Here is a 227,327-nt window from a genome sequence, read left to right as displayed (position 1 = left end):
ACGCGGGCCGCGATCCCGACTCGGTGAAGATAGCCCCAGAGCTGAAGATCATCGTGGCCGAGACCGAAAGCCTGGCGCAGGAACAGCGTGAACTCATCGCCAGCACCTCGCGCCCCATCGACGGCCTGACGATGATAGGCGAGACGCTCAATATAGATTTCTCGGGGCGCCCCTACGACCAGCCCTTCACCGACGAAGAGCTGGCCGCCGTGTCCTGGCAAAGCCTGCGAGACAAAGTGGTGCAGGTCAGCGGCAAGCGCAACCCCTCGGTCAAGGATTTCGTCGAGGCCTCGGGCCGCGGGACGCTCAACGATGGCCCCGTATTCTGCGGCACGGGCGCCCAGGTCGCCGACCAGATGGAAGAGTGGTTCAAGACGGCCTGCGACGGATTCGTGCTGTCGGGCACTTCGGTGCCGGGAACCTACGAAGACATCGTGCGCCTGGTCGTGCCCGAGCTGCAAAAGCGCGGCCTGTTCCGCAAGGAATATGCCGACACTACCCTGCGCGGCAATCTCGGCATCGTGAAACCTCGCGCCGGCGACTGGCGCGGCAAGCGCTGAGGTCGATCATGACGAACAAAACCGTACGCATGATGTCGGCCAGCGGGATCCTGGGCTATGGGTTTCCGGAAAGCTCGATCGCGGCCGCGCTGAAACTGAAGCCGCACATGATAGGCGTGGACGGCGGCAGCAGCGATCCGGGCCCTCACTACCTGGGTTCGGGCAAGACGCTGAACTCGCGCCTGGCCATGAAGCGCGACCTGTCCCTGCTGTTGCGCGGCGCCATCGGCAATGGCATCCCCATGATGGTCGGCACTTGCGGCGGCGCGGGCGGAACGCCGCACCTGCAAGCCTGCGCCGACATCATCCGCGAAATCGCACGCGAGCACGACCTGCACTTCAAGATGGCGCTCATCGATTCCGAACAGGACAAGGGCTTCCTGCTGGAACAGTTGCAGGCCGGCAAGATCAAGCCCCTGGGCAATGCCCCAGCACTACGCAAGGAAAACATCGACGAGGCCGTGCGCATAGTCGGCATGATGGGCCCCGAGCCCTACCGCCAGGCCCTGGCCGCGGGCGCGCAAGTCATCCTGGGCGGCCGCGGCACCGACCCGGCGCCCTGGGTGGCGCTGGCCATGCACCATGGCCTGCCGGAAGCACCCGCCTGGTATGCCGGCAAGATCCTGGAATGCGCCTGCAACGCGGCCATTCCCAAGAAGCACGATTGCCTGATGGTGACCGTGGGCGAAGACTTCGTCGAGACCGAGCCGCTCAATCCGGAGCTGCGCTGCACCCCCATGTCGGTAGCGGTACAGGCCTTGCACGAGAACGCCAGCCCCATCATCCGCTACGAACCGGGCGGCGTGGTCGATTCCAGCGACTGCCGCATCGAAGCCCTGACCGACCGCCGCGTGCGCATCACCGGCATGCGCTGGACTCCCCGCCCCTACAGCATCAAGCTGGAAGGCGCGCGCATGGCGGGCTACTGCGCCATCACCATCGCCGCCACGCGCGACCCGGGCCTGATCGGCCAATTGGACAGCTTCATGGACTTCGTGCGCGAATCGACCGCCACCAAGGTCGGCGCTCTGGGGATAAGTCCCGATGCCTACCAGCTCGTGCTGCGCCTGTATGGGCAGAACGGCGTCATGGGCGCCTGGGAACCCAAGAAGGACAGCGTTCCTACAGAAGTCGCCATCATCGCCGAAGCCATCGCCGGCAGCCAGGAAATCGCCAACGCCGCCCTGGCGCTGGCGCGCGTCACGCTGCTGCATTCCGATTTCCCGGGGCGCATGTGCCGCGAAGGGAACATGGCATTTCCGTTTTCGCCGTCGGACATCGAACGCGGGCCCATCTACGAATTCATGCTCCAGCATGTACTGGAAATCGACGACCCGCTGCGCATGTTCCCCATTCACTACGAACAAGTCTAGGAAACGACATGGTCAAGCTCAAGCACATAGCCAAAGCCTGCAAAAGCAAGAACGCCGGTCCTTTCCACATCACGCTGGACATCATGTTCGACAACCCCACCCTGTTCGAGCACGTGCGCGCGACGGGGGTCATCACCGCGGAACTGATCGCCTCGCTTTACGGGGTACAGGCCCAGGACGTGCTGTTCACCGAATACCCGCCGGCGCTGGCCTGGAAAGCCACCCTGCCCCGCCTGCGGCCGTCGGGCTCGATAGGCGACACCGATATCTACGGCGCGCAACAACACGCGCCCTTGCTCGACATCGAAGTGCCCATAGACATTGCGGAATAAGTAATGCAGTACATCGAGCGGCCAGATCCGCCGATGAAATTTGATAAACCAAGGAGACATAGATGAATTTCATAGCCAAGGCCGTGCTACCTGCCGCCCTGCTTCTGCCCCTGGCCGCCCAGGTCCAGGCCCAGGACACGCTGAAGATCGGCGCGCTGGTCACACTTTCCGGCCCCGCCGCCATCTGGGGCCATGCCATGTACTACGCGGGACAATTGGCCGCGGACGACGTCAATGGCAAGGGCGGCCTCGAAGTAGCGGGCAAACGCTACAAGATCGAATTCATCCCCTATGACGACAAGTACCAGGCAGGTGCAGCCGTCACCGCCGCCAACCGCCTGGTCTTCGACGACAAAGTGAAGTACATGATCGGCCCCCTGGGATCGGCCCCCGAACTGGCGGTCCAGCCCATCACCGAACGCAACAAGGTCATCACCTTTACCCTGGCCTTCACCTCCAAGGCCCTGAGCCCGAGCAAGCCCTATTCGTTCCGCGTGCCGATGACGACGGAAGAAACCGCGTATCCGTCCATCGAATGGATGGTCAAGCACTTCAAACTGAAAAAGGTCGGGGCGCTCTTTCCCAACGACGAGACCGGCCAGGCAATGTCGGGCGCCCTGGAAAAAGCCTACGGCAAGGCGGGCGCTTCCATGTCCAAGGAATTTTACGAACGCCAGCGCGTCGACATGGTGCCGCTCATCACGCGCATGATGGCCGCCGGCATAGACGCCATAGACCTCAATGGCGACCCGCCCAACACGGCGGGACTCATCGTCAAGCAGGCTCGCGAGCTGGGCTTCAAGGGACCGATCGTGCGCAACGGCGGACCGGCCACGCAAGAGATCATCGCGGTGGCGGGCCCCGCCGCGGAGGGCGTCGTCGTCAGTTCCCTTACCGATCCGGACAACAAGGCCGTGGCCGACTATGCACAGCGCTACCAGGCCAAATACCACGAAAAAATGAACGGCTTCAGCCCGGCCTTCTACGACGTCACCCACATGCTGTTCCTGGCCATGCAAAAGGCCGGCACCGTGACCGATTCCAGCAAGGTACGCGACCAGCTTGCCGGCTTGAAGGATTATCACGGCATCCAAGGCATCGTCAATTGGGGCGGCAAGGACAAGTACGGCATCAACCATCAGATGGAATCGCCGTTCTTCATCTCCGAGGTCAAGGGCGGCCAGGAAGTCGTGCGGGCGCGCTGCACCGTCGAATCTTGCGTAGACGCCAAGCACTGAGCCCGGCATGAGCCTGTCCATACTCCTTTCCCAGGCGCTGACCAACGGCGTCATCATCGGCTTGCTGTATTTGCTGATGGCGGTCGGATTCACCATGGTTTTCGGCGTCATGCGCGTCGTCAACTTTGCCCATGGCGAGTTCTACATGGTGGGTGCGTACGCCGCTTATATTTTCGTGGCGAAGTGGCACCTGCCCTTCATCGCCGCGGTCGGCCTGGCTTTCGTCGTGGCGCTGGTGCTAGGCTGGCTGGTAGAGGAGTTGGTGCTCAAGCCGTTTCGCCATGACGAGCTCAACGGCATGATCGCCACTATAGGCCTGGCCATGGTTCTGCAAACCGCGGCCCTGATGATCTTCGGGCCCGATACCCAGATCATGCCTTCGGTGGCCGAAGGGGCACTGGTCATCGGCGGCATCGCGCTGCCCATGTCCCGGCTCTATGTCGTGGTGTTTTCGGTGCTGGTGCTGCTGGCGCTCTATCTGTTCGTCAGCAGGACCCGCACCGGCCGCGCCTTGCGCGCGGTCGTCCAGGACATGGAAATCGCCACGGCGCAAGGCATACGCGCCCGGATCATGTACCCGCTGGGCTTCGGCATCGGCGTCGGCCTCGCGGCGGTCGCCGGGGCGCTGATGGCTCCGCTGTTCTCGGTTTCGCCTTTCATCGGCAATACGCCGCTGCTCAAGGCCTTCATCGTGGTCATCCTGGGCGGCCTGGGCAGCATACCCGGCGCCGCCCTGGCCAGCCTGCTGATCGGCATCACGGAAAGCGTCGCCAGCACGTTCATGGACACCGGCGCCGCCGACATCCTCATCTTCGTCCTGGTCATCGCCGTGCTTCTGGTCCGGCCGACAGGCCTGCTCGGCCGCGCGGAGGGCTGACACATGAACGACGGAAAAACCATGGCCCCTCCCGTGCCCGTGCAAAGCCGGCCCCCGGCGGGAATCAATGCCGGCGCATGGCTGGGCGGCGCGATACTGCTCGCCATCGCCGTTCTGCCGCTGCTGGTGCGCAATGCATTCCTGACCCACCTGGCCATCATGGTCTGCATCAATGCCATCATTGTCAGCGGCCTCTCGCTGCTGGCGCGCAGCGGCCAGATCTCGCTGTGCCAAGGCGCCTTCGTGGGCATCGGCGCCTACATGTCGGTGCTGATGACACTGGGCCTGAACCTGCCCTTCATACTGGGCGTCGCAGTTGCCGTACTGTCGGCCGGCCTGGTGGCGTGGCTGCTGGGCGCCATCATGCTGCGCCTGACCGGCGTGTACTTCGTCCTGCTGACCTTCGCCTTCGGCCAACTGGTGTACCTGGTGTTCCTGGAATGGGACTCCGTCACCGGCGGCGCCAACGGCATCCCGGGCATTCCTCCTGCCAGCATTTTCGGATTCGCCTTCGACGGCAAGCCGTCTTTCTATTGCCTGGCGCTGGTGCTTACCCTGGGCGTATTCCTGCTGCTGCGCGCCATCTATCGTTCTCCCGCGGGCCACGCCATAGACTCGGTGGGCGAGAATGCCAAGCTGGCCGAAGCCAGCGGCATCAGCGTGCGCGGCACGCAGCTCTTCGCCCTTACGCTGTCGGGCGCGATAGCGGGCCTGGGCGGCTCGCTCATCGCGCACTACACGAACTACATATCCCCCGAATCCTTCAATATGAACGAGTCGGTGACACTCATCATCATCATGGTGGTGGGCGGCCGCAAGATCCTGCTCGGGCCGCTGATCGGCGCCATGGTCATGACGCCCTTGCCGGAACTGTTCCGCGGCGCCGTCGAAAGCCAGAACATCTACTATGGCGTCGCGCTCATCCTCATGCTGCGCTTCCTGCCGCTGGGCCTTGCCAGCCTGCCCTCGCGCAGCCGCCGCAAACAGGAGGTCCGCGCATGAAACCCGTCCTGCAAGTCCGCAATCTCGGGAAAAACTTCGGCGGGCTCAAGGCGGTCTCGGGCCTGAGCTTCGAGATCGGCGAGAACGAAATCGTCGGCCTCATCGGCCCCAACGGAGCCGGCAAAAGCACCGCGTTCAACTTGATCAGCGGGGCCCTGCGCCCCAGCGCAGGCTCGACCGTGCTGCACGGCCGCAATATCACGGGCATGGCGTCCAGCCAGGTAGTGCGCCATGGACTGGCGCGGACCTTCCAGTCGGCATCGGTGTATCCGGCCGCCACGGTCGCGGAAAACCTGTATCGAGGCGCATTGTCCACCCTTCAAGGCTCGATCTGGACTCATGGCCTGTCCACCGCGAAGCAGCGGCAGGCCATCGCCCGCATCGGACAGGAAGTCGATGAAATTCTCGACATTACCGGCCTGGCCCCTCATCGCGACACCTTGGCGGGCGGCCTGTCCTATGGCCACCAGAAAAAGCTCGGCGTCGCGATCGGCATCGCCACCCGTCCCGCGCTATTGCTGATGGACGAACCCGCCGCAGGCCTGAACGGCGAAGAATGCGCCGAGTTCGGCAGATTGCTGCGCCAGATGCAGGGGCAACGCAAGCTGTCGATGCTGCTCGTCGAGCACCACATGGCCATCGTGATGGAGCTTTGCCACCGCATCATCGTCATGGTCCAGGGCAAGAAAATAGCCGAAGGCACGCCGGACGAGATCCGGGCCAATCCCGATGTCATCGAAGCCTATCTCGGAGCGCCCGACTATGCACACTCTTGAGGCCCGAGAGATCGCCGTATGCTACGGGCCGCTGGAAGCGGTCCATGACGCCTCGTTCAAAGTCGACCAGGGCGAGATCGTCGCGCTGGTCGGCTCCAACGGCGCAGGCAAGACCTCGACCCTGAAAGCCCTGATGGGGCTGCTGCCCATGGCGCGCGGCGAGATCCTCTGGAACGGCGAACCCATCACCCGCCTGCCGGCCTCGGCACGCGTGGCCAACGGCATCGCCTTGTCGCCCGAGGGGCGCCGCCTTTTCCCGCGCATGACCGTGCTCGAGAACCTGCAGGTCGGCGCGCACACCGTGCGCAACGCCAGCCTGCGCAACCGGGCCATGGACCAGGTCTATGCGTTGTTTCCCCGCGTGGCCGAGCGCCGCGCCCAGCTCGCCGGATCGCTTTCCGGCGGGGAACAACAGATGGTCGCCATAGGCCGCGCGATGATGGCGCAACCCAGGCTGCTGATGCTCGACGAGCCTTCGCTGGGCCTGGCGCCCAAGATCATCGCCGAGATCGCGCACGCCATCCAGCAACTGAATCGCGACAGCGGCCTGTCCATCATCCTGGTCGAACAGAATGCCAACCTGGCCCTGCAGCTTTCCCATCACGCCTACGTGCTGGAGCAAGGCAAGGTCGTGCTCAGCGGAACCGGCCAGGAATTGCTGGCCGACGATTTCGTCCGTAAATCCTATCTCGGCGCCTGAATCCGGCGGCAAGGAAAGCTCATGCAAACCACCCCACTGCCCGAATACGAGATCTATGCCCTGCGCTTTGCCCGCATGCAGCGCCATACCTCGGAAAATTTCATTTTTCGCGACGAGCATGACGGCCTCGTCGACATGGATTTCTTCATCTGGCTGGTGCGCAACGGCGACACCGCCATCCTGGTCGACACCGGCTTCGGCGAACGCAGCGCCCAGGCACGCAAGCGCCCCCTGGATCTTTGCCCTATCGACGCCCTGCGCCACCTGGGCGTGGACCCTGCCGACATCCGCGACGTGGTCATTACTCATCTGCATTGGGACCACGCCGGCAACCTGGACAAACTGCCCAACGCGACGTTTCACATCCAGGACACGGAAGCGGCCTACGCGACCGGGCGCTGCATGTGCCAGCCCTCGCTGCGGCGCGCATTCGCCGTGGAGGACGTTTGCGACTTCGTACACCGCGTCTATGAAGAGCGTGTCTGCTTCCATGACGGCGACGACACCCTGGCCCCTGGTGTGGAACTGCTGCACGTGGGCGGCCACACCAAGGGCCTGCAAGCCGTGCGCGTAAATACGGCGCGCGGCTGGGTGGTCCTGGCTTCCGACGCGGCGCACTACTATGCCAACCTGACCCGGCGCATTCCCTTTCCGGTGGTGGTGGACGTCGAGGCAATGCTGACCGGCCACGCCAGGCTGGTCAAGAGCGCCAGCTCGCCCGATCATTTCATTCCCGGCCACGACCCTCTCGTCCTGACGCGCTACCCTCGCGTGGAAAACGTGCCCGTGGATATCGTTTCCCTGCACCTGGACCCCGCACCGATGCCGGCCCAGACAGCCTGACCCCGATACCAAGAAACCGAAACACCTCATGCATATCGTCTCCAATCTCCAAGCCCCCTCGGCCAATGTGGCTCAGGCGCTGGCGCAATTCGCCCATAAGCTGCACGTTCGGGACCTGCCCCAGGCGGTCAAGCTCAAGTCGTTGCATCACATCGTGGACGCCATCGGCCTGGCCATCGCTTCGCGCCACTTTCCTTTCGCCGCCCCGGGGCTGGCGGGCTTTCGCGCCGCCGGCGCCCCCGGCGAAGCCACGGTGATCGGCGGCGGCGACCTGCGACTGCAGCCGCGCGACGCGGCCTTGTCCAATGGCTACCTGATCCACGGCCTGGATTTCGACGACACGCATCCCGGCAGCATCGTGCATCCCACCGTGGCCTGCCTGCCCGCCGCCCTGGCCGTGGGCGAAGTCGTGGGCGCCACCTGGGGTGAGCTGCTGGCCGCCTATGCGGCCGGCATGGAGACCGCGATCCGCATCGGACGCGCAGTCAACGGCGGATTCCACCACACGGGCTTTCACGCCACCGGCATCGTGTCGCACTTCAGTTCGGCCATAGTCGCGGGCAAATTGATGGGGCTTACGGCCGGGCAGATCGTCGCCGCGCAAGGCATCGCGGCAAGCACCGCTTCGGGCGTCCAGGTCTTTCTCGAGACCGGCGCCTGGACCAAGCGCATGCATCCCGGCTGGGGCGCCCTGGCCGGAATCACCGCAGCCCACATGGCCCAGGCCGGCTTCCTGGGCCCCGACCGTCCGTATGAAGGCAAGTTCGCGCTGTTCGACACGCATATGCAGGAACACGCCGACCGTGTCGACGCCGAATCGATGTTGCGCGGGCTGGGGCAAGAATGGACGCTGCTGGACACATCCATCAAGCCTTTCCCCGTATGCCATTTCATCCACGGCTGCGCCGAGGCCGCGTTGAAACTGCGTGATGAAATAGGCGGTATCTCCCGGATCGAGCGCATTGTTTGCGAATTGCCGGCCGCCACCCTGCCTATCGTGGCCGAACCGGCCGATGCCAAGCGCGTCCCGAAGTCCGACTATGAAGCCAAGTTCAGCGTGCAATTCGTCGTGGCCGCCTGCCTGCTGCGCGGCCGCTTCACGCTGCTCGAACTCGAGGACGACAGCCTGGCCGACCCCGCGATTCTCGCCCTGGCGGCCAAGATCGACTGCGCGGTCCAGGCCGACACGACATTCCCCAAGTATTTTTCGGGCGCCGTCACCATCAAGACTAGCGGCGGCGGCAGCGCACATCGCAATATTCCCATGAACCTGGGCAGCGGCGAACGCGCCCTGGCCCTGGAAGACATCGAGGCCAAGTTCCGCGGCAATGCGGGCCTGGTTCTGCCCGAAGCGCGCGTCCAGTCCATCCTGGACACGCTGCTTTCGGTGCAGGCCGACACACCCGTCAGGCAGATCGCACGCATGCTGGCCTAGTACGACGCATCCGGGCCCGCCTCCAGAACCGCGCCGGGCCGCCTCGAGCGGCACGGTTCGATCCGGGGCCGCTCCCCACGCCGCCATTCGCTAAATCGAGAAGGAGAAAGAAGTGATCCAGAAATACCAACTCTATATGGACGGGCAGCGCGTTGCGCCCGCCCAGGGGCGCATGTTCCCAAGCACCAACCCGTATACCGGCGAGGTCTGGGCGGAGATTCCCGAGGCCGGCCCGGAAGACGTGGCCAAGGCGGTAGCTGCGGCCAAGCAGGCCTTCGAGCGCGAATGGCGCCATACGCCGGGCGTCAAGCGCGCCGCGCTCATGATCAAGCTGGCCGGCCTGATCGAACGGGACGCCGAACGGATGTCGCGCATCGAGACCACCGACAACGGCAAGGTCGTGCGCGAGACCAAGCCGCAAATGCTGTGGGTGGGGCGCCAGTTGCGCTATGTCGCCGGCTACGCCGATAAGCTCTTCGGCCAGCAGGTCCCGGTAGACCAGGCCAACATACTGGATTACCTGACTCTCGAACCATACGGGGTGGCCGCACTCATCACCGCCTGGAATTCCCCCCTGTCCCTGCTCGCCAACAAGCTGGCGCCGGCGCTGGCTGCGGGCAATTGCGTCGTGGTCAAGCCTTCCGAGCATGCTTCCGCCTCCACGCTGGAATTCGCCTCGCTGGTGGAAGAAGCCGGCTTCCCGGCCGGAGTGTTCAACGTGGTCACGGGCGGCGCCGACACGGGCCGCGCCCTGGTCGAAGACCCCGGCGTGGCGCTGGTCAGCTTTACCGGCAGCCCCGCGGTCGGCCGGGAAATCGCAGCCATGGCCGGGCGCCGTCTCGTGCCGGTCAAGCTGGAACTGGGCGGCAAATCCCCCAACATCATCTTCGACGACGCCGACCTGGATCGCGCCACAGTCGGCGCGTTGGCCGGAATCTTCGGCGCCACCGGCCAGACCTGCGTGGCGGGCTCGCGCCTGCTGGTGCAGCGCAAGGTGCTCGACGAAGTCGTAAAACGCCTGGCCGCGCGCGCCGGCCAGATACGCCTGGGCGACCCGCTGGATCCCGCCACCGAGATGGGCACGGTCGCCAACGAACCGCAGTTCCGCCGCATCCTGGCCGCCATCGAGAACGCCAAGACACAGGGTGCGAAGCTGGTGGCCGGCGGCGCCCGCGCGCAAGGCCCGGGACTGGGCAGCGGCTATTTCGTAGAGCCGACCATCTTCACCGACGTCGACAATTCCAGCCATCTGGCGCAGGAAGAAATATTCGGGCCGGTCCTGGCCATTATTCCTTTCGACACGGAAGAAGAAGCTGTGCGCCTGGCCAACGACAGCCGCTACGGCCTGGCGGCAGGCCTGTGGACGCGCGATCTGTCGCGCGCCATGAGGGTGTCGCGCGCCATGCAGGCAGGTTCCGTCTGGGTGAATACATATCGCGCCTTGTCGGCCCAGGCGCCTTTCGGCGGGTTCAAGGAATCGGGCATCGGCCGCGAACGCGGCGACGCGGGCCTGCGCGAATACCTGACGACCCGCAACATCATGATCGATTATTCCGACGAAGTGCGCGATCCCTTCGCCATCAAGACTTGAATCTGCAATCCACGCACACAGGAGACAACGTAATGGAACATAGCCTTACGGCAAACAAGTGCCGACCCGGCAGACGCCGCACGCTGGCGGCTATCGCCGGCATGGCCGTACTCGCGGGCGCAGGCGCCCAGGCGGCCACGCCGGGCTACCCGGCCTATCCGATACACCTGGTCGTGCCGTTTCCGCCCGGCGGCTCGGTGGACACGGTGGCCCGCAACATCGCCCCCGAGCTCGAGCAGCAACTGGGCCAGCATGTCATCATCGAGAATCGCGGCGGCGCCAATAGCGTCATCGGCGCGGAATACGTCAGGCGCGCCAAGCCGGACGGCTACACGGTCTTGCTCAATGCGTCCCTGCAGGTCTCCAATCCGACCCTGCTGAAGTCCGCCCGCTACGACCCGATCAAGGACTTCGTGCCCATTACCGAAATCGGAGCCCTGCCGCAGATCATGGTGGTGAACGCCACCAGTCCGTACAAGACCGTCACCGACCTGGTCAATGCCGCCCGCGGCAATCCGGGCAAGCTCACCTGGGCCATCGCGGCTTTCGGCGCGGCAGAGCACTTCGCCTGCGAGATGGTGAACGTGCAGGCCAAAGTCGATATGCCCGTTATTCCCTACAAGGGCGGCGGCCCCGGGCTGGTGGGAGTGATGGGCGGCCAGGTGACGGCAATGATCGAGCCCATGGCGTCGGCCTACCCTCAAGTCAAGTCCGGACGCCTGCGGGCGCTGGCCGTGGCCAGTGCCGAGCGGCTGCCTGCACTGCCCAACCTGCCCACCGTGGCCGAGAACGGCTTCCCCGGCTTCGACATGCCCAGCTGGTATGGGCTGTGGGCACCCGCCGACACTCCCCATGAGGTCGTCGACCGCCTCCACCAGGCCATACACCAAGTGCTGCAGAATCCCGCCGTATTGAAAAGGATGAGCGCGATTTCCTTCATGCCCATCGGCTCCTCGCCCGCGGAATTCGCCCGATTCCAGGCCAGGCAATTGGAACAATATCGCGCCATCATCCAGCAAGCCGACATCAAGGCCGACAGTTGATCCGGCACGACCTCGCAAATCATTCATAAACAGGAGTATCGATCATGAGCCAATACAACACCTTGGGGTTCGTCGGCCTGGGCGTAATGGGCGAGCCGATGTGCAAGAACCTGGTCCTCAAATCGGGGCACCCCGTGCACGTCTACGACATGAACGCCGAAGCCGCGGCACGCGTCGCGCAAGCCGGAGGGATTGCCGAGAAATCGGCACAGGCGGTAGCCGAAAAAGCCGACGTGGTCTTCCTTTCCCTGCCCTCCATCGCGCAAGTCGAGGAAGTCGTCCGCGAATTGCTGGCGGCGCCGCATAAGCCGTCGATAATCGTGGACATGAGCACCAGCGACGTGGCGCGCACACGCAAGCTGGCGCAGGAAGTCAATGCCGCCGGCGTCGGCTACGTGGACGCCCCGGTGGCCCGCACGGCGGAAGCCGCCCGCAAGGGCACGCTGCTCATTACCGTGGGCGGCTCCGAGGCCGACTTCGCGGAACTCAAGCCGCTGCTCGGCTGCATGGGTTCGGACGTGATGCATTGCGGCGAACTGGGCAACGGCCAGATGCTGAAGATCCTGAACAACATCATGGTCTTCATGACGGTCGACGCGCTGTCCGAGGTCATCACCATAGGGCGCCGCGCCGGCATGGACGCGGAAAAACTGCTGCAGCTCCTGTCCCAGGGATCGGCCGACAGCTTCGTGTTGCGCAACCATGGGATGAAGTCCTTGGCGAAAGACCAATTTCCCGAAAAAGTCTTCCCCACGGTCTATGCGATCAAGGACGCGGCCCTGGCACTTTCCCTGGCCAGCGAGGGCGGATTCCAGCCCCGCATTGCGCAATATGCCTACGACATGCTGTGCAAGACCCGCGACGCCGGCTTCGTGCAGAACTACCACCCGGCGGTCATACAGTTGATCGACGGCCGCGCCAAGGTCGACGCCGCAAGCCTCGAGGCTTGACGGCGTCCGCCACCGCACGGCGGGCCAGGACACCCCCAACACTCATATAAAGAGAGACAAACATGAAGTTCACACGCACGCTGGCAGCCTGCCTTTGTTTCGGACTGAGCCTGTTCCATGGAGTCGCCGCCCAGGCGGCCGCATGGCCTGGAGATCACCCCATCACTCTAGTCGTTCCTTTCCCGCCCGGCGGCACGACCGACATGATCGGTCGCTTGCTGGCCATGCAAATGGGCAAGGCGCTGAATCACAGCATCGTCGTCGACAACCGCGGCGGCGCGGGGGGCACCGTGGGCGCGGCCTATGTGGCGCGCGCCAAGCCGGACGGCCATACGCTTTTCCTGGCCACCACCGCCCACACCATCGCCCCGTCCATCCACGACTCGCTGCCCTACGACTTCATCAAGGACTTCTCCCCGATCACGCTGGTAGCCTCGCTGCCGCATGTCCTCATGGTCAACCCCAAGCTGCCCGTGAATTCCGTGGCGGACCTGATCAAATATGCCAAGGCGCACCCCAACCAGCTCAACTTCGGCTCGGCCGGCATAGGCAGCACCGACCACATGTCGATGGAGCTCTTCAACCGCCGCGCCGGCATCAAGATGGAACACGTGCCCTACAAAGGCGACAACCCCATGATGACCGACCTGATAGGGGGCCGGATACAAGTCGGCATGCCGCCGGCCGGCATCGCAGTGGCGCCGGTACAGGCCCATAGCGTAAAAGCCCTGGCCGTCAGCGGCGCCAAGCCCAGCCCGTATTTTCCGGGCCTGCCGACCATCAAGGACGCGGCCAAGCTGCCCGACTACACCTTCGAAACCTGGTATGCACTGATGGTGCCCGCCGGCACGCCGGCCCCCGTCCAGGCCAAGCTCTACCAGGCCGTGCTTACCGCGCTGAAGTCTCCCGACATGCAAAAAGCCTTGAAGACCATCAGCGGCAATCCTGGCGGAGAGCCGCCCAAGGAAGTCGGCCGCCTCATCGTCAAGCAGACGCAGGAATGGCACAAGATATTGAAACCAGGGAAATAAACAACCCCAGCCTAAAAACAGGAGACTCAATATGCGCACGAAAGCATTGCTCGGCGTACTTGCGGCAACGCTATCTATTTCCCTGACCGCCCACGGCGAAACCTACCCCTCGGGCCCGGTAAAGATCGTCGTTCCCTTCTCCGCCGGCTCTTCGACCGACATCATCGGCCGCGAAGTGGCGCGGGTCCTGGGCACGGAGCTGCATCAATCCTTCGTCGTCGAAAACCGCCCCGGCGCCCAGGCCACCATCGGCGGTTCCCAGGTGGCCCACGCCCGCCCCGACGGCTATACCTTGCTGATCGGCAGCACTACATCGATAGCCGCGGTGCCCTTCCTGCTCAAGCAAATCCCATACAAGCCCTTGACCGACCTGCAGCCCGTCGCCCGCATCGGCGCGGTGCCGTTCATATTGGTGGCCAGGGCCGACCTGGGCATCAAGACGGTGGGCGAACTGGTCGACTACGCCCACAAACATCCGGGCAAGCTGAACTGGGGCTACGCCAACGCCGCCAATCGGGGAGCGGCGGCCATGATGACGCACGAACTCAAGATGGATACGGCGGCCGTCCCCTACACCGGAGTCCCCCAGATGGTGATCGACATGCTGGGCAACCGCCTGGATTTCGGCATCATCGATACGACCAACGCCGCGCCCCAGATCGCTTCCGGCAAGCTGCGTGCACTGGCCGTGACCAGCGAAGACCCGCTGCCGCAGTTCCCGGGTGTCCCGCCGCTGGGCAAGACGGTCAAAGGCTATAGCCTGCTCGGATGGTACGGGGTATATGTGCCGGCAAAGACGCCCAAGCCCGTCATCGACACCCTGGCCAAGGCGCTGCTCAAGGGCATGGACAATGCGGACTACAAAGCCCACCTGGCGCATGCCGGCCTGATTCCCTACCCGGCGGGCCCGAAGGAATTGGCCGAGTTCGGCCAGAGCGAAACCCGGAAATGGGCCCAGATGGTGAAGGCGGCGGATATACATCCGCAATGATCGGTTCGACACGGCGGGAATGGCATCACCCGCCGTACTCGATCGACATCCATTCCGATGAGGGGCGAGACCGTGTATGCCCCTTTCCTCGAAAGAGGACAGGCCCAGTGCGGTTGGAACGGGGTGATTAACCGAGTGTGATGAACGGCCCTGATCCCCAGAAAATGGGGAAGAGCCGCTAAATGCTTGATTTCATGGCGCGCCCCCCACGATGAGGATGGGCACTGGGTGGAGTGCATTCCGCTCTACAGATACATCAAGATGCAGCTCAATCCCTCTCGCTAGGCTTGAACTGACTATTATCGGATCCAGCAATACGGGAGCGTTACGCTCGCTTTACCTCGGCGATGGTCTACGGGAGAACGTAGCCTTCGACACGGCCATGAAAAACATCGTGCCGCAGGTCAACGGCATGGTAAAGCAACGGACGCTACGTACAGGCTTGGCCCCAACAGCCCCCACACGCTACCCACGACATCCGAACATAGGCCAGTAGCCCTATCGCGGCCCCTCCACTTCCCTGATAACCCTTACAAGTGGTTTCAAAGTGTAGCCCCTATAGTAAAATGTGGGGGTCTTTCCCCTTCTGCACGATCAGCGGGAACACCTGCTCATACAATTTCGGATCGCCCACGCCATGAAGCGACTTTTAGCTATCCTGCTTTTCCTCCCATTATTGGCTATAGCTCAACAGCAGCCCAATCAAATACAGCAAGAGTTAGCAAAACTCGCTTGGCAAGATGGACCATCCAAGGGCGTGGTAGGAGCGAACGCGACTATCTCCATCCCGAAAGGCTATGTCTTTTTGGACGGGCCAAATACGCGTAAATTCCTAGAGTTAAACGGCAACCCGCCACAAGATAATAATTACACGATCGCCCCGAACACGCTTCAATGGTTTGCCATCTTTCAATTCGCACCAACGGGATATATAAAAGACGATGAAAAAATCGACCCCGACGAGTTATTGAAAAAACTGAAAGAAAGCGATATTTCAAACAACGAAGAACGAAAGCGATTGAATATGCCAGCCATTTATACCGATGGCTGGGCCAGTTCTCCGCACTATGACATTCAAACAAAAAGGCTTGAATGGGGTACGCAATTACATTCCGCCGATGGAATGAAGAACGTAAACTACACCAGCCGCATTCTTGGCCGCACTGGTGTCATGAGTGTGATTCTCGTTGCAGACCCGGATACGCTAGATCAAGATATACGGGAGTTTAAGCAAACCCTTTCCGGCTTTACCTACAATCCCGGCCAGGCCTATACGGAGTTCAAGAAGGGGGACAAGGTTGCCGAATACGGCCTTGCAGCCCTTATTCTAGGCGGCGCTGCTGCCGTTGCCACCAAGAAGGGATTTTGGGCAATGTTAGTTGGGGCCGTTGCCGCTTTCTGGAAGTTGATTGTCGGTGTCGTGATTGCGGGCTTGGCAGGCATCACTCGCATTTTCAAAAAGAAAAGCTGATGCTGATTTCAACAGAAGCACAACTGCTTATGGCGGTTGTGCTTTTTTACATCTATGATTCGTGCCAATTACTCTTTTCCAATGAGGGAGTAATCACAAAACATAGAAAACGATACACGGCCACCATCGATAAGAATGGATTACTCTTAATGGGCAAAAGGCTATATATCCCGAATCTTCTGCTTCCATACAAACCCATCTACAAATTATCGTGGAACCCGGAAGACATCGCGCAAGCACCATCATTTGATTGGGACTCAGAAAAACCGCTGTATTTATGGTTTATCTTTCCGGCCTACGGCATGGCCCTCTCCCTTTTCGTCATTACGCCAGCCGTTTACTATCTCTCCGGCTTAGATAAGGATTTGTTATGGTGCCTTGTCCTTATCTATTATTTTTCCATCGTTGTCGGCGTCGGCCTTTACCTCTATCGCAAGCCATTAGGCTTGAGTAACAAGAAAGCCCTCTCTGTATTTCTTGAATGTCTGTTTTGCCCGCCGCTTGCCATGAACATCGTTCGCAAATTATCACTATTAAGGCCAATGCAAGACAATTTTGCTCAATCGGCCTTTCAGCTTTTGGAGCAAGAGCAATGGGAAGAATTGCGGAATGATCTTATTGCGTACATTGACGGCGAAATAGAAGAAACGGACGCGGAAGACAAGATTGCTCGACTGAATCAATCAAAAGAGCAGCTTTTAGGGATGAACAAATAATGTCTGGTTATGAAATTGTTATCGTTGTGATCTGCCTGTTTGTTGGCTATTGGGCTATGTCAAAAGTCATGGGTTCAAAAGACAAGCCACAACAAACCGCCAGCGACAAAACGGAAAACAACTCCAAGCCCAACGAACCGCCGCCAAATACCAACAAGCAAGAACAATGGTGGGAAATTCTCAAGATCGACCGCAATGCGCCAATAGAGCAGATACAAATTGCCTATAAGCAGCAAATCCAGCAATATCACCCGGACAAGGTGAATAGCCTTGGCGAAGAACTACGGAAGTTAGCGGAGGAAAAATCCAAAGCGATCAATATGGCGTATCAGGAGGGGTTGAAAGAAAGAGGGCAATGAAAACCTAAGAACTGGCGTGGTCAAGACGGTAAACCGCATAGCCGGTTCATATGGTAGTTTTTGCATGATGCTAGGCGGCATCATGGAGAAAGAGTTTGACTACATCAGTAACCCAATTTATATGTTTTGCGATAAAAACAAAAGTACCGCCGAGCAGCGACTAACCGAGTGGAAGAAAGAAACCCATTTCGCAACACAGTAACTGCAATAAAGTACAAAAAAGCCACTGACTTCGGGCGGCCGAGGACGGGCCGAATAACTTCAACGATACGATTGAGAAAGACAAACTACGTTTTTACCAACACAAAGAGAAACCCCGGGCAACGAGCATGCTGCCCGGGGTAAAGTTTGAATTATTCTCCTGTTGATCTGTCCAATTTCGCTGCCCAACCCGCCAAGGTTGAGGTTCGGGCCGCATGCCGCCAAGCATACGGTTCGGCTATCACTACACGGAGCCGCCAAGCTCCTTCCCATAGGCCTTTCGACCTGAGGATCACACACATTTCGACTGATGGCAGCTTTGGCTCGCTTCGACCTTGACTGATTAGGTCTCGCCCGTCGCTCAAACGCTACTTGCCGCCGCTCCCCCGCTTGCGCTCATCTTCTCCAGTGCCACCCAGAGCAAGAGCCGTCAGCGGTTCCCACGTTATTTCATCGCGTCAGACCCACGATTTCGGATACGGAATGTCCAAGTCCTAGCATCGCATACGCTTCAGGGCATTGCCCCTTTCGGCCTACGATGTTCCATAGATTGGCTTACCGGCCAGAACTCTTCTGCCACTCATCACGCCATCTAGCGCGTATCCAAGGTTCTTGACCCAGATGCCTGACTCACACAGGCAATTACAGGCTTAAGCTATCCAGAGACCTACGCATTTCCGCGTAGTGCCGAGCAGTCCAGGTTTCCCCTCGTGCCCCTGCGCCATTTCTGACGCCTCATCAGCCCACCTGCCGGGATCGGGTTGCGCCGTTCTGTTTCCGAACGCCCCCCGATGCGGATTTGCACCGCTTCACGATGAACAGGGTCGATCCGCATTGCTGCGGCGCCCGTGTCCGTGTCGCCCAACACCTTCCCTCAGCGTTACCACCGTTGGGATTGGGTCGAAGGAAACGTGTCCGTTTCCAGCGCCCGTTACAACCGCACCAGCCAGCGTTACCCGGCATGCAGCTATGTCAGTCTACGAAGAATTGGCGATTCTTCGCGTGGGGTTTCCCCCAGTGTGTGTTTGCAGTTTGGCGCCTGCCTGCTGACCCCTGGCCCTGGCCCACGTTTTGTCATCGCGGTTTCAGTCAAGGGTCACTAGGCAGGCACCTAGCGTGCGAATTCGCCGCGACCTTCGCCCGGCTCCTTGCCCTATCTGCAAAGTGCTGTCCTGTTCCGTATAGCGTTTTCTGCAGGAACATCATTATGTGCCGCACGGTTTCACCAAATCACACCACAAACTCAGCGCCATTCTGCATTTCGCGCGCCGAGACTCTCGCTCTCGACTTGCTCGTTCCTATACATGTTGACCCCCCTTCGACAGGAGACTCGACATGGCAACCGCCAGTACCCCTATCGCCCGCAGCAAATCCGCCGCTCTGGCTCGCGTTCTGGATAGCCTTCCCAAGGGCTACGATCGCTACTTGGTCGGCACCGTCCCAGCAGCCAAAGCCACTGCCCTAGCAAGCAAATTCCATCGCCTCTACGAGATTGGCTGCACGCCGGCTCGGCGAGTGACCAGAAAAGCCCGTGGGCAAGCCAATTGCCTACTCATCATGTACTGGCCCACGACAGGGGCCGAGAATGACGTCGAGACGGACGCCGAAGCCACGGCCAGAACCACCGCCGCGCGGGTAGATTGGCTGATCCTGGCAACCGACGGTGACGGACTGGAAGCCGAGGCTCGGAACCTGCACCAGATCGACGGCCGAGGCCGCCTCGTCTGGCTAGGCTACGAATTGGTCAAACGCCCCGAACGTGGTCGGACAGCATGGACCTGGCGGCGAACCAAGGCCGAAATGGAAGACCTGCACAACCTACTCGCCCGACAGATCAATTTGCGCCTCCACAACGCCGTAGGCCAGACCTTGGCCCGGATCGCCCGCCAGCCAGGCTTTCACGGAGTCCGGGAGCAGTCCTGGCGACTGTGCCAATTCGCCCGATCCAAGGGCTACGCGGGCGAACTACCAACCCTGTACTACCTCCCCAAGATCAGCCATGGAGAACGGCTGATCCTGCCCGGCGTGTAACGCGCTTTTTACGCACTTTTTCCTATACCATTAACGGCCCGATATCAGGCCGCAACCGCGCCTAGGCTCGGTGGAGTGAGGCACTAGCAAAAAGTATCGAGGACACAACTAATTTTCCACCACCCCGGCGCTCCAATGGGAGCGCGTCGATGTCCTCGACTCCATATTCAAACACCCCATCGACCTTGACGGTCGAGCGTTTTTTGATGCCTTTGGGTAAGGCTTATGCAATGATTACCGTGAACTACCATGAGCCTGGCAATCTATGTGGTTCAGATTTGGAGCAGTTGGGCTTCGATATGCTCGATACCCTACTGCGGGATTCACCGTTTGACCAGTGGGAGAAGTGAGTATGAATGTTGCGTTGTATGCACGGGTCAGCACCGTGCGGCAGGCCGAGGCTGACTTGTCCATCCCAGATCAACTGACGCAGATGAGAGCGTGGTGCCGGGAAAACGGCCACACCGTGGTTGCCGAATACGTGGAACCGGGCGCCTCAGGCACAGATGACCGGCGCCCCGTATTCCAGAAGATGATGGACGCGGCAACCACAAAGCCATATCCCTACGAAGCCATCATCGTGCACTCGCACTCCCGGTTCTTCCGCAACGCTCGTCTCTACGTTTTCTACGACCTCAAGCTCGAAAGAGCGGGCACTCGCGTCATCTCGATAACCCAGCCGACTGGGGACAACCCCGAAGGCGAGCTGGTACGGTATATCCTGACATTTGCCGACCAACAGAACTCCGCCGAGAACAGTAAACACACGAGCCGCGCCATGCGAGAGAACGCCCGCCGGGGCTTCTTCAATGGCTCGCGCCCACCTTTCGGCTATAAGGCTGTGGAAACAGAGGTGGTGGGGCATAAGGGCCGCAAACGTAGGCGCCTTGAAATCGACGAGCGCGAAGCCCTGGTCGTCAAGAAAATCTATGACCTGTATCTTCACGGGCAAGAGGGCAACCCGATGGGCCTGAAAACTATCGTCAAACACCTGAACGAGGCTGGAATACTCATGCGTGGACGCCCCTGGCAGATCCAGAAACTGAATGCCGTGCTGGCCGACGATACTTACAGGGGCGAGTTTCGCTTCAACATGCGGGATTCCCGTACCGGGCAGCTTCGTCCAGAAAGCGAGTGGATTCGCACGCCGGTTGCCCCCATCGTGGACGAAGCCACGTTCGACGCCGCCCGCCGTATCCGTGAAGCCCGAGATCCACACAAGAAGGGTGGCACGGCGCAGCACGTCACCAGTCCGACCTTGCTGGCCGGACTCATCAAGTGCGATGGCTGCAATATCAGCATGACGCAAGCCAGCGGCAAGGGTGGCAAGTACCGGTACTACAAATGTACCCACAAAATGGTCAAGGCCGCCGATTGCACCACGCCCAACTTGCCGCTGAGCCAGATGGACAAACTTGTCCTGAGCCACCTGGTGGATAAGGTACTGACCCCGCAGCGTGTAACAGCTATCCTGAAAATTTGGCTGACAAAGCAGGCCAGGAAAGCCAGCGCCACGGAGGGCACGGTGCAGCAGCTGGAGAAAGCACGGAAGAAGGCCGACGACGGCCTAAACAATCTCTATAAAGGCGTCGAAGAGGGTATTCTGTCGCTGGACTCTATGCTGCAAAGCCGCGTCAATCGCCTGAAGGACGAGCGTGAACGCATCCTACAAGAGATAGCGCTGGCCAAGCGGGAACTACCATCGCCCAAGCGGGTATCACCGAAGCAGGTGGAGTATGTCTGCGCCCGGATGCGCGAGATGCTGCTGAACCCGGAACTGGGCTTTAGCAAGCAACTGTTGCGGATGCTAGTGACGGAAATCCGGGTCAGGCCAGGCGTGGCGGAACTATCTGGCAGCGCAGCGGCGCTGGAGGCCACCATATCCGGGCTACAAGCTGAAGCTGGGATACAAGTGCCCAGCCTCATACGTGATTGGCGCGCCCGACAGGAATCGAACCTGTATCAAGAGCTTCGGAAACTCTCATTCTATCCATTGAACTACGGGCGCAGGGGTCGCTATTGTAGCGTGTTTACGAAGGGCGTACGGGCGGGCCCGGCCGGCATGCGCCCGGCGGGCCCCGCGGCACGTCCGCCGCGCAGGCGGCGCGGGTAATCTGCACTGTAACGGCAGTCTCGGTATAATCGCAGCTTTGGGTGGTGAACAAGCACATCTAGACGGTGCTGGCCTTCTGTCTTCAAACCTTGACAAAAAATACTCGGGCGCAACAACAAGCCCAGGAATCACGTACACGCAGGATTCATCATGAACAACACTGAAGAGCACGTCGACGAACACGCAGAGGAAAGCGAGGGCCTCATCAAGACCCCCAAACAGCTCCTCATCACCGTCATTCTGGCGTTCCTGATTCCCATCGTCGTGCTCATCATGCTGGCCCACCTGGTAGCCGCCGGCGAACAGACCGGCGCGGGCTCCGACGCCCTGCAGCCCAAGGCCATCGAGGCCCGCATCAAGCCCGTGGCAAGCCTGGACCTGGTCGACGCCAACGCTCCCAAGGTCTACAAGACCGGCCAGCAAGTATTCGAATCCACCTGTACCGCGTGCCATACGGCCGGCGTGGCCGGCGCCCCCAAGATCGGCAATCACGATGCCTGGGCCCCGTTCATCAAGACCGGCTACGAGGAAATGATCAAGAATGCCATCCACGGCATCAAGGCCATGCCGCCCAAGGGCGGCAACCCCTCGCTGAGCGACTATGAAGTAGCGCGCGCCGTGGCCTACATGGCCAACAAGTCGGGCGCCTCGTTCAAGGAACCGCCTGCTCCGGCCCCTGCCAAGCCCGCCGCAGCCGCCCAGGCCGCCGCTCCCGCAGTAGCCGCCGCGGCACCGGCCGCAGCGCCTGCGCCCGCCCCGGCTGCTGCCGCTCCGCAAGCCCCGGCGGCACAGCCCAAGGCCGCCGCCGCTGCTCCCGCCGCGGCAGAAAAGGTCGATCTCGCCGAAGGCGAAAAACTCTACAAGTCGGTGTGCTTCGCCTGCCACGCGGCCGGTGTCATGGGCGCCCCCAAGTATGGCGACAAGGCCTCCTGGGCGCCGTTCATCAAGACCGGCCTCGACACCATGGTGCAAAACGCCATACACGGCGTGGGCCCCATGCCTCCCCGCGGCGGCTCGCAAGCCACCGATGCGCAAATGCGCGATGCCGTCTCCTACATGGTGCAAGCCGCCAAGTAATCCGGTCCTGTCCGCGCGGCAAGGCCGCATGGCAGAAGAAACAAAGAGCCGACATGCGATGCATGTCGGCTCTTTGTTATGGCTCTTTGCTTTCGGCCCCAGCCTGGAGCCCGGCGCCGCGATCACATCATCACATCAATTCATGACGCTGCATACCGCCTCGGCGCGCAGGGACAGGCCCAGCTGCACGCGGCGCTGCAGCCAGAGGCTGCTGCGATAGCGGTCGTCGCCCGTCACACGATACATATTGCGCAGTATCTCCAGCACCTGGGCGGCCCCCAGGGCGTCGCCCATGGACAGCGGGCCGCCGCGCGGGTAGCCCAGGCCGAGCGACACGGCCAGGTCTATGTCCTGAGGCGTGGCGATGGCTTGCTGGGCGATGTCGGCGGCCACATTGATGATGGCGGCGACAATGCGCTGGCCCACGAAGCCGGCCGAATCGTCGATGACAGACACGGGCGTCCCGTCCGAGGCCAGCAAGGCATGCGCCGCATCGCGCCATTGCGCCTCGGTAACGGGCGAGCACATGAGCACGCGGCGCTTGCCTTGTTCCAGGCCGAAGAAGGTGTCCAGCGCGACGGTCCGGGCGCCGTCGAGCTGATGGGCGGCGACCACCGTGGAGGTGTCTTCGCCATAGGGCGTAACCACGATCAGGGCATCGGCGGGTGGATGATCGCTGGCCACCACCGAGGCGCCCAGATCCTTGAACAGTGCGGCGGCGCGCTTGTGCCCCAGGGAATGATAGGGCGCGAGCCATACTTTCAGGCCGGCCTTGGCTGCCGGCACCGGCGTATCGGCGGGAACTTGCTTCTTGCCTTCCGGATAGGTGTAGAAGCCCTCGCCCACCTTGCGGCCCACCAGCTTGCCGGCCAGGCGCACCGCCGTGATCGGCGAGGGGCGGAAACGCGGTTCGTCGTAGAACTGGCGGTAGATCGATTCCATCACGGGATGCGAAACGTCCAGCGCGGTCAGGTCCAATAGTTCGAAGGGGCCCATCCGGAAACCGGCCTGGTCGCGCATGATTTCATCGACGCGATGGAAGGGCGCGACGGCCTCCTGGGCCACGCGCAATCCCTCGATGTTCATGCCGCGCCCGGCATGGTTGACGATAAAGCCCGGCATGTCCTTGGCCCGCACCGGCGTGTGCCCCATGGTGCGCGCCAGCGCCATGAGCGCATCGCCGACGGCCGGCTCGGTGCGCAGGCCGTCGATGATCTCGACCACCTTCATCAGCGGCACCGGATTGAAGAAGTGATAGCCCGCCACCCGCCCGGGCCTGACGCAGACCGCGGCGATGGCGGTGACCGACAGCGAAGATGTGTTGGTGACCAGCAGGCAGGTCTCCGAGACAATGGTCTCGAGCTTCTGGAACAATTCGCGCTTGACGTCGAGCCGTTCGACAACCGCCTCGATCACCAGGTCCGCCGCGCTCATGGCCTGCAAGTCGGCGCAAGGACGCACATGCTGCAGGGCCGCGGCAGCCGCCTCGGCGCTGATCTTGCCCTTGGCCACCAGCTTGCCCCAGACCTGCTGCAGGCTGTCGCGCGCAGCGGCCACGGCGTCCTGGCTCAGGTCGAACAGCAGCACATCCAGGCCCGCCTGGGCGGCGATCTGGGCAATGCCCCGGCCCATGGCGCCTGCGCCGACGATGCCTATGGTTTGTATGCTTTTCATGAACATTTCCTCCGGACTCCCCGTCCGCAAGCGGCACGGGCTCTATTGATGATAATCGGTTCGGGCGGCGGCACGGGTGACGGTCGGGCCGCGCAGGTCGCATCGCGTAGGCCGGGCCGCATGGATCGCGCCGCGCCACACAACCGGGCCGTCGGGGCTGGCCGGCTCCCTGGTATGAACCCGGCGGCCGGCCCGCAGCCACGGTCTCAACCCGTGAATTCGCGGATCTCGTCTTCGGACATGCCCAGGCGCTCGCGCAGCACCTGCGCGGTGTGCTCGCCGAGCAGGGGCGCGGCATGGCGATAGGTTACGGGGCTGCCCGACAGGCGCATGGGGCTCGCGCCCACCGGCGCCTGGCCGGCGCTGCCATGCGGCAGCGACATTTTCATGCCGCGCGCCTGCACCTGCGGATCCTGGTACACCTGGTCTATGGTATTGATGGGACCGCCGGGGACACCCGCCCGCTCCAGCTCGGCCAGCCAGTGGTCGCGCGCCCGGGTCTTCATGATTTCGGACAGGATGGGAATGAGTTCGTCGCGATTGACGACCCGGCCCGGGTTGGTGCGGAAGCGCTCGTCCTGCGCCAGGTCGGGACGCTCGATCACCTTGCAATAGGCGCGAAACTGCGAATCGTTGCCCACCGCCACGATCAGGTGGCCGTCGCTGGCGGCGAACACCTGGTACGGCACCAGGTTCTGGTGGGCATTGCCGGCGCGGCGCGGCGCCTTGCCGGAGGTCATGAAATTCAGGTTCTGGTTGGCCAGCATGGCGACCTGGCAGTCCAGCAGCGCCATGTCGATATGCTGCCCCAGGCCGCTGCGGGAGCGTTCGTGCAAGGCGGCCAGGATCGCCACGGTGGAATACATGCCGGTCATCAGGTCGGCCACCGCCACGCCGGCCTTTTGCGGGCCGCCCCCGGGCAAATCGTCGCGCTCGCCGGTGATGCTCATCAGGCCGCCCATGCCCTGCATCAGGAAATCGTAGCCGGGACGGCTGGCGTAGGGGCCGGTCTGCCCGAAACCCGTGATCGAACAATAGATCAGCGCCGGGTTGAGTTCCTTGACACTGTCGTAATCCAGGCCGTACTTGCGCAGGCCGCCCACCTTGAAGTTCTCGACCAGGATATCGCTCTGGCGCACCAGCGCACGCACCAGATCGGCGCCACGCTCGCTGGCGATATCCACGGCCACCGACAGCTTGTTGCGGTTGGCCGAGGCATAGTAGGCCGCCTCCGTGGTGTCTTGCCCCTGCTGGTCCTTGACGTAGGGGGGGCCCCAGGCACGGGTGTCGTCGCCCGTGCCGGGACGCTCTACCTTGATGACCTCGGCGCCGAGATCGGCAAGATTCTGGGTACACCAGGGGCCGGCAAGCACGCGGCTGAGATCGAGGACACGGATGCCGGTCAATGGGGCGGGACGCAAAGACATGATGGATTTTTAGGTTTATGGATCCGGCTGGCGGACAAGCATGACAATGACGGGAAACAGCTATTGTGCCCCAAGTTGAGGCCCGGAGCCCAGGGCGGGCGCCCATGCTGCGGACGCACCCAGGCGCCAGCGGGCCGTAACAGCTACCATACCGCTGATGCCGGCCCAGAAACAGGAGATACCGTCCATGCCCCACCCCCTGGTCGAACAACTCTATCGCGACCTCACCCTGCCCGTCATTGCAGCGCCTATGTTCATCGTCTCGGGCCCCGAGCTGGTGATTGCGCAATGCGCCAGCGGCATAGTCGGCGCCATGCCGGCGCTCAATGCAAGGCCGCAAAGCCTGCTGGCGCAATGGCTGGAACAGATAAACGCCGGCCTGGCCGCATTGCGCAAGTCCAACCCGCAGCGCCCGCCCGCGCCCTACGCCATCAACCACATCATTCACCAGTCCAACGACCGCCTGCAGGACGATCTCGCCGTCTGCGCCGAACACAAGGTGCCGATCATCATCACCAGCCTGAGGGCTCCCGGCGACATCGTGGACAAGGTCCACGCCTGGGGCGGCAAGGTATTCCATGACGTCACCACCCTGCGCCACGCGCGCAAGGCGCTGGAGGCCGGCGTCGACGGCCTGATACTGGTGTGTTCGGGCGCCGGCGGCCACGCCGGCACCCTCAGCCCCTTTGCGCTGCTGGGCGAAGTGCGCAAGATCTTCGACGGCCCCATCGCCCTGTCGGGCGCCATTTCCCGCGGCCAGGACATCCTCGCCGCGCGAGCCATGGGCGCCGACTTCGCCTACGTGGGCACGCGCTTCATCGCCAGCACCGAGGCGCGCGCGCAGGAAGCCTACAAGAACATGCTGGTGCACTCGCAGGCCAGCGATATTCTCTATACGCCTTTTTTCACCGGCATACCGGGCAACTACCTGAAGCCCAGCATCGCCGCCGCCGGGCTCGATCCGGAAAATCTACCCACGCCCCAGTCCGCGGCCACCAACTTCGGCACCACGCGCAGCAAGCCCTGGAAAGACATCTGGGGCGCCGGCCAAGGCGTCGGAAACATCGACAGCATCGAAGACACCGCACACATCGTCGCCACCCTGCGGCAGGAATACTTGCAGGGCTGCATGTCGCTGCAGGATGCCTTTGCAAAGCCGTAGGCTGGCGGCGCCCATCCATTCAGGGCCTGGGAGCCTCTACGAGCGGCCGGGTATATGCGCGGCCGGCAAAATGCTCCTGCAGAAAGTCCAGAAATATCTTCACCCGGGGCGCAGGTACGCGCCCCGGCGGATAAAGCGCGTACATCATGTCGGTAGCAGCGGGCTGATAATCCGCCAGCAATCGCACCAGCCTTCCTGCCTGGATGTCTGCGCCAATATGGAACTCGGCCAAGCGCACGACCCCTACGCCCTCGAGCGCCATCGAGCGCAATAATTCCCCTTGATCGGCACCTACATTCCCACGGATGTTAATGGTCTGCAATCGATCTCCCTCCAGAAATTTCCATGCATTCCAGTGTGTGCGCACCGTGAAATTCAGACAGCGATGCGCCAACAGATCTGCGGGCAGTACCGGCATTCCATATTCGCGCAAATAGGCGGGCGCCGCGGCAATCACCCAATTCCGCAGGAACAACGGCTTACCCACCAAAGACAGCTCGGAAGGCGGCCCGCTGTGTATCGCCACGTCAATGCCTCTATCCATGAAATTCCCCCGGTCGGTGCCGATGATGAATTTCATGCCCAGCTTCGGATATTTTTTTAAAAAACCGGGCAGCAAGGGCACTAGCTGATATTTCGCGAAGGTCAGGGATGTATGGACATGCAGAACGCCGGCAACGTCGGACCCGTCAGCAGCGATCGAATTTTCAACTTCTTCCAGCGTGTCGGCCACACGCTGGGCCCCCGCACGAAATGTCTGTCCTTCCTGGGTAAGGCGAATGGACCCCGCTATCCGGTCGAACAACCTCACTTGCAAGCGTTCTTCGATGCGCGCGATGATCTTGCTCACCGCCGACGGTGAGCGCGACAGCTTGCGGCCCGCGGCTGAAAAACTGCCCTCTTCGGCTACGCATAGAAAGACCGTCATTTCAGCGAACTTGTCCATCAGCAGAACCTGTGAATGAAATTCATAGAGGCTGTTCTGCGGCGGCGCTGGCCGCCAACCACCTCCAACTGTAGACTGGTTTTACTGAATTTGGCCCACAAAGTACAGAAGCCAAGCCCGTAAACCATCACGCCCGAAAAGGCCCGACTGGAGATTGGAAAATGAGCAAAACGGTCCGTATCGGATCCGGCGCTGCGTGGTGGGGGGACCGCGTCGAACCTGCCGCAATCAACGCCCGCGACGGAGAACTGGATTATCTATGTTTCGAAACCATGGCCGAAGCCACGGTTTCCGCGGCTCAGGTCCGCAGCCGCCGCGACCCCTCATTTCCCGGCTACGACACTTATCTCGACGATCGCATGCGCGCGGTGCTCTCTCAATGCATGAGCAAAGGTACGCGCATTATCTCCAACCAAGGATGGATTAATCCGGACGGCGCTGCCAAGCGCATTGTGGAGCTATTGCGAGAATATGGTATCGACGGCGTAAAGGTGGCCTCCGTCAACGGCAGCCTGATCACCGACCGCGTACTTGAACTGACCGATCGAATACTGGAAAACGGTGAACCTACCAGTACTCTTTCCCCCACACTGATTTCCGCGGAAGCCTACCTGGGCGCCGAACCGATCGTCGAAGCCCTTGAAGCGGGTGCAAGAATCGTAGTTACCGGACGGGTAGCCGACCCTTCCATCTTCATGGCCCCCATGATGTACGAATTCGGCTGGGATCCGCTGGATCATGAACGCCTGGGGGCAGGCAACGGTATAGGCCACCTGCTCGAATGCGGAGCCCAGGTTACCGGCGGATATTTCTCCGATCCCGGCTTCAAAGATGTGCCCGAGCCATGGAACTTTGGCTTCCCCATTGCAGAAGTCCAGTCCGACGGAAGTGTCGTACTTACAAAAGCGCCAGGCACCGGAGGCGCCGTAACGCTGCAGACCGTCAAGGAACAGATGCTGTATGAAGTACATGATCCTGCCAACTACATTACGCCGGATGTAATCGTAGACTTCACCACGGCCAGGATCGAGGAAATCGGGCCGAACCGCGTACGCGTGACCAATATCGGCGGCAAGCCGCGCACTCCGACTCTCAAGGTTTCCATCGGCTGCACAGAAGGATTCATAGGCGAAGACATGTTCTTCTACGCCGGCCCCGGCGCACTACGGCGTGCTCAGCTAGCCAAACGCGTGCTTGAAGAGCGCTTCAAAATCGTCAAGCTGCAGGCAGATGAATACCGCGTTGATTTCTTGGGCTTGAATGCCATTCACGGGGCCGCCACCCCCGCTAATGCCCCCGAACCCTACGAGATCGCAGTGCGTGTCGCGGCACGCACACGCACTCGCGAGGAAGCGGCCAAAATCGGGCGCGAGGTGGACGGGATGGCCGTCTCGGGCATCGCCCACACCGGCAAACGGGTGCCGCACCAAGAGCGCACCCGCGAGATCATAGGGGTTTGGTCATCTCTTGTTCCACGCGACAAAGTGCCCGCCTCAATAACCTATTTCGAGAGTTGACCATGCAAGTATTACTCCAGCATCTGGCCCACACGCGCTCTGGGGACAAAGGCAATACCTCCAACATTTCTGTATTCGCCTACCAGCCAGCGTTTTATGAATTGCTCAAATCGCAACTTACGGCCGAACGCTTCAAGGATTTTTACGGCGGCGCCATCACCGGACAAGTGCTGCGTTATGAAGTAGACAACTTGCAAGCCCTGAATTTCGTCGCACATGGGGCCCTGGGCGGCGGCGTGTCACGCAGCCTTTGCCTGGACAATTACGGCAAGGCATTGTCGGCAGCCATATTGGGCTTCCCCATGGAAGTTCCCGAGCCGCTGCTGCCCCAATTGCGAGGACAACACCTGCTGGCGGCCATGTGACACCGGCCGACCGACAACATTCCAACTACATTCCCTCAAGCAACTGACTACCGCCAAATAAGGAGACAAATTCATGTTGAAACGCTGGCATGCATTGGCATTGTGTGTGGGCATGGTCGGAGCGCTGGCATCGACGCCCGGCTACGCTGCGTATCCAGACCACCCGGTAACTATCGTGGTTCCTTATCCTCCGGGAGGCACCACCGATATCCTGGCCAGACTCATATCGGACAAGCTCGGCAAAAGCCTTGGCCAGACATTCATCATCCAGAACAAGCCAGGCGCAGGAGGGCAAATCGGCAGCCAATTCGTAGCGCATGCCAAGCCCGACGGGTACACGCTGGTCATGGGCACGATCAATACGCACGGCATCAACGCCGCGCTATACAAGAAGCTGCCCTACCGGACTATAGAAGACTTCTCGCCGGTGACCATCGTCGCCGCCACACCAAATGTGCTGATCGCGAACAAGAAGGCCCCCTTCAAGACCTTCAAGGAATTTCTCGCCTATGCGCACCAGCATCCCGGCGCCATCAGCTTTGGCTCGACCAGCACCGGCGGCAGCCCCCATATGTCGGGAGAATTGTTAAAGGCCGAAGCCGGGATCGACATCGTGCATGTCCCCTATCAAGGCGGCGGCCCGATGCTCAATGCCGTGATCGGAGGCCAGATTCCGGTGGGTTTCGACAATTTGCCGTCTTCGGCGGGGCATATCAAATCGGGCAGTGTGCGAGCATTGGCGGTAACCACCAGTGCCCGTTCGCCGGATTTCCCAGATATCCCCACGATTGCCGAGTCCGGGGTCAAGGGTTATGAAGTTTCCGCCTGGTTTGGCATACTCGCTCCCGCCCATACCCCCGCGCCGGTGGTAGACAAACTCAACAAGGCCATCGTCGCTATACTCAAAGAACCGGATGTCGCCAAGAGATTCCAATCCCTGGGCGCCAATCCGGTAGGTGACACTCCGCAGGATTTCGCGGCGCGGATAAAGGCCGAAGTGGCAAAATGGCAAGAAGTGGTGCGCAAGAACAAGATGCAACAACTCTGAGGCGGAATTCAGGGCGCTGCAACACGGTTTTCGGCGCAAACCCGATGTGCCGATGGGCCCGTGCCAGCGCCCGCTTGATCCAGATTTCCGTGTTCGAAGCCTTGCGTCTTCGACTCTTGCCCCCCACTTAATATGATCAAAATCACGCAATCTTCCGACAGCGTCGAAATCCTCATCGACCGGCCGCAGCAGCGCAATGCCATCAATGCGGCCATGTATGGCGAAATGAAAGCAGCGCTGCTGGCTGCCGCCGCCGACCTCGAGTGCCGGGCCGTCATCATCAGCGGCGCCGGGGGCCACTTCACGGCCGGCAACGATCTGAAGGACTTCCAGACCCCGCGCGATGACCAGGACAGCCCCGCCCTGGCTTTCCTGCGCGTCCTGGCCGAGCTGGACATTCCCGTGATCGCCGCAGTCGAGGGCCAGGCAGTGGGTATAGGGGTGACGCTGCTGCAACATTGCGATTTTGTCTATGCCAGCGAGACGGCGCGCCTGCGCATGCCCTTCGTCGCCCTGGGGCTGTGCCCGGAAGGCGGCTCCAGCCTGCTCATGGAACGGATCGTCGGGCCGCGCAATGCGGCACGGTGGCTGATGGCGGGCGAGCCCTTCGACGCCGCGCAGGCCTGCGCGGCCGGGCTGGTGACGGCGGTGTCGGCCGCCGGGCGGGCCATGGACGACGCCCGGGCCCGGGCTGCCGCCCTGGCGGAACTGCCCGCGGCAGCCCTGAGGCTGACCAAGCGCATGCTGAAACAGCCGCAGCGCGAGCCGCTTGCGCGCGCCTTCGATACCGAGCGGGACAATTTCCGGGCCAGGCTCCAGTCCGCCGAGGCGCAGGACGCGTTCCGGCGCTTCTTCGAGCGGAAAAAGGGCTGAACGCCAGGCGAGCCTCGGAGCAGCTGGGGGCCTACGCTCCGGACTTGCCAAGGCTTGCCCCTGTCATGGGATTTCACCGCTCGGCCCTATAACTCGGCCCTATATTTGCCTATATCTATATAGATCTATAGAGCCGAAGGCCATCCCACGGCCGAATCGTAGATGTTTTGCAACACCCTGAGCAGCATTAGGGAAAACCCTTGCTTTTCACCTAGGGTTTACCCTATAATTCTTACATCAGCACAACAAACCTACTCAGGTGAACAGCATGACCAGCGCAACCTACTACGAATACACCCGTTTGAGCGATTCGATCGAACGCAGCATCACGCGCAACGCCCTGAACTGCGGCGAGTCGGGCTCGGCCGTCGCCGGTGTCAAGTCCTTTTTCGTCGCCATCAAGCGTGGCCTGATCAGCTTCGTCGAGTTCTGCTCCGATGTCGGCACCGTGATGGCCGAAGCCCGCGCCCGCGGCATGTACTGCGGCGGTACCCGCTGGTAGTTGCCGCAGGCACAACCCGATAGCCCCGGGATGGTCGATCCGGGGCTGCGGGTTAAGTCGGGCTCGCAACGCGGGCTATGAAGTTTCTCGACGCCCTCGCCTGTATATCGGGCGGGGGTTGTTTTTTGCCCGCTCCGCATAAATTCCAGGCGGCTCGCGCAAGGCGGGCACTGAGCCCGCGCGACGGGATAAGGCGGGATTCCCCCATCTCCCCGCCCGACGATGGCTCCCTTCCTCCGGGAGCCCCGTTTCAACCCGGGCGATTCAGCAAAGCCTTCAGCATGCTGAGGCGCTGCTTGGGGCTTAGTGCCTGGGTAGCGGGATCTTCTTCGATTTTTGTTTCCGCCAGGCCCATTTCCTCGATAAATCGGGACGGTTCGCGCACCACATCTTCGCGCGCACGGCGCCGCTTGCGGCACCAGCTCAGGTGCAAGCTGCGCTGGGCTCGGGTAATACCCACGTACATCAGCCGCCGTTCTTCCTGGATGCGCTGCTCCAGGGATTCCGCCGCCTTGGCCGGATCCCCGTATTCTTCGTCTCGCCCCATGTGCGGCAACAGGCCTTCTTCTACGCCGGCCAGGTAAACGTGCGGGAATTCCAGGCCCTTCGAGGCATGCAGGGTCGAAAGCTTGACCGCGTCGGGCTCTTCGTCCTCGCCGCGCTCCAGCATGGTGACCAGCGCCACATGCTGCACCAGGTCCAGCAGATTCAAGCCATCTTCTTCAGCCTTGCGCTTGAGCCACCCCACCAGTTCCAGCACATTCTGCCAGCGCGTCTGGGCCGGCTTTTCTTCCAGAGTGTCGTATAGATAGCGCTCGTACTGGATGGCGCTCAGCAGATCGTCCAGGATGGCGCCCGCCGGCTCGGCGGATTTTGCCTCTCCCGCGGCGCGCCTGCGTCCGGCGCGCCACTGCATGCGCCGTATGAATTCACCGAATACCTGCAGCGGCTCGAGCTGCCTGGGCGCCAGGCCCTGCGCCAGCCCGATTTCGGGGATGGCGGCAAACAGCGAAACCTGGCGAGTCGCCGCGAATTCCCCCAATACCTGCAGGGTCGTCTGGCCGATGCCGCGGCGCGGCGTGGTGACTGCCCGGATGAAGGCCGGATCGTCATCGTCATTGGCGATCAGGCGCAGATACGCCAGGATGTCCCGCACCTCGGCCTTGTCGAAGAAGCTCTGGCCGCCGGAAATCGTATAGGGAATGCGCAGATTGCGCAGCGCCTGCTCAAGGATACGAGCCTGGTGATTGCTGCGATACAGCACGGCGAAGTCGCGCCACTCGCTGTGACGCTCGAAGCGCGCCGCCGAAATGCGCACCGCAATCGATTCCGCTTCGGCCTCCTCGCCGTCCATGGGCGTCACCTGTATCGGCTCGCCCGCCCCCAGTTCGGACCACAGTTTCTTGCCGAAAATATTCGGGTTGCGGCTGATCACCTGGTTGGCCGCCGCCAGGATGCGCTGCACGGAACGGTAGTTCTGCTCCAGCTTGATGATGCGCAAGCCCGGGTAATCCTCGGTAAGCTTGGCCAGGTTCTCGACCGTGGCGCCGCGCCAGGCATAAATGGCCTGGTCGTCGTCGCCCACGGCGGTGAACATGGCGCGCTGGCCGGTCAGCAACTGCACCAGCCGATACTGGCACAGATTGGTGTCCTGGTATTCATCCACCAAAAGGTACTGCACGCGCGCCTGCCAGCGCTCGCGCACCTCCTGGTTCTCTTCCAGCAGCTTGGCCGGCAGGCGTATCAGGTCGTCGAAATCCACCGACTGGTAGGCCGCCAGCGTTGCGTTATAGCTGCGGTACAGGCGGGCAGCCTCGACTTCGCCCGGCGTGGCGGCCGCGCGCTCGGCGGCATCCGGGTCCATCAAGGCATTCTTCCAGAGCGAAATCGTCTGCTGTACCGAGCGCAGCCGCCCCTTGTCGGTCGTGGCGAGCATTTCCTGGATGATGGCCAGCGCATCGTTGGCGTCCAGTATGGAAAACCCCGACTTCAAGCCCGCATGGCGGGCCTCTTCCCGCAGGAACCGCACCCCCAGAGAGTGGAAGGTACTGACCGTCAAGCCCTTGGCCAGGCCCGAGTCCACCAGTGTCTTGACGCGCTCGCTCATTTCGCGCGCCGCCTTGTTGGTGAAGGTCAGCGCCACCACGTGGCGCCCCATATAGCCGCATTCACGCAGCAGATAGGCGATTTTCTGGGTGATCACCCGCGTCTTGCCACTGCCCGCCCCCGCCAATACGAGACAAGGACCGCCCAGGTAAAGCACGGCTTCGCGCTGCGTGGGATTCAAACCGGGAGCTAGGGTGTGGCCAGGGGACATCATGAAATGCGGATCGGGGGCAGCGGCGTCGTGCAGCCAGGCGAACAAAGACAGGGCAAGAAAACAGACATGATACGCGTACGGTGCGGATGGCCGGACGGCCGGGCAATTCCGGCGAGGCGATACCCGCCGCGCATGAGCGGCCACACGGGCGGATTCGCCACAGGCACGCGGGAATCTCAGATTTCCAGCGGGTCGACTTCCAGTTGATAACGCACGCGCATGCCCTCGGCCGCCTCGGGCAGCCGCGGCATCCATAGCGCCAGGCAGGCCTGCAGGCTGGGGCGGTGACGGCTTTCGACCAGCAGTTGGGCGCGTTCGATATTGGCCACTCGCACTACCCGCAAAGGGATGGGATCGTACAGGGCCAGTGAGGCGCCGCAGTCTGCGGCCAGATCCTGCAGCACTTTGCGGGCCCGGCCCAGGAATTCCAGCGCCACGGCCAGTTCTCGCGCTTCGGCAGTCAGCAGGGCCTGGTAGGCATAAGGGGGCAGGCCTATGGATTCGCGCTCGGCCAGGCTGTATTGCGCAAAACCCGCGTAATTGTGCCGCAGCAGGGCCTGGTATACCGGTTGTTCCGGATAATCGGTCTGGACGATGACTTCGCCCCCGCGCACATGGCGTCCCGCTCGCCCCGCCACCTGCATGAGCTGGGCAAACAGGCGTTCGGGCGCGCGGAAATCGTGCGCAAAAAGCATGGCGTCGGCATTGAGCACCCCGACCAGCCCCAAATTGGTGAAATCGTGCCCCTTCGCCACCATTTGCGTGCCCACCAGGATATCGATCTGCCCCGCGTGGACTTGGGCAAACAGCTCGGCCGCGCTGCCCTTGCGGCGTGTGCTGTCTGCATCGATGCGGGCAATGCGCGCTTGGGGGAAGAATTCGGCCAGGTGTTCTTCGACCCGCTGCGTGCCGCGCCCCATGGGGCGCAAGTCCTGGTCGCCGCAGTCGGGGCAGGCGGCGGGCGGCGGGGCCTGGTAGCCGCAATGGTGGCAATGCAGGCGCTGGCGGTGCCCCGCCATGCGGCCGGAGGCCCGATGCAGCACGGTATAGGCGCTGCAGCGCGGACACTGGCTGATCCAGCCGCAGGAAGAGCAACTCAGCACCGGTGCATAGCCGCGGCGATTGATGAATATGAGGCTTTGCTCGCCGTGTTCCAGGCGCGCGCCCAGGGCGTCAAGCAACTGCGGCGAAAACCCCTGCTGCAACGCCAGGCGCCGGGTATCGACCAGGCGTATCTTGGGCAGTTCCACCTCGCGGGCGCGCTGCGCAAGAGACAGTTTCAGGTAATGGCCCCGCTCGGCGTGATACCAGGATTCCAGTGATGGCGTGGCCGAACCCAGCACGACCGGGATGCCCCTGTCGCGGCCAAGCCAGACGGCGAGGTCGCGGGCCGAATAACGCAGGCCGTCCTGCTGCTTATAAGAGGCATCATGCTCTTCATCGACAATGATCAGCCCCAGCCTGGGCAGAGGGGTGAAGATGGACAGGCGCGTGCCTAGCAATACCTGCGCCTGGCCGCGCTGGGCATGAAGCCAGGCGCGCAGGCGCTCGCCCTCGGCCAGCCCGCTGTGCAGCACCGCCAACGCCGCCGGGCCCTCGGGCCCGCCCAGCCGCGACCGCAAGGATTGTTCCAGTTGCGGGGTGAGGTTGATCTCGGGCACGAGGAACAGCACTTGGCCGCCGCGCTCCAGCACCGACTGGGCTGCGTGCAGGTAGACCTCGGTCTTGCCGCTGCCCGTGACGCCATGCAGCAGCACCGTACGATGCCCCTGTATGGCGGCGATTGCGCGCACCGCCTCGGCCTGCTGCGGGTTGAGGTTCGGAGCGGGTTCCGAGGCCACCGTGGCGGGCGCCGCCGCCCGGCGCTTGTCGCTGCGCCGCACCGGGCCGCCCGCCGAACGCGGCCCCTGGTAGGCCGACACCTTGCGCAGGCTAGCCGGCAGGGCCGGCAGCATGACCTCGCCCAAGGGGCGCTGGTAATACTGGGCAGCAAAACCGGCCAGCGCCAGCCAGTCCGCCGGCAGCGGGGGCAGGTCGTCCAGCACCTGCTCCACGGCCTTGATCGAGGCTTGATCCAGGGCCGGTTCCGCGGGCGTTTCCACCACCACCCCAATCATGTGGCGCCGGCCAAAAGGCACGATGACCCGGGTTCCGACGGCAACGGAATGCTCGCAGCGATAATCGAACAGGCCGGGCAAGGGGACATCCAGCGCCACGCGCAGCCACGATACCGCGGGGGAGCCGATATGGGTTGCCTGGCCCGAGGAAGAAGGAGCAGCCCCCGACGGCGCACCTGCATTCGGGGACGGAGACACATCGGCAGCGTGGCTCGCCCCCTCTTCCGGATCAGGCGCCGAAGGAGCCATGACGCCGTCCCATGTCCGCACAATATTTAAAGTGATTTCTTAATAGAAGCCCCGTATGCCACGCGCACAGCCACTTTCCATACCTCGCACCCACCCTGTGGATAACTTTGGGGAAAATTGGAAGAGAAGCTCTGGAAAAGTCAATCCGCACTAGCATCAGGCTATTGTAAAAAACGTTATGTTCTATGTTTATTCTATATAAATCAATTGCTTATTAACTTCATTGATATAGTAACTAAGCTTGGAGGGTATCTTGTGCATAGCAATAAATCAGTGTGCACAACTCGAGCCTAGCCCTATAAAACAAGCCCTTAGCAAGGCTTTTTATACCGTGCCATGCAAAGCCTTGCTGTAGCCGTGTACCTCGTCGACCAGGGTGGCCACGGCCTCTGGTGGCGTATGGCGCGAGATGCCATGCCCCAGGTTGAACACATGGCCGCCGTCACCCACAGGACCGAAATCGTCCAGCACGCGGCGGGCCTGCTGGCGTATGGCGGCCTCGCCGCCGAACAGAGCGATGGGATCGAGGTTGCCCTGCAAGGCGACCCGGTCGGAAATACGGCGCCGCGCCTGCGCAAGGTTGACGGTCCAGTCCAGCCCCACGGCGTCACAGCCGCAGGCCGCAATCTGTTCCAGCCACAGGCCGCCGCCCTTGGTAAAGACGATGACCGGCACCCGCCGGCCTTCGCGCTCGCGCACCAGGCCTTCGAGCACCTGGCGCGTATAGGCGAGGGAAAATTCCTGGAACATGCCGTCGGCGAGCACACCGCCCCAACTGTCGAAGATCATCAGCGCCTGGGCGCCGGCTTCGGACTGCCGATTGAGATATTCGATGGTGGCGCGCGCATTGATATCGAGCACGCGATGCAACAGTTGCGGGCTGCCGTACATCATGCCCTTGACCAGCCGATAATCGTCGGAGCCCTGGCCTTCTACCATGTAACAGGCGATGGTCCAGGGGCTGCCGGCGAACCCGATAAGAGGCACCTTGCCGTCGAGTTCGCGGCGTATCAGGGATACCGCGTCGAAGACGTAGCGCAGTTCCGACATGTCGGGCACGGCCAGGCGGGCGACATCGGCCTCGCCACGCAGCGGACTGGAAAACCGCGGCCCTTCGCCCGGCAGGAACTGCAAGCCCAGGCCCATGGCATGCGGCACGGTGAGGATGTCCGAGAAAAGTATCGCGGCATCCAGCGGATAGCGCAGCAACGGCTGCAGCGTGACTTCGCAGGCAAGCTCAGGATTCTGGGCCATGGCCATGAACGAGCCGGCGCCCGCGCGCGTCCGGTTGTATTCGGGCAGATAGCGCCCCGCCTGGCGCATCAGCCACAACGGGGTGTACGGCACGGATTCGCGCATGAGCGCGCGCAGCAGCACATCGTTTTTGAGCGTGGGTAAAGACGACACGGTTTTCCTTGTTTGAATGCAGGCCCGATTTTACCCGCCCGGGCCGCCCGGCGCCGGACGCTGCCCGCCGCGGTGCGCAGCGGCGCCCTGCTGTTCGGCGCGATATGGGGCCGCATCGATCTGGTGCTTGCGCATGAGCGCCCAGAAGGCGCGCCTGTGCTTTTGCGCAGCGCGCGCGGCCATGGCGATATTGCCGGCATGCTTGTCGAGCGCCGCGCTGATGTACGCGCGCTCGAAGCGTTCGACCACCTTGCTCTTGGCGGCGCGAAAAGATTCGCGGCTGGTGGCGCTACGCGTGGCGCTGGCGATGGCGTAGGCTTCGAGTTCGTGGCCGCTGCGTTCCAGGATATTGGCGCACAAGGCTTGTTCCAGCGCGGCGTTGGCATCGGCGCCCGGCGGAGCATGGGCATAAGAGCCGGCGCCTTGCGGGCCCGGCGAGCACAGCGGCGCCACGGGCGCCGCCGCGCGCTGCGGATAGCGCCGGTCGTCGAGCACGCGTTCGACGCGAACCCGGAGTTCTTCGGTGCAGAAGGGGTCGCGCACGAAATCGGCCACGCCCAGCGCGCACAGATCGTTCAAGGCCGCGGCCTTGAGCTGGCGCACCAGGCCCAGCAGCGGCGTGGCGAGCATGCCGCGTGCCGAGGACAAGGCCGTGCGCACCCAGGCGAGATTGCCTTCGGAGACCGGCAGCAGGCAGACATCGTAGCGGCGTAGCTGTATCGCCGCCCCGGCAAGAAAGGCGCAGGAATCGGCCAGCGCCGGATCGCCCCCGGTTTCGAACAACTGTATGTGCAGGCGCCCGCCCGCGTGGCTGCCCAGCCACGGCCGCACCCACGGGCTACACCCCGGCGTGGCCACCAATACGCAATCCAGGCGTTCTCTCATGACCGCCCCCTTTTGCCGCAACACGGACGCTTGCTCATGCCTGTCTCCCTCTTGTTTGATTAATAGGCAGGACAAGAATAGTAAGGATGCCGCGCCGCGGCTATACGGACTTATCGGAAGTCGGCAAGTACCTATATCAATGAGCTTGACTGCCTGGATCGCCGGGCATGGCCGTGCATTAATCGCTGGATAAATTCAAAATCAGGGTTTTCCCCAGACTTATACGCCGGCGCTCTGGAGCCGGGCGCGGTCTGCTACCATGACCATGTATGCAGTCTGCGCCTATACCTATTCAAACTTCGCGCACCCTACGATGCCCGACATGTCCAGCCTCGCGTCTCCGGCCCACCCGACCTCGCTGCAAGTGGATCTGGCGCGGCGTATCGCCCAGCTCATCTATTCCCGCGACGTGCAGGCCGGCGACCACCTGTCCGAAGAGCCGCTCGCCCAGCAATTCCAGGTCTCCCGCACTCCCATACGCGGCGCCCTACGCCTGCTGGCCGAAAAAGGCCTGATCGCCTATCACCCGAACCGCGGCTACCGTGTCAATGCCCTGCAGGCGGACGCGCCGCGCCCCGAGATCGAAAGCCGGGAACCCACCCCCGACGAACTCTACCGGCGCCTGCTCGACGACCACGTGGCCCGGCAACTGCCCGGCCCCTTGATCGAACGCGAACTGAGCCAACGCTATGGCGTCACGCGCAGCACAGTCACAAAATCGCTGCTGCGCATGTCGGCCGACGGCCTGATCGAAAAGCGCAAGGGCTACGGCTGGCAATTCGTGCCCTCGCTGGAAAGCCCGAGCGCCCTCGCCGAAAGCTACCGCTACCGTATCGCGGTCGAATGCGCCGGCCTGCTCGAACCCGAATTCAGCATCGACGCTGCCGAACTCGAACGCATGCGCGCAGCCCACGAACGACTGCTGACGCGCGACGGCCCGGATATCTCGGCCAGCGATTTCTTCGCCCTGAACGCCACCTTCCACGAAATGCTGGCGCGCTTTTCAGGCAACCGCTATATCCTGCAGGCGGTACAACAGCAGAACCAGTTGCGGCGTCTCGAAGAGCACGCCGCCTTCTACCGCGACGCCCGCTTCGTGGCTTCCAGCCAAGAGCACTTGCAAATCATCGCCGCCCTGAAGGCCGGCGACCGGGACTGGGCGGCCCAACTGCTGCGGCACCACTTGAGAACGGCCCTGCAGGTCTCCTGACGCCTCCCCCCGAGGCGCTGGGGCGACTCCACCCGAAAGCATGCCTGCATGCTTAGGCGTAGCCTTCTTGCGTCGCGTCTTTTATTGTATTTTTTGCGAATACAGTACAAAATATACCATAAGCTCATCACTACTTGCGCGAGCGGCATAACGGCGTCTTCGCCGCGCTCGCCACATCATCATGCCCAGCTCATCCCCTACCCAGATCGATCCCGAAGCCTACTGGATGCCTTTCACGGCCAATCGTCGCTACAAACGCGATCCCGTGCTTTTCGATTCGGCCGATGGCATGTACTACCACCGCCCCGACGGCAGCAAGGTGCTGGACGGCATTGCCGGCCTGTGGTGCGTCAATGCCGGCCATCGCCGGCCGGAAGTGGTGCAAGCCATCGCGCATTGCGCCGACCGGCTGGACTACGCATCCTCGTTCCAGATGAGCCATCCGCTCGCCTTCCAGTTCGCCGAAGCGCTGTGCGAGCAGGCGCCCGGCGAACTGTCACACGTGTTCTTCTCTAATTCGGGTTCCGAGGCCGTGGACACAGCGCTGAAGATCGCGCTCGGCTACCACAAGGCCCGCGGCCAGGGCCAGCGGGTGCGGCTGATCGGCCGGGAACGCTCGTACCACGGCGTAGGCTTCGGCGGCCTGTCCGTGTCGGGCATCGGCGGCCACCGCAAGAACTTCGGCAATCTGCTGCCTTATGTCGATTACCTGCCCCACACCTACGATCGCTCGCAGATGGCTTATACGCGCGGGCAGCCGGCCTGGGGCGCGCATCTGGCCGACGAACTCGAGCGCATCGTCGCGCTGCATGACGCATCGACCATTGCCGCCGTGATCGTCGAACCGGTGGCGGGCTCCACCGGCGTGCTGGTGCCGCCGCAGGGCTACCTGCGACGCCTGCGGGAAATCTGCGACAGGCACGGCATCCTGCTCATCTTCGACGAAGTCATCTGCGCCTTCGGGCGGCTGGGCGCGCCCTTCGCTTCGGAACGTTTCGGCGTGCTGCCGGACATCGTCACTTGCGCCAAGGGCCTGACCAACGGAGCCATACCCATGGGCGCCACGCTGGTGCGCGACGCCGTCTACGAGGCCTATATGGACGCCCCGGAAGGCGCCATAGAGTTTTCGCACGGCTATACCTATTCCGGCCACCCGGTGGCCTGCGCCGCCGGCCTGGCGACCCTGGCGATCCACCAGAGCGAAGGCCTGGCGCAACGCGCCCGCGAGCTGGAGCCCTATTGGGAAGACGCCGCCCATGCGCTATGCGGCCTGCCCGGAGTGGTAGACATCCGCAACATCGGCTTGCTGGCCGCGGTGGAACTCGAACCGCGGGCGGGCAAGCCCGGCCAGCGCGGCTTCGGCGTACACCAGGCCTGCCTCGCAAAAGGCAGTCTCATACGCTCGTCGGGCGACGCCATGCTGCTGTCGCCGCCGCTGATCATCGAGAAGGCGCAGATCGACGAACTGTTTTCCACGCTGTCGGAAGTGCTGCGCCAGGACGCTTGATCGCAAGACGCGAAGAGAAGCGCCGGACATGCCGGCGCGGAATCAAAAAAAGGCAGGCACCCATGATGGATGCCTGCCTTTTTTATTTTCCATCCGCCAATAAACAGCAGGCCCGGCCCGCCGCCTATTGCGCAAGAAGGATTTAGTGCGAAGTACGCCCTTGGCGCAGCTTGCGCGCGGCCGCGGCCTGCGCAGCCAGCATCGCCAGCTCGGCTTCGACCACCGCGATATCGGCCTTGTCCTTGGTGTTGCGCAAGGTCTCTTCGGCGCGGCTGCGCGCTTCCAGGGCCTTGGCCTCGTCGAGGTCGGCTGCGCGGATGGCGGTATCGGACAGCACGGTTACCGCACCCGGCTGCACCTCGAGGATGCCGCCGGCCACGAAGATGTTTTCCTCGCCCTTGTCGTCGGCAAGCACGATCTTCACGGTACCGTGGGTGATACGCGAAATGAGCGGGGCGTGGCCGGGCAGGACGCCCAGTTCGCCCGACTCGCCAGGCAGGACCACGAATTTCGCCTCACCGTTGAAAATCGTGCGTTCCGCGCTGACCACGTCGACATGCAGGTTGGCCATATATCGTCCTTATTGCATCTTCTTGGCTTTCTCGAAGGCTTCGTCGATCGAGCCCACCATGTAGAAGGCCTGTTCGGGCAGCGCATCGCACTCGCCTTCGACGATCATCTTGAAGCCGCGCAGGGTTTCGGCCAGGGGCACGAACTTGCCGGGCGAGCCAGTGAAGACCTCGGCCACGTGGAAGGGCTGCGACAGGAAGCGCTGGATCTTGCGGGCACGGGCCACGGCCTGCTTGTCTTCCGGCGACAGTTCGTCCATGCCCAGAATCGCGATGATGTCGCGCAGTTCTTTGTAGCGCTGCAGGGTCTGCTGCACGCCGCGGGCAATCGCGTAGTGCTCTTCGCCCACGACCTGCGGGTCGAGCTGGCGGCTGGTGGAATCGAGCGGGTCGACGGCGGGGTAGATACCCAGCGCGGCGATGTCGCGCGACAGCACCACGGTCGAGTCCAAGTGCAGGAAGGTCGTGGCGGGCGACGGGTCGGTCAAGTCATCGGCAGGCACGTACACGGCCTGGATCGAGGTGATGGAACCCGTCTTGGTGGAGGTGATGCGCTCTTGCAGCTTACCCATTTCTTCGGCCAGCGTGGGCTGGTAGCCCACCGCCGACGGCATGCGGCCCAGCAGCGCGGACACTTCGGTGCCGGCCAGCGTGTAGCGGTAGATATTGTCGACGAAGAACAGGATGTCGCGGCCTTCGTCGCGGAACTTCTCGGCCATTGTCAGGCCCGAGAGCGCCACGCGCAGGCGGTTGCCCGGAGGCTCGTTCATCTGGCCGAACACCATCGCCACTTTCGACTCGGACAGGTTGTCCAGCTTGATCACGCCGGCTTCGGCCATTTCATGGTAGAAGTCGTTGCCTTCGCGAGTACGCTCGCCCACGCCGGCAAACACCGACAGGCCGCTGTGCTGCTTGGCGATGTTGTTGATCAGCTCGAGCATGTTCACGGTCTTGCCCACGCCGGCGCCGCCGAACAGGCCCACCTTGCCGCCCTTGGCGAACGGGCAGACCAGGTCGATAACCTTGATGCCGGTCTCGAGCAGTTCCACCGACGGCGACAGTTCGTCGAAGCGCGGCGCTTCCTGGTGAATGGAGCGGACTTCGGTGGTTTCGATCGGGCCGACGTCGTCGATGGGGCGGCCCAGCACGTCCATGATGCGGCCCAGGGTGCCCTGGCCGACCGGCACCGAGATCGGCGCGCCGGTGTCGCTGACGGCCATGCCACGGCGCAGGCCGTCGGACGAGCCCATGGCAATGGTACGCACCACGCCGTCGCCGAGCTGTTGCTGAACTTCGAAGGTCAGGCCCTTTTCGGCGAATTCCGAGCTGTCGTCCGCCAGTTTCAGGGCGGCGTAGATCTTGGGCATGCTGTCGCGGGGGAATTGAATGTCCACCACGGCGCCGATGCACTGAACGATGGTTCCGTTACTCATGTTTAGTCCTTGCTAAATATCTTTGACGGGATGCCTGCTGTCCGAAGAATCAAACCGCGGCAGCGCCCCCCACGATTTCCGAAATTTCCTTGGTGATGGCGGCCTGGCGCGTCTTGTTGTAGACCAGTTGCAGATCACCGATGACCTTCTTGGCGTTGTCCGACGCGGCCTTCATCGCCACCATCCGGGCCGACTGCTCGGAAGCCATGTTCTCCGCGACCGCCTGGTAGACCAGGCCTTCCACGTAGCGCATGAGCAATTCGTCGATGACGGTGCGGGCATCCGGCTCGTAGAGATAATCCCAGCCATGGGTCGACTGCACCTGGTTCTGGGAATCTTCGCTGGTCACGCTTTCGGTCTGGAAGGGATCCTGCAAGCCGCCCGGCAGGGGCAGCAGGCGGATGAAGCTGGGATCCTGCTTCATGGTGTTGACGAAGCGATTGGTGGCCAGGTAGACCGCATCGATCTTGCCGTTGATGAAATCGTCGAGCTGCACCTTGACCGCGCCGATCAGGCGTTCCAGGTTGGGCGTGTCGCCCAGCTGGACTTCCTGCGAGACCAGGTCGACGCCGATACGGCTGAGCGTGCCCAGCGCCTTGTTGCCCAGGGCGGTGACTTGCACCTTGGCGCCCTTTTCCTGGAACTCGCGAATGCGCGCCAGCACCAGCCGCATGACGTTGGTGTTCAGGCCGCCGCACAGGCCCTTGTCGGTGGAGACGACCACGATGCCCACGGCCCGCAGATTGCCGGGCTCGACCGTATAGGGATGATGGTAGTCGGGGTTGGCCTGCATCAGGTGAGTGGCGATCTCGCGGATCTTCGTGGCATAGGGACGGCCGGCGCGCATCCTGTCCTGCGCCTTGCGCATCTTGGACGCCGCCACCATCTCCATGGCTTTGGTGATCTTGCGCGTGTTCTGCACGCTCTTGATCTTGGTTCGGATTTCCTTGATTCCGGGCATCGAATGTTCCTGTCGGGACGTTGCTGCGGGCCAGGCAGGCCCGCTACGCGCTGGAGGGAGCGGCGCTAGCCGCCCCGCCCCCGCCTTCAAGCTTTAGAAAGCACCGTGCTTCTTGAATTCCTGCAAGGCGGAAACCAGTTCGGTCTCGTCGTCCTTGGACAGTTCCTTGGTGTCTTCGATGCGCTTGATCATGGCTTCGTTGTGCGCCTTGAGGTGATCCTTCAGCGCCTTTTCGAAGGCCAGCACTTGATCCACTGCCACGTCGTCGAGATAGCCGTTGTTGACCGTGAACAGCGTCACAGCCAGTTCCCAGACTTGCTGCGGCTGGTACTGGGGCTGCTTGAGCAGTTCGACCACGCGCTTGCCGCGTTCCAGCTGGCGGCGGGTGGCGTCGTCGAGGTCGGAGGCAAACTGGGCGAAAGCAGCCAGTTCGCGATACTGGGCCAAGTCGGTACGAATACCGCCGGACAGCTTCTTGATGACCTTGGTCTGGGCGGCGCCGCCCACGCGCGAAACCGAGATACCGGCGTTGATGGCCGGACGCACGCCCGCGTTGAACAGGTCGGTTTCGAGGAAGATCTGGCCGTCGGTGATCGAGATCACATTGGTCGGCACGAAGGCCGAGACGTCGCCCGCCTGGGTTTCGATGATCGGCAGCGCGGTCAGCGAGCCGGTCTTGCCCTTGACGGCGCCATTGGTGAACTTCTCGACGTAGTGCTCGTTGACGCGCGCGGCGCGTTCGAGCAGGCGCGAGTGCAGGTAGAACACGTCGCCGGGGTAGGCTTCGCGGCCGGGAGGACGGCGCAGCAGCAGCGACACTTGGCGATAGGCCCAGGCTTGCTTGGTCAGATCGTCATAGATGATGAGCGCGTCTTCGCCGCGGTCGCGGAAGTATTCGCCCATGGTGCAGCCGGCGTAGGCCGACAGATATTGCATGGCGGCCGACTCGGAAGCGGCGGCGGCCACGACGATGGTGTATTCCAGCGCGCCGTATTCTTCGAGCTTGCGCACCACGTTATTGATGGTGGACGCCTTCTGGCCGATGGCGACGTACACGCAGGTGACGCCCTTGCCCTTCTGGCTGATGATAGTGTCGACGGCCACGGCGGTCTTGCCGGTCTGGCGGTCGCCGATGATCAGCTCGCGCTGGCCACGGCCGATAGGTACCATGGAGTCGATGGCCTTGATACCGGTTTGCAGGGGCTGCGTAACCGATTGGCGCGCGATCACGCCGGGGGCGACCTTCTCGATGATGTCGGTAGCCTTGGCATTGATCGGGCCTTTGCCGTCGATCGGGTTGCCCAGCGCATCGACCACGCGGCCGCGCAGTTCGGGGCCGACCGGCACTTCGAGAATGCGCCCGGTGGTCTTGACGGAATCGCCTTCCGAGACGCCGGTGTAGTCGCCCAGAATCACGGCGCCGACCGAGTCGCGCTCGAGGTTCAGCGCCAGGCCGTAGACGTTGTTGGGAAATTCAAGCATTTCGCCCTGCATCACGTCGGACAAGCCGTGGACGCGGGTAATACCGTCGGTCACGGATACCACCGTGCCTTGCGTGCGTATGTCAGTGGACGCGCCCAGGCCTTCGATACGGCTCTTGAGCAGTTCGCTGATCTCTGACGGGTTAAGTTGCATGTTCAGACTCCTGGAATCCTGTTATGCGGCGCGCTTCAAGCGGCCAGCGTATCGCGCATGCGGGCCAACTGGGCCTGCACGGAGGTATCGAGCACCTGGTCGCCGACGACGACGCGCACACCGCCGATCAGGGATGCGTCCACGGTCACGACAGGTTTGAGTTTAAGGCCGAATTTCTTCTCGAGGCCGGCCACGATTTCGCGTGTCTGCGCGTCGTCCAGCGCAAATGCGCTGGTAATCTGCGCCACCGCGGTGCCGTCGTGCTGGTTCTTCAGCGCCTCGAAGTGCTCGGCAATCTGCGGCAGCAGCAGCAGGCGGCCGTTGGCCACGAGCAGCGCGATGAAATTGCGGGCATACGCGGACAGGGGCGTCTTGATGAGCGCTTCGAACAGCTCTACGCGCTGCGGGCCATCCAGGCGGGGATCCGTCATGGCCTCGCGCACGCTGTCCAGGCTCGCCACCTGGGCGAGTTCGGCCAGCAAGTCCGACCAGGACGCCAAGCCTTCATGCTCGTCGCGGGCAGCTTCGAACAGGGCGTCGGCGTAGGGCCTGGCGATAGTCGATAGTTCAGCCATGGCGCGCCCTGATCAGAGTTGTGCCTTGAGCTGGTCGAGCAGCTCGGCATGGACTTGCGGATTGACTTCGCGCTTCAGGATCTGCTCGGCGCCCTTGACGGCCAATGCGGCTACTTCGCCGCGCAGGCTGTCACGCGCACGCTGCACTTCCTGGGCGGCGTCTTGCTTGGCCTGGGCGATGATGCGGGCTTTTTCGGCCTCGCCTTCGCGCCGGGCTTGCTCGATCAGCACGGCGGCCTGCTTCTCGGCTTCCACCATGCGGGCATGGTTCTCGGACTTGGCCGATGCCTCGATCAGACTGATGCGCGCCTGGGCCTGGGCCAGATCGGCCTTGCCCTTTTCAGCCGCGGACAAGCCATCGGCAATCTTTTGGCGACGATCGTCCATAGCCTTCGTCAGGGGCGGCCAGATGAATTTCATCGTGAACCAGCCCAGAACGAAAAACACGAGCATCTGGAAAAATAGAGTCGCGTTTAAATTCACGGTCGTTTCCCTTAAATACTACGATTGTTCAACGTAAACACCAGCGCGAACCTGGTGCGCAGACCGTCGCATACTCATGCCTAGCCAAGTACAACAAACGGCGCTCGCCCGCAGCGCTTGCGGGCAATGACCCATTACCCGACGAACGGGTTGGAGAACGCAAACAACATAGCAATACCAACGCCGATCAGGAACGCCGCGTCGATCAGGCCGGCCAGCAGGAACATCTTGGTTTGCAGCACATTCATCAACTCGGGCTGGCGAGCGGAGGCTTCCAGATACTTGCCGCCCATCAGGCCGATACCGATACATGCGCCGATAGCACCCAGACCAATGATAAGACCGCAAGCCAGAGCAACGAAAGCAACGTTGGTCATAACAACTCCTTGGTTAAAAACCTGTAATCAAAAAGTCAAAGAAAAAAACTGCGTCCCGGAGGACGAAACCCGCTTCCTGCCGGCCACCATGGCCGGCAGGAAAACCATCAATGGCCTTCGTGGGCCTGGCCCACGTACACCAGAGTCAGCATCATGAAAATGAAAGCCTGCAACAGGATGATCAGGATGTGGAAGATCGCCCACACCGAACCGGCAATTACGTGCCCGATGCCCATGCCCAGGCTCATGCCGTTGAAACCGGTCCAGGCGCCGCCCAGCAGGGCAATCAGCATGAAAATGAGTTCGCCGGCGAACATGTTGCCGAACAGCCGCATGCCGAGCGAAAAGAATTTGGCCAGGTACTCGATAACGTTCAGCAGGAAGTTGAACGGAATCAGCACGATGCCGAGAATGCCATGCGCATGGAAGGGCGCAGTGAAGAGTTCTTTGACGAAGCCCACCGGATGCTTGATCTTGATGCCGTAGTAGAACATCAGTACCAGCACGCCCAGCGACATGCCCAGGGGCACGTTCAGGTCGGCGGTCGGCAGGATGCGGTGGTAATACAGCACATCGCCGTGATGCGCGCCCAGGCCGGTGCTGCGGAAAACCCAGCCCAGCAGATCGACCGGAACCAGGTCGAGCGTGTTCATGAGCGTGATCCAGAGGAAAACGGTCAGCGCCAGCGGCGACATGAAGCGGCGCGACACTGCGCTGGGAACGATGCTTTTCGCTTCTTCCTCGACCATGTTGGCGAGCATCTCGACGGCCACCTGGAAGCGCCCCGGCACGCCGGAAGTCGCGGCACGGGCGGCACGCCACAGGAAGTACACCACGATCAGGCCCATCAGGATAGACCAGAACAGCGAGTCGTAATTGACGACGCTGAAATCGGCGATGGCCTTCTGGTTGCCGCCGATATTGCTCAAGTGAACCAAGTGGTGCTGAATGTATTCGGACTGGGGCGAAATTTCACTGGCAGCCATCTGAACCCTTACCCTTCTGTTAGCCTGTTTTAGCTTGTATATAACCTGTGAGCGCAACGCTCGAAATCTTGTATCCCGACACTACAGCGGCCGGCGCCACACGAACAGCAGCACATAGCCCTTCAATACGCAGACCAGCCCCGCAAGCAGCGCCGGCCAGACCAGCCAGCCGCGACCCCATCGGGCCGCCAGGGCCAGCAACAGCAGGGTGGCACCCAGCTTGAACGCCTCGCCCAGGAAGAACGTAAGCGGGCTGGCATTGCCGGGCCCATACAGGCCCAAAAGCAAGCGCGCGGCGAACAAAGCGTTGGGAGCAAAATAAGCCCCCGCACCGATCAAGGCGGACCATCCCGCCGCCGGACCCGCCACCGCCCAGGACACCGCCACGGCAAGCAAACCCATGACAGCCTGGGCCAGTAAAGTCCGCACTACCCCGCGCCCGGCCCCGATCACCAGGGCGGTGCGTTCGACTTCAGTTAGCTCGGATTTGGCCTCTGCTTCGGCTACCGGAAGCGACTGCGCCCCTTCTAGCCCGAAAGCCGGATTCAAACCCGCGCTTTCACTATGACTGGATGTGCCTGGCCCCGATTCCGTATCTGATCCCGCTATGGCTCGCGCCCTCGCAATTCCCTCGAGTCCGCCTATCGGCGGCCCCCTATTTTCCCTTGCCGGGCGCTACGCTATTCGCCGTTCACACCCGCCGCAGCCCCGGCCGACCGGCCCGCCGCTTGCGGGTGAGCCCGCCAATGTACTTCTCGCGCTGATACTGCACCGCTACGTAATTTTGCTGCTGTGCTGCTTGCTGTGTTGCTGCTGTGTTTTTACTGCCGAACTTCGCTGCTTGGGTACTTCTGCGTTACTTTTCTGTGTTACTGCCGTGTACTTCTAAGTTACATCTGCCGCCGCCCTTTTCCCACGGGCAGCCATGCACTTCTGGATGCCAGGCCGCGTCTGTTAAAACCCACCGCCCATATCCATCGCGTCAAACTATAAGAGTATAGCGTGGTTTTGAAACGCTAAGCAACTTGTCAGCCGGCAATGGTCGTGAGGCCGCCGGGCGGATTGGCGCATAAACAACGGCGTATCCGTCACCGTTAATGCCACGGCTACGGATATGGCTGTGGCTACGGCCACCGCAGCAGTCACAGCCACCGCCGCGAGCCGCGAGCTATGAGCTACGAGCTACGAGCCGCGCGACCGGGGCCGCAATTGCGCCGCCACACACGCGGCGCGCGATACGGCGACGCATGCGCGGCGGGCAGCGGCATCGCGAATCAACGATGCTTGAAGTCCGGCTTTCTCTTTTCGACGAAGGCCGACATGCCTTCTTTCTGGTCTTCGGTGGCGAACAGCGCGTGGAAATTGCGCCGCTCGAACAGCAGGCCGTCATTCAGCCCCGACTCGTAGGCGCGGTTCACGCATTCCTTGGCCATCATCACGGACGGCAGCGACATGGCCGCGATGATCGTCGCCGCCTCGATGGCTTCGTCGAGCACGCGATCGACCGGCACCACGCGCGACACCAGCCCGCTGCGCTCGGCCTCGGCCGCGTCCATCATGCGGCCGGTCAGCACCAGGTCCATGGCCTTGGCCTTGCCCACCGCGCGCGGCAGGCGCTGCGTGCCGCCGTAGCCGGGGATTACGCCCAGCTTGATTTCCGGCTGGCCGAAGCGCGCATTCTCTGCGGCGATGATGAAGTCGCAAAGCATGGCCAGCTCGCAGCCGCCGCCCAGCGCGTAGCCGGCGACCGCGGCGATGATGGGCTTGCGTATGCGCTTGAGCGCTTCCCAGTTGTGGCCCAGGTAGTCCTGCGAATACACGTCCTGGAAAGTCCAGCCTTTCATGGCGGCAATGTCGGCGCCCGCGGCGAATGCCTTTTCGTTGCCGGTAAGCACCATGGCGCCTATGCCCTCGTCGGCATCGAAGGCCTGCATGGCCGCGGCCAGCTCGTCGATGACCTCGTTGCTCAGCGCATTCAGGACCTTGGGGCGGTCCAGGGTCAGCAGGCCTACTCGGCCGCGCGTCTCGATTTTTACCAGTGGTGCGTTCATGTCGTCTCCTGCACGGGTAAGGGTAAGATATTGCGATGAAAAAAGAATCGATACTTTACAGCCTCGGCCTGCACGATCCGGCGGGGCATCGCTATGCCGTACGGCTGGAAATCCTGCATCCCGATCCCAGGGGGCAAACGCTGAGCCTGCCCGCCTGGATCCCTGGCAGCTATCTTATTCGAGATTTCTCGCGCCAGGTCGAAACGCTGCGGGCCACTCGAGGCCGGGCCACGCGAAGCCAGGCCGCGAACGGCCGGGCCGAAAACGGCGAGACGACGCGTGGTCGCGGCCGCTCGCTGGCGGTGCGCAAGACCGGCAACAATAGCTGGCGCTGCGAGCCCTGCCGCGGGCCGCTGGTCATCGAATACACCGTCTATGCCTGGGACTTGTCCGTGCGCGGCGCGCACTTCGACCAGTCGCATGCCTTCTTCAACGGCGCCAGCCTGTTCCTCGCCGTCGAGGGCCAGACCGACCAGCCCTGCCTGTTGCACATCGAGCCCGCCACACACCGCCGCGACTGGAAGGTCTATACCAGCCTGCCCGCGGCCGACGGCCATCCGCAGGCCGCCAGGCGCCATGGCTTCGGCATGTATCGGGCACCCGACTACGACGCGCTCATAGACTACCCGGTCGAGATCGGCACGCCGCAAGTGACGCGCTTTCGCACACATGGCGCCGAACACGAACTGGTGTTCACCGGCGCGGCGCCGAATCTCGATCTTGCACGCATCGCGCGCGATGCGCAGAAGATCTGCGCCGAACAGATCGCCTTGTTCGAACCGTCCAGCAAGCGCGCCCCGTTCCTCGACTCGACGGACCGCTACGTATTCATGACGACGGTCACCGCCGACGGCTACGGCGGCCTGGAACACCGCGCCTCGACCGCCCTCATGGCCGCGCGGCGCGACCTGCCCACCATAGGCAGCGAACCCGGCGAAAGCTACCAGACCTTCCTCGGCCTGCTCAGCCACGAATATTTCCATACCTGGAACGTCAAGCGCATCAAGCCGGCCGCCTTCGCGCCCTACGACCTGAACCGCGAGAACCACACGCGCCTGTTGTGGGTGTTCGAAGGCTTCACGTCCTACTATGACGACCTGATGCTGCTGCGCGCAGGAGTCATAGGCCGCAAAGATTACCTGCGCATGCTGGCCAAGACCATCAGCACCGTGCACCGCGGCAGCGGCCGCCACAAGCAGTCGGTGGCGGAAAGCTCGTACGACGCCTGGACGCGCTACTACAAGCAGGACGAGAACTCGCCCAACGCGCTGGTCAGCTATTACACCAAGGGTTCGCTGGTAGCGCTGGGCCTGGATTTGCTGATCCGCCGCGAAACCGGCGGCGCGCATACGCTGGACGACGTCATGCGCCTGCTATGGGAACGCTATGGCCGCGACTTCTACCGCGGCGGCGCGGGCCGCGGCGTGCCCGAAAACGGCATGGCCAGGCTGGTGCGCGAAGCCACCGGCGTGAATATCGCCCCCTTCATCGAACGCTACGTGGATGGCCGCCAGGACGTGCCGCTGGAACCGTTGCTGGCGCAGCAGGGCATCGCCATGTCCTGGAAAGCGGCGTCGGAAACGCCGGCGCTGGATATCCGCAGCCGTGCGCAGAACGGCCAGACGCAAATCGCCACGGTTGACGAGAACGGGGCCGCCCACGCCGCTGGGCTGTCCGCCGGCGACGTGCTGGTGGCAATCGGCGGCCTGCGCGTCGGAGAACCAGCCACACTCGACGCGCTGCTGCGCGCCTATCGGCCGGGCGACACCGTGCAAGTGCATGCCTTCCGCGGCGACGAATTGCGCGCCTTCCCGCTTATCCTGCGGGCGCCCGCGCCTACGGAATGCGCACTGGAATTCGCCGACCGCGGGGCTGCCGCGCAAGCCGCAGCCTGACCAGCCCAGACCCAGGCGTAGCCAAAGATCAATAATGCCAGCCACCCGCCGCGGCGGGCATGCCGGTGCCGCCACGCGCGGCATCGCCGCCCTCTATGCGCGCCTGTATCGCCTTGGCCGCCGTCACGCCGTCGGCCAGGGCCGTGACCACGCAAGGATGCTGGCGCTGCGCCACCTCGCCTATGGCATACACACCATCGCAACTGGTCTGCGCGGTGGCGGCGTCGGTGGCGATGAAGCCCACGGGCGTGTGCCGCAGATCCAGTCCGTCGGTGAAATCCACGCAAGGCTCCCAGCCGTAGAACACCAGCAGCATGTCATATGCCCGGCCGTCGACCGATAGCAATGCCGGATCCACCTGGTAGGGGCCCACGGCCACTTGCTGCGGCGCCAGGCGGCGCACGAATTGCTGCTGGGCGCGCACATGGCGGGCATACACCCGCACGCTCGCCGCCCCGCGGCCCGCCACGTACAGCGCGTTTTCGAAGGCATTGTCGCCGCCGCCCAGCACGGCCACGTGCAGGCCACGGAAGTCCTGGGCCACGATGAGCTCGCCCGGCCCCACCAGGATGCGGCCGGCAGGGGCCGCTACGGCGCCCGGCAGGCCGCGCGCCCGCACGCCCGAGGCCAGCACCACGTGACGGCAGGACAGCTTCGAGCCATCGTCGCACGCCACCGTAAAACCGGCGCTTTCCCGCCCGCTGGCCTGCCCGCCTTCCCGCTGTATGCGCCGCACGCGGCAGGACAGCCGCAGCGGCACCGCGGCCAGTTCCAGGCTGCGCGCCAGGTTGTCGGCCACCTGGTCCCCGCTCACCCCCGGCAGGCTGGCATTCCAGTCTTCCGGGAAAGGGTTGCGGCGGCAAAGGCCGCCGACGCTGCCGGCGGCGTCCAGCAATACGGGCGCCAGCCCCAGGCGCGCCAGCCACACGGCGCACGAGGCCCCCGCGGGGCCCGCCCCGACGATGGCCGCATCGTATACCCTGTTCTGCTCTTGCATGGCGCCTTATCGCTTCCGGATTCAATCAGGGGAATTGTAGCCAGCCTTGCGGCGAGCACTACAATCCGTACATCAGAACAAGGGGACCTCCATGCCCACCCGCCGCATTTTCTTCAACCGGCTCGCCCTGGATTCGCGCATCGGCATCCTCGAGCACGAACTTCGGGCCACCCAGCCGCTGCATGTGGATGCCGAGTTCGACGTCGACGTCACACAGCAGGTGCACGACCAGCGCATCAGCACCGTGCTCGACTATCGCCTGCTGCGCAACGCCATCGTCGAAGAATGCACGCAAAGGCACGTGAACCTGCTCGAAACCCTGATCGAACAGGTGGCGGAACGGCTGATGCGCGAATTCCCCGATGTGCGCCGGGTTAGAATCCGCATCAGCAAACCTCTGGCCTTTTCCGACTGCGAAGCCGTAGGCATCGAAATCGAACGCAGCCGTTGATCATCATGCAAGCATCGAGCCCCATCCCCGCCGAACCCGGCCCCGACGAACTGCGGCGCCGCGCCCACAAGCAGCGCGTCGACGCCAACAAGCTGTCCAAGCGCCTGATGCGCGAGACCAGCCGCGCCATCAACGATTTCAACATGATCGAAGACGGCGACAAGGTCATGGTGTGCCTGTCGGGCGGCAAAGACTCGTACAGCCTGCTCGACATACTGCTGACGCTGAAGAGCCGCGCGCCCATCAGGTTCGATATCATCGCCGTCAATCTGGACCAGAAGCAGCCCGGCTTTCCCGAGCACGTGCTGCCCGACTACCTCACCGCGCTGGGCGTGCCCTTCCACATCGAGACGCAGGACACCTACTCGGTGGTGACGCGCGTCATCCCGGAAGGCAAGACCATGTGCTCGCTGTGCTCGCGGCTGCGCCGCGGCATCCTGTACCGCGTCGCATCCGAACTGGGCGCCACCAAGATCGCGCTCGGCCATCATCGCGACGACATCCTGGGCACCTTCTTCCTGAACCTGTTCTATGGCGGGCGCATGAAGGCCATGCCGCCCAAGCTCGTGTCCGACGACGGCAAGCACGTCGTCATCCGGCCGCTGGCCTACATACCCGAACAAGACCTGATCGCCTACGCGCAGCTCAAGCAGTTCCCCATCATCCCCTGCAATCTTTGCGGCTCTCAGGAAAACCTCAAGCGCAAGGAAGTCAGCCGCATGGTGGCGGAATGGGACCGCAAATTCCCGGGCCGATCCTGGAACGTGTTCGGCGCCCTGTCGCGCGTGGTGCCCACCCACCTGATGGACCGGCAATTGTTCGACTTTGCCGGCCTGCAGGTCTCCGGGGTCGCCGATGCGAACGGCGATACCGCCTTCGACCAGGAAGCCTTCCCCGACCTGCCGCCGGACTGGCAGGCGCGGCAGCCCGATGACGCGGAAGCGGATACCGGCGCCGCCGTGCTTTCGGGCGGCACAGCGCAAAACACCGAAAGCACGCAAAATGCCGACAGCAGCGCACGGCCGCCGCGCGTCGTGATGATGACCGACTTGCGCTGAACGCAGCGCGGGCCGCGGCAGCCACCACCAGCCCACGGCAGCTCGCGCCTGCGGCCCCGAGCCGGCACGGCCGGCCTCGCGCATCCGCCACGCCCTCCCGCGCCTGACAGCGCGGGGCTCAGGTGTTACCCTGTAACTGAAGTCCAAAGCCCCGAAGCCGCAAGGCGGGGGCTCGCGGCCCACGCGCCGCCGCGCAACAGCCTCGTTGCCGATTCCGGCTGCCGCACTGGCTCGGCAGCCCAGCCATCCAGGGGCGGCGCAATCACATCCCATCGCCCTTATCCATAGCATCCAGCAGGAGGTGAATTAGTGATCGTAGACATGACTCAAAACCATGACACGAGCACCCCATCCACGCCGCTACGGCACAGAACAATAGCAATAATCCTGGCGCTGCTGGCCGCCCTGGCATGGGCGGCGCCCTCGGCGCGCGCGAGTCCCGCGGGATATACCGCCTCGCAGGCGGCTGCCGCGCAGGCCACGGCGGCGCCCCCTGCGCAAAACGTGGCCCCATCCTACGCAGCGCTGGCCGATCTGCTGGAAAACAGCCGGACCCGCGAACAAATCATCGAACAATTGCGCGCCCTGGCTGGCGGGCAAGAGCAGGCCGCGGCCAACCAGGCCTCCGGCCAGGGCACGAATGGGACGCCGGCCCAGGCGGCAAATCGAGCCGCGAGCTCCGGACAAGCACCAGGCCAGGCCCCAAAGCAAGGCCCGGCCACTCCCAAAGACGCACAGGCCGCGCAAGCACAACAAGGTAGCTCCGGGGCCGGGCCGCGCACGGACTCCGTCGCGCAAAAACTGGCCACGGGCATCGAACGTTTCACGGACGAGCTGGCCGCCAATCTCGCCGGGACCGCCGCCGCGGCCGGCGCGCTGCTAAGCGGCCACGCCAGGCTGAGCAGCCTGAACAAGTGGTTGCCGGCCCTGGATGTGCTGGCCGCGGCCATCCTCGCCACCCTGGTCGCCTACCTGATCCTGCGCATCGTGGCGGCGCGCGGCTTCGCACGCCTGGACGCCTGGATACTCAGCGCCGAAAAACCCGTCGCGCAAGCCTCGCCGGCCGCCGCTGCAGAGGCCGGCATCGCGACGGCCCCCGGCATATCCACCACGCCCCCTGCGGCAGCCGCCGCACAGGCCACGCAACAAGCAGGCCCCTCTTCCGCAACCGGCGGCCTCGGAAGCCCGCCCGCGTCCAGGCGCGCTCACGGCCGCTTGCGGCGCTTCACCACGCTCGCCCCAGGCCGCAAGCTGCTGGGCGTGCTTGCGGCGCTCGTGATCGACCTGGCCGCCACGCTGCTGGCAGCCCTTGCCGCCTATGTCGCGGTACTGGCTCTGGCTGGCTCCGTTCCCGGAAAATCGCTGTTTGCGGTGCAGTTCCTCACGGCCTTCGTGCTCGTGGAAAGCGTCAAGGCGCTGTCGCGCGGCGTCTTTGCCACGCGATATCCCAAGCTGCGCCTGCTGCCGCTGTCTTCGCCCACGGCGGGCTACTGGAACCGCTGGCTGGCGGTATTGATCTCGCTGACCGGCTATGGCCTGCTGCTGGTGGTGCCGGTGGCCGACGCCCTGTTCCCGAGCGCGGTGGGCCGCCTGCTGGGCCTGATCATCATGCTGTTCGTCTACGTGCACGCCATGCGCGTCATCTGGAAGAACCGCCACGCGGTCCGGGCCGGCCTGATGCATCAGGCGGAACAATCCAGTGCCGCGGTATTCGGCACCCTGACACGCGTACTGGCCCGCACCTGGCACTACATCGCGCTGGCGTACTTCACCACCTTGTTCGTCGTCAGCCAGATCCACCAGCAAGAGGCGCTGGCCTTCATGGCGCGGGCCACCGTGCAATCGCTGGCGGCCATACTGCTGGGCCTGCTGGCCTCGGTCATCCTGTCCTCGCTGCTGGCGCGCCGCATCCGCCTGCCGGACGACTGGCGCCGCGCCCTGCCGCTGCTGGAAGACCGGCTCAACGCCTACGTGCCCGCGCTGCTCAAGAGCCTGAGGCTGCTGATCCTGCTGGTGTCGACGCTGGTGGTGCTGGACGCCTGGCACGCATTCAACCTGGTGGCCTGGATCGAGTCGGAGCCGGGACGCGCGGCCATCGCCATGCTGCTGCACGTGGGCATCATCCTGGTGCTGGCCGCGCTGGCATGGACCATACTCGCCAGCATCATCGAGCATCGGCTGGGCGCATCGGGCGGCCGCCGTCCGAGCGAGCGCGAGAAGACCCTGTTGATGCTGTTTCGCAATGCCGCCGCCGTGGTCATCGCCACCATGACGCTGCTGATCGTGCTGTCGCAGATCGGCATCAACATAGGGCCGCTGATCGCCGGCGCCGGCGTAGCCGGGCTGGCCATAGGATTCGGCGCGCAGAAACTGGTGCAGGACGTCATCACCGGCGTGTTCATCCAACTGGAAAACGGCATGAACCAGAACGACGTGGTCGAGCTGTGCGGCCTGTTCGGCACCGTGGAGAAGATCACGATTCGTTCAGTGGTCATACGCACGCTCGACGGCGGCTACCACCTGATTCCGTTCTCGACCATAGACCGCCTCACCAACCACACGCGCGACTACGGCTATCACTACGGCGAATACAACATCGCGCACCGCGAAAGCGTGGACGAGGCCATCAAGCAACTGGAAAATGCCTTTCGCGACCTGATGCGCGACCCGGTGCTGGCGCCCGAAATCCTGGGAGACATCGACATCCCCGGGGTCACTGCGCTGAACGAGAAGGGCTTCACCATCCGCGTGCTGATCAAGACCACGCCGGGCAACCAATGGGCCGTGCAACGCGGCTTCAACCGCCTGGTCAAGCAATACTTCGACGCGGCCGGCATCGAGATGCCCTATCCGCAGACCGTGGTGCATTTCGGCCGCGACAAGAGCGGCTATGCCTCGCCGGCCGACATACGGGTCGTGGACTCGCTGCGTGAAATCGCCGGCGGCGCCGCGCCTGCCCCGGGGCAGACGCCGGCCTCATAGCATGAAGGCCGGGGCGCTGCGGGATGCGGCAGGCAGTTCGCTGCACCGCAGCCGGCGCCGGCATCCAAGCCCGGCCGCGACGGTGCCGGCGCGGGCGTTGTCAGTCGCCCGGGGCCTGCATGCCTTCCCAATGCGGGCCTGGGACGGCGATATCGAACAGCTCCAGCACCCTGGCGACGGTGTGGTCGACCATTTCTTCCAGCGTCTTGGGATGATGGTAGAAGGCGGGCAGCGGCGGGAATATGACGCCGCCCATTTCCGTGACCGCCGTCATATTGCGCAAGTGCGCCAGGTTCAGGGGCGTCTCGCGCACCATCAACACCAGGCGGCGGCGCTCTTTCAAGGTGACATCGGCGGCGCGCGTCACCAGGTTGTCGGACAGGCCGTGGGCCACCGCGGCCAGCGTGCGCATCGAGCAGGGCACGACGACCATGCCGGCCGTGGCAAAGCCGCCGCTGGCCAGCGCCGAACCCACGTCTCGGAAACTGTAGACGTGATCGGCCAGGGCGTGCAGGTCATTGCGCCCCAGCCCCAATTCGTACTTGATGTTCAGGACGCCCGCGGGGGAAATCACAAGGTGCGACTCCACCTCGGGCAACGCACGCAAGGCATGCAGCATGCGCAAGGCATAGATGGCCCCGGTGGCGCCGGTGACGCCGATCACCAGGCGGCGGCGCGCCGTCATGAGCAAGCACCGCCCGCCGGGCTACAGGCGGCCCAGGCCTCAGGCAACGGCGCCGACCTCTTTGAGCGACGTGGCCAGCTCGCCGCTTTCGCTCATTTCAGCCAGGATGTCGGAACCGCCGATGAACTGGCCGCCCACATATAGCTGGGGAATCGTCGGCCAGTTGGAATATTCCTTGATGCCCTGGCGCACCTCGTCGTCTTCCAGCACATTGACGGTTACCAGCTTGGTCACGCCGGCGGCCTTCAGGATCTGGATTGCACGGCCCGAAAAGCCGCACTGCGGGAACTGCGCCGTTCCCTTCATGAAAAGCACGACCGGATTCTCGGTCACGGTCTTGCGGATGAATTCTTGCACGTCGCTCATATTGGTCTCGCTTGCTGGTAAGTGCCGGTGCGGGAACTCGGGAATTCGCACCATGCATTCCGGGGAAAACGCATCGATAAGAAGTTAAATTATAGAGCCGCCGGACACCCGCTCGATGCCGGCCAGGTCCCGAAGGCTGGCAACGCCTCCGAAGCCGGCCGCGGCCAACAGGCCGCGCACCGCCTGCGCCTGGTCCCAGCCGTGCTCCATCCACAACTGGCCGCCCGGCGCCAGCCGTGCCGGCGCCCCGGCCACGATCGCGGCCAGCGCCCGCAGGCCGTCGGCCCCGTCGGTCAGCGCCGCCTGCGGCTCGAAGCGCAGGTCGCCCTGCCCCAGATGCGCGTCACCGCGCGCAATATAGGGGGGATTCGAGACGATGAGGTCAAAAACCCTGTCGGCAGGCAGGGCTTGGTACCAATCGCCGCAGCAGAACTCGACTCGCGCGCCCAGGCGCCGCGCATTGGCCGCCGCCACATCGAGCGCGGCCGCGCTGGCATCGGTGGCTAGCACCTGCGCGCCCGGGCATGCCAGCGCGACGGACACCGCGATGGCGCCGCTGCCCGTGCCTAGGTCCAGCACCCGCGGGCGGGCATGGCCGTCGAGCGCCGCGATGGCGGCTTCCACCAGCAGCTCGGTGTCGGGACGCGGAATCAGCACCGCAGGCGTCACCTCGAATTCGTGGCCCATGAACTCGCGCCGCCCCAGCAGGTAGGCCATGGGCCGGCCCTCGCGACGCTGTTCCGCCAGTTCCTGGTAGCGGGCCACCGCCTGCGGCGCCAGGGGCTCGTCGTCATGGGCGATCAGCCAGGCTCGCGATACCTGCAGCACGTGCCCGAGCAGCATGCGGATCTCCAGCCCCGGCAGGCCGCCGGCGGCCATCAGCGCCCTGACGGTCTGCGTCATTCCTCGCCCAAGGCCGCGAGTTGCTCGGCCTGATGCTCGGCCAGCAGCGCACCGGTCAGTTCGTCTAGATCGCCGTCCATGATCTGCTGCAACTTGTACAGCGTCAGGTTGATGCGGTGATCCGTCACCCGTCCCTGCGGAAAATTGTAGGTGCGTATGCGTTCGGAGCGGTCGCCCGAGCCCACCAGGCTCTTGCGCTGCGCCGCTTCCTTGCTGTGCTGCTCGCGCTGCTGCTTGTCCTTCAGGCGCGCAGCCAGCACCTGCATGGCCTTGTCCTTGTTACGGTGCTGCGAGCGGTCGTCCTGGCATTCCACCACCAGGCCGGTGGGCAAGTGCGTGATGCGCACCGCCGAATCGGTCTTGTTGATGTGCTGGCCGCCCGCGCCGCTGGCGCGGAAAGTGTCGATGCGCAGGTCCGAAGGATTGATCACGATATCGGCCTGCTCGTCGGCCTCGGGCAGCACCGCCACCGTGCAGGCCGAAGTATGCACGCGGCCCTGGGCCTCGGTCTCGGGCACGCGCTGCACCCGGTGCGCGCCCGATTCGAATTTCAGCCGGCCGTACACGCCTTCGCCCTCGATGCGGGCGATCACTTCCTTGTAGCCGCCCAGTTCCGAGCCGCTTTCGGACAGCAGCTCGACCCGCCAGCGCTGCCGCTCGGCATAGCGCATGTACATGCGCAGCAGATCGCCGGAGAACAGCGCGCTCTCGTCGCCGCCCGTGCCGGCGCGGATTTCCAGGAACACGCTGCGGCTGTCATCGGGGTCGCGCGGCAGCAGCAATACCTTGAGCTCCTCGTCGAGACTCTCGAGCCGCTCTTTGCCGGTGCGCAGTTCCTCTTCGCCCAGCGCCTTCATTTCCGGGTCGTCAAGCATTTCCTGCGCCGCCTGCACGTCGCCTTCCGCGCCGACATAGGTATTGAAGGCCTGCACCACCGGATCCAGCTCGGCGCGCTCGCGCGACAGCTTGCGAAAACGCTCCATGTCGCCCGCGATCTCCGGTTCGGCCAGCATGGCATCGACCTCGACCAGGCGGTGGGCAAGCTGCTCCAACCGGTTACGCATGGAACTTTTCATAGAATCAGGGGGGATAAACAAAAGGCGGGGAAACAAGACCGGGCGAAACATATAGGGGATGCCGGCGCCCGGAGATGGCCGGCGGGAGCGGCGAGCGCCGCTAACGCCGATTGCGGGCGTTGGGCAGCAAGCGCGGCAGCAAAGCCAGCAATTGCTCGCGCTCGGTATCCTGGCTTTGATTCAACGCGGCCAGGGGGCCGTGCAGGTATTTCTGGGTAAGGCCGTGCGCCAATTGCTCGAGCACCTGCTCGGCAGGCTCGCCGCGCGCCAGCAGGCGGCGGGCGCGGTCCAGTTCGGCCAGGCGCACCTGGTCGGCGGCCTGATGCAAGTCCATGATGGCCGGCACGATCTCCCGATTTTGCAGCCAGTGCATGAAATTCTGCACCCGGGTCTCGATGATGGCCTCGGCCTGCACCACCGCCGCGCGGCGCGCGTCGGTGCCGCTTTGCACCATGCGGCCCAGGTCGTCGACCGTGTATAGGTACACATCGCCCAGGCGCCCCACTTCGGTTTCGATATCGCGCGGCACGGCCAGATCGACCATGACCATGGGCCGATGGCGGCGCAGACGCGTAGCCCTTTCAACCATCCCCAGGCCAAGGATGGGCAAGGAGCTTGCCGTACAGGACACAATGACGTCGAATTCCGCCAGGCGCTCGGGCAAATCCGACAAGCGCATGGTCTTGCCCATGAAGCGCGAGGCCAATTGCTCACCGCGTTCAAGCGTGCGATTGGCCACCATCAATTGCTTCGGCGTCAGCGCCGCGAAGTGCGTGGCACAGAGCTCGATCATCTCGCCCGCGCCGATGAACAGCACATTGGCCTGCGACAGGTCGCCGAACACGCGCTCGGCCAGGCGCACCGCGGCGGCCGCCATGGACACCGAATGGGCGCCGATCGCCGTCTGCGAACGGACTTCCTTGGCCACCGAGAACGTACGCTGGAACAACTGGTGCAGCAGCGTGCCCAGCGCGCCCGCTTCGTTCGCGGCGCGCACGGCTTCCTTCATCTGGCCCAGGATCTGCGGCTCGCCCAGCACCATGGAATCCAGCCCGCTGGCGACCCGGAAAGCGTGGCGGACGGCCTCGTTCCGCTGATATTGATACAGATGAGGATTGAGACTGCCGGCTTCCAGCCGGTTGAATTCCGCCATCCAGGCCGGCAACTGTTCGGACACCTGCGGCTCGGCCGCACAGTAGATCTCGGTGCGATTACAGGTGGAAAGTATCGCCGCTTCCTTCACCGCCGGCCCGAAAGCCGACCGCAGCCCGTCGAGCGCCGGCTTGAGCACCTCGAGCGGCATGGACACGCGCTCGCGCACCGACACCGGGGCGGAGACGTGATTCAGGCCGAAGGTCAGGACGTCTACAGACATGGAATTCACAAGGCGGGGCCAAGCCCCGCCACAAAGGGCGATACAGGCCGCGCTTACCATTGGGCGCAGCCCAGACAACCCTGGATTATAAACCTATGGAAACATTGTGGAGATTTTGGTAGTCAGGCGCCCGACAAGGAGGCTGTCCCCTTTTTTGCCCGGCCTTGGCGACAGCCCCTGCGTAGGGCCCAGCCGCAAAAACGGGGCGGTTGGCGGCCTGGTTCATCGTATGGCACGAAGCCCTGGTCGGCCCCGTCACCGCGGCCATAGTTAAGATGGGTACAAGGCGCCGAAAGAGCAAGGGCCGGGATTTTCGTGTATGATTTCGCCTTTCTTTGGCCTGGTAGCTCAGTTGGTAGAGCAGCGGATTGAAAATCCGCGTGTCGGTGGTTCGATTCCGCCCCAGGCCACCAGAAATTCAATGCCCAGCTTTCAAGGCTGGGCATTTTCATTTGCGTCACTGCACTGCGACACGGCTCGCCCCGATTGCGCAACGCCCGAACTCTATAGTGCATGAACTCAAGATTCCTGCAACTGGCGTATTGTCGCCATCGGCAGGAATAGTCGATAGGTATCGTTAGGAAAAGCAAGAAACCCGTACTTGCGATAGAACTTGGCGGCAGAAGCGTCTTTTGCATCCACGACCATGGCGTGGACGGCCATCACCTGCGTCGCGAGCAGCGTGCGGTGCATGGCATTTATCAGCAGGAACTCACCCAAGCCCGATCCTTGAGCGTCATGATCAACAGCGAGGCGACCAAGCAACACAGCGGGGACGGGATAGCGTGGCAGTTTCCTGGCCTGCTCCACAGGCAGTTCATCCCGATGGAAGCTCGTAGCGCTCAGGCTGTAATAACCGCAGACTGTCGTGGTTTCGGGCCGCACGGCCACAAAGACGCGAGCAACATCCCGCTTGATGTCCTGCGAGGCATGTTCTCGAAGATAGCGGTCAAGCTCGGAAACCCCGCATGAGAAAGCGGTGCGATCGTGCACCTTGCTGTCAAATGCCGACACCTGCCATGACGATGACATGACCGTCATCCAACTGTCTTTTGATACTTGGCAAACGCTTTGCGCAACGCGGCATTGGGTGCGGGAGGATTGCTCAAGGCGTCGTAAAACACCTTCCAGTCCGCGGCCGACAGGGATACGGCTTCGTTCTCGCGGATGACCTTTTCGGCTTCGGCCAAGGCCGTCGTCAGCACAAACTGGCTCACCGTTTTATGACGGTAGTTAGCCGCGAGTTGAAGCACGGTCTTGGCCTCAGCGCTCAGGCGCACCTGTAGCCGATCATCCTTTGTTTCTGCTGCGCCGGACATGGGAAGCCTCTCGTAAAACATGAATTATTGTACTCCGGAAAGGAGTACAAAACGTGTCGAGCCCACTCCCTTTTAATAAATTCCCGCGACCAGGCTCGTCCGGGAGACGCCCGAAGGGGTTCGACGCTAAGATGGCATATAGTCAGTCAATAACGTCCAGCCATTCCGCGGCTGATTGGGAGATAGCAATGAAAGTGCAAGGGCAATGTCACTGCGGTGCAATTCGCTACGAGGCGGAGGTGCAGGCCGGTTCGATGCGGATTTGCCATTGTCTGGATTGCCAGATTATGTCGGGCTCGGCGTTCCGCACGAACATCGCCGCGCCGGCCGAGACATTCCGTTTGCTGCAAGGCAAGCCTCGCCACTATGTGAAGACCGCCGAGAGCGGCGCGCAGCGGGTAAACGGCTTTTGCGAGGAATGCGGCACGCAGCTCTACGCAACCGATCCTGGTACGCCGAAGCGTTATTCGCTGCGGGTCGGCACCCTGGCGCAGCGCGATCAGATAGGCAGTCCACAGGCACAAATCTGGACGCGCCGCCGTGTCGGCTGGATGCCGCCGCTCGATGGCGTGGGTGAGACTGAAGGGCAACCGTAGCCCTCTTTTCAGGCTTGCGCCGCCCGGACTCATCGAGGAAAGCGCCACGACACGCGCGATGATCGTGGCACGACGAAAGGTGCCATTTCCCCTGGCCGGGCTGACTGCTGGCCCCCTACCCGGCTCGCGCCACTTCGAGCCCTCTTCCGTGAAAAGGCCGAAAGGCCATCAAAACCAGCATCGCGGCCAGCCCCATGCCCCAGGATCCCACATACATCATCGTGTAGCTGTCCAGGCGGTCGTAGATCAAGCCGCCGAGCAGCGGCCCCGTGGACATGCCGAGGCTGCCGGCCATCGCCGATGCGCCAATGATCGTGCCCATCATCCGCAGTGGGAAGTTCTCGCGGATGATTACGGCATAGAGCGGCATCGTGCCGGCGTAGATGGCGCCGACCGCCATCGCCACAGTATAGAAACCGGCAAGCCGGTTAACGGACACATAGGCAAGTATCGCGAAAGCTTGCGCCAGCAGGCCGATGACGAGAACGCGCTGTGCGCCGTACCGGTCGCCCGCCAGGCCGAAGCCGACGCGGCCGAACATCCCAGCCAGCCCTTCGACGCTGTAGATCGACACGGCTGCGATCATCGGAATGCCGCAGGTCACGGCGTAGCTCACTGTGTGGAAGATCGGACCCGAGTGCGTGGCGCAGCAGAAGAAGTTCGCCAGCATCAACAGCATGAACTGCCTCGAGCGCAGCGCCTGGGCGACGGACATGTCCGCCTGCCCTTCGCCCGCCGCCATGTCGATTCCTGCATCATCCTGGGGCGGCGGCCGGCGCACCAGCAGTGCAGTCGGGATCATCAGGGCAGCCACTATACCGGCGATGACCAGCATCGCGCCGCGCCAGCCATGAGCGACGACCAGCCAGGCGGCCAGCGGCGCCATGGTCATCGGCGCCATGCCCATGCCGGCCGACACCAGCGACACGGCCAAGCCGCGCTGCGTGTCGAACCATCCGGTGACACAGGCCATCATCGGCGCGAAGACCGCGGCTGTCGCCACCCCGACCAGCACGCCGAACATAAGCTGGAACTCGCCCAGCGACGCGGCTCGGCTGGCCAACGCCAAGCTCGCTGCCAGCACGACCGATCCCGCCAATACTACAAGGCGTGGGCCGTAGCGGTCGGAAAGGCTGCCCCATGTCAGGCTGGCCACCCCCATGGAGAGAAATGCGATGGTCATCGCAGTGGATATGCCGGTGACGGACCAGCCGGTGTCATGCTCCATCGGCCGCAGGAAAATGGGAAGTGAGAACATGGCTCCCATGGCCACGCAGCCCAGCAGACCGCCCGCCGCGACGATGACCCAGCGATAGCGTCGGTTCATGGCATTTTTCCGGAAGCGTTTCGAGGGCCGACCACATCTAAACCCGGCCATAGCGCGCAGGCGCAAGAATCATACGTTGGAGATCGACTGCTCAAAGCCTGAGCACGAGACTTAAAAAACATGCCCCAAACACAGGCGCCGTCGAAGTCGGTGTAAGGAACGAATTGCATGCGCGCCTCCCTGCGCTGGCGAACAATGGGCCGACTGCCCAATGCGTTTTTCATATTTGTGTACATCGTACACATATCCTGGCGACAAAGATAGATGCCGTCCACATGAGAAACATGCATTCTTGTAAGCAATTACTCCCAAGTCCGATGCATGCTTCGTCAATGTAGGCTGCGCCTGTAATCGACGTTCAGGCCTTTTACTCAGAGCAATAGATGGAAAAAGGATATCCGTCACCAGTTTGAAGATCGTGTCGGGCACCGCTCGACCAGCTCAACACGAGCATTCTTAGATCCTATGCTTCGTAGCAAGCCACCTTCCTGGCAGCAACACATCCGACCATCCTGGGTGCCGGGCCGTTCCGAACAACCGGCTGTCAATCAATCCTTTCAGTGCTAGCCCCTACAGGCGGAGTCCAGATAGGGTCTCAGTGCACCACAACTAATAACGTTCTTAGAAAATCCTTGCCACAAACTAATAACGATATTAGTATGCAAACTGCTTCCGGGAAACGGGAGAAAAACTGGACAACAGGAGGAGTTACAAATGACGAACAGAAGAACAGTTCTAAAGGCGATGGCCGGAGGCGCAGCGGCGATTCTGCTCCCCGAGATCGTTTATGCCAAAGGCGAATTTCCGCAGAAGCCCGTGAGGATCATTGTCCCCAATCCCCCAGGCGGGGCTTCCGATGTGATTTCCAGGTTTCTGGCCCACCGGCTTTCAAAAATGTGGCCGCAGCCCGTGGTGGTCGAAAACCGGCCAGGGGCAGGTGGAAGCATAGGCAGCCGGTATGTCGCGTCACAAAGCAACGACGGCGCCACGCTGTTAATGGGCGGCATCGCATCCCACGCGATCAATCCGGCACTGTATACGAATATTGGCTATGACCCGGTCAAGGATTTCACCGCGGTAGCGTTCATCGGAACCCTTGCCAACGTGCTGATGGCACGCAACGAGTTTCCCGCTACGAACATCAAGGAATTGATCGATCTGGCGCGGGCAGCGCCGGGCAAGTATATGTACTCCTCGGTAGGAAACGGCACTTCACCACACCTATCTGGCGCGCTGTTCTGCGAGATGGCGCACATACAAATGGTTCACGTTCCCTACAAGGGAAGCGCAGCGGCACTGAACGATTTACTGGGAGGCCAGATATCGCTCGGGTTCGACAATCTATCAGCCGGGCTGCCCTATATCAAAGATGGGCGCATCAAGGCGTTGGGAGTAACTACGGAGCAGCGCTCGATCCTGCTACCCCAGGTCCCCACCATCGCAGAATCCGGCGTGCCCGGCTATGAAGTGACGTCATGGCCCGGATTGTTCGGGCCTGCGGGGATGGATCCCGGCGTAACGCAATACATCAACGAATCGGTCAACAAGGTGCTCCAGGAAAAGGAATTCCAGCAAAAGCTTTTGCGCGTTGGGACAACCGCCAAGCCAATGACACCCGAAGAGTTCAGCACCTTCCTGAAAGCGCAGGTTCAAAAGTACAGTGCGCTCGCCAAAAAGGCACATCTTCATTTGGCGTAACAAGCATGGACAAGAAACTATCAGGAATGGCGGCCGTCGTGCTTGGAGCAGGCAACCCCGTTTCGGGATGCAGCAATGGCGGCGCCGCCGCGGCCCGATACGCCCAAGAAGGAGCATCCGTCTTGTGCGTAGATCGGGACATCGAAGCGGCCACGCGCACTGCCGATTTAATCGCGAGCCACGCAGGCATAGCAGTGCCTATGGCGGGCGATGTCACAAGCAAATCGGACCTCGTGGAAATCAAGCTGAAGGTCCTGGAGCTGTTTGGTCGAATCGACATCCTGCATAACAACGTCGGTGTCGAGATTGTCAATGAACTCGAGGACATCTCGGAAGACGCCTGGGATTTCGTACATGACGCCAATCTGAAAAGCGTCATGTTGTCTTGCCAGCAATTCATCCCATTGATGGTGCAGCAAGGAAGTGGCGTCGTCACAAATATCTCGTCCACGGCAAGCTTGCGCACGGGGACGCAGGCATACCTGTCCTACTGCACTTCCAAGGCCGGCGTAAATCACCTGACGCGGGTTCTGGCCAAAAGATATGCTGCCCATGGCGTACGGGTCAATGTCATTCTGCCTGGGATGATCCGCACCGCACATGCAATCCGCCTGTACGACGATCCCGACAAGGCCAACGCAGAGCGAGACGCACGCTGCCCCATGGGGGCGCAAGGCACTCCACAAGATATTGCCGCGGCAGCCGTGTTCCTGGCCAGTGCAGACGCCAAGTACATCACAGGAATCGAGCTGCGTGTCGATGGCGGACTCTCTATTTAAACCCGTGCGCACTTAAGCAGCGTGCACGGCCCTAAGACCAATCATTCGCGTCAAGAGGCAAAAAGCAATGAGCAAAGCGTTCGGAAGCATCCGACAGATAGGATATGTGGTGAAGGACATCGAGCAGGCGATGAATCACTGGTCTAAGGTGCTGGCGGTTGGACCATGGTTTTATCGTGCCGACGCCACGCCGACGATCTTCACCTACTACGGAGAAAGCGCCCCGCCGCCAAAGATCTCGATTGCAATTGCAAACTCGGGCGACATGCAAATCGAATTGATTCAACAGCACGATCAGGCCAACTCTCTATATAGAGATTCGCTAAATGCTTCCGGCGAGTGCGCCCAGCATATCGCCTACTGGACAGAAGACGAATTCGATGCCAAGCGCACGCATTTGCTGAAGATGGGATATCAAGAGGGGCACGCGGGCCAAATGGGGCAACGGGGCCGATTCAGCTATCTGATCCATAAAGAGCTGCCCAGCGCCGTCATAGAAATTTCGGAACTACGCGGGGGCAAAGCGGAATACTTCAGGAAAGTAGCGAGTGCCGCCCAAGAATGGGATGGGACTACATCGATCATTCGGGTCTGAAGGCCTGCGCGCCTTATTGAAACTTATAGAAAATGGGAAAACAAATGAGCATGCCCTATTCAATCAACGAGCAAGAACGTCTCCTAACCGTCAACATCCACGACGCCGTCCCTCTTCCGGGAGCGGCGCCCGGCTATACCCTGGTTCCTCTCTTTCTGGACAGGGAAAACGGCATATGGGTCTTATACGGCATCTTCAATCCTGGTGTTAAGTTGCCGCCCCATTTTCACACTGGCACCGTGCATTTTTTTACCACCAAGGGACAGTGGAACTACGATGAATACCCAGGCGATCCCCAGACAGCGGGCAGCTATCTGTATGAGCCCGGCGGTTCCATGCACACATTCTCAGTACCTGCGGATGCCAAAGAGCCCGCAGAAGGTTTCATGGTAGTGCAAGGCGCCAACATCAATTTCATCGACGGCCAGTTCCACAGCATTCGCGACGCCGGCGCCATTGAGGATGGCCTGCTGGCTGCGGTCAAGCAGGGGCTGGGACCCATGCCGAAATATTTCCGGCCCGGAGCAAGAGCGGTCTCGAGCCTGGACTGACCCAGGCCACCGAGAAGCGACCTCTTCACGGTTCCAGTTCTTTCACTTAAGCAAGGTAAATAAACGTGGTGCCCTACCCCGACATTGAAACTCTTCCTCAGCCTTTAAAAGAGCAACTGGCGACACGCAAGCCTTTGAATGTTTTCCGCATGGTCATGCACTCGCCGGCATTTGCGCCGGCATATTTCAGCATGGCAGATGCCGTGCGCAATTCCTGCCTGGAACCCCCATTGCGCGAGCTGGTCATTCTGCGCGTCGGGCACGCATATAAGGCATCCTACGAACTCTTTCACCATGAAAGAATAGCCAGGGATGCGGGGTTGTCAGAAGCCACGATAGTCGCGGCAGGCGCAGCCGAACCACAAAAGGGCGTGACGGAATTGGAGCAGCACTTTATAGACTGGACCGACTGCCTACTGAACAATCACACTCTTGATGAAGCATCCCGCCGGAGTGTGATCTCGCAGATAGGCTTCAACGGGCTAGCAGACCTGGTGTTCCTCGTAGGCTTCTATCAACTTGTCTGCAATTTCTTGCTGAGCTTCGACATAGACGTCGAGCGAGCTTATGCTTGATTAAAACTTGATTGACAAACGTTAAAACTTGATTGACAAACGGGCTTCATTGTTTTCTGGGTGCTGCGCATGAGTCGCGCAGCACCAGTTCGACCGGAGACCTGACGACGCTGCCCGCACTCGGCTTTTCCGCATTCGACTCAGAAAAGCGTTGCAACAGTATTTGGGCCGCATGCCGTCCGCAAGCGGCAATATCCCATTTCACAGCCGTAATGGATGGCTTGTACAAACGCACCAAATCGGTTTCTCCAATGCCGATTATGGATATGTCGTCCGGAATGCTCAATCCACTTTCGTTGATTGCGGCAAGAACTCCTGCAAGCATTTGCGTGCCCAGGCAAATTATCGCAGTCGGCCTGGATCGGGAACGTTTCAAGAGATTGCGGGTAACGTCGTAAGCCCGTGCGTCAGACGCCCCAAGCATGGAAACCAAGTCGTCTTGCACGACTAAATTCGCTTCCTCCAATGCTCTTTTGTAGCCCGAAAAGCGTTCACGGCCCGGTCGGATGGCCTTCGACGGAGACAATAACGCTATGCACTGGTGCCCCAGGCTCAACAAGTAGTTTGTCGCGACATACGCCCCGTGGGCGTGGTCCACAATTACCGCATCACCGAAGCGACGCGGCTCTCTGTCGTGAAACAGAATCGGCAGACCCGTTTCCTGCAGCGCCTTTATGACCCGCCTGTTGTTCTCGTCACTGTGGGCAACAATCATCCCGTCCACACGGCCCGAGCCATACGCATTGATAAGCTCGAGCTCCCTGTCACGATCATTGTTGGTGCTCGACACAAATAATAAATAGCCGGCGGCACTCAGCACCTCCTCGGCGCTGGCAAGAAAGGTGCCGTGCAAGGGATTGGAGATGTCGGAAACCAGAGCCGCCACCGCTCTGGATTTCAGGCTTTTCAAGCCTTGGGCATGCGGATTGGGCTTATATTCCAATTGCTTGACAGCCGCCTCCACGCGCGCTCTCAAACGGTCCGATACCCAGTTTTTTCCTGTTATCACACGTGAGACGCTGCCCTGGGAGACCCCTGCGAGCCGAGCAACATCCAGCACAGTGACCCGCTGCTTAGTAGCCATAACTCTCTCTATCCGTCACGCAATCCCGTGTAGCGCCGGAGGTGTTCGACACAAATTATATTGAGTATCCCTCGCACCGGCGAAGTATACCCGTGCAGCATAAGGAACCGTACGCGCCGACATCCTGGCCACCGCGAAGAACGCCGGCTCGGCATTTTAGTCAGGTTCATCCGCACTGGGCCAACGTCAGGATGCGACCAGCAGAACTGCGGAGCAGACGGCCGCTCGATACACAAAGTCCACCAAGGGAATTCAGGTCTCTTTCAAGACCTGCGTTTGCGCCTTAGTACAGGTTCCGCTTGTAGTCGACATCCAGGCTTTTGCGCATCAGCCCGGGAATTGCGACCAGTCCCTTGGTGACGATTGCGCCCAGGCCCCGCGCCTTGTGCAACCTTACATGCGCGGCGAAGATGGCCGCGGGATCGATGTCGGCGGGAGGCGCGGACGCAAGCCAAGGCCTGGCACGCGCCAGGGCAAGGCTTGTACGCAACTCGATGGAAGGCGACAGAATGCTGGTCACGAGCTTTGGGGTCTTGTCGCGTACGGTGAAAGGCTGCCTTAATTGCGGGTCGGCGCTGATGTCGACCGGGCCCCGTATGCGGGCCACCTGGGTGTGCCCCGGCACAATCAATAATGCCGACGCCTGGGGTCGCACCAGTATGTTGCGTAAGCTATCGGTGCGGCGGTTTCCGGGCCGGTCCGCGTAGCGGATGCCGCCCTCGAAGGCTTGGGCCAGCAGGCCGGCAGGGTCGCCCTTGGGGCTAAGGTCGGTGTTCAGCTCGGTATCGGCAGTGGCCAAGGCCATGAAACGGCTCGATCGTACAAAGTCGCCGGCATCCTCAATCGGAGGCTGCTCAGGCCGCCAGAAATCCGAGCGCAGCAAAGCCTTGGCGCAATGCAAGTAGCATTCCTGCACGGCAATGACTATGGACTGGCTGTCCGCACTCGTCACACTGCCGTTTATGCGCAGGGTCTCGCCGATGCCCGGAATCAGGAACAACAAGCCCACGCCACGCCCTTGCTGCGCCTGGTCGGGGTCGTCCAGCGCAGCGCGCGGCAGCCGCAACTGTTTTTCGTCCAAGGCGGCCGCGAAGCCCGGATCATCGCCGGCTATGGTCGCATCGATGCGCTGCGCATCGCTGAAGCCGGCAAACCCCAGGGGCGATGCACGCAGCCAGCGGCGCGCGTGCTCGTCCATATGATCGATGACCTTCAAGTCTATGGCCGAAGGCTTTGCGCCGACTTGCGCTTCGAGTTCAGCGATCGTCCACGGCATTTTTACGCATCCAGCCATACCAGACGGAAAGCGCCACGGGAACCAGCAGCGCCAGCCACGAGACCGCGTCGCCGAGGCCGTCGTATAAAAGGCCGGACAGCAATCCTATGGCGCTCAGCACGCCAACCACAATCGGCCAGAACCAGACTTTCATTGCCCCGGTACTCCTGCTCGTTGCGCTTCCCGGGTCTCGGCTTCGGCCAGGATTCCTTGCGCTTCACGATGGCGCATGTATTTCTTGCCCCAAAGGTATACGCCACTGCCCAGGATGATGATGGCGAGAATGTCGAGCAGCGCCCAGACTATTTTCAGCGGCAAGCCGCCGTAGTCGCCGAAATGCAGCGGCTGCGACACGAACAGGGCTTTCACGTACCAGGGCATTTCCCGCGTGTCGGTCAACACGCCGGTCTGCGCGTCGACCAGCACCGGGCGCAACAAGCGGGCCGTCAGCGGAGTATTGCCTTTCATGAAGGCCGTGTAGTGATGCGGGTCGGCAAATGCGGTGCCTGGGAAGGCAATCAGGCGCACCGTCATGTCGGGGGCGATTTTTATCGCCGTAGCGAACGCGGCTTGCACAGAGCCGTTGTCTTTCATGGGCGGCGCATTTTTATAGGGCTTGACCATATCGGCCAGTTGGTCGCCCTGCCAAACGGCCAGCACGATGGGGTCGAGCGTATTGATGATGCCTGTTGCGCCCACCACCGTCAGCCACACCACCGTGACGATGCCCAGCAGATTGTGCAGATCCAGCCATTTGATGCCGCGCCCCTTCTGCTTGCGTACCGTACCGAAATCCTGCTTGCGCATGAAGGGCTTATAAACCACCACGCCCGAAATGACGGCGATCACCAGCAGCAGGCCCATCAAACCCAGAAACAATTGCCCCGGCAAGCCGGCATACAGGTCTTTGTGCAACTGGAGCATGACCGCCATGAAGCCCTGGTCATTGGGCTGGTCCAACACCTGCGCGGTACGCGAATCGATCGCCACTGTCCAGAATTCGTCCGGCGGCGCATCGACCTTGCTGGCCATGGAAACCATCGTGATATGCGGGTGTTCTTCTTCGTCCCAGAACATGTAGCGCACCACTTTGTGGGGCTGTGCCGCCAAGGCGCTCTGGACGACCTTGTCCAGGCTGGCATTGGGCGTGCCCTGAGGCATGGACGGCGCCTCGACCACGCCCGAGAGTTGCTCGATTTCCTCGTGGAAGACCAGCGGCAGCCCGGTCAGGCACAGCACCAGCAGGAAGATCGTGCTGATCAGGCTGGTCCATTTATGGATGAATATCCAGGTACGAAGGTGCATGTTCTTAGAAATCCATCGTCGCCGACAACATTACGATGCGGCCCGAACCGAGATACAGATAGCCGTCGGACACGTTGTTCGCCGAGCTCGAGGTCGCCCAGTAAGCCTTGTCGAACAGGTTTTCGACATTCAGGCGCAGCGTCAGGTCTTTGCCGGCCACCTTGGTCTTATAGCGGGCGCCCAGGTCGAAAGTGGTGACCGAGGGCAGCTTGTACTTGTTGCCTTGGTCGGCGTATTGCGAGCCCGTATAGACCACGCGCGCATTCAGGCCCAAGCCGGGGGTAAGCACATTGTCCCAATCCGCGCCCAATGAAGCCTGCACATGCGGCACGCCCACGGCATCGTTACCCTCGTTGACGCCGCCGGCCATTTCGTCGAGCTTGCCGCGCATGAAGGTTACGCCGCCCAGCAGGCGCACGTTTTTCGCCACTTCGCCGAATGCGTTGATTTCCAGGCCGCGGTTCACCTGCATGCCGTTTTGCGTCAGCGAATTATTGAATACCGTGGCGCTGGGACGCTTGATCTGGTACAGACTTACCGTGGTGGCGAAATTGCCCCAATCGTATTTGGCGCCGACTTCAACCTGCTTGGTTTTCATGGGCGGCAGCGTGGCGGCCGACGTCACCGCCGGTGGCGCAGCCGATGCGCCTTGGGACAGGCCTTCGATGTAGTTGGCGTACAGCGACAGATTCCTGGCGGGCTTGATCACCAGGCCCACCAAGGGAGTAACCGCGGATTTGCTATACCCTGGGCCGTCCGGCGCGTTCGTGGGCGTGGGGAAGTAGACGTAGTTCTGCTGCTTCACAGACTGATAACGCGCACCCAGGGTCAACTGCACGCTGTCTTTCATGAAAGACAAAGTGTCGGCCAGCGCATAGCTGGTCAGCGTCGCCTCGGTGTATTTGCCCACGGGGTTCGCTATGCCGTCTACGTTCTGATAGTCGCTGGGCGGTGCGATGGGCTTGTACAGATTGTTGGGAATGGACGCGTAGCCCCAAGGGAACACAAAGCCGATGTCGGCATCGTTGGTCATGCGCGAAAAGCTAGCGGCGACTTTATGGTCTACCGCGCCGGTCGCGAATTTTGCTGTCAGGCCGGTTTCGAAGCTGGTGGTCTCGGGCTTGAATATCTGCCAGGCCGGGGTCGACACATAATCGCCATTCATACCCGACAACGTAGCATTGCCGGCAACCGCATCCATTTTGTGCTTGCGATTGCCCAAGGCCGCGTGCACCGTGATGTTGTCGTTGATGTCGTGCTCGATGCGCCCCACGACCGACGTATCGCGCATGATCACACGGCCGTAGCCGGGGTAGTTCAAGCCGGTGTCCGACGGCGCGCTGGGCAAGCTGGCCAGTGCCGGGGAGATCTGGAACTGGCGCACTTCGTTGTCGATGCGCTGCGACACATGCATGACGTCCAGCGATGCCCGCGTGTGCTCGCCGCGATAGTCCAGCGCGACGGACAAGAGCCCGTCCTTGTCTTTTTGGTCGTCAACCGATGTATTGCCGTCGCGATACGCCCCATTGATGCGTATGCCGAACTGGCCGCTGTCGCCGAAGCGGCGCCCCACATCGACATGCGTGCCGAATTGCGAATCGGACCAATAGCTGGCGGTTACGCGAGCTATTGGCGTATCGGTGGCGCGCTTGGGCACGATATTGATGGCGCCAGCCACGTTGCCCCCTGGAGCCATGCCGTTGAGCAAAGCCGAAGGGCCTTTCAGGATTTCCACGCTTTCGGCGATTTCCATCGGCACGCGGTAGTACGGCAACACGCCATACAGGCCATTGAAGGCGACATCCTGGCTGCTGAAGCTCAAGCCGCGAATGGTGAAATCTTCGTTGATATTGGTGCGCCCGCTACCCATGCGCACCGAGGGGTCTACAGACACCAGATCGGCCAGGGTGCGCGCCTGTTTGTCCTCGATCAGTTGCGAGGTGTAGCTGTTCAGGTTGAACGGGGTGTCCATGAAATCGGAATCGCCCAATAAACCCAGACCCCCGCCCTCGGTGACTTGTCCGCCCGCATAAGGCGTTTGCGCCGCGGGTTCCGCTACGCCATGCACTGTCACGGCAGGCATGGTGGTCACTTCGGATTTCGATTGCGCATGGGCGCTCGTCAGCGGCAACGCCATGCAGGCGCAAGCGGCGTGAAGGGCCAATGCGAGCGCGCTGGGGCGTACGGACGGGCGCTTTGCGCCTCGGTCACCCGCGTGGCGGGGGTAAGCATGCATGTTTTCTTTCCCAATATCGACGTGCGTAAGAAATCGGCAGGCTATATTTTTTATGGCTACCGATTCTAATAACATGAATAAGAATTGTTTTTATTTAATATATTACACGAAAACACGCTTTTTCAAGAAATCAATGGTTTGTTGAGACGCAGCCGCGCCTCCAACCGGGCAAGCCGTTCCGGCGCCTATGCGCCTGCCGGTTTCTCTCGTCGGAACATCAGCTTGCGTTTCGTCGCCGCGCCACCCGGCCTTCGCCGCAAGTCGTGGCGACACGCACCGGGGAGTGCGCTCTATAAAGAATGCAGGAGCGCTGCATAGCGCCCCCGCCTGGGATCGGGCAGCCGTGAGCCGCTCGAAGTGAAGGTGCTAGCGCGATACCCGTTCGATTTTCCCGCAGGCGATGGGCAGCGTCACGGCTGCGGGGATGGGCCCCAGGGATTTGACGGTGGACGGCAGCTTCGTGTCGGCCGGCACGCCGTGGATGAAGACGACGCGCTTGTCGAGGTTCAAGCCCTGGCCTTTGAACGCCTTGGCGAAGGCGGCCGAGAGCGCCTTGACGGACACGGCCTCGTGATAGTGGTAGCTGCCGTCCGCGGAGGCCTTGGGATAATGCCCATGGGCGACGTCCATGGCCGCGGGCATGGTATCGAAGGGCACCATGGTGGTTCCGGCGGCCGGCTCGGTTTCGATCAGGTCCACGATGCGGTCGCCGTTGGTGTCGGCCCCCAGCGTCGGGCAAGTGGCCGAGGCATCCGTGGTGAAGCCGTGGAAATGCTGCCAATGCACGATGTTGCCGGGCGCATTCTTGACACGGATGTCGATGGTGAGCCGGTCGCCATGAATGTCGAAGCGCGCCTCGCCGGTGGTGTCCGACAGCGTTACCTGGGAATTCATGGGAACGAGATGGGCGATGTAGTGTTCCGCAGGGGCTGCGGCCCGGCTGGCCGTTGCAAATGCCAGAGTGCCCGCCGCCAGTGTTGCCGCCGCCAGAAGACTTGATCTTGCTTTCATTTTCAATCTCCTCAAAGTGGCGCCGCGTCCGTTACGTGGCGTCTGCGGATACATCTTACTGTCGCCGCGCACGCGGCAAGGCATAAACCGCACTCGGACACGGGGGAATCGGGCGCCGCAAACCCGCGTGGAAACGCCTGCGCATTGGCCTATACAGAAATCGAACGTTCCAGCTATTGAGGGCGATACGCGGCTAGCGGCTCACGCACGGGGCAAGGGCCCACAGCAACCCGCATACGATTGTGGTCGGCCCAGCATGGGCTCGGCCCCGGCCGAACGAGCCTCTGTTGCCGTCAGTACTTCAGCCCGGTATCGCAAAGCACCGTGGCCACGGTCGCGTCCGGGGGCAAGCGGCCCGATTGCAGCAACTTGACCGCGGCGCACACATTGGCCGCGGCGGAATAGCCTACGTACAAGCCTTCCTGCACTGCAAGCTTGTGCCGCCACAGCTCAACTTCTTCATCCTTGACCGCCAGGCTGATGTCCATGAGCGACGGGTCCCAATGCGGCGGGACGGCACCGTAGCTGGTTCCCTGGATCAGATGACGCGCCTTGGTGACCGGGGCGCCGGCCAAGGCCTGGCAGCCTTCGGGCTCGACCGCCGCGCAGACCGTATCGGGCCTGGCGGCCTTGAGCGCCCGCGCCACGCCCATGAACGTACAACCCGTACCCACGGCCGCGGTCCAGGCCTGGGGCGCATAGCCTAGCTGCTCCAGGATCTCCTTGCCCGTGCCCTGCTCGTGGGCACGGATGCATTCGACGGCGTGAAACTGGTTTACATAGAATCCCCCGCGCTCGGCGGCAAGGTCTTGCGCCATACGCGCAGCGGCTTGGACGTCGGCCCCGGTAACCTGGCCGGGCGCGCCGTCCACCTGGTCCACAAGTATCACTTCCGCCCCCAGGCCTTCGAGCATGCGTGCGCGCGCCGGGCTGTTCCCTGCGGACATCGTGACGACCAGAGGATGGCCAAGGGCCGCGCAGGCTACCGCGAGTCCCGCCCCCATGTTCCCGCTGGTCATTTCGACGACCGGCATACCCGGCCGCAACCTGCCGTCCCCGAGAGCGGCCTGCAGAATCGCCTTTGCCGCGCGATCTTTAATGCTGCCGCCCGGCTGCAAGAACTCGGCCTTGGCCACGACCCGGCCCGGGCCGCTGTATATGCGGCTCAGCGCGATCAAGGGAGTGCGGCCGATCAAATCTAGAGAAGACGAGGCGAGAGAAGACGAGGCAGGCATTTGAGTACCGGGACTAAGCGGCAGGGCTATCGAGCGGGGCTCGGGCAGAACTATGGTTTGAGGCCATTTTAGAAGACGAATGTAATCGTCAGCCCTGCGGCCTGCTTGTCTTTGCCCTGCGAAACAGCAAAAGGATGTCACCGCCCTGGCCCCGAAAGCCGCATACAAGGGGAAACCTTCACCCCTCCGGCTGTTTAATCCTGCGCCTCGATCGGGGCTTGGGCTCGACGCCTATGCGCGGGTCTCGCGCCAAGACCAGTCTTGTTATCCGGCTTGCCAGGGTCTCGAACTCTTCATGGCCCTGCGGGACATAAAGCCATTTTCCCAAGACGGGATGTGGCTGCAAGCCCGGCAACTCATCCATGAGGGACTTGTGGTGCTCTTGCGCAGTGCAGACCAGCAGTCCATTCCATGGATCGTCGCGATCGGCAACGACCAGGCACAGCAATCCGCCCAGGTATGCGGCATCGCAGCCGAACATCTTGCGAGTGGCGTAATCCCCTACTTGCTCCAGGGGTTCGAGTATCCACAAGAGCGAGCTGTGGCGGGCCGATGCCCGCTTTTTTCCAGCAGGAGCATAAGGATCGAATCGACTAGGCATGGGGAGGAAGAAATCCACGGCAACCCGTAGTTTAGCGACGGACGGCCGTTCGCAACGGTTTCCCGCGAACAGCGCGGAAGGCACCCAGCGGGCAAGGCCTGGCCGGCCGCCTTCCCAAGCGTAGCACTCATTCGGGCTTGATGCCCGCCTTGCGCGTGACGTCTCTCCAGACGCCCAGTTCCGTGGCGAGGCGCTTGGCCATCGCCTGGGAATCAGAATAGGCAGGCTGGAAGTCTACGGCGGCCAATTCCTTCTGCATCGCGGGATCCTTCAAGATACCGGAGATCGCCGCGGACAGCTTCGACACCACGGGAGCCGGCGTGCCTGCAGGAGCCATTACGCCATGCCAGATGATCTCGCTGAAACCAGGCACTGTCTCCGCAGTGGTGGGCAAGTCGGGATAGCTCGGCGAACGCTCGGCATCCATGGAGGCCAGAGCCCGTAACCGCGCCGACTGCACGAAGCCCTTGACCGGCCCAGGCGTGGAAATCAACACGGGGACCTGGCCGCTTATGACATCCGTGGAGGCGCCGCTGGCACCCTTGTAGGGGACATGCACGATATCGATGCCGGCCAGGTTCTTCAATAACTCCATCGCAAGGTGATGGGGCGTCCCGATGCCCGGCGTCGCGTAGGAAAGCTTGCCGGGATGCGCTTTGGCATACGCGATCAGTTCCTTGAGGTTATGCACAGGAAGCTTGGGGTTGACCAGGATCCAGATCGGCGTGGTGGCCACGACTCCCACGGGGACGAAATCTTTCTGGATGTCGAAATTCATCTTGCGATAGAGATAGGGGTTGATCACCACCGTGTTGGATACATAGGCCAAGGTGTAGCCGTCCGGTGCCGAGCGCGCGACGAATTGCATCCCGATATTGCCGCTTGCGCCCGGCTTGTTCTCGACCACGACCGAAGTCTTGAGAACCGCGGCGAGATGCTTGGCCAATAGCCGCGCCACGATGTCGTTCCCGCCTCCGGCGGAGAACGGCACGATCAGATCGACGGGCCTGTCCGGATAAGCGGCGGCATGCGCGGTCATTGCGGTCCAGGCCATCAACAGGCCGGCCAAAGTCCTCATGCATTGCTTGAGCATTGTGTGTCTCCTTGTATGGACGTATTCGAGCGGATCAAGCCGCAAATCTGGGGAACAGCACTTGCGCATTGCCCGACTCGATCTTGCTGCGCTGTGCCTCGGTCAGGGATAGCCTGGCCAGGCTGCGTACGGCATCCGCCATCTGGTCCTTGGGGCCGAAGGGGTAGTCGGTGCCGAAAAGGATGTTGTCTTCCGACCCGATCTGCATCATGGCGGCGAACGTCACGCTATTCGCCGACAGTGCGGTGTCGAAATAGCACTTGCGCAACACCGCTCGTATTCCGTCAGGAATGTGCCCTTGCAGCTCGGGGTTGTTGCGCGACAGCACTTCGATACGATCGGCGATATAAGGCAGAGCGCCGCCCATGTGGGAAAAGATAAATCGCATATTCGGGAATTTCAGTAGCGTTCCCGTAAAGATCAGCGAAACGATGGCCCGCGCCGTATCGAACGTGAAATCGAGCGACGATGCCGACAGGTTTGCGACAGGCACCGGCTCGGCCGGCGATGTGGGATGGACGAACACCACGGCCGATCTCCGGTTCAGCTCTTCGTACAAAGGATGAAGATACGAGTCTCCGAGATAAAGGCCGCAATGGTTCGACAACAAGCACACGCCGTCGGCGTGCAAAGTGTCGAATGCGTGCTCGGTCTCGCGCAGCGCCGCATCTACCGACCTCAGCGGCATCGCCGCAAACATGCCGAAGCGGCCCGGGTGATCGTGCCCCAGGGTGGCGGCGAACTCATTGCACCAGCGGGCGAGCTCCGCTTCTTTCCCGGCATCCGGCACGTCGAGACCCGGCGCGCTGACGGAAGTAATCGCGGTGCCGATGTCCTGTTCGTCCATTTTCGCCAGCGCGTCGGAAGCGCTCCAGAACGGCATTTTTCCGGACGAGCCCTGCGCCCCGATCTTCCCGGCGCCGATCTGCTCGACATAGTGCTGCGGCAGGATATGGTGATGTACATCTATGCGACGTGCCATGGCTGCTCGCTCTCCTCTGAATCAAACGGAAAACAGTATGGCCTCGTCTTTATATAATTGGAAATTGATTTTTTTGGCTTATTTATAGGTTTCCAGTATGAATATACGGGTACGCCAAATCGAAGGCTTTCTTGCCATTGCCGACACGCTATCGTTCTCGCGCGCGGCGGAAAAAATCGGCATGACGCAGCCCGCCTTTTCGCAAATGCTGCGAGACCTTGAAAATACGCTGGGGCTCAAGCTGATCGACCGCACCACCCGGCGCGTCAACCTCACACTGTCCGCGCAACAGTTGCTCGCGCAGATGCGGCAAGCCATATCGGATCTCAATGGAATCCGCCGCAACGCTCAGGCTCTCGCGCGGCTGGAACAAGGCCAGCTCGCCATCGGCGTGCTGCCCTCTCTCGCAGGCGGGGTGTTCGTGGAAAGCCTGGCTCAGTTCTCGGACCTGTACCCGGGCGTCGCAATACAAGTGCGCGAGAATCACAATGCCCACATCATCGGACAATTGACGCAGCACGAAGTAGAGCTGGCGATTTGCACCTATAACGCTTCCGCGCCCACCTTGTCGTTCGAGGAATTATTCATTGACGAATTGGTGTGCGTAATGCGGGAACATCACGCCCTTGCTCGGAGAAAGCGGATCGAATGGCGGCGATTCTCTACCCAGCCCGTGGTTCTGGTCTCGGCCAGTTCGATCATCAACGAAATCGTCCGCGCCAACCTGCGGGAATTCGCGGAAGGAAAGAGTGCGGAATACGAAACCCTGAACATGACCACCGCGCTCAACATGGCTCGGGCTAACCTGGGCGTTACCCTCATTCCGAGAGTCGCCCTTCCCGAACTGAACATGAAGGGGCTGACCTATCGGCCCATCGGGCAGCCCCGGCCAACACGCCAGGTCGGCATCTATCGCCGAGCCGGCCAGACCTTGTCGCCTGCGGCAGAGAAATTCAGGGAGCTGCTGATAGAGAGACTCCAGCGCCCCGGACACACGGGCGCACATTGGCCGTCGTCGGATTGAAACCGACGGCCACCGGAGGATGTAGCCCGTTATGGCTGCGGTGTCGGCCATGCTGATTACAGGAGGTAGCGGACTCGGCTTGCTTTCGATGTCTCCATGGCAACGCGCAGGCGCAGGGGTCGGCGCAACTCTCGCCGGCCAGTCTACGCGCGAGGGTATGCGTATGTCGCCGTTGGATTATTACGCCGATGCCTTGCTGCGGCCGGACGATCCTTCACGGGGCATGAACGGGAGCGATGCGCACAACGAAACGCGCATGATACTGGCGCGCAGCATCGAGCATGGCAGGGTGACGGAGCAGGATCGGCCCTATCTGGTCAAACTGATCGCGCAACGTGCCAGCGTCGACCAGGCGGTCGCCCAACAACGGCTCACGCGAATCAGCGATCAGGCCAGGCAGGCAGAGCAACAGGCTCGCGTAGCGGCAGATACCGCCCGCAAGGCAGCCGCAGCCTTTTCATTGTGGGCATTCGCCTCGCTGCTGATCGGTGCCTTTGTCGCGAGCCTAGCCGCGACCGTAGGCGGTCGGGCACGTGACAGATAAGGAATATCAGGCGGTTTCTGCGCTGGGGTGATAGCGCTTAACGCGGTGCAGGACGCTCTTGTCGGTGTGATGCATCACCTGGCCGGTAGCGGCAAGCTTGAGGACCAGATCCGATTCGTGGGTGAACGTGCCGTCGTCGTTGAACGTGAAAGTGCTGGTGAAACCCTGCAGTTCGGCGCGGCGCAGCAGATACTTGTTCTGCAAGATGCCATAACAGGGCTCGCCCGGGTCGGCCTTGAAACGCAGCACTTTGTCGCGGTCCTTGGCGGTGGCGCCGGCCTGAATCGCGATACCGCGCCCGAACACCACGGTGCGTATCACCTGGCCATCGGCCTTGTCCCACAGCAGGAAGCCCACTTCGTCATGGAACGGGATCATCGCCTCTTCGCCGTGGCGCCATGCCGTCATTTCGTATTTCAGGCCTTCGAGTTTCTGCTGGCCGTTTTCCTGCTTGGGTATGGGCGTGAACTTGGCCTTCTCGAAATAAGTGGTCTGGCCGGTAATGTCGTCGTCGTTGTGATAGGACAGGTCTATGCCGTCGTTGCCTTCCCATTCCCCGACCAGCGGAGTCAATGGGCCGAGTCTTTGAGGCCCTAGAATTTCTGACATGACTAGCTCCTTATTCTAAATATAGGAGCTGTCACGGTAATCCTGTCAATTTGAAACAGCCAATTCATTCTGTTTATCGCAGCGATTGCCTTAAGGCTATCGCTGGGCTGTCACGCCGGCGGCAAGCGGGCCGACAAGATGCCGCATGCCGCCAGGGCGGCCGAAGACCCTGCGCGAGCGCATCGGCAGGCGATCGGCGCCTTTCCGGCCTGTCCGGTAACGAACTACATGCGGCTTGCCGCAGGGCCTTTCGAGCCGGCGGCGCAGAAAATCAACGGCGCGCCGAACGGGACGCAGGCCCGGGGCCTCGTTCCTTGAGATGGCGAAACGTAATACGGCCTTTGCTCAGGTCATACGGAGAAAGCTCCAGCGACACGTCATCTCCGGCCAGGATACGGATGTGGTGCTTGCGCATCTTGCCGCCCGTGTAGGCGATCAGCGCATGGCCGTTTTGCAATGTCACACGAAAACGCGAATCGGGCAGGACTTCGTCGACGACACCGCGCATTTCAATAAGCTCTTCTTTAGGCAAATGAATTACTCCTGATTTATAAAAAACAAGGCAAGGAACTGCCGCGCGCCTCGGGCGTCGATATAGCCAAGTGCTTCGGCCACGAGGAAATACCGGCTTCAAGGAAGAAGCCGTAGACTTGGCGGGATGACGCGCCAGGCGCGTGCGACAGGTGAACTCTGTCCAGCGGCTGGTTCACAGGAATATGCGCTGCGAACGAGGGGCAGCCAGAAAAAAGCGCTATCGAAATAGCCGAATAAATCTGGCAAAGGAGGGAGAACGACGCTAGGGCCCTGCACGAAAGCACATGGCTCGATTTCGTGCCGGAAAGCTTATAGACTATACCACCGATCCCCTCGCCAGGCCATATCCGGAGTGTCGGGCCGCGATCAGGAGCCGGCCTTAGAGAGGCAGGCCGCGTCTTTTTCGGACAGCTTGTTTTTTTCCAGCCATGCCTTGGTTTCATCGGCGCCGGCCTGCTTCAGGGCCGCCATGATCGCCTCGGGCGGCGTGGTGTCGAGCGTCATCTTGTGCTCGCGCATACGGGCATAGTTGGCCGCGATGCGCTGCTCGACGCCGGCCCACGACGCAGCGGCCACTTGCTGCGCCGCGCTGGTGAGTATCGCCTGGTCGTCTTTGCCCAGCTTGTTCCATGCTTCGGCATTGATGATGGTGTAGCTGAGCGGAATCGAATAGCTGACCGCCGTGAAATTGGGCAAATGGTCCCACAACTTGCGGCCGGCCCCGCCGTCGCCGGATGTAAGCACCGCGTTCACATCCCCGGCCGCCAGCTTCGCGGCCAGCGCCGAGTAAGGCAAGGCCACGCTTTGCGCGCCCAGGCGCTCGAACACCGATTTGCTGGTCGCATCGTAAGTCCGGATCTTGAGCGCCTTGACGTCGTCGACGCTCTTCAGTGGCCGCACCGACCAGATGCCCGAAGGCGGCCAAGGCGTGACATACAGCAGGTGCGCCCCCAAGGCCTTGACATGCTCTTGCAGCGCCGGTTCGGCGCAGGTGTACAAGGCCTTGGCCTGCTTGAAGTCGCGGGCCGCGAACGGCAGGGACGAAAGCAGGAACAAGGAATCCTTGCCGCCCAGGATGCCGCCGAACAAGGTGCCCATCTGGGTCTTGCCTTCGGTGACGGCAGTCACCTGCGCCACGCCCTTGTACGGGTCGTTCTTTTCTTGCAGGGTCTCGATCTCGATGCGGCCCTTGGACTGCTTGCCGACCGCGGCGGCAAACTGCAGGTCGGCCGCCGCCGTGATCGAGGTCGACGGATATTCATTGATCAACTGCAAAGTGGTCTGCTGGGCCTGGGCCCAGGGCAAGGCGACAACGGAAAACAGGACTGCACTGGCGGCCGCGTAGCGGCATTTGCTGGCTTTCATGCTGGCTTCCCCTGGTGTTTTGAAGTGGTGTGGGGAAATTTTCCCGTACCGCCCCGCATACCGAAACCATGGGAAACCCTGAGCCCGATCGGGCCGGCGGCGGCCATGCCGGCCCCCGCAGCGATTTCAGGCGCTTTCCGAGCGATACCAGGACAGCGCGTCGATGGCCAGGGCATCGACGGAATCCACGACGGGCAGCCCCAGCGCCAGGCGCTGCGGTTCGGGTAGCGCCAGCGGCAGCTCGGTGCACCCCAGCACCAGCGCATCGATGCCGCGGTCGCGCAGCAACCGTATGCACTCCAGCGCCGGCGCCAGCGACTGTTCGATGCGGTTGGTCTTGACCAGCGCGATGCAGGGCGTGCAATAGCGCTCGATCTCTTCTGCGGAAGGGACCACGCATTCGTAGCCTTGCGCCTGCAGCGCCCGCTGGTAGAGCCCCAGCCCGAGGGTCGCCGAGGTACCCATCAGGCCTATGCGCCCCCGATCGACACCGCGCCGGCGCAAGGCGTTAAGCACCGATTGCACGATATGCAGCACGGGCACCGGCGTGGCGGCGGCCAGGCGCTCGTACCAGATATGCGCCGTGTTGCAAGGAATGGCGATCGCCCCGGCTCCCATGCCTACCAGCCGGTCTATGCCGTTCTGCATCCAGGGCAGCGGGTCTTCGCCATTGCCGAAACACGCCGCCAGGCGATCCGGTATGCGAGGGTCGTTCCACAATACGGCCGGCATGTGCTGCTGGTCGCGCTCGGCTTCGGTCAGCGCCACCAGGCGCGTCATGAAGAAGGCGCCGGCCAAGGGCCCCATGCCGCCCAGGACGCCCAGGAAACGGCCCTGGAATCTGTTCTCGATCATTGTCTGTGCCTATGCTCGGACGCCTGCGGCCCGGCCAGCCCGCAGGCCTCTCGATACGGGTGCGCAATGCCATGGGACGGGCTCGCCGCCGGCCGGGGATGCGCCGGGGAGCCGCAAGAAAACGGCCCCGGACCGGCGCGGGAATATCGTAATCCTAACCCGGCTGCCGCAAGCCCGCCCGCGCCGCCTCGGCGATGGACTGCGCATCGATGCCGAAATGGCGGCGCAGTTCGGCCCGGGTGTCGCTGCGGCCGAAACCGTCCGTGCCCAAGGTGATGTAGCGCCGCCCTTGCGGCACGTAGGCGCGGATGGACTCGGGCACGGCATGGACGTAGTCGGTGGCGGCGACGATGGGGCCGGCGCATTGCTCCAGCAATTGCGTGATGTGCGGCGTGCCGGCGGCCTCTGCGCCATGCAGCGAGGCCTGTATGCAACTGCGCCCTTCGCGCGCCAGTTCGCTCCAGCTTGTGATGCTCAGGACGTCGCTGGCGATGCCCTCTTGCGCCAAGGCCTCGGCGGCCTTGATCACTTCCGGCAGGATGGCGCCCGAGCCCAGCAGGGTGACGCGCGGGGCCGGCGATCCGGTCGAGCCGGATACGCCCCGGAGCGCCCCACCCTCGGCATGCTCGTCCCCGTAAGCCGCATAGCGGTAACCGCCGCGCAGTATCGCGGCGGCGGCGCCTTCGGCCAGCGCCGGCTGCGCGTAGTTCTCGTTCATCACGGTAATGTAGTAGAAGACATCCTGCTGCTCGTCCATCATTTCGCGCATACCGCGATCGACGATGACCGCGAGCTCGCAGGCGAAAGCGGGGTCGTAGGCACGGCAATTGGCTATGGTCGCCGCATGCAGGTGGCTGCTGCCGTCCTGGTGCTGCAAGCCCTCGCCGGCCAGTGTGCTGCGGCCCGCGGTCGCGCCGATCAGGAAGCCGCGCGGCCGCTGGTCCGCCGCCGCCCAGATCAAGTCGCCGACGCGCTGGAAGCCGAACATGGAGTAATAGATGTAGAAGGGCAGCATGGCCAGGCCGTGCACACTGTAGCTGGTGGCGGCGGCCACCCAGCTTGAAATCGCGCCCGCCTCGCTGATGCCCTCTTCCAGGATCTGCCCGTCGCTCGCCTCGCGGTAGCTGAGCATGGAGCCTATGTCCTCGGGCTGGTAGCGCTGGCCCACGCTGGAATAAATGCCCACCTGCTTGAACAGATTGGCCATGCCGAAGGTGCGCGCCTCGTCGGCCACGATGGGCACGATGCGCGGCCCCAAGGCCTGGTCCTTCAGCAGGCCGCCCAGCATGCGCACGAAGGCCATGGTCGTGGACATGGCGCGGCCGTCGGATTCCAGTGCGAAGCGCGCATAGCCGCGCATGTCCGGGATTTCCACGTGCGCGGCGTCGGTGCGGCGGGCCGGCAGGTAGCCGCCGAGCTCCCGGCGGCGCGCGTGCAGGTAGCGCAACTCGGGGCTGTCGTCCGCGGGCTTGTAGAAATCCAGGCGCCGCACCTGCTCGTCGTCCAGCGGCAGGCCGAAGCGGTCGCGGAAGGCCAGCAGATCGTGCTCGTCGAATTTCTTGTGCGAATGGGTGGTCATGCGCCCCTGGCCGGCGCTGCCCATGCCGTAGCCCTTCTTGGTATGGGCCAGGATGACCGTGGGCTGGCCGCGATGCCGCTGTGCGGCCGCATAGGCGGCATGGATCTTCACCAGGTCGTGGCCGCCGCGGCGCAACTGGTCGATCTGTGCATCGGTCAGGCCCTGCACCAGGCGCGCGAGCGCCTCGTCCTGGCCGAAGAAGTTCTCGCGGTTGTAGCGCCCGTCGTTGGCGGCAAAAGTCTGCATCTGGCCATCGACGGTTTGCGACAGGGCCCGCGCCAGCGCGCCGCCGAGGTCGCGGGCGAACAGGCCATCCCAGTCGCTGCCCCACAATACCTTGATGACGTTCCAGCCGGCGCCGCGGAACAGTTTCTCGAGCTCGCCGATGACCTGGCCGTTGCCGCGCACCGGCCCGTCCAGGCGCTGCAGGTTGCAGTTCACCACCCAGACGAGGTTGTCCAGGCCCTCGCGCGCCGCCAGCGTCAAGGCGCTCATGGATTCCGGCTCGTCCATCTCGCCGTCGCCGAACACGCCCCATACCTTGCGTCCGCCGCAATCCAGCAGCTTGCGATGCGTCAGGTAGCGCATGAAGCGCGCGTGGTAGATGGAGCTGATGGGCCCTATGCCCATGGAGCCGGTGGGGAACTGCCAGAAGTCTGGCATCAGATACGGATGCGGATAACTGGACAGGCCTCGCGCGCCCTCTTTGGGGCCGCGCAATTCCTGGCGGTAATGCGCCAGGTCCGCCTGTTCCAGGCGCCCTTCTAGGAACGCGCGGGCATAGACGCCGGGCGCGCTATGGGGCTGGAAGAAGACCAGGTCGCCGCGCCCCGCGCCGTCGTCGCCCGAGGCCCGGAAAAAATGATTGAAGCCGACTTCGAACAAGTCCGCGGCGCTGGCGTAGCTGGCGATATGGCCGCCGAGTTCGCCATAGGCGGCATTGGCGCGCATGACCATGGCCACCGCGTTCCAGCGCATGAGGGCGGCCAGCCTTTGTTCCAGGTCCAGGTCGCCGGGAAAATCGGGCTCGTCTTCGGCCGCTATGGTATTGACGTACGCAGTCTCGCCGCCGGGCGTCCAGCCCAGGCGCGCCTCGCGCGCCATGCGGTGCAGTTCCTGCAGGATGAAGACTCCGCGCGCCGGGCCCCAGGAATCCAGCAAGGCCTGGAAGGCCTCGCGCCATTCGACGGTTTCTTCGGGATCGATATCCAGGGCGGCCTGGTCGTGGCCGGACAGGTTCATGAGCATGGCAGGCTACCGGAAAAGCATGGAAACGGATGGGCCGCGCGCAGGCCGGAGGCATACCGGGGCGCTGGTACCCCCGGCCCTGCCGACGGATCCACCCCCGTCGGGCGGGCCGCAGCCTCCGGCGCTTAGCGAGCCCGGCCCCACTATGTGCGCCGGACACGCTGCTTGACACGCGTAGTGCCTATTTTGCGCTAGCCACAGGCATATTTGGTTTCGAAATCTATGGCTAATTAGTTCTGATACAGCATAAAATTCTGTAAATCCAAAAATATCAAGAACATCATGCTCGATGCCATAGATCTGAAAATCCTGGACGAATTGCAGCGCGACGCCTCGCTCAGCAATGTCGAGCTCGCCCGCCGCATCCATCTGTCTCCATCGCCATGCCTGGCGCGGGTCAAGGCGCTGGAAGCCGCGGGCATCATCACCCGCTATGTGGCGCTGGCCGACGCGGCCGCGCTGGGCCTGGGCCTGAATGTCTTTATTTCCATCAGCCTGAAGTCGCAAGACAGGCAAGCGCTGGCCGACTTCGAGCGGCGTATCGCCGAGCACGACGAGGTCATGGAGTGCTACCTGATGACCGGCAACGAGGACTACCTGATCCGGGTGGCGGTAGTGGACATCGCCGCGCTCGAGCACTTCATCCTCGAGCACCTGACATCGATTCCGGGCATCGACAAGATACGCTCCAGCTTCGCGCTGAAGCAGGTGTCGTACAAGACGGCGCTGCCGCTCAAGAAGTGACGGAAGCCCCGTGCGCATGGGCACGGGGCAAGCACGGACCCGCCCTGACCACCTGCCGCTCGAGTGTTACAGGCGGCGGAAATCGCGAATGGAGTCGCGCTATTTATTCCTTGCCCTCGGATGCGCCGGCCTGATCCGCCTGCGGATTCGGCACCAGCATGACCGGGCGGGTCGCTAGCCTGGCGGTGTGTTCGGCCACGCTGCCCAGCACCAGCCTGCGGAAGCCGCGGCGGCCGTGCGTGCCCAGCACGACGAGATCGGCCTCCAGTTCGGCGGCAGTGGCGACGATCCGGGTCGCGACGTCTTCGAGCACAGCAGTCTCGACCACTTGCGCGGTGCTGTCGACGCCGGCCGCCTTGATCTTTTTCACGGCATCGGAGGTAAGCCTGCGGCCTTCCTCGAGCAGGCTGTCGCGCAAGGAGTCGACGTCATAGACAGGAAAGCCGCTGTAATCGATCGGCAGGCTCACCACATACACGGGGTCCAGGCTCGCCCGCAAGGGGGCTGCCAGCAGGATGGCGGCTTCCAACGCATAGGATGAGGTTTCACTACCGTCTAGAGCTACGAGTATTTTGCTGTACATGATGAGTGCCGTCTGGTTTCAAGTTCCCGATACGGACATGGCGTCCGACCAGGGCCGTGCGCACAGTTTACGCTTGCAATGCCCGCGTCTCATTGAGGCAGATCAAAGCGGGAGCCCGGCGCTCCATGGGCCGCGGGCCGCCTGGGGCTGAAGCGATCAATCGAGGTGCCGCGGCAACGTGGCCGCCAGCGCTCTCAGTTCCTGCTGCGGCATGCCGGCCAGGAATTCGCAGGCCTGGGCCCAGAAGGCCGGCGTGGCGGTCTCGGGTACGCGCCGCATCCATTGCGCCGCCAGATCGACATGGCCGCGCGCCGCAAGCAGCCGGGCGTAGTTGAACTGGCCGCGGAAGTCGCCCCCTTCGGCGGCGCGGCGGTAATAGTCGAACGCGGCGGCCTCGTCGGCCTCGACTTCCCAGCCGTCTTCGTAGAAGCCGCCGAGCATGTTCAATGACTTTATATGCCCGGCATCGGCCGCCCGGCGAAACCACTGCAGCGCCTGCGCGCGGTCGGTCTTCAGGCCGCGCCCCAGCGCCAGCGATGTAGCGTAGTTGTACATGCCCCAGTCCAGGCCGCGCTCGGCGGCGCGGCGGAACCAGTAGGTCGCGAGCATCATGTCGTGCTCGATGCCCCAGGCGTTCTCGTAGCAGCGCCCCAACAGGTTCATGGCGTGGACATGGCCGGTGTCGGCGGCCTTGCGCAGCCATGGGACCGCCTGCTCCGGATCGCGCGGCGCGCCCTTGCCCTGCAACAGCCACTGGCCGTAATGAAACTGCGCCTCGGCCACGCCGTGCTCGGCCGCGGTCGCCAGCCAGGGCAGCGCCTCGTGGGCGGGGCCGGCCAGGATACGGGCGAAATCCTCGGCGCCGGCCTGGTTGAACTGCTGTGTGCTGATTGTTTCCATGATCGTGAATATTTCGATTGCGGAGCCCGACGCCCAGCGGCGAAAGACAGCCAGGCGGCATGCGCCGCCGGCGGCCCCCATCGACGAGACATGCGCGGCGGACGAAAGCCCGCCATCGCATGATGGCGGGCCCGGCGAGCGCCCTCCTTTTACGGCAAGGCCCGCGCCAGTGCAGTCCCGGTTATCGCCGCATCAATACGACAGGCTGACGTTCAGGATCGCCGAACGTCCCGGCGCGATGCTGGCGTAGTGCGCCGCATAAGCCTGGTCGTAGTATGTCTTGTTGAAGACGTTGAACACATTGAGCTGCACGCCGACGTGCTTGTTGATGCGGTAGCCGGCCATGGCGTCGAAACGCCAGTACGAAGGAATGTAGTTGGTGTTGGCCGCGTTGCCGTACTGCTTGCCCACGTAGTATGCGCCGGCGCCCAGTGTCAGCTTGGGCATGACCTTGTATGTGCTCCAGAGGCTGAAGCTGTTCTCGGGCGTGTTCGGGAAACGGTTGCCTTCGTCGGTGGCCACGCCGTCATCCTTGATCTTGCTATGCAGATAGGTATAGCCGCCGTAGACATTCCACTTGGGCGTGATGGCGCCCGTGATGCCGAGTTCCAGGCCGTCGACCTGTTTACGGCCGGCCATGGCGTAGTCGCCGTCAGGCAAAGTGATGCGCGCGTTCACGGTCTCGGTGCGGAACACCGCGGCCGTCAGGCTCACGCTCTTGTTGAGCACGTCCCACTTGGTGCCGATCTCATACGTCCGGTTCTTTTCCGGCGCCATGTCGGCGGCGTTCACGCCCACCCCGCCGCGGCCCGGAATCAGGCCCTGGCTTTCGCTGCCCTCGCCCAGCGAGGCGTTGGCGGGCGTGGAGGAAGTCGCGTACGAGACGTAGAACGCGCCATTGTCCACCGGCTTGTAGACCAGGCCCAGTTGGTAGTTCCACAGCGTGTCGTGGCGGCGCACGACCGTCGAGCCGTTGGCCGGGGTATTCGTGTACTTGGTGGAATAGTCGTCCAGCCGCAGGCCCAGGCCGGCTTGCCAGTGCTTGTTGAATTCGAGAGTGTCGAAGGCATAGAGCGACTTGGTGGTGGCCTCGGACTTGCTGTTGGCCCCCGCCGGCCCGCCATTGAGCGTGTTTCTCCAGGGATCGTTGGGATTCGGGTTGTACAGGCTGGTGCAGTTGTAGGCGGAAGCCGCGCCTATGCCGGCTGAGCATATGGCCCCGGTGGCGCGATTCACGTTCAGGGAATCCTTGTCGCTCTTCTCTTGCGAGATCTCGACCCCGGCATTGAAGCTGTGCCTGAGCGTGCCGGTGTTGAATTTGCCGTAGAGCTCGGTCTGGTTGGCCAGCGACTTCACTTCGCTGTCGCGGGTATTGGCGCGGCGCCAGACCTTGCCATTGAGCACATTGCCCTGGCTGTCGTCGGGCTGCGTCCAGACATAGCGCTGCGAGGAATAAGTGTAGCGGCTGGTGTTGCGCAGGGTCAGGTTGTCGGCGAAGTCGTGCTCGACGCGCACGGTGGCCATGTCGCTGTCAGTGCGGCGGTAGTCACTGCTCAGGCCGTAGAAGTTGTTGCGGTCCACGTTGGCCGGGCCGGTCTCGGTAATGCCCATGTAGCTGCCGTCGCGCTTGACCTTGGTGCTGGGATAGGCATACGGAATGCCGCTGTCGGGAAGGTCGTCGGTCTGCAGATGATAGTAGCTGAGCGTGACGCGCGTGGGCGTGTGCATGCCGAAGGTGATGGTGGGCGCTACGCCCCAGCGGCCGTTGTGCACCATGTCGCGGCCGGCCACGTCGGCGTCGTGATACATGGCGTTCAGGCGGAAGGCAGTGGTGTCGGACAGGCGCCAGTTGCTGTCGATCGTGCCGCGATAGTAGTTGTCGGTGCCCAGGCCCAGGTTGACGTCGGTGAAATCGCGGCTCTTGGCGGTCTTGCTGATGAGATTGATGCTGCCGCCGGCGCCGCCGCGGCCGCCGTAGGCGCCATCGGAACCTTTCACGACCTCGACCTGTTCGAGATTGAAGATTTCGCGCGAGGTCGAGCCTATGTCGCGCATGCCGTCGATATAGGTGCTGGACTGCGCGTCATAGCCGCGGATGAAGGGCCGGTCGCCGAGCGGATTGCCGCCCTCGCCCGCGCCGAAGGTAATGCCCGGGGAATTGCGCAGCACGTCGGTCAGGGAGGACGCCGCCTGGTCCTGGATGAGCTCCTGCGGAATGACCTGTACCGACTTCGGGGTATCGAGCAGCGGTGCGGTGAATTTTTCCGACGCAGACTGCTTGACATCGTAGCCTTGCGGCATGTTTCCCTGTACCTGCACCGGAGCGAGCTGCGATACGTTGTCCGTGCCGGTGGACTGCGCCATGGCCGCGAAAGAGCTCATGAACAGGGCCGGCGTGGCCAAGGCCGTAGCCAAGCTGCCGGCGCCGTAGGCGCGCAAAGAGGATGGGGGGTGGATCTGGTCGGACATGCTCGGCTTGCTCCCTTTTGTTTGGCAAATAAAATTTCTTCGGCGGCCCCGCGCCGAGGCGCAGGACTGCCCCGCGTGCTTACGCCCCACAGCGAAAGCACGCTTCGTGCAATGTTCACGTCATAGACCGGCCTGGGCCCGGCCTCTTGAGCAGAAGCCGGCGGGCCGGGCCCGCCCTTATCCGGGCGGCGGCCCCATCAGGCTCGAGCGGTAGTCATACGTCCGCCCATTTGCGCAATAAGTTGTGATAGACGCCGGTCAGTTCTTCCAGCGACTCGTGCCCCGGCACGTCGTGCATCAGGCGCTGGATGGCGACATCGAGCTGCAGCATCAGGGCGCGCTCGCTGTCTTCGCGCAGCAGGCTCTGCACCCAGAAGAAAGAACTGATGCGCGCGCCGCGCGCCACCGGATTGACCTTGTGCAGGCTGGTGCCCGGGTACAGCACGGCGCTGCCTGCCGGCAGCTTGACTTGCCGCGTGCCGTAGGTGTCCTGCACCACCAGTTCGCCGCCCTCGTAGTCGCCGGGTTCGGACAGGAACAGCGTCATGGACAGATCGGTGCGCACGCGCCCCTGTGTCCCTTTGATGGGGCGGATGGCATTGTCGATGTGGTAGCCGAAGGATTCGCCGGCTTCGTAGCGATTGAACAGCGGCGGGAAGATTTTCTCGGGCAGCGCGGCCGACATGAACAGGTTGTTCGCGCTCAGGCGCTCTATGATGCGCGCCCCCAGTTCGCGCGCCAGCGGATGGTCTTCGGCCAATTGCCGGTTGTGCTTGACCAGCACCGAACGATGGCCCGCCGTGACCCGGCCGTCGACCCATTCGGCTTGCTCGAGCTGCTCGCGCATGGCCCGCGCTTCTTGCGCGTTGAAGATTTCAGGGATTTCGACGAGCACGGCTACGATCCATCGGCGTTGTGTTGTGCGCCGATGCGCGAGGCCGGATTGCACGCGCGGCCGACCCCACTGGCGCGAGCGCCGGACATGCCTGTGGCCGCGGCTCCGGCCCTATGCCGGACAGCATTGAACGTCTTCATTTCCCTTTTTCGGCTTCTTTATAAATATATATGACAATGATAACCATTATCAACAACGATTTCAACACCATGTAAGGAAAATTTCAAAAATGCCTCGGCACGCCGGTGTCGGCCAGGGATCCATCGGGTATGCTTGAGCCCGAAGCCCCCGCCCACGCCAACCCACCGCCCCAGTGAAAAGAGACATCCCTGCCTGGATCGCTCCCGTCGCGGCGATTCTGGTCCTGCAAACCGCGACCTCGTTCCTGTCTCGCATCATTCCCATCGTCTCGCCTTCGTTGATACAGGAATTCGGCTGGAACAAGGGCTGGGTCGGCTACCTCGCCGCCATCAATACCGCAGGTTCGCTGTTCATTCTGCTGTTGGGCTCGGGCCTGATACACCGGATCGGCAGCATCCGCAGCGTGCAATGGGGCGCGCTCGCGGGCGCGATCAGCATGGCGCTGTTTCTTTCGCCTGCCGTGGCGCTGGCGGCGCTGGCCAGTTTCGTGATCGGCCTGGGCTACGGGGTGTCCAGTCCCGCGGGCAGCGACATCCTGCAGCGCTTCAGCCCGCCGTCGATCCGCAACCTGGTGTTCTCGATCAAGCAGGCGGGCGTGCCGCTGGGCGGCGTGATCGCCGGGCTGGCCATCCCGCTGCTGGCGCAATGGGCCGGATGGCGCGCCGCGCTGCTGGTCTCCGCCCTGCTGGTGTTCGGCATGACGGCCCCGACCTGGCGCCTCGGCCGCAAGGCCGACCAGCCTGCCGGAGCGGCCTTGCCGTGGCGCACGGCGCTGTCGCTGCGCAATGCCACGATTCTGATCCACTCGCTGCGCGCAGGGTACGACACCGGCAAACTGGCGGCGGTGAGCGGCCTGCTGTCGTCCACGCAAAGCTGCTGGTTCACTTTCACGGTGGCGTATCTGGTGGACCGCCTCGGCTTCTCGCTCGGCGTGGCCGGACTGGTCTTCGCCGCCATGCAGGCGGCCGGCGTTGCGGGCCGCATCGCCTTCGGCTGGCTGGCCGACCGCATTGGTTCCGCGCGGCTCATCCTGTCGCTGGCAGCCGTGGGCTCGGCCGCCACCACGGCCCTGCTGGCCCTTAGCACTCCGGCATGGCCGCTATGGGCGCTGCTGCCGCTGGCGGTGGCTGCCGGCGGCACGGCAGCCGGCTGGAACGGCGTGCTGATCGCGGAAATGGCTAGGCGCGCGCCGGCTGAAAGAGTGAGCGAAACCGCGGCCGGCTCGACGCTGTTCGCCTATCTGGCCAATACCGTCGCGCCAGCCGTCTTCGCCGCATATGTGGCGGCCACGGGACGGTACGACGCAGCGTTCATGGCTGCCGCGGCCTGCAGCCTGGTCGCACTGGGCGTGCTTGCGCGGATCCGTCCGTATTGAGGACGCGGCCCGGCAGAGACAGGGCTTCAGCCGCGCGGCGCGACCCAGAAGCGCAAGCCGACGACGACAGGCACGGCCAGAGTCGCCCAGGCCATCCAGTGCCAGGCGCCGGTGCCCAGCAGCGCCGCCAGCAGGCCGAACAAGGTCAAGGCGGCAATCAGCAGGGGCGCGCCCCAGACGCGCAGAAAAGGGGTGCGTAGAGTCATGGTGGTCAGGAACACGTCACGAGGCCTTGGCCGGAATCGGCGCCACGATGGCGGCCTGGCGCGCCAATGCCGCAACGCGCGCATCGGTGGCGCGGCGCCGGGCGAACCACAGGTACAGGCCGCTGGCCAGCACCACGATGGTGAGCAGGTCCAGCAAAGCCCAGATCACTTTCAGCGGCATGCCGCCGTAATCGCCGAAATGCAGCGGCCGCGACAGTTCCAGCGCGGCGAGATACCAGGGAGGACGCGCCACGGCAGTGAGCTGGCCCGTACCGGCGTCGACCAGGGCGGCGGTGAACAGATGCGAGCGCAAGGGCGTGGAGCCCTTGGACCAGATGATGTAATGGTGCGGCACGCCGAAAGGATTGCCCGGAAACGCCACGCTGACGAAACTCTGCTCCGGCAGGGCGCGCATTGCGGTTTCGAGTGCCGCCTGCGGCGAAGTGAGCACGGCGGGCGGCTCGGCGTTCTTGTAGGCCGCGAGCAACTGGGCGACGTCGGTTTTCTGCCAGTAGGTGAACATGGGCGTCGACAATTCGTTGATGACGCCGGTGACGCCCACCACCAGCCCCCAGCCCAGCGTGACCGCTCCGAGCAGGTTATGCAGGTCCAGCCATTTCAGGCGCCGTGAACGGCCGGCGCGCACGGTGCCGAAAGCCAGCTTCTTCATGAAGGGCCCGTACAGCATCACGCCCGATACGATGGCGATCACGAACAGCAGCCCCATGAGGCCCAGGAACAGCTCGCCCGGCAGGCCGGCGTACAGATCCATGTGCAGCGCCAGCATGATGCCCATGAAGGTATAGCGTTCGCCGGGCCGCCCGTCCTTGAGCAGTTCGCCGGTGTGGGCATCGAATTTCAGCGTGTGGCTGTCGGTGGTGGCCTGTGCGAACGACGGCGCCATGCCCACCAGCACCTGCGGCGCGTCGTCGTCGGCAAATACGAAATTGATCACCTGCCCCGGATAAAGCTTGCGGGCCTTGGCCACCATGGGGTCGATGCTCGCCACCGGCGCGTCGGCCGGCACCACGGCGTAGGGCTTGGCATTGTCCAGCCACTGGTCGATCTCGTCGTGGAACACCAGCGGCAGGCCGGTGATGCATATCACCAGCAGGAACACCGTGCATACCAGGCTGCTCCATTTGTGCAGCCAATACCAGGTCTTGAGAGTGGTGGCGGCCGTCACGAGCGGCCCCGGCCGGCTGCGGCCGGCTTCGATACGTACGACGCGACGCGGGTCCCGTTCGGCCCCATTTTCTTCCTTGGAATAAAAAGATATTGATTATCGTTTTCATTCTAATTTGAGAAAAAACCGCGTGTCAAACCGGGCTTGAGGGCTTGAGGGCTTGAGGGCTTGAGGGCTTGAGGGCTTGAGGGCTTGAGGGCTTGAGGGCTTGAGGGCTTGAGGGCTTGCTGGCTTGAGGGCGCGAGGGCGCGAGGGCGCGAGGGCGCGAGGGCTTGAGGATGCAGGGATGCAAGGATGCAAGGGCTCAGACACTGGCACGGGGGTAGTCGCAGAAGCATGAGACACATGAACCCAAGGCGGGCGGACCCCAGCCGCATGGCGCGACACCCGGCCATGCCGGATATGCGAGACAAACCGGACGTGCAGGCCGTGTGGCCGCTGAAGCAGCGGCAGACCTCGCGCCGGGGCGAATGCCGCCGGCGCGAGGAAAAAACGCGCAACTCAGTTGAGCAGGTCGACCGGCGCGCCGCCAACCCAGGCGGCAATGGCCTTGACGGCGTTGCGGTAGAAGGCCTGGAAATTCTCGGCGCTGACATAGCCCAGGTGCGGGGTAAGCAGCACATTGTCCAGGCCGCGCAGCCTGTCGTCGGCGGGCAGGGGCTCGTCCGGATAGACGTCCAGGCCCGCGCCACCGATGCGCTTGTGGCTCAGCAAATCGTATAGTGCGTCCATGTCGACCAACCCCGCGCGCGAGGTGTTCACCAGGAACGCGTCGGGCTTCATCGAACGCAGCAATGCGGCGCTGGCCAGGCCGCGCGTGCTGTCGGCCAGGATCAGGTGCAGGCTGATTACATCGGACTGCGCGAACAACTCTTCTTTGTCGACGCGGCGCGCGCCGGCCGCGGCGGCCCGCTCGTCGGTAAGGTGCGGGCTATAGGCCAGGATCTCCATGCCGAAGGCCTTGCCCACGGCCGCGGCGGCCTGCCCCAGCTTGCCCAAACCCACGATGCCCAGGATCTTGCCGGCCAGTATGCGCGGTATCTGCGTCTGCCAGCCGCCTGCGTGCATGACGCGGTTTTCGGCAGCCAGATTCTTGAACAGCCCCAGGATATGCGCCCACGCCAGTTCCGCCGTGGCATGGACCGCCTGCTTGCTGCCCGGGGCGCCGCACACCACCACGCCTTGCCCGGCGCAGGCCTGCATGTCGATGGCCAGATTGCGCATGCCCGTCGTCACCAGCAGCCGCAAGGCGGGCAAGCGGCTCAGCAAGTCCGCCGGAAACGGCGTGCGCTCGCGCATGGCGACGATGACGTCGAAGCCGGCCAGCGCCGCCGCGCGCTGCTCCACGCCGGCAGGCAGGGGTTTATCGAAGACGGTGATCGCAGTATCCGCCCCGAGCGAGCCCCAGTCGGCCGCCCCGCGGGCGGTATCCAGGTAGTCGTCGAGTATGGCTATTTTCATGAGATGGCTCCAAGACAGGTCCGAATCGCATATCGGCGCCATCGCGGCGGCGCGCCCAGGGGCGCACCGCGCATACGGCACACTGCGGGCAGTGTATACCCGCAAGGAATCGAACCGGCGGGAGCGTCGGCGATCATGGGCCGGTCCAGCCCGGCCGCCGCGAGCGCGACACCCGCGGCGGTGCGCTTCAAACCAGCGTGAGGGTCACGTTGATATTGCCGCGCGTGGCATTGGAATACGGGCATACGATGTGCGCCCTGTCGACCAGCACCTGGGCCTGGTCGCGGGCCAGGCCGGGCAGCGAGATGCGCAGCTCGACCTCGATGCCGAAGCCCGTGGGGATCGGGCCTATGCCGACGATGCCGTTGACCGATACATCAGCGGGGATGCTGAGCTTGTCGCGCTGGGCGACGAATTTCATGGCGCCGAGAAAGCAGGCCGAATAGCCCACCGCGAACAGTTGCTCGGGATTGGTGCCCTTGCCGCCGGTGCCGCCCAATTCGCGAGGCGTCGCGAGCGTGACGTCCAGGATGCCGTCGGAGGTGACGCCGCGGCCGTCACGGCCGCCGGTCGCGGTGGCGTTGGCGCGATACAGGACTTTTTCTACTGGCATGAGGATGCTCCTTTCAAAGGATCGAAATCAGGGGCGCGGCTCGCGGCGGCGGCCGCAAGAAGCGGCGACACGCGGCACGCGAGCCCGTGCCTTCACTATATTAGAATCCATGCGCCCACAGGGCCAATAACATCATGGCAAGCCGGGCATTTGCACCGCTGCCGCGGCACGCCGGGACGAGCCGCCGGGGCCGTGCCCCGCACGAGCCTTCAGGCCGCCTGCGACTGCTCTCCGGCGTGGCCGGTCAACCCAGGCTGTCGAGCTTTTGTTCGAGCTCTTGCAGCGGCAAGGCCCCATCAGCGCGGGTCCCGTCGGAAAAGATGATGGCCGGGGTGCCTTGCACCATGAGCTTCTTGCCCAGCGCCAGCACCTGCTCGACCGGCGCCTGGCATTCGACGCTGGGCGGCTTCTTGCCGTCGACCATCCAGGCCTTCCAGGTGGCCGCCCTGTCCTGGGCGCACCAGATATCGCGGGCCTTGACGACCGAGTCGGGCGACAGCACGGGAAACAGGAACGTATACACGGTGACGTTGTCCACGCTCTCGAGCGTATGGTGCAGGCGCTTGCAGAATACGCAGTTGGGGTCTTCGAATACCGCCATCTTGCGCTCGCCGTTGCCGCGGACCTGCTTCACGGCCAGGTTCAAGGGCAGCTTGTCGAACGCCACTTCCGACAGCTTGGCCATGCGCTCGGAAGTGAGATCGGTGCGCGACTTGGTGTCGATCAGCGAGCCCTGCAAGAGGTAGTCGACCTTGGCGTCGGTATAGACCAGGTTGGCGCCTATCTGGACTTCATACAGCCCCGGGAAAGGAGTGGGGGCGACCGCGGTGGCCTCGATCCCGGGGAAGCGTTCATCGAACTTCTTCTTGATGGCGTCGAGCGTATCGTCGCCCAGCGAGGCGGGTACCGATTCGGCGCTTGGCGCCGCAGCCGAGCCGGATCTGGAAGGCTGTGCCGAGGCGGAAGCCTGGTCCGCAGCGGATGCCTGGTCCGCCGTGGAAACCTCGGAGGGCGTGGAAGCACGAGACGACGCGGGAAGCCGGGCCGCCGCGGAATCGTGGCCAGGCGCCGCAGGCTGCGCTGCCGCGGATGTTGCCGCGGATGTCGCTGCCGGCGCCGCTGCGGATGTTGCCGCAGGTGTCGCTGCCGGCGCCGCCGCGGCCGGCACGGAAGGCGCCGTATCCTGCGCGCCGGCCTGCCCTACGAACATCAGGCCGGCGCACAAACATCCCGCCAGCCCCATCATGAAACGCTTGCTCATAAAAAAATACTCCTGATTCCTGCTTGCCGCCCGCATTCGCGGCGGCGATTCATCCGTATCAATGGTCCGAGGCGCCCGCGATCAAGAAGCGCTTGACCAGGGGCGCGCCGTCGACCAGGCGCATGCCCGCATTGCGCGCCCAGGCCCAGGGCGTCGCAGGCGCGGCGAACAGGCTGTGCAGCCCATCGGTAGCCAGCCGCATGGCCAGCACCGGTTCGGCGCGCGCGCGGCGATAGCGCTGCAAGACCCGCAGATCGCCCACGCCCCGATAGGGCTCTTTGTCTTGCAGCGCCTGCAGCAGCGCCCGCACATCGCCCAGCCCCAGGTTCAGGCCCTGTCCCGCCAGGGGATGCACGCGATGCGCCGCATCGCCCACCAGCGCCACGCCGGGCGCAATCATGGCGCTGTGCTCCATGAACAGCGGAAAGCCGAGCAGCGGGCTGCGTATCCGCAAGCGACCCAGGCGATCGCCGGTGGCGGCCTGCAGCCTGGCTTCCAGCGCCTGGTCGCGCGCCGCCTGCGGCATGTCCTGCAAGCTTTGCGCAAGCGCCGCGGGCATGGACCACACCATGGAAACCTGGGGCCCGTCGGCGGTATCCGGCAAGGGCAGCAGCGCCAGCACGCCATAGGCATTGAACCACTGCATGGCCGTGTGCTGATGCGGGTATTCGGCGGTGAGATGGGCCACCAGGCCGACGTCGCCATAAGGCTTGCCGGCCTTGTGGATGCCGGCGGCTTCCCGCACCGGCGACGCGGCGCCGTCGGCCCCCACGAGCAGGTCGGCGGCATGCGTGCGCCCTGCGGCGGTCGAGACCGTGCCGCCCTGGATGCTCTGCAGCGTGTCGTCGTGCCACGCGATGCCGTAAACCCGCACCGCTTGCTGCAAAGCGCGCTCGAGTTCGCTGGATTCGACGATCCAGGCCAGCGTGGGCTGGGCTGCCTGCCAGGCATGCAGCGTCACCTGGCCGTCGGCGTCGCCGTGCACCTCCATGGTTTCGACCGAGGTGACCCGGCCATCGTCGAGCATGGGCCAGACCCCCAGTTGTTCCAGGAACTGCTGGCTGGCCGGCGAAATGGCATAGACGCGCGGGCAATATTCGTCGCGCGCCGCCGCGGGCACCAAGCGGCGCGGCCCCAGCAGCGCAACGCCGAAGCCCGCCCTGGCCAGCCCGAGCGCCGCGGCCAGCCCCACGATGCCGCTGCCGCATACGATTATGGTTTCACGCTTCATCGTGCCGATGGGGTTCCTGCCTGCTTGGGCCACAACACCCACATTTCTCCTCGTTGCTTCATGCGGCCGGCGCGCGCGCCGGCCTCGTCGCCGAAACCCCAATAATAGTCCGCCCTGCCCGCCCCGCGGATGGCCGCGCCGGTATCCTCGGCGAACACCAGGCGGTCCAGCCGCTGGGCCGTGCCCGGATAAGTGGTGGAGAGCACGACCGGCGTGCCCAGCGGCACGAAACTGGCGTCCACCGCGATCGCGCGGCCGCCGATCAGCGGCAGCCCATAGGATCCGCGCGGCCCGAGTTGCGGGTCGTGGATGGGTTCCTCGCGGAAGAACACCAGGGCCGGGTCGGCGTTGAGCATTTCCTGCACGCGCTGGGGATGCTGGCGCGCCCAGGCCTTGATGTTCTGCATCGAGGCCTGGGCCAAGGTCATTTGCCCGTGGTCGGCCAGCCATTTGCCGATAGAAGCGTAGGGCCTGCCGTTGTGGTCCGCATAGGCCAGGCGTATGGTCTCGCCGGAAGGCAGCAAGGCGCGGCCGGAACCCTGCACTGTCAGGAAGAAGGCCTCGACCGGATCGTCGACCCAGACGATCACCGGCGGCTGCTTGGGCGAAGCGGCAATCTCGGCCCGGGTGTCGTAGGGCACGACGCGCTTGCCGACCAGCTTGCCGCGCACCCGCTTGCCGGCCAGTTCGGGATAGACCGCCCCCAGGTCCACCGTCAGCAAATCGTCGGGCGGCGCATACAGCGGCCACTGGTAGCGGCCGCCGCGCGTGCGCGAGGCGTGCACCAGCGGCTCGTAATAGCCGGTAACGGTATTGACCGCGGGACGTCCGGCCGCATCCAGCAAGCGCCACGGGCGCAATTGCTCTTCCAGGAAACGGCGCACCGCCCCCGGATCGGCCGAGCCGGGCTGCAAGCCCGAATTCGCCGCGGCTGCGCAGACCGGCTGCCAGGCGCGCGGCGCGGCGCGGGCGGGCAGGCTGAGCGAACCCGACACCGGGCGCATCAGCCCCTTGCAGTTATTGATGAAGGCTTTCCAGACATCGGACAGATTGTCGTTGCGCCAGCCCGGCACGGCCGACCAGGAAACCGCCTGGAAGCGCCCTGCCAGCGGGCGCGGCGCGGTTGCCGGCAGCGCCGAGAGGTCGGGCACCCGCAGCGGCTGCTCGGCCAGGTTCGGCGGCGCGGCGCCGGCAGTCGCGGACTGCGGCGGGGTTTCCTCCGGCACGGTGCTACAGGCCGCAAGCACGGCAAGCAAAACGCTGGACAGCAGAATTCTTTTCATGAATGAAGCAGCATGGATGAAACAGGCATGGGAAAGGGTGAGGCGAGCGGCCGCAAAAGACCGGAACCCGATACGGGACGGCCTCGTCTCAATGCAGGGTGCGCGGCATGGCCAGGACGAATTCGCCGATCGGCACCTCGAACGGGATGCCGTTTTCGCCCACGCAGTGATAGGCGCCGCGCATGGTGCCTATGGGCGTGGGCAGCGGGCATCCGCTGGTGTATTCGAAGCTTTCGCCCGGGGCGAGCAGCGGCTGCTGGCCCACCACCCCCAGGCCCCGCACTTCCTGGACGTTCTGCCGGCCGTCGGTGATGATCCAGTGGCGGCTGATGACCTGCGCGGCGTGCTCGCCGTTATTGGTGATGCGCACGGTATAGGCGAACACGTACTGCTGCTCGTCGGGCTCGGATTGCTCGGGCAGGTACTGGGGCGTCACGGTGACGGTCAGATCGTAAGGTTTCACGGACAGCTTCCGAAAGTAAACAGATCAGATCGGGTCGGCCCCGGCAAGCCGGGCGTCGCCTCGCCACACACTACAATAGATGCAGACGCGCACTGTTCGCATTCCCGCCCAGCCAGACTAAGCCAGTTTACGCCCATGACCGCACCCGCCACACGCATCGCCCCCAGTATCCTGGCGGCCGACTTCGCCCGCCTGGGCGAGGAAGTCCGCAACGTCGTCGCCGCCGGCGCCGACTGGATACATTTCGATGTGATGGACAATCATTTCGTTCCCAACCTGAGCATCGGGCCGGCCGTATGCACCGCGCTGCGCCCGCACACCACGGCGCCCATAGACGTGCACCTGATGGTCGAGCCGGTCGACGACATTATCCCGCAATTCGCCAAGGCGGGCGCCGACATCATCACCTTCCACCCCGAAGCCACGCGCCATCCCGACCGCAGCCTGGCCCTGATCCGCGACCACGGCTGCAAGGCGGGCCTGGTGTTCAGCCCCGCGACCTCGCTGGACTGGATGGATTATGTCATGGACAAGCTGGATGTGGTGCTGGTGATGTCGGTCAACCCCGGCTTCGGCGGGCAAAGCTTCATTCCCTCGGCGCTGACCAAGCTCGCGCATGCCCGCCGCCGCATCGACGCCTGGCAGCAGGAAGGCGGCCAGCCCATCGCGCTGGAAATCGACGGCGGCGTGAAAATCGACAATATCGCGTCCATCCGCGCGGCCGGCGCCGATACCTTCGTGGCCGGCTCGGCCATTTTCGGCCACCCCGACTATGCCGGCATCATCGCCGCCATGCGCGCCGAAATTCTGAAGGCGGAATCCCTCACCACATAAGCCAAGCGCGGGGGCGCCCCGCGCCAGCTACTTCATGCCCGGCTCCGCCGCGCCCCACTGCGCCAATTGTGCGCGGATCGACGCCGCGATCGAGCGCTGGCGCGCTGCCGGCATGCGATCGATCAGGCTCGACACGCTCACCGCCAGGTAGGGATAGCCCGCCGAATTGCACAGGGCGATGCCTACGCCCAATACCCCGGGTACGGCGGCATTGGCCACCACCGACCAGCCGCGGTCGCGCGTGTTTTCGACCAGGCGGTACATTTGCACGGCCGTCATCCCGCCATAGGCGCGCAGCGTGGCCTCGTTTTGCGCAATGACCTCGCGGGCCTCGGCGTCGGGCAGTGCCGCAAGCAGCGCCAGCCCGGCGGCGCCCACCCCCAGGGGCTGGCGATGGCCGATGGTCACGGTCAGCACCTGCACCGGGTAATTGCCCAGCTCGCGATGCAGGCACAGCGAATCGCCGCCCGCGCGGCAGACCAGGAAGGAAGCGTCGCCGCTGACATCGCTGATCTGCCGCATGGCCGGGCGCAGCCTGCGCACCGCGTCGGCATGCAGGTCGCCCGCCATCAATACGCCCAGTTCGGCGACGCGCCAGCGCGGCGCGCGGCCCTCGCGCAAGACATAGCCCTCTTCGACCAGCACGTCCAGGTAGCGATAGACGGTGGACCGCTGCATGCCCGCCGCGCTTGCGATGTCGACCACGTGCATGGCGTCGCCGCCGGCCTCGCGCAACACGCGCAGCACCCTCAGGCCGCGCCGCAATACCTGCGGCCCGGGCGCTTCATGCCGCTCTTTGTTCATTATCTAGACAAATTGATTAGGTAGATCGACCTGTATTCCATAGGATGTCTCCGGGCAGGCAAAGATTTGTCCAAATTATAGACAAAATGAACAGGAGAAAACCCATGATCGCGATCCGTACCGCAGCAATCGCCGCACTGGCCCTGGGCACGGCGTTCGCCGCCGGCGCACCGGCCCAGGCCGCAGAAAGCTATCCGCAACGCCCCATAACCCTGGTGGTGGGCTACGCCGCCGGCGGAGCCACCGACATCGTGGCGCGCCTGACGGCCAAGGCCCTGGCCGGCATCCTCGGGCAGTCCGTGGTGGTCGAGAACAAGGCCGGCGCCAACAGCAATATCGGCGCCGAAATCGTCGCCCGGTCCAAGCCGGACGGCTACACGCTGTATGTGGGGTCGATCGCCAACACGATCAACCGCAGCATGTACAAGCACCTCAACTACGACTTCGTCAAGGATTTCAAGCCCGTCGCAATGCTGGCCACGATACCCAATATCCTGGTGGTCAACCCCAAGCTGCCGATAAAAACGGTGCAGGAATACATCGCCTACGCCAAGGCCCATCCCGGCAAGCTCACCTGCGCGTCTTCGGGCAGCGGATCGTCCATCCACTTGTCGTGCGAACTGTTCAAGATGCGCACCGGCACGGACATCCTGCACGTACCCTACCGCGGCAGCGGCCCGGCGGTCGCCGACCTGCTGGGCGGCCAGGTGGATTCCATGTTCGACAACCTGCCTTCGTCGCTGCCGCACGTGAAGGCCGGCAAGCTGCGCGCGTTGGCCGTGACATCGGCCACGCGCGTGCCGACCGCGCCCGACGTCCCGACCATCGCGGAATCGGGCCTGCCCGGCTTCCAGGTGCAGTCCTGGTTCGGCCTGCTGGCTCCCGCAGGCACGCCCGACGCCATCGTGCAGCGTCTGAACCAGGCGGTGAACCAGGGCCTGGCCAGCGCGGACATCAAGGCGACCTATGCGCGTTCGGGCTTCATCGAGCCCGTACAGCCGAATTCCTCCCAGGCGTTCGGCGGCTGGATATCCCAGCAGATCGACACCTGGGCTCCGGTCATCAAGAAAGCGCATCTCGAAGTCAACTAAGGAAGCACGGATGTATCCCATCGATTTCTTCTTCCGCGCCGCGCGGCGCTACCCGGACCGGGTGGCGCTGGACGGGCCGCGCGGCCAGATCACCTACCGGCGCCTGGCCGACGAGGTCCGCGCGCTGGCGGCGGCCCTGCAGGAGCTGGACCCGGCCCCGCAGTCACGCGTCGGCATCTGCGCCGGCAACTCCGAGCGCCACATCCTCGCGCTGCTGGCGGTGCTGGCCAGCGGCAAGACCTGGGTGCCGCTGAACTACCGCAGTTCGGCGCCCGAGATAGCCCGCATCGTGAATGCCGTGGAACCCACGCTGCTGATCGCGGACGAAATCGGCGCGCCGCTGCTGCCGTCCACGGCGGCGACGCGCGTGCGCCTGGACGACACGGGCCCCGGCATCAGCCTGGCGAGCCTGCTGGCAAGCCATGCGGGAAAAAGCCCGCTGCGCCACGAACTGCCGCGCGATGCCACGCAAGCCATCAAGTTCACAGGCGGCACCACCGGGCTGCCCAAGGGCGTCATGCAGCCCTATCGCGCCTGGAATGCCGGCATCGTCAACCAGATCGCCTGCTGGGGGCTGACGCACGAAGACCGCTACGTCGTGGCCGCGCCCGTCACCCATGGCACGGGCACTTACCTGCTGCCCGTCCTTGCGCAAGGCGGCACGCACCTGCTGCTCGACGGCAGCGGCCCGCAGGCGGTGACCCGTGCCTTTCGCGAGCGCGGCGGCACGCTCAGCTTCATGCCCCCTACCCTGATCTACATGATCATGGCGCAGCCCGGCGTATCGCGCGCCGATTTCCCGAAGCTGCGCAATCTCATATACGGCGGGGCGCCCATGCCGCGGGAACAGATCGACAAGGCCCGGGCGTTCTTCGGTCCGGTGGTGGGCACGACTTATGGACAGACCGAGGCGCCGCAGATCGTCACCGCGCTGAACCCGGCGGACATGGAAGACCCGGCCAACCGGGGCTCGGTGGGGCGTTGCACCTGGTTCTCGGACCTGGCCATCATGGCGCCCGACGGCCGCGAGCTGCCCGCCGGCGAAGCCGGCGAAGTGGTGGTGCGGGGCGACCTGGTCATGAGCGGCTATTGGCGCCTGCGGGAAAAAACCGAGCAGACACTGGCCGGCGGCTGGCTGCATACCGGCGACGTGGGGCTGTTGGACGAGCGCGGCTACCTGTTCATCAAGGACAGGCTGCGCGACGTGATCATTACGGGAGGCTTCAATGTCTATCCGGTAGATGTGGAAAACGCCTTGTCGTCCCACCCCGCCGTCTATGAAAGTTCGGTCTTCGGGCTGCCCGATCCGAAATGGGGCGAGGCGGTGCATGCCGCGGTGCAGTTCCACCGCGGCATGCACGCCGAACCCGAGGCGCTGCAGGCCCATGTGCGCGCCCTGCTGGGCCCGGTCCAGACCCCGAAACACATACACGTACACGCAAGCCTGCCACGTTCGTCGGTGGGCAAGGTGCTTAAAAACGCGGTGCGCGATGCCGCCATCAAGGAAACCCAAGACCATGAGCAAAACGCCTGAAACCCGGCTGTGCGCCCACCATCTCACCGGCATGTACTACCGCGATGCCGACCTGGTCGAAGACCTGATCGGCAAGAAGTCCTTCACCGAGGTCATGGTGATGCAGATCCTGGGACGCGATGCGCGGCCCGTGGACCTGCGCATCGTCGACGCCGTGCTCGTCACGCTGATGGAACACGGCCTGACCCCCAGCGCCATCGCCACCCGGGTGGTCTACATGAGCGCGCCCGAGAACCTGCAGGGCGCGGTGGCTGCCGGCCTGATGGCGGTGGGCAGCCAGTTCGTGGGCACCATGGAAAACTGCTCGCTGCTGCTGGATCGCATCCGCAATGCCGCCGATCCGCGCGAGCAGGCCCTGGAGATAGTCCGCGAGTTCCGCGCCGAGCGCCGGTCCATGCCCGGCTTCGGCCATCACCTGCATAAGCCCGACGACCCGCGCGCCGTCAAGCTGCTGGTCCTGGCCGAGGCGGAGCCCGACCTGTCCGGCGACAGCTTGCGCGCATTGCGCCACCTGGCCGCGGCCGTCGACGAAGTCCACGGCCGGCATATCACCATCAATGCCACCGGCGCAGTCGCGGCGCTGCTGGGCGAGATCGGCGTGCCCACCCGGCTGATGCGCGGCTTCGCCGTGATCTCGCGCGCCGCCGGCCTGGTGTCCCATGTCGCCGAAGAGCAGACCAGCCCTTCGGGCCGCTATATATGGGAAACGATAGACCACGCCATACCCTATGTAGGCGCGGGCGGGACACGGCACGGCGGCGAATAAGCCTGCTTTCCATCCCGCCGCCCTGCAGTCCGGCATATCATGTCAATCCAGCTTGATGTCCCGCTCTTTCGCGATCTTTTTCCAGGTCGTGATCTGCTGCTGGACATAGTCGCGCAAAGCCTTGGGTGTACTGGCCTCGGGCTCCAGGCCCAAATGCGCAAATTTTGCGATGATTTGTGGATTATCGAGAGCAACATGAAGAGCGTGATTCAATACATCCAGCCGATCCTGCGGCAGGCCGGCGGGCGCAACCAATCCCTGCCAAGCATACGCTTCAAAATTTGCCAATCTCGGATCTTCGCTATGCAAAGGCGCTACATTCGGTAATGTCGGAAAGGCCTTGTTGGAAGAGATACCGAAAGCCTTCAACTTACCCGCGGCCAAGTAAGGAGCAACAACACCCACCGACGCAAAAGTTATGTCCACCCGTCCCGCTAGCAGATCCGCCATGGAAGGCCCGGTTCCGTTATAAGGGATATGCAGCATCGACACTTTCGCCTCGCTTTGCAACAACTCCATTGCCATGTGGTGGGGGCTACCCAGGCCTGGCGATGCGAAAGTCACTTTACCAGGGTGGGCTTTGACATAGTCCAGCAACCCGGTAAGTGTATTGGCAGGGAAATCGGGCCTCCCTACCAGAACCAAAGGCAATTTGGCCAGCATGCTGATCATCGAGAAATCCTTCAATGGATCGTAGGCTAGCCGTTTCCGCAATACAGGATTGAGTACAAGAGTCGTAATGTCGGCGCTCATTATGCGATAGCCATCAGGAGCCGCCCGTTTCAACCGCGTGGAAGCCGTAATAGTGGCTGCCCCCGGTTCATTTTCCACAACAATCGATTGATTCAGCTGTCTACCAATATCCGCGGCCAGAAGCCGTGCCATCGCATCTGTTGCAGCACCCGGCGAATACGGAACGACCCAGACGAGCGAATGATCTGGATAAGGTGCAGCTTCAGCGATACCGGCATACATCATGTGGCTTATGGCGAAAAACATCGCCAATATACGCAGCACGCCTCGCAGTTTGAACTTCATCTGTGCCTCCATCTCTATTTGTCCTTGAATAAATCTTCGCCTACACGGCTTTGAGCTGATATCGATTTGATCTTCCCAATGGCGCACGCTGCAACATTTCGTCCACTGATCTGGCCGTGGCAGCATCCGGCCACCCAAGCACTACCGCAGCTCCAGGGAGAGAACTGCCGGTCAGATACTCCATTGCTCCCAGCATTACGCCTCCGGAAGCCGTTACGGCATCTTTCACGTCGTCGCGAAGAAAATTCCGTGCGGTAACACTCGCCCCGATATCGATTTGGGAGAGCCATAGCTCGATGTACGGAACCGACCTGGCTCCAGCCCATGGCACTATTTCTCGCAAAAAATTCAAGTCGTAACGTTCGACCAACTCCGAGCCCGCATTGGTTTCCTCACGCACCTCCGCCCACTGCGGATCGGCATAAAAGCCGTCCCAGGCGTTCTGACGCGCCGGCCAATCGGGCCATCGCATCAGGTATACGAACAACGGCAAATCAGGACCGCAAATGGCTTGCCAGGCACCAATGGGGGCTATTGCATGCCGCAGGAATAATGGTGTCAGGTGATGGTGCCAGCGGTTCCGCATATCCCCCATTCGGCCCCGCTCGATCCGATACATTCTCAATTCGTAGAAGTCGCTAGACATATTTGACTCGTCAATTCACAACATAGGGGGGGGGCACGCCATTGCGGGTCGCTGCACGGTAATACTGCCAAGGAACGCCTACCTGGCCGCCCAGTGTTTCTGCTGCTCGCCATGGCCAATGGGGATTGTTCAGCATCGCACGGCCAATACCGATGAGATCAGCTTTTCCGGTGGACAAAATTTCTTCGGCCTGGCAGGGCTCCGTGATCATGCCGACAGCCATGGTGCTCAATCCAGACTGCTTCCGGATCTGTTCCGCGAATGGCACCTGATAGCTCGGCCCCACGGGCACCTTCGCATAGCAATTGCCTCCAGACGACACATCGATGTAGTCGCACCCGCGGTCTCGAAGAGCCCGAGCGAAAGCAACGGCATCTTCCACCTGGATTCCATCCGGGTGCCAATCCGTTCCGTTGCACCGCACCCCCATGGGCTTTCCCTCCGGCCATGCGCCGCGCACCGCGTCAAATACCTCCAGCGGGAACCGCATCCGGTTCTCGAGCGAGCCGCCGTAGGCGTCCCGACGATCGTTCGCCAAGGGACTGAGAAATGCGCTGAGCAGATACCCATGAGCAGCATGAAGCTCTATCAGGTCTATGCCAATTTCATCGGCACGCTTCGTAGCCGAGACATAGGCGTCAATGACGACACGCATGTCTTCCAGACTCATGGACTGAGGAACCGGCCAGCCTTCCGCAAAAGGAATGGCACTTGGACCCATCACGGGCCAAGCTCCTTCGCTATGCTTCAAGGGCCCCTTTCCAATAAAGGGTCTATGCGTTGAAGCCTTCCGGCCCGCATGGCTCAATTGCACCCCAACGGGCACAGCACTGTATTGGCGCACGGCAGCCAGCACCGACTTTAATGCTGCAGCATTCTCATCCGACCACAAACCCAGGCACTGTGGAGTGATCCGTCCTCGGCGCTCCACAGCGGTCGCTTCGATGACGAACAGGCCCGCGCCGGAGCTAAGCATGCTGCCTATGTGAATAGTGTGCCAAGAGCTTGCACACCCATCGTCGGCGCTGTACTGGCACATCGGGGACACCACGAGACGGTTCTCGAGAGTGAGATTACGCAACGCAAAGGGGCTAAATAAACAGCTATCAATTTTCATGGTTCCACTTCATTCCCGAACAAGCAGCATGCAACCGAGTCCATAGGCTCCATTGCATGCCAAGGCTACCTTGGCGCCTTCCACCTGACGCATCTCGCAGCGCCCCCACAATTGCAAGCAGGCCTCATATGTGTGGCCGAAGCCATGCAACCTCCCCGCAGAGAGTTGGCCGCCGCTGGTGTTCATGGGCAATTCACCATCAAGCGAGATACGGCGACCTCCCTCGACAAATGAACCAGCCTCTCCCCGGCCGCAGAACCCAAGAGCCTCGATCCAATGCAAAGTGAGGATGCTGAAACCGTCATAAATTTGTGCCACATGGACGTCACGAGGCTTCAGTTCAGTGCGCGCCCACATCATCGCGGCCGCAGCCTCTGCCCCGAATGAAGTCATATCGGTTGGTTGACGCAATCCTCCAGTGGAGAAAGCAGAGCCAATAGCCTCGATTCTCAAAAGAGGATTCGGTCCAGACTTCGCGTCATCGACGCGCGACAGGACGAATGCAGTGGATCCATCTACCGGCACATCACAGTCATACAAGCGAAGAGGAGAAGCGATCATTCGCGAAGCCAGGTAATCATCCAGGCCGATCGGTTCGCGGTAAATCGCATTTGGGTTTTTAGACGCCATTGCACGGCCATTGACAGCAACAGCACCCAACTGCCCGGGAGTCAGGCCGTATTCGTGCTCGTATCGCATGGCAAACATTGCATACCACGGTGCGGGGGATATCGCGCCGAATGGCGATGCCCACTGCCACATACCGTACACTCGATCCTCACTGCCTCCCCATGCCATTGCACTCCGTTGACGTGCTCGCGCAGAGGCCTCTGCCGTGGTGCGAAATACCAAGACATTGCGGACAGTGCCTGCAACCAAAGCATGGATAGCCATAAAAAGCGCACTCATCTGCCCGGCCGAATCGAGCGCAGTCGATCCATACCAAGTCGGCTCCAAAGCTAACGCCAACCGCACATCGTGCACACCCACAGGAGAAAAACCAGTAGCGTTATCCGCAGCTCCTGGATAGGAAACGAGGCCGTCTATGTCTGCTGGCCTCAATCCCGCATCGGCGATAGCAGCGCGGCAAGCGTCGACGGTAAGCCTCAGGGCACTCACTTTCGCGGGACGGTATATCTTTGATTGCCCCACACCACGAATGGCTACCTGCTTCTCGGAATAGAGGCGCCTCATTTTTCTTCCTGCGGCTTGAATACCGGGAGCCACACGTCCTCCCTATGGATGAAACCGATGCTTACCGGCATGCCTATGTGGACGTCTTCAACAGGGCATTGAACGATATTCGTCATCAGCCAAAGGCCTTTTTGTTCGACAAGCTCGACAATTGCCAATACGAATGGAACTTCTTGGCCAGTAGACCAGGGCTGCCAGTTGACGGTATAGGTAATTACTTCCCCCTGTCCCGACACCGGACGATGTTCGACATCCAGGCTTCCGCAATTAGGGCAAACAGGTAGCGGCGGATGCTGATACCGCCCGCATGCAGCACAAAAACAAATCCGCAGACTTCCCGTCCGACCACTCGTCCAGAATGCCTGATTGTCGAAATCAAGCGCAGGCAACTTGATGAGCGTTTTCATGTTGCGCTTATCTCCGCTTGACGACGATTCCTGCCTGCTCACGGTCCCATAAACCGTCGACATTGATCTGCTCTCTTAACTTGAACTTCTCGACCTTCTGGCTGGAGTTGCGCGGCAAATCGTCCATGACCATCAGGTAGCGCGGAACCATGTAATAGGCCATGAGATCCTGACAATGCCTGATCATTTCGACGTGATCCAGCTTATGGCCAGGCTTAAGCACCAACGCCGCTGCGACCTCGTCCTCCGACATGGACGACTTGACCGCGAACACAGCGGCATCTCGAACTGCGGGGTGAGCGAGCAGGACTTGTTCGACCTCATATGCGGAAATATTCTCTCCTCTACGACGAATCGCATCCTTGACACGATCAAGGAACCAGAAGTAGCCGTCTTCGTCGATCAGGCCTATATCACCTGTGTGAAACCAGCCGTTGCGCCATGCCTTAGCGGTGGCGTCAGGCATCTTGTAATAGCCTTGCGAGTGCGCCCACGGCATACTGTGGCGGACCACAAGCTCGCCACGCTGCCCCGGAGGGAGGGGGAAATCCTTGTCGTCAACGATGCGGGCCTCTATACCAATACGTGGCCTGCCGCAGGAGCCGAGTTTGCCCAGCGGATCGATCAGGCTGTATGCATGGGTGGGGCCGAAATCGGTAAGGCTATAGCTCTGGATGAAGCGCAGTCCGAAGCGCTGCTCGAACGCTGTTCCGAAACTCGGGATCGGAGCAGACATACACATTCGCAGTTGATTTCTGCTATCTGTCTCGGCAGGCGTAGCGGCCCATAGGATATTCACCATCGAGCCAAGCAAATTTGTCAGCGTTGCGCCCGAGGCACGAACATCATTCCAGAAATTGGACGCGGAGAAACGCCGCTGCAGCGCAATGGACGCGCCCACCATCAAAGCGTTATATGTCGCACCTTGTAGCGCATTGGTATGGAACATCGGCAGACAAATATATGCGACATCGTCCGGGCGTTGTCCAAAAGCCTGTGCGTGACTCAATCCCCACAGGAAACACTGGGCCTGAGTAAGCACAACACCTTTCGATGGCCCAGTTGTGCCCGATGTGTAAATTATGTAGGCGGGGTCATCAAATACAACGTCGACATCCGGTGCTACGTCATCTTGCGCATAAAGCGTTTCGAAACACACCCGTTCCTGCTGGAACGGCACAGATTCCAACCCAGAGAGCTGGCCTCCCAGGACAATCAGGGACTTAATTGCAGGAATCTGCGCAGCGACTTCCAGATAGCTCGGCATCAACGAATAGTCAATGACCAGAGTCGTTGCGTCGGAATGATCCAGAAGATATTGCAGTGATCGGCCGCGGCTTGCCGTATTCAGCGGCACTGCTAGCGCCCCGATTTTTCCCAGGGCGAAATAAGTCAGGAGTTGTTCAGGGCTATTGTCCATCAGGACGGCGACATGCGAGCCACGACCTACGCCCAGGGCAACAAAGCCATGCGCTATCCTGCTCGATTGTGTATCGATATCCTGGTAGCTAAATTTGCGCCCATCGGGCAAATAATCAAGAAATACCTTGTTTCCCAGGCGGTCCGCCCGTTCACGCAAAACGTCTCGAGTAGTCAGAGAACGAACCTGATGGCCGAACCATCTATCATTACCGGTGATCAACCTTCTTCTCCTTGAGACACTGGCGACAGCGCGCGGTCCACTGCGTTTGCGATTTTTTCGGCATCGCCAATCTCATTTGCCAATATCAGAACCAGCCGGGCCAAAAAATCCGTAGCTTGATCAGGACGAAGTTTGTCGATAGCGGACGAAACCACACGGAACGACTTCTGCAATTCCATTTCCTACCTCTCTATTTCCACCTGGCATCCAATTGCCCGCAGATATTCATGCTGGATTTCCTGGGCCGATGGCCTGGTAATGCGCGACTGTATATAGCCATCCGGTCGAATCAGCATCCAATCCCCGTCCTCGACCTCCAAGCGCGCGCGGGCGGCATCATCGGCCAATACGATCTTGGCTCGGTCGTGGGGGCGAAGATGGACGACGGCTTCTGTATATGTTCTGTGCCTGGCGCCAGTCTTCTCGGCTGTCGCAGGGATGCTCGCGCCAGGGTCGTCCACGCAAAAAAACAAGCCTGTGAACGATGCAGGACACAGCAAATCATGCAGGAATGCGGACTTTCCCTCGATCTGCACGATGCAATCCGGCAAAGGATTCCCCACAACGGCTGGATGTGTGGGCATATCTTTATGTGCAGGATCCAGACATTCCGATTTGCTCGCGTTGAACGCGTCGATAAGCGGCAATATGAAAGGCTCGGTTGGCAAAAGGTCAAATGCCGCTTTACGCATCAAAGCAGCACCTTTTGTCGGAGCGGTCATACAAAGAGTAGCCAGGCCGATGTCATGCAAATTCTGCACGATCAATGGCCGGCGCTCCGCATCATAGGTATCCAGTAGTTTTTCTGGCGCTTCCCCCTTGAGCACCAGCGCCAGTTTCCAACCTAGATTAGCCGCGTCCAGCAGGCCCTGGTTCATTCCCCGGCCACCGAAAATCGGGGTCTGATGAGCCGCATCACCGGCGAACAATACATTGCCCGCTCGGTAACAAGGCAGACTGCGAGACATGGGACGGTAGGATGAAATCCACACCAGCCGAAACTCGTCCTGGGAAAGTCCCAACAAAGAAAGTTGTTCCTTTACTCTGCCAGCCACTACATCAGGGCTCATGGCCTTTTCAATGTCTTCATCGTCGTCCAGTGCGTAATCCAAGCGCCACACATCAAACGGCTGGCGATGCAAAATGACCGCCGAGTTGGGGCGATATGGCGGGCATATCCAAAGACGACGAGCAATGGGCAGATCGCTCCGCAATTCGAAATCGCAGATGACGAAGTTGCGAGAAATGACTCCATCGCCGATTTCCTCGTACTTCAAGCCCAGACTTCGACGCACTTGTCCTCGCGCACCATCAGCTGCAATGACATAACGTGCGGCGAGCGAATAGACACCTTCCGGCGCCTCGATCTCGAGTTCCGGACGCAACGGGTCGGAAGTATTGATACCGGTCACGGCATTCAGCCACCGTATATCTATATATGGCGACTCGATTACGGCGTCGAGCAGCACCTTCTCGGTCCACGGCTGCTGCAAAACGCTGATATCGGGGTATTTCTCTTGAGGATCCTGCCCATACGGCGCCTGGCTCACCAAACGCCTGCCGTGATAGACATAATTGGATTCGCGTGTAATAGCCTTTTCTCGAAATGCCTGCGCGATGCCGAGGCGATCGAGTATCTGCACGCTGCGACGTGTTACCGCCAGCGTGCGGCTGTTGTCTGAGAGCGTATCCCTGGCTTCAAGCAGGACGACCGGTATTCCATATTGAGCAATCGTCAACGCAAGTGTCAGCCCGACGGGACCAGCTCCCACTATTGCGATCGGGTGATCCGCCTTTTCTAGCGCACTCAACTCCACGGGTGGAGCCGAGCGATACCGCGACCATTCGAAATAGCGGGGCGTCTCTACCTGCATTTCCTCTCCTCGATGTCCGTTATACGGACATTTATCCTTTACACGAACAATTGTAGAGAATAGAAAGATCGCTCGTCAATAGTTTTTGCAACTTCAAGGCTCTGATCACACCGTCGTGCAACTAGCGAGAAGAATCCAGACCATCGTGTCCATCTCCACATGCTCGCCTATTTCCATGGACGGATTGATCTCTGCACACGCTTACTTATCCATGGTGAATAAATTCCGATTGCAGCAGCTCCGGTTTTACGAGGGGTCGCCAATTCGCTAAGCTTCGCCTTGACTCTGAGAGACAAGCCATGAAAATTGACGAAAAGCATCCTGATTTCGTAACGGCATTCGCCCGCGGCATGGGTGTCATACAGTGCTTTGGCAAGGGTGCCGAACAACTGACACTGACCGATGTAGCCAAGCGCACGGGCCTTTCAAGAGGCACGGCCCGACGCCTGTTGTTGACGCTGCATGCGATCGGCTATGTTGCCGTGGAGGAGGGTCATTTCCGCCTGTTACCCAAGATACTCGACCTCGGATACTCCTATCTCGCCTCCACCCCAATCTGGGAATTGGCGCAGCCGTTTATGAAAAATATCGTCGACGAAGTGGATGAGTCCTGCGGGCTCGCAGTCCTCGATGGAAAAGATGTGGTTTATTTGGCGCGTGTGCCGCCAACCCATATCTACATTATTCCCATATACGTAGGGACGCGTATGCCGGCCTACGCAAATGCCATGGGGCAGGTCCTGCTAGCCGAACTCACCGATGCGGAGCTCGACGCATACTTTGCCGAGGCAAAACCCACAAAGATCACACCCAGCACGGAAACCAATCCCAAGACAATTCGACGCATGCTGAAGCAAGTTCGCGAACAGGGGTATGCACTACCTGTGCATCAGGTTTACGAGGGCCGCGCATCACTAGCCGTACCGATACGTAATCGACAAGGGCGGGCCGTAGCTGCCATGAACGTCAGCGCACTACTGAGTCGCGTATCGCTTGACGACTTCCAGAACAAAATATTGCCGCTTCTGCAACGAACAGCCAGACAAATACAGGCGGGCCTGTCTTGACCTAGCCTCCCAAGAAAACCTCATATCTGATGAAATACGTCCTCAATCATGCTTGCCTCTGGTCAATTTCGGATGTGCAGCCTCCCTATACATCATCTGCATCAGATAATTCCTGGGTAACCCTCAAACCATTACGAACGCCCGATCCTCGAACTCTCATACACATATGCGAGGCCCGATTCTAGCGAAACGGCACATGTAGAATTACTCGTTATCGCGCTTACTCGCATCAACCGCACCGACCCCGCACAAGAGAAAAGAGAACCCGCATGCCTTTCGCCGCCGCCCTGCTGGACCTGGATGGAACCCTGCTGGATACGATCCCCGATCTTGCCGACGCATCCAACGCCATGCTGGCCGAGCTGGGCCTGGCGGGCCTGCCGCAGGAACAGGTCGCAACCTATGTCGGCAAGGGCACGCCGAACCTCGTGGCCCGCTTGCTGCAGGCGCGGGATACCGCGGCCGGACGGGCCGACCCCGAGGCGCGCTTCCGCGAGGCGCTGGCTTCGTTCCAGCGCCACTACCACCAGTGCAACGGACGGCGGGCCATCCTTTATCCGGGCGTGGTCGAGGGGCTGCAGGCCATGCGCGCGCAAGGCATGAAGCTGGCCATCGTGACCAACAAGCCCACCGAATTCACCCTGCCCCTGTTGCGCCTGAAGGGGCTGGACACCTACTTCGACCAAATAGTGTGCGGCGATACTTGCGCAGAAAAAAAACCACACCCCATGCCGATGCTGCACGCCTGCAAGCTGCTGGGCGTGCAGGCCGCACAGGCCCTGGCCATCGGCGATTCACTCAACGATGCCCAGGCGGCGCGCGCCGCGGGCGTGCGTGTGCTGGCCGTGCCGTATGGCTACAACGAAGGAAGCAGCGTGCATGATCTCGATGTCGATGCTATAGTGACGTCCATCGAAGACGCGGCCCGCTGGGCAAGCGAACACTGACGGCGGCGGCCGCAAGCGGCCAAGGCGCGACGAATCGCCCACCCGCTGCCGGTCTCTTCATCAGGAAACAAGACCACCTTACGCAACTGCCGAACAGACCAGCCATTCCATGTCCGCAAGCATGATTCTTTATTCCGTTCCCGGCGCTTATTGGCGCTGGTGGCGTTCGTGCACCGGGCGGCGGTAACCCTTTTCCGGCCAGCGAGATTGCGTACTCCTGAGCCAACAGCAACACCTGACGATACCCAGCCCGGAACCTTCATAGGCCGGGCTTTTTTGTTTCTGTCCGGCCGTGTGCCAACAAAACCCACACTGCCCCAAACGAGAACACCATGACAGAAATCGAATTCCAAGCGCTCGCCGCGCAAGGCTACAACCGCATCCCGCTGATCGCGGAAACCTACGCCGACCTGGATACCCCGCTGGCCATCTACCTGAAGCTGGCACACGCGGGCCCCGAAGGCGGACGCAACACATGCCTGCTGGAATCGGTAGTGGGGGGCGAGCGCTTCGGGCGCTATTCCTTCATCGGCCTGCCGGCCCGGACCGTCATCAAGTCCTCGGGCGACAAGACCGAAGTGCTGCGCGACGGCAAAGTCATAGAAACCCACCAAGGCGATCCGCTGGCCTTCATCGAAAGCTACCAGCAGCGCTTCAAGGTGGCGATCCGGCCCGGCATGCCGCGCTTCGCCGGCGGCCTGGCCGGCTACTTCGGCTATGACACCGTGCGCCACATGGAGCCGCGCCTGGGGCCGGCCGTCAAGCCCTTTCCCGCCGGCCAGGAAGGCGGCACGCCCGACATCATGCTGCTGCATGTGGACGAGCTGGCCATCGTCGACAACCTGGCCGGGCGCACCTACCTGATCGTCTACGCCGACCCGCGCCAGCCCGAAAGCTACGCGCTGGCCAAGCGGCGCCTGAAAGACCTGCGCGAAAAACTGCGCACGCCCGTCGTCATACCGTACGCCTACGCCAGCATGCAGACCGAGGCGCGGCGCGACTTCAAGAAAGAGGACTACATCGCCGCGGTATTGCGGGCCAAGGAATACATAGCTGCGGGCGACCTGATGCAGGTGCAGGTCGGCCAGGTCATCGCCAAGCCCTACCGCGATTCGCCGCTGTCGCTGTACCGCTCCTTGCGATCGCTGAACCCCTCGCCCTATATGTACTACTGGAACTTCGACAACTTCCACGTGGTGGGTTCCTCGCCCGAGATCCTGGTGCGCCAGGACGTAGTGGAAAAAGACGGCGAGCAGCAGTCCGAGATCACCATCCGCCCGCTGGCCGGCACCCGCAAGCGCGGCGCCACGCCCGAAGAAGACGAGCGCCTGGCCGAGGAACTGCTGGCCGACCCCAAGGAACGCGCCGAACACGTCATGCTGATAGACCTGGCGCGCAACGACGTGGGCCGCGTGGCCCGCACCGGCACGGTCGAGGTCACGGACACCATGGTGATCGAACGCTATTCCCACGTCATGCACCTAGTGTCCAACGTCAGCGGCACGCTCAACGAGGGCATGAGCAATATGGACGTGCTGCGCGCGGCCTTCCCCGCCGGCACGCTCACCGGCGCGCCCAAGGTGCGGGCCATGGAAATCATCGACGAGCTCGAGCCGGTGCGCCGCGGCATCTACGGCGGGGCCGCGGGCTACCTGAGCTACGGCGGCGAGATGGACGTCGCCATCGCCATACGCACCGGCATCATCAAGGACGGCATGTTGTACGTGCAGGCCGCGGCCGGCATCGTCGCCGACTCCGATCCCGAAAAGGAATGGCTCGAGACCGAGGCCAAGGCGCGCGCCGTGCTGCGCGCCGCCGAACAAGTGCAGTTCGGGCTGGACGAACCCATCTGATGGGCGACTCGACGCAGCCGGGGCGCGGCGCCGCTCCGGCCGTCCGGCTTGCCCGAATCATAAAGAGAGCTTATGGCTCTCCCAAAAAATACGATTTGCCACTTATTGCCGCCCCTGTCGATAATCCCGACAGGCCCGCGCGGCGCATCGGCGTCCATCGAACGGGCGGCAAACCGGATGGAACGATGAAAATCTACGTACTGGACGCTTTCCACGAAGCAGGGGTCGAACTGGCGCGGCAGCATGCCGAGGTGGTGTGCTGGCCCGATCCGCAGGTCAAGGACTGGCCCGAACACGCCGACGGGGTCATGGTGCGCATGACGCCCATCACCGCCGCCGACCTGGCACGGGCAAAACACGTCAAGCTCATCTGCAAGCAAGGGGTGGGATACGACACCATAGACATCGAGGCGGCCAAGCGCCACGGCATTGCCGTCAGTCGCACCCCGGGGGTCAACAGCGAGGCCGTGGCCGAGATGGGCATGGCGCTGGCGCTGGCCGTCGCGCGCCGCGTGGCGCGCTTCGACCGCATGCTGCGGGCCGGCGAGGAAATCGTGCGGCCGCGCCACCTGGGCGTGGAGATGACGGGCAAGACGGTGGGCATCGTCGGCATGGGCAATATCGGCACGGCGACCATGCGCAAGTGGGTGGGCGCCTTCAACGCCCGCATCATCGCCTACGACCCCTACGTGCCGGCCGACCGCTGGAGCGACGTCCCGCACGTGCGCGCCGCCAGCCTGCGCGAAGTGCTGTCCGAGGCCGACCTGCTGACGCTGCACGTGCCGCTGACCGACGAGACGCGCCACATGATAAGCCGCGACGAGCTGGCGCTGATGAAGGACGATGCCGTGCTGATCAACGTGTCGCGCGGCGGCATTGTCGATGAGCAGGCCCTGTACGAATCGCTGTCCGGCGGCCATTTGTTCGGCGCCGGCCTGGATGTCTTCGAGGCCGAGCCTCCCGCGCCCGACCATCCCCTGCTGTCGCTGCCCAATGTGGTCGCCACCCCGCACGCGGCCGGAGGCACGTCCGACACCCAGGTGCGCAGCTCGCTGCGGGTCGCCACCCAGGTCCTGGACGCGCTGGCAGGCAAGGAAATCGTCAACCGAGTGGCATGAGGAACACGCATAATGCGCATACAAGCCAAGGATATCCTGCATAACAACGTACGCGACAAGCTGGATCGCGGAGAAGTCGTCGCGTCCGTCACGGTGCGCCTTACGCGCGGCATAGAAATCGCGCGCATTGCCAAGACTGCCGGTTTCGACACCTTGTACATCGACATGGAGCACAACAGTTTCTCCATGGACGCCACGGGGCAGATCTGCATGGCGGCGCAGGCGCTGGACATCGCGCCCTTCGTGCGCGTGCCGGCCAACACGCCCGAGTGGATCTCCCGCGTGCTGGACGCGGGCGCCCTGGGCGTTATCGCCCCACACGTCGGCTCGGCCGAGGAAGCGCGCGCCGTGGTCGCCGCCGCCAAGTTCGCCCCGCTGGGCGAACGCTCCGCGGCGGGCGGCCTGCCGCAGCTCGAATTCCGCTCTTTTCCCGCGTCGGAATCCTATCCGGTGATGAACCGCGCCACCATGGTGATCGTGCAATTCGAAAACGTGGCGGCGCTGGAACATGCCGAAGAGATCCTGGCGGTCGATGGCGTCGATATGGTGCTGATAGGCACGAACGACCTGACCGCCGACATGGGGATCGCGGGCCAGTACGATCATCCCCGCGTACGCGAAGCCTACCAGCGCACCATCGACATCTGCCGGCGCCTGGGCAAGCACTGCGGCGTGGGCGGCCTGTCCTCGCGCCACGACCTGGTCGTCGAATTCGTGAAAATGGGCGCGCGCTACGTTTCCACAGGCACCGACACCGCATTCCTGCTGCAGGCCTGCACCGCAAAGGCCAAGCAAGTCCTGGACATCGAACTCTGAAACCTGCCATGCCCGCATCTGATCCTGCCTTCGCCCTGCACGGCGTCACACACCAGGCCGTCGACTTTGAAGTCCCCGCGCTGGCCTGCGACTGCCACACCCATGTCTTCGGCCCCGCCGGCCGCTACCCCTATGCGCCCGGGCGCAAATACACGCCCGGGGAAGCCTCCGTGGCCGAGCTGCAGGCCTTGCACCGTCACCTGGGGATGCAGCGGGTCGTAATCGTGCAGCCCAGTCCCTACGGAACCGACAACTCGGCCACGCTCGATGCCCTCGGCCTGCTGGAGGGCCGCGGCCGCGCAGTGGCGGTCATCGACGAACACACCGGCGACGACGAGCTGCGGCGCATGCACGAGGCCGGCGTGCGCGGCATACGCCTGAACCTGGAAACCGAAGGCATCAGCGACCCGGCCTATGCCCGGCGGCAATTGCAATGGGCGGCCGGGCGGGTCGGCCCGCTGGGCTGGCACGTGCAGATCTTCACCAACCCGGCCGTGCTGGCAGCGGCCCGGGACACCATCGCAGGCCTGGGGGTGCCGGTAGTGGTCGATCATTTCGGCAGGACTTCCACTGACCCCGGCGGCCGGCCCGGCCTGGATGCCCTGCTCGAACTGCTGCGCTCGGGCGCGGCCTGGGTGAAGCTGTCGGCCCCCTATCGCTTGTCCGCCGGCCCGGACAGCGCGCCGGTGCGCGAACTCGCCCGGATGCTGATCGCGGCCAACCCGGAACACATGCTATGGGGCACCGACTGGCCGCACCCCGGCGGCGGCAGCCGCAGCGGCTCGGTGGACGCCATAGAGCCGTTCCAGCCCATAGACGACGGGCGCGCCCTCAATCGCCTCGCCGAATGGGTGCCCGACCGCGCCCTGCTCGAAAAAATACTGGTTCACAACCCGGCGCGCCTGTACGACTTCTAGTGAGCAGGCAGGCGCGTCACGCAGCAATCCGCCACGAAGGAGACAAGAATGGATGAACGCATCAGGATCCCGCGCAGGCGATTCAGCCTTGCCATGGCCGGCTCTCTGAGTCTTGCCCTGCCCCTGGGCGCCAGGGCCAAGCAGCAGATCCCCAAACGGCCCATCATGCTGACCGTGCCGTTCGCCCCCGGGGGCAGCAACGACATCATGGGCCGCGCCATTGCCGAGCGGCTGTCGATGCGGTTCGGCCACAACGTGGTGGTGGAAAACCGCCCCGGCGCCGGCAGCGTGGTGGGGGCCGAGCATGTGGCCAGGGCCCGGCCCGACGGCACCAATCTGCTGCTGATATCGGCGGCCTTCACCATGACGCCGGCCGTCACCGCGCTCAGCTACGATCCGCTCAAATCGTTCGTGCCCGTGGCCATGCTCGCCATGGGGCCGAGCGTGATCGCGGTGACCTCGAGCTTTCCGGCCAATACTGTGCAGGAACTGGTCGAGTATTCCCACAAGCATCCGGGCAAGGTGTTCTTCGGCTCGGCGGGGGTGGCCAGCTTCCAGCACTTCGCCATCGAACTGTTCAAGATGAAGTCCGGCGCCGATCTCACCGTCGTGCAGTACAAGGGCGGAGGCCCGGCGCTGCTCGACCTGGTCGCCGGCAATGTGCAGGTGTCCCTGGGCAGCCTGATACAGATGAAGCCCTTCCTGGAATCCGGCAAGATCAAGCTGCTGGCCATTGCGGGCCCCAAGCGCGTCGCCTTCCTGCCCAAGATCCCCACCTTGAAGGAAGCCGGCATCGACATCGACATGCGCAACTGGTGGGCCCTGCTGGCGCCCGCCGGAACGCCCGACGGCATCGTCCAGCAGTTCCACGACGAGGTCAATGTCGTGCTCAAGACCCCCGAGGTGCAGCGGCGCTTCGCCGCGGAAGGCGCCGAGACCATGCCGATGAGCCGCGCGCAACTGGCGGCCTTCATCAAAGAGCAACTGGCGAAATGGGCCGAGGTCGCCGCCAAGACCGGCATCAAGAAAGGCTGACCGGGCGGGCCGCAGCCTACTGTTTCTGGATGTGGGCGGTCTTCATGACGGCCCCCCACTTCTCGATGTCGGCAAGCTGGCGCGCCCGCAATTCCTCGGGCGTGCTGTGCCGGGCGACCATGCCCAGTTCCAGGAAACGCGACTTGACTTCTGGCAGGGCGAGTACCGCCGCCAGTTCGTGGTTGACGCGATCCACCGCGACACGGGGCGTGCCGGCCTTGGCCGCCAGGCCGTTCCAGGCGGTCACCACATAGCCGTCGAGGCCGCTGCGCGAAATGGGCGGCACGCCCGGCAGGCCCGGGAAAGGCTCGCCGCCGGTGATGCCTATGGCGCGCAACACGCCGGCGCGGACCTGGGAAATAACGGGCGCGATGGTTTCCACCATGACTTGCGCGTCGCCCGCGCGCACGGCCCGGACCACGTCGCCCGAAGTGTGGAAAGGCACGGTCACGGCGGAAATGCCGGCCATGGACTTGAACAGTTCCGCCGCGAAGAATTGCGCGCTGCCGACCTGCACGGTGCCGATGGTGAGTTTGCCCGGCTGCCGGCGCGCATAATCGATCACGTCCTTCACCGTCTTGAAGGGAGAGTCGGCCTTGACGGCAAATACGTAATCGAAATCGGCGGCCAGCGACACCATCTGGAAATCCTTGACGGCGTCGAACGGCAGCGACTTGAACAGCACGGGCGTGATGCCGAAATTGCCCGTCGCCGCGAGAATGAAGGTATAGCCGTCGGCGGGCGCCTGCAGCACCGCCTGCGAGGCAATGATGCCGCCTGCACCCGGCTTGTTCTGCACGATGATGGACTGGCCCAGGCGTTCGGCCAGCTTGGGCGCGATGATGCGCCAGCTGATGTCCGCGGTGCCGCCGGGCGCATAGCCGATGACAAGATTGATGGTGCGCGCGGGGTAGGCCTGCGCGGCCCGGGCCTCGCCCGCGAGCACGGGGGCAAGGGCCAGGCCTTGCAGTAACTGGCGTCGATTCATGAGAAGTCTCCTGGGCGGCCGGTATCCGGGCCGCTCACTGTATGTTGCTCATTGGATGTTGATATGCGCATTCTTGACCACCCGGGCCCACTTCCGGTATTCGGACTCGATATACCCGTCGAGATCTTGCGCGCTGCCGGCTTGCACGGTCACGCCCTGGTTCTGCAAGGTACTGCGCAGCTTGGGGTCCTGCAGCGCGCGATCGATGCCGCGGTTGAGTATCTGCACCACGCCGGGCGGCGTGCCCTTGGGCGCCACGACGGCGAACCAGGTGCCGGCCTCGAATCCGGCGATTCCCGATTCTGCAACGGTAGGGATGTCGGGCGCGGCCGGCACGCGCGCCGCGCTCGACACGGCCAGCGCGCGCAGCTTGCCGCCGAGCACCAGCGGCAAGGATACGGGCAGGTTCGAGAACATCAGGGAAATCTGGTTGCCTATCGTATCGGTCAGGGCCGGCTGCTCGCCCTTGTACGGAACATGGGTCATGCGGATGCCGGCATCCAGCGCCAGCAGCGCCATGGCCATGTGCGGCGTGGTGCCCACGCCGCCCGAGCCGTAATTGATTTTGCCCGGCTCTTTCTTGGCGAGCGCCACCAGTTCCTGTACGGTGCGCGCGGGAAACTTCGGATTGGCTACCAATAGCAGCGGCGAACTGCCGACCTTGCTGATGCCGGCATAGGCCTTCAGCGGATCCAGCCCGGCATCGGGGTGCAGCAGGGGCGCCACCGCCAGCGTGGTCTGCGTGCCCATGAGCAGCGTGTAGCCGTCCGGCCGCGCATCGGCCACGTACTTGCCGCCTATGAGGCCGCCCGCGCCGGTGCGGTTCTCGACGATCACCGACTGCTTCAGCTCTTTGGAAAGCCCCGCCGCCAATACGCGGGCCACGTTGTCGACGCCGCCCCCGGCGGCAAAGGGCACGACGAGACTGATCTGGCGGGCCGGCCACGCTGCCGCTTCGGCGCCCGAGGCAAGCACGCAAGCCGCAGCCGCGGCGCACAGGGCTCGGACAAGTGGAACGAATCGCATGGTGTGTCTCCTGTTCTGTTTTATGGTTTGCCGCTATACGGCGTCTATCGCCGGCCGCCGGGCCCGGGGCTTCCCGCCTGCCGCATCGGCCGAGGCCGGCCCGCGCCGGTCCGGCCGGGAGTGTGCCTGGCATGCAAGGCTTTCAGTCCAGCAAGAACGGCACGCCGGCCTGCTCGCACAGTGCGCGGATCTTCGCCGCAAGCGTGGCGGGGATGGGAATGCCCTCGCGCATGCGGCACGCCCGCGTCTCGTTTTCGGGGTCGCCGGGCACCAATACCGGCTGGTTCGGATCCGCGGGCGGCGAGGCGTGCAGGACATCGACGACCTCGTCCAGGTCGGCCTCGAATTCGCCTTCGCCGCGAAACGCGGCGGGATCGATGGCGCAGAAGAAATGCCCGAGATTGTCGGGGTCCCCGGGCTGCTGCGTGCGCACCCGCAATGGCGAAAAGGAGGAACCCGACAGCGTTCCGGCCAGGATATGCACCATCATGGCCAGGCCGTATCCCTTGTGGCTGGACATTTCCGCCGAGCCGCCCAGCGGCGTCAGGCCCCCGCCCACGTCCTTGGGCCTTTCGAACAGGATGTGCATGGCGCGGCTCGCATCGGTCACGGGCACTGCGTCTTCGTCCACGACCCAGCCCTCGGGCAGCGGCTTGCCGCGCAGTTCGTAGACCTTGACCTTGTTGGAGGCCGCGCTGCTGGTGGCCATGTCGAGGCAAAAGGCCGGGTTGCGGCCGGCCGGCGCCGAGAACGCGATGGGATTGGTGCCCATGACCGGCGTACGGCCCCGGGTCGGCACCGTGTTGATGCTGCGGGTAGAGCTCATGCACAGGCCCAGCAGGCCTGCGGCGCTGGCCATGCGCGCGTAATAGCCCGCGGCGCCGAAATGGTGGGAATTGCGCACCGCCACGACGCCTACGCCGATCTCTTGCGCGCACTGCATGGCCAGTTCCATGCCCATGTGCGCCGCCACGTGGCCCAGGCCGGCATCGGCGTCGATAAGCGCGGTGGCCGCATTCCGGCGCAGCACGCGGGGACGGGCATGCAGGTTCAGCTTCCCCATGCGGCGCGAGCGGTCGTAATCCATGAGCATGGAGATGCCATGGGAATCGACGCCCGACAGGTCGGTGTCGGCCATGATCCGCGCCGTGGTCGCGAGCAGATCTTCGTCCATGCCCCAGGCCCGCAGCAGTGTCTCGATCTGTACGCGCACCCGCGCGGCGGCGACGAGCGTTTCCGGCCCCGCGGCAGCGACGGCGCTCATGGCTGCCCCGCCGGCGCCAGGTCGATCACGGTAGGCTCGTCGAGGCTGTCGCCGAAGCAGGCCTGGATCGCCGCCTTGCGCGACAGCAGATAGCTCGTCCGGCCCTCGTGCTGCGTCATGGGCAGATCGTGGCCGGGCACCACCACGCTGTCGGGCTTGCGCCGCCAATACGCCCAGATGCGCTCGATGGACGCCGCCGTGACGGACTGGTCGTAGCTCATGTCGGCGCGCCGCGAAACCAGCTCGGCGCGCGTCTTGGCGGCATCGCCGGTGAATATGACGTCGCGCTGCGCGTCCTGCAGCACGAAGATCAGGTGGCCCGGCGTATGGCCCGGCGCCACATGCGCGCCGAGATGGGGCAGAACTTCCTCGCCGTCGGCCACCCTGTGCAGGCGCGGCCAGGACGACAGCTCGCGCATGTACAGTTCGGGGACCGGCGTCTCGCCCCAGGGCTGCGTCAGGGACCAGTCCAGTTCCGGCCCGCCTATGGCTATGCGGGCCTGCGGGAACAAGGTCCAGTTGATCGAGTGGTCGTGGTGCGAATGCGTCAGCAGCAGATCGGTGACGTCGGCCGGAGCCAGGCCGCGCCGGCGCAGTTCCTCGCGCAGCAGCCTGCGCATGCCGATGGGCCCCGTGTCGATCAGCGCCACGCGGCCGTGGCCGCGCAGCAGCGCGATCGTGCTCCAGCCCAGCCCGCCGTGGCACACGCCTTTTCCGGGAAAACCGATTACCAGCAATTCGAGCTCATAGCCCGCGATATTCATCATGGCCGCTTCCTCTTTGACAGCCATGGTGACGGATGACAATATAATTTTCCAATCAATATTTATACAAAAGACATAAGGCTCTCTTATCATGCTGTCGATGCGCCATATTGAAGTCTTCCACGCCATCATGCAGACCGGATCGGTCACCGGCGCGGCGCGGCTGCTCAATATCTCGCAGCCCGCGGTCAGTTCCGTCCTCAAGCACTGCGAGGCCCGCGCCCGGATGAAGCTGTTCACGCGCGCGGGAGGCCGGCTGCAGCCCACCCCCGAGGCCATCGCCCTCTTCCCCGACGTCAGCGCCCTGTATGGCCGGCTGGACGCCATGGACAGGCTCATGCAGGATCTCGCCGGCGGGCGGCTGGGCACCCTGTCGCTGGCCGCATCGTTTCCGGTGGCCAACGGCTACCTGGCCAAGGCCGTCGCCACTTTCCTGGAAGAACGGCCCGGCGTGCGCGTGGTGCTGCAGTCTCTGACCTCGCCGCAAGTGGTCGACCGCGTCGTCAGCCGCGAGGTGGAACTGGGCATCGCCTACGAGCCGGTGGTCAATGCCCAGGTCGAAACGGAAGTCCTGATCCGCTCGAGCATCGCCTGCGTGATGCGGGACGACCACCCCTTGGCCGCCAACAAGGCCATCAATGTGCGGGACCTGGCGGACTATTCCATCATCACCTACCTGCCGCAGGCGATGCTGCGCAGCCATGTGGACCGCATCTTGAGCCAGGCCGGCATCGTGCCGCACGTTGCCGTGCAAGTCAGCCTGTCGCTGACGGGCATCGCGCTGGCGTACTACGGCACAGGCATCGCCCTGGTCGAGCCGTTCCTGCTGGCCTCCATCCCGCTGCCCGGGCTCGTCACCCGGCCGCTGCGCCCGCACGTGGAACTGGAAACCCTGCTGGTGCGGGCGCGAGCCGCGCCACGCTCCGAGATCATGGCGCAATTCGTGGCCTTGTTGCGCCGGCAAGTCCATGATGCGCTGGAGACGGGCCACGCCGGCCTGCCTCCCTTCCCCCAGGGGGCCCGGCAACGATGAACACCCACCCCATTATTTCCGGCGCGGCGGCCGCCATCGGCTCGATCCCGCGATACAGGCCATGAACCCCCACTTCCCGCCCCTGAATCCCTTGCGCGTCTTCGAATGCGTCGCCCGCCACCGCAGCTTCACCGCCGCGGCCCGCGAACTGCATATCACCCAGGGCGCGGTCAGCCACCAGATACGCGCTCTGGAAAACTGGCTGGGCTTCAAGCTGTTCGAACGGCAAGGCAGCCAGTTGCGGCTCAGCCAGGGCGCGGCCGCGTATGCCAGGGCATTGGGCAGCGCATTTTCCGGGATCGTCACCGCGACGCAGGAATTTGCGTCCACGGGTTCCCAACAGGTGCTGGAAGTGCGGGGCCACACCACTTTTTTCACCCACTGGCTGATTCCCTTGCTGCCCGGTTTCCAGAAGGCGCATCCGGACATCAAGGTGCGCCTGGCCGCCAATGTGGAATGGATGGCCTTCGAACACGACGAGGCGGGCGTAGGCATCCGCTACGGCGACGGGGACTGGGACGGCCTGCACAGCGAGCTGCTGTTCAGCGACGAGCTGACGCCGGTGATGGCCCCCGGCCTGGCGCAGCGCCTGCCGCGTCCCTGCACCTTGAAGGCGCTGCTGGCGCTGCCCTTGCTGCATTCGAACCGCCGCCCGGGCCACTGGGCCGACTGGATCGGCGCGGCGCACGGCAAGCGCGCGTTTTCCGCCAGCGACATGTACTGCGAAGACCTGAGCATCATCTACGAATGCGCCATACAGGGCCTGGGCGTGGCGCTCGGCCAATTGCGCTACCTGAAAAACGAATTCGCGCAGGGCAAGCTGGTGGCGCCGCACCCCTTCGTGCTGCGGCGGCCGCGCGGCTACCACCTGGTGTGCCCGCGCTCGCAGGCCGAGGACGCCAAGATCGCCTGTTTCAGGCAGTGGCTGCTGGCCCAGGTCTGAAACAGGGCGTCCGGCCTATTTCCCGTGTATGCCGGCGGCAATGCGCCGGTATTTCTCGAGATACGCCTGCAGGTAGCTGCGGAACGCCGCCGGAGAGGCGCTGGCCTTGGCTTCGATGCCCTGCTGCGCCAGGCGCTCGCGTACTTGCGGCTGATTCAGCGTGCCGGCAATGGCATCGTGCAATTTGGCGACGATGGGCGCCGGGGTGCCGGCCGGCGCCAGGATGGCATTGAAAGTCTCGTCCTCGAAGCCGGGCAGGCCCGCCTCGTTCAAGGTGGGAACATCGGGCAGCATGCTCGAGCGCGTCTTCGTGGTGACGGCCAGGGCCTGCAGCCTGTGGTTCTTCACATTGGGCCCCGAAGTGCTGACCTGGTCGAACATGCCGTCCAGGCGGCCGCTCATGACATCGAGCAGCGCCTGGCTGTTGCCCTTGTAATAGACATGCAGGAACTTGACCTTGGCCTGCGCCCCGAATAATTCGGCCGCGATGTAGCCGGTGGAGCCCAGTCCCGACGAGCCCATCGTGGCGGATCCCGAGCGCTTGCGAGCGCGCTCGATGAATGCCTGGACGGTGTGCTCCGGCCTGCCCGGAGGCGTCACCAGCACCATCGGAATACTGCAAGTCTGGGTTATGGGAGCGAAGTCTTTCAGCGCGTCATAGCCCGCGCCCGGCAGGAATTCGGGAACCGAGACAAACGTATTGGCCACCGCGAGCAGCGTGTAGCCGTCCGGCTTCGACTTGGCGACGTAGCGGGTGCCGATCGCCCCCGAGGCCCCGGCCTTGTTCTCGACGATCACCGGCTGGCCCAGCTTTTCTTCGAGCCCCTTGGCGACAATGCGCGCCAGCAGGTCCACGGTTCCGCCTGCGGCCACGGGCACCACTATCGTAATGGGATGATCGGGATAGGCGGCAAGGGCAGGAGCCGCGCCCAACATGGACGAGGCCACCAGGGCTGCCGCCCGCAGGAATTTGCGCATGACGAATCTCCTCTAGCTGGATATAGGTATCGATGAACATACGGCCGCAGGGACGGCCGGCCTCCTTCTGCGTGGCGCAAGCTGCCGCCGGCCGCGGCCGGAATGGCTATCGGCGACGGGCAAGAGCCGGGGTGATGCCTGATTCGGCGGGCCTGCCGCCCGGAACACTAGCTGTCGTAGGGGGCGTAGGCGCCCGGTTCCGCTTTCAACTGGCGCAACAAGGCATGCCACTCCAGTTCGCCATAAGGGCGGCGAGTGCCGGGCTGGTACAAATGGGCCGAGCGCTGCAATACCGATACGTCGGGAACGCTCACGCCATCCCGGCCCGCAGCCAGCGCATCGACCTGGGCGCGGCAGGCCAGTTCCAGTTGATACATGAGGTTGAAAGCCTGCGGCACCGAGGCGCCGCATACCAGCAGCCCGTGATTGCGCAGGATCATGGCATTGTGCGGCCCCAGGTCGGCCACCAGCCGCTCCTGTTCGGACTGCTCGATGGCGGGGCCCTCGAAAGAATGGTAGGAAAGATGGCCATGAAACCGCGTTGCCGTCTGCGTCATGGGCAGCAGGCCGCAATCCATGGCCGAGACCGCCATGCCGGCGCGGGTGTGTGTATGGATCACGCAATGCACATCGGGCCGCGCGCGATGGATACAGCCATGGATGATGTAGCCCGACTTGTTGATGCCGTAGGCGGTGTCCGGCTTGCGATGGATATTGCCGTCCAGGTCCAGCTCGACCAGGCTGGACGCGGTGATCTCCCGATACAGCAAGCCGTACAGATTGATCAGCAAGCGCTCGCCCCCGCCCGGGATCCGGGTGGTGATGTGGTTGTAGATCAGGTCCGTCATGCCGTAGCGATCCATGAGCCGATAGCACGCGGCCAGCTTGCAGCGTTCCTCCCACTCTGCTTCCGGCACCACTGCTTTCAGCGACGGAAAATCAGTCGAGTATTGCGGATCGGTCATGCTGTCATCCCTGCCCATGAATTAGGAAAAATAATACTGAGGCGTGTCATGCCGGGAACGGCGGTGTTCTCGCCGGCTGCAGGCAGCTCAGCACCTATTCATTCGATTTTAAAAAACGGCAATCCAGATAGCTATCTAGATATTCTTAATTAGCCATTATTAAAAATAATGGCCTACCAAAAAGACCGGCGCGAGACAGGAGATGCGCCCATCCGCCCCCAAGGCAGAACTCCGCTTGGAAGCCGCCTGCAGCTCCACTGGATGCCTCGGAAAACCTAGCCGGAAAAATCAAGTCGACAAGAAACCCGCGCGCACGCTACAATTAGCCGCTGTCTTGGCCTTTACTGCTTTACTGGCCGAGGCATTCAGGTCGGCGCGAACCGCGCCAGGCAGAAACAAACACAATATGAACCGCAACGCTTCGACCCTCGTCATTCAGTGGTGGCGCTTCCGTTAGGAAGCGGCACGTCGTTGCGGTTTTCATCCGCACCTTGCCGCCGTAACCGGTGGCAGGTCGCAAAACCAGATCCCTATCAGTTCCCCGGCACGGCGGCTCCAAAAACCAGGAGATTGTCAGTGCTATCAGTAGTCCCCCCCAGACCCAGTCCAGCCCGCCCGCAGGCGGATTCACGCCGAATCGAATTCCGGCGCGAACCGGCCCGCGCATGCGCATCCCTGCACGGCACAGGCACGGGCAGCCCCTGCTCTTTTCCCACTACAAGAAGCTGAGGACCGATATGCTGCTCATGCTCGACAACTACGATTCTTTCACGTACAACCTGGTGCAGTATTTCGGCGAACTGGGCGAGACGGTGAAGGTGGTGCGCAACGACCAGGCGACGGTGGCCGAACTTGCTGCCCTGCAGCCCGACCGGATCTGCGTTTCGCCCGGCCCCTGCTCGCCGGCCGAGGCCGGCGTCTCGGTGGAGCTGATCCGCCACATGGCCGGCAAGGTACCCATACTCGGGGTCTGCCTGGGCCACCAGGCCATAGGCGCAGCTTATGGCGGCGAGATCGTGCGGGCCAAGGAAATCATGCACGGCAAGACCTCGCTCGTCACCCATCGCGGCACGGACGTGTTCGCGGGCCTGCCCTCGCCCTACACGGTGATCCGCTACCACTCGCTGGCGATAGCGCGCGCCGGCCTGCCCGAGTGCCTGGAGGTCACGGCCGAGACCGCCGACGGCGAGATCATGGGCGTGCGCCACAAGACCCTGCCCGTCTATGGGGTACAGTTTCATCCGGAGTCCATACTGAGCGAGCACGGCCACACGCTACTGCGCAACTTCCTTACGCTATGAACGAGAACAAGACCATGTCCATCACCGCTGCCGAAGCCCTCACCCGCTGCATCGAACATCGCGAGATCTTCCATGACGAAATGCTGCACCTGATGCGCATGCTGATGCGCGGCGAGATGTCGCCGCAGATCGCCAGCGCGCTGCTGATGGGCCTGCGGGTCAAGAAGGAGACCGTGGGCGAAATCACCGCCGCGGCCCAGGTCATGCGCGAATTCGCGCTGCCCGTCGAGACCCGCTATCCCGACCAGTTGCTGGACATGTGCGGCACCGGCGGCGACGGCTCGCACACCTTCAATATATCCACCGCCGCGATGTTCGTGGCCGCCGCGGCCGGCGTGAAGATCGCCAAGCACGGCAACCGCAGCGCCTCGTCGTCCTCGGGCAGCGCCGATGTGCTGGAGGCGCTCGGCGCCCATGTCGTGCTCAGCCCCGAGCAGGTCGCCGAAAGCATAGAGAGCACGGGCATAGGCTTCATGTTCGCTCCGGCCCATCACGGCGCCATGAAGAACGTGGCGGCGGTGCGCAAGGAACTGGCGGTGCGCACGATCTTCAATATCCTGGGGCCTCTCACCAACCCCGCCAACGCCGCCAACCAGCTCATGGGGGTGTTCCATGCCGACCTGGTGGGCATCCAGGTGCGGGTGCTGCAGCGGCTGGGTTCCAAGCACGTGCTGATCGTGCACGGCAAGGACGGCATGGACGAAGCCTCGCTGGGGGCCTCCACGCTGGTGGGCGAACTCAAGGACGGCGATGTGCGCGAATACGAGATCCATCCCGAGGACTTCGGCATGTCCATGGTGTCGAACCGTTCGATCAAGGTCGCCAATCGCGACGAGTCGGCCCAGATGCTGCTGGAGGCGCTGAACAACGTGCCCGGCACCGCTCGTGATATCGTAGGCCTGAACGCCGGGCTGGCCATCTATGCGGGCAACAAGGCCGGCTCGATCGAGGACGGCCTGAAGCAAGCCTTCGAGCTCATGGCCAACGGGGCGGCGCGGGCCAAGCTGCAGGAATTCTGCGCCTATACACGGAAGATCGCCGCATGAACGACATTCTCGCCAGGATACTGGAAACCAAGAGGATAGAAGTCTCCACCGCGCGCCAGATGCGCAGCGAGGCCGACCTGCTGCGCGAGGCCAAGAGCCGCAAGGACTTGCGCGGCTTCGGCCGCGCCATCGAAGAAAAAATCGCGCAGGGCAAGCCGGGCGTGATCGCCGAAATCAAGAAAGCCTCCCCGTCCCGGGGGGTGATCCGCGAGAACTTCGTGCCGGCCGAGATCGCCACGTCCTATGCCGCCCACGGCGCGGCCTGCCTGTCGGTGCTGACCGATGTGCAGTTCTTCCAGGGCTCGTACGATTACCTGCGCCAGGCGCGCGCGGCCTGCACGCTGCCGGTGCTGCGCAAGGACTTCATCATCGATCCCTACCAGATCGTGCACGCCCGCGCGCTGGGGGCCGACTGCATACTGCTGATCGTGGCCGCCCTGAACCCCGCCGAACTGCGCGAATTCGAAGAAGTGGCCATGGAACTGGGCATGGACGTGCTGGCCGAGGTGCACGACCGCGCCGAACTCGACACCGCGCTGACCCTGCATACGCCGCTGCTGGGCGTCAACAACCGCAATCTGCGCAATTTCGAGACCTCCATCCACAATACCCTGGACCTGCTGCCGGCCATACCGGAAGGCAAGCGCGTGGTCACCGAAAGCGGCATCTTGTCGCCCGCGGACGTGGCGCAGATGCGCGAGCACAAGGTGGACGCCTTCCTGGTCGGCGAGGCCTTCATGCGCGCCCCCGAACCCGGGGTCGCCCTGCAGGAGCTGTTCGGCACTTGACGCGCAGGCGCCGCCACGGGCCAAGCGACCAGGACACCGGGAAAACACAGACCATGACACGACACGACGACTGCCCCTTGTGCCAACCGGCCGGCGAACGCGTGCTCTGGCACAACGGGCGGCTGCGCGTGATCGCCGTCGACGACCCCGACTACCCCGGCTACACGCGGGTGATCTGGAACGACCATGCCGCCGAAATGACGGACCTGTCTCCCCAGGAGCGCGAAGCGTTCATGGCGGTCGTCTGGCAGGTCGAGCAGGCGCTGCGCCAGCACCTGCGGCCCGACAAGATCAACCTGGCCCAGTTCGGCAACATGGTGCCGCATCTGCACTGGCACATCATCCCGCGCTGGCGCGAGGACAGCCATTTCCCGCAAGCCATATGGGCCGAGGCTCCCGGGCGCACGCCCGAACAGGCCCAGGCCTGGGAAGCGCGCCGCCAGGACCTGTTGCGCCAGCTTCCCGATTACCACTCGCGGCTCGCGGCGGCGCTGGCGCCCGAGCCCCAGGCAGACCCCATGACACCCGCGCCGAACGAACCCAACACCCTGGACAGCCCCCTGCTGACGCACCTGCAGAACCTCGACGAGGTCTGGAAGGAAACCCTGCGCGAGCCCGAACCCAAGAACGCGCTGCGCAACCTGGCGGCCTTCCTGAAGACGCGCCAGGCCGAAGGGGCGACGATCTTCCCCCGCTACCCGTTCCGCGCGCTGAGCTACGCCGAGCCGGACTCGGTGCGCGTCGTGATACTCGGGCAAGACCCCTACCACGGCCCGGGCCAGGCGCAGGGCCTGTGCTTTTCCGTGCCCGACGATTTTCCCGCGCCGCCCAGCCTGCAGAATATCTTCAAGGAACTGGCGCTCGAATACCCCGATCCGGACGACGCGGCCGCGGGCCGGCCGCAGCGCGGCGCCGTGCGGCCGCCCGGCAATATGGGCCACGACCTGACGGCCTGGGCCGAACAGGGCGTGCTGCTGCTGAACACCGTGCTCACCGTCGAGGCGGGGCAGCCGGCATCGCACGCCAAGCAGGGTTGGGAAATCGTCACCGACGCATTGATCCAGCGGGTCGCCCTCAGCCCCCAGCCCAAGGTCTTCATGCTGTGGGGCTCGCACGCCCAGGCCAAGCGGCAATTGCTGCCGCCCGACGGCAAGCACCTGGTGCTACTGGCCAACCACCCCTCGCCGCTGTCGGCCCTGCGCCCGCCGCGGCCCTTCATAGGCTGCAATCATTTCAGGCTGGCCAATGAATGGCTGGCCAGCCAGGGCGCCTCGACCATAGACTGGACCGGCACGGGCTGCGACGAAGCCGCCGGCGGCGGATAAGCCCCTGGGCTCCGGGCGCCGCGCGACGGCGCCGCAACCCTGCAAGAACACCGCCGTATCACCGCCTACGCACGAGAACGCAGCCATGACGCTCGCAACCCTGGACACGCCCGCCGCCCTGATCGACCAGGCCAGGATGGAACGCAACATAGCGCGCATGCAGCAGCGCATGAACGAGCTCGGCGTGATACTGAGGCCGCATGTAAAGACCGCCAAATGCCTGGAAGTAGCCCGCGCCCAGGCCTCCGCCGGGGCTTGCGGCATCACGGTCTCGACGCTGAAGGAAGCCGAGGAATTCTTCCGCGCCGGCTACACCGACATACTCTATGCAGTCGGCATGGCGCCGTCCAAGCTGATGCGCGCCCTGGCGCTGCGCAGCCAGGGCTGCGCGCTCAAGCTGGTGGTGGACAACATCGACGCGGCGCGGGCCGTGGCGCAATTCGATCGCGCCCACGGCGCCGGCTTCGAGGTGCTGATCGAGGTGGATACCGACGGCCATCGCGCCGGCATCCGGCCGCAGCAGGACGTGCTGCTGGAAGTCGGCCACCTGCTGCGCGACGAGGGCGTAAAACTGGCCGGGGTCATGACTCACGCCGGCGCGAGCTACGATCTGCACACCGCCGAGGCCCTGGCCGACATGGCGGAACAGGAACGCGCCGGCTGCGTACAGGCCGCGCAACGCCTGCGCGCGGCGGGGCTGCCCTGCGACATTGTCAGCGTGGGCTCCACGCCCACCGCGTTCGCCGCCCGCAAGCTGGACGGCGTGACGGAGGTGCGCGCCGGGGTCTATGTGTTCTTCGACCTGGTGATGCACAACGTGGGGGTCTGCGCGCTGGAAGACATCGCGCTCAGCGTCCTGGCGACCGTGATCGGCCACCAGCAGGAAAAGGGCTGGGTGATCGTGGACGCGGGCTGGATGGCCATGAGCCGCGACCGCGGCACTTCGGCCCAGCAGCGGGACTACGGCTACGGCCTGCCCTGCACGCTGGACGGCGCTCCCCTGGACGGCTGGATCATGAGCGGCGCGAACCAGGAACACGGCATCTTGTCCCGCACGCCCGGCGCAGCGCCCGCCCCGGCCGAAGACCTGCGCGCGCGCTTTCCCATAGGCACGCGGCTGCGCATACTGCCCAATCACGCCTGCGCGACCGGCGCCCAGTTCCCCGAATACTTCGCCGTGTCGGAAACGGGCGCCACCGCCGCCTGGAAACGCTTCTACGGCTGGTAGGCAGCGGACACAGGCGATCGGCCGTCGGGCGCCAGCCCCGCAAGGCTATCGCCGGGCAGCCGGCTGACTGCTAACTGGCCTGTCCGGACACCAGTTCCACGACCTCTTCGCAATGGACCAGATCCTCGTCGCCCGTCTGCGGATCGCGCAACTGCAGCCAGAGGCCGTCGCCCATGTTCTCGGTCACTTCCGCGATGGCGCCGTTTTTCAGGCGGACGTTTTGTCCGATCAGGATGTCCTTCAGGTTGAGCATGGCACAGCCCTCCGTCAGAAGAAAATGGTGAGGTTTTTGGCCAGCAGCACGTTCTGGTGGATGCGGATCTCGCGCCGCGCCAGCTTCCAGCCTTCGGCGGTCCTGCGCATGCGGTCCTTGCGGTCGCCCACGAAGAAGTACTGCTCGTATTCGCAGCGGTTCTGATAGTTCAGGAAGCGGCTCGACACATCGACTTCGAGTTCACCGTCCGCATTCGTTTCCATGGCGGTGAGCTGCACATTGCTCACCATGCGGCTGACGCGCGACAGCGGCTCTTCGGCCCAGTGCACGCCGGTCAGGATCTGCTCGACGCGCTTGGCCAGCGTCCATTTGCCTTCGTTGAACCAGCTCATCTGCTTGTCGCGGGTGGTGAGCTCGCGCTGCGCGTGCTCGCCCGCCTTGACGTTGTATTCCATGGGCATGAAGTACTCGAGGTCTTCGGCAAGCGTGTCCAGCCATTCATTGAAATGCCGGTCGTCGAGCAGGTTCGCCTCGTCGTAGAGGAATTCCTCGATCTCGCGCTTGACCTCGTAGTACATTGCGTCGCGCGGCAAGCGGGTGGCCCGCTCGAGCGCCGGTTCTAGCAATTCAGACATGATTACTCCTTTTTCGATCACATGCCCGTATTCATGGGATTCCATGCCCGGGGTCTATTCGATTGCATGGGCCGCCCGTTCAGCGTGGTGCGGCGGCTGGGATAGCACCGCCCGAGACGGGCCTGCCCGGGACAGGGCCGCCCTGGTGGGCGAAGCAGCCGACATCGATCACGGTGCCGGAAATCGCCGCCGCCTCGTCCGACAGCAGGAACGCCACCGCATTGGCGAGATCGCGCCCGTCCATGGGACGGCCGGTGGCGGTGCCCGGGGCCGGCCTGCTCTTGAACGCGTCTACGTCGCCGCCCATGCGGCCCACGCTCATGCCCGAGACAATGCCGCCCCCGCCGGGAATCGCGACATTGACGCGGACGTGGTCGTGGAAGTGGTCATACGCCATGGCCGCGCTAAGCGCGACGATCGCGCCCTTGCTCGCGCTGTAGATCGCCATGTTCGGCTTGCCCCAGCCGGCGCCGGAACCGATGTTGACGATGGAGCCGCCGCCCGTGCGCGCCATATGCGGAATGACCGCGCGCGACATCAGGTAGGTGCCCTTGAGGTTCACGCCGACGATGCGATCGAAGGTCGGCTCGTCGGTGGTGAGCACGGTTCCGAGCGGGCCGACGGCGGCGTTGTTGACGAGGCCGTCGATGCGGCCGTGGCGCGCAATGGCGTGCTCGACCACGCGCCGCACGTCCTCGGCATTGGACACATCCGCCTCGAGCACGTCGGCCTCGCAGCCTGCGCCCTCCAGTTCGGCCCGCAGGCTCTCGAAGCCCCGCGCCGTGCTCGATATCTGCGCCTGGCTCAGGCCGAAGGCCACGACCTGGTGGCCGCGGCGGGCCAGCTCGACCGTGATGGACTGGCCCAGTCCGTAGGTGCCGCCGGTAACGATGATTACGCTCATGGCATTACGCAGCCAGGCTCGCCGGCCCCTGGTCCTTGCCGCCCAGCAAGGTATCCCAGTCGGCGCCGTTCATGTAGTCGCGCCAGCGGCGATAGAACTGGCGCGGGTTTTCTTCGCTGACCTGCAGGCTGACGTGGCCCGGAACAGGAGCATCGCCAGGGTTGGCGACCTTGCCCAGCGATTGCGCGTAATTGTAGGGATAGCGCTTGGCGATCACGCCGCGGCTACCGGCAGTGGCGTAGTTCCAGTTTTCCATGTCGTCCTGTTCCGTCATGCCGGCCGGACCCGAATAGCGCATGTAGTAGACGCGCAGGAAATCCTTGACCTCTTGCGGGGCGTCCGCATCGACCAGGAAGAAGCGCCAGGCCTCGGTGGCTTCTGGGCCGTGCGGATGCCACACGCACAGGCTACGCGGCTGGTTGCCGTGGTAGGAAGTGTTCGGGTAGATGGTGCCGACGAAGGGCACTAGGCGGTACTTGTCGGCGCCCAGGCGCAGCTTGCGTTCTTCGTGGCAGTGGCGGAAATATTCGGCCACTATCGGGTTGTTGCGGTAGGTGTCGAGGAATTCCCAACTCTCGGGCATGATGGCGCTGTGCACGCCGTGCCCGGCCGGGAAGTTCACCCAGAGATGCCGGGCTTTTTCCAGCTCGTTGTCGCGCCGGCCCTTGACGCCCGCCTCGGCGCTGGGGCCTATGCCGATCAGGTCGACGGAACGGTGGCTCACGTTGTGGTAGGTGTCGCCCAGGAAATTTTCGGCGGCGAACTTCCAGTTGCACGGGATCACCCACTTGTGCACGCCGAACAATACTTCAGAGCCGCCCTCGCGCCCGTCGCGGCAGTCCAGCGCCAGGTCGAGGTGGATGCGGGCGTCGCCCAGGTAGGTCAGGAAATCCGGCGCGTCCTTGTCCCAGGATGCCCAGACCGTGCCCTTGTAGATCGCCATCTTGGGCACTTCTATCAGCGACCACGCTTCCTTGTCCAGGCAGCCTTCGTACAAGTTCTTGTACTGCGGCACCCCGAACAATTTGCCGTCGGTGGTGTAGCTCCAGCTATGGTACGGGCAGGTGAACAACTGCGTATTGCCGTGGTCGTACTGGCAGACCTTCATGCCGCGATGGCGGCAGGAATTCAGCAGCACATGGACCTTGCGCTTCTTGTCGCGCGCCAGGATCACCGATTCTGCGCCCATGCGCGAGGTGAAGAAATCGCCGGGATTGGGAACCTGGCTTTCATGGCCGACGAACAGCCACGCGCGGGTGTAGACCTTTTCCAGTTCTTCCTGGAAGATTTCCGCATCGGAAAATATGGCGCGGCTGATCTCGCCCTCGTGCAGGTTGACCATCGCGTCGTAGCGGGATTCTTGGGTACTCGGAATCATGGGGATCTCCGTTGGAGTAATTCGAAAGCGGAAAGAATTCGGCCAGGGGCTCGATGCCGGCGGCATCTGTCGCCCGGCCCGTGCCGCCGGCTGCGCCTATCGATCCGGCCGCGGCAAATGTAGCGGCGGCATCGACGGCCGGCGGCCTGCCGGGCCCGGCGGGCCCGGCAGGCGCGTCAATTGAAGCGCTCGCAAAGCACGTCCTGGCGCGGCAGCCCGGCGGCCTCGGCGGCCTTGCGGCCGGCCTCGACCATGGGCGGCGGCCCGCACAGATACACGCGGGTCGCGGGGTCCAGGCCCAGGCCGGCGATCAGGTCGGTGGCATAGCCCTGGTGGCAATCGGCGGCGGCGTCCTGTTCGACGGCCAGCTTGACGTCCACGTGCGGCAGCGCCTGGCGCAAGGCCTGCAATTCGCCCAGCGCAAACAAATGGCCCGGGGTGCGCGCGCCGATCAGGAAGGTGGTCGGCAAGGCCCGGGCCGCCTCGTCCATGCCGCGCAGCATGGACAGGAACGGCGCGACGCCCGTGCCGCCGGCCACGAAGAGGCGCGGCCGGTCTTCGTCGCGCAGGAAGAACGTGCCATGGGGAACGCTAAGTTGCACTTTGTCGCCGGCCTGCGCATGAGCGAGCCAGCCGGAAAACGCGCCGTCGGGCACCAGGCGCACGAAGAACTCGAGCCGATTGCTGCCCGGCGCGTTGGCCATGGAATACGAGCGCAGGATGTCGGTGCCCGCTGGCTGGATGCGCACATACTGGCCGGGCTCGAACAGGATGCCTTCGGGGATCGAGACCTCGAGCAGCATGGTTTCGCTGGCCACCTGGCTGACTGCCGTGACCATGCCTTCTATGGGGGGCGCCTCTTCGGCCAGGGCCTCGGACGATTCGTAGGGAAACTCCACCACGCAAGACGTGGCGGGGCGGCATACACAGGGCAGCACCGCGCCGGCGGCGCGGTCTTCGTCGGGCAGGATCGCCGTATCGTAGTCGTCCATTTCGACCTTGCCCGACAGCAACTGGGCGGTACAGGTGCCGCACTGGCCGTTGGAACAGTCGACCAGCAGGCCGAGCCCCGCCTCGCTGGCCGCCTCGACGATCTTCTGGCCACAGGGTATTTCCAGCCGGTGTGCCACGCCGTCGGAAAACAGCAGCGTGACCGGTACTGTCGAACTCATGGAAGTCTCCGGTATGTCTTGCCTATGCGCCAGGCCGGCATTCGATGCGGCGCATTGCCGCCCGGCCATGCCATCCGCCTTGCCTCGCCTGGCGTATTGTCCATTGCATGGAATTAATTATCATTGTACGGATAAAATAGACAGTGTCAATATTTATTCGCCGGCGGGCCTGCGGCCATGGCGAGGCAACCCCGGCATGACTCCCGCTCGCCTCTATCTATAATGTGCGCTGACCGCGCCCGCGCTGCGGCTTTTTCATGACACAAGACACTCGAGCGGTGCTCGCGACCGGCTCGGCAAACAGAACAGACATGGCAAACTCCGAGAAATCATCCGATGGGGTGCGCGCGGTAGACCGGGCCCTGGACATCCTCATGGCTTTCACGCCGGCGGACTTCGAGCTGAGCGTCTCCGACCTCATCAAGCGCGTCGACCTGAGCCGGCCGACCCTGTACCGGCTGCTGTACACGCTGGAACAGAAAGGCTTCGTGACTTCGTCCGGAGACCCCCAGAAGTTCCGGCTCGGGCCGTCCGTGGCGCACCTGTCCCACGTATGGACGTCGCACCTGGACATCAGCGCCCTGGCCCAGCCCTATCTGCGCCGGGTCTGGGAGGAAAGCGGCGAGACGGCCGCCCTGTTCATCCCCCAGGGCATGTACCGCATGTGCGCCGCCGAGCTGCCCAGCCAGAATCCGCTGAGCTTCCGGCGCGGTGTGGGCTATCGCGAGAAAATGGTGCTGGGCGCCAGCGGCCGCGTGATCCTGGCCTACACCGACCTGGCGCCCGAACAGTTGCGCGAATACCTGGAAGGCACGCCCTTCGATGCGCAGGCCTACGCCCAGGAACTGCAGGTCACCCGCAAGCGCGGCTACGCCACCAGCAAGGACGAGCTCATCACGGGCGCGGTCGCCGTGGCCGTACCCATCTTCGACACCGGCGACCGCATAGCGGGCTCGCTGGCGGTGTTCGGCCCCAGCGTGCGCATGGACGACAAGCGGGTAGCGGAAATCGCCGCCCTGCTCAACACCGAGAGCCGCAAGCTGTCGCAGGCGCTGGGCCATCGATAAAAACGATGGGTCGATGAATTAAATCCGATTTATTCCCAGGCCGGATGATGATGCAATAAGGGCATCGAGCGTCCCCTGCGCCCGCCGCCTGTCGTCCATGGCGACGCGATGCGCGCGGCCCGGGACGCGGCTTGCCTGGAGGAAAAATGGCTGCAGATATCGAAACACGCGTACTGATTGCCGGCGCCGGCCCAGTGGGGCTGGTCCTGGCCATGGAACTGGCCGCGCGCGGCATACCCGTGCTCATCGTCGAGCCGCGCCGGCGGCTCGAACCGCCCAACGTGAAATGCAATCACGTCTCGGCGCGCTCCATGGAAATCTTCCGCCGCCTGGGCGTGGCGGCAAAGGTGCGCGCCGCGGGCCTGCCCGAAGACTATCCGCACGACATTTCCTATCGCACCACCACCACCGGCCTGGAACTGACGCGCATTCCCATCCCCTGCCGGCGCGACCGCTACACCACCACGCAAGGCCCGGACACCGGATGGCCCACGGCCGAGCCGCCGCATCGCATCAATCAGATCTATCTCGAACCCATCCTGTTCCTGCATGCCGAGGCGCAGCCCGGGATCACGATCCTGAACCGCAAGGAACTGACCGGCTTCAGCCAGGACGAGCAGGGCGTGCGCGCCCAAGTGCGCGACATCGACAGCGGCGAAGAAATATCCGTGCGCTGCGAATACCTTATGGGCTGCGACGGCGGCAGGTCGCTGGTGCGCAAGCAGATAGGCGCGAAGCTCGAGGGCGACGCCGTAGTGCAGCGCGTGCAGTCGACCTTCCTGCGCGCACCCGATCTGCTGGGCCTGCAGCGCCAGCAGCCGGCCTGGGCCACGTTCTCGCTGAATCCGCGGCGCAGCGGCAACGTCTATGCGATAGACGGCCGCGAACTCTGGCTGGTGCACAACTACTTGCGCGAGGACGAAGCCGATTTCGAATCGGTGGACCGCGATGCCTGCATACGCACCATCCTGGGAGTCGGCCCCGACTTCCGCTACGAGATCGTCAGCAAGGAAGACTGGTACGGCCGCAGGCTGGTGGCCGACCGCTTCCGCGACCGGCGCGTATTCCTGTGCGGCGACTCGGCCCATTTGTGGGTGCCGTACGCCGGCTACGGCATGAACGCCGGCATCGCCGATGCCTCCAACCTGGCCTGGAGCCTGGCCGCGCGCCTGCAGGGCTGGGGCGAGCCCGGCATCCTCGACGCCTACGCGGCCGAGCGCCAGCCCATCACGGAACAAGTGTCGTACTTTGCCATGAACCATGCGATCGCCATGGCGCGCCAGCGCAAGGCCGTGCCGCAGGACATCGAGCAGCCCGGTCCCGAAGGCGACGCGCTGCGCGCCCAGCTGGGGCGCGAAGCCTACGAACTGAACGTGCAGCAATACTGCTGCGCCGGCCTGAATTTCGGCTACTTCTACGACCATTCGCCCCTGATCGCCTATGACGGCGAGGCCGCGCCGGCCTACTCCATGGGCAGCTACACCGCATCCACGGCGCCGGGCTGCCGCGCGCCGTACTTCGTGCTGGCCGACGGCACGCCGGTCTTCGACCGGCTCGGCGACGGCTATACGCTGCTGCGCCTGGACCCGGCGTGCGACGCCGCGCCGCTGCAACACGCCGCCGCAGCGCGGGGCATCCCCTTGCAGATCGTCGACGCGGACGGCGCCGACCCGCGCCAGCGGCAATATCGCCACAAGATGGTCCTGCTGCGCAGCGACCAGCACATCGCCTGGCGCGGCGATGCGTGGCCTCGCGACCTGGACGCGCTCGTGGACACGCTACGCGGCGCGCGGCCGGCACCGCAACCCGATAACGTTCGATAAAAGCCAATCCGCGGCGGCGAGCCTGTGCGCGCCGTCAGCCGGCCCGAGGCGCCGTGCTTAGGGCATTTTCAGGCTAGATGTTTACAGTCTTCGAGCACTGCATGTGGCGGGCACTGCGAGAAGGCGGTAAATCATTTGCGCCGAACTTGCTCTAGGGCGCCGCCGCCGAGTGCAGCGTCTCGGTGAACATGTCGACCAGCGCCTGCGCCGCCGGCGACAGGCTGTATTCCTTCGAAGAAATCAAATACAGGGTGCGCAGCACCTCGGGTTCGTGCAGGACCCGGGTGCGCAGCTCCGGATACGGCGCCGCCGCGATCAGATAGCGCGGCAGCACCGACACCCCCAGGCCGCGCGCCGTCAAGGCCAGCGCCGTCGCCAGATAAGACACTTCCCAACTCGGCTCCAGGGCCAGCCCGGCCTGCGCCATGGCCTTGTCCACTACCGAGCGGATCCCGTTGGCCGGCCGCACCGTGATGATGGGCACGCCGTCCAGGTCGCGCCATGTCAGGCGCTCGCGCGCCGCCAGGGGATTGTCCGCGGGGCAGATCACCGCCAGGCGATCGCGCAGCAATGGGGTCAGTTGCACTGCCGAGGTTCCGGCGTCGGGCGTGCCGATGCTGAATTCCACCTGGCGCTCCAGCACCGGCGCCACCAATTGCTCGGGCCCCACGTCGTGCATGATGGGTCGGATACCGGGGTACAGGCCGCGGAACCGCTTCAGCACCATGGGCGCGATCGTCGCCGCGATCGCCGCGGTGACGGCAAAGCGCAGCGTGCCCTGGTGCCGCGCGGCCAGGCCGCGCGCATTGTGCACCAGGTGGTCCATGCCATGGAGCACCCGCTGCGCCATCTCGAAGACTTCGCGCGCCTGGGGCGTGGGGCTCAAGGCGCGGCCGTCGCGGTCGAACAGCAGGATGCCGAGGGATTCTTCCAGGTGCTGCAAAGCGACGCTGGCGGCCGATTGCGTGACATGCACGGCCCGGGCCGCCTGCGTCAGGCTGCCGAGCCGGTATGCGTGCACGAACACCTGCAACTGGCGCAGGGTCGGCCGGCCGGCGGGAGCCGGCACGGCATCGGGGCGCCGGGGCGTTGCGTCCGCGCGAGGTTCGGGCGGCGTGGCGCCGGAGCCGGCGCCGCGCGCAGGCCTGGCCACCTTATTCGTAATGCATGCCGGCCTTCTTGGCGGCCGCGGTCCAGCGCTTGATATCGTCCTGTATCTTGGTTTCCAGCACCTGGCTGTCGGCTTCGCCCACATCCATGCCGAGCTGCTTGAACTTCTGCTTCACGTCGGGCTCGGCCAGGATCTGCGCCAGCGCATGGTCCAGGGTCTGCACCACGTCCTTGGGCGTGCCGGCCGGCGCCACCAGGCCGGTCCAGATCGGCACCTCGAAGCCCGGCAGGCCGGACTCGTCCACGGTCGGGATGCCCGGCAGCGCGTCGGAACGCTTGGCGGAAGTCACCGCCAGCGCATTCAGGCGGCCGGCGCGCACCGAGGGCATCACCGCGGCGCTATCCAGGATGGCGAAGTCCACCTGGCCGCCGAGCAGCGCGGCGACGACCGGGCCCGAACCCTTGTAGGGGATCTCGGTGAACTTGACGTCGGCCGCCGTGCCCAGCACTTCCGCGGCAAGCTGGAAGGTCGAGGTCGCCACGCCGTGCGTCAGCGGCACCGGGCTCTTCTTGGCCAGCGAGATCAGCTCGGGGATGGTCTTGACGTCCTTGAGCTTGGCGCCGGTAGTCACGACCAGGGGGAACTTGGCCAGCAAAGCGATCGGCGTGAAGTCCTTGACGGGATCGTAGGTGATGCGGTTGGGCGCATACACCGCCGGGTTGACGGTCAGGCCGCCGCTGGAGATCACCAGCAGCGTGTAGCCGTCCGGCTTGGCGTGCTTGACGTAATTGGCGGAAATCATGGAGTTGGCGCCGGGCTTGTTTTCGACCACGAACGAGCCGCCCAGGCGCTTGGCCAGCTCGGCAGCCATGAGGCGCCCGAGAATATCGTTGGTGCCGCCGGGCGCAAAGCCCACTATCACCGTGACCGGCCGGTCCGGATAGGCGGCCGCCGCCTGCCCGCCAGCCAGGGCGCCCAGCGCCAGCGCACACGCGCCTGCGTAACGTTTTAATCTGTTCATGGTCTTGTCTCCGGATCTGTCTGGAATGAAGATAAAGGGTGCAGAAAGTATAACTCGTTAACGTGTTAAATTGATAATCGATTCCACCTAGCGGACAATAAATGATTCTATCGGCCAGGGCGTATCGATAGCGTGAAACCGCCCCTCTTGCGGCCAGCAGCCGGCTCTTGGCGTCTCTTCCCTGCAACGGCCCGCCATGTCCAAATACGATAAATAAGGCCGATATGCACGCCGCGCTTCCCTTTCGTCCCTGTTTCCGCCTATAATTTGCGCACTGCAACATCATCGCGTCGACATTTTTTTACAGCCACGGGCTGTGTCTCAGCAGTTGACTGACTCGTCAGCACCCATGTCGAACGCCATCGCTCCCTGACCCCCAAGCCTTTCGCCGCCATTTGCGCCCAGTGCGCAACCGCAGCATGCCAGGTTGATTAGGTCGGCACGATGCTCCTCTAATCAACCGGCGCCGGCACATATTCCCGACGTCCGGCCATGCGCCGCGCCAGCGGCAAAGGAATACGCATGTCTTTCGAAGCCTTGGGCCTCGCGCCCGGACTTTTGTCCGCTCTATCCAAAGCCGGGTTCGACGAACCCACCTCGGTGCAGGCCGCCGCCATACCCAAGGCCCTGGCCGGGCACGATCTCATGGTCTCGTCGCAGACCGGCAGCGGCAAGACCGCCGCCTTCATGCTGCCGGCCCTGCACCGCATTTCCCTGCGCCCCGCCAACAAGGGCTCGGGCGTGCAAGTGCTGGTGCTGGCGCCCACGCGCGAACTGGCCATGCAGGTCAGCGAAGCCACGCGCCAGTATGGCTCCCAACTCAAGGACCTGCGCATCGCCACCGTGGTCGGCGGCATGCCCTACGGCGCGCAGCTCAAGGCGCTGTCGCGCCGCGTCGACGTATTGGTGGCCACGCCCGGCCGCCTCATCGACCACCTGCAGGCCCGCCGCGTGAATCTTTCCACGGTGCACACGCTGGTCCTGGACGAAGCCGACCGCATGCTGGACATGGGCTTCATCGAAGACATCGAAAGCATCATCGAACGCCTGCCCCAGGAACGCCAGACGCTGCTGTTCTCGGCCACCCTGGACGGCACGGTCGCCCGCCTGGCCGCGCAGATGATGAACGAGCCGCAACGCATCGAGATTTCCGGTCCCAAGCAGCGCCACGACAGCATCACCCAGAGTCTGCTGTACGCAGACGACGGCAGCCACAAGATGCGCCTGCTCGACCACTTGCTGCGCGACGCCAGCATGGAACAAGCCATCGTCTTCACCTCGACCAAGCGCGGCGCCGACGACCTGGCCGACCGCCTGGCCGAACAGGGCTTTGCCGCCGCCGCGCTGCACGGCGACATGAACCAGCGCCAGCGCACCCGCACGCTGGGCATGCTGCAGAAAGGCCGGCTGCGCATCCTGGTGGCCACCGACGTGGCCGCCCGCGGCATCGACGTGCAAGGCATCAGCCACGCCGTCAATTTCGACCTGCCCATGCAGGCCGAAGACTATGTGCACCGCATCGGCCGCACCGGCCGCGCCGGCCGCAGCGGCCTGGCCTATACCCTGGCCACGCATTCCGAGCGCCACAAAATACGCCGCATCGAGCATTTCATCGGCCAGGCCATCCCGCCGCAGGTAATTCCCGGGCTGGAACCGAAACAGCCCGCGCCGCGCCCCACCTATAGCGACCGCAAGGGTTCCGGCAAGAAATTCGCCGGCCGCGGCGGATATGGCGACCGTGACTCGCGCCCGGCGCGCGGCTACGACAAGCCCCGGCGCCCGGACGGCGAACGCACGCCCGGCTTCCGTCCCGACCGCCAGGCCGACGCACGGCCGGCCGGCCGCTACGAACGCGAAGCGAATCCCTGGCAAGGCGCCAGCCGCGGCCCGCGCGAAGACAATCCCTGGCATGCCGCAGGCCGCGGCGCTCGGGACGCAAACCCCCGGAACGGCTCGGGCCGGCCGGAACGCGCAGCCTATCCGGCAGCCGCCCGCACTGAACGCGAGGACCGCCCCTGGCGCGACGCGCCCAGGCATGCCGAAGGCCGCGGCGCCCGGCCGGATTTCCGCGAACGGCACGGCGAAGGCTATGCCCGCGACCGTGACGCCCGCCCCGCTTTCGGCGATCGCCCTGCCCGTCCCGCTCCCGACCGGGCGCACCGGGCCGATGCCGCAGGCCGCCCCGCGCGCAAGCCCGCCGGCCCGCGCCCCGCTTTCGGCAAGAAGCCCGGCTACAAGCCGGCGGCGCGCCGCAGCCACGCCTGAGCCACGGCCAGGCGCGGCGACGCGATAAAATCGAAGGGCCGCGCCGCTGCGCGGCCCTTTTCCTTTCATGGGCCGCAGCCGGACATCGCCTTCGCGCCGCGGCCGCCCCACCCGAGCACCCATGAAACTTCTCGCCCGCAAGCCGCTGCTGCTCGCCGCCCTGCTTTCCATCCCGCTATGGATCGCCCTGGGCAACTTCATCGTGGCCGTCTGCGTGGCGCTGCTGCTTTCCTTCCTGATCGCCATGTGCCACGCGCTATACGTACTGCGCCGCACCCCGGACGCCCCTCGTGCCGCCGATGAAGACTGAAATCCAACCCACGGTTCCCTCCGGCCTGCCCGTCCCGGACGCCGATTCCTTGCGCCACCACCAGGCAGTGCAGCAGTCCCTGCTGCAGCACATCGAACAGGCACCGCTGGGCTTCCTGCCTTTCGACGAATGGATGCGGCTCGCGCTCTACGAACCGGGGCTGGGCTATTACGCGGCCGGGAACACCAAATTCGGCTCCGACAAGCCCACGGGCGACTTCGCCACGGCCCCCGAGCTCACGCCGCTATTCGGCCGCACGCTGGCCATGCAGGCGGCCGAGATCCTGCGCGACTGCGGATCGAACCGCATCCTGGAATTCGGCGCCGGCAGCGGCGCCCTGGCCGCCTCGGTCATCGAGGCCCTGGACGAACTAGGCCTGCCGGTCCAATACCAGATACTCGAAATCTCCGCCGAACTGCGCCAGCGCCAGGAACAAAGGCTGGCCCGCTACGGCAAGCGCGTAAGCTGGCTGCAGGAACTGCCCGAAAACTTCGAAGGCTGCGTACTGGCCAACGAGGTGCTGGACGCCATGCCGGTCACCTTGTTCCGCTGGGACGCCGAAGGCGAGCTGCATGAAATCGGGGTGGGCGTCAGCGCGCTGGCCGGCCACACCGACACCATGACGCGCGAACAGTCGCTCGCCTGCGCCGGCCGGGCGGCCCGCGTCGGCCCCGCCGCAAGCGACGAACCGGACGCTCCCTTCGTCTACCTGGAACGGCCGGCCCGGGCCGAACTGCGCGACATCGTGGCGCAGCGCATGCCGCCCCTGCCCGGCTATCGATCCGAAATCAATCTGCAGGCCGAAGCCTGGGTCAGGCAGATGGGGCAATGGCTGCGGCGCGGCGCGGCGCTCCTCATCGACTACGGATTTCCCCAGCACGAGTACTACCATCCGCAACGCGCCGGCGGCACGCTGATGTGTCATTTCCGCCACCACGCGCACGCCGAGCCGCTTATCCTGGCGGGCCTGCAGGACATCACCGCGCATGTGGATTTCACCGCCATGGCCGACGCGGCGCTGGACGGCGGGCTGGAGGTGCTGGGCTATACCTCGCAATCGCGCTTCCTGCTCAATGCCGGGCTGCCGCGGGCGCTGGCCGGCCTGGAAGGCCTGGAAGGCCTGGAAGGCCTGGACGCCGCGAGCCGCGCCGGCGCGCTGGCGCCGGTGCAGCGGCTAGTCTCGGAAACGGAAATGGGCGAACTGTTCAAGGTACTGGCCGTAGGGCGCGGCCTGGAACACCCATTGACGGGCTTCGCCACGGGCGACCGCCGCCACCGGCTCTAGGGCTTTCCCCGGCCTGGAGAATTTTCGGTCAGGACGAGTTCAGAGGTTTACAGTCTTCGTAGCGCCGCGCCTGGCCGGCGCCGAGCAAACCCGGCAGGCATGCGACAACTCGGCAAGCCTTTGCGCCAGGCTTGCTCCTGGCATTTTTCCAGTTAGAGTATTTTTCAGCTCAGGCCGTATCCGCATCGGCCAGCGCGGCCAGCCGCGCCGCCCGCACCGCGGCCTGGATCTGCCGTGCATCCGGGCCGCTGGACTTGGCTATGCTGCCCGCATCGACCGCCTGCACGGCATCCAGGCGGGCGCGCCAGGCCGCGACGTCGACCAGCTCGACACAAGCGGCGGCCTCCAGCAGATCGATGAAACGCTGCGGCTTGCGCAGTGCATCGCATCGTTCCATCAGCGCGAGCCAGTCCTGCGGGCCGCGGGCCCGTGCCGCGCCGCCGTCGGCGGCGAGCACCACGGGCAGCAGGCGCGCGCAATCCACGCAATGCGCCGGCGCCTTGACGTGGCGCGCCAGTTCGGCGGGCTGCGCCGAGCAGCGCAGCAGCAGTGCGAAGCGCGCAGCCACCGGCAGGCCGACGCGCGCCGCGATGTCGACGCCGCGCGCCACTTCTGCGTCGAAGACCAGCCCGGGCAGCACCCGTTGCAGGGCCGTGGCGGCTTCGAGCACTTCGAACATGCGCGAAGGATGCTGCGTCGCGAGCCCCTTGGCCATTTCCTTCCAGACCCGTTCGGGCACCAGGGCATCGACCTCGCCGTCGCGCACCAGCCTGCGCGCCAGTTCCATGGTTTCGGGCGCTACCGTGAAATCGTCGAAACGCGCCGCGAAACGCGCCAGGCGCAGCAAGCGCACCGGGTCCTCGACGAAGGCATCGCCCACATGCCGCAACACCCTGGCGCGCAGATCGGCCTGGCCGTCCAGCGGATCGACCAGCCGGCCATCGGCGGCGCGGGCGATGGCATTGACCGTCAGGTCGCGCCGCCGCAGATCCTCGCCAAGCGTGACGTCCCGGCCGGCATGGAACACGAAACCCTTGTAGCCGCGTCCCGATTTGCGTTCGGTGCGCGCCAGCGCGTATTCCTCTTTGCTGTCGGGATGCAGGAACACCGGGAAATCGCCGCCGACCGGAATAAAGCCGCGCGTCGCCATTTCCTCGGGCGTGGAGCCGACCACCACCCAGTCGCGATCGCCCGCCGGCAGGCCGAGCAAGGCGTCGCGCACCGCGCCTCCCACGATATAGACATCCAGGCCGGCCGTATGACGGTCGGCCGCCGCCTGCGCGGGCACGGCCGCGCGGCCGCCCTCTTGCGCCACGGCATTCTTCCCGTGTAAAGACTCGCTCATGCTATGGCTCTCCCGCGGCGTGGAATATCCGGACGGCCAGGCAACGCGTTCAAGCTCACCTGCATCTACGGCATGCCGACCTTGGCGTTGGGCTCGGGCGAAACGACGCCGAGGCGCGCCTTGAGCGACTGCGGATGGCCGCTGAACATGGTGGCATAGTAGGTGGCGTTGGACATGACGTGCTTGACGTACAGGCGCGTCTCGGTGAAGGGAATGGTCTCGGCGAAGATCGCGCCCTCGACCGGCCCCGGCAAACTGGCGCGCCACTGCACCGGACGCCGCGGCCCGGCGTTGTAGCCGGCCGTGGCCAGCAATTGCGAACCGTCCAGCTTCTGCAGCACCATGCTCAGATAGTTGGTGCCGAGTATGGTGTTGGTGTCGAAATCATTGACCACTGCGGGCGAGAAATTGTCCATGCCGATCTTGTGCGCCACCCAGCGCGCAGTGGAGGGCATCAATTGCATCAGCCCCGAGGCGCCCACCGCGGAACGCGCATCGGTGATGAAGCGCGATTCCTGGCGTATCAGGCCATAGACCCAGGCTGGATCGAGATTGATCTGGCGCGCCTTGGCCGCTACACGGCCTTCGAACGGCGCGATGAAGCGCTGCTGGAAGTCGATTTCGTGCGTGGTCTTGAGCGACGTGTTGATCACGCGGTCGAAGATCTGTTCGTGCCGGGCCAGTTCGGCGGCGGCCAGCAACTGGCGATCGCTCATGCCGCGCAGGGTGAAATTCCATTCGGCCACGGCTTCGGGACGCCAGCCCAGGCGGAACAGCCGCACGCCCCTGCGCAGGCCCACGTCGGCGCGCGCCTGCGCCAGTTCGGCGGCGGTGACCGGCGGCGGCGCAGGCGGGATGGCGATCGGGCGGCCCAATTCTTCGTTGGCCAACTGGCCGTAGAAATCCAGCACCGCGGCGATCGACTGGTAGCGCGCCGCGGCGCCGGCGCGGTCGCCCTGGGCGGCCAGCGCGCGCCCGTACCAATATGTCCAGACCGGCTCGGCGCGCTGGCTGGCGGACATCTTGTCTATGGCCTTGCGCACGCGGCCCCAGTCGATGCGCGCCTGCCGCAGCTCGGTGCGCACCTCCCAGGCGTGGTTGTTATCGGTCATGCGGGCATCGCCCGAACGCCGATACCAGCGCAAAGCCGAGCTGTCCACGTCCAGCGCCGCCATCAGCCCGAATTGGCCCCATACCCACTGCAGGTCCGAGGCCGGCAAGGCGTGCGCCCAATGCTGCTCGATATAGGCCGCGGCGGCATCGCGATCGCTGGAACGCGCCAGCCGCCCGAGGGCCAGCATGACCAGTTCCGTCTGGGCCCGCGAACGGGGCTCGGACTGCCTGGCGAGCCAATGCCGGGGATTCTTCATCAAGGCGTGATAGGACGCCATTTCGGCGGGCTGGAACAACTGGTCGGCCAGCCTCTGGGCATCGCCCGTGCGGTTGATCTCGAGCGCGTCGCGCAGCATGGGCTCGAGCTGCGGCCAGCCCAGGACATTCGAAGCCACCAGCAGATTCAGCAGCGACCAGCACTCGCGCCCGGACGCGAACACCCCCAGTGCCTCGCTGGCCGACACCGGCTTGCCGCCGACCGCCTTGGCCTGCAGGCGCGCGCACTCGACCTGGGCGCCCCCGGTCTTGACCGGCCCGATGCGCTCGACCATGGCATAGTCGCCCTTGCGCGCGGCGGCCACGATCCAGTTGGCCTTGAGCTGGTCGACCAGGTAGGGGTCGTGGCTGTTGGCCAGGAACTGGTCGATCGCCGCAACCGGCATGGCGGCGTTGGGGTCCTTCAATTGCTGGCGCAGGTACCAGTAGGTGGGATAGTCGCCGACCAGCTTATCGCCCTGGGCCGCCGGCATGAGCGTGGCAAGCTGGTCCCATTGGCGTCCCTGCATGGCCACGCGCGCATCGAGCACGGCCTGTTGCACACCGGGCGCGGGCTGCAACTGCAACGGCGTGTAGGGGAGATCGGCCGCGGGCGCCGGATCGGCGGCGGTCTCGGCCTGCACCGTCGCCGCCGCAGCGGTATTGGCGGGCAGCTTGGCGCCGGCACAGCCGGCCAGGCCTACGGACACGACGAGCCACCAGCTTTTGCGCGTCAGCTTGCGCAAGGCAGCCTGGGAAAGGTTCAGGGTTTTCTGGTACCTTTGCGATTGCCTGGATAACATCTGGTCGAACCCCGATCATCTCGCTACATGGACAACAGCCAACAGGATACCGCAGTCGCTTTACGGACGCGACTTAAACAACTCCGCGCAGCCATGGACCCCGAAGCGCGCGAGCGCGGCGGCCTGCTGATACGCGGCCGCCTCTATACCTGGCTGGCGACCACGCGCGCGCGCCTGCGCGAGGCCGGCCGGCCGGCGCCGCGGCATATCGCGGCCTTCTGGTCGCTGGCGGAAGAACCCGAACTGCAACCCTTGCTGGGACAATGGGCGGCGGACGAAGAACTGACGCTGTCGCTGCCGGTGGTGGCCCGCCGCGACGCGCCTCTGGAATTCCGCGCCTGGACGCCCGACACGCCCATGCAGGAAGGCGCGTACGGCATACTCGAACCGCAATCGGAACTCGCGCCCGCGCCCGATTTGATCCTGGTGCCCACGCTGGGCTATACCCGCCAGGGCGACCGCGTCGGCTACGGCAAAGGCTACTACGACCGCACGCTGGCGGCACTGAAGGCCGCGGGCCACGCTTGCACCAGCATAGGCGTGGCATGGGCTTGCGGCGACCTGTCGAGCCAGCCCTACGCGCCGGCCGCGCACGACGTGCGGCTGGACGCGATAATCACCGACAAGGGCTGGCCCGTGCCGGCCCCGGTGCTCCAGTAGGCCAGTCGGGCGCGAATATTCGCTGAATTTCCGCGGCGCTCGCCCCCGGCTCTTGTTGGACGCAGCGTTTCGACAGCCGTAAACACCCGCGCCGAAAACGCACTGGGATCAATGCCGTGCACTGGGCTCGATGCCGCCCAGCGCCCTTCACTCCGAAAGCGGTGCCGCACCCGCGGCGCTGGACGGCAGGACTTCCCGCAACCACGCCGCGACCATCGCCGCGATGGCTTGGTTGTTGCGGTCCATGATCAGCATGTGGCTGTTGCCCCGCACACCCTGCTCGGGCAAGCGCAGCCCGTCGGCCCGCAATCCCGTATCCCGCAAACGCTGCGCGTAGCGCTCGGCCGCAGCGCGATAGCGCACCCACGTCGGATTGTCGTCGATGCGGTCGCCCCATATGAACAGGTGCGGGGCCATGCGCGCCCCGTCCAAGGCAAGCTCATCCGCGGGCGCCGCGGCAGGCTCCACCGCGACCACGGCGCGCACCAGATCGGGATGGCGCCTGGCGCACTCGAGCGCGTACGAGCCGCCCTGGCTGTGGCCTATCACCACGCAAGGGCCGGCCTTCTTCAGCAATTCCGCATAGGCCTGCAGCGCGAAGTCGTCAGTGCCCGCCCAGCGCGCAACGAACTGCCTGCCGAACTGCTCGAGATGCTCTACCGGGAATTGCTGCCCCGCGTATGCGTGCGCCCGCAGCGACTCGGGCGTAAGCGGATCGGGATAGCTGCCTTCAGGGCCGAAGCGGAAATGATGCCAGACGGCCCCCAGGGACCGATGCTCGGGCGGCTGCGGCAGGAATTGCGGATAGGGCGGGAAGGAGGCCCGGCCCCGTTCGAACGCATCGGAGACCACCACGTCGAAACCGCCGCGCAGGAAATAATCCAGCCAGCCCGCGCCGCCGTCGGGCGTATCTTCCCAGCAAGCCCCGGACAGGCCGCCGCCGTGCCACAACAGCACGGGCAAAGCGAAGCGGGCATCGGCCTGCCGGTATTCGGTGGCGTAGAGCTGCCCTATCATGTGGTCGCCGTTCATGTCGACGGCGACCGGGGCATCGCCCGGCACGCGCGACCTGGGCCGCGTATCGAAGCCGGTGACGACGCGGCGCCGCCCCCCGACATGAAACCCGCGTATGCGCTTCAGGACGATATTGTTGTTGCCAGGCATGGGCATGGGCTCCGGAATCCCTGCCGCAGCGGCCGGCCGGAATCAGGCGGCGACCGCAGGCTGCAGGCGCAACTGCCGATTGATCTCCAGCGTGACTTCGGCATTGTTCAGGGTGTAGAAATGCAGCCCCGGCGCGCCCTCGTCCAGCAGGCGCTGGCACATCTGCACGCCGACGTCCACGCCGAAGGCCCGGATGGATGCCCGGTCATCGCCGAAATCGGCCAGGCGCAGGCGGATCCAGCGCGGGATCTCGGCGCCGCACATGGTGGAAAAGCGCAGCAACTGCGTATGGTTGGTGATGGGCATCACGCCCGGCACGATGGGCGCCGTCACACCCTTGGCCTGGGCCCGTGCGACGAAGTCGAAATAGGCGTCGACATTGAAGAAGTACTGCGTGATCGCGCCGTCGGCCCCGGCCCGCACCTTGGCGGCGAAGTGTTCCAGGTCTTCGGCGGCCGACTGGGCCTGCGGGTGCATTTCGGGATAGGCCGCCACTTCGATGTGGAACCAGTCGCCGCTGTGCTCGCGGATGAAGCTCACCAGGTCGCCGGCATAGCGCAGCTCGCCGGCATCGCCGCCCATGCCCGAGGGCATGTCGCCGCGCAGGGCCACGATGCGGCGCACGCCAGATGCCTTGTAGGCATCGAGGATCTCGGCCAGCACCGCGCGGGTCGAGCCTATGCAGGACAGGTGCGGGGCTGCGTCGCAGCCCAGGTTCTGCATCATGCGCACGGTATCCGCGGTGCCCGAGCGGGTCGAGCCGCCCGCGCCGAAGGTCACGCTGACATAGCTGGGATGCAGCGCCAGCAACTGCTTGGCCGAGCGCACCAGTTTTTCCTGGGCCGCGATGTCGCGGGGAGGAAAAAATTCCAGGCTTACCGACTGTGCCGGATTCATCGATAAATCAACCTCGAAAACAGGCCCGAGACCAGGCTGTACACGACCGCGCCCAGCAGCGCCCACCAGAAGCCGCCCACCTGGAAGCCCTTGAGGATGGAACCGGCGAACCAGAAGACCAGCGCATTGAGCACCAGCAGGAACAGGCCTAGCGTGACGACGGTAATGGGCAGCGTCAGCAGTATCAGCACCGGCTTGACCAGGGTATTGAGCAGGCCCAGCACCAGCGCGGCGATCAGCGCCGAGCCGAAGGACGCCACATTGATGCCGGGCAGGATGTAGGCCACGATCAGCAGCGCCACCGCATTCAGGATCCAGACCAGGATGATTTCCATATCCATACTCCTCGTGATGGCGGACATGCCGCCGTGCGTTGGGCGCGACGCCAGGAAGCGCGCGCCGGGTTTGCCACCGCTGTGCCCGCAAGACCTCGGAAGAGACCATGCTGGCACCGCCGGGTTCGGTGCGTTGCCGTAGCGGCTCGCAGCCCCGTCGCGTGACGGGCGCCGCAGCCGGCGTCAGGCATCAATAACGGTAGTGATCGGGCTTGTAGGGGCCGGTCACGGGCACATTAATATACTCGGCCTGCTCGCTGCTGAGCTCGGTCAGGTTGACCCCCAGCTTCTTCAGGTGCAGGCGCGCCACCTTCTCGTCCAGATGCTTGGGCAGCACATACACCTTGCCCGACTCGTATGCCTCGCCGCGCGTGTACAGCTCGATCTGGGCAATGGTCTGGTTGGTGAACGAGGCCGACATCACGAACGAGGGGTGGCCGGTGGCGCAGCCAAGGTTCACCAGGCGACCCTTGGCCAGCAGGATGATGCGCTTGCCATCCGGGAAGATCACATGATCGACCTGCGGCTTGATTTCTTCCCACTTCAGGTCTTCGATCGAGGCCACGTCGATTTCATTGTCGAAGTGCCCGATATTGCAGACGATCGCCTGGTCTTTCATGCGTTCCATGTGCCGGCGGCCGATGACGTGATAGTTGCCCGTGGCAGTCACGAAGATGTCGGCCTGGGCCGCCGCCTCTTCCATCGTGACGACGCGATAGCCTTCCATGGAAGCCTGCAGGGCGCAGATGGGGTCGATCTCGGTGACCCACACCTGGGCGCGCAGCGCCGCCAGGGCCTGGGCGCAGCCCTTGCCCACGTCGCCAAAGCCGCAAACCACGGCGATCTTGCCCGCCACCATGACGTCGGTGGCGCGCTTGATGCCGTCGACCAGCGATTCGCGGCAGCCGTACAGATTGTCGAACTTGGACTTGGTGACCGAGTCGTTGACGTTGATGGCGGGGAAGGCCAGCTCGCCCTTGCGCGACATCTGGTAGAGACGGTGCACGCCGGTGGTGGTTTCCTCGGTAACGCCCTTGATCTGCGCCAGGCGCGTGGAATACCACTTGGGATCGGCGGCCAGGCGCTGGCGGATGGCGGCGAACAGCACGCGCTCTTCTTCGCTGCCGGGCTTGTCCAGCAGCTTGGGGTTGGCTTCGGCGCGGGCGCCCATGTGCAGCAACAGGGTCGCGTCGCCCCCGTCGTCCAGGATCATGTTGGCGTGCCGGCCGGCGGGCCATTCGAAGATGCGGTGCGTGTATTGCCAGTAGTCTTCGAGGCTTTCCCCCTTGACGGCGAACACGGGCGTGCCGCCGGCGGCGATGGCCGCGGCCGCGTGATCCTGGGTCGAGAAGATATTGCACGAAGCCCAGCGTACCTCGGCGCCCAGCGCGATCAGGGTCTCGATCAGCACGGCCGTCTGGATGGTCATGTGCAGGCTGCCGGCGATGCGCGCGCCCTTCAGGGGCTGGCTGGCGGCGTATTCTTCGCGCGTGGCCATCAGGCCCGGCATTTCGGTTTCGGCAATGGCGATTTCGCGGCGGCCCCAGCCGGCCAGGCCGATGTCGGCGACGACGTAATCGGAGAGTGCAGTTTCAGCGACAGTGTTCATGGTGATTTCCAGTAAACCCTGCGCGCCGGAGGACGGGAACGCGTGGCGGCTCACCGCTCCGCCGGCCCGGCAGGAGATGATGAGCGCCGTTCGATCGAGAAACACTTCCTGAGCCTAGCGGGTGGGCGGGCCATGGCGGCCGGCGCGCTACCCGTCGCAGCGCTCCTCAGGAAAGTGGTGATTGTAACGCAGTCGAAGGGCCGCTCGGCGGCAGGCCTGCGTGGGTTTTCAGCCGCGGCGCGGGTAGCCCTGGGCCCGGATGCGCACCCATACGGCGCGCTTTTCCTCGTCGGACAGGAAGACCCAGTTGGCGACCTCCATGGCGGTGCGCCCGCAGCCGCGGCAGACTTCGTCGTACAGCGTCGAGCACACCGCGATGCAGGGCGAGTCGCTGGGCGCGAGGCTGTGCGCGTCGTCGCTGTGGCGGCCGCCGGCGTCGCAGCCCTGGGGGTCGCGCTCGTCGCTCATGCGCCCGTGCTCCGCCCCCGCACGCGGCGCCCCCAAGGGAGCCGCTGCGTGCACGGAGCGCAGGCGCCGCGCGTCATACCGCCAGCTTGATCGCCTGGCGCAGCGCCTGGGCCTTGTCGGTGGCTTCCCAGCTGAACTCGGGCTCGGAGCGGCCGAAGTGGCCGTAGGCGGCGGTCTTGGCGTAGATAGGACGCAGCAGGTCGAGCATTTCTATGATGCCGCGCGGGCGCAGGTCGAAGTGCTCGCGCACCAGGCGGGCGATCTGCTCGTCGGGGATGATGCCCGTGCCTTCGGTGTAGACCGTGATGTTGATGGGCTCGGCCACGCCGATGGCGTAGCTGACCTGCACCTGGCACTGGCGCGCCAGCCCTGCGGCCACTACGTTCTTGGCCACGTAGCGCGCGGCGTAGGCGGCCGAACGGTCGACCTTGGAGGGATCCTTGCCCGAGAACGCGCCGCCGCCGTGCGGGCAGGCGCCGCCGTAGGTGTCGACGATGATCTTGCGGCCGGTCAGCCCGCAGTCGCCTTGCGGCCCGCCGATCACGAATACGCCGGTCGGGTTGACCAGGTACTTGGTCTTGGAGGTGAGCAGGCCGTCGGGGAAGCTGGGCTTGATGATCTCTTCGATCACGGCTTCCTTGATGGCGTCCTGCGAAATGTCGGGCGCGTGCTGCGTGGACAGCACCACGGTGTCGACCTCGGCGGGCTTGCCGTTGACATAGCGGAAAGTGACCTGCGACTTGGCGTCGGGCCGCAGCCAGGGCAGGCGGCCGTCCTTGCGCAGCTCGCTCTGGCGCTGCACCAGGCGGTGCGCGTACCAGATGGGTGCGGGCATCAGGTCGGGGGTTTCGTCGCAGGCATAGCCGAACATCAGGCCCTGGTCGCCGGCGCCCTGGTTGAGCAGTTCTTCCGGGCTGCGGTCGACGCCCTGGGCGATGTCGGGCGATTGCTTGTCGTAGGCGACCAGCACCGCGCAGCCCTTGTAGTCGATGCCGTAATCGGTGTTGTCGTAGCCGATGCGCTTGATGGTGTTGCGCGCTACCTGGATGTAGTCGACATTGGCGGTGGTGGTGATTTCACCAGCCAGCACTACCAGGCCGGTATTGCACAGCGTCTCGGCGGCGACCCGGGCTTTCGGGTCTTGCTCGAAGATGGCGTCGAGGATGGAATCGGAGATCTGGTCGGCGACCTTGTCGGGATGGCCTTCGGAAACCGATTCGGAAGTGAAGAGAAAATCTGTATTTGCCACGTCTATACGTTCCTGTAGTCGGCTGCGGCGCAGCCTGAGGTTGAACGGAATGCGTTGCACCTCGGATAGCGTATAGCATGGGAAACGGGGCGCGACGCTTTAGCGGTATTTATGCCGCAACGGCGAACCGCCCCGGCCATCGCCCCGCAAGTTGTCGGTTAACTCGGCGACTCGTTTCATTTTAAGCGAAAATACGGCTCGGTGTATCTTTCTATTGATTTCAAAAGGGTTATTGCCGTTACATGCTGCTGTTTGCGCTTCGCCTGCTAGCCGCCCTGCCACTGCCCGTGCTGCACAGCCTGGGCCGCCTCGCGGGCCGGCTGCTTTATGCCATGCCGGGCCGCTACCGCAAGCGGCTGCGGGCCAACGCCGCGCAGGCAGGCTATCCGCAGCCGGCCTTCGCGCGGCGCGCAGCGGCCGAGACCGGCGCCATGATCATGGAAATGCCCAAGGTCTGGCTGCGGCAGGCGCAATGCCTGGCCATGACCACCGCCCGCGACGAAGCCGTGCTAGAGGCCGCCGCGGCCGAAGGCCGCGGCGTGCTGTACCTGACGCCGCACCTGGGCTGTTTCGAGATCACTGCGCGCCATGTCATGCACTACGGTCCCTTGACGGTCATGTTCCGGCCGCCGCGCTCCGCTTTCCTGGCCCCGGCCATGGACGCCGTGCGCAATCTCTCGGGCCTGAAAGCCGTGCCGGCCACAATGCGGGGTGTGCGGGAATTTGCGCGCGCGCTGCGGCGCGGCGAATCCGTCGGCCTCCTGCCCGACCAGGCGCCGGGCCGCGGCGAAGGCGTGTGGGCCCCCTTCTTCGGAAGGCCCGCCTACACCATGACACTGGCCGGCAAACTTGCCACGCAGGCCGGCGTGCCGGTGATATTGGGCGCGGCCGAGCGCTTGCCGCGCGGCCGCGGCTGGCGCATCCACTGCCTGCGCCTGTCCGAGGCCTTGCCGGCCGACCCCTATGAACAGGCCGTGCTCATCAACCGCCACATGGAAGCCTTGATCCGGCGATTCCCGCAGCAATACCTATGGGGCTACAACCGCTACAAAGTGCCCAAGGGCGCACCGCCTCCCCCCGAACCGGAATCACAAGAAGCATGAGTTCGATCAAGCTGCGCCTGCTGCGGGCGGTTTTTTCCTATTTCGGCCGCTGCAGCACCGCCACCCGCCTGCGCTGGGGCCGCAGTCTGGGCTGGCTCACGCCGCGCCTGCTCAAGTCGCGCGCGCATATCGTGCGCACCAATCTGCGGCTGTGCTTTCCCGAGCATGGCGAAGACGAGCGCGAGGCCTGGCTGCGGCGCCATTTCCGGCTGCTGGCGCAATCCGTGGTCGACCGCGGCCTGCTATGGTTCGGCAAGGTCGAGGACATCAACGCCGCCATCGACATCAGTGGGCTGGAACACCTCGAGCGCCTGCTGGCCGACGGGCGGCCCATCCTGATGCTGGCGCCGCACTTCATCGCCCTGGACGTAGCCGCAACGCGCCTGACGGAATTCCTCGAGCATTCGGCCACGCTCTACACGCCGCAAAGCGATCCCGACGTGGACCGCATCGTGCGCGAAGGCAGGGGGCGCTTCAACGACGTGCGCCTGATCAGCCGCCGCGACGGCGTGCGCGGCCTGATCCGCCAGTTGCGCCAGGGCGTGCCGGTCTACTACCTGCCCGACATGGATTTCGGCCGCCAGGGCGCGATCTTCGTGCCCTTCTTCGGCATAGAGGCGGCCACCATCCCGGCCACCGCGCAGATCGCCCGCGCCTGGGATGCCGCGGTAGTGCCCATCGTCAGCCGCCTGGACGAAAACAGCGGGCGCTACACCGTGGAGGTGCTGCCGCCGCTGCAAGAGTTTCCGGGCGAAGACGATGCAGAAGCCGCCACGCGGCGCATCAACGGGCTGCTCGAGCAGTGGGTACGGCGCGACCCTACCCAATACTACTGGGTGCACCGGCGCTTCAAGACCCGGCCGCAGGAAGGAGACCGGAAGTTCTATTGACTTGTCGATTGCTTGCGGAATTTCCCCCTGCCCATAGGGGGCGAGGGCCGTAAATTAGGCGATAATCGCAGTCATGATCTGGAATTTCACGAAAATGCAGGGCGCCGGCAACGACTTCGTTGTGCTCGACGGTGTGCGCCAGCGCATAGAAATGACCCCCGAGCGCGCCCGCGCGCTGGGCGACCGCCATTTCGGCATAGGCGCCGACCAGATTCTGCTGGTCGAAACCCCGAGCCACCCCGAAGCCGACTTCCGCTACCGCATCTTCAATTGCGACGGCAGCGAGGTCGAGCACTGCGGCAACGGCGCGCGCTGCTTCGTGCGCTTCGTGCACGAGCAAAAACTGTCCGGGCGCAACCCGCTGAAGGCCGAAATCGCCACTGGCCTGCTGGTACTCGACCAGGGCGCGGACGGCGAGGTGCGGGTCGACATGGGCCAGACCCGCTACGAGCCCGAGGCCCTGCCTTTCGACGCGCAAGGCCTGGCCTCGCGCCCCTGCGGCGACGATACGCTCTGGACGCTGCCGCTGCCCGACGGCTCCAGTCCCGAAATATCCCTGGTCGCCATTTCAAATCCGCACGCGGTGCAAGTCGTCGACGACGTCGACGCGGCGCCCGTGGCCACGCAGGGCCCGCTGATCGAATCCCACCCGCGTTTCGCGCATCGCGTCAATGCCGGCTATATGCAGGTGCTGGGCCGCAACGAGATCAAGCTGCGCGTCTATGAACGCGGCGCCGGCGAGACGCTGGCCTGCGGCACGGGCGCCTGCGCGGCGGTCGCCGCCGGCATCCGCCGCGGCCTGCTGGACAGCCCGGTGCGGGTGCGCACGCGTGGCGGCCTGCTCACCGTAGCCTGGGACGGCCAGCACCTGAGCATGCAAGGCCCCGCCGTCACTGTATTCCAGGGCCAGGTCGATATCGACGCCCTGACCGCCTCATTCAACACCAAGGAAGCCGCCCGACCATGAGCACCGACAGCATTTCCGCAGAGGATATCGCCCTGTTCCTGCAAGAGAACCCCGACTTCCTGCAGGAACATGCCGATCTGTTCGCCGGCCTGCGCGTGCCCCACCCCCACGAGGCGCGCGCCATCTCGCTGGGCGAACGGCAGATCCTGACCCTGCGCGCCAAGGCCAAGGATCTGGAATGGAAGCTTTCCACCCTGATGCACAACGCCGCGGCCAACGAAAAAATCAGCAAATCGCTGCATGCCTGGTGCGCACGCATGCTGGCCGAGCGCGATCCGGCGCTGCTGCCCAGCCACGTGGTGCAGAGCCTGGGAGGCCTGTTCGAATTGCCCGGCATCGCCCTGCGCCTGTGGGACGTGCCCATACTGGGCGATGGCGACTACACCCATGGGGTCGACGATCTGGTCAAGGACTATGCCGACGCGCTCGCCACGCCTTATTGCGGCCCGCTGCGCGGCCAGCAGGTGGCGTCCTGGCTGGAAAAGTCGCCCGCCTCGCTGGCCATCGTGGCCCTGCGCCCGCCCGGCTCGCAAGCGCCCTTCGGCCTGCTGGTGCTGGGCTCGGACGACGCCCACCGCTTCACCGAGGACATGGGCACGTCCTTCCTCGACACGCTCGGCCAACTGGCGGGCGCGGCGCTCAGCCGCCTGCGCGCCGCCGCCTGAAATATGATCCGGCGCCCTGACCGACCCGGGCTCCAGCACACGAGCCCGCCGGCCCGGCGCCGCCAGCCGCTGTAAACCGCCATGCCGCCATCCCGCCCGCCCGCCACCAGGAAGCCAGTGCGCGGCGATGCCGCGGCGCTGCCGGCGCCCATGGAGCAATGGCTGCTGCACCTGCAAGCCAATCGCCGCTATTCCGCGCACACGGTCGCGGGCTACCGCCGCGACCTGCGCCTGCTACTGGACTGCCAGCCCGCCACGCCCCTGGAACGCATGGCCGAGAGCCACATCCGGGCCTCGGTCGCCAGGCTGCACGCCCAGGGACTGAAGCCGCGCAGCCTGGCGCGCGCGCTGGCCGCCTGGCGCGGCTTCTATCAATGGTGGGCGCCGCAAACCGGCATGGGCGGCAACCCGGCCGCCGGGGTGCGCGCCCCGAAGATCCCCCGCAGCCTGCCCAAGGCCCTGTCGGTCGAGCAGGCCCAGGTGCTGCTCGACCATCCCGGCCTGCCCGCCGCCGACACCCCGGCGCAATGCCGCGACCAGGCCATGTTCGAAATCCTTTATTCCAGCGGCCTGCGCCTGGCCGAACTGGTCGGCCTGGACTGGCGCTACACCCGCGAGGGCGGCTACGAATCGCAGGGCTGGCTTCAGCTCGACGAGCAAGAGGCGATAGTCAAGGGCAAAGGCGGCAAGACGCGCAGCGTGCCGCTGGGCGGCAAGGCGGTGGCGGCGGTGCGCGCCTGGCTGGAAGTGCGCGCGCAGATGGCGCAAGCCGAGGGCGCGTCCGTCGCCGACGCCGCGGCGCTGTTCGTGGGCGCGCGCGGGCGGCGCATCGCGCCGCGGGTGGTGCAGTTGCAGCTGGACAAGCTCGCGCTGCGGGCGGGGCTGCCTGTGCATGTGCATCCGCACATACTGCGCCACAGTTTCGCCAGCCACATGCTGCAGTCGGCCCAGGACCTGCGCGCCGTGCAGGACATGCTGGGGCACGCGAATATTTCCACTACGCAGATCTACACCCGCCTGGACTACCAGCACCTGGCCAAGGTCTACGACCAGGCCCATCCGCGCGCCACGCGCAAGCGCTGAACGCGACGCGCAGCGCGCGCCGGATCAGTGCTGCGCCGGGCCCAGGGCGTAGATGAGCTTCCCGGCATTCCATTCGAACATACCGAGATAGGTGCCTGCCGGCTGGTCCGGCGCGGCCAGCGCGTCGGAATACAGCTCGCCGCCGATCTTGGCGCCGGTTTCCCGCGAGATCTGGCGGATCAGCTTGGGGTTGGTGATGTTCTCGAGGAAGACCGCGGACACGTGTTCTTTCTTGATCTGGTCGATGAGCCTGGCCATTTCCTTGGCCGAGGGCTCGGCTTCGTTGGAAATGCCGGTGGCCGAGATGAACTGCACGCCGTACGCCAGGCCGAAATAGCCGAAGGCGTCGTGCGAAGTCACGACCTTGCGCCGCGCCTCGGGGATGGCGGCCAGGGCCTGCTTGAGCTTGGCGTCCAGCGCCTTGATCTGGGCGATATACATGTCGGCGTGCGACTGGTAGTCGGCCGCGTGCGCGGGATCGGCCTTGATCAGGCCGGCGGTAATGTTCTGCACGTATACCAGGCCGTTGCTCAGGCTCTGCCAAGCATGCGGGTCGATGTCGGTCGGCGCCGCCCCGGGCTGGCGCCGTTCTTCGCGGCCGCGCTCGTGTTCGTGGCCGCCGCGCCGCTCTTCGGCGCGCTCCAGGGCCTGCTCGCCCGCGCTCAGGTGGCGCGGCGTGATGCCGCGGGAGGCCACCACTTCCAGGCCCTTGAACCCCGAAGCCTGCACCAGGCGCGGCATCCAGGTCTCGAAGCCCAGGCCATTGACCAGCAGCAACTGGGCATGCGCCAGGGCCTTGGAATCTTTCGGGCTGGGCTCGAAATCGTGCACGTCGCCATTGGGCCCGACGATGGTGGTCAAGGCAATATGATCGCCGCCTATCTGCTGGACCATATCGCCCAGCACGGAGAAGCTGGCCACGACCCTGAGCGGCGCGGAATCCGGTGCGGCGACGGCGCCGGGCGCGGGCGCCGCGCAGGCCGCAGCGGCCCACAGCAGCCCCCCCGCCAACGCTGCCAGCGCACGGCGCGCAACGGCGCGCGCGTCCCCGCACATGCCCGTTACCCATTTCCTCGACATAGGTTTCTCCGTGTTGTCTAGGTAAGCGACCCGATCATCGAGCCCGCCCGATCGCATGAGCGGTATTGGCAGCCTTGCGGTATCAAGATGGGCTCGAATGTCGCAAATATATATGTATATATGTCAACGTCGATAATATGTATACAAGCCATATGGATTCTTGCCACAGGCGTCATAGCTGAAGCCCGCGCCTGCGCGCGTCACCCCACGATCTCCGCCAGGCGCCGGCGCCGCGCGCGCGCCTGGCGCGCCGCCTGCAGCAATCCGCCGTAGGGGCCCAGCGCCACCGACAGGAAATAGACAGCGCCGGCCGACAGGATGATAGCCGGAGAAGCCGGCACGTCCACATGGTATGAAACCAGCAGGCCGACAAACGAGGCGCCGCTGCCAATGACGCCGGCCAGGACCATCTGGCGCCCGGCGGTGCGCGCCCAGAAACGGGCGGCGGTGGCCGGCAGCATCATGATGCCCACCACCATCAGGGTGCCGAGTACCTGGAAGCCCGCCACCAGCGTCATCACCAGCAATACCAGGAACACCATGTGGCTCAGCGAGCCGGCGCCGCGCTGCGCGCGCAGGAAGCCCGGGTCCAGGCATTCCACCACCAGCGGGCGGAAGATCACCGCCATGGCCAGCAGCGTCACGCTGCTGGTGGATGTCACCAGCAGCAGCGAGGCGTCGTCCAGTCCCAGGACGGTGCCGAACAGCACGTGGATCAGGTCCATATTCGAGCCGCGCAGCGACACCAGCAGCACGCCCAGGCCCAGCGACACCAGGTAGAAGGCCGCAAAGCTGGCGTCTTCGCGCAAGGGGGTCAGGCGCGCCACGGCGCCGGCCAGCATGGCCACCACCAGCCCGGTCACCAGCCCGCCCACGGTCATGGCGCTCAGGGACAGCCCCGCCGTGAGAAAGCCCACCGCCACGCCCGGCAGGATGGCATGGGCCATGGCGTCGCCCATCAGGCTCATGCGCCGCAATACCAGGAACACGCCCAGGGGGCCGGCGGCGAAGGCCAGGGCGAATGAGCCGGCCAGCGCCCGGCCCATGAAGCCGTAATGCAGGAAGGGCTCGACCAGCATGTGATAGAGCCAGCTCACCGGTAGTCTCCCGCGCACAGGTGCCGCGCCAGATGCAGGTTTTCGGGGGTCAGGACCTCGGCCGTGGGGCCCCAGGCCACGGCCTGGCCGGCCATCAGCAAGGCCTGCGGGAACATCTCGCGCACCATGTCGAGGTCATGCAGCACGGCGATCACGGTGCGGCCCTCTTCGTGCCAGCGCAGCAGCAAGGCCATCATGTCTTCGGTGGTGGCGCGGTCGACGGCGGCGAAGGGCTCGTCCAGAAGCAGGATGTGCGCGTCCTGCAGCAGCAGGCGCGCGAACAGCGCCCGCTGCAACTGGCCGCCGGACAGGGTGCCGACGATGCGTGCGGCGAAATCGGCCAGGCCCACGGTATCGAGGGCGTGCCAGACGCGCTCGCGCTCGTCGGTATCGAAGCCCTTCCAGGCGCCGACGCGGCGCCAGGCGCCCATGGCGACGAGGTCGAAGGTGCTGATGGGGAAGCTGCGATCCAGCTCGCCGGATTGCGGCAGGCACGCCATGTCGCGGCCCGGATCGCCAGCCAGCCGGATTTCGCCGCGCAAGGGGTTGAGCACCCCCATGATGCCCTTGATCAGTGTGGATTTGCCGGCCCCGTTGGGGCCGACGATGGCAGTGAGGGTGCCGCGCTCGAAGACGCCGCTGACGTCGCGCACCGCGACGCGGTCGCGCCAGCCGAGGCTGACCTGGTCCAGTTCGATGGCCGCCGCGTCCATGGCTTCAGAGGGTCAGCCAGCCCATGGCCCAGCCGGTCAGGGCCCACATGACGACGACCGCCACCGCCACGCGCGCCACGCGCACGCCGCAAGACGCAAGCAGCGTGGACCCGGAGCGCTGGCGGGCCGGATGGGTGGGTACGACGGGGTGCGGCATGGAGCGAACGGTACGGGCGCGGTGTTTGGTGTGGGCGGTGCGTTATGTTATAACATAACCATTCTAACATTGCCTTGAAAGGATGTGAGGACATGACCGGGCCTTCTGCGCGCCGGTTGCACACCCGCTCCGACGCCATGCCTCAAGAACAGCCGACGCCCCTCGCGGTCTCGCGACAGCTGGATACCGCCGAAACGCTGTGCCTGCAGCGCGGCAAGCGCCTGACGCCGATCCGCCGCAAGGTGCTGGAAATCCTGCTGCGCCGGCAGCGCAGCCTGAAGGCCTACGAGCTGCTGGACGAGATCCGCCGCGAGCAGGCCGGGGCGGCGCCCCCCACGGTCTACCGCGCACTGGACTTCCTGGTCGAGGAAGGGCTGATCCACAGGCTGGACGCCGTCAATGCCTGGGCGGCCTGCCTGGACGCGGCCGGCCAGCCTCACGACCTGCTGGTGGTTTGCACGCGCTGCGGCGCGGTGGCGGAACTGAGCGACCCGGACCTGAGCCGCGAGCTGGCGCGCAGGGTAGCCGATGCGGGCTTCGTGCTGGCCGGGCACGAGACCGAGCTGCAGGCGCTGTGCGGGCAATGCAGCGGGCAGGGGCGTCCGTTGGCGCACTCCCACCCCCATTAGGGCGCCCAGGGCCGGAATCCGGCGCCGTCTCCCGCCTGTAGCTGCGGCACCCGGGTTTCGGGCTGTCCCGGAGGCGGGGATCGCGCCGGGCGGCGATTCGTGCGAATAGGCTGGTATCGCGCGCCGCTCTGGGGCACAATCGGCCATTTACCGGAATAATGTAAGCATTTCCAGTTCTGTTTGCTCTTAAACGCGTGCTGTGCTGTAATCGCACGTTGAATTTTTCTTTCGCGGTGCAAAATCGTAGCGCCACTGCCTGAGCGTCTTCTCTTTTGACCCGCGACCAGCGAGGCCCATGATGCAAGCCGCTCCCGCCATAGACAAGATGGTGCCCGTCACCATCCTCACCGGTTTTCTCGGCGCCGGTAAGACTACCCTGCTCAAGCGTATCCTGACCGAAAAGCACGGCCAGCGCATTGCCGTCATCGAAAACGAGTTCGGGCCCGAGAATATCGACCACGAACTGCTGGTGCAGGAAAGCGAAGAACAGATCGTCGAACTGAGCAACGGCTGCGTGTGCTGCACGATTCGCGGCGACTTGATGCGCGCGCTGCTCGACTTGCGCGACAAGCGCGAGGCCGGCGCGATTTCCTTCGACCGCGTGGTGATAGAAACCACGGGCATGGCGAATCCCGGCCCGGTCTGCCAGACGTTCTTCATGGACGACGGCATCGCCGAATATTATCGGCTGGACGCGGTGATTACGGTGGTCGATGCCAAGCACGGCATGGAAACGCTGGACCGGCAGGAAGAAGCCCAGAAGCAGGTGGGTTTCGCCGACCGCATCCTGGTCTCGAAGAAAGACCTGGTGAACGAGGCCGATTATCAGGCCTTGCGCTCGCGCCTGGTGCATATCAACCCGCGCGCGCCGATCACGCCGGTGCATTTCGGCGAGGCCGAAATCAAGAATTTGCTGGATGTCAGCGGCTTCAACTTGAACACGATCCTGGACATCGACCCGGAATTCCTGGCCGAGGAACATCCGGACGCGGCGCATGACCACGATCACGGCCATGGGCATCATCACGACCACGATCATGGCCACGAGGGCCATGACCACGGCGATGACGAGGAATGCGGCGACCATTGCGGGCACGCGCACCACGATCATCATCATGCGCATCACGACGACAGCATAGGTGCGTTCGTGTTCCGCTCGAACAAGGCGTTCGATCCGGAGCGCCTGGAGGAATTCCTCAGCGGGATCGTGCAGGTCTACGGGCCCGATCTGTTGCGCTACAAGGGTGTGTTGTACCTGAAGGGAATCAATCGGCGTATGCTGTTCCAGGGTGTGCACATGATGATGGGCGCGGAACCCGGCAAGCCATGGTTGTCGAACGAGAAACCCAATACCAAGATGGTATTTATCGGCCATAAGCTCCCCGAGGAGATTTTCACTCGGGGCCTGGAACAGTGCCTAGCGGCGTGACCATTTTTTTGCGGAGACAGCAGCCATAACGGTCGCGAGAACCAAAACATCATAGAGATAAAAGGGGTACATCATGGCAAGCAAATCTGCAGCCACAGCCGTCCACGGTCCGATCATGACCGAAGAGGAACTGCTGGCGATGCCGGAGTCCGACTACATGAATGAGGCGCAACTGGCGTTTTTCCGCGAGCGCCTGAAGCAGTTGGAACAGGACATCATCAACAATGCCGGTGCGACTACGGAAAATCTGCGTGAAACCCAGTTCGTGCCGGATCCCGCGGACCGCGCCACTATCGAGGAAGAGCATGCGCTGGAGTTGCGCACGCGCGACCGCGAGCGCAAGTTGCTGAAGAAGGTGCAGCAGTCGATCGCGCGTATCGATACGGGCGAGTATGGCTGGTGCGAGGAAACCGGCGAGCCGATCGGGCTGGCGCGCCTGCTGGCGCGGCCCACGGCGACGCTGTCGCTGGAGGCGCAGGAACGGCGCGAAATGCGGCAGAAGCTGTACGGGGATTGATTCCGGGGCTTTGTTCGGTTTTTCCAGGCTGGATTTTAGGTTGTTGATGATCCAGGCTTCGGGTTTGGGATCTTTAGGTCTTGAAGATCAGGGTTCGTTTGTTGCCTTGAGGCTTGGGGGCTCTTGCTGATTCTAGGTTCTGGATTCTAGGTCTGGGTCTTGGGGTCTGGGTTCGGGTTCTTGACCCGCGCCGCGGGCGGCTGGGCCTAGGCAGGCTCGCTCGCCCGGTGACGGCTTCGCCGTCACTGCCCTTGACCTCCGGGCGTTTTGGGGGCGGTCGGCAAACTCGCAACGCGGCCAGTCCCCCGGACTGGCCGCACTCTTGTTGCTCACACAGTGCCGACCTTGCATCCCCCAAAACGCCCTACGGTGGCGGCGGGCTCGGACGAGCCTGCCTAGGCCCAGCCGCCCGCGACGCTGGACGATGGCGAGGGGTGGCGGTCCCCTTCATCATTCCGGTCCCCTCATTCCGGTCCCCTTCATCATTCTTTTGTTGCGCTGATTTTCATAGCGCTCTTCCTCTCTTACTTTTCCTTACCCATCTCGTTTTCTCGCCTGCTGCTCGCATCTCTTTTTGCCTGCTCGGCCCTCCTTCTTTGTTCCTCGGGTCATTTCCACTCTTCATCACTATTGCCCCCCTCCCCCGCCCTTTTCTTTACGCCTCACGGCCATTACTATCTTTGTGTCCCTGAGCAATAGGGACACGACCATCCGGGCTGGCTTGCCGCCAAGGCTGCCAGGGCTCCTGGCAGCGTACGCCGGTCATCGTCTTACTTCCGCTGTGAAAATCCCGCCGGCCGCCTCTTGAATTCGGGGCCTGCGCCTCCATTTACTTCTTTCACAGGAAGGATTCCATGGAACAATTTCACGCCACCACCATTATTTGCGTGCGCCGCGGCAACGAGGTCGCCCTGGGGGGCGACGGCCAGGTCACGCTGGGCAATATTGTCGTCAAGGGCACCGCGCGCAAGATCCGCAAGCTCTATCATGACAAGGTGCTTGCCGGCTTCGCGGGCGCCACGGCCGATGCCTTCACACTGCAGGAACGCTTCGAGGCCAAGCTGGAAAAACACCAGGGCCACCTGATGCGCAGCGCCGTGGAGCTGACCCGCGACTGGCGTACCGACCGGGTGCTGCGGCGGCTGGAAGCCATGCTGATCGTGGCCGATCACGAACACACTCTGGTATTGACCGGCAATGGCGATGTGCTGGAACCCGAGCACGGCCTGGCGGCCATCGGCTCGGGCGGGGCCTACGCCCAGTCGGCCGCGCTGGCGCTACTGCAGAACACGGAAATGGCCCCGGCCGACATCGTCAAGAAATCCCTGGAGATCGCCGGCGATCTGTGTATCTACACCAACCAGAACCACACCATCGAAACTCTTTGAAGCGCTGCACTCTTTAACGCGCTGAATACACAGGTTCCGCACCATGTCCGCAACTACCATGACTCCCGGGGAAATTGTCTCCGAACTCGACAAGAACATCGTCGGGCAAAACCGCGCCAAGCGCTCCGTGGCGGTGGCGCTGCGCAACCGCTGGCGCCGCCAGCAGGTGCCCGAGCCCCTGCGCCACGAGATTCTGCCCAAGAATATCCTGATGATAGGGCCCACGGGCGTGGGCAAGACCGAGATCGCGCGGCGGCTGGCGCGGCTGGCCAATGCGCCGTTCATCAAGATCGAGGCCACCAAGTTCACGGAAGTGGGCTATGTGGGCCGCGATGTGGACACCATCATCCGCGACCTGGTGGAAATCTCCATCAAGCAGACGCGCGATATCGAGATGCGCCGGGTACGCACGCAGGCCGAGGACGCGGCCGAGGACCGTATCCTGGACGTGCTGGTATCGCCGGCGCGTGACGCGCAGGGCCAGCCGCAACGCGAAGAAAACAATGCGCGACAGACGTTCCGCAAGCGGCTGCGCGAGGGCAAGCTGGACGCCACGGAAATCGAGATCGAGGTGGCGCAGATGGCGCCGCAGATGGAGATCATGGCGCCGCCGGGCATGGAAGAAATGACCGAGCAGCTCAAGAGCATGTTCGCCGGGCTGGGCCGCGACAAGAAGAAGGCCCGCAAGATGACGGTCAAGGAAGCGTTCAAGCTGCTGGTCGAAGAAGAGGCCTCGCGCCGCATCAACGAGGAAGACTTGCGCACCAATGCAGTCATGAATGCCGAGCAGAACGGCATTGTGTTCCTGGACGAAATCGACAAGATCGCCTCGCGCCAGGAACATGGCGGCGGCGATGTGTCGCGCCAGGGCGTGCAGCGCGACCTGCTGCCCCTGGTCGAAGGCACGACGGTCAGCACCAAGTACGGGGTGGTGCGCACCGACCATATCCTGTTCATCGCCTCGGGCGCGTTCCATCTGTCGCGGCCGTCCGACCTGATACCGGAACTGCAGGGGCGCTTCCCCATACGCGTGGAGCTGGATTCGCTGTCGGCGGAAGATTTCGTGCGCATCCTGTGCGAGACCGACTCCTCGCTGACCAAGCAGTACAGCGCCTTGCTCGCCACCGAAGGTGTCACGCTGGATTTCACCGACGAGGGCGTCAAGCGCCTGGCCGAGCTGGCTTTCGAGGTCAACGAGCGCACCGAGAACATCGGCGCGCGGCGCCTGTACACGGTCATGGAAAAGCTGCTGGAGGACCTGTCCTTCGACGCCACCGCCAGCAGCGGGCAGACGGTGACCATAGACGCGGAATACGTCAATCGCCAGCTCGAGGAAGCGGCCTCCAGCCAGGACTTGGCGCGCTACGTGCTGTAGTCGCTGCGTTCGTACGCCCGTAGCCGATCTTCCGCGAGCCGCAGGCCTGCGGATGTGGACGGTATGCCCCCATCGGTATGTTGTATTCTTTCAATATACGAAAGGTACAAGGGTAATCGCAGCGCGCCGGCCCAAGGCCGGCGCGACGGAACATTGCTATGAACACATCCAATCAGGCATGGAAGGGCGTGCTGGCCGCCGCCCTGGCTGCGGCACCGGCCGTCCACGCGGCGACGGCCCCCGCCCAGGAAGCTTCGGGCTCGGGCGAAGTGCGCCGCATCGACGCCGCGGCCGGCAAGATCACGATCAAGCAGGGCGCGATTTCCGACCTGCAGTTGCCAGCCATGACGCTGGTCTACCATATCGACCCCACGCTGCTGAAGGGCATCCAGCCTGGCGACAAGGTGCGCTTCACCGCCGCGCGCCAAGGCGGGCAATACGTGGTGACACGCATCAGCAAATAGCAGGAGCATAGGTGGATACACAAGGCTACGGGCTGCGCCAGGCGCAGGCACAGGATGTTCCGCAGATCCACGCGCTGATGCGTGAAATGGCCGAATTCGAAAGCCTGACCGGGATCTTCCAGGCCACGGAAAGCAGCCTGCACAAGAGCCTGTTCGGCGAGCAGCCGGCGGCGCATGCCCTCGTGGCGCACCCCCAGGGCCGGCCCGACCACGTCATCGCCTATGTGCTGTGGTTCCACAACTATTCCAGCTTTCTCGACAAGCGCGGGCTGTACCTGGAAGACCTCTACGTCCAGGCCGCGCACCGCGGCCGCGGCATAGGGCGGATGGTGCTGCGGCACCTGGCGCAGTTGGCACTGGAACTGGACTGCGGGCGCTTCGAATGGAGCGTGCTGGACTGGAACCGCAACGCCATCGATTTCTACGAAAGCCATGGCGCCAGCGTGCTGCCCGATTGGCGCATCGTGCGCCTGACCGGCGAGCCGCTGCGGCGCTTGGCCCAATCCCCCGGCGCCTGATTCCCGGCATCGGACTCGAACACCCACATCAAGCAGACAGGACGACAAGCATGGCCAACCGGCTTTCGGTAATCGCCACCCGCGGCGGCGACGCCGGCGAAACCAGCCTGGGCGACGGCAGCCGCGTGGGCAAGGACACGCCGCGCATCGCCGCTTTGGGCGAGGTCGACGAACTGAACAGCGCCATCGGCATGTGGCGCACCGAAACCTTGCCGCCGGCCATCGATACCTTGCTCGCCCGCGTGCAGAACGACCTGTTCGACCTCGGCGCGGAACTCTGCATCCCGGGACACGAAACCCTGCAGGCCCATCATGTGCAAGCGCTGGACGCAGCACTGGCCCGCTACAACGGCGAGCTGCCGCCCCTGCGCGAATTCATTCTCCCCGGCGGCTCGCGCGCCGCGGCGCTGGCCCACATGGCGCGCAGCATCTGCCGGCGCGCCGAACGCGCCGTGGTCGCGCTGGGCCGCGAGGAACCGGTACGCGACGCCCCGCGCCAATACCTGAACCGGCTCTCCGACCTGTGCTTCGTATTGGCGCGCACCCTGAACCGGGAACAAGGCGGCGCGGACGTGCTCTGGCAGCGCGAGCCGGCGCCCTGAAAGCCGTATCCTAAGCGCCATACCCTTGGTATTACATCCCGAGTGCTACATCCTGAGGGCCGCATCTTGAGCACCATGCCCCAAAGCAAGTTCGGCGCAAACGTTTACCACCCTCTCGGCACCCGCCACATGCAGTGCTTCGAAGGCTGTAAATATCTGAATCGAAAATACGCTAGCACCATACCCTAGCGCCACCCCTCAGTCCCCTCGGACTCGCACCATGGCGCTGCGGCTAAACCTTGCCGCGGCCCGTTCGGCCGCGCCTGGCTTTGCCTTTACAATCGCCGCAACGCCTCGAGCCCGAACCGCAAGGACCAACATGGCACGCCTGCCCTATGCCGACCTCACCCGCCCCGACACCAAGCCCCTGGTGGACCAGATCACCGCCGAGCGCGGCAACGTGCTGCACCTGTACCAAATGCTGCTGCACAGCCCCGAAATCGCCCGCGGCTGGCTCACCTATCTGACCGCCATCCGCCAGCGCAGCTCGCTGCCGGGCGCCCTGCGCGAAATGGTGATCATGCGCGTCGCCCTGCTCAACGGCGCCCCCTACGAAGCGGACCAGCACGGTCCCATCGCGCTCAAGGAAGGCATGACCCAGGCCCAGCTCGACGCATTGGGCAACTGGACCGAGTCCTCTCTTTTCAACGAACAGGAACGCGCGGTATTGGCCTACACCGACTCCATGACGCGCCAGATACAAGTCCCCGCCGACATATCCGACGCCGTCAAGTCGCGCTTCGACGCCAAGCAAATGGTCGAACTCACGGCCACCATCGCCGCCTACAACATGGTGTCCCGCTTCCTGGAAGCCCTGGACATCCACTCCGACGACCAGCGCTGAACACCCTCCAGCCGCCACCGTTCCGTCCCGGCCGCCCGCGCCCTCCAACCGGCGCGGCGGCGCCCCAGCCACGCAACCCGCAACGCAACAAGCAACGCTGCTGCGCCGAGCTACTACCCACCTCGAACTCTAGCGGCTCTGTCAGTTCCCGACAGCGTCACTTTGACAACGCCGCCACAACTGCCACCACTTTCCCTAGCATTCACCCATCCCTCTGCACCTCTCCCCAAACACGCCACCGTCCAGCGCCGCGGGCGGCTGGGGGCAGGCAGGCTCGTCCGAGCCCGCCGCCACCGTAGGGCGTTTTGGGGGATGCAAGGTCGGCACTGTGTGAGCAACAAGGGTGCGGCCAGTCCGGGGGACTGGCCGCGTTGCGAGTTTGTCGACCGCCCCCAAAACGTCCGGAGGTCAAGGGCAGTGACGGCGAAGCCGTCACCGGGCGAGCGAGCCTGCCTGCCCCCAGCCGCCCGCGGCGCGGGTAAAGAAAAAAATCAAGCCTTCGGCAGCGTCGCCTCTACCAGCTTCACCCAATACGTCGCCCCCACCGGCAGCAGCGCGTCATTGAAATCGTAATTCGAATTGTGCAACTGGCACGGCCCCATGCCGTGGTAAGTATCCATGCGATGCGCGCCGTCGCCGTTGCCGATGAACAAATACGTGCCCGGCACCTGTTCCAGGTAGAAAGAAAAATCCTCCGAGCCCGTAAAAGGCGGAATCGAGCGGTTCACCCGCTCCGCCCCGAACACCGACTCGGCCACGCCCGCAGCAAATTCCGTCTGTTCCGGCCAATTCACCAGCGGCGGATAGCAGCGCACGAAATCCAGTTCCCCCGTCGCGCCATAAGCCTCGCACAACTTCGTGACGATGCGCCGCATATTGTTTTCCATCATGTCCAGCACCGCCACCGTATAGGTGCGCACCGTGCCCCGTATCACCGCCTGCGCCGGAATCACGTTGTACGCATCCCCTGCATGGATCTGCGTCAGCGACAGCACCGCGGTATCGATAGGATTCTTGTTGCGCGTGATCAGCGTCTGCAGCGCCTGCACCATTTCCGCCGCGATCATGATCGGATCCACCGAATTCTGCGGCTGCGCGGCATGCCCGCCCACGCCCTTGATGATGATATCGAAGCGGTTGCTCGAAGCCATCGTCGGACCGGAACGGAACGCCAGATGCCCTTCTTCCATGCCCGGCATATTGTGCATCCCGTACACCACATCGCAGGGAAAGCGCTCGAACAGGCCATCGTCCATCATCGCCTTGGCGCCTGCATTGCCGCCCTCTTCGGCCGGCTGGAAAATGAAATTCACCGTACCGTCGAAATTGCGGTTCGAAGCCAGGTATTGCGCCGCCCCCAGCAGCATCGTAGTGTGTCCGTCATGGCCGCAACCGTGCATCTTGCCCTCGTTTTGCGAGCGATGCGCGAAGCGGTTCAGTTCCGGCATGGGCAGCGCGTCCATATCGGCGCGCAAGCCTATCGAGCGCTTGCCGCTGCCCGCGCGCAACACCCCCACCACGCCGGTGCGCCCGATGCCCGTGTGCACCTCCAGCCCCAGCTCGGCGAGGCGCTTGGCCACCACGGACGCGGTGCGCTCTTCGGTAAAGGCCAGTTCAGGGTGGGCATGGATATCGCGCCGTATGGCGGTCAGCTCTTCGTGTTTCTGTTCGATTTCTGCTAGTACGGTCATGATTCGAGTCTCTCGGAAAAGAATGCTGCGGTCACTCATGGGCCCGCGGCGGCGCGAGGGGCAGCGGCCCCGCCCGGCGGGCGCAAACCCGGGTCAAAGCCGCTCGCGCACGAACTCGGCAACCCTGGCGCTCAGCAGCGACAACGATTCCTGCAGGGCGGCGAAGCCCGCGGACTTCTCGTAGGTTTCCTCGTTCATGTACAGCTTGCGGTTGACCTCGATCTGCAGGCTGTGGCGGTTCTCGTCGGGCCGCCCGAGGCGGGCGATGAGGGCCACGCCCTTGAAAGGATCATTGCGGGCGACCGTGTAGCCGCGCCCCACCAGGAATTCTTCTATGACGGGCACCAGGGCCGGATCGCAAGTCACGCCGTCGCGGTCTCCAAGCACGAAATCGGCCAGGGGATGGTCGGACTCGATCTCCAGGATCTCGTATGAATTGGCCGGCATCGAATGCAAGTTCAGGTGCCACACGCCGCCGAAGCGCTCGTGCATCTGGTCGATGCGGCGGCCCAGTTCGGCGTGATAGGGCTGGTGGTAAGTGGCGATGCGGTTTTCCACTTCGGCGACTTCGAGCTTGCGGTCGTACATGGGCTGGCCGCGCGCCACCTTCCAGATCAGGCCGTGGCCCAGGCGCGTCTTCTCGGTGGGATGCACCCGCGAGGTCCATGGCTCGGCCAGCATGTCGAGGTCGATATCGTCGATCTCGCGGTTCGGGTCTATGTACGAACGCGGGAAATTGGCAGCCACCAGGCTGCCGCCCACCAGGGGAATGGCGCGCCACAGCTCGTCGACATAGGTGTCTTCGCCCGAGCGCAGTACCGATATGGGCAGGCAGCTGTGGAAATCCTGCGGATAGATCGCGCCGCTGTGCGGCGAATCACAGACCAGCGGAATGGGCTCCCCGGCCGGCAAGGACAGAGTATAGGGTTCGAAATCTTCTGTGTCGGCAAACTGGAATTGCATGGGGGTCTCCTCGATGATTCAAACGCCGCACGGCCCGGGCTGCGCGCCCGGCAGGATAATCTTCATGGCCTTTCTTTATAGCAGGTTCACGCCGGCGCCTGGTCGTCCAGATGGCAGGCGCTGAAATGGCGCGTGTCGCGCCCGTCTGCCGGCGCCTGCGCGGGGCCGGCTACCTGCCTGAGCACGGGCCGCTCGCGGCTGCAGCGTTCCATTGCGAACGGGCAGCGCGGATGGAAGGGGCAGCCGGCCGGCGGGTCCATGGGCGAAGGCAGCTCGCCCGCGATGGGCTCGAAGTGGCGCTGCCCCGTGCCCAGGCTGGGCAGCTCCTTGAGTAGCGCCTGGGTATACGGGTGGCGGGCCGCGCCGAAGATGGCGTCGGTCGGCGCCAGTTCGACCACGCGCCCCAAGTACATGATGGCCACGCGGTCCGAGATATGCCCCACCACGCCGAGATTGTGGCTGATGAAGAAATACGTCAGGCCGAATTCCTTGCGCAACTGGACGAACAGGTTCAGCACCTGGGCCTGGATCGAAACGTCGAGCGCCGCCACCGCCTCGTCGCAGACGATGATGGACGGCTTCAGCGCCAGCGCGCGCGCCACGCCGATGCGCTGGCGCTGGCCGCCGGAAAACTGGTGCGGATAGCGATACCGGTAGGCGGGGTCCAGCCCCACCTTGCGCATCAGTTCGCAGACGTAGGCTTCCTTGTCCCGCCGCGCGACCAGGCCGTGCGCCAGGGGCGCCTCGCCGATGATGTCCAGCACCCGCATGCGCGGGTTCAGCGACGAGAACGGATCCTGGAAGATCATCTGTATGTCGAGCTGGTACTTGTGCCGCGCCGGGCCGCTCAGCCGGGACACATCCTGTCCGCGATACTGCACACGCCCGCGCGTAGGCGCCAGGATGCCGGCCAGCATGCGGCCCAGCGTGGTCTTGCCGCAGCCCGACTCGCCGACCACGCCGACCACTTCGCCCGCCTGGATGTCCAGGTCGACATCGGCCACCGCCTGCACCGGCCTGAGAGCCGGGCGCCCCTGCAGCAGGCGCGCCACGCGATCCACCACGTCGCCCGAAGGCCGGTATTCGCGCCCCACGCCGGACAGGCGCAGTATCGGGCCCAAGGCCTGTGACATATCCGTGGAAGCGCCGCCCCCCTGCCCTAGGCTTTCTTCAGGAACGTGGGCCTCCATGCCGGACGACTGGACCGATGCGTTCATGCCGCCCCCCCGCTATGCCAGCAACTGGCCTCGTGTCCCGGCGCGAGTTCGCGCATAGCAGGGGGCTGCACGCATTGCGGACTGGCCCGGTAGCAGCGCGTGCGGAACGGACAGCCTTCGGGCATTTCCAGCAGCGACGGCGTGGCGCCGGGGATCTGGAACAGCTCGCGGCCACGCGTAGCCAGCGTCGGAATGGAGGCCAGCAGCCCATGCGTATAGGGGTGCTGGGCGCCGTGCACGATATCGGCAGTGGGCGCGGTTTCGACGATGCGTCCGGCATACATCACGGCCAGGCGGTCGGCCAGGCCCGAGACGATCGCCAGGTCGTGGGTGATCCAGATCAGGGCGGTGCCGGTCTCGCGGCACAGCTTCTGCACCTCGTACAGGATCTGGCCCTGTATCGTCACGTCCAGCGCCGTGGTCGGCTCGTCGGCGATGATCAGCTTGGGCTTGTTCAACAGCGCGATGGCGATGGCCACGCGCTGGCGCATGCCGCCGGACAACTGGTGCGGATAGGCGCGCATGCGCTCGCGCGGTGCGGGAATGCCCACCTTGCCCAGCGCCTGCACACTGCGCTCGCGGGCCTCGGCGCGCGACACCGGCTCGTGGGCCTGCACGGCCTCGATCATCTGCGTATCCACGCGCAGCGCCGGATTGAGCGTCATCATGGGATCCTGGAAGATCATGGCCATGTCCTTGCCGCGCAGCCGCCGGTAGTCGTCGGCCGACATCTTCAGCAAATCGCGGCCGTCGAAGACCATGCGCTCGGCCTGGATGCGGCCAGGCTCGTCCACCAGGTTCATGAGCGAAAAGCCCGTCATGCTCTTGCCCGAGCCCGATTCGCCCACCAGCCCCAGGATCTCGCCCGGCTGCAGCCGCAGCGATACGCCGTCGACGGCCTTGAGCACGCCGCGGCGCGTATGGAACCAGGTGCGCAGCCCCTGCACCTCGAGCAGCCACTCGCCCGATGAGGGTGCCGCCGATGTCTGCAAAGAGGTCTCCGTGTGTGTCTGCATGCCCGTGCGCCCGCTATATCGTGTTGCGCGGATTGAGGATGTCGCGCAGGTGGTCGCCCACCAGGTTGATGGCGATCACCACCAGGGCCAGCGCAATGCCGGGGAAGAACGAGATCCAATAGTCTCCCGACATCATGAATTCGAAACCGTTGGAAATCAGCATGCCCAGCGAGGGCTGCGTGACCGGCACGCCTACGCCCAGGAACGACAGGGTCGCCTCGAGCGCGATGGCGTGCGCCAGGTCTATGGTGGCGATCACCATGAGCGGCGGGATGCAGTTCGGGAACAAGTGGCGCCACAGGATGCGCGGCCAGGACAGCCCCTGGCAGCGCGCCGCCTCGACATATTCCCGGTTGCGCTCGACGATGGCGGCGCCGCGCGCCGCCCGGGCGAAGTATGCCCACTGCACCGCCACCAGCGCATAGATGACCTTGTCCACGCCCTTGCCCAGCACCGCCAGCAGGATCAGCGCCACCAGTATGGACGGGAAAGACAACTGGATGTCGACGATGCGCATCAGCAGCGCATCGACGAACTTGCCGAAGTACGCGGCGATCAGCCCGACCGCGGTGCCTATGATGAATGCCGAGGACACCGACACCACCCCCACGAACAGGCTGATGCGCAGGCCGTAGAGTATGGCCGAGAACACATCGCGCGCCTGCCCGTCGGTGCCGAGCCAGTAAGTCATGGTGCCGGCGCCGTTGAGCGAACCCGGCGGCAGCTTGGAATCCATGATGTCCAGCGTAGCCAGGTCGAAGGGATTCTGCGGCGCGATCCAGGGCGCGAAGATCGCCAGCAGCAGGAATATGACCAGCAGGATCAGGCCCGCCACCGCCAGCTTGCTGGTGACGAACTGCTGCACGAATTCCTTGAACATGTTCTCGCGCCGGGCGGGCGCGGGGGCGCCCTGGGCTGGAGTGACGACGGTGCTCATGACGAGCCTCCGGGCCGCACGCGCGGATCGAGTACGGTGTAGGCCACGTCCACCACCAGGTTCAGCAGCGCCAGGAACACTACGGTAAGCATCAAGTAGGCGACCACCACGGGCCGGTCCAGCGTGATGATGGAATCTATCAGCAGCTTGCCCATGCCGGGCCAGGAAAACACCGTTTCGGTCACCACAGCGAAAGCGAAGACCTGGCCGTATTCCAGGCCGCCTATGGTGATGATGGGGATGAGAATGTTCTTCAGCAGGTGCACGCACAACACGCGGCGCTCGGACAGCCCCTTGGCGCGCGCGAACTTGATGTAGTCCTGCGGCAGGCATTCGCGCGTGGCGGCGCGCGTCACGCGGATGATGAGCGCGCACTTGGCGGTGGCGATCGTGGAGGCCGGCAGGATCAGGCTTTTCCAGCCTTCCAGGCTGAAGACGCTGAGGCCGATGGGGCCGAAGTGCTCGACCGGCCCGCGCCCGCCCGACGGCAGCCAGCCCAGCATCACGGCAAACAGCATGATGAGCATCAGGCCGACCCAGAAATTGGGCAGAGAAAAGCCCAGCACCGAGCCGCCCATGATGGAACGCGCCGCCAGGCTGCGCGGCTTCAGGCCGGCATAGATGCCCAGCGGGATGCCGATCAGCATGGACAGCAGCATCGCCACCGTGGCCAGTTCGAGCGTGGCCGGCATGCGCTGCAGGATCAGGTGCATGGCCGGCTCGCCGGTCAGGAAGCTGTTGCCGAAATCGAGGTGCACCGCCTTGCTCAGGAAGATCAGGTACTGGTGCCACAAAGGCAGGTTCAGCCCCAGCGACTGGCGGATGAGCTCGCGCTCGGCGTCGGTCGCCTCGGGGGCGGCCAGCATCGACACCGGGTCGCCGACCAGGTAAAGGCCCGCGAACACCAGCGCCGACATGACCAGCACCACCAGCACCGTCTGCAGCAGACGGCGGATTATGATCGACAACACGCAGTCAGCCGTCCCGCTACTTGACCAGGGTCATGTCCTGCGCCAGGGTCATCTGGTCGGCACGCCCGCCATAGCGGATGTCGTTCTTCATGGCCCAGACCGAGAGCTCGAACTGCAGCGGCAGGATGGCGTAGTCCGCCATTGCCATATTGCCGGCATTCTGCAGCATTTCCGAGCGCTTGGCGTCGTCCAGCGTCTCCGAGGCGGCCATGACTTCCTTGTCCATTGCAGGATTGGAGTAATGGCTCCAGTTGGTAGTGCCCAGGCCCAGCTTGGGGTTCTTGGTGACCACCAGCGAGGTCAGCGGATTGAGCATCTCGCCCGAACTGGCCGCCCAGCCTGCCAGATAGGTGCTGAACGCGAAAGTATTGCGCTTCTTGAAGAAGACCGGCGGCGCCATGGTTTCCACATTGGTCTTCACGCCGATGCGCGCCCACATGGCGGCCACCGCCTGCGCAATGCGCTGGTCGTTGGTGTAGCGCCCGGCGGGCGAGCCCAGCGACAGCGTGAAGCCATTGGGATAGCCGGCGTCGGCCAGCAGCTTCTTGGCCTTGGCCGTATCGGCCGCCGGCACCACCGAATACTTCTTGGACGTGCCGAAGGCCGGATAAGGCAGCAGATTGGCCGCCGGCTGCGCCACGCCGCCCATGATGCGGGCGACGATGGCCTTGCGGTCTATGGCCAGCGACAGCGCTTCGCGCACCCGCTTGTCGGTGAGCGGATTCTTGCCGTTGGTGCCGGACATGCCCGGCGGCACTTCCTTGGACTGGTTCATGGCTACATAGATGACCCGCACCGAAGGCGTTGCCTGGATGTACAGCTTCTTGTCCTTCTTGAGCCTGGGCAGGTCGTCGGTCGGGGGATCCTCGATCACATCCACGTCGCCCGAGAGCAGCGCGGCCACACGAGCGGCCGAATTGGTGATGGGACGGTAGATGACCTTGTCCCAGGCCGGCTTCTTGCCCCAGTAGTTGGGGTTGCGTTCCAGCACGATGGAATCGCCGCGCTTCCAGGACACGAACTTGTACGGGCCGGTGCCGACCAAGCCGTCGCCGCGGTTGAGTTCGACCGTGGTCTTGCCTTCGGGCGCCGGGCCGGAGGCGTCCTTCTTGGACATGATGGGCACCATCGACAGATTGGCCAGCAGGACCGGCGAGGGCCCCTTGGTGGTGATCTTGACAGTATGCGGGTCGACCGCCTCGACCTTGGCCACCGAGCTCAGGTACAGCGAATAAGAGGACGGGCTGTTGGGCACGAGCGGCACGCGCTTGTAGGTGAACAGCACGTCGTCGGCAGTGAGCGGCGTGCCGTCGGAAAACTTGACATCGGGGCGCAGCTTGAAGACCCATTCGTTGCCGTTCACCGTCCAGGACTGAGCCAGGCAAGGCACCGGCTTGGCGTTGCCGTCGGTGCGCACCAGCGGGTCGAACATGGTCTCCGACAACTGCGTGTTGGGGGTAAGCGAGTGGAACTGAGGGTCCATCGAACTCGGCTCGGAACGCAGCCCTATGGTCAGGTCGCGGGCCTGGGCGATACCGCCCAAGGCCAGAAAACCGGCGGCCAACGCCGACAGCAATAGCGTCTTGCGGAATGACTTCATGGTTGTGCTGCCCTCTGTGAATTAGGGTGGTTGAATCGGAAACAGCGTGGCAAACGCGCATAAAAGCGCTGGCGCGATCGGCCGGAACCACGGATGGAGCAGGTGCCGGCCGTACAGCGATTCGCCACACCTGCAGCGAGGTGGAAAGACATACGCAATGCGCATATGCCCGCCGGGCCGTACCACGGAAAACCGCTAATCCCCATCCCCTGCCAGCACGTTCGGCCGCGCTACACGCATCCGCTGAGTGTAGCTAGCGGTGACGGAATAACAGATCAGTGTTTTCCCGAGGCGCAATGACAGGTGTGCGCATCGCGCGTAATACGCCGCGGCGCCGCTTGCCGCAGGCTTGATGCGCAAGCGCTGCGACTGCACGGCCATCGGCGCAGCGCGGCCAGGGCCCCCGGCCGTCTGGCCGCAGGCCGCCGCGCCCATGACACCAGCCGCAAGGGCAATACCGGCCGCCCGCCAGGGGGATTCGTGCCGGCCGGCCCGGGCACGGTAAAATAGGGCCTCTTCGAAAGGCGAGGCCCGCCCCGCCGCAGGAACCCACATGACTACACCCGTCGATCCCACCGCGGCGCAGAGCGCCGCCCAGCCGGCCGCCTACGACCCCACCCAGAAGCAGAAGTCCCAGGCCAAGACCTCGCGCATCCCCATCAAGGTCGTGCAGACCCAGCGCCTCAAGAAGCCCGACTGGATCCGCGTCAAGGCCGCGGCGCCGGGTTCGCGCTTCTACGATATCAAGCGCATATTGCGCGAACACAATCTGCACACTGTCTGTGAAGAAGCCTCCTGCCCGAACATCGGCGAATGCTTCGGCAAGGGCACGGCCACCTTCATGATCATGGGCGACAAGTGCACCCGCCGCTGCCCCTTCTGCGACGTGGGCCACGGCCGGCCCGACGCCCTGGACGCCGACGAGCCCCTGAACCTGGCGCGCACCATATCCGCGCTGCGGCTGTCCTATGTGGTCATCACCTCGGTAGACCGCGACGACCTGCGCGACGGCGGCGCCGGCCATTTCGTGGAATGCATACGCAAAGTGCGCGAGCTTTCGCCCTGCACCCGCATCGAAGTGCTGGTGCCCGATTTCCGCGGCCGCCTCGACCGGGCGCTGGAAGTCCTCGACGGCGGGCCGCCCGACGTCATGAACCACAACCTGGAAACCGTGCCGCGCCTGTACAAGCAGGCACGGCCCGGCTCCGACTACCAGCATTCGCTGAAACTGCTGTCCGAATTCAAGCTGCGCCACCCCGACGTCCCGACCAAGTCGGGGCTGATGCTGGGCCTGGGCGAAACCGACGAGGAAATCCTGCAGGTCATGCGCGACCTGCGCGAGCACAACGTCGACATGCTCACCATAGGCCAGTACCTGCAGCCCTCGGAACACCACCTGCCGGTGCTGCGCTACGTGCACCCCGACACCTTCACCATGTTCGAGCGCGAAGCCTATGCCATGGGCTTCACCCACGCCGCCGTCGGCGCGCTGGTGCGTTCGTCCTACCACGCCGACGAACAGGCCCACGCGGCCGGGGTGGCGGTGGCCTGATACGGCTACGCGCCTTGTTTTATCAAGGCGCGCGCCGTTTTGATCGCAAGCATCTAGAGCCCGCCCGACACGCCCGGCCTCAGCGGCCGGTCCACATGGGCGGGCGCTTTTCTATGAAGGCATCTATGCCCTCGGCGGCGTCGGCGGCCATCATGTTGCACGCCATGATCCCGCCCGCGTATTCGTAGGCCTGGTCCAGCGCCATGCCGCGCTGGCGCTGGTACATAGCCTTGCCGGTGCGCACGGCAACCGGGCTTTTCGCGCAGATGGTCTGCACCAGCGCGGCCACGGCGGCATCCAGTTGGCCGTCGGGCACGGCCTGGTTGATCAGGCCGTTTTCCACCGCCTCGGCGCTGCCGATGAAGCGGCCCGTCACCAGCATTTCGAAGGCTTTCTTGATGGGCATGCTGCGTGTCAGCGCCACGGCCGGCGTCGAGCAGAACAGGCCCACATTGATGCCGGAAACCGCGAACTTGGCGCTGTCGGCCGCTATGGCCAGATCGCAGCTCGCCACCAGTTGGCAGCCGGCCGCGGTGGCCATGCCGTGCACCTTGGCGATGACCGGCACCGGAAACGCAACCAGGCTCTGCATGACCCGCCCGCAGCGGGCAAAGAGCTGCTCGTAATATTCCTGGTCGGGCCGCGCGCGCATCTGCTTCAAGTCATGCCCGGCGCAGAAGGCGCGCCCCGCAGCCGCCAGCACCACGCAACGCAGATCATCGTCCGCGGCCAGCGCGTCGAGGCTGCGCTGCAGTTCGTCGAGCAATTCTTCGGACAGGGCATTGAACTGCGCGGGCCGGTTCAAGGTCAGCGTAGCCACCGCATCGGCGCGGTCGACCAGCAGCAAGGGGGATTCGGCAGTCGTCATGATGGGTCTCCTGCTGTAGCTTATGGGCGCCGCCAGCCGGCTTGCGCCCGCAGCGGAGCATGCGCGCCCCGCCGCGAGCGGCGGAATGCGTTCTTACAGTCTACCCGCAATATGTGTCGCCGTAGTGAAGCGCGCGTTATTGCCGCCGCGCACAGGCCCCGAATGCCGCGCCGAGGCGCTCGGCCAGCAGATCGCCCACATCGCGCGGCGACGCGTGCACGCCGCAACTGCGCAGGTCTACGGTGCGCAGGCCCTCGTAGCCGCAGGGGTTGATGCCATCGAAAGGACGCAGGTCCATGTCGACGTTCAGGGCCAGGCCATGATAGGCGCAGCCCTTACGTATCTTGATGCCCAGGGCGGCGATCTTCGCCAGGTCGCCTTGCGGCATCGGCACGTACACGCCGGGCGCCCCGGGCTTGCGGCAGGCATCGGCCACGCCCAGTTCGGCCAATAAGGCGATCACCACGTCTTCGAGCAGGGCGACGTATTCCTTGACGTACAGGCCGAGCCGATGCAGGTCGACCAGGCAATACGCCACCACCTGGCCGGGGCCGTGATAGGTGACCTGGCCGCCGCGGTTGGATTCCACTACGGGAATGCCGTCAGCATGCAGAATGTGTTCGCGCAGCCCCGCCTGGCCCAGTGTGTAGACCGGGGCATGCTCGACCAGCCAGATTTCGTCTCCCGCCCCCGGTTGGCGGGACTCGGTGTAGTCCTGCATGGCATGCCATACCTCGAGATAGTCGGCATACCCGGGCCACCATTTGCTGCGGATCGCGGCGAGCTCTGAAGTATCTACAGTATGTTTCCGAGTGCCCGAGGCAGGCTCCATGACGCCCCCGCCAGGCTTCCGAGCCTCCGACGCCAGTGCCGGCTGCACACAGACATCGCGTCCGAGCCCAGCCGCCGGGGATGAATCTGCTGCCGTCATGACCGCGGCGCCTACAGAACCACAGACACCATGTGATGGGCGTGCAGCGCCCGGTACAGGTCGTCGAGCTGCTGGCGCGAGGTGGCTCGCACCGTGAAGGTCAGCCCGATGTATTTGCCGCCGGAGCTGGGGCGCATTTCGACTGTGGCCGGATCGAAGTCGGGATCGAACTGCCGCACCACTTCGGTAAGCGTCTGGGCGAAATCGGGATGCGCCTTGCCCATTACCTTGATAGGAAAGTCGCTGGGATATTCGATCAGGGATTGTTCGGGAGGAATGTCTTGCATGGATGCGGCCTGCGGATAAGATGATGGAGCCGCCGCGGCGGCTCCATGCCAGCATACCACCATAGGCGCAGGGGCCGTGCCGCCGGCGGCGGCCCAGCCCGGATCAAAGCGCCGCGATCGCCTTGTCGTAGCCGGCGCGCAGCCGGGCGTAGACGGGGCCGGGCTTGCCGTTGCCCACGGGCTTGCCGTCGAGCGAGACGATGGGCAGCACTTCCTTGGTGGCCGAAGTCAGCATGAGTTCGTCGGCCTGTTCGACTTCTTCGCGCGAGATGCGGCGCGATTCGAAGGGTACGCCCGCGGCGCGGGCCAGTTCTTCGATGAAGCCGTAGCGTATGCCTTCGAGAATCAGGTTGTCGCGCACGGGGCCGAGCACCGTGCCGTTCTTGACCACCCAGATATTGCAGGAAGAGCCTTCGGACAGGAAACCGTCGCGAAACTGTATGACTTCGTCGACACCGGCCTCGACCGCATGCTGCTTGGCCAGCACGTTGCCCAGCAGCGAGACCGACTTGATCTCGCAGTGCAGCCAGCGCACGTCCGGCATGCTGACCGTGGACAGGCCTTGTTCGCGCGCCGCGGCGGCCGGCCGCTTGAACGGCGAGACCATGCAGAACACGGTGGGCTTGGGAGCCTTGGCGGGGAAAGCGTGATCGCGCTTGGCCACGCCGCGGGTGACCTGTATGTAGACCATGGCGTCGTCGGAGCTGGCGCGCACGAGCATGTCGCGCACCAGTTTTTCCCAGTCGGCGCGCGACATGTCGAGCTTGATGCCTATGGCCTTGAGGCTGCGTTCCAGCCGCGCCAGGTGCGAATCCATGCGGAAAGGCTTGCGCCCGTAGGCGGGCACGACCTCGTAGATGCCGTCGCCGAAGATGAAGCCGCGGTCGAGTACCGAGACTTTGGCGTCGCCCAGGCGGACGTATTCGCCGTTCAGATAAACAAGACTATCGTTGTCGACATCGGGAATCATGGCGGGGGTTTTTATTTTGAGTTTTTCAATGGAACATCAGACGGATTTTATCGTACATGCGGCTAACGAAGCCCGCCTGCGGCACATCGGCCAGCACCGTCAGCGGCGCCTGGCGCAGCACCCTGCCATCGAGCGATAGCGATACCGTACCGACCTTCTGGCCGATCTTCAGGGGGGCGATCAGCGGCTGGGTGTATTGCGCCACCGGCTTGATCTGCGGCCCCTGGCCGCGCGGCACGGTGATCCACAAAGGCTGCGCCTGGCCCAGGCCTACCGTGTCGACGGTGCCTTCCCAGACCTTGGCTTGCACGGCGGGATGCTGGGCGTCGAACAGCTTGACGGTATCGAAATTCTGATATGTCCAGTTCAGCAGCTTCAGGCTGCCCGAGCTGCGCGCCGAGTCGGTATCGGCGCCGACCAGCACCGACACCACGCGGCGGCCATTGCGCAGGGCGGTGGCCACCAGGCAGTAGCCGGCCGCCTTGGTGTGGCCGGTCTTGAGGCCGTCGACGGTAGGGTCGGCCCAGAGCAGCCGGTTGCGGTTGTGCTGCTTGATTTTGTTGTAGGTGAATTCCTTCTCGGCGTAGTAATGCACATACTGCGGGTGATCGCGCACCAGGTGCATGGACAGGATGGCGATGTCGCGCACCGTGGTCAGGTGCGTGGGGTCGGGCAGGCCCGTGGAATTGGCGAAGTGCGTGTCCTTCAGGCCCATGCGGGCGGCTTCCTGGTTCATCAGCGCGACGAAGGCGGACTCGCTGCCGGCCACCGCCTCGGCCAGGGCCACGGTGGCATCGTTGCCGGATTGCACGATCAAGCCTTGCAGCAGGTCGTCCACCGATACCTGCGAATTCAGCTTGACGAACATGCGCGAGCCGCCGGTTCTCCAGGCCTTCTCGGAAATATTGACTGTCTGTTGCAGGGTCAGCCGCTTATTGTCGAGGGCATCGAAGACCACATACGCCGACATCAGCTTGGTCAGCGAGGCCGGTTCGATTTTCTCGTCGGGATTGAGGGCGCCGACGATCTGGCCGCTGGTGGCATCCAGCGTCACCCAGGCCTTGGCATCCACGGTCGGTGCGGGCACGTTGGAGAGATCGCCCACCATGACGGCGCTGTTCACGACAGGAGCCGGGGTTACGGCAGCCGGTGCCGGGGTGGAAGTCGCCGGCGCCGCGGGCGCTGCGGCGGGAGCTGCCGCGCCGGCCATTGCCGGAGCCGCGGCGGGGATTGCGGCGGAGGGTTTTTGCGCAGATGCCAGCGTGGGCGCCAGCACGAGGGCCGCGGCGGCGGCGAGACAAGACGAGCGGCGCAGAGCGCCGCAAAGCAACGGGTAAGTCATCGGCATCCCATATAAGCGCGATCCGGCCGCAGGCCGGAAGGGAAAACGCCATTATAGGCAGAGGTCGCCGGGCGTAAAACCCGCTAACGCCCCCTCAGAGCCCGTCAAATAAAAGACCTTGCCGAAGGAGGCCGCAATGAGAAACCATGCGCTACATAAAGGTTCTATATGTAAAAATCGCCAGGCTGGACGGCCCGCCGCAATCCCAGGCGCGGCTCAGGCGGAAAGATGAGTCTTGAAGACGATATGCGGCCCGCAGATGGATTGGGCCTGGATCTTGGGCCTGGGTCTTGGGCAAGGCCCTGGACATAGGCCTTTGGTCATGGGATCCGGGCCTGAGCCCGGCGCCGCAATGCTACAGGGCGGCCAGATGCCGCAACAGCAACTGCTTCAAGGTAACCAGCCGGCCATGGAAGAAATGCGTCGCGTCGGGGATCACCGCCACCGGCAGGCCGCGCTGCCGGGCAAAATCCATGGCCTCGGACAAGGGCACGACCTCGTCGACCTCGCCATGCACCAGCAGCGTGTCGTCCGGCACGGCGACTTCGCGGAACCTGAATCTTTCCACGGCAGAACCCACCAGCATGAGCGCATCGGGGACTTTTGCGCCCTGCGCCGCCAGCTCGGAATAAAGCTGCGCCGCGACCGAGGTGCCGAACGAGAAACCGGCCAGCACCCATTTGCCCGTCGTCTCGGCAGGCCAGGCCGCGGCAAATTGTTCGACCAGTTGCAGCATGTCGGCGGTTTCGCCCACGGCATGATCGAACTCGCCGCCCGAGGCGCCCACGCCGCGGAAGTTCGGCCGCAGCGCGACCAGGCCGCGCTGGGTGCAGGCGCGCGAGATCGTGGTCACGATCTTGTTGTCGCGCGCGCCGCCGTGCAGCGGATGCGGATGCAGCACCAGGGCCCAGCCCGCCGGCTCGCCCTCGGGCCAGTCGAGCGCGCAGTCGATGGCCCCGGCCAGGCCCTGGAATACGCTATTCTTTGGTTTCACAGCCTTGAATTCCCCAGCGAACATGATCCAAACGGGTATGTCGAACAGCAGACGGCGCCTTGCGGCATGGCGCGGCGAACTCGCCATTCCGCGGCGCCGGCCGCGACAATGGCGCACCCGTATCAAATCATAACAACATCGGGTAGACTTGCCTCGACTGCAGCATGTCCACGCCCGGGTAAGGTTCACTCACAGCCATGCCATCCTCGCCTCCTCCTGTCTTGCCTGAACCCGAACGGATGGTCGCCGGCCTGCGCTCGGCGCTGCCCTGTTTCAAGCACATAGACTGGGTACAGCGCACCACGTCCACCAACGCCGACCTGCTCAACCAGGCCCGCAAGGGCGACGGCAAGCTGGCGCGGCCCTGGCTGCTGGGGGCGCACATCCAGGAAAACGGCCGCGGCCGCGCCGGCCGCACCTGGCAGAACCGCCTCGGCGCCAACCTGATGTTCTCCTGCGCTTTCGACATATTCCTGCCGCCGCGCAGGCTGCCTGCGCTTTCGCCGCTGGCCGGCCTGGCCGCCTGCGAGGCCTTGCGCGGCCTGATCGGTCCAGAATACCAGCGGCACCTAGTCATGAAGTGGCCCAACGACGTCCATTGGCGCTTTGCCAAGCTGGCGGGCATACTGGTCGAGATCACCCGCGCCGGCACCTCGCGCCTGGCGGCCGACCATCACGTGGCCATCGTCGGCATAGGCATCAACCTGCAGGACGCGCGCGCGCTCAGCAAATCGCTGGATCGGCAGGTGGCCGACTGGTCCGAAATCGCCACCCAGGACGCCCATGCGGGCCTCGCCGGCGCGATCAATATCGTGGCGGCCGTGGCACGCGCCTGGTATGACAGCTTCAACGAGGCCGTGCGCGAAGGTTTCGACACCCTGCCGCAGCGCTACACGCGGCTCGATGCCCTGGCGGGCCAGCACATCAATGTGCTGGACGACGGCCGCATCGTGCATGCCGGCATCGCCTGCGGCATCAACGAACTCGGGCAGTTGCTGGTACGCGGTCCCGACGGCGAAACCGCAATTTCGGCCGGGGAAATTTCGGTGCGGCTGCAGAAATGAGCGAGGCACCCGTCCTGCTCGTCGACGCCGGCAATACCCGCATCAAGTTCGGCTGGATCGACCCCGGCAGCGGCCGGCGCGAACCCACGGCGCTTGCCTTGCACCACGGCGCCCTGGCCTCGCTGCCGCGCTGGCTCGCCGCCATGCCGCGCCAGCCGCGCATGGCACTGGGCGTGAACGTGGCGGGTGACGCGATCGCGGCAGCCCTCGCCACCCTGCTGGGCGAGCGCGGCTGCGCCGTCGAATGGATATCCAGCAGCAGCGAGACCATGGGCGTGCGCAACGGCTATCGCGATCCCGGCCAGCTCGGCCCCGACCGCTGGGTTTCCCTGCTGGCCCTGGCCCGGCTGGGCGCGGCATCGGCGACGTCCGCGGACCAGTCTGCCGGCAGCGATGCGCAGCCGCCCCTGATGCTGGCGAGCTTCGGCACCGCCACCACCATAGACACGCTAGGCCCCGACCAGGTCTTTCGCGGCGGCCTGATTTTTCCCGGGCCGGCGCTGATGCGCAGTTCACTGGCCCAGGGCACGGCCAACCTGCCCGAAGCCGACGGCGACACGGTGCCCTACCCGGTCCATACCCACCAGGCTATCAGCACCGGCATCGCCGCCGCCCAGGCCGGCGCCGTCCTGCGGCAATGGCTGGCCGGCCTGGACCACTACGGCCAGCCTCCGGTGCTGTACAGCGCAGGGGGCGGCTGGCCCGCGGTAAAGGACGAAACCGCCGCACTGCTCGCCCGCACCCGCGAACGCCTGGGCCTGGCCCCCGCCGCGATAGCGTGGCTGCCCGCGCCGGTGCTGGACGGCCTGGCCCTGCTGGCCGAAAACCAGGCGCAAATGCGATAAACTCCATTTGCCAGCCGGTCCTGTCCCGGCGGCATGCTCCGCTCGCGGAATTCCCGCGTCCCGGCGCCCCCTGCTCCTCCCGCCCGCCATGCGCTTATTGTTCTTCGTGCTCCTGCTGGTCAATATCGTCGTCCTGGCCTACGGCCAGGGCTTCTTCGGCCCGCCGCCCAGCGAACAAGGGCGCGAGCCGCGCATGCTGATGATGCAGCGCAATCCCGAAGCCGTAACCCTGGGCTCCCCGCTGACGCCCGAACAGGCACAAGCCATCCAGGCCGTACCGGCCGCCACATCCAAGTCACAGCCGGCGCAGCCGCACAAGCATCACTGACCCGGCGAGACCTCAAATCCCGGCGAACAAAGCGCGCAGGTCGTATCTGTTTCTCGTAGACCAGATTGCCACCAGGTCGAAATCGGGCATGCCGCCCCCATCGACAATGGGGCAAAACGTGACGCCCGGGAAATCGACTGTCTGTATCCAACTGGGCAGGAGCCCCACCCCGCAGCCGCCGGCCACGCAGGCCAGCACGGTCAGGGTGCGATTGGCGTGCTGGTTGACCCTGGCCTCATGGCCGGCTTGGCGCAAGGCCTGGGTGATGCTGGCATACAAATGAGGCAATTGTTCCTTGGGGTACATCACCAGCCCCTGTTCGGCGATCTGCTCCAGTGAGATCCGCCGCTGCAAACGCATGGCAAGCGCCTCGGGCACGGCAGCCACCAGCTTGTCGCGCCGCAGCACCCGTTCGCTCATGGGCCCCCCGACAGCTACCGGCGAGTGCACGAGCCCAATATCCAGGGTCCCCTCCTCCAGGGCCTTGATTTGCTCTTCATTGCTCATTTCCTTGAGATCGAGCTGGAGATCGGGCGCCCTGAGGCGGATGGCCCGAATCATTTCCGGCAGAACCTCGAATAGCGCCGACGACACCAAGCCTATGCGCAAGGTACCCGCCAGGCCGTCCTGTGCCCGCCTCGCCTTGTCGGCAGCCTCGTCCAATAAATACAGACCATTGCGGATGTCCTGAGCCATCACCCTGGCGGCAGGGGTCGGCGTCGCCCCACGTCTGGAGCGCTCGAACAGTTTCGTGCCCAGGCCTTTTTCCATCCGGGCCAGGGACTGGCTGAGCGCCGGTTGCGCAATGCCCAATTTGTGCGCTGCCTTGCCGATCGCCCCCTCTTCCATGACGGCAAGAAAATGCCTGAGCTGGCTGATTTCCATATTGATTCGATATGAATAAAAATTATTTTAATAATAGATGAATATGTATGGGGTGCCTAGAATTCCAGCAATAATTGCAAAGCGACAAGCTCGATGCCTCCTCAGCCTACTTCTACGACGATTCCCACCGGCGCCATCGACACACACGCGCATGTATTCGAGCCCGGGCTGCCCATGCTCGCAACGCGGCGCTACACGCCTCGATATAGCGCGACGCTGGCGAACTACTTGTCCCTGCTCGATACCCACGGCTTGGCCGGGGGCGTGCTGATCCAGCCGAGTTTCCTGGGCTATGACAATCACTACCTGCTGGACAGTCTGCACCGGGCGCGCGGAAGGTGCAGAGGCGTGGTCTGCCTGGACCCCGCCACGCCACCCGCCGCGCTGAGAGCCATGGACGCGGCCGGGGTGGCCGGCATGCGCCTGAACCTGTTCGGCTGCGAAGTCCCGCCGCTGCGCGACGCGAACTGGCGCGCCCTGTTCTCGGAACTGAATGATCTCGACTGGCACGTGGAAGTGCACTGCCCCGCAAGCATGCTGCCTCGCGCCATGGCGCCCCTGCTCGAATACGGCTGCAAGCTGGTGATCGACCACTTCGGCCGCCCCGATGGGCGGCCCGCAACGGACTGGGAGGCAATGGACTACCTATGCAACAGCGCCGACAGCGGCCGGGTCTGGGTGAAACTGTCCGCCGCCTACCGGATCTGGCAAGCAGAGGGCGCGGCGCATTCGGCACTTTCCGCCACACAACTGCTGCATGCATTCTCCGCGCAGCGGCTGCTATGGGGCAGCGACTGGCCGCACACAGAACACGAATTGGTCGGCGATGTCGGCCTGTCTTTGCAGTACCTGTCCGACTGGGTGCCGGATGTTTCCGAGCGCGCCACCATTCTGTCGGACACCCCTCGTCTTTTATTCAAATTCCAAGGAGACATTCCATGTTCCCATGCTCTGGCACCGTAAATCGTCTCGCCCGCGGGTTTCTGGCCTTGTGTTTTGCGGCCGGCGCCGCGAGTGCATCGGCCGCCTATCCGGACAGGCCCATTACGCTAGTGGTGACCTATCCGCCCGGCGGCACCGTAGACGTGGTCGCGCGGCTCATCGGCCCCGAACTGGGCAAGGCCCTGGGGCAATCGGTCATCATCGAAAACAAAGGCGGAGCGGGCGGCATGATAGGCGAGGGCTATGTGGCGCGCAGCAAGCCCGATGGCTATACCTTGATGCTCGATGCCTCCAATTTCGCGCAAAATCCGGCCTTGCGTTCGCATATGAACTTCGACGTGCAGAAGGACTTTGCCCCCGTATCGCTGCTGCTCAAGGTGCCCAATGTGCTGGTCGTGAACCCAGGCAGCTCCATACACTCCGTCGCCGACCTGATCAAGCAGGGCAAGGACCCGAGCCATCCCGTCTATTTCGCCTCGGCCGGGCCGGGTTCAGCCCAGCATCTGGCCGGCGAACTGTTCAACTTGCTTGCCGGCACGCAACTGAAGCACGTGCCATACAAGGGCGGCGGCCCGGCCATGATCGACGTCATGGCCGGCCAAGTGCCCCTGATGTTCGCCAGCCTCGGTTCTTCGTGGACCCACATCAAGGCAGGCAAGCTGCGCGCCGTCGCTGTCGGCAGCACGGCCCGTTCGCCACTGATGCCCAACGTGCCCACCATCGCAGAATCCGGGGTCGCGGGATATTCATCCTACGAATGGAACGGAATATTCGCACCGGCGGGCACGCCGAAGCCGGCGCTGGACAAGGTTTCCGCCGCGCTCACGCGGGTTCTCGGCGAGCCGCAAGTCCGCAAGCAACTGGAAGCGCTGGGCGCCGATGTGGTGGCATCCGATCCGGCTCAATTGAGCGCGTTCGTGAATGAAGAAATCGCCAAATGGACCAAGGTGGCCCATACGGCCCACCTGAAGCTGGACTGAGGCGGTCCGGCAAGACCGGCCGCGTTTCCCGGCAGGCCGCCGCAGCGATGCGGCGGCCATGCCACTATGGGGCCGGCACAGCCGCACACCCGTCACTGACCTGGCGCGGCGCCGGGCATTGCGGCGCAAGACCGCCGCATGGCGGGTACGGCCGCAAGGGATCGCCTATGTACAATGAACATAGTCTTCCGCATATGCCTCGTACATGAAACCTATCCGCAAAGCTGTATTTCCCGTCGCCGGCATGGGCACGCGCTTCCTGCCAGCGACCAAGGCCATGCCCAAGGAAATGCTGCCCATCGTCGACAAGCCGCTCATCCAATATGCGGTGGAAGAGGCCATCGCGGCCGGCATCACCGACCTGATCTTCATCACCGGCCGCAACAAGCGGGCCATCGAAGACCACTTCGACCGGGTTCCGGAACTGGAAGCCGACCTGGAATCCAAGAACAAGACCGCGCTGCTGGACACGGTGCGCAACATCATTCCCGCGCACGTGAATTGCATCTACACGCGCCAGCCGGCGCCGCTGGGGCTGGGCCACGCGGTGCTGTGCGCCGCCCCCATCGTCGGCAACGAGCCCTTCGCCGTGCTGCTGGCCGACGACCTGATCGATGCCGACACTTCGGTCACGCAGCAACTGGTCGAGGCCGCCCACCAGCAGGACGGCAGCGTGCTGGCCATCCAGGACGTGGACCGCGGGGACACTGACAAGTACGGCATTATTTCGGGCTCGCGCGTCAACGACAAGACCACGCGCCTGAGCGCCATCGTGGAAAAACCCAAGCCCGAGGCCGCGCCGTCCACCCTTGCGGTGGTCGGCCGCTACGTGCTCGAGCCCGAAATCTTCGAGCACCTGCGCCAGACACAGGCGGGGGTGGGCGGCGAGATCCAGCTTACCGACGGCATTGCCAGCCTGCTGAAGAGCCGCGGCGTCTACGGCCTGCAATATGAAGGGCTGCGCTACGACTGCGGCAACAAGCAGGGCTTCTTCCGCGCCACGCTGGAACTGGGGCGCAAGTACCACGGCCTGTAGGCGGGCAAGCCCAGCCGCGGCCGGGGCAAAGGCGCCGGCCACTCGCGATTTGCCGTTCCGGGGGCCATGAGGGCGTCACGATTCCCTAGCCTGGGGAAAATTCCTGCGCCAGGGGCAATCCGGCCCGTTCAGGCGCCGCGCCCCGCCCCGTCCTTGAGCTCGTTCAGCCCGGCCAGCACGCGCGCCACGGCGCCGGTGTGCTTCTGCACCCAGTGGCGCCCGGCCTCTCCCATGGCCGCCAGGTCCTTGGGCCGGTCCAGCAGGCGCAGCGCCTCGAGCACCGCCGCATCCGCATCGGGCACGCGCAGCGCCGCCCCTTCCTCGACGGCGTCCGCCACGGCCTGCTCGAAATTCCGCGTGTGCGGCCCGACCAGGACCGGCACGCCCAGCGCGCACGCCTCTATCAGGTTCTGCCCGCCCAGGGGCGCGAAGCTGCCGGCCACGATGGCCACATCGCAGGCCGCGTAATAGGAGGGCATCTCCCCCAGGCTGTCGCCCAGCAGCACCAGCGGAACGCCGGACTGCGCCGGGTCCGGCCCTGTAGCGGTACGGCCCTCGAGCAGTTCCAGCGCTCCGGCCCGATCCAGGCTCGACAGGCCGGACCTGCGCGCGCAGGAGATGCCCGCCTCGCGCAACAGGGCGGCGGCGGCGTCGAAACGCTGCGGATGCCGGGGGATCAGGCAGAACAACACGCGCTCGCCCAAGCCCCGGCCCCGGTCGTCGGCCCGGCGGGCGTGCCTGAGCAGTGCGCGCACGAACATTTCGTCCTCGCCCTCGCGGGTGCTGGCGATGGCTATCACCTTGCGCCGCAAGGCCGCGCCGAAGGCCCGGCCGCGGGCCACCTTGTCCGCCGGCAGCGTGATGTCGAACTTGAAATTGCCCGACACCCGCACCGCCGCAGCGCCCGCCTGTTCCAGGCGTTGCGCATCCTGCAGCGTCTGGGCGTAGACGCCTTGCAGATTTCCGTAGGCTTCGCGCATGACGCGGCCGGCGCGCAGGCTCTGGCGCAGCGCCTGGTCGGAGAAGCGCGCGCTCGCCAGCACCATGGGCACGCGGGCGCGATGCGCCGCAGCGATCAGGTTCGGCCAGATTTCGCGCTCCATCAGCACGCCGGCCTGGGGCCGGTAGTGCGCGATGAAACGCTGGACGCAGCCCGGAAAATCGTAGGGCAGCCATTCCTGGCGCAGGCGGCCGCGCGCGATCGCGTCGGCAAACAGGCGCGCGCCTTCCTCGCGGCCGGTGGCCGTCATGTGGGTCAGCAGCACACGATCGCCCTGGTCCAGCAAGGCTTGCACCAGCGGCTGGGCGGCGCGTGTCTCGCCCAGGCTCACGGCATGCACCCATATCGGCCGCTCGCCCTCGTCGGGCGCCGCATAATGGCCGAAACGCGCCCCCGACCAGACGTCCCACTGCCCGCCCGCGCGGCGCGCGCGCAGTGCCATCCAGCCCATCAGGCCGGGAGCAAGCAGGCGCAGGAATGCCGTGTAGAAAAAGCGGTTCAAGTGGCGCAGCCCCGGGCTGGGCCTGCCCATGCAGGCAAGAGCCATGTCGTTCCGGCCGTGGCGTGGCGCACAGGCGCGGCCGGCATGCCGCCAGCCGCGCAGCCGCCGGCGAGAAGCGCCAAGCCCATGTCAGGCGTCCTCGCCCGGCCCGCCGGACGCGCTGAACAGTGCGTCCGGCTGGATCTCCAGGCCGCTGTGCTCTTCGGTCGCGGCCAGGGCGGGGTCCTGGTAGGCAAGGGCCTGCTCGACGGCGCTCAGCACGGTCTCGGCCGAGGGCGCATTGCCGCGCTCGCCCAGGTTGGCCGTATAGGACGGCCCCTCGAGCGGGGTGCGCACCGGCGTGGATGCCTTGTAGATGCCTATGGTGGGCCGCCCCAGCCCCGCCGACAAGTGGGTCAGGCCGCTATCCAGGCCCACCATCAGCCGGGCCGCGGCCAGCACCCCGGCGATGCCATTCAGGTTCATGCGCGGCAGCACCTCGGCGCCCGGCACCCCGGCGGCCAGCGCCTGCGCGCGGCGCGTTTCGGCCTCGCTGCCCGCCAGCAGCCTCAACCCCAGGCCATGCTGGCCCAGCCGCGCGAACACCTTGTGCCAGTCGGCTTCCGGCCAGAGCTTGTCGTCGCGGCTGGCCGAGGGCATGATCACCGCATAGGGCTGGATGCGCACGCCGTCGGTGATGGCCTGCAGGCCGAAATCCGGCTCGCCGGTATAGGTGTAGCCGAAGGCGGCGGCCGCGAGCTGGCGCTGGCGGATCACCGCCGGCTGCCAGAAATTGACGCTGTGCTTGACGTCGTAGAAGAACGAGGCGAGCGGCTCGCGCGCCGAATGGCGATCCAGGCCATGGCGCAGGCCGTTGGCCTGGCGCACCAGCCAGACCGATTTCATCAGCGCCTGCATGTCCAGCACGATGTCGTACTGGCGCGATTTCAGCTTGGCGCGCAGTGCAGCCCGTTCGGCGCGCGTCTGCGCCGCCCACCAATGCTTGCGCCAGCGGCGATGGGCCACCTTGATCACTTCGTGCACCGCCGGGTGCCAGGCCGGGATTTCGGCGAAGCTTTCTTCCACGATCCAGTCGATCTGCGCCCCCGGCACGTTGGCGGCGATATCGGAAATGGCCGGCAGCATATGCACCAGGTCGCCGAGCGAGGAGGTGCGTACGATCAGGATTCGTTTCTTCACGGCGGCAGGCGCATGCATCATGGGGCGATTATAAAGACAAGTACCTGCAACAAGTGCGCCGGCAGCCGCTGCCAGGCGTATGATTTCCTATTGCAGCCAGAACAATTCCGGACAGGAGAGGAAAGCCCAGAAAAACAGTAGAACGAGGAGGCTCATCGTGGAAACAGGAAAGATACAAGCCCACAACCAGCGCCCGGCGGCGGTATGGGGTAGCGCCGGCGACGCCTATAACGAAATCAGTCACCAGATAGCCAGCGCGCTGGATCATTGCGCAAGACGGGTCGCTCCGCAACCGGGCGAACGCGTGCTGGACCTCGCCACAGGCACGGGCTGGACGTCCCGGCTGCTGGCACGCTACGGCGCGGCCGTCACGGGCGCCGATATTTCCGCCGACCTGATCGCGGCCGCAAAGGCCCGGGCCCAGGCCGAGCGCCTGGACATCGACTACCAGATCGGCGACGCGGAGAAACTCCCCTATGCCGACGGCAGCTTCGATGCCGTGGTCTCCACCTTCGGCGTCATGTTCGCCAGCCACCCCGAAGCGGCGGCCGGCGAGATGGCCCGGGTCTGCCGCAGCGGCGGGCGCATCGGCCTGGCAATCTGGCCGCCCCAGGGCGGGGTCTATGAAATGTTCGTCGTGATGCGCGCCTATATGCCCCCGCCCCCCACGCCGGCGCCCGCCTCGCCCTTCGCCTGGGGAGACCGCAACCGGGTCCGGGAACTGCTGGGCCGCGACTTCGACCTGAAATTCGAAGACGGCGTCACGGTCTATTACGACCGCGATGGGCAGGCGGCCTGGAACGCGTTTTCCAAGGGCTATGGCCCCGCCAAGGCGCTGGCCGCAAGCCTGGACGAGACGCGCCGGGCCGGCCTGGCGCGGGATTTTGCCGCCTTTCACGACAAGTTCGCCACGGGCCTGGGCATCGCCGTGCCGCGGGAATATCTGTTGATCATAGGCACGAGGCACTAAGCGCACGAGACACCGGGCTTTTGCACCTTACAATCCGGGCATGTGTCACCAACCCGTAGCAAGCATGCCTGCAACCGTACTGGTCACCGGCGGCGCCGGATTCATCGGCAGCCACACCACCGTGGCGCTGCAACAGGCCGGCTACCGTGTAGTCGTCCTGGACAATCTGTGCAATAGCAGCGCCTCGGTGCTCTCGCGCGTCGAGCGCATCACCGGCGCGCGCCCCGAATTCATCGAGGGCGACATCCGCAACGCGGCCCTGCTCGACGAGCTGTTCGCCGCGCAGCGGATCGACGCCATCCTGCATTTCGCCGGCCTGAAAGCCGTGGGGGAATCGACCCGGAAGCCGCTCGAATACTACGACAACAATGTGCACGGCAGCGTCAATCTGTTGCAGGCCGCGCGCCGGGCCGCCGTCCAGACCTTTGTCTTTTCGTCGTCGGCCACGGTATACGGCGACCCGCAGCGCCTGCCGCTGGCCGAAGACCATCCGCGCTCGGCCACCAATCCTTACGGCCACAGCAAGCTGGTGGTCGAGGACATACTCGAAAACCTCTACCGCGCCGAAGCCGGCTGGCGCATCGCGCGGCTGCGCTACTTCAACCCCGTGGGCGCGCATCCCAGCGGCCTGATCGGCGAGGCGCCGCAAGGGGTGCCCAACAATCTCATGCCCTATGTATCGCAGGTCGCCTGCGGCACGCGGCCGCGCCTGCAGGTGTTCGGCAATGACTACGACACGCCCGACGGCACGGGCGTGCGCGACTACATACACGTCATGGACCTGGCGCAAGGCCACGTGGCGGCGCTGCGCCACTGCGAGAAACAGCAGCAGAACCTGCTGAGCGTCAACCTGGGCACCGGCCGCGGCTATTCGGTGCTGGAAATGGTGCGCGCTTTCGAAAAAGCCAGCGGCCGGCCGGTACCCTACGACATCGTTGCCCGGCGCCCCGGAGACATCGCCGCCTGCTGGGCCGATACGGCGCTGGCCGAGCAAGAGCTGGGGTGGCGCGCCACCCTGGGCATAGACGAAATGTGCGCCGACGCCTGGCGCTGGGAAATCGGCCGGGAAAACCTGCAAGAAGAATAAGCCGGCGCGGCGGCGCCGCTGCCGCGCAACGGGCTTAGGCCTGTTCACGCTAAAAGGGGTGCCCTTTTTAGTATGAACAGGCCCTAGCGTACGATTTCGCGCAGCATTTCCACCAGCCGGTCGGCGTGGTCGGGATCCAGCTTTGCCAGCAGGCGGCGCTGGTGTTCCATGGCCTGCTCGCACAAGCCGCCGATGAGCCGCGAGCCCTTGGGCGTGATCTGCACCAGGGTCTGGCGCCGGTCGGCGCGCGAAGACCGCAAGGTGATGTAGCCCTCGGCCTCGAGCCGGGGCAGGACCTTGCTGATCGTGGGCTGCTTGGTTACCGCCAGGTCGGCCAGCATGCCCACCGTTTCCCCCTCGCCTTCGATCAGGCTGCCCAGGATGCGCCATTCCGTTACGGTCAGCCCGGCCTTCCTGACTTCGACGTGGAATTCCTCGGAGATCTGGTGGCTCGCCCGGGCCAGCACGGATGCCAGATAGCGGTGCACGAAGCGCGTGGACGGATCGGGACGGGACATGTGGGAGGCTTGGTTTCGGTACTCGAAAATCGTAGCCCAAAGCCGCGGAAGGCGTCAATATAATGGTTTGCACCGATATCCAAGCGACTGTTATTTATATTAAATTTCGCAAATATATGAATTTTCATATTTATATTGACAAGACTAAGCTTCAACCCTAAAGTATTTGGAAAGCAGCCGCGGCCGGAGTCTGGCCGGCGGTCCGCCGGGGTCCTTCCGAGACACGCGGGACATGCGGTGCCGGCACGGCGGCGACAAAATACTGGCAGCCTGGAGACATCATGGCGGAGCGTTCATTCAAGAAGGAAGTCCAGCAGTTGCGCATCGGCGCAGGCGAGGAATTCCGCGGCGAAGGCATACTTGCGGTCACCAAGGCGCTGCTGCAATCGGGCGTAGGCTACGTGGCGGGCTACCAGGGCTCGCCCATTTCCCACCTGATGGACGTGCTGGCCGACGCCCAGGAAATCCTCGAAGAGCTGGGCGTGCACTTCGAAGCCAGCGCCTCGGAAGCCACCGCCGCCGCCACGCTTGCGGCCTCGGTCATGTACCCAATACGCGGCGCGGTCACCTGGAAATCCACCGTAGGCACGAATGTGGCCTCCGACGCCCTGGCGAACCTGGCCTCGGGCGGGGTCACCGGCGGCGCGCTGGTCATCGTCGGCGAAGACTACGGCGAAGGCTCGTCCATCATGCAGGAACGCACCCACGCCTTCGCCATGAAGTCGCAGCTCTGGCTGCTGGATCCGCGCCCCAACCTGGAAAGCATGGTCAAGGCCGTGGAAGACGGCTTCGAGCTGTCCGAGGCCAGCAACACGCCGGTGATCCTGCAACTGCGCATCCGCGGCTGCCACGTGCACGGGCGCTTCATGGCCAAGGACAACCGCCGTCCCGAATTCGGCCTGGGGCAGGCCATGGAAAACCCGGTGCGCGACGTCAACCGCATCGTGCTGCCGCCCGCCTCGTTCCTGCACGAACAAGAAAAAATAAAGCAGCGCTGGCCGGCCGCCGTGCGCTACATCCAGGAAAACCATCTCAATGAATTCTTCGACGGCGACGCCGGCGATATCGGCCTGATCCTGCAAGGCGGCCTGTACAACGGCGTCATCCGCGCCCTGCAGTTGCTGGGCCTGGCGGACCACTTCGGCAACAGCCGCATCCCGCTGTACGTGATGAATGTCACCTACCCGGTAATCGACGACGAGGTGCGCCGCTACTGCCAGGGCAAGAAGGCCGTGCTGCTGCTCGAAGAAGGCCAACCCAACTATATCGAGCAGAACCTGCACACCATCCTGCGCCAGGCCGGCATGGACACCGTACTGTCTGGCAAGGACGTGCTGCCTATGGCCGGCGAATACACCACTGCAGTGATCCGCGACGGCCTGCAGAAATTCCTGGAACGCCACCACCCCGGGCTGCTGCCGCGCCTCGAAGTGCCGGGGATAGAACCCGCCGCGCCGCAAATGGAAATCAGCGAACTGGCGCGGCCGTCCCAGGGCCAGGCTGCGGCAAGCCCGCAGCCCGCCAAAGACCATGCGCGCGAGCTGGCCGAAGTCGTGCCGCCGCGCCCCGCGGGCTTCTGTACGGGCTGTCCCGAGCGGCCGATCTTCTCGGCCCTGACTCTTGCCCAGCAAAAGCTCGGCCAGCACCATATCTCCTGCGATATCGGCTGCCATTTGTTCTCCATCCTGCCGCCGTTCAACCTGGGCGCCACCACCATGGGCTACGGCCTGGGGGCGTCCAGCGCCGCCGCCTTCAACGTGCCCTCGTCCAAGCGCCCGATTTCCATCATGGGCGACGGCGGCTTCTGGCACAACGGCCTGGCCTCGGGCATAGGCAATGCCGTCTTCAACAAATACGACGGCGTCATCGTCATCATCGACAACTATTACTCGGCCGCCACCGGGGGCCAGGACATCCTGTCCTCGCGCGCCAAGAACGACCATCGCGCCACCAACAATTCCATCGAGAACGCGGTGCGCGGCGTGGGCGTCAAGTGGGTGCGCACGCTGGACCGTACCTATGACGTAAAGCGCGGCGAAGCCCTGATCGAAGAAGCGCTGACCACCAAAGAAACCGGGCCCAAGGTCATCATCGCCCAGTCCGAATGCATGCTCAACAAGCAGCGCCGCGTCAAGCCCGCCTTCAACAAGGCCGTCAAGGAAGGCAAGCGCATGGTCAAGGAACGTTTCGGGGTGGACCCCGACGTCTGCAGCGGCGACCATGCCTGTATCCGGCTTTCCGGCTGTCCGTCGCTCAGCATCAAGGACAGCGGCGACCCGCTCAAGGAAGACCCGGTGGCGCATGTCGAGAATAGCTGCGTGGGCTGCGGCAATTGCGGCGAAGTCGCCGACGCGGCCGTGCTGTGCCCGTCTTTCTACCGCGCCGATATCGTGCACAACCCCAGCCGCTGGGACCAATTCCTGGCCCGCCTGCGCGGACGCGTCATCGGCTTTCTGCAGGCGCGCCGCGCGGCCCGCCTGCAACAGTATTCGCTCTAAGTTCCAAGTACTTCCTGCTAAGGCGCCAACCATGAACACCTCGCTGCATGCCGGCACCCCGATCAAGATCGCCATCCTGGCCATGGGCGGCCAGGGCGGCGGCGTGCTGGCCGACTGGATCGTCGACATGGCCGAACACGCCCAGTGGTGGGCGCAGACCACGTCCGTGCCGGGCGTGGCGCAGCGCACCGGAGCCACGGTGTACTACGTCGAGCTGATGCCCGAGGCGGCGGTGCGGGCCGCGGGCAAGCCCCCCACCCTGGCCATGATGCCGACCGCGGGCGACGTAGACCTGGTGATCGCCGCCGAGCTCATGGAAGGCGGCCGCGCGATCCAGCGCGGCTTCGTCACCCCGGACCGCACCGTGCTGATTTCCTCGTCGCACCGCAGCTATGCCGTGGGCGAGAAAGCGGCGCACGGCAACGGCATCGCCGACCCCAACAAGGTCATCGAGGCGGGCAGGGAAATCGCCAAGCGCTTCCTGTGCTTCGACCTGCAGGCCCTGGCCGACGAGGCCGGCAGCGTCATCAGCGCCAGCCTGTTCGGCGCCATCGCGGGCAGCGGCGCGCTGCCGTTCGCGCGCGAAGACTACGAGGCCACGATACGGCGCGCGGGCGTGGGCGTGAACGCCAGCCTGCGTGCCTTCGCCGCAGGCCTGCAGGCGGCAGCATCGGCGCCCGCTGCGCCCGCCGCCATCGACACCAGCCGCCCCCTGCCGGCCATCCCCGAGACCGCCGCCCACCCGCGCACCCGCCAGATGCTCGAAGAGCTCAAGCGCGACTTCCCGCCGCAGGCCCAGCCCATGATGCTCGCCGGCCTGCGCCGCGTGCTGGAATTCCAGGACCTACTCTACGGGCGCGAATACCTGGACCATATGCGCGACATCCGCGAACTCGATGCACAATTCGGCGGCGCCGCGAAATCCTGGGCGCTGACCGCCGCGGCGGCGCGCTACGTGGCAGTGGCCATGGCCTATGACGACGTGATCCGCGTCGCCGACCTGAAGACGCGCGGCACGCGCTTCGAACGGGTGCGCCAGGAAGTCGGCGCCGCGCAGGAACAACTGGTCTACACCACCGAATACATGCATCCGCGGCTCGAGGAAATCTGCGGCACCATGCCTGCGTTCCTGGGCCGCTATATAGAGAACTCGCCGGCGCTCAGCCGTTTCCTGGGCCGTTTTTTCCGCAAGGGGCGGTTCCTGCGCAGCGGCACGCTTTCGGGTTTCCTGATGCTGTACGCGCTGGCGGGCATGCGGCGCTTTCGCCGCGGCACGCTGCGCCACAAGACCGAGGCGCACAGCCTGCACAACTGGCTCAAGCTGATTTCCGACACCGTGCACCACGATTACGACCTGGCCGTGGAAGTCGTCAACTGCCGCCGCCTGGTCAAGGGCTATAGCGACACCCATGCCCGCGGCGACAGCAAGTACCAGCGGCTGACGCTGGCCGCCAGCCAGTTGCTGGGCAGCGCCGGAGCCGCGTCGCGCCTGCGGGCGCTGCGCGACGCGGCCCTGGCCGACGACCAGGGCACCAAGCTGGACGCCATGCTGCAACAGGAACTCAAACCCGCAAACTGAGCCGCAGCGATACTTCGACCGATACCGATACTTTTGGATAAACCCGGCCCCGGCGCGCCGCACCGCCCTTGCCGCAAACCGAACCGCAAGCCGTGACTACGCTGACTCTTACCGTATCCGCCGTCCAGGCCCTGACTCCCATCATCCGGTCCGTCGTGCTGGAACCGGCCGATGGCGCCGCGCTGCCCGCCTACACGCCGGGATCGCACCTGAAAGTGCACATCCCGGGCCAGGCGCAACCGCGCTGCTATTCCCTGGTCAGCCTGGACGCATCCGCGGACGATTTCGGCGCGCCGCGCCGCTACTGTCTGGGCGTGCGCCTGGAAGACCCGAGCACCGGCGGCTCGCGCTACATGCACCAGATCAAGGCGGGCGACACGCTGCAAGTGGAGGCGCCGAAGAACGACTTTCCGCTGCACGAACCCGAGACGGTCGAAGCCCCCGCGATATTGATCGCGGGCGGCATAGGCATCACGCCCATCGCCTCGATGGCGACCGCGCTCAAGGCCACCGGCCGGCCCTACGAGCTGCACTACTACGGGCGCAGCCTGGCGCAAATGGCCTACGCCGCCGAACTGGCGGCGCAGCATCGCGACAGCCTGCACCTGCACGCCGACGACGATGCCGCCACGCAACTGCCGCTGCCCGCGCTGCTGGAACGCTTCCACAACGCCCAGCACCTGTATGTCTGCGGCCCCAAGGGCCTGATCGACCTGGTGGTGGAACAGTCGCATGGCCGGCACTGGCCGCACTCGCATGTGCATTTCGAGCTCTTCACCGCCGCCGCGCCGCAGGCCGGCGACCGTGCCTTCGAGGTCGAGCTGCGCCAGTCGGGCCAGGTGTTCCAGATTCCGCCCGACAAGACCATACTCGAAGTGCTGGAAGAAGCCGGCTGCGATCCGCTCTACGACTGCAGGCGCGGCGAATGCGGGGTCTGCCAGGTCGGCGTGCTCGAAGGCGTGCCCGACCACCGCGACTACTATCTTTCCGACGACGAACGGGCCGCGGGCAAGGTGATGCAGATCTGTATTTCGCGCAGCCTCAGCGACCGCCTGGTCCTGGACCTTTGACCCACCGCATACCTGTGAGCCGCCCGCAGGCGGCCACGACAAGGAGGCGCCACGATGAACTACCGCAACGATCCCGCCGCACTGGAGGCGCTGGTGCGCCCCACAGAAGTGCATAAAGACCTTTTCATCGACGACGAAGTCTTCGACCTGGAAATGGAAAGGCTCTTCGCCAATACCTGGGTGTATGTGGGCCATGGCAGCCAGATCCCCAACGTGGGCGACTTCTACACGACCACCGTGGGCACGCAGCCGGTGGTGATGGTGCGGCACACCGACAAGAGCGTCAAAGTGCTGTACAACCGCTGTCCGCACAAGGGCGTGATGGTGGCGGGCGCGGGCTGCGGCAATACCGGCAAGTTCTTCCGCTGCCCCTATCACGCCTGGACCTTCAAGACCGACGGCAAGCTGCTGTCGGTGCCCCTGAAGAAAGGCTACGACCCCGAGGTCTTCGCGCAGTGCGAGGCCAGCCAGGGCATGGCCGCCGTGGAAAACGTGCGCGACTACCGCGATTTCGTCTTCTGCCGCCTGAGCCCCGCCGGCATTTCCTTCGAGGACTTCTTCGGCGAGTCCCTGTCGACCCTCGACAATATGGTCGACCGCTCGCCGCAGGGCAGGCTGACGGTGGCCGGGGCGCCGCTGCGCTACCTGCACGATTGCAACTGGAAGATGCTGGTCGACAACCAGACCGACACCTGCCACCCCATGGTGGCGCATGAATCCTCGGCCGGCACCGCCGTCAAGGTCTGGGAACAAGCGCCCGAAGGCACGTCCAAGCCCATGGCCGTGGAACAGTTCGCGCCCTTCATCTCGCCCTACGAATTCTTCGAGAACATGGGCATACGCGTCTGGGAAAACGGCCACGGCCACACCGGCGTGCACAACTCCATACATGCCGCCTACTCGAGCGTGCCGGGCTACATGGAAGCCATGACCGAAGCCTACGGCGAAGAGCGCGCCCACCAGATCCTGGCCGACACGCGCCACAACACCACGTACTTCCCCAACATCATGGTCAAGGGCCCGATCCAGACGCTGCGCATCTTCAAGCCGCTGGCCGCCGACAAGACCCTGGTCGAGTCCTGGGCCTTCCGCCTGGAAGGCGCGCCCGACCTGCTGCTGGAGCGCACCCTGATGTACAACCGCCTGATCAACGCCCCCACCTCGGTGGTGGGCCACGACGACCTCGAGGTCTACGAACGTTCGCAGCACGGCCTGCATGCGCGCGGCCGCGACTGGGTCAATGTGGCGCGGCTCTATGATCCCAGCGAGGCCGGCCGCAAGAACGAGATCACTAATGGCACCAGCGAATGGCAGATGCGCAACCAGTACCAGGCTTGGGCGCGCTTCATGGCCCCCGGCGCACAGGAGCAAGCATGAAATCGCATAGCCCCGACGAACTCATCGACTTCGTCTACGCCGAGGCGCGCTTGCTGGATGAACAGCAATTCGAAGCCTGGCTGGACCTGTACGCCGAAGACGGCCACTACTGGATGCCGTTGGAACATGACCAGACCGACCCGCGCCTGCAGCCCTCGCTGATGTACGAAGACAAGCTGCTGCTGCGGGTTAGGGTCGAGCGCCTGGCGGGATTGCGCACCTATTCCCAGCAGCCGCGCAGCCGCAGCCATCACCTGCTGCAGCGGCCCAGCATCGAGACCGCGCAACCCTGGCACAAGCCCGAACAGGGCCAATACGCGCTGCGCGCCGCCTTCCACTATGTCGAGACGCGGCTGGACCAGCAAACGCTGTATGCGGGTTGGGCCGGCTACGAGCTGAGCTCCGGCGACCAGGGGCTGCGCATCCGGCAAAAACGCATCGACCTGGTCAATTGCGATGCCTCGTTCCGCAGCATCCAGTTATTCATGTAGGCCCTGCCACGATGACGCTACCCGACACCGTATACCGCGCCTACGCCCACACCGCGGCGCAGTGGCCCAAGCAGCCCTTCTTGTGCGTAATGCCCGAAACCGCGGGCATCTACGGCATCGAGGCGGGAGAAATCCTCTACCGGCCGTTCCTCGAACGCATCGACGCCCTCAAGGCGCGCTATGCGCAGGCCGGCTATGGCCACGGCCATCGCGCCGGGCTGCTGCTGGAAAACCGGCCGGCCTTCTTCCTGCACTGGTTCGCGCTGAACGCGCTGGGCGTGTCGGTCGTGCCCATCAATGCCGAGTTGCGCGCGGCCGAGCTGGAATACCTGGTCGGCCATTCCGAGATCTGCGTGGCCATCGCCCTGCCCAGCCACCACGAGGCGTTGCGCGCCGCGGCGCGGGCCGCCGGACGGGAGCTGGCCGTGGCGGGCCCCGACGACGAGCCTCCGGCCGCGCTGCAGGCCGCGCCCCTGGCCGCGCGCCCCGTGGACGCCGCCACCGAGTGCGCGCTGCTCTATACCTCGGGCACCACCGGCAAGCCCAAGGGCTGCATGCTGCCCAACGAATACTTCCTGCATGCGGGCCGCTGGTATGCCGCGGTGGGCGGCCTGGCGCACTTGCGGCCCGGCGCCGAGCGCATGCTCACGCCCCTGCCGCTGGTGCACATGAACGCCATGGCCACGTCCTCCATGGCCATGGTGGTCAGCGGCGGCTGCCTGATCCCCATAGACCGCTTTCATCCGCGCAGCTGGTGGGACACGGTGCGCGAATCGCGCGCCACTATCGTCCACTACCTGGGCGTCATGCCGGCCATCCTGATGAAGGCCGAGCCCACGCCGCACGATACGGAACATCGCGTGCGCTTCGGCTTCGGCGCCGGCATAGACCGTTCGCTGCACGCGCCGTTCGAGCAGCGCTTCGGCTTTCCCCTGCTCGAGGCCTGGGCCATGACGGAAACCGGCTCGGGCGCCGTCATCATCGCCAACCACGAGCCGCGCTTCATCGGCACCAGTTGCTTCGGAAAAGAAGAACCGGACGTGCAGGTGCGCATCGTCAACGATGCCGGCCAGCCGGCCGGCGTGGACGAGAACGGCGAACTGCTGGTGCGCCACGGCGGCGACAATCCGCGCTTCGGCTTCTATGCCGGCTATCTCAAGGACGAGGCCGCCACCCGCGAGGCCTGGGAAGGCGGCTGGTTCCATACCGGCGACATCGTGCGCCGCAATGCCCAGGGCTATCTGCATTTCGTGGACCGCAAGAAGAACGTGATCCGGCGCAGCGGCGAGAACATCGCGGCAGTGGAGGTCGAAAGCGTGCTGCTGCAGCATCCGGCGGTCAAGGCCGCGGCGGTGGCCGCCGTGCCCGACCCGGTGCGCGGCGACGAGGTGCTGGCCTGCGTCGTATGCGCCGCGCCGCCCGCGCCCGGCCAGGCCGAGGACCTGGCGCGCGATATCGTCGCCTGGAGCCTGGCCCGGCTCGCCTATTACAAGGTGCCGGGCTACGTGGCCTTCGTCGACGCGCTGCCGCTGACCGCCACCAACAAGATCCAGCGCGGCGAGCTCAAGAAGCTGGCGCCCACACTGCCGGGCACCGCCATGTGCGTAGATACCTGCGCCATGAAGAAGCGCCAGGAGATCGCGACGTGACGGCCGCCCGCATGAGCTACCAGGGGGTGGTCGCCTGCCTGCCGGTGAGCCTGCCCTATGTGCGCTATTCGATACGCAGCGCCCATTGGTGGCTGGGCCGCGCCCTGGGCGCGCTGGTGCGCGGCGCGGGCGTGGCCAAGCACGACATCGACGGGCTGAGCGTCTCCAGCTTCACCCTGGCGCCCGACACTGCCGTCGGGCTGGTGCAGCACCTGGACATGAGCCCGCGCTGGCTCGACCACATCCCCATGGGCGGGGCGAGCGGCGTGGTGGCGCTGCGCCGCGCGGCGCGCGCCGTGCAGGCGGGCGACGCCGAGATCGTCGCCTGCCTGGCCGGCGACACCAACCACGTCGACTCCTTCCGCCATACCCTCAGCCAGTTCTCGCGCTTCGCGCAGGACGCGGTATATCCCTACGGCGCCGGCGGCCCCAATGCCAGCTTCGCCTTGCTCACCGCCAATTACATGCGGCAGACCGGCGCCACGCGCGAGGATTTCGGCAAGCTGTGCGTGGCGCAGCGCGACAATGCCCTGCGCTACCCGCATGCCCTGATGAAAAAGCCGCTCAGCTTGCAGCAGTACCTGGACGCGCGCCTGATCACCGAGCCCATTCACCTGTTCGATTGCGTCATGCCCTGCGCCGGCGCCGACGCCTTCCTGGTCATGAGCGAGGAGCGCGCCCGCCGGCTCGGCCTGCCGGCCGTCCGCATCCTGTCCACCATCGAACGGCACAACGCCTGGACCGAAGACCCCATGCAGATGCGCGGCGGCTGGACCATGGACCGCGACGCCTTCTATGAACATGCCGGCGTCGCGCCGACAGACGTCGATTTCATGCAGGCGTACGACGACTATCCGGTCATCAACATGATGCAGATCGAAGACCTGGGCTTTTGCGCCAAGGGCGAGGCGCCCGGCTTCGTGCGCGAACACAGCTTCACCGTCGACGGCAGCTTCCCCTTCAATACCAACGGCGGCCAGCTTTCCGTCGGCCAGGCCGGCGCCGCCGGCGGCTACCTCGGCATGGTCGAGGCCTTGCGCCAACTCACCGGCACGGCCGGCGCCACCCAGGTAGCCGACGCCCGCATCGGCCTGGTCAGCGGCTTCGGCATGATCAACTACGACCGCGGCCTGTGCACCGGCGCGGCGCTGCTGGCCCGGAGCGACGCATGACCCATCCTCTTTCCCGGCCTCCGAAAAAGAACCCCATGGCGCGCACGCGCCAGCCGACGCTGCCGCCCGCCACCCGCAGCCGCCGGGCGCTGGGCCTGACCGCCGCGGCCGCCGCCGGCCGCTTCGACCTGCAGACCTGCGCCGACTGCGGCACCGTCCAGTATCCGCCGCGCGAAGTCTGCCGCAACTGCCTTTCCGAACACCTGGAATGGCGCGCCGTCGACCCGGCCGGCACGCTGCTGGCCAGCACCACCCTGCATCATAGCAACGATCTGTATTTCCGCGAACGGCTGCCCTGGCGCATCGGCACGGTGCGCATGGCGGCCGGCCCCTCCGTCATCGCCCATGTCCACGGCGACTGCAAAGACGGCGAGCCGGTCAGGCTGTCCCTCAAACTCGATCGCAGCGGCCAGGCCGTGATGATCGCCCTACCCGCACAGGCCACGCCGAACATGGAAGACGACCCCACCTTGCGCGAAACATCCTGCGACCCCAAATTCCGCCGCGCCCTGGTCACCGACGGCAAGACGCCGGTGGGCATGGCCGTGGCCCGGGCCCTGCTCGAGGCCGGCGCCACCACGGTGTTCGTGGGCGACCCCGAGACCTGGAAGCGCTCGGTGGACTTCGACGCACTGTGCCAGGACCCTCGCATCCAGGCGCAGCCCCTGAACGTGACAGACAGCGACTCGGTCGAACGCATCTCGCGCTCGATCGGCGGCAAGGTCGAGATCCTGGTCAACACCGCCGGCTACGAGCGCGACGGCGGTGTGCTGTACAACCGCGACCTGAACAAGGCACGCGACGCCCTGGACGTGAATTGCATGGGCCTGCTGCGGCTGGCGCAGCACTTCGGGCCGGCCATGGCGGGACGCGCGGCCGACGGCGTGAACAGCGCCGTGGCCTGGGTCAACGTGCTGTCCATCTATGCGCACCTCAACCTGCCCGCGCGCGGCCTGTGGTCGGCCTCGATGGCGGCGGCGCTTTCCGTGGCGCAATGCCTGCGCCACGAACTGCGCCAGTCCGGCGTGCGCGTGATAAACGTCTTTCCCGGTCCCGTGGACCACGAATGGGAACAACTCACCCCGCCGCCGCGGGTCAACCCCAAGGCGGTCGCCGACGCCGTGGTCCAGGCCTTGCGCAATGGCACGGAAGACGCCTACGTCGGCGATGTGGCGCGCGAATTCGTCGAGCGCCTGCGCGACAACCCCAAGGGCCTGGAACGCGAACTGGGCCAGTGAGCCCGCGCACCGAACCGCCGCGCGGCGCGTCCCGCGGCCTTTTGATGGAGACACCATGAGCACCCCTGTCCTGGCACAGTTCATGTCCGAACTCGTTGCGGGCAAGATCCGCATCGTCGACCTGACCGAGACCTTGTCGCCCGACTTTCCCACCATCGTGCTGCCGCCCGAATTCGGCCAGGCATGGCCCTTCCGCATCGAGGAAATTTCACGCTACGACGAGCGCGGCCCGGCCTGGTACTGGAATAATTTTTCCTGCTCGGAGCACACCGGCACCCACTTCGACGCCCCGGTGCACTGGGTCAGCGGCAAGGACCAGCCCGACAATACCGTGGACACCATTCCCATACAGGCCTTCATCGCCGAGGCGGCGGTCATAGACTGCTCGGCCCAGGCGCGCGAGGACGCCGACTTCCTGCTGACGGTGGATTTCGTACGGCAATGGGAAGAACGCCACGGCCGCATCAAGCCGCGTTCCTGGGTGCTGATGCGCACCGACTGGTCCAAGCGATCCAAGCCCGAGGACTACCTGAACATGCGCGAAGACGGCGCCCACTCGCCCGGGCCGGACGCGAAAGTGGTGCCCTGGCTCGTCAAGGAGCGCGACGTGCACGGCTTCGGCACCGAATCGGTGGGCACCGACACCGGCCAGGCGCAGCACCTGGACCCGCCCTTTCCCTGCCACTACTTCATGCACGGCAACAACCGCTACGGCCTGCAGTGCCTGACCAATCTCGACCAGTTGCCGCCCACCGGGGCAGTGATCTTCTCGGCGCCGCTGAAGATCCGGCGCGGCTCGGGCAGCCCGCTGCGCGTGCTGGCTCTGACCCCGCAACCCTGATGCGGATTTGCAATGACAGCAACGGGCCCGCTCTTATGTCTCGCCGTGCCGCCCGCAACTGTAGCCGACACCGCGTTCCCGCAACGCCGCCGCGTCACGGCTGCCGCCCTGACTGCAAACCTGCCTGAAACCGGAGAATCCTCTTGCCAAATTCCAATACAGCCGTGGTGACCGGCGGCAGCGCAGGCATCGGCGCCGAGATCTGCCGCCAGATGCTGGACGCCGGCTACGAAGTGGTTTCCGTGGCGCGCCGCGCCCCGGGATTCGATCATCCGAAACTGCGTTCCCTGGAAGTGGATCTGCTCGATCCGCAGGCGGTGGCGCAGGCCGCGGCGCAACTCGCCCGCGAGCATGCCGTCACGCATTTCGTGCACAACGCCGGGGTGATCTGGCCGCACCTGCTGCCCGATGTGACCCTGGACGAACTGCAGGGCCTGACCCAGTTGCACCTGGGCTCGGCGATCACGCTGGCCCAGGCCTTCCTGCCCGGCATGCGCGAGCGCCGCTACGGCCGCATCGTGCTGATGTCCTCGCGCGGCGCGCTGGGCCTGCAGACCCGCACGGCCTATTCCGCCACCAAGGCCGGCATGATAGGCATGGCCCGTACCTGGGCGCTGGAACTCGCCCCGGAAGGCATCACGGTGAACGTCGTCGCCCCCGGCCCCATCCAGACCGACATGTTCTACGACGTGGTGCCCTCGGGCAGCGAGCGCGAGCGCAACATCGCCCGCGGCATCCCGGTGCAGCGCCTGGGCAGGGCCGACGACGTGGCGCGCGCGGTCATGTTCTTCGCGGATCCGGCCAACGGGTTCATCACCGGGCAGACGCTGTACGTGTGCGGCGGAGCCAGCATAGGCTCGATCACGATATGATGCGGGTCGCGCCGCCCTCCGGCCATTCTTTTATTTCAAGCATGAACTACTTATACTTGATGCCCTGGCCGCGGCGCAGCCGGAATATCCGCCGGCGGGCGCCGGGGCATGCATGCCAGGCCTGCGGCAGACACGCCGCGGCCCTGGGCCATCGGCCATGAATCGATCAACTACTATTCCAACTTGCACTCATTACCAGGAGACAACGCCATGCTATTGAAGACCCTCGCCACGGCCGCAGCCGTCGCCGCCGCCCTGGCCGCCACCCCGGCCCTGGCCCAACTCAAGATCGGCGTGGTCACTTCGGCCACCGGCCCGACCGCGCTGGTGGGCATCCCGCAAAAGAATTCCGTGGCCCTGCTGCCCAAGAAAATCGGCAATCTCGACGTGCAGTACATTTCGCTGGACGACGCCAGCGACCCGAACCAGACGGTCACCGATTTCAAGAAGCTGATTTCCGAAGACAAGGTCGACGCCATCATCGGGCCCTCGGGTTCGCCCAATGCCATGGGCGTGATCCAGTTCGCCGCCGAATCCGGCACGCCGATGCTGGCGCCGGTGGGCACGGCCGCGGTGGTGCTGCCCATGACGCCGCAAAAGAAATGGGTGTTCAAGACCACGCAGAATGACGACATCATCGCCAAGGCGCTGGTCGACCATATGGTCAAGACGCACGTCAAGACGGTGGGCTTCATAGGCCTGAACGACGCCTTCGGCGAGAACTGGCTGAAGGTGTTCGGCAATCTGGCCAAGCAGCACAATATCAAGGTGGTGGCCACCGAGCGCTACCAGCGCTCGGACAGCAGCGTCACCGGCCAGGCCCTGAAGATTTTCGCGGCCAAGCCCGACGCGGTGCTGATCGCCGGCACGGGCGGCGCGGCGGTGCTGCCGGAGGTCACGCTGGCCAAGCAGGGCTACAAGGGCACGTTCTACCAGACGCACGGCGCGGCGCTCCCCGCCTTCCTGAAGCTGGGCGGCAAGTATGTCAATGGCACGGTGCTGGCGGCCAGCCTGATGCTGGTGCTGCCGGAGATCCCGGACAGCAATCCTTCGAAGAAGGTGGCCGAGAAGTACATCGCGGCTTATGAAAAGCTGTATGGCCAGAAGCCGGCTACGTTCGGCGCCAATGTGTATGACGCGGGGCTGCTGCTGGAACGTGCTGTGCCGGTAGCCGAGAAGTCGGCCAAGCCGGGCACGAAGGAGTTTCGCAGCGCGCTGCGTACTGCCCTGGAAAATGTCCACGAGCTGGTTGCCACCCAGGGGGTCTACAACATGACGCCCGAGGATCACAGCGGCTTCGACGACCGCGGGCGCGAGCTGATCACGGTCAAGGATGGGCAGTGGCGGCTGCTGAAGTAGCCGGCTGAGGTACCTTATGGCGCGGGGCGTGGGCCCCGCATTCACACAGCCTTGGGCACCCAGTAGGTTCGCACGTTCGAGAACTCGCGTACACCCGCGGCGGCCAGCTCGCGGCCATAGCCGGATTTTTTCGTTCCGCCGAAGGGCAGGCGGGCATCCGAGGCCGTCACGGCGTTGATGAACGCTGCGCCCGAAGTAATCCGCTTGGCGACTTGCACGCCTCGCGGCGTCGACGCGGTCCAGATGCTGACCGACAAACCGAACGGAGTCGCATTGGCCAGCCGGATCGCCTCTTCGTCATCGTGCGCCACGGCGATCGAGGCCAATGGGCCAAAGGTTTCTTCGTCAAACACAGCCATGCCGGGCCGGGCGTTAGCCACCACGGTGGGCTCGAAGAAAAAACCATCTCCAGCCACGGCCCGGCCTCCCGCCAGCAGTTGTGCACCGGCGGCGAGCGACTGATCAAGCTGTCGTTGCAGGGCATCGCGCAGGTCAGCGCGCGCAAGCGGACCCATCTGCACCGATGGCGCTGTGGGGTTTCCTACTTTCAGAGAACGAACGCCCGCCACAAAACGCTCGGTGAATTCGGCGACTACTTTATGCGAAACGATGAATCGTTTGGCGCAGACACAGCTCTGGCCGGCATTGTTATAACGGGCCCTCACTGCTGACGCTGCAGCCACGGCCACGTCGGCATCGTCCAGCACCACGAAGGCGTCCGAACCGCCCAATTCCAGTACGGACTTCTTGGCGGCTCGGCCGGCGGCGGCTCCCACGGCGGCCCCCGCCCGATTCGACCCCGTCAGCGTGACGGCCGCGACACGATCATCCGCGATCAGCCGTTCTATTTCTCGCGGCACGTCGGGCTCCGCGATGACGAGGGCCCTCATCAGGTGTTCGGGCAGCCCCGCATCCCTGAACAGTTGTTCCAGTGCCAGAGCACAGCCTGTGACGTTGGGCGAGTGCTTCAAGAGGACGCCGTTGCCCGAGATAATCGCGGGGATGGCGAAGCGCATGACTTGCCATACCGGGAAATTCCAAGGCATCACGGCCAGTATCAAGCCCATCGGCTCGTAGCAGACCCAGGCATCCACGCCGTCGATGACAATTTCTTCGTCGTGCAGCAAACGTTCCGTATTGTCGACGTAATAGATTGCCGTAATCGCGGATTTTTCCAATTCGGCCGCCGCCTCGGCGAGCGGTTTGCCCATTTCGGCCGTAATGAGGCCGGCAAAACGGTCCTTCTGGGCACGCAATTGCTCAGCCAACCGGCGTACAGCAGCCTTGCGGACTTCCAGGGCTTCTCGTCCCCAGGCAGCCGCGGCAGCATGAGCGGCATCGACCACCAGGTCGATGCGAGACCGGTCCCAGGCGTCATATACAGCCAGGACCCGGCCCGTTGAGGGATTGATGGTGGTGATTGCTGTGTTCATTGTCGGATTCCCGGCAAGCGCGTCGAGGCCGACACCGCCATGCGGCGTCGGGAAATGGATGTTCCGGCAAGATCAGAGAGACGCGGCCACGCGCTCTCCGAAGGCTGCGCACCCCAGCTTGCCGCCAAGGTCCGCGGTACGGTAGAGCGGGTTTTCCAGCGTAGCGTCCACGGCTGCGTCCATGGCCGCGGCGGCATCCAGCATGGCGTTGGACCGGTGGCGCTCGCCCAGCCAGTGCACGAGCATCGCGACGGAAAGAATCATCGATACGGGGTTGGCTTTGTCCAGCCCCTGTATGTCGGGAGCCGAGCCATGCTGGGCCTGCGCGCAGCACAGCTCGTCGCCGGCCATGATCGAGCCCGCCAGCCCCAGGCTGCCCGACAGTTCGGACGCCAAGTCGGAAAGAATGTCCGCATAGAAGTTTTCAGCGACGAGCACGTCGAAACGTTCCGGATTGCGCACCAAGTGCGCGGTCGACGCATCGACCAACAGATCGTCGAACTCGACTTCGGGGAAATCCTTGGCCACGGAGCGGGCGCATTCGAGGAACAAGCCATCCGTCATGTGGAAGCTGTTGGCCTTGTGGATTGCAGTGACTTTCTTGCGGCGTTTCATGGCCAGCTCGAACGCCCGGCGGGCGATACGTTCGCTGCAATGGCGCGTAATCTTGCGGATCGATAGCGCCATGTCGGGAGAAGGCATCACTTCGCCCCACCCCATCGCCATGTTCCGATCGGGGTAGAAGCCCTCGGTAGCTTCGCGCATGATCACCAGATCCATGGTCTTGCCCGGCTTCATGTTCGAAGGCAGGAAGGACCGAGTGCGGGCCGGACGCACATTGGCGTATAGATCGAGCTTGACGCGAAAGGCCGCCGAGATATTGTGGCCGCCCTTGTCCGGACGCGGGTAATCGGCATGTGATTGCGTACCCAGGATGATGCCGGCATAGCCGCGGGCGTTCTGCAATATTTCATCTCGTAGCGTAGTGCCATGCTTTTCAAGCGAGGCGAATCCCACCTCGCCATAGTCGTATTCAAAGCCTAGTTTGAACTTGGCGTCCGCAGCCTTGAGGACTTGGATCGCGGCGGCCACGATTTCGGGACCGATGCCGTCGCCGGGGAGAACGAGGAGTTTCATGATGGATTGTCTTGCTGGAAAATAAATTGAATGAGGCGAACTAGATCCCGCCGGATCAGTTCGGCTTGATGCCCGCGGCTTTGATGACGTGCTCCCAACGCGCGGCCTGTGCCTTCATGAAATCGCCGAACTGAGCGGACGTTCCCCCGACAGGCACGGCGCCGAGACTGCTGAGCTGCTTCACGACGGCATCGTCTTTCAGAACGGCGTCGACCTGAGTATTGAGCCACTGCACGGCAGCCGCAGGGGTGCCGGCCGGCGCCACGAAGCCATACCAGACAGGCACATCGAAGTCCTTGAGCCCCTGTTCGGCAAAGGTCGGCACATCGGGGAGCGTGCTCATGCGCTGCTGCGCGGCGATGCCTATGGCCCGAACCTGCCCATTCTTCACATAGGACAGGGCCGATGTGGCCGTATCGAACATCATGTTGATCTCGCCTCCGATGAGATCCTTCATGGCCGGTGCGCTACCCTTGTAGGGGATATGCACCATCTGGGTGCCAGTCTTGAGCTTGAACAACTCCCCGGCGAGTTGAACTGACGTCCCGAACCCGCCGGAGCCGAAATTCAGCTTGCCCGGCGCAGCCTTGGCCGCCGAGATGAGCCCTTGCACATCCTTGATGGGCGAGGTTTTGGGCACGATCAGCACCGTAGGAGCATTGGCAATATGCACCACCGGCACGAAGGTGTCGGGCTTGTAGGGCAAATGGCGATACAGATAAGGGTTCACGGACAGTGTGAACTGGCCCAAGAGCAAGGTGTAGCCATCGGGAGTCGCGCGCGCCGCCACGCTGTTGCCGATGTTCGTTCCGCCGCCACCCCGGTTGTCGATGATGAAGGTCTTCCCGGTGCGCGTGGCCAGCTTGGTGGCAATCAGACGCGCGATATTGTCGCTGCCGCCGCCGACGGCAAACGGCACGACGATCGTCACGGGCCGGTCGGGATATGACTGAGCGGCCATCGCCGCCATGGGAAGCGCCATAAGAGCGGCCAGCACATGGCCGAGGATTTGACGTCGCTGCATTTCTGTTCTCCTTGTTCCGTTGTCCAGCTTTATTTTTTGTTGTGCTCGGCCGAAACGAAATTCGTCTGGCCGGATTCGGTGAGCGTGCGCGTCGCATCGATGCGCGCATAGATCCAAAGGATCTTCATTGCCTGAGTATTGGAGAGATTGCGAAAGCGATGCGACAGATTGGGCGGCAGCCACGTCGTATCCAATGGCTGGAGTCTCAGCGATTCCTGGCCTTCGATGTCGAGCATGGCGTCGCCTTCCAGGAGCATGACGCTTTCTTCACAGTTATGGCTGTGGAACGGAATCTCGGTGCCAGGCCCGAACGACGTGATGCCGTTGATGAAAGCGCTCGCACCGCACGAGGGTCCTACCAGGGGCGTGGTGCTTGCACCGCCCCCGCGATCATGGCGAGGGAGATCCGAGGGTCGTAGCACTACGGCTTTTCGCGATTCATTTGTACCGATCATGATGGTCCTGTAAAAAAATGAGCGCCATCGATTGTTTATCGACCTCAACCAGCATGATGGCATAATTTAATTATAAAAGACCAAATAGCATAATGGGAAGACTAGGGTATACCCTTGTTAAAATTGGAAATTGCACTAGATTTCGCCACCGGAAGCGACGATTTCATAGAGTCATGACAATTTCACAGAAGACCATCCAGCACAGACAGCCTAGTCTTGCATCGCCAATTCTGTGGTTTTAAAATCAAATAAAAGCCCAAATAAAAATAAAGTCGCAGTCACTTCAGCTATGTACCTGCCCTCTTCACCCCTTGGAGATATCGCCGATGCCGCTCATTTCCTCGCCATCCGGCACGTCTCGCCCTCCCCGCGAGGGATCGACATTCCATAAGCCCCCGAACCCCACTCCGAACCACATCCATGCCCCGCGGGTCACGCTGCCTGCGCGCAGTTGTGATTGCCATGTGCATGTCTTCGACCCGGCGCGCTTTCCCTATGCTGACGAACGAAGCTATACGCCCGGGCCAGCCGGGATCACGGACCTGGAGGCATTCGAGCGGCAGATCGGGACCGATCGCGTGGTCTTGGTACAACCCAGCAGTTACGGTACGGACAATAGTTGCCTGATCGATGCACTAAGACGCTTGGGACGGCGCGCCCGAGGCGTCGCCGTGGTGGATCCGTTGTGCGTCGTGCCGGCACAGATCGACATGCTGCATGCGGCGGGTGTGCGAGCCATCCGCTTGAACCTGGAAGTCAAGGGCGTACACGACGCCGAGCGCGGGAAGGCAGCTATCGCCGATGCCCTCGACGTGGTGGCCGGGCCTGAATGGGCTATCCAGATTCACGCCGATCTCGGCTTGATCCAGCATATGGCTGGCACGATTTCCCAGGCCCGCGTGCCTTTCATTCTCGATCACTTCGGCGGACTGAAGGCGGAGAAGGGGCTGGGGCAGTCCGGTTTCGAGGCGCTGCTGGACCTGTTGCGCAACGGCAATGTATATGTGAAATTGTCCGCCCCCTACCGGGCTTCCAGGCTTGCGTCATATGCGGATCTTGCGCCGTTTGCACGCAGGCTGATCGAGACAGCCCCGGATCGTTTGATCTGGGCATCCGACTGGCCGCATACTGGAAGTTCCAGCCAGCGCAACGGAGACTTAAGCAGGATCGAGCCGTTTCGCCAGGTCGATGCCGGCGCGGCACTGGACTTGTTGCGCGACTGGGCGCCGGATGAGGCCGTCCATCGAAACATCCTGGTCGAAACCCCTGCCCGACTTTATGATTTCGCCGACTGAGCCGGTACGATCATCGCGCTGTATTAGCATTATGAAGCGACCCCGTACCTTACGCCCTACACCCGCCTCGATATCCTTCGAGGCGGCGTGCCAACACACTTGATAGCATGAGCCGCACCAGTCTTGCCGAACAACTCGCAAACAATGTCGAACTCTGGATCAGACAGGAACAGATCCCGGAGGGAACTCCCTTGCCCGAACGCGGCCTGGCGACCCGATTTCGCGTGTCTCGCTCGCCTGTGCGCGAAGCGCTGTTGATCCTGGCCGAACGAGGAGCCATCGTCGCCCGGTCCAAGGGGGGCTATGCCGTGTCGTCGGCCGGAGGCGACAGCAGCGAGTTCGCGCTTCCTCCGGCAAACGAGGACGAGCCGATATACCTGAAAATCGCGGCGGACCGCCTAAGCGGAGAATTGCCCGAGCGCATGACCGAGAATGAACTGATGCGCCGGTACGAAATGACCCGCACGCAATTAGGCGAGGTTTTGCGCCGCATTTCCCAGGAGGGATGGATCGAGCGGCTTCCTGGAAACGGCTGGCAATTCCTGCCCGTTCTGACCTCGGGCGCAGCCTACAACCAAGGGTACCGGATGCGCATACTGGTCGAGCCCGCCGGTATTCTGGAACCTACATACGGGGTCGATCGAGACGGATTGCTCAAGTGCCGGGCGGAACAGCAGGCGCTGGTGGACGGAGCTGCCAAATGGGCATCGCCCGCGCAGTTATTCGATGCGAACACACGCCTGCACGAATGCATCGCCGCGGCATCCGGCAACGTATTCATTCTAGAATCGCTCAGGCGCCTGAACCGGCTGCGCCGCCTCATGGAATACGGCAAAGCCGTCAATCGAGCGGCTGCGGCGCAACGCTGCAAGGAGCATCTGACGCTCATCGACCTGCTTCTCGCGGACCAACGCGAAGCCGCCGCCGATTTCATGCGACTTCATTTACGCGACGCAGCCCGAGAAAAGGCTGTGAACGCGTCCGCCGAGGCCTCGTCGACCGAGGCCGTCGCGCTTGACTGAACGCACACCGGCATTCCAAAGGGCGGATAACCCCGCCCTTGCTGTTATTGCGCCTCGATCTTCTTGCTCTTGATGAGCTTGGCGTAGCGGGTTACGTCCGAGCGGAAAAATGTCGTGAAGGCCTGGGCGTCCATGAAGCCCGGGGTCACGCTGAGGTTCTGCAGGGACTTCTGCGTGGCGGGATCGGCCATGACTTTTTCTAGCGCCGCGTCGAGTTTCTGGATGACGTTGGCCGGCGTGCCCGTAGGCGCCATGAGGCCCCACCAGGTGGTGAAGCCTTCGTCGGGCAGGCCCAGTTCTTTCAGGGTGGGCACATTGGGCAGGTCGGCTGCGCGCGCGGCCCCGGTGAGGGCCAGGGGCGTGAGTTTCCCTTGCTGTATGAACTGCGACACTTCGTTCTTGATGGCGAACATGTATGTGAGCCTGCCGGCCAGCAGGTCGGTCAGGGCCAGCGCGCCGCCTTTGTAGGCGACGTGCGAGGCGTCCACATGCAGGGCATCGGCCAGCATCAGGCCGTTCAGGTGGTGCCCAGAGCCCACGCCGGGCGAGCCGTAGAAGAGGGATTTGGAATGGGCCTGGGCGTAGGCCTTGAATTCCGCGAAGTTCTTGACGGGCAGGGACGCCGGGGTGACGAGCACATATGGCCCGTAGCCCACGCGGCCGACCGCGGTCAGGTCTTTCAGGGCGTCGTACGAAAGATGCTTGCCCAGGGAATACTGGACCGCCAGGATGGAAGAGGCCATCAGCAAGGTGTAGCCGTCGGGCTTGGCATGGGCCACGTACGCGGCGGCGATGTTCGCGCTGGCGCCCGGCTTGTTGTCGACGAGCACGGTCTCTTTCAGGATCGCGGAAAGTTTCGGCGCGATGATGCGCGTGAGGTTGTCGACCCCGCCGCCGGGCGAAAAGGGAACGATGAGTTTTATGGGTTCGGCGGGGTAGGCATTGGCGGCGCCGGCCGCAGGCGTGTTGAACAGGCCGAAGGCAGCGGCGCCCAGAAGCAGCGCCTTTCCCAGGGAGTTCTTGCCGATCGCGCGGATGTTCATGTGGTCTCCTGGCACAGGGAAGCGAATCGCAACTTTATATGTCCAAGGATTATAGACACGAGAAAGTTGGAATTGCATGCGAAACTCGGGGCGGCTTACACTGCGCATCACATGAAGGGTTCGTGGCGAACCCCTCCGCAACCCGATTGAAGACGAACAAGGAGATGGCGATCGACAAGCCCTATCACGTGCTGGTCACCCACTCGCAGTTGGCGCGCCCGGCCATACAAAAGCTGGAAGATATCGGCGCGCAACTGACGATGATGGATGGGGAAATCACCGAGGCGCGGCTGCTGGATGCGCTTGCCCGCCAGGCGCCGCAGGCGATCCTGATGCGCGGCAATCCGCCGATAAACGCTACGGTTCTATCCCATGCGCCGGGCTTGCGTGTCATCGCCAAGCATGGCGCGGGGGTGGATTCCGTCGACCTGGAAGCCGCGACTCGGCAGGGCGTGCTGGTCATGGTCGCGGGCGACGCGAATGCGCCCGCGGTCGCGGAACACACCATCGCCATGATCCTGGCACTGGGCCGCGATCTGCCCGCGCTGGACCGGCGCACGCACGAGGGGCACTGGGATCGCGACATCTACAAGGGCAGGGAAATCGCGGGACGCACGCTCGGCCTGGTAGGGTTCGGACGGATCGGGCGCCGCGTGGCCGCCACGGCCCGCTGCCTCGGCATGTCGGTGGTGGCGCTGGTGCGGCACGCCGCAACGGTCGACCCCGACTTGGCACGGACAGTGGGCAGCCTCGATGAATTGCTGGGCCAATCGGATATCGTCAGCCTGCACGTCCCGCTGAGCGATCAGACGCGGGGGATGATGGACAAGCGGGCCTTGTCGTTGATGCGACAGGGCTCTTTGCTCATCAATACCAGCCGCGGCGCGCTGGTCGACGAGGCCGCATTGGCCGAGGCCCTGCACAGCGGCCATCTGGCCGGCGCCGCGGTGGACACGCTCGCGCACGAGCCGCCGCAGGCCGATTCGCCCCTGTTGCAGGCGCCGAATCTATTGATCACACCGCATGTCGCGGCCATGACGACGGCGGCGATCCTGCGCATGGGCCTGGGCGCGGCGGATAATATCGCGGCCGTGCTTACCGGCCGGCAAGCGGATCCAGCCAACATCGCCAATCCGGCCGTGCTCGAACGCCTGAAATAAGCGGCCGGCCCGCAACGCAGGCGGCCACCCCGACGGCGGCTCCCGCCGCAGGGGGCGCGGCCGCCGAGCTGCCGGCGCATTTGCGGTCCGGATAATCACAGTCTTCGAAGCACCGCATGCGGCAGGGGCTGCGAGCACGTGGTAGACACTTGCGCCAGACCTGCCCTGGCCGGCGCAGCGACCCATCAAGCCCGCAGCCGCTCGGCGTGGAAGACGATGTGGTCGCGGATGAAAGTGGTGATGAAGTAGTAGCCGTGGTCGTAGCCGGGGTGGCGCCGCAGGGTCAGCGGCTGCCCGGCCCGCGCGCAGGCGGCCTCGAAGGCTTCGGGATACAGTTGCTCGGCCAGGAAGCCGTCGTCCAGGCCCTGGTCGACCAGGATGCCATCCGGGAAGGGGCGCTGCGAGCGCTCCATCAGGCGCGAGGCGTCATGATCGGCCCAGTCCTGCGCGTCCGGCCCGAGGTAGGCGCCGAAGGCCTTGCGACCCCATGGGCACAGGCTGGGCGCGGCAATGGGCGCGAACGCCGACACCGAACGGAACAGTCCCGGATGGCGCTGCGCCAGCACCAGGGCGCCATGGCCGCCCATGGAATGCCCGCAGATGCCGACCCGGCTCGCGTCGCCCGGCAAGGTGGTGGTGGCGATGCGCAGCAGCTCGTCGCAGATATAGGTCTCCATGCGATAGGCGCGGCTCCACGGTTCGCGCACGGCGTCCAGGTAGAAGCCCGCGCCGGTGCCGAAGTCCCAGCTGTCGTCTTCGCCCTCGATGCCGGTGCCGCGCGGACTGGTGTCGGGCGCGACCAGCATCAGGCCGTGCTCGGCCGCATAGCGCTGGGCGTTGGCCTTGACCATGAAGGTTTCTTCGGTGCAGGTCAGGCCGGCCAGGCAGAACAGCACCGGCACGCGGCACGCTTCCGCCTGGGCCGGGATGAACACGGAAAAGCGCATGGGCAGCCCGATCGCCGCCGAGGCATGGCGATAGAAGCGCTGCCGCCCGGCGAAGCAGCCGTGCTCGCCGAGCAGCTCGAGCGGGCCGAGGGGATCGGCGGAATCCTGCGGCATCAGTAGAGCACCACGGAACGTATCGATTCGCCCCGGTGCATCAGGTCGAAGCCCTCGTTGATGCGCTCCAGCGGCAGTGTATGGGTGATGAGGTCGTCGATGTTGAGCCGGCCGTCCATGTACCAGTCGACAATCGTCGGCACGTCGGTGCGGCCGCGCGCGCCGCCGAAGGCGCTGCCCTTCCATTGGCGCCCGGTGACCAACTGAAACGGCCGGGTGGAGATCTCGGCGCCCGCCTCGGCCACGCCGATGATGATGGATTGCCCCCAGCCCTTGTGGCAGCATTCCAGCGCCTGGCGCATGACCTTGGTATT

General features: G+C 64.2%; 215 protein-coding genes, 2 tRNA genes, 2 pseudogenes and 1 riboswitch (2 of these 220 only partly in view). Of the genes and pseudogenes, 107 read left to right on the top strand and 112 right to left on the bottom strand.

Annotation, left to right across the window (positions count from 1 at the left end; genetic code table 11):
• From KVP10_RS12435 to KVP10_RS21600, 21 genes and pseudogenes are all read left to right on the top strand, one after another.
• Nucleotides 1-560, top strand: the final stretch of a protein-coding gene (locus KVP10_RS12435; RefSeq protein WP_217964900.1) for an LLM class flavin-dependent oxidoreductase. The gene continues 802 nt to the left of window position 1, outside the view; only the last 560 of its 1,362 coding nucleotides appear in the window; its start codon lies beyond the left edge, outside the window; it ends in the stop codon at nt 558-560.
• 8 nt (nt 561-568) lie between these two features.
• A complete protein-coding gene (locus KVP10_RS12430) occupies nt 569-1,933 on the top strand; it encodes an acyclic terpene utilization AtuA family protein (RefSeq protein WP_246600600.1) in 1,365 nt (454 codons plus the stop codon).
• An 8-nt stretch (nt 1,934-1,941) separates the two neighbouring features.
• Nucleotides 1,942-2,265, top strand: a complete 324-nt coding sequence (locus tag KVP10_RS12425) for a DUF4387 domain-containing protein (protein WP_217964899.1) — start codon at nt 1,942-1,944, stop codon at nt 2,263-2,265.
• Between the two features lie 62 nt (nt 2,266-2,327).
• Nucleotides 2,328-3,503, top strand: a complete 1,176-nt coding sequence (locus KVP10_RS12420; RefSeq protein WP_217964898.1) for an ABC transporter substrate-binding protein — start codon at nt 2,328-2,330, stop codon at nt 3,501-3,503.
• 7 nt (nt 3,504-3,510) lie between these two features.
• Nucleotides 3,511-4,380 carry a branched-chain amino acid ABC transporter permease gene (locus tag KVP10_RS12415; RefSeq protein WP_217964897.1) on the top strand — a complete coding sequence of 290 codons (870 nt, stop codon included), beginning with the start codon at nt 3,511-3,513 and terminating at the stop codon, nt 4,378-4,380.
• 3 nt (nt 4,381-4,383) lie between these two features.
• Nucleotides 4,384-5,382: a branched-chain amino acid ABC transporter permease gene (locus KVP10_RS12410; protein WP_217964896.1), complete on the top strand. Its 999-nt coding sequence runs from the start codon at nt 4,384-4,386 to the stop codon at nt 5,380-5,382.
• A complete protein-coding gene (locus KVP10_RS12405) occupies nt 5,379-6,158 on the top strand; it encodes an ABC transporter ATP-binding protein (protein WP_217964895.1) in 780 nt (259 codons plus the stop codon). The genes KVP10_RS12410 and KVP10_RS12405 overlap by 4 nt, the downstream gene beginning before the upstream one ends.
• A complete protein-coding gene (locus tag KVP10_RS12400) occupies nt 6,145-6,858 on the top strand; it encodes an ABC transporter ATP-binding protein (protein WP_217964894.1) in 714 nt (237 codons plus the stop codon). Before KVP10_RS12405 ends, KVP10_RS12400 begins: the two co-directional genes overlap by 14 nt.
• 21 nt (nt 6,859-6,879) lie before the next feature.
• Nucleotides 6,880-7,701 carry an N-acyl homoserine lactonase family protein gene (locus tag KVP10_RS12395; protein WP_217964893.1) on the top strand — a complete coding sequence of 274 codons (822 nt, stop codon included), beginning with the start codon at nt 6,880-6,882 and terminating at the stop codon, nt 7,699-7,701.
• A 28-nt stretch (nt 7,702-7,729) separates the two neighbouring features.
• Nucleotides 7,730-9,136: an MmgE/PrpD family protein gene (locus tag KVP10_RS12390; protein ID WP_217964892.1), complete on the top strand. Its 1,407-nt coding sequence runs from the start codon at nt 7,730-7,732 to the stop codon at nt 9,134-9,136.
• 136 nt (nt 9,137-9,272) lie between these two features.
• Nucleotides 9,273-10,727: an aldehyde dehydrogenase gene (locus KVP10_RS12385; RefSeq protein WP_246600639.1), complete on the top strand. Its 1,455-nt coding sequence runs from the start codon at nt 9,273-9,275 to the stop codon at nt 10,725-10,727.
• Nucleotides 10,728-10,828: 101 nt separating this feature from the next.
• Nucleotides 10,829-11,770 (top strand): Bug family tripartite tricarboxylate transporter substrate binding protein, encoded by a 942-nt coding sequence (locus tag KVP10_RS12380; RefSeq protein WP_217964891.1) that lies wholly within the window; start codon nt 10,829-10,831, stop codon nt 11,768-11,770.
• A gap of 44 nt (nt 11,771-11,814) precedes the next feature.
• The gene (locus tag KVP10_RS12375) at nt 11,815-12,720 is read left to right on the top strand and encodes an NAD(P)-dependent oxidoreductase (protein ID WP_217964890.1); all 906 of its coding nucleotides are present in this window, start codon (nt 11,815-11,817) and stop codon (nt 12,718-12,720) included.
• 62 nt (nt 12,721-12,782) lie between these two features.
• Entirely contained in the window at nt 12,783-13,751 is a 969-nt protein-coding gene (locus KVP10_RS12370) for a Bug family tripartite tricarboxylate transporter substrate binding protein (RefSeq protein WP_217964889.1), read from the top strand.
• Between the two features lie 31 nt (nt 13,752-13,782).
• On the top strand, nt 13,783-14,742 hold the full coding sequence (locus KVP10_RS12365) for a Bug family tripartite tricarboxylate transporter substrate binding protein (RefSeq protein ID WP_217964888.1): 960 nt from the start codon (nt 13,783-13,785) through the stop codon (nt 14,740-14,742).
• A gap of 637 nt (nt 14,743-15,379) precedes the next feature.
• Nucleotides 15,380-16,213 carry a DUF2167 domain-containing protein gene (locus KVP10_RS12360; RefSeq protein WP_217964887.1) on the top strand — a complete coding sequence of 278 codons (834 nt, stop codon included), beginning with the start codon at nt 15,380-15,382 and terminating at the stop codon, nt 16,211-16,213.
• Nucleotides 16,213-16,929, top strand: a complete 717-nt coding sequence (locus KVP10_RS12355; protein WP_217964886.1) for a hypothetical protein — start codon at nt 16,213-16,215, stop codon at nt 16,927-16,929. The genes KVP10_RS12360 and KVP10_RS12355 overlap by 1 nt, the downstream gene beginning before the upstream one ends.
• Nucleotides 16,929-17,288 (top strand): J domain-containing protein, encoded by a 360-nt coding sequence (locus KVP10_RS12350; RefSeq protein WP_217964885.1) that lies wholly within the window; start codon nt 16,929-16,931, stop codon nt 17,286-17,288. The genes KVP10_RS12355 and KVP10_RS12350 overlap by 1 nt, the downstream gene beginning before the upstream one ends.
• Nucleotides 17,289-18,824: 1,536 nt before the next feature.
• Nucleotides 18,825-19,520, top strand: a complete 696-nt coding sequence (locus KVP10_RS12345) for a hypothetical protein (protein WP_217964884.1) — start codon at nt 18,825-18,827, stop codon at nt 19,518-19,520.
• Nucleotides 19,521-19,669: 149 nt separating this feature from the next.
• Complete coding sequence (locus tag KVP10_RS12340; RefSeq protein ID WP_217964883.1) at nt 19,670-19,870, top strand: hypothetical protein; 201 nt, start codon at nt 19,670-19,672, stop codon at nt 19,868-19,870.
• A gap of 2 nt (nt 19,871-19,872) precedes the next feature.
• A pseudogene (locus KVP10_RS21600) lies at nt 19,873-20,892 on the top strand (recombinase family protein); the annotation flags it as partial.
• Nucleotides 20,893-21,453: 561 nt separating this feature from the next.
• Here KVP10_RS21600 and KVP10_RS12325 read toward each other — a convergent pair.
• Nucleotides 21,454-21,528 (bottom strand) — tRNA-Arg (locus KVP10_RS12325).
• Between the two features lie 255 nt (nt 21,529-21,783).
• On the opposite strand from KVP10_RS12325, the gene KVP10_RS12320 reads away from it, so the two are divergent.
• Nucleotides 21,784-22,710, top strand: coding sequence for a c-type cytochrome (locus KVP10_RS12320; RefSeq protein WP_217964882.1), 927 nt, complete (start codon nt 21,784-21,786; stop codon nt 22,708-22,710).
• A 135-nt stretch (nt 22,711-22,845) separates the two neighbouring features.
• Here KVP10_RS12320 and KVP10_RS12315 read toward each other — a convergent pair whose 3' ends face one another.
• Nucleotides 22,846-24,384, bottom strand: a complete 1,539-nt coding sequence (locus KVP10_RS12315) for a 3-hydroxyacyl-CoA dehydrogenase (RefSeq protein WP_217964881.1) — start codon at nt 24,382-24,384, stop codon at nt 22,846-22,848.
• Nucleotides 24,385-24,590: 206 nt separating this feature from the next.
• Nucleotides 24,591-25,811: a CaiB/BaiF CoA transferase family protein gene (locus KVP10_RS12310; protein ID WP_217964880.1), complete on the bottom strand. Its 1,221-nt coding sequence runs from the start codon at nt 25,809-25,811 to the stop codon at nt 24,591-24,593.
• A gap of 187 nt (nt 25,812-25,998) precedes the next feature.
• Between KVP10_RS12310 and KVP10_RS12305 the strand changes: the two genes are divergently transcribed.
• A complete protein-coding gene (locus tag KVP10_RS12305) occupies nt 25,999-26,973 on the top strand; it encodes an NAD(P)H-dependent flavin oxidoreductase (RefSeq protein WP_217964879.1) in 975 nt (324 codons plus the stop codon).
• A gap of 19 nt (nt 26,974-26,992) precedes the next feature.
• Here the strand turns inward: KVP10_RS12305 and KVP10_RS12300 are convergent, their stop codons facing one another.
• A complete protein-coding gene (locus KVP10_RS12300; protein ID WP_217964878.1) occupies nt 26,993-27,919 on the bottom strand; it encodes a LysR family transcriptional regulator in 927 nt (308 codons plus the stop codon).
• A gap of 161 nt (nt 27,920-28,080) precedes the next feature.
• Between KVP10_RS12300 and KVP10_RS12295 the strand changes: the two genes are divergently transcribed.
• The 5 genes from KVP10_RS12295 to KVP10_RS12275 all read left to right on the top strand — a co-directional run bounded on the left by KVP10_RS12295 (nt 28,081) and on the right by KVP10_RS12275 (nt 32,224).
• A complete protein-coding gene (locus KVP10_RS12295; protein ID WP_217964877.1) occupies nt 28,081-29,436 on the top strand; it encodes an acyclic terpene utilization AtuA family protein in 1,356 nt (451 codons plus the stop codon).
• A gap of 2 nt (nt 29,437-29,438) precedes the next feature.
• Entirely contained in the window at nt 29,439-29,801 is a 363-nt protein-coding gene (locus KVP10_RS12290; RefSeq protein ID WP_217964876.1) for an AtuA-related protein, read from the top strand.
• Nucleotides 29,802-29,874: 73 nt separating this feature from the next.
• Nucleotides 29,875-30,849 carry a Bug family tripartite tricarboxylate transporter substrate binding protein gene (locus KVP10_RS12285; RefSeq protein WP_217964875.1) on the top strand — a complete coding sequence of 325 codons (975 nt, stop codon included), beginning with the start codon at nt 29,875-29,877 and terminating at the stop codon, nt 30,847-30,849.
• Nucleotides 30,850-30,981: 132 nt separating this feature from the next.
• On the top strand, nt 30,982-31,722 hold the full coding sequence (locus tag KVP10_RS12280) for an enoyl-CoA hydratase-related protein (RefSeq protein WP_217964874.1): 741 nt from the start codon (nt 30,982-30,984) through the stop codon (nt 31,720-31,722).
• 268 nt (nt 31,723-31,990) lie between these two features.
• On the top strand, nt 31,991-32,224 hold the full coding sequence (locus KVP10_RS12275; RefSeq protein ID WP_217964873.1) for a hypothetical protein: 234 nt from the start codon (nt 31,991-31,993) through the stop codon (nt 32,222-32,224).
• 250 nt (nt 32,225-32,474) lie between these two features.
• On the opposite strand, the gene KVP10_RS12270 is transcribed toward KVP10_RS12275, so the two are convergent.
• From KVP10_RS12270 to KVP10_RS12255, 4 genes are all read right to left on the bottom strand, one after another.
• Entirely contained in the window at nt 32,475-34,541 is a 2,067-nt protein-coding gene (locus KVP10_RS12270; protein ID WP_217965000.1) for a UvrD-helicase domain-containing protein, read from the bottom strand.
• 179 nt (nt 34,542-34,720) lie between these two features.
• Nucleotides 34,721-36,766: a primosomal protein N' gene (locus tag KVP10_RS12265; protein ID WP_246600638.1), complete on the bottom strand. Its 2,046-nt coding sequence runs from the start codon at nt 36,764-36,766 to the stop codon at nt 34,721-34,723.
• Nucleotides 36,767-37,234: 468 nt separating this feature from the next.
• On the bottom strand, nt 37,235-38,317 hold the full coding sequence (gene hemE / locus KVP10_RS12260; RefSeq protein WP_343218727.1) for a uroporphyrinogen decarboxylase: 1,083 nt from the start codon (nt 38,315-38,317) through the stop codon (nt 37,235-37,237).
• 30 nt (nt 38,318-38,347) lie between these two features.
• Nucleotides 38,348-39,202, bottom strand: a complete 855-nt coding sequence (locus tag KVP10_RS12255; RefSeq protein WP_217964871.1) for a helix-turn-helix domain-containing protein — start codon at nt 39,200-39,202, stop codon at nt 38,348-38,350.
• A gap of 322 nt (nt 39,203-39,524) precedes the next feature.
• On the opposite strand from KVP10_RS12255, the gene KVP10_RS12250 reads away from it, so the two are divergent.
• Nucleotides 39,525-40,412: a GntR family transcriptional regulator gene (locus KVP10_RS12250; protein ID WP_246600598.1), complete on the top strand. Its 888-nt coding sequence runs from the start codon at nt 39,525-39,527 to the stop codon at nt 40,410-40,412.
• Nucleotides 40,413-40,593: 181 nt separating this feature from the next.
• Nucleotides 40,594-41,919, top strand: coding sequence for an omega-aminotransferase AptA (aptA, locus tag KVP10_RS12245; RefSeq protein WP_217964870.1), 1,326 nt, complete (start codon nt 40,594-40,596; stop codon nt 41,917-41,919).
• A gap of 142 nt (nt 41,920-42,061) precedes the next feature.
• Here aptA and KVP10_RS12240 read toward each other — a convergent pair whose 3' ends face one another.
• From KVP10_RS12240 to KVP10_RS12195, 10 genes are all read right to left on the bottom strand, one after another.
• A complete protein-coding gene (locus KVP10_RS12240; RefSeq protein ID WP_217964869.1) occupies nt 42,062-42,490 on the bottom strand; it encodes a F0F1 ATP synthase subunit epsilon in 429 nt (142 codons plus the stop codon).
• 9 nt (nt 42,491-42,499) lie between these two features.
• Nucleotides 42,500-43,921, bottom strand: a complete 1,422-nt coding sequence (atpD, locus tag KVP10_RS12235) for a F0F1 ATP synthase subunit beta (RefSeq protein ID WP_217964868.1) — start codon at nt 43,919-43,921, stop codon at nt 42,500-42,502.
• Nucleotides 43,922-43,970: 49 nt separating this feature from the next.
• Nucleotides 43,971-44,882 (bottom strand): F0F1 ATP synthase subunit gamma, encoded by a 912-nt coding sequence (gene atpG / locus KVP10_RS12230; protein ID WP_217964867.1) that lies wholly within the window; start codon nt 44,880-44,882, stop codon nt 43,971-43,973.
• A 93-nt stretch (nt 44,883-44,975) separates the two neighbouring features.
• On the bottom strand, nt 44,976-46,517 hold the full coding sequence (gene atpA, locus KVP10_RS12225) for a F0F1 ATP synthase subunit alpha (RefSeq protein ID WP_217964866.1): 1,542 nt from the start codon (nt 46,515-46,517) through the stop codon (nt 44,976-44,978).
• A 35-nt stretch (nt 46,518-46,552) separates the two neighbouring features.
• Nucleotides 46,553-47,092: a F0F1 ATP synthase subunit delta gene (locus KVP10_RS12220; RefSeq protein ID WP_217964865.1), complete on the bottom strand. Its 540-nt coding sequence runs from the start codon at nt 47,090-47,092 to the stop codon at nt 46,553-46,555.
• A gap of 12 nt (nt 47,093-47,104) precedes the next feature.
• A complete protein-coding gene (locus KVP10_RS12215) occupies nt 47,105-47,575 on the bottom strand; it encodes a F0F1 ATP synthase subunit B (protein ID WP_217964864.1) in 471 nt (156 codons plus the stop codon).
• A 134-nt stretch (nt 47,576-47,709) separates the two neighbouring features.
• Entirely contained in the window at nt 47,710-47,952 is a 243-nt protein-coding gene (gene atpE / locus KVP10_RS12210) for a F0F1 ATP synthase subunit C (RefSeq protein ID WP_088603884.1), read from the bottom strand.
• A gap of 107 nt (nt 47,953-48,059) precedes the next feature.
• Entirely contained in the window at nt 48,060-48,938 is an 879-nt protein-coding gene (gene atpB / locus KVP10_RS12205; RefSeq protein ID WP_217964863.1) for a F0F1 ATP synthase subunit A, read from the bottom strand.
• Nucleotides 48,939-49,019: 81 nt separating this feature from the next.
• Nucleotides 49,020-49,394, bottom strand: coding sequence for an ATP synthase subunit I (locus KVP10_RS12200; RefSeq protein ID WP_376810965.1), 375 nt, complete (start codon nt 49,392-49,394; stop codon nt 49,020-49,022).
• Nucleotides 49,395-50,212: 818 nt separating this feature from the next.
• Nucleotides 50,213-50,989 (bottom strand): enoyl-CoA hydratase, encoded by a 777-nt coding sequence (locus KVP10_RS12195; protein ID WP_217964862.1) that lies wholly within the window; start codon nt 50,987-50,989, stop codon nt 50,213-50,215.
• 29 nt (nt 50,990-51,018) lie between these two features.
• On the opposite strand from KVP10_RS12195, the gene KVP10_RS12190 reads away from it, so the two are divergent.
• On the top strand, nt 51,019-52,884 hold the full coding sequence (locus KVP10_RS12190) for a M61 family metallopeptidase (protein WP_376810966.1): 1,866 nt from the start codon (nt 51,019-51,021) through the stop codon (nt 52,882-52,884).
• A 28-nt stretch (nt 52,885-52,912) separates the two neighbouring features.
• On the opposite strand, the gene KVP10_RS12185 is transcribed toward KVP10_RS12190, so the two are convergent.
• Nucleotides 52,913-53,881 (bottom strand): NAD(P)/FAD-dependent oxidoreductase, encoded by a 969-nt coding sequence (locus KVP10_RS12185; protein WP_217964860.1) that lies wholly within the window; start codon nt 53,879-53,881, stop codon nt 52,913-52,915.
• A 91-nt stretch (nt 53,882-53,972) separates the two neighbouring features.
• Between KVP10_RS12185 and folB the strand changes: the two genes are divergently transcribed.
• From folB to KVP10_RS12170, 3 genes are all read left to right on the top strand, one after another.
• Complete coding sequence (folB, locus tag KVP10_RS12180; RefSeq protein ID WP_217964859.1) at nt 53,973-54,332, top strand: dihydroneopterin aldolase; 360 nt, start codon at nt 53,973-53,975, stop codon at nt 54,330-54,332.
• Nucleotides 54,333-54,337: 5 nt separating this feature from the next.
• A complete protein-coding gene (gene ttcA / locus KVP10_RS12175; protein ID WP_217964858.1) occupies nt 54,338-55,390 on the top strand; it encodes a tRNA 2-thiocytidine(32) synthetase TtcA in 1,053 nt (350 codons plus the stop codon).
• Between the two features lie 321 nt (nt 55,391-55,711).
• Nucleotides 55,712-58,372, top strand: a complete 2,661-nt coding sequence (locus KVP10_RS12170) for a mechanosensitive ion channel domain-containing protein (protein WP_217964857.1) — start codon at nt 55,712-55,714, stop codon at nt 58,370-58,372.
• A 100-nt stretch (nt 58,373-58,472) separates the two neighbouring features.
• Here KVP10_RS12170 and KVP10_RS12165 read toward each other — a convergent pair whose 3' ends face one another.
• From KVP10_RS12165 to hemA, 5 genes are all read right to left on the bottom strand, one after another.
• A complete protein-coding gene (locus KVP10_RS12165) occupies nt 58,473-59,057 on the bottom strand; it encodes a UbiX family flavin prenyltransferase (protein WP_217964856.1) in 585 nt (194 codons plus the stop codon).
• A 39-nt stretch (nt 59,058-59,096) separates the two neighbouring features.
• Nucleotides 59,097-59,423 (bottom strand): Grx4 family monothiol glutaredoxin, encoded by a 327-nt coding sequence (grxD, locus tag KVP10_RS12160; RefSeq protein WP_217964855.1) that lies wholly within the window; start codon nt 59,421-59,423, stop codon nt 59,097-59,099.
• Nucleotides 59,424-59,507: 84 nt separating this feature from the next.
• Complete coding sequence (prmC, locus tag KVP10_RS12155; RefSeq protein ID WP_217964854.1) at nt 59,508-60,326, bottom strand: peptide chain release factor N(5)-glutamine methyltransferase; 819 nt, start codon at nt 60,324-60,326, stop codon at nt 59,508-59,510.
• Nucleotides 60,323-61,402, bottom strand: a complete 1,080-nt coding sequence (prfA, locus tag KVP10_RS12150) for a peptide chain release factor 1 (protein ID WP_217964853.1) — start codon at nt 61,400-61,402, stop codon at nt 60,323-60,325. The genes prmC and prfA overlap by 4 nt, the downstream gene beginning before the upstream one ends.
• Before the next feature lie 100 nt (nt 61,403-61,502).
• Nucleotides 61,503-62,777, bottom strand: coding sequence for a glutamyl-tRNA reductase (gene hemA / locus KVP10_RS12145; protein WP_217964852.1), 1,275 nt, complete (start codon nt 62,775-62,777; stop codon nt 61,503-61,505).
• Between the two features lie 337 nt (nt 62,778-63,114).
• On the opposite strand from hemA, the gene KVP10_RS12140 reads away from it, so the two are divergent.
• A tRNA-Phe gene (locus KVP10_RS12140) sits at nt 63,115-63,190 on the top strand.
• Between the two features lie 106 nt (nt 63,191-63,296).
• Here KVP10_RS12140 and KVP10_RS12135 read toward each other — a convergent pair.
• Both KVP10_RS12135 and KVP10_RS12130 read right to left on the bottom strand, forming a co-directional pair.
• Nucleotides 63,297-63,818: a GNAT family N-acetyltransferase gene (locus KVP10_RS12135; protein ID WP_217964851.1), complete on the bottom strand. Its 522-nt coding sequence runs from the start codon at nt 63,816-63,818 to the stop codon at nt 63,297-63,299.
• Nucleotides 63,815-64,096, bottom strand: a complete 282-nt coding sequence (locus KVP10_RS12130; RefSeq protein ID WP_217964850.1) for a type II toxin-antitoxin system TacA family antitoxin — start codon at nt 64,094-64,096, stop codon at nt 63,815-63,817. Before KVP10_RS12130 ends, KVP10_RS12135 begins: the two co-directional genes overlap by 4 nt.
• 188 nt (nt 64,097-64,284) lie before the next feature.
• On the opposite strand from KVP10_RS12130, the gene KVP10_RS12125 reads away from it, so the two are divergent.
• Nucleotides 64,285-64,692, top strand: a complete 408-nt coding sequence (locus KVP10_RS12125) for a GFA family protein (protein ID WP_217964849.1) — start codon at nt 64,285-64,287, stop codon at nt 64,690-64,692.
• A 115-nt stretch (nt 64,693-64,807) separates the two neighbouring features.
• On the opposite strand, the gene KVP10_RS12120 is transcribed toward KVP10_RS12125, so the two are convergent.
• Complete coding sequence (locus KVP10_RS12120) at nt 64,808-66,019, bottom strand: MFS transporter (RefSeq protein WP_217964848.1); 1,212 nt, start codon at nt 66,017-66,019, stop codon at nt 64,808-64,810.
• A 714-nt stretch (nt 66,020-66,733) separates the two neighbouring features.
• Between KVP10_RS12120 and KVP10_RS12115 the strand changes: the two genes are divergently transcribed.
• From KVP10_RS12115 to KVP10_RS12095, 5 genes are all read left to right on the top strand, one after another.
• A complete protein-coding gene (locus KVP10_RS12115) occupies nt 66,734-67,717 on the top strand; it encodes a Bug family tripartite tricarboxylate transporter substrate binding protein (protein ID WP_217964847.1) in 984 nt (327 codons plus the stop codon).
• 5 nt (nt 67,718-67,722) lie between these two features.
• Nucleotides 67,723-68,496: an SDR family NAD(P)-dependent oxidoreductase gene (locus KVP10_RS12110; protein WP_217964846.1), complete on the top strand. Its 774-nt coding sequence runs from the start codon at nt 67,723-67,725 to the stop codon at nt 68,494-68,496.
• A gap of 67 nt (nt 68,497-68,563) precedes the next feature.
• A complete protein-coding gene (locus KVP10_RS12105; RefSeq protein ID WP_217964845.1) occupies nt 68,564-69,091 on the top strand; it encodes a VOC family protein in 528 nt (175 codons plus the stop codon).
• A gap of 44 nt (nt 69,092-69,135) precedes the next feature.
• Nucleotides 69,136-69,642 (top strand): 2,4'-dihydroxyacetophenone dioxygenase family protein, encoded by a 507-nt coding sequence (locus KVP10_RS12100; protein ID WP_217964844.1) that lies wholly within the window; start codon nt 69,136-69,138, stop codon nt 69,640-69,642.
• 65 nt (nt 69,643-69,707) lie between these two features.
• On the top strand, nt 69,708-70,217 hold the full coding sequence (locus KVP10_RS12095) for a carboxymuconolactone decarboxylase family protein (RefSeq protein ID WP_217964843.1): 510 nt from the start codon (nt 69,708-69,710) through the stop codon (nt 70,215-70,217).
• A 46-nt stretch (nt 70,218-70,263) separates the two neighbouring features.
• On the opposite strand, the gene KVP10_RS12090 is transcribed toward KVP10_RS12095, so the two are convergent.
• The 10 genes from KVP10_RS12090 to KVP10_RS12045 form a co-directional block, all read right to left on the bottom strand.
• Nucleotides 70,264-71,301 (bottom strand): LacI family DNA-binding transcriptional regulator, encoded by a 1,038-nt coding sequence (locus KVP10_RS12090; protein ID WP_217964842.1) that lies wholly within the window; start codon nt 71,299-71,301, stop codon nt 70,264-70,266.
• A gap of 283 nt (nt 71,302-71,584) precedes the next feature.
• Nucleotides 71,585-72,577 (bottom strand): pyridoxamine 5'-phosphate oxidase family protein, encoded by a 993-nt coding sequence (locus KVP10_RS12085; protein ID WP_246600596.1) that lies wholly within the window; start codon nt 72,575-72,577, stop codon nt 71,585-71,587.
• Nucleotides 72,558-72,731, bottom strand: a complete 174-nt coding sequence (locus KVP10_RS12080; protein ID WP_217964840.1) for a hypothetical protein — start codon at nt 72,729-72,731, stop codon at nt 72,558-72,560. The genes KVP10_RS12085 and KVP10_RS12080 overlap by 20 nt, the downstream gene beginning before the upstream one ends.
• Complete coding sequence (locus KVP10_RS12075; protein WP_217964839.1) at nt 72,728-73,882, bottom strand: PepSY-associated TM helix domain-containing protein; 1,155 nt, start codon at nt 73,880-73,882, stop codon at nt 72,728-72,730. The genes KVP10_RS12080 and KVP10_RS12075 overlap by 4 nt, the downstream gene beginning before the upstream one ends.
• Nucleotides 73,883-73,886: 4 nt before the next feature.
• Nucleotides 73,887-75,965: a TonB-dependent receptor gene (locus tag KVP10_RS12070; RefSeq protein WP_217964838.1), complete on the bottom strand. Its 2,079-nt coding sequence runs from the start codon at nt 75,963-75,965 to the stop codon at nt 73,887-73,889.
• 519 nt (nt 75,966-76,484) lie between these two features.
• Nucleotides 76,485-77,129: a hypothetical protein gene (locus tag KVP10_RS12065; RefSeq protein ID WP_217964837.1), complete on the bottom strand. Its 645-nt coding sequence runs from the start codon at nt 77,127-77,129 to the stop codon at nt 76,485-76,487.
• Between the two features lie 293 nt (nt 77,130-77,422).
• Complete coding sequence (locus tag KVP10_RS12060) at nt 77,423-78,364, bottom strand: PLP-dependent cysteine synthase family protein (RefSeq protein ID WP_217964836.1); 942 nt, start codon at nt 78,362-78,364, stop codon at nt 77,423-77,425.
• 178 nt (nt 78,365-78,542) lie between these two features.
• Nucleotides 78,543-78,965, bottom strand: a complete 423-nt coding sequence (locus tag KVP10_RS12055) for a hypothetical protein (protein ID WP_217964835.1) — start codon at nt 78,963-78,965, stop codon at nt 78,543-78,545.
• A gap of 127 nt (nt 78,966-79,092) precedes the next feature.
• Entirely contained in the window at nt 79,093-80,058 is a 966-nt protein-coding gene (locus KVP10_RS12050; protein ID WP_217964834.1) for a Bug family tripartite tricarboxylate transporter substrate binding protein, read from the bottom strand.
• A 34-nt stretch (nt 80,059-80,092) separates the two neighbouring features.
• Entirely contained in the window at nt 80,093-81,040 is a 948-nt protein-coding gene (locus KVP10_RS12045; RefSeq protein WP_217964833.1) for an amidohydrolase family protein, read from the bottom strand.
• Nucleotides 81,041-81,137: 97 nt separating this feature from the next.
• Between KVP10_RS12045 and KVP10_RS12040 the strand changes: the two genes are divergently transcribed.
• Together KVP10_RS12040 and KVP10_RS12035 are read left to right on the top strand one after the other, a co-directional pair.
• Nucleotides 81,138-82,064, top strand: a complete 927-nt coding sequence (locus tag KVP10_RS12040) for a LysR family transcriptional regulator (RefSeq protein ID WP_217964832.1) — start codon at nt 81,138-81,140, stop codon at nt 82,062-82,064.
• Nucleotides 82,065-82,227: 163 nt separating this feature from the next.
• On the top strand, nt 82,228-82,608 hold the full coding sequence (locus tag KVP10_RS12035) for a hypothetical protein (RefSeq protein ID WP_217964831.1): 381 nt from the start codon (nt 82,228-82,230) through the stop codon (nt 82,606-82,608).
• Nucleotides 82,609-82,614: 6 nt separating this feature from the next.
• Here KVP10_RS12035 and KVP10_RS12030 read toward each other — a convergent pair whose 3' ends face one another.
• The 5 genes from KVP10_RS12030 to mdeB form a co-directional block, all read right to left on the bottom strand.
• On the bottom strand, nt 82,615-83,217 hold the full coding sequence (locus KVP10_RS12030; protein ID WP_217964830.1) for a heme-binding beta-barrel domain-containing protein: 603 nt from the start codon (nt 83,215-83,217) through the stop codon (nt 82,615-82,617).
• Between the two features lie 271 nt (nt 83,218-83,488).
• Nucleotides 83,489-83,749 carry a translation initiation factor IF-1 gene (gene infA / locus KVP10_RS12025; RefSeq protein ID WP_217964829.1) on the bottom strand — a complete coding sequence of 87 codons (261 nt, stop codon included), beginning with the start codon at nt 83,747-83,749 and terminating at the stop codon, nt 83,489-83,491.
• A 368-nt stretch (nt 83,750-84,117) separates the two neighbouring features.
• Nucleotides 84,118-85,116, bottom strand: coding sequence for a TRAP transporter substrate-binding protein (locus KVP10_RS12020; protein ID WP_217964828.1), 999 nt, complete (start codon nt 85,114-85,116; stop codon nt 84,118-84,120).
• 126 nt (nt 85,117-85,242) lie between these two features.
• A complete protein-coding gene (gene cuyB / locus KVP10_RS12015) occupies nt 85,243-85,971 on the bottom strand; it encodes a cysteate racemase (RefSeq protein WP_217964827.1) in 729 nt (242 codons plus the stop codon).
• Nucleotides 85,972-86,125: 154 nt separating this feature from the next.
• Nucleotides 86,126-88,792 carry an alpha-ketoglutarate dehydrogenase gene (gene mdeB, locus KVP10_RS12010; protein WP_246600594.1) on the bottom strand — a complete coding sequence of 889 codons (2,667 nt, stop codon included), beginning with the start codon at nt 88,790-88,792 and terminating at the stop codon, nt 86,126-86,128.
• 285 nt (nt 88,793-89,077) lie between these two features.
• Here mdeB and KVP10_RS12005 point away from each other — a divergent pair, with 285 nt between their 5' ends.
• Nucleotides 89,078-89,542 (top strand): Lrp/AsnC family transcriptional regulator, encoded by a 465-nt coding sequence (locus KVP10_RS12005; RefSeq protein WP_343218732.1) that lies wholly within the window; start codon nt 89,078-89,080, stop codon nt 89,540-89,542.
• Between the two features lie 103 nt (nt 89,543-89,645).
• Here the strand turns inward: KVP10_RS12005 and KVP10_RS12000 are convergent, their stop codons facing one another.
• The 4 genes from KVP10_RS12000 to KVP10_RS11985 form a co-directional block, all read right to left on the bottom strand.
• A complete protein-coding gene (locus tag KVP10_RS12000) occupies nt 89,646-90,125 on the bottom strand; it encodes a universal stress protein (RefSeq protein WP_217964824.1) in 480 nt (159 codons plus the stop codon).
• Between the two features lie 156 nt (nt 90,126-90,281).
• Nucleotides 90,282-91,025: a tetratricopeptide repeat protein gene (locus KVP10_RS11995; protein ID WP_217964823.1), complete on the bottom strand. Its 744-nt coding sequence runs from the start codon at nt 91,023-91,025 to the stop codon at nt 90,282-90,284.
• Nucleotides 91,026-91,217: 192 nt separating this feature from the next.
• Nucleotides 91,218-93,494, bottom strand: coding sequence for a TonB-dependent receptor (locus KVP10_RS11990; protein WP_343218726.1), 2,277 nt, complete (start codon nt 93,492-93,494; stop codon nt 91,218-91,220).
• A gap of 214 nt (nt 93,495-93,708) precedes the next feature.
• The gene (locus KVP10_RS11985; protein ID WP_217964822.1) at nt 93,709-94,389 is read right to left on the bottom strand and encodes a Fe2+-dependent dioxygenase; all 681 of its coding nucleotides are present in this window, start codon (nt 94,387-94,389) and stop codon (nt 93,709-93,711) included.
• Nucleotides 94,390-94,702: 313 nt separating this feature from the next.
• Here KVP10_RS11985 and KVP10_RS11980 point away from each other — a divergent pair, with 313 nt between their 5' ends.
• A complete protein-coding gene (locus KVP10_RS11980) occupies nt 94,703-95,905 on the top strand; it encodes an MFS transporter (protein WP_217964821.1) in 1,203 nt (400 codons plus the stop codon).
• A 26-nt stretch (nt 95,906-95,931) separates the two neighbouring features.
• On the opposite strand, the gene KVP10_RS11975 is transcribed toward KVP10_RS11980, so the two are convergent.
• The 8 genes from KVP10_RS11975 to apaG form a co-directional block, all read right to left on the bottom strand.
• Nucleotides 95,932-96,111 (bottom strand): hypothetical protein, encoded by a 180-nt coding sequence (locus KVP10_RS11975; protein WP_217964995.1) that lies wholly within the window; start codon nt 96,109-96,111, stop codon nt 95,932-95,934.
• Nucleotides 96,112-96,127: 16 nt separating this feature from the next.
• Nucleotides 96,128-97,297, bottom strand: coding sequence for a PepSY-associated TM helix domain-containing protein (locus tag KVP10_RS11970; RefSeq protein ID WP_217964820.1), 1,170 nt, complete (start codon nt 97,295-97,297; stop codon nt 96,128-96,130).
• Between the two features lie 501 nt (nt 97,298-97,798).
• On the bottom strand, nt 97,799-98,758 hold the full coding sequence (locus tag KVP10_RS11965; protein WP_217964819.1) for a D-2-hydroxyacid dehydrogenase family protein: 960 nt from the start codon (nt 98,756-98,758) through the stop codon (nt 97,799-97,801).
• Between the two features lie 187 nt (nt 98,759-98,945).
• Nucleotides 98,946-99,371: an organic hydroperoxide resistance protein gene (locus KVP10_RS11960; RefSeq protein ID WP_217964818.1), complete on the bottom strand. Its 426-nt coding sequence runs from the start codon at nt 99,369-99,371 to the stop codon at nt 98,946-98,948.
• Between the two features lie 244 nt (nt 99,372-99,615).
• Nucleotides 99,616-100,632 (bottom strand): DsbC family protein, encoded by a 1,017-nt coding sequence (locus KVP10_RS21435; RefSeq protein ID WP_281421974.1) that lies wholly within the window; start codon nt 100,630-100,632, stop codon nt 99,616-99,618.
• A 58-nt stretch (nt 100,633-100,690) separates the two neighbouring features.
• On the bottom strand, nt 100,691-101,863 hold the full coding sequence (locus tag KVP10_RS11950; RefSeq protein WP_217964817.1) for an FAD-dependent monooxygenase: 1,173 nt from the start codon (nt 101,861-101,863) through the stop codon (nt 100,691-100,693).
• Nucleotides 101,860-103,146, bottom strand: a complete 1,287-nt coding sequence (gene mltA / locus KVP10_RS11945) for a murein transglycosylase A (RefSeq protein ID WP_217964816.1) — start codon at nt 103,144-103,146, stop codon at nt 101,860-101,862. The genes KVP10_RS11950 and mltA overlap by 4 nt, the downstream gene beginning before the upstream one ends.
• An 88-nt stretch (nt 103,147-103,234) precedes the next feature.
• A complete protein-coding gene (gene apaG / locus KVP10_RS11940; protein ID WP_217964815.1) occupies nt 103,235-103,609 on the bottom strand; it encodes a Co2+/Mg2+ efflux protein ApaG in 375 nt (124 codons plus the stop codon).
• A 135-nt stretch (nt 103,610-103,744) separates the two neighbouring features.
• On the opposite strand from apaG, the gene rpe reads away from it, so the two are divergent.
• Nucleotides 103,745-104,443: a ribulose-phosphate 3-epimerase gene (rpe, locus tag KVP10_RS11935; protein WP_217964814.1), complete on the top strand. Its 699-nt coding sequence runs from the start codon at nt 103,745-103,747 to the stop codon at nt 104,441-104,443.
• Between the two features lie 27 nt (nt 104,444-104,470).
• Here the strand turns inward: rpe and KVP10_RS11930 are convergent, their stop codons facing one another.
• Nucleotides 104,471-105,247 carry an IclR family transcriptional regulator gene (locus tag KVP10_RS11930; RefSeq protein WP_217964813.1) on the bottom strand — a complete coding sequence of 259 codons (777 nt, stop codon included), beginning with the start codon at nt 105,245-105,247 and terminating at the stop codon, nt 104,471-104,473.
• 104 nt (nt 105,248-105,351) lie between these two features.
• On the opposite strand from KVP10_RS11930, the gene KVP10_RS11925 reads away from it, so the two are divergent.
• From KVP10_RS11925 to KVP10_RS11915, 3 genes are read left to right on the top strand one after another with little or no spacing between them, the layout of a single operon-like run.
• Nucleotides 105,352-106,338 carry a Bug family tripartite tricarboxylate transporter substrate binding protein gene (locus KVP10_RS11925; RefSeq protein WP_217964812.1) on the top strand — a complete coding sequence of 329 codons (987 nt, stop codon included), beginning with the start codon at nt 105,352-105,354 and terminating at the stop codon, nt 106,336-106,338.
• A 10-nt stretch (nt 106,339-106,348) separates the two neighbouring features.
• Nucleotides 106,349-107,872, top strand: a complete 1,524-nt coding sequence (locus KVP10_RS11920) for a class I adenylate-forming enzyme family protein (RefSeq protein ID WP_217964811.1) — start codon at nt 106,349-106,351, stop codon at nt 107,870-107,872.
• Nucleotides 107,856-108,638, top strand: a complete 783-nt coding sequence (locus tag KVP10_RS11915; protein ID WP_217964810.1) for a citryl-CoA lyase — start codon at nt 107,856-107,858, stop codon at nt 108,636-108,638. The genes KVP10_RS11920 and KVP10_RS11915 overlap by 17 nt, the downstream gene beginning before the upstream one ends.
• Nucleotides 108,639-108,680: 42 nt before the next feature.
• Here the strand turns inward: KVP10_RS11915 and KVP10_RS11910 are convergent, their stop codons facing one another.
• The 8 genes from KVP10_RS11910 to KVP10_RS11875 are packed head-to-tail and all read right to left on the bottom strand — an operon-like array spanning nt 108,681 to nt 116,556.
• Entirely contained in the window at nt 108,681-109,676 is a 996-nt protein-coding gene (locus tag KVP10_RS11910) for a Bug family tripartite tricarboxylate transporter substrate binding protein (RefSeq protein ID WP_217964809.1), read from the bottom strand.
• Between the two features lie 40 nt (nt 109,677-109,716).
• The gene (locus KVP10_RS11905) at nt 109,717-110,322 is read right to left on the bottom strand and encodes an NIPSNAP family protein (protein WP_217964808.1); all 606 of its coding nucleotides are present in this window, start codon (nt 110,320-110,322) and stop codon (nt 109,717-109,719) included.
• A gap of 10 nt (nt 110,323-110,332) precedes the next feature.
• Nucleotides 110,333-111,439 (bottom strand): NADH:flavin oxidoreductase/NADH oxidase, encoded by a 1,107-nt coding sequence (locus KVP10_RS11900; RefSeq protein WP_217964807.1) that lies wholly within the window; start codon nt 111,437-111,439, stop codon nt 110,333-110,335.
• A 9-nt stretch (nt 111,440-111,448) separates the two neighbouring features.
• Nucleotides 111,449-112,633, bottom strand: coding sequence for a thiolase family protein (locus KVP10_RS11895; RefSeq protein ID WP_217964806.1), 1,185 nt, complete (start codon nt 112,631-112,633; stop codon nt 111,449-111,451).
• Nucleotides 112,630-113,040, bottom strand: coding sequence for a Zn-ribbon domain-containing OB-fold protein (locus tag KVP10_RS11890; protein WP_217964805.1), 411 nt, complete (start codon nt 113,038-113,040; stop codon nt 112,630-112,632). Before KVP10_RS11890 ends, KVP10_RS11895 begins: the two co-directional genes overlap by 4 nt.
• Nucleotides 113,041-113,047: 7 nt before the next feature.
• On the bottom strand, nt 113,048-114,682 hold the full coding sequence (locus tag KVP10_RS11885) for an ATP-dependent acyl-CoA ligase (protein ID WP_217964804.1): 1,635 nt from the start codon (nt 114,680-114,682) through the stop codon (nt 113,048-113,050).
• On the bottom strand, nt 114,679-114,861 hold the full coding sequence (locus KVP10_RS11880) for a DUF2783 domain-containing protein (RefSeq protein WP_217964803.1): 183 nt from the start codon (nt 114,859-114,861) through the stop codon (nt 114,679-114,681). Before KVP10_RS11880 ends, KVP10_RS11885 begins: the two co-directional genes overlap by 4 nt.
• Nucleotides 114,862-114,864: 3 nt before the next feature.
• Nucleotides 114,865-116,556 carry an FAD-dependent monooxygenase gene (locus KVP10_RS11875; protein ID WP_217964802.1) on the bottom strand — a complete coding sequence of 564 codons (1,692 nt, stop codon included), beginning with the start codon at nt 116,554-116,556 and terminating at the stop codon, nt 114,865-114,867.
• Nucleotides 116,557-116,855: 299 nt separating this feature from the next.
• Between KVP10_RS11875 and KVP10_RS11870 the strand changes: the two genes are divergently transcribed.
• The 7 genes from KVP10_RS11870 to KVP10_RS11840 all read left to right on the top strand — a co-directional run bounded on the left by KVP10_RS11870 (nt 116,856) and on the right by KVP10_RS11840 (nt 124,309).
• The gene (locus KVP10_RS11870) at nt 116,856-117,623 is read left to right on the top strand and encodes an IclR family transcriptional regulator domain-containing protein (RefSeq protein WP_217964801.1); all 768 of its coding nucleotides are present in this window, start codon (nt 116,856-116,858) and stop codon (nt 117,621-117,623) included.
• A gap of 269 nt (nt 117,624-117,892) precedes the next feature.
• The gene (locus tag KVP10_RS11865; protein WP_217964800.1) at nt 117,893-118,570 is read left to right on the top strand and encodes a phosphoglycolate phosphatase; all 678 of its coding nucleotides are present in this window, start codon (nt 117,893-117,895) and stop codon (nt 118,568-118,570) included.
• A gap of 332 nt (nt 118,571-118,902) precedes the next feature.
• Nucleotides 118,903-120,423, top strand: coding sequence for an anthranilate synthase component I (trpE, locus tag KVP10_RS11860; protein ID WP_217964799.1), 1,521 nt, complete (start codon nt 118,903-118,905; stop codon nt 120,421-120,423).
• A gap of 185 nt (nt 120,424-120,608) precedes the next feature.
• A complete protein-coding gene (locus KVP10_RS11855; RefSeq protein WP_217964798.1) occupies nt 120,609-121,541 on the top strand; it encodes a hydroxyacid dehydrogenase in 933 nt (310 codons plus the stop codon).
• A gap of 12 nt (nt 121,542-121,553) precedes the next feature.
• Nucleotides 121,554-122,357, top strand: coding sequence for an HpcH/HpaI aldolase family protein (locus KVP10_RS11850; RefSeq protein ID WP_217964797.1), 804 nt, complete (start codon nt 121,554-121,556; stop codon nt 122,355-122,357).
• Nucleotides 122,358-122,365: 8 nt separating this feature from the next.
• A complete protein-coding gene (locus KVP10_RS11845) occupies nt 122,366-123,274 on the top strand; it encodes an amidohydrolase family protein (protein ID WP_217964796.1) in 909 nt (302 codons plus the stop codon).
• Between the two features lie 48 nt (nt 123,275-123,322).
• On the top strand, nt 123,323-124,309 hold the full coding sequence (locus KVP10_RS11840; RefSeq protein WP_217964795.1) for a Bug family tripartite tricarboxylate transporter substrate binding protein: 987 nt from the start codon (nt 123,323-123,325) through the stop codon (nt 124,307-124,309).
• A 16-nt stretch (nt 124,310-124,325) separates the two neighbouring features.
• On the opposite strand, the gene KVP10_RS11835 is transcribed toward KVP10_RS11840, so the two are convergent.
• From KVP10_RS11835 to KVP10_RS11820, 4 genes are all read right to left on the bottom strand, one after another.
• A complete protein-coding gene (locus KVP10_RS11835) occupies nt 124,326-125,297 on the bottom strand; it encodes a Bug family tripartite tricarboxylate transporter substrate binding protein (protein WP_217964794.1) in 972 nt (323 codons plus the stop codon).
• Between the two features lie 48 nt (nt 125,298-125,345).
• The gene (locus tag KVP10_RS11830; RefSeq protein ID WP_217964793.1) at nt 125,346-126,323 is read right to left on the bottom strand and encodes a Bug family tripartite tricarboxylate transporter substrate binding protein; all 978 of its coding nucleotides are present in this window, start codon (nt 126,321-126,323) and stop codon (nt 125,346-125,348) included.
• Nucleotides 126,324-126,465: 142 nt separating this feature from the next.
• Entirely contained in the window at nt 126,466-127,587 is a 1,122-nt protein-coding gene (locus KVP10_RS11825) for an Ldh family oxidoreductase (protein WP_217964792.1), read from the bottom strand.
• Complete coding sequence (locus KVP10_RS11820; RefSeq protein ID WP_217964791.1) at nt 127,584-128,354, bottom strand: MBL fold metallo-hydrolase; 771 nt, start codon at nt 128,352-128,354, stop codon at nt 127,584-127,586. Before KVP10_RS11820 ends, KVP10_RS11825 begins: the two co-directional genes overlap by 4 nt.
• Before the next feature lie 88 nt (nt 128,355-128,442).
• Between KVP10_RS11820 and KVP10_RS11815 the strand changes: the two genes are divergently transcribed.
• Nucleotides 128,443-129,384: a LysR family transcriptional regulator gene (locus KVP10_RS11815; RefSeq protein WP_217964790.1), complete on the top strand. Its 942-nt coding sequence runs from the start codon at nt 128,443-128,445 to the stop codon at nt 129,382-129,384.
• A 61-nt stretch (nt 129,385-129,445) separates the two neighbouring features.
• Nucleotides 129,446-130,327, top strand: coding sequence for a LysR substrate-binding domain-containing protein (locus tag KVP10_RS11810; protein WP_217964789.1), 882 nt, complete (start codon nt 129,446-129,448; stop codon nt 130,325-130,327).
• A 15-nt stretch (nt 130,328-130,342) separates the two neighbouring features.
• On the opposite strand, the gene KVP10_RS11805 is transcribed toward KVP10_RS11810, so the two are convergent.
• On the bottom strand, nt 130,343-131,305 hold the full coding sequence (locus tag KVP10_RS11805) for a Bug family tripartite tricarboxylate transporter substrate binding protein (RefSeq protein WP_217964788.1): 963 nt from the start codon (nt 131,303-131,305) through the stop codon (nt 130,343-130,345).
• 167 nt (nt 131,306-131,472) lie between these two features.
• Entirely contained in the window at nt 131,473-132,270 is a 798-nt protein-coding gene (locus KVP10_RS11800; protein ID WP_217964787.1) for a class II aldolase/adducin family protein, read from the bottom strand.
• Nucleotides 132,271-133,007: 737 nt separating this feature from the next.
• Between KVP10_RS11800 and KVP10_RS11795 the strand changes: the two genes are divergently transcribed.
• From KVP10_RS11795 to KVP10_RS11775, 6 genes and pseudogenes are all read left to right on the top strand, one after another.
• The gene (locus tag KVP10_RS11795) at nt 133,008-133,571 is read left to right on the top strand and encodes an aminodeoxychorismate/anthranilate synthase component II (RefSeq protein ID WP_217964993.1); all 564 of its coding nucleotides are present in this window, start codon (nt 133,008-133,010) and stop codon (nt 133,569-133,571) included.
• A gap of 14 nt (nt 133,572-133,585) precedes the next feature.
• Nucleotides 133,586-134,617: an anthranilate phosphoribosyltransferase gene (trpD, locus tag KVP10_RS11790; RefSeq protein ID WP_217964786.1), complete on the top strand. Its 1,032-nt coding sequence runs from the start codon at nt 133,586-133,588 to the stop codon at nt 134,615-134,617.
• Nucleotides 134,614-135,405: an indole-3-glycerol phosphate synthase TrpC gene (gene trpC / locus KVP10_RS11785; protein WP_217964785.1), complete on the top strand. Its 792-nt coding sequence runs from the start codon at nt 134,614-134,616 to the stop codon at nt 135,403-135,405. The genes trpD and trpC overlap by 4 nt, the downstream gene beginning before the upstream one ends.
• Before the next feature lie 53 nt (nt 135,406-135,458).
• Nucleotides 135,459-135,743: pseudogene (locus tag KVP10_RS21315) on the top strand (HIT family protein); the annotation flags it as partial.
• A 180-nt stretch (nt 135,744-135,923) separates the two neighbouring features.
• Nucleotides 135,924-136,730, top strand: a complete 807-nt coding sequence (locus tag KVP10_RS21310; protein WP_281421978.1) for a uracil-DNA glycosylase — start codon at nt 135,924-135,926, stop codon at nt 136,728-136,730.
• Between the two features lie 85 nt (nt 136,731-136,815).
• Nucleotides 136,816-137,958 carry a DSD1 family PLP-dependent enzyme gene (locus KVP10_RS11775; protein ID WP_217964783.1) on the top strand — a complete coding sequence of 381 codons (1,143 nt, stop codon included), beginning with the start codon at nt 136,816-136,818 and terminating at the stop codon, nt 137,956-137,958.
• 70 nt (nt 137,959-138,028) lie between these two features.
• On the opposite strand, the gene KVP10_RS11770 is transcribed toward KVP10_RS11775, so the two are convergent.
• The 5 genes from KVP10_RS11770 to KVP10_RS11750 all read right to left on the bottom strand — a co-directional run bounded on the left by KVP10_RS11770 (nt 138,029) and on the right by KVP10_RS11750 (nt 142,261).
• Nucleotides 138,029-138,211 (bottom strand): hypothetical protein, encoded by a 183-nt coding sequence (locus KVP10_RS11770; RefSeq protein ID WP_217964782.1) that lies wholly within the window; start codon nt 138,209-138,211, stop codon nt 138,029-138,031.
• A gap of 14 nt (nt 138,212-138,225) precedes the next feature.
• Nucleotides 138,226-138,807: a 3-phenylpropionate/cinnamic acid dioxygenase subunit beta gene (locus KVP10_RS11765; protein WP_217964781.1), complete on the bottom strand. Its 582-nt coding sequence runs from the start codon at nt 138,805-138,807 to the stop codon at nt 138,226-138,228.
• Between the two features lie 79 nt (nt 138,808-138,886).
• Nucleotides 138,887-139,711: an SDR family NAD(P)-dependent oxidoreductase gene (locus KVP10_RS11760; RefSeq protein WP_217964780.1), complete on the bottom strand. Its 825-nt coding sequence runs from the start codon at nt 139,709-139,711 to the stop codon at nt 138,887-138,889.
• 4 nt (nt 139,712-139,715) lie between these two features.
• Nucleotides 139,716-141,089, bottom strand: coding sequence for an aromatic ring-hydroxylating oxygenase subunit alpha (locus tag KVP10_RS11755; RefSeq protein ID WP_246600592.1), 1,374 nt, complete (start codon nt 141,087-141,089; stop codon nt 139,716-139,718).
• A 176-nt stretch (nt 141,090-141,265) separates the two neighbouring features.
• Complete coding sequence (locus KVP10_RS11750) at nt 141,266-142,261, bottom strand: 2Fe-2S iron-sulfur cluster-binding protein (RefSeq protein WP_217964779.1); 996 nt, start codon at nt 142,259-142,261, stop codon at nt 141,266-141,268.
• A 311-nt stretch (nt 142,262-142,572) separates the two neighbouring features.
• Here KVP10_RS11750 and KVP10_RS11745 point away from each other — a divergent pair, with 311 nt between their 5' ends.
• Both KVP10_RS11745 and KVP10_RS11740 read left to right on the top strand, forming a co-directional pair.
• The gene (locus KVP10_RS11745; protein WP_217964778.1) at nt 142,573-143,328 is read left to right on the top strand and encodes an IclR family transcriptional regulator; all 756 of its coding nucleotides are present in this window, start codon (nt 142,573-142,575) and stop codon (nt 143,326-143,328) included.
• A gap of 146 nt (nt 143,329-143,474) precedes the next feature.
• A complete protein-coding gene (locus tag KVP10_RS11740) occupies nt 143,475-145,151 on the top strand; it encodes an FAD-dependent oxidoreductase (protein ID WP_217964777.1) in 1,677 nt (558 codons plus the stop codon).
• A 151-nt stretch (nt 145,152-145,302) separates the two neighbouring features.
• On the opposite strand, the gene KVP10_RS11735 is transcribed toward KVP10_RS11740, so the two are convergent.
• Both KVP10_RS11735 and KVP10_RS11730 read right to left on the bottom strand, forming a co-directional pair.
• Nucleotides 145,303-146,220 (bottom strand): LysR family transcriptional regulator, encoded by a 918-nt coding sequence (locus KVP10_RS11735; RefSeq protein ID WP_217964776.1) that lies wholly within the window; start codon nt 146,218-146,220, stop codon nt 145,303-145,305.
• Between the two features lie 85 nt (nt 146,221-146,305).
• Nucleotides 146,306-147,283, bottom strand: a complete 978-nt coding sequence (locus tag KVP10_RS11730; protein WP_217964775.1) for a Bug family tripartite tricarboxylate transporter substrate binding protein — start codon at nt 147,281-147,283, stop codon at nt 146,306-146,308.
• 522 nt (nt 147,284-147,805) lie between these two features.
• Between KVP10_RS11730 and KVP10_RS11725 the strand changes: the two genes are divergently transcribed.
• The 3 genes from KVP10_RS11725 to KVP10_RS11715 all read left to right on the top strand — a co-directional run bounded on the left by KVP10_RS11725 (nt 147,806) and on the right by KVP10_RS11715 (nt 151,143).
• A complete protein-coding gene (locus tag KVP10_RS11725; RefSeq protein ID WP_217964774.1) occupies nt 147,806-149,548 on the top strand; it encodes a DEAD/DEAH box helicase in 1,743 nt (580 codons plus the stop codon).
• 121 nt (nt 149,549-149,669) lie between these two features.
• Complete coding sequence (locus KVP10_RS11720; RefSeq protein ID WP_217964773.1) at nt 149,670-149,858, top strand: hypothetical protein; 189 nt, start codon at nt 149,670-149,672, stop codon at nt 149,856-149,858.
• The gene (locus KVP10_RS11715) at nt 149,848-151,143 is read left to right on the top strand and encodes a class I SAM-dependent methyltransferase (RefSeq protein WP_217964772.1); all 1,296 of its coding nucleotides are present in this window, start codon (nt 149,848-149,850) and stop codon (nt 151,141-151,143) included. Before KVP10_RS11720 ends, KVP10_RS11715 begins: the two co-directional genes overlap by 11 nt.
• Before the next feature lie 169 nt (nt 151,144-151,312).
• Here the strand turns inward: KVP10_RS11715 and KVP10_RS11710 are convergent, their stop codons facing one another.
• The gene (locus KVP10_RS11710; protein WP_281421973.1) at nt 151,313-152,488 is read right to left on the bottom strand and encodes a tRNA nucleotidyltransferase/poly(A) polymerase-related protein; all 1,176 of its coding nucleotides are present in this window, start codon (nt 152,486-152,488) and stop codon (nt 151,313-151,315) included.
• 65 nt (nt 152,489-152,553) lie between these two features.
• Nucleotides 152,554-154,659: a lytic transglycosylase domain-containing protein gene (locus KVP10_RS11705; RefSeq protein WP_217964771.1), complete on the bottom strand. Its 2,106-nt coding sequence runs from the start codon at nt 154,657-154,659 to the stop codon at nt 152,554-152,556.
• Between the two features lie 27 nt (nt 154,660-154,686).
• Between KVP10_RS11705 and KVP10_RS11700 the strand changes: the two genes are divergently transcribed.
• A complete protein-coding gene (locus tag KVP10_RS11700; RefSeq protein WP_217964770.1) occupies nt 154,687-155,319 on the top strand; it encodes a 5-formyltetrahydrofolate cyclo-ligase in 633 nt (210 codons plus the stop codon).
• Between the two features lie 147 nt (nt 155,320-155,466).
• Here the strand turns inward: KVP10_RS11700 and KVP10_RS11695 are convergent, their stop codons facing one another.
• The 6 genes from KVP10_RS11695 to metK form a co-directional block, all read right to left on the bottom strand.
• Nucleotides 155,467-156,483: an alpha/beta fold hydrolase gene (locus KVP10_RS11695; protein ID WP_217964769.1), complete on the bottom strand. Its 1,017-nt coding sequence runs from the start codon at nt 156,481-156,483 to the stop codon at nt 155,467-155,469.
• 42 nt (nt 156,484-156,525) lie between these two features.
• Complete coding sequence (gene metF, locus KVP10_RS11690; protein WP_217964768.1) at nt 156,526-157,380, bottom strand: methylenetetrahydrofolate reductase [NAD(P)H]; 855 nt, start codon at nt 157,378-157,380, stop codon at nt 156,526-156,528.
• Complete coding sequence (locus KVP10_RS11685; protein WP_217964767.1) at nt 157,377-157,715, bottom strand: phage holin family protein; 339 nt, start codon at nt 157,713-157,715, stop codon at nt 157,377-157,379. Before KVP10_RS11685 ends, metF begins: the two co-directional genes overlap by 4 nt.
• A gap of 190 nt (nt 157,716-157,905) precedes the next feature.
• Nucleotides 157,906-159,324 carry an adenosylhomocysteinase gene (gene ahcY / locus KVP10_RS11680; protein ID WP_217964766.1) on the bottom strand — a complete coding sequence of 473 codons (1,419 nt, stop codon included), beginning with the start codon at nt 159,322-159,324 and terminating at the stop codon, nt 157,906-157,908.
• A 74-nt stretch (nt 159,325-159,398) separates the two neighbouring features.
• Nucleotides 159,399-159,498: riboswitch (S-adenosyl-L-homocysteine riboswitch) on the bottom strand.
• A gap of 54 nt (nt 159,499-159,552) precedes the next feature.
• Nucleotides 159,553-159,792 carry a DUF1289 domain-containing protein gene (locus tag KVP10_RS11675; RefSeq protein ID WP_217964765.1) on the bottom strand — a complete coding sequence of 80 codons (240 nt, stop codon included), beginning with the start codon at nt 159,790-159,792 and terminating at the stop codon, nt 159,553-159,555.
• A gap of 73 nt (nt 159,793-159,865) precedes the next feature.
• On the bottom strand, nt 159,866-161,041 hold the full coding sequence (gene metK / locus KVP10_RS11670; protein ID WP_217964764.1) for a methionine adenosyltransferase: 1,176 nt from the start codon (nt 161,039-161,041) through the stop codon (nt 159,866-159,868).
• A gap of 242 nt (nt 161,042-161,283) precedes the next feature.
• Here metK and KVP10_RS11665 point away from each other — a divergent pair, with 242 nt between their 5' ends.
• From KVP10_RS11665 to xerC, 5 genes are all read left to right on the top strand, one after another.
• Entirely contained in the window at nt 161,284-162,144 is an 861-nt protein-coding gene (locus KVP10_RS11665; protein WP_217964763.1) for a lysophospholipid acyltransferase family protein, read from the top strand.
• A complete protein-coding gene (locus tag KVP10_RS11660) occupies nt 162,141-163,034 on the top strand; it encodes a lysophospholipid acyltransferase family protein (protein WP_217964762.1) in 894 nt (297 codons plus the stop codon). The genes KVP10_RS11665 and KVP10_RS11660 overlap by 4 nt, the downstream gene beginning before the upstream one ends.
• A 73-nt stretch (nt 163,035-163,107) precedes the next feature.
• Complete coding sequence (dapF, locus tag KVP10_RS11655; RefSeq protein WP_217964761.1) at nt 163,108-164,001, top strand: diaminopimelate epimerase; 894 nt, start codon at nt 163,108-163,110, stop codon at nt 163,999-164,001.
• Complete coding sequence (locus tag KVP10_RS11650) at nt 163,998-164,666, top strand: DUF484 family protein (RefSeq protein WP_217964760.1); 669 nt, start codon at nt 163,998-164,000, stop codon at nt 164,664-164,666. The genes dapF and KVP10_RS11650 overlap by 4 nt, the downstream gene beginning before the upstream one ends.
• 81 nt (nt 164,667-164,747) lie before the next feature.
• Nucleotides 164,748-165,749 (top strand): tyrosine recombinase XerC, encoded by a 1,002-nt coding sequence (xerC, locus tag KVP10_RS11645; RefSeq protein WP_217964759.1) that lies wholly within the window; start codon nt 164,748-164,750, stop codon nt 165,747-165,749.
• A 24-nt stretch (nt 165,750-165,773) separates the two neighbouring features.
• Here the strand turns inward: xerC and KVP10_RS11640 are convergent, their stop codons facing one another.
• From KVP10_RS11640 to KVP10_RS11625, 4 genes are all read right to left on the bottom strand, one after another.
• Complete coding sequence (locus tag KVP10_RS11640; protein ID WP_246600589.1) at nt 165,774-166,829, bottom strand: metal ABC transporter substrate-binding protein; 1,056 nt, start codon at nt 166,827-166,829, stop codon at nt 165,774-165,776.
• A gap of 200 nt (nt 166,830-167,029) precedes the next feature.
• A complete protein-coding gene (locus KVP10_RS11635) occupies nt 167,030-167,908 on the bottom strand; it encodes a metal ABC transporter permease (protein WP_217964989.1) in 879 nt (292 codons plus the stop codon).
• A gap of 14 nt (nt 167,909-167,922) precedes the next feature.
• Nucleotides 167,923-168,639, bottom strand: a complete 717-nt coding sequence (locus tag KVP10_RS11630; RefSeq protein ID WP_217964758.1) for a metal ABC transporter ATP-binding protein — start codon at nt 168,637-168,639, stop codon at nt 167,923-167,925.
• 4 nt (nt 168,640-168,643) lie between these two features.
• On the bottom strand, nt 168,644-168,796 hold the full coding sequence (locus KVP10_RS11625) for a hypothetical protein (RefSeq protein ID WP_217964757.1): 153 nt from the start codon (nt 168,794-168,796) through the stop codon (nt 168,644-168,646).
• A gap of 137 nt (nt 168,797-168,933) precedes the next feature.
• Between KVP10_RS11625 and KVP10_RS11620 the strand changes: the two genes are divergently transcribed.
• The 9 genes from KVP10_RS11620 to KVP10_RS11580 all read left to right on the top strand — a co-directional run bounded on the left by KVP10_RS11620 (nt 168,934) and on the right by KVP10_RS11580 (nt 176,562).
• Complete coding sequence (locus tag KVP10_RS11620; protein ID WP_246600626.1) at nt 168,934-169,425, top strand: Fur family transcriptional regulator; 492 nt, start codon at nt 168,934-168,936, stop codon at nt 169,423-169,425.
• Nucleotides 169,426-169,723: 298 nt separating this feature from the next.
• Nucleotides 169,724-170,854 carry a CobW family GTP-binding protein gene (locus tag KVP10_RS11615; protein WP_217964988.1) on the top strand — a complete coding sequence of 377 codons (1,131 nt, stop codon included), beginning with the start codon at nt 169,724-169,726 and terminating at the stop codon, nt 170,852-170,854.
• Nucleotides 170,855-170,927: 73 nt separating this feature from the next.
• Nucleotides 170,928-171,371: an RNA polymerase-binding protein DksA gene (dksA, locus tag KVP10_RS11610; RefSeq protein WP_217964755.1), complete on the top strand. Its 444-nt coding sequence runs from the start codon at nt 170,928-170,930 to the stop codon at nt 171,369-171,371.
• Nucleotides 171,372-172,225: 854 nt separating this feature from the next.
• A complete protein-coding gene (hslV, locus tag KVP10_RS11605) occupies nt 172,226-172,759 on the top strand; it encodes an ATP-dependent protease subunit HslV (protein ID WP_217964754.1) in 534 nt (177 codons plus the stop codon).
• A gap of 43 nt (nt 172,760-172,802) precedes the next feature.
• Nucleotides 172,803-174,134: an ATP-dependent protease ATPase subunit HslU gene (gene hslU / locus KVP10_RS11600; protein WP_217964753.1), complete on the top strand. Its 1,332-nt coding sequence runs from the start codon at nt 172,803-172,805 to the stop codon at nt 174,132-174,134.
• Between the two features lie 158 nt (nt 174,135-174,292).
• Entirely contained in the window at nt 174,293-174,598 is a 306-nt protein-coding gene (locus tag KVP10_RS11595) for a copper-binding protein (RefSeq protein WP_217964752.1), read from the top strand.
• Nucleotides 174,599-174,675: 77 nt separating this feature from the next.
• The gene (locus KVP10_RS11590) at nt 174,676-175,116 is read left to right on the top strand and encodes a GNAT family N-acetyltransferase (protein WP_217964987.1); all 441 of its coding nucleotides are present in this window, start codon (nt 174,676-174,678) and stop codon (nt 175,114-175,116) included.
• A 50-nt stretch (nt 175,117-175,166) separates the two neighbouring features.
• Complete coding sequence (locus tag KVP10_RS11585) at nt 175,167-175,718, top strand: cob(I)yrinic acid a,c-diamide adenosyltransferase (protein WP_217964751.1); 552 nt, start codon at nt 175,167-175,169, stop codon at nt 175,716-175,718.
• Between the two features lie 319 nt (nt 175,719-176,037).
• Nucleotides 176,038-176,562 carry a carboxymuconolactone decarboxylase family protein gene (locus KVP10_RS11580; protein ID WP_217964750.1) on the top strand — a complete coding sequence of 175 codons (525 nt, stop codon included), beginning with the start codon at nt 176,038-176,040 and terminating at the stop codon, nt 176,560-176,562.
• 491 nt (nt 176,563-177,053) lie between these two features.
• On the opposite strand, the gene KVP10_RS11575 is transcribed toward KVP10_RS11580, so the two are convergent.
• The 7 genes from KVP10_RS11575 to KVP10_RS11545 form a co-directional block, all read right to left on the bottom strand.
• Nucleotides 177,054-178,253: a M20 aminoacylase family protein gene (locus KVP10_RS11575; protein WP_217964749.1), complete on the bottom strand. Its 1,200-nt coding sequence runs from the start codon at nt 178,251-178,253 to the stop codon at nt 177,054-177,056.
• Nucleotides 178,254-178,346: 93 nt separating this feature from the next.
• Entirely contained in the window at nt 178,347-179,216 is an 870-nt protein-coding gene (locus KVP10_RS11570; protein ID WP_217964748.1) for an N-formylglutamate amidohydrolase, read from the bottom strand.
• Between the two features lie 86 nt (nt 179,217-179,302).
• Nucleotides 179,303-180,349, bottom strand: a complete 1,047-nt coding sequence (locus KVP10_RS11565) for an ABC transporter ATP-binding protein (protein WP_217964986.1) — start codon at nt 180,347-180,349, stop codon at nt 179,303-179,305.
• An 80-nt stretch (nt 180,350-180,429) separates the two neighbouring features.
• Nucleotides 180,430-181,449 (bottom strand): ABC transporter ATP-binding protein, encoded by a 1,020-nt coding sequence (locus KVP10_RS11560; protein WP_217964747.1) that lies wholly within the window; start codon nt 181,447-181,449, stop codon nt 180,430-180,432.
• Between the two features lie 13 nt (nt 181,450-181,462).
• On the bottom strand, nt 181,463-182,329 hold the full coding sequence (locus tag KVP10_RS11555) for an ABC transporter permease (RefSeq protein ID WP_246600625.1): 867 nt from the start codon (nt 182,327-182,329) through the stop codon (nt 181,463-181,465).
• A 53-nt stretch (nt 182,330-182,382) separates the two neighbouring features.
• Nucleotides 182,383-183,357: an ABC transporter permease gene (locus tag KVP10_RS11550; protein ID WP_217964745.1), complete on the bottom strand. Its 975-nt coding sequence runs from the start codon at nt 183,355-183,357 to the stop codon at nt 182,383-182,385.
• Between the two features lie 16 nt (nt 183,358-183,373).
• Nucleotides 183,374-184,957 (bottom strand): ABC transporter substrate-binding protein, encoded by a 1,584-nt coding sequence (locus tag KVP10_RS11545; RefSeq protein WP_217964744.1) that lies wholly within the window; start codon nt 184,955-184,957, stop codon nt 183,374-183,376.
• A gap of 553 nt (nt 184,958-185,510) precedes the next feature.
• On the opposite strand from KVP10_RS11545, the gene lipA reads away from it, so the two are divergent.
• Entirely contained in the window at nt 185,511-186,509 is a 999-nt protein-coding gene (gene lipA / locus KVP10_RS11540; protein ID WP_217964743.1) for a lipoyl synthase, read from the top strand.
• A gap of 79 nt (nt 186,510-186,588) precedes the next feature.
• On the opposite strand, the gene KVP10_RS11535 is transcribed toward lipA, so the two are convergent.
• The 6 genes from KVP10_RS11535 to KVP10_RS11510 all read right to left on the bottom strand — a co-directional run bounded on the left by KVP10_RS11535 (nt 186,589) and on the right by KVP10_RS11510 (nt 191,925).
• Nucleotides 186,589-187,377: an enoyl-CoA hydratase gene (locus KVP10_RS11535; protein WP_217964742.1), complete on the bottom strand. Its 789-nt coding sequence runs from the start codon at nt 187,375-187,377 to the stop codon at nt 186,589-186,591.
• A gap of 136 nt (nt 187,378-187,513) precedes the next feature.
• The gene (gene lipB, locus KVP10_RS11530) at nt 187,514-188,209 is read right to left on the bottom strand and encodes a lipoyl(octanoyl) transferase LipB (protein WP_217964741.1); all 696 of its coding nucleotides are present in this window, start codon (nt 188,207-188,209) and stop codon (nt 187,514-187,516) included.
• 110 nt (nt 188,210-188,319) lie between these two features.
• Nucleotides 188,320-188,595 carry a DUF493 family protein gene (locus KVP10_RS11525; RefSeq protein WP_217964740.1) on the bottom strand — a complete coding sequence of 92 codons (276 nt, stop codon included), beginning with the start codon at nt 188,593-188,595 and terminating at the stop codon, nt 188,320-188,322.
• Between the two features lie 103 nt (nt 188,596-188,698).
• Complete coding sequence (locus KVP10_RS11520; RefSeq protein WP_217964739.1) at nt 188,699-189,565, bottom strand: D-amino acid aminotransferase; 867 nt, start codon at nt 189,563-189,565, stop codon at nt 188,699-188,701.
• Nucleotides 189,566-189,590: 25 nt separating this feature from the next.
• A complete protein-coding gene (locus KVP10_RS11515) occupies nt 189,591-190,907 on the bottom strand; it encodes a D-alanyl-D-alanine carboxypeptidase family protein (RefSeq protein WP_217964738.1) in 1,317 nt (438 codons plus the stop codon).
• A gap of 355 nt (nt 190,908-191,262) precedes the next feature.
• Entirely contained in the window at nt 191,263-191,925 is a 663-nt protein-coding gene (locus KVP10_RS11510; protein ID WP_217964985.1) for an alpha/beta hydrolase, read from the bottom strand.
• Between the two features lie 173 nt (nt 191,926-192,098).
• Here KVP10_RS11510 and KVP10_RS11505 point away from each other — a divergent pair, with 173 nt between their 5' ends.
• The 3 genes from KVP10_RS11505 to KVP10_RS11495 all read left to right on the top strand — a co-directional run bounded on the left by KVP10_RS11505 (nt 192,099) and on the right by KVP10_RS11495 (nt 194,138).
• On the top strand, nt 192,099-192,965 hold the full coding sequence (locus tag KVP10_RS11505; protein ID WP_217964737.1) for a biotin--[acetyl-CoA-carboxylase] ligase: 867 nt from the start codon (nt 192,099-192,101) through the stop codon (nt 192,963-192,965).
• Nucleotides 192,962-193,810: a type III pantothenate kinase gene (locus KVP10_RS11500; RefSeq protein ID WP_217964736.1), complete on the top strand. Its 849-nt coding sequence runs from the start codon at nt 192,962-192,964 to the stop codon at nt 193,808-193,810. The genes KVP10_RS11505 and KVP10_RS11500 overlap by 4 nt, the downstream gene beginning before the upstream one ends.
• A gap of 88 nt (nt 193,811-193,898) precedes the next feature.
• A complete protein-coding gene (locus KVP10_RS11495) occupies nt 193,899-194,138 on the top strand; it encodes a hypothetical protein (RefSeq protein ID WP_217965011.1) in 240 nt (79 codons plus the stop codon).
• 12 nt (nt 194,139-194,150) lie between these two features.
• Here KVP10_RS11495 and KVP10_RS11490 read toward each other — a convergent pair whose 3' ends face one another.
• The gene (locus tag KVP10_RS11490; protein ID WP_217964735.1) at nt 194,151-195,023 is read right to left on the bottom strand and encodes a LysR family transcriptional regulator; all 873 of its coding nucleotides are present in this window, start codon (nt 195,021-195,023) and stop codon (nt 194,151-194,153) included.
• A 93-nt stretch (nt 195,024-195,116) separates the two neighbouring features.
• On the opposite strand from KVP10_RS11490, the gene KVP10_RS11485 reads away from it, so the two are divergent.
• The 3 genes from KVP10_RS11485 to galU all read left to right on the top strand — a co-directional run bounded on the left by KVP10_RS11485 (nt 195,117) and on the right by galU (nt 197,981).
• Nucleotides 195,117-195,986, top strand: coding sequence for an amidohydrolase family protein (locus KVP10_RS11485; protein WP_217964734.1), 870 nt, complete (start codon nt 195,117-195,119; stop codon nt 195,984-195,986).
• Nucleotides 195,962-196,945, top strand: a complete 984-nt coding sequence (locus KVP10_RS11480; RefSeq protein WP_217964733.1) for a tripartite tricarboxylate transporter substrate binding protein — start codon at nt 195,962-195,964, stop codon at nt 196,943-196,945. The genes KVP10_RS11485 and KVP10_RS11480 overlap by 25 nt, the downstream gene beginning before the upstream one ends.
• 205 nt (nt 196,946-197,150) lie before the next feature.
• Nucleotides 197,151-197,981 carry a UTP--glucose-1-phosphate uridylyltransferase GalU gene (galU, locus tag KVP10_RS11475; RefSeq protein WP_217964732.1) on the top strand — a complete coding sequence of 277 codons (831 nt, stop codon included), beginning with the start codon at nt 197,151-197,153 and terminating at the stop codon, nt 197,979-197,981.
• Nucleotides 197,982-198,109: 128 nt separating this feature from the next.
• Here the strand turns inward: galU and KVP10_RS11470 are convergent, their stop codons facing one another.
• Both KVP10_RS11470 and waaC read right to left on the bottom strand, forming a co-directional pair.
• Complete coding sequence (locus KVP10_RS11470; protein WP_217964984.1) at nt 198,110-199,483, bottom strand: 3-deoxy-D-manno-octulosonic acid transferase; 1,374 nt, start codon at nt 199,481-199,483, stop codon at nt 198,110-198,112.
• Nucleotides 199,484-199,612: 129 nt separating this feature from the next.
• Entirely contained in the window at nt 199,613-200,662 is a 1,050-nt protein-coding gene (waaC, locus tag KVP10_RS11465) for a lipopolysaccharide heptosyltransferase I (protein WP_217964731.1), read from the bottom strand.
• 157 nt (nt 200,663-200,819) lie between these two features.
• On the opposite strand from waaC, the gene KVP10_RS11460 reads away from it, so the two are divergent.
• On the top strand, nt 200,820-201,632 hold the full coding sequence (locus tag KVP10_RS11460; RefSeq protein ID WP_343218723.1) for a class I SAM-dependent methyltransferase: 813 nt from the start codon (nt 200,820-200,822) through the stop codon (nt 201,630-201,632).
• A gap of 64 nt (nt 201,633-201,696) precedes the next feature.
• Nucleotides 201,697-202,719: a UDP-glucose 4-epimerase GalE gene (galE, locus tag KVP10_RS11455; RefSeq protein WP_217964729.1), complete on the top strand. Its 1,023-nt coding sequence runs from the start codon at nt 201,697-201,699 to the stop codon at nt 202,717-202,719.
• An 83-nt stretch (nt 202,720-202,802) separates the two neighbouring features.
• Here the strand turns inward: galE and KVP10_RS11450 are convergent, their stop codons facing one another.
• Nucleotides 202,803-203,237 carry a MarR family winged helix-turn-helix transcriptional regulator gene (locus tag KVP10_RS11450; RefSeq protein ID WP_217964728.1) on the bottom strand — a complete coding sequence of 145 codons (435 nt, stop codon included), beginning with the start codon at nt 203,235-203,237 and terminating at the stop codon, nt 202,803-202,805.
• 281 nt (nt 203,238-203,518) lie between these two features.
• On the opposite strand from KVP10_RS11450, the gene KVP10_RS11445 reads away from it, so the two are divergent.
• The 11 genes from KVP10_RS11445 to KVP10_RS11395 all read left to right on the top strand — a co-directional run bounded on the left by KVP10_RS11445 (nt 203,519) and on the right by KVP10_RS11395 (nt 217,383).
• On the top strand, nt 203,519-205,735 hold the full coding sequence (locus tag KVP10_RS11445) for a ferredoxin family protein (protein WP_217964727.1): 2,217 nt from the start codon (nt 203,519-203,521) through the stop codon (nt 205,733-205,735).
• Between the two features lie 31 nt (nt 205,736-205,766).
• Complete coding sequence (locus tag KVP10_RS11440; protein ID WP_217964726.1) at nt 205,767-207,314, top strand: indolepyruvate oxidoreductase subunit beta family protein; 1,548 nt, start codon at nt 205,767-205,769, stop codon at nt 207,312-207,314.
• Between the two features lie 92 nt (nt 207,315-207,406).
• Entirely contained in the window at nt 207,407-208,384 is a 978-nt protein-coding gene (locus KVP10_RS11435) for a PDR/VanB family oxidoreductase (protein ID WP_217964725.1), read from the top strand.
• Between the two features lie 54 nt (nt 208,385-208,438).
• A complete protein-coding gene (locus tag KVP10_RS11430; RefSeq protein WP_217964724.1) occupies nt 208,439-209,761 on the top strand; it encodes an aromatic ring-hydroxylating dioxygenase subunit alpha in 1,323 nt (440 codons plus the stop codon).
• Nucleotides 209,758-210,252 (top strand): aromatic-ring-hydroxylating dioxygenase subunit beta, encoded by a 495-nt coding sequence (locus KVP10_RS11425; RefSeq protein ID WP_217964723.1) that lies wholly within the window; start codon nt 209,758-209,760, stop codon nt 210,250-210,252. The genes KVP10_RS11430 and KVP10_RS11425 overlap by 4 nt, the downstream gene beginning before the upstream one ends.
• Nucleotides 210,253-210,263: 11 nt before the next feature.
• Nucleotides 210,264-211,901 (top strand): AMP-binding protein, encoded by a 1,638-nt coding sequence (locus tag KVP10_RS11420; protein WP_217964722.1) that lies wholly within the window; start codon nt 210,264-210,266, stop codon nt 211,899-211,901.
• An 11-nt stretch (nt 211,902-211,912) separates the two neighbouring features.
• On the top strand, nt 211,913-213,073 hold the full coding sequence (locus tag KVP10_RS11415) for a thiolase family protein (RefSeq protein WP_217964983.1): 1,161 nt from the start codon (nt 211,913-211,915) through the stop codon (nt 213,071-213,073).
• On the top strand, nt 213,070-214,311 hold the full coding sequence (locus tag KVP10_RS11410) for an SDR family NAD(P)-dependent oxidoreductase (protein ID WP_217964721.1): 1,242 nt from the start codon (nt 213,070-213,072) through the stop codon (nt 214,309-214,311). The genes KVP10_RS11415 and KVP10_RS11410 overlap by 4 nt, the downstream gene beginning before the upstream one ends.
• Nucleotides 214,312-214,366: 55 nt before the next feature.
• A complete protein-coding gene (locus tag KVP10_RS11405) occupies nt 214,367-215,152 on the top strand; it encodes a cyclase family protein (RefSeq protein ID WP_217964720.1) in 786 nt (261 codons plus the stop codon).
• Between the two features lie 143 nt (nt 215,153-215,295).
• On the top strand, nt 215,296-216,024 hold the full coding sequence (locus KVP10_RS11400; protein ID WP_217964719.1) for an SDR family NAD(P)-dependent oxidoreductase: 729 nt from the start codon (nt 215,296-215,298) through the stop codon (nt 216,022-216,024).
• Nucleotides 216,025-216,234: 210 nt separating this feature from the next.
• Nucleotides 216,235-217,383 carry an ABC transporter substrate-binding protein gene (locus KVP10_RS11395; RefSeq protein WP_217964718.1) on the top strand — a complete coding sequence of 383 codons (1,149 nt, stop codon included), beginning with the start codon at nt 216,235-216,237 and terminating at the stop codon, nt 217,381-217,383.
• A gap of 41 nt (nt 217,384-217,424) precedes the next feature.
• On the opposite strand, the gene KVP10_RS11390 is transcribed toward KVP10_RS11395, so the two are convergent.
• From KVP10_RS11390 to KVP10_RS11375, 4 genes are all read right to left on the bottom strand, one after another.
• Nucleotides 217,425-218,816, bottom strand: a complete 1,392-nt coding sequence (locus tag KVP10_RS11390; RefSeq protein WP_217964717.1) for an aldehyde dehydrogenase family protein — start codon at nt 218,814-218,816, stop codon at nt 217,425-217,427.
• 72 nt (nt 218,817-218,888) lie between these two features.
• Nucleotides 218,889-219,953 carry an isocitrate/isopropylmalate dehydrogenase family protein gene (locus KVP10_RS11385; RefSeq protein WP_217964716.1) on the bottom strand — a complete coding sequence of 355 codons (1,065 nt, stop codon included), beginning with the start codon at nt 219,951-219,953 and terminating at the stop codon, nt 218,889-218,891.
• 55 nt (nt 219,954-220,008) lie between these two features.
• Entirely contained in the window at nt 220,009-220,977 is a 969-nt protein-coding gene (locus KVP10_RS11380) for a Bug family tripartite tricarboxylate transporter substrate binding protein (protein ID WP_217964715.1), read from the bottom strand.
• 29 nt (nt 220,978-221,006) lie between these two features.
• Nucleotides 221,007-221,432, bottom strand: a complete 426-nt coding sequence (locus tag KVP10_RS11375; protein ID WP_217964714.1) for a cupin domain-containing protein — start codon at nt 221,430-221,432, stop codon at nt 221,007-221,009.
• A gap of 326 nt (nt 221,433-221,758) precedes the next feature.
• Between KVP10_RS11375 and KVP10_RS11370 the strand changes: the two genes are divergently transcribed.
• Together KVP10_RS11370 and KVP10_RS21430 are read left to right on the top strand one after the other, a co-directional pair.
• Complete coding sequence (locus KVP10_RS11370; RefSeq protein WP_217964713.1) at nt 221,759-222,727, top strand: amidohydrolase family protein; 969 nt, start codon at nt 221,759-221,761, stop codon at nt 222,725-222,727.
• Between the two features lie 107 nt (nt 222,728-222,834).
• Entirely contained in the window at nt 222,835-223,749 is a 915-nt protein-coding gene (locus tag KVP10_RS21430) for a GntR family transcriptional regulator (protein WP_217964712.1), read from the top strand.
• A 44-nt stretch (nt 223,750-223,793) separates the two neighbouring features.
• On the opposite strand, the gene KVP10_RS11360 is transcribed toward KVP10_RS21430, so the two are convergent.
• The gene (locus KVP10_RS11360; RefSeq protein WP_217964711.1) at nt 223,794-224,792 is read right to left on the bottom strand and encodes a Bug family tripartite tricarboxylate transporter substrate binding protein; all 999 of its coding nucleotides are present in this window, start codon (nt 224,790-224,792) and stop codon (nt 223,794-223,796) included.
• Between the two features lie 146 nt (nt 224,793-224,938).
• Here KVP10_RS11360 and KVP10_RS11355 point away from each other — a divergent pair, with 146 nt between their 5' ends.
• Nucleotides 224,939-225,952, top strand: a complete 1,014-nt coding sequence (locus KVP10_RS11355; RefSeq protein WP_217964710.1) for a hydroxyacid dehydrogenase — start codon at nt 224,939-224,941, stop codon at nt 225,950-225,952.
• Between the two features lie 185 nt (nt 225,953-226,137).
• Here the strand turns inward: KVP10_RS11355 and fghA are convergent, their stop codons facing one another.
• Both fghA and KVP10_RS11345 read right to left on the bottom strand, forming a co-directional pair.
• The gene (gene fghA, locus KVP10_RS11350) at nt 226,138-227,013 is read right to left on the bottom strand and encodes an S-formylglutathione hydrolase (protein WP_217964709.1); all 876 of its coding nucleotides are present in this window, start codon (nt 227,011-227,013) and stop codon (nt 226,138-226,140) included.
• Nucleotides 227,013-227,327, bottom strand: the final stretch of a protein-coding gene (locus KVP10_RS11345; protein ID WP_217964708.1) for an S-(hydroxymethyl)glutathione dehydrogenase/class III alcohol dehydrogenase. Its footprint extends 792 nt past the window's final position; 315 of the gene's 1,107 nt are visible here — the last part of the coding sequence; the start codon falls outside the window, past its right edge — the gene reads right to left on this strand; its stop codon occupies nt 227,013-227,015. The genes fghA and KVP10_RS11345 overlap by 1 nt, the downstream gene beginning before the upstream one ends.

This window comes from Candidimonas humi, from assembly GCF_019166065.1.
Taxonomy (GTDB): Bacteria; Pseudomonadota; Gammaproteobacteria; order Burkholderiales; family Burkholderiaceae_B; genus Candidimonas; species Candidimonas humi.
Note: the sequence above shows the minus strand (reverse complement) of the source record. Positions and strands in the feature narration are given on the sequence as shown.

Bases quoted from the DNA above. Each gene is read 5' to 3' on its own strand.
- KVP10_RS11720 (WP_217964773.1), top strand. From the start codon at position 149,670: ATGAAACTTCTCGCCCGCAAGCCGCTGCTGCTCGCCGCCCTGCTTTCC.
- KVP10_RS11405 (WP_217964720.1), top strand. From the start codon at position 214,367: ATGAGCACCCCTGTCCTGGCACAGTTCATGTCCGAACTCGTTGCGGGC.
- KVP10_RS11495 (WP_217965011.1), top strand. From the start codon at position 193,899: ATGCGCTTATTGTTCTTCGTGCTCCTGCTGGTCAATATCGTCGTCCTG.
- KVP10_RS11730 (WP_217964775.1), bottom strand. From the start codon at position 147,283: ATGAACAGATTAAAACGTTACGCAGGCGCGTGTGCGCTGGCGCTGGGC.
- KVP10_RS21430 (WP_217964712.1), top strand. From the start codon at position 222,835: ATGAGCCGCACCAGTCTTGCCGAACAACTCGCAAACAATGTCGAACTC.
- KVP10_RS11520 (WP_217964739.1), bottom strand. From the start codon at position 189,565: ATGATTCCCGATGTCGACAACGATAGTCTTGTTTATCTGAACGGCGAA.
- KVP10_RS12250 (WP_246600598.1), top strand. From the start codon at position 39,525: ATGTCCAGCCTCGCGTCTCCGGCCCACCCGACCTCGCTGCAAGTGGAT.
- fghA (WP_217964709.1), bottom strand. From the start codon at position 227,013: ATGCCGCAGGATTCCGCCGATCCCCTCGGCCCGCTCGAGCTGCTCGGC.
- KVP10_RS12120 (WP_217964848.1), bottom strand. From the start codon at position 66,019: ATGAACCGACGCTATCGCTGGGTCATCGTCGCGGCGGGCGGTCTGCTG.
- KVP10_RS12375 (WP_217964890.1), top strand. From the start codon at position 11,815: ATGAGCCAATACAACACCTTGGGGTTCGTCGGCCTGGGCGTAATGGGC.
- KVP10_RS11620 (WP_246600626.1), top strand. From the start codon at position 168,934: ATGCCTCAAGAACAGCCGACGCCCCTCGCGGTCTCGCGACAGCTGGAT.
- KVP10_RS12170 (WP_217964857.1), top strand. From the start codon at position 55,712: ATGACTCAAAACCATGACACGAGCACCCCATCCACGCCGCTACGGCAC.
- KVP10_RS11380 (WP_217964715.1), bottom strand. From the start codon at position 220,977: ATGCAGCGACGTCAAATCCTCGGCCATGTGCTGGCCGCTCTTATGGCG.
- prmC (WP_217964854.1), bottom strand. From the start codon at position 60,326: ATGACGCAGACCGTCAGGGCGCTGATGGCCGCCGGCGGCCTGCCGGGG.
- atpD (WP_217964868.1), bottom strand. From the start codon at position 43,921: ATGAGTAACGGAACCATCGTTCAGTGCATCGGCGCCGTGGTGGACATT.
- KVP10_RS12360 (WP_217964887.1), top strand. From the start codon at position 15,380: ATGAAGCGACTTTTAGCTATCCTGCTTTTCCTCCCATTATTGGCTATA.
- KVP10_RS11505 (WP_217964737.1), top strand. From the start codon at position 192,099: ATGCCATCCTCGCCTCCTCCTGTCTTGCCTGAACCCGAACGGATGGTC.
- KVP10_RS12125 (WP_217964849.1), top strand. From the start codon at position 64,285: ATGAAAGTGCAAGGGCAATGTCACTGCGGTGCAATTCGCTACGAGGCG.
- KVP10_RS11775 (WP_217964783.1), top strand. From the start codon at position 136,816: ATGACGCTCGCAACCCTGGACACGCCCGCCGCCCTGATCGACCAGGCC.
- KVP10_RS12390 (WP_217964892.1), top strand. From the start codon at position 7,730: ATGCATATCGTCTCCAATCTCCAAGCCCCCTCGGCCAATGTGGCTCAG.
- KVP10_RS11810 (WP_217964789.1), top strand. From the start codon at position 129,446: ATGAACCCCCACTTCCCGCCCCTGAATCCCTTGCGCGTCTTCGAATGC.
- KVP10_RS12275 (WP_217964873.1), top strand. From the start codon at position 31,991: ATGACCAGCGCAACCTACTACGAATACACCCGTTTGAGCGATTCGATC.
- KVP10_RS12295 (WP_217964877.1), top strand. From the start codon at position 28,081: ATGAGCAAAACGGTCCGTATCGGATCCGGCGCTGCGTGGTGGGGGGAC.
- KVP10_RS12340 (WP_217964883.1), top strand. From the start codon at position 19,670: ATGTCCTCGACTCCATATTCAAACACCCCATCGACCTTGACGGTCGAG.
- KVP10_RS11725 (WP_217964774.1), top strand. From the start codon at position 147,806: ATGTCTTTCGAAGCCTTGGGCCTCGCGCCCGGACTTTTGTCCGCTCTA.
- KVP10_RS12380 (WP_217964891.1), top strand. From the start codon at position 10,829: ATGGCCGTACTCGCGGGCGCAGGCGCCCAGGCGGCCACGCCGGGCTAC.
- KVP10_RS11995 (WP_217964823.1), bottom strand. From the start codon at position 91,025: ATGGAAACAATCAGCACACAGCAGTTCAACCAGGCCGGCGCCGAGGAT.
- KVP10_RS11960 (WP_217964818.1), bottom strand. From the start codon at position 99,371: ATGCCAGTAGAAAAAGTCCTGTATCGCGCCAACGCCACCGCGACCGGC.
- KVP10_RS11890 (WP_217964805.1), bottom strand. From the start codon at position 113,040: ATGAAAACGCTCATCAAGTTGCCTGCGCTTGATTTCGACAATCAGGCA.
- KVP10_RS11580 (WP_217964750.1), top strand. From the start codon at position 176,038: ATGGCACGCCTGCCCTATGCCGACCTCACCCGCCCCGACACCAAGCCC.
- xerC (WP_217964759.1), top strand. From the start codon at position 164,748: ATGCCGCCATCCCGCCCGCCCGCCACCAGGAAGCCAGTGCGCGGCGAT.
- KVP10_RS11485 (WP_217964734.1), top strand. From the start codon at position 195,117: ATGCCTCCTCAGCCTACTTCTACGACGATTCCCACCGGCGCCATCGAC.
- mltA (WP_217964816.1), bottom strand. From the start codon at position 103,146: ATGAAAAGAATTCTGCTGTCCAGCGTTTTGCTTGCCGTGCTTGCGGCC.
- KVP10_RS12305 (WP_217964879.1), top strand. From the start codon at position 25,999: ATGCCCCACCCCCTGGTCGAACAACTCTATCGCGACCTCACCCTGCCC.
- KVP10_RS12320 (WP_217964882.1), top strand. From the start codon at position 21,784: ATGAACAACACTGAAGAGCACGTCGACGAACACGCAGAGGAAAGCGAG.
- KVP10_RS12070 (WP_217964838.1), bottom strand. From the start codon at position 75,965: ATGCCTGCCGTGACAGTGCATGGCGTAGCGGAACCCGCGGCGCAAACG.
- KVP10_RS12035 (WP_217964831.1), top strand. From the start codon at position 82,228: ATGTCGCCGTTGGATTATTACGCCGATGCCTTGCTGCGGCCGGACGAT.
- KVP10_RS12405 (WP_217964895.1), top strand. From the start codon at position 5,379: ATGAAACCCGTCCTGCAAGTCCGCAATCTCGGGAAAAACTTCGGCGGG.
- KVP10_RS12270 (WP_217965000.1), bottom strand. From the start codon at position 34,541: ATGTCCCCTGGCCACACCCTAGCTCCCGGTTTGAATCCCACGCAGCGC.
- ttcA (WP_217964858.1), top strand. From the start codon at position 54,338: ATGCAAGCATCGAGCCCCATCCCCGCCGAACCCGGCCCCGACGAACTG.
- KVP10_RS12020 (WP_217964828.1), bottom strand. From the start codon at position 85,116: ATGAAAGCCAGCAAATGCCGCTACGCGGCCGCCAGTGCAGTCCTGTTT.
- atpG (WP_217964867.1), bottom strand. From the start codon at position 44,882: ATGCCCGGAATCAAGGAAATCCGAACCAAGATCAAGAGCGTGCAGAAC.
- KVP10_RS11510 (WP_217964985.1), bottom strand. From the start codon at position 191,925: ATGTTCGCTGGGGAATTCAAGGCTGTGAAACCAAAGAATAGCGTATTC.
- KVP10_RS12285 (WP_217964875.1), top strand. From the start codon at position 29,875: ATGTTGAAACGCTGGCATGCATTGGCATTGTGTGTGGGCATGGTCGGA.
- KVP10_RS11615 (WP_217964988.1), top strand. From the start codon at position 169,724: ATGCAAGCCGCTCCCGCCATAGACAAGATGGTGCCCGTCACCATCCTC.
- KVP10_RS11805 (WP_217964788.1), bottom strand. From the start codon at position 131,305: ATGCGCAAATTCCTGCGGGCGGCAGCCCTGGTGGCCTCGTCCATGTTG.
- KVP10_RS11920 (WP_217964811.1), top strand. From the start codon at position 106,349: ATGTATCCCATCGATTTCTTCTTCCGCGCCGCGCGGCGCTACCCGGAC.
- KVP10_RS11705 (WP_217964771.1), bottom strand. From the start codon at position 154,659: ATGTTATCCAGGCAATCGCAAAGGTACCAGAAAACCCTGAACCTTTCC.
- KVP10_RS12100 (WP_217964844.1), top strand. From the start codon at position 69,136: ATGAGCATGCCCTATTCAATCAACGAGCAAGAACGTCTCCTAACCGTC.
- KVP10_RS11650 (WP_217964760.1), top strand. From the start codon at position 163,998: ATGAGCACCGACAGCATTTCCGCAGAGGATATCGCCCTGTTCCTGCAA.
- KVP10_RS12105 (WP_217964845.1), top strand. From the start codon at position 68,564: ATGAGCAAAGCGTTCGGAAGCATCCGACAGATAGGATATGTGGTGAAG.
- trpE (WP_217964799.1), top strand. From the start codon at position 118,903: ATGACAGAAATCGAATTCCAAGCGCTCGCCGCGCAAGGCTACAACCGC.
- KVP10_RS11695 (WP_217964769.1), bottom strand. From the start codon at position 156,483: ATGCCTGGCAACAACAATATCGTCCTGAAGCGCATACGCGGGTTTCAT.
- KVP10_RS12420 (WP_217964898.1), top strand. From the start codon at position 2,328: ATGAATTTCATAGCCAAGGCCGTGCTACCTGCCGCCCTGCTTCTGCCC.
- KVP10_RS11490 (WP_217964735.1), bottom strand. From the start codon at position 195,023: ATGGAAATCAGCCAGCTCAGGCATTTTCTTGCCGTCATGGAAGAGGGG.
- rpe (WP_217964814.1), top strand. From the start codon at position 103,745: ATGACCGCACCCGCCACACGCATCGCCCCCAGTATCCTGGCGGCCGAC.
- KVP10_RS12255 (WP_217964871.1), bottom strand. From the start codon at position 39,202: ATGAGAGAACGCCTGGATTGCGTATTGGTGGCCACGCCGGGGTGTAGC.
- KVP10_RS11770 (WP_217964782.1), bottom strand. From the start codon at position 138,211: ATGCTCAACCTGAAGGACATCCTGATCGGACAAAACGTCCGCCTGAAA.
- KVP10_RS12290 (WP_217964876.1), top strand. From the start codon at position 29,439: ATGCAAGTATTACTCCAGCATCTGGCCCACACGCGCTCTGGGGACAAA.
- KVP10_RS12135 (WP_217964851.1), bottom strand. From the start codon at position 63,818: ATGACGGTCATGTCATCGTCATGGCAGGTGTCGGCATTTGACAGCAAG.
- KVP10_RS11825 (WP_217964792.1), bottom strand. From the start codon at position 127,587: ATGAGCGCCGTCGCTGCCGCGGGGCCGGAAACGCTCGTCGCCGCCGCG.
- KVP10_RS11990 (WP_343218726.1), bottom strand. From the start codon at position 93,494: ATGTCCGACCAGATCCACCCCCCATCCTCTTTGCGCGCCTACGGCGCC.
- KVP10_RS11845 (WP_217964796.1), top strand. From the start codon at position 122,366: ATGCCCGCATCTGATCCTGCCTTCGCCCTGCACGGCGTCACACACCAG.
- KVP10_RS12365 (WP_217964888.1), top strand. From the start codon at position 13,783: ATGCGCACGAAAGCATTGCTCGGCGTACTTGCGGCAACGCTATCTATT.
- KVP10_RS11425 (WP_217964723.1), top strand. From the start codon at position 209,758: ATGAAATCGCATAGCCCCGACGAACTCATCGACTTCGTCTACGCCGAG.
- KVP10_RS11840 (WP_217964795.1), top strand. From the start codon at position 123,323: ATGGATGAACGCATCAGGATCCCGCGCAGGCGATTCAGCCTTGCCATG.
- KVP10_RS11900 (WP_217964807.1), bottom strand. From the start codon at position 111,439: ATGAAAATTGATAGCTGTTTATTTAGCCCCTTTGCGTTGCGTAATCTC.
- KVP10_RS11500 (WP_217964736.1), top strand. From the start codon at position 192,962: ATGAGCGAGGCACCCGTCCTGCTCGTCGACGCCGGCAATACCCGCATC.
- KVP10_RS11850 (WP_217964797.1), top strand. From the start codon at position 121,554: ATGCGCATACAAGCCAAGGATATCCTGCATAACAACGTACGCGACAAG.
- KVP10_RS11950 (WP_217964817.1), bottom strand. From the start codon at position 101,863: ATGAAGCGTGAAACCATAATCGTATGCGGCAGCGGCATCGTGGGGCTG.
- KVP10_RS12400 (WP_217964894.1), top strand. From the start codon at position 6,145: ATGCACACTCTTGAGGCCCGAGAGATCGCCGTATGCTACGGGCCGCTG.
- KVP10_RS12350 (WP_217964885.1), top strand. From the start codon at position 16,929: ATGTCTGGTTATGAAATTGTTATCGTTGTGATCTGCCTGTTTGTTGGC.
- KVP10_RS12415 (WP_217964897.1), top strand. From the start codon at position 3,511: ATGAGCCTGTCCATACTCCTTTCCCAGGCGCTGACCAACGGCGTCATC.
- KVP10_RS11865 (WP_217964800.1), top strand. From the start codon at position 117,893: ATGCCTTTCGCCGCCGCCCTGCTGGACCTGGATGGAACCCTGCTGGAT.
- KVP10_RS12085 (WP_246600596.1), bottom strand. From the start codon at position 72,577: ATGCCGTGGACGATCGCTGAACTCGAAGCGCAAGTCGGCGCAAAGCCT.
- KVP10_RS11525 (WP_217964740.1), bottom strand. From the start codon at position 188,595: ATGCAAGACATTCCTCCCGAACAATCCCTGATCGAATATCCCAGCGAC.
- KVP10_RS11710 (WP_281421973.1), bottom strand. From the start codon at position 152,488: ATGAGCGAGTCTTTACACGGGAAGAATGCCGTGGCGCAAGAGGGCGGC.
- dapF (WP_217964761.1), top strand. From the start codon at position 163,108: ATGATCTGGAATTTCACGAAAATGCAGGGCGCCGGCAACGACTTCGTT.
- KVP10_RS12110 (WP_217964846.1), top strand. From the start codon at position 67,723: ATGGACAAGAAACTATCAGGAATGGCGGCCGTCGTGCTTGGAGCAGGC.
- KVP10_RS12050 (WP_217964834.1), bottom strand. From the start codon at position 80,058: ATGCTCAAGCAATGCATGAGGACTTTGGCCGGCCTGTTGATGGCCTGG.
- KVP10_RS12075 (WP_217964839.1), bottom strand. From the start codon at position 73,882: ATGCACCTTCGTACCTGGATATTCATCCATAAATGGACCAGCCTGATC.
- KVP10_RS11875 (WP_217964802.1), bottom strand. From the start codon at position 116,556: ATGCAGGTAGAGACGCCCCGCTATTTCGAATGGTCGCGGTATCGCTCG.
- KVP10_RS11640 (WP_246600589.1), bottom strand. From the start codon at position 166,829: ATGTCGAGGAAATGGGTAACGGGCATGTGCGGGGACGCGCGCGCCGTT.
- KVP10_RS12220 (WP_217964865.1), bottom strand. From the start codon at position 47,092: ATGGCTGAACTATCGACTATCGCCAGGCCCTACGCCGACGCCCTGTTC.
- KVP10_RS11595 (WP_217964752.1), top strand. From the start codon at position 174,293: ATGAACACATCCAATCAGGCATGGAAGGGCGTGCTGGCCGCCGCCCTG.
- KVP10_RS11570 (WP_217964748.1), bottom strand. From the start codon at position 179,216: ATGCAATTCCAGTTTGCCGACACAGAAGATTTCGAACCCTATACTCTG.
- hslV (WP_217964754.1), top strand. From the start codon at position 172,226: ATGGAACAATTTCACGCCACCACCATTATTTGCGTGCGCCGCGGCAAC.
- KVP10_RS11590 (WP_217964987.1), top strand. From the start codon at position 174,676: ATGCGTGAAATGGCCGAATTCGAAAGCCTGACCGGGATCTTCCAGGCC.
- KVP10_RS11535 (WP_217964742.1), bottom strand. From the start codon at position 187,377: ATGACGACTGCCGAATCCCCCTTGCTGCTGGTCGACCGCGCCGATGCG.
- metF (WP_217964768.1), bottom strand. From the start codon at position 157,380: ATGAATCCGGCACAGTCGGTAAGCCTGGAATTTTTTCCTCCCCGCGAC.
- KVP10_RS11870 (WP_217964801.1), top strand. From the start codon at position 116,856: ATGAAAATTGACGAAAAGCATCCTGATTTCGTAACGGCATTCGCCCGC.
- ahcY (WP_217964766.1), bottom strand. From the start codon at position 159,324: ATGAACACTGTCGCTGAAACTGCACTCTCCGATTACGTCGTCGCCGAC.
- lipA (WP_217964743.1), top strand. From the start codon at position 185,511: ATGACTACACCCGTCGATCCCACCGCGGCGCAGAGCGCCGCCCAGCCG.
- prfA (WP_217964853.1), bottom strand. From the start codon at position 61,402: ATGAAAAGTTCCATGCGTAACCGGTTGGAGCAGCTTGCCCACCGCCTG.
- KVP10_RS11795 (WP_217964993.1), top strand. From the start codon at position 133,008: ATGCTGCTCATGCTCGACAACTACGATTCTTTCACGTACAACCTGGTG.
- KVP10_RS11360 (WP_217964711.1), bottom strand. From the start codon at position 224,792: ATGAACATCCGCGCGATCGGCAAGAACTCCCTGGGAAAGGCGCTGCTT.
- hemA (WP_217964852.1), bottom strand. From the start codon at position 62,777: ATGTCTGTAGACGTCCTGACCTTCGGCCTGAATCACGTCTCCGCCCCG.
- KVP10_RS11820 (WP_217964791.1), bottom strand. From the start codon at position 128,354: ATGATGAATATCGCGGGCTATGAGCTCGAATTGCTGGTAATCGGTTTT.
- KVP10_RS11760 (WP_217964780.1), bottom strand. From the start codon at position 139,711: ATGAGCGTAATCATCGTTACCGGCGGCACCTACGGACTGGGCCAGTCC.
- KVP10_RS11565 (WP_217964986.1), bottom strand. From the start codon at position 180,349: ATGTCACAGGCCTTGGGCCCGATACTGCGCCTGTCCGGCGTGGGGCGC.
- KVP10_RS11390 (WP_217964717.1), bottom strand. From the start codon at position 218,816: ATGAACACAGCAATCACCACCATCAATCCCTCAACGGGCCGGGTCCTG.
- KVP10_RS12090 (WP_217964842.1), bottom strand. From the start codon at position 71,301: ATGGCTACTAAGCAGCGGGTCACTGTGCTGGATGTTGCTCGGCTCGCA.
- KVP10_RS11745 (WP_217964778.1), top strand. From the start codon at position 142,573: ATGGCAAACTCCGAGAAATCATCCGATGGGGTGCGCGCGGTAGACCGG.
- KVP10_RS11750 (WP_217964779.1), bottom strand. From the start codon at position 142,261: ATGAGTTCGACAGTACCGGTCACGCTGCTGTTTTCCGACGGCGTGGCA.
- KVP10_RS12370 (WP_217964889.1), top strand. From the start codon at position 12,783: ATGAAGTTCACACGCACGCTGGCAGCCTGCCTTTGTTTCGGACTGAGC.
- folB (WP_217964859.1), top strand. From the start codon at position 53,973: ATGCCCACCCGCCGCATTTTCTTCAACCGGCTCGCCCTGGATTCGCGC.
- KVP10_RS12425 (WP_217964899.1), top strand. From the start codon at position 1,942: ATGGTCAAGCTCAAGCACATAGCCAAAGCCTGCAAAAGCAAGAACGCC.
- KVP10_RS11700 (WP_217964770.1), top strand. From the start codon at position 154,687: ATGGACAACAGCCAACAGGATACCGCAGTCGCTTTACGGACGCGACTT.
- KVP10_RS12345 (WP_217964884.1), top strand. From the start codon at position 18,825: ATGGCAACCGCCAGTACCCCTATCGCCCGCAGCAAATCCGCCGCTCTG.
- KVP10_RS12395 (WP_217964893.1), top strand. From the start codon at position 6,880: ATGCAAACCACCCCACTGCCCGAATACGAGATCTATGCCCTGCGCTTT.
- KVP10_RS12195 (WP_217964862.1), bottom strand. From the start codon at position 50,989: ATGAACGCACCACTGGTAAAAATCGAGACGCGCGGCCGAGTAGGCCTG.
- KVP10_RS12280 (WP_217964874.1), top strand. From the start codon at position 30,982: ATGATCAAAATCACGCAATCTTCCGACAGCGTCGAAATCCTCATCGAC.
- KVP10_RS12030 (WP_217964830.1), bottom strand. From the start codon at position 83,217: ATGTCAGAAATTCTAGGGCCTCAAAGACTCGGCCCATTGACTCCGCTG.
- KVP10_RS11925 (WP_217964812.1), top strand. From the start codon at position 105,352: ATGATCGCGATCCGTACCGCAGCAATCGCCGCACTGGCCCTGGGCACG.
- KVP10_RS11625 (WP_217964757.1), bottom strand. From the start codon at position 168,796: ATGCCGCACCCCGTCGTACCCACCCATCCGGCCCGCCAGCGCTCCGGG.
- KVP10_RS11415 (WP_217964983.1), top strand. From the start codon at position 211,913: ATGAGCTACCAGGGGGTGGTCGCCTGCCTGCCGGTGAGCCTGCCCTAT.
- KVP10_RS21435 (WP_281421974.1), bottom strand. From the start codon at position 100,632: ATGAGCAAGCGTTTCATGATGGGGCTGGCGGGATGTTTGTGCGCCGGC.
- KVP10_RS11915 (WP_217964810.1), top strand. From the start codon at position 107,856: ATGAGCAAAACGCCTGAAACCCGGCTGTGCGCCCACCATCTCACCGGC.
- KVP10_RS11815 (WP_217964790.1), top strand. From the start codon at position 128,443: ATGCTGTCGATGCGCCATATTGAAGTCTTCCACGCCATCATGCAGACC.
- KVP10_RS11385 (WP_217964716.1), bottom strand. From the start codon at position 219,953: ATGAAACTCCTCGTTCTCCCCGGCGACGGCATCGGTCCCGAAATCGTG.
- KVP10_RS12045 (WP_217964833.1), bottom strand. From the start codon at position 81,040: ATGGCACGTCGCATAGATGTACATCACCATATCCTGCCGCAGCACTAT.
- KVP10_RS11555 (WP_246600625.1), bottom strand. From the start codon at position 182,329: ATGTTCAAGGAATTCGTGCAGCAGTTCGTCACCAGCAAGCTGGCGGTG.
- KVP10_RS11675 (WP_217964765.1), bottom strand. From the start codon at position 159,792: ATGAGCGACGAGCGCGACCCCCAGGGCTGCGACGCCGGCGGCCGCCAC.
- galU (WP_217964732.1), top strand. From the start codon at position 197,151: ATGAAACCTATCCGCAAAGCTGTATTTCCCGTCGCCGGCATGGGCACG.
- KVP10_RS11370 (WP_217964713.1), top strand. From the start codon at position 221,759: ATGCCGCTCATTTCCTCGCCATCCGGCACGTCTCGCCCTCCCCGCGAG.
- KVP10_RS11515 (WP_217964738.1), bottom strand. From the start codon at position 190,907: ATGACTTACCCGTTGCTTTGCGGCGCTCTGCGCCGCTCGTCTTGTCTC.
- KVP10_RS12300 (WP_217964878.1), bottom strand. From the start codon at position 27,919: ATGGACAAGTTCGCTGAAATGACGGTCTTTCTATGCGTAGCCGAAGAG.
- grxD (WP_217964855.1), bottom strand. From the start codon at position 59,423: ATGAGCGACGTGCAAGAATTCATCCGCAAGACCGTGACCGAGAATCCG.
- KVP10_RS11740 (WP_217964777.1), top strand. From the start codon at position 143,475: ATGGCTGCAGATATCGAAACACGCGTACTGATTGCCGGCGCCGGCCCA.
- atpA (WP_217964866.1), bottom strand. From the start codon at position 46,517: ATGCAACTTAACCCGTCAGAGATCAGCGAACTGCTCAAGAGCCGTATC.
- KVP10_RS11965 (WP_217964819.1), bottom strand. From the start codon at position 98,758: ATGAAAATAGCCATACTCGACGACTACCTGGATACCGCCCGCGGGGCG.
- KVP10_RS11685 (WP_217964767.1), bottom strand. From the start codon at position 157,715: ATGGAAATCATCCTGGTCTGGATCCTGAATGCGGTGGCGCTGCTGATC.
- hslU (WP_217964753.1), top strand. From the start codon at position 172,803: ATGTCCGCAACTACCATGACTCCCGGGGAAATTGTCTCCGAACTCGAC.
- KVP10_RS12385 (WP_246600639.1), top strand. From the start codon at position 9,273: ATGGACGGGCAGCGCGTTGCGCCCGCCCAGGGGCGCATGTTCCCAAGC.
- KVP10_RS11635 (WP_217964989.1), bottom strand. From the start codon at position 167,908: ATGCTGGTCGAGCCCTTCCTGCATTACGGCTTCATGGGCCGGGCGCTG.
- KVP10_RS11755 (WP_246600592.1), bottom strand. From the start codon at position 141,089: ATGATTCCGAGTACCCAAGAATCCCGCTACGACGCGATGGTCAACCTG.
- dksA (WP_217964755.1), top strand. From the start codon at position 170,928: ATGGCAAGCAAATCTGCAGCCACAGCCGTCCACGGTCCGATCATGACC.
- KVP10_RS11480 (WP_217964733.1), top strand. From the start codon at position 195,962: ATGTTCCCATGCTCTGGCACCGTAAATCGTCTCGCCCGCGGGTTTCTG.
- KVP10_RS11830 (WP_217964793.1), bottom strand. From the start codon at position 126,323: ATGCGATTCGTTCCACTTGTCCGAGCCCTGTGCGCCGCGGCTGCGGCT.
- KVP10_RS12130 (WP_217964850.1), bottom strand. From the start codon at position 64,096: ATGTCCGGCGCAGCAGAAACAAAGGATGATCGGCTACAGGTGCGCCTG.
- KVP10_RS12240 (WP_217964869.1), bottom strand. From the start codon at position 42,490: ATGGCCAACCTGCATGTCGACGTGGTCAGCGCGGAACGCACGATTTTC.
- KVP10_RS11445 (WP_217964727.1), top strand. From the start codon at position 203,519: ATGGCGGAGCGTTCATTCAAGAAGGAAGTCCAGCAGTTGCGCATCGGC.
- KVP10_RS12000 (WP_217964824.1), bottom strand. From the start codon at position 90,125: ATGTACAGCAAAATACTCGTAGCTCTAGACGGTAGTGAAACCTCATCC.
- KVP10_RS21310 (WP_281421978.1), top strand. From the start codon at position 135,924: ATGACACCCGCGCCGAACGAACCCAACACCCTGGACAGCCCCCTGCTG.
- KVP10_RS12080 (WP_217964840.1), bottom strand. From the start codon at position 72,731: ATGAAAGTCTGGTTCTGGCCGATTGTGGTTGGCGTGCTGAGCGCCATA.
- KVP10_RS11545 (WP_217964744.1), bottom strand. From the start codon at position 184,957: ATGAAGTCATTCCGCAAGACGCTATTGCTGTCGGCGTTGGCCGCCGGT.
- trpC (WP_217964785.1), top strand. From the start codon at position 134,614: ATGAACGACATTCTCGCCAGGATACTGGAAACCAAGAGGATAGAAGTC.
- KVP10_RS11440 (WP_217964726.1), top strand. From the start codon at position 205,767: ATGAACACCTCGCTGCATGCCGGCACCCCGATCAAGATCGCCATCCTG.
- KVP10_RS11410 (WP_217964721.1), top strand. From the start codon at position 213,070: ATGACCCATCCTCTTTCCCGGCCTCCGAAAAAGAACCCCATGGCGCGC.
- KVP10_RS12185 (WP_217964860.1), bottom strand. From the start codon at position 53,881: ATGCAAGAGCAGAACAGGGTATACGATGCGGCCATCGTCGGGGCGGGC.
- KVP10_RS11585 (WP_217964751.1), top strand. From the start codon at position 175,167: ATGGCCAACCGGCTTTCGGTAATCGCCACCCGCGGCGGCGACGCCGGC.
- KVP10_RS11835 (WP_217964794.1), bottom strand. From the start codon at position 125,297: ATGAATCGACGCCAGTTACTGCAAGGCCTGGCCCTTGCCCCCGTGCTC.
- KVP10_RS11660 (WP_217964762.1), top strand. From the start codon at position 162,141: ATGAGTTCGATCAAGCTGCGCCTGCTGCGGGCGGTTTTTTCCTATTTC.
- KVP10_RS12355 (WP_217964886.1), top strand. From the start codon at position 16,213: ATGCTGATTTCAACAGAAGCACAACTGCTTATGGCGGTTGTGCTTTTT.
- KVP10_RS12310 (WP_217964880.1), bottom strand. From the start codon at position 25,811: ATGTCTTTGCGTCCCGCCCCATTGACCGGCATCCGTGTCCTCGATCTC.
- KVP10_RS11575 (WP_217964749.1), bottom strand. From the start codon at position 178,253: ATGACCGTACTAGCAGAAATCGAACAGAAACACGAAGAGCTGACCGCC.
- KVP10_RS12115 (WP_217964847.1), top strand. From the start codon at position 66,734: ATGACGAACAGAAGAACAGTTCTAAAGGCGATGGCCGGAGGCGCAGCG.
- KVP10_RS12040 (WP_217964832.1), top strand. From the start codon at position 81,138: ATGAATATACGGGTACGCCAAATCGAAGGCTTTCTTGCCATTGCCGAC.
- KVP10_RS11910 (WP_217964809.1), bottom strand. From the start codon at position 109,676: ATGAAGTTCAAACTGCGAGGCGTGCTGCGTATATTGGCGATGTTTTTC.
- KVP10_RS11560 (WP_217964747.1), bottom strand. From the start codon at position 181,449: ATGCAGACACACACGGAGACCTCTTTGCAGACATCGGCGGCACCCTCA.
- galE (WP_217964729.1), top strand. From the start codon at position 201,697: ATGCCTGCAACCGTACTGGTCACCGGCGGCGCCGGATTCATCGGCAGC.
- KVP10_RS12055 (WP_217964835.1), bottom strand. From the start codon at position 78,965: ATGCCTAGTCGATTCGATCCTTATGCTCCTGCTGGAAAAAAGCGGGCA.
- atpE (WP_088603884.1), bottom strand. From the start codon at position 47,952: ATGACCAACGTTGCTTTCGTTGCTCTGGCTTGCGGTCTTATCATTGGT.
- KVP10_RS11975 (WP_217964995.1), bottom strand. From the start codon at position 96,111: ATGACTCTACGCACCCCTTTTCTGCGCGTCTGGGGCGCGCCCCTGCTG.
- KVP10_RS11665 (WP_217964763.1), top strand. From the start codon at position 161,284: ATGCTGCTGTTTGCGCTTCGCCTGCTAGCCGCCCTGCCACTGCCCGTG.
- mdeB (WP_246600594.1), bottom strand. From the start codon at position 88,792: ATGAACCTGTCCGGCCACGACCAGGCCGCCCTGGATATCGATCCCGAA.
- KVP10_RS11395 (WP_217964718.1), top strand. From the start codon at position 216,235: ATGCTATTGAAGACCCTCGCCACGGCCGCAGCCGTCGCCGCCGCCCTG.
- atpB (WP_217964863.1), bottom strand. From the start codon at position 48,938: ATGGCTGCCAGTGAAATTTCGCCCCAGTCCGAATACATTCAGCACCAC.
- KVP10_RS11905 (WP_217964808.1), bottom strand. From the start codon at position 110,322: ATGTCTAGCGACTTCTACGAATTGAGAATGTATCGGATCGAGCGGGGC.
- KVP10_RS11450 (WP_217964728.1), bottom strand. From the start codon at position 203,237: ATGTCCCGTCCCGATCCGTCCACGCGCTTCGTGCACCGCTATCTGGCA.
- KVP10_RS11715 (WP_217964772.1), top strand. From the start codon at position 149,848: ATGAAGACTGAAATCCAACCCACGGTTCCCTCCGGCCTGCCCGTCCCG.
- KVP10_RS11765 (WP_217964781.1), bottom strand. From the start codon at position 138,807: ATGTCTGAATTGCTAGAACCGGCGCTCGAGCGGGCCACCCGCTTGCCG.
- KVP10_RS12430 (WP_246600600.1), top strand. From the start codon at position 569: ATGACGAACAAAACCGTACGCATGATGTCGGCCAGCGGGATCCTGGGC.
- KVP10_RS11375 (WP_217964714.1), bottom strand. From the start codon at position 221,432: ATGATCGGTACAAATGAATCGCGAAAAGCCGTAGTGCTACGACCCTCG.
- KVP10_RS11800 (WP_217964787.1), bottom strand. From the start codon at position 132,270: ATGACCGATCCGCAATACTCGACTGATTTTCCGTCGCTGAAAGCAGTG.
- aptA (WP_217964870.1), top strand. From the start codon at position 40,594: ATGCCCAGCTCATCCCCTACCCAGATCGATCCCGAAGCCTACTGGATG.
- KVP10_RS11630 (WP_217964758.1), bottom strand. From the start codon at position 168,639: ATGGACGCGGCGGCCATCGAACTGGACCAGGTCAGCCTCGGCTGGCGC.
- KVP10_RS11880 (WP_217964803.1), bottom strand. From the start codon at position 114,861: ATGGAATTGCAGAAGTCGTTCCGTGTGGTTTCGTCCGCTATCGACAAA.
- KVP10_RS12410 (WP_217964896.1), top strand. From the start codon at position 4,384: ATGAACGACGGAAAAACCATGGCCCCTCCCGTGCCCGTGCAAAGCCGG.
- KVP10_RS11895 (WP_217964806.1), bottom strand. From the start codon at position 112,633: ATGAGGCGCCTCTATTCCGAGAAGCAGGTAGCCATTCGTGGTGTGGGG.
- KVP10_RS11930 (WP_217964813.1), bottom strand. From the start codon at position 105,247: ATGAACAAAGAGCGGCATGAAGCGCCCGGGCCGCAGGTATTGCGGCGC.
- cuyB (WP_217964827.1), bottom strand. From the start codon at position 85,971: ATGATCGAGAACAGATTCCAGGGCCGTTTCCTGGGCGTCCTGGGCGGC.
- KVP10_RS12060 (WP_217964836.1), bottom strand. From the start codon at position 78,364: ATGCCTGCCTCGTCTTCTCTCGCCTCGTCTTCTCTAGATTTGATCGGC.
- trpD (WP_217964786.1), top strand. From the start codon at position 133,586: ATGTCCATCACCGCTGCCGAAGCCCTCACCCGCTGCATCGAACATCGC.
- KVP10_RS12165 (WP_217964856.1), bottom strand. From the start codon at position 59,057: ATGACGGCGCGCCGCCGCCTGGTGATCGGCGTCACCGGCGCCACCGGG.
- KVP10_RS11855 (WP_217964798.1), top strand. From the start codon at position 120,609: ATGAAAATCTACGTACTGGACGCTTTCCACGAAGCAGGGGTCGAACTG.
- KVP10_RS11420 (WP_217964722.1), top strand. From the start codon at position 210,264: ATGACGCTACCCGACACCGTATACCGCGCCTACGCCCACACCGCGGCG.
- KVP10_RS12065 (WP_217964837.1), bottom strand. From the start codon at position 77,129: ATGAAAGCAAGATCAAGTCTTCTGGCGGCGGCAACACTGGCGGCGGGC.
- KVP10_RS11430 (WP_217964724.1), top strand. From the start codon at position 208,439: ATGAACTACCGCAACGATCCCGCCGCACTGGAGGCGCTGGTGCGCCCC.
- KVP10_RS12315 (WP_217964881.1), bottom strand. From the start codon at position 24,384: ATGAAAAGCATACAAACCATAGGCATCGTCGGCGCAGGCGCCATGGGC.
- lipB (WP_217964741.1), bottom strand. From the start codon at position 188,209: ATGGAGCCTGCCTCGGGCACTCGGAAACATACTGTAGATACTTCAGAG.